Genomic DNA, 228,193 nt, shown 5'->3' on the forward strand with positions numbered 1-228,193 from the left:
CCTTCGCCTGCTTCACATATTACTTTTTTATATCCAGCGGCTTTCGTGGCCTCCCAGTGCAACGACAAGCCACAAATTTCCCCAGGCAATATACGAAATAAAACTTCAAAACTATCGTCATTTTTACAAACATCTACACACTCAGTTGCCCGCCAATTAATCTGCGACTCTTGACAGCCAATCAATACGAGAATGAAGACCACAAATGATTTCATCAAAATCATCAAACCCAGACAACCTACGACCTATTTCTCAGCAAGATATATGGAATAACTGAAATAGCCATCCACCACCATTGATGACTGTAAAACACCCATAGCCAACAGCCCCATGCAAAAGGGACCGCAGTGTATTCGAGTATTTTTCTAAACTTCATTTATTTATAATATTAACCGCCAAAGGAGTGACACCCCAACGAACATAAACGAGGTACGGAACGATTCTAGCAACACCTGCGGGAGTCGAAATAACAATAGGAGTTAACGACGTTCTGTTGATAAAAAGATTGACTGGACGTCCAACCCTTGCGAGATAAATACCTGGCCCGAACAAAGCATTCTTGAGCATGTTGAGCGATGGATTGATGGCGGAATCCGCCACAATTCCCCTCGCTCCGGCCGTAGTAGAGAAGTGAACCAGCGTTTTGGGGATGTTGACGAACGAGAAGCCAGCCGCACCCAAAGTAAGCGCAGTAACAGGCGCCACTTCCGGAGTCCATAGAGCAGCAAAGCCGCCTGGGATGTTTGCCAACGGGGCAAGGGGACTCTTCGACTGAACAGCTATATCGGCCCAAAACTGAGTGGCATCGCTAGCGACTGAAGTAGTAGCTTCGTACAAAGTTTTGAGGCGCCAAAGCAAACTGCTTGCGTCAGACAACTCAATCGGCCTTGGACAGCCCATGGGATGGCAATAGACACTGGTGTTCTTATTGGTAGGCATCATTTTCGTTCAGGCCTGCTGCATCTTCAACTGCTTCGCGCAAGAGATTGCTTTGCGCAAAGTGCTGGTGCACTGTGCGGCCCGGATGGAGCCCTTGCTGACACCTTCTTTGGCCATCGTGCCCAGGCCGGTGAGCTTGCTCAGGCGCGAACCGCAGAGGCGGCCTGCGAGGGCGAGGCGGTAGACGCGATCGCTTTCTGCGGCCAACTGGACGAAGTAGATACTTACCGGGGCCTCGGTCTGACTACCCGACCGGGTCAGGTCCACACCGGCATTGAGCACCTCGCCCACTTCGAATTGCCTCCACACGGGCGAGACTGCGCTTACGCCAGATGCCAAAGTGGCGAGCGTGAACTGTGGATGGCGGTCCATCGGGAATCCCTCTTAGCTTTCAGTTGGTATTTTTGGTGCGCTGAGGCTGTCATGAACAGCCAATCAATGCGCGCCGGAGAATATCCACTGAAGACGGTTTTTCTCGAATTTCCCGTGTCAACAGATGTAAGAGCCGTGCATCAGCGGTCGCAGGGGCTCGCCACCAAACACAATGCTTTTTTAGTCAGCACTTTGGTGCAAAGCACGTTGAGAATCAAACGGTCAGTTCACCGCCCCAAACCCCGCTTGAGCTCCTTGAGCAACAACAACACCTGGTTCGACGCATGCCGGCAGCTGCTGTTGAGCAACTGCACCGCTTTTTGCCGCTCCCCCGCCTGGAACAGCGTCACGACATCGGCCGCCTGCTGGTGAAAGTACTTGTGCCGCGCGACCAGCATCGCGAACGCCGGAAAATGCCCCAGGCGCACCTTGCCGGTGCCGTAGAGCCAGCGGCCCAGGTCGCAGCGGTCGTCCTGGCAGATGCGCTCGGGGCGCATGACCTCTTGCGAACGGCCGTTGACCATGTCCTGCAGTTGCAGGCGCCACCGCTCATGGCTGGCCACGGCGGCGTCGATGTCGATCTCGGTCATCAGCATTGATGCGTACTCGGCATCCAGCACCAGTTCGCTGCCGTTTTCCTCCAGGGCCCAGGTGGTGTCGGGGCTGGTGGGATCTTGTTCCTTGATCTTGAACAGGCGGCTGAAAAAACCCATGCTAATTACCGGTAAAAGCCTCGTGCACGGGGCCGAAAATCGTCCCGCCAGAAATGCCTTGAAACATTTTGTGTCGCTTGCGCATTTTTGGCTATCAAAAAATTGCGCCGTGCCTGTTCGGCCCGAAGGCAACCCTTCTGACGCAGCCGGCTCTGGTGACCCTGCCGGCACAAATACCTTGCGCGCAAGACAATAGGTGCATGACTTCCACTGCCCCCCGTTCCGCCCTGTCCATGCTCGACCTGGTTGCCGTCCGCGAAGGCGGCACGGTGGCCGAGGCGCTGCAGATCGCCCTGCGCACCGCACAACATGCTGAAAAGCTGGGCTTTGCCCGCTACTGGCTGGCGGAGCACCACAACATGTCGGGCATTGCCAGCTCGGCCACAGCGGTGCTGGTGGGCCACATCGCGGGCGGCACGTCGCGCATTCGCGTGGGCTCGGGCGGGGTGATGCTGCCCAACCACGCGCCGCTGGTGGTGGCCGAGGCCTTCGGCACGTTGGCCGAGCTGTACCCGGGCCGTATCGACCTGGGCCTGGGCCGCGCGCCTGGCACCGACCCCGCCACCATGCGCGCGCTGCGCCGCAGCCGGGTGGAGACGGCCGACGACTTTCCGCAGGACGTGGCCGAGCTGCAGCGCCTGCTGGCGCCCGAGGTGCCAGGCCAGCGGCTGATCGCCATGCCGGGTGCGGGCACCAATGTGCCCATCTGGCTGCTGGGCTCGAGCCTGTTCTCGGCGCAGCTGGCGGCCGAGCGCGGCCTGCCCTATGCCTTCGCATCGCACTTTGCGCCGCGGCTGTTGCACCAGGCCATCGACCTGTACCGCAACCTGTACCGCCCGTCTGCCGCCTGGCCCAAGCCGTACCTGGCCATCGGCGTGCCGCTGATCGCCGCGCCTACCGACGACGAGGCCGAGTACCTGGCCAGCAGCACCTACCAGCGCGTACTGGGCATCCTGACGGGCGACCGCCGCCGCCTGCTGCCGCCCGTCGAGAACTTCGCCGCCCGCCTGCAGCCGCAGGAGCGCGCGGCGATTGGCGACTTCCTGGCGGCAGCCGTCATCGGCGGGCCCGAGACCGTGCGCGCGGGCCTGGCGCAACTGGCCGAATCCACGCAGGCCGACGAGTTCATGCTGGTGAGCGACCTGTACGACCCGGCCCTGCGGCTGCGCTCGCTGGAGATTGCGGCGCAGGCGCATGCGGCCCTGGCACTGCCGGCCGGCGGCCCGGCCGTCACGGCATGAGGCCGTGCGTCCGGCGATGCACCGGCATCAGAGCCAGGGGTCACGCCAGGGGCCGCAGGTAGCGGCTACCATCTCGGGCTACCGACTGATGCGCCGGTGAACACGCCCTGACATGGGCTGCCGGCGTACCGACTGCTTTCACACGCCCCAAGCCCACGCCGCATGCCCGCTTTTTCCTTTGAAGCCCTGGACGCCCAGGGGCAGACCCGCAAGGGCCTCATGGAGGCCGACACCGCCAAGGCCGCGCGCGGCCTGCTGCGGGCCCAGGCGCTGGTGCCGCTGGTGGTGGAGATGGTGCAGACCGGCCAGTCCACCCATGGCGGCGCGCCCGGCCTGGGCCAGCGCCTGTTCACGCGGCCGGTGTTCGGCGCCACGGCGCTGTCGATCTGGACGCGGCAGCTCGCGGGGCTGGTGTCCTCGGGCCTGCCGCTGGAGCGTGCGCTCACGGCCCTGTCCGAAGAGGCCGAGGACGAGCGCCAGCGCCATCTCGTGGCGGCGCTGCGGGCCGAGGTCAATGCCGGCTCCAGTTTTGCGCGCGCGCTGTCGCAGCACCGGCGCGAGTTCTCCGACATCTACTGCGCCGTCATCGGCGCGGGCGAGCACAGCGGCAACCTGGGCATGGTGCTGGAGCGGCTGGCCGACGACCTCGAAGAGCGCCAGGCGCTCAAGGCCAAGTTGATGGGCGCGGCGCTCTACCCCGCCATCGTGACCATCGTGGCCATCGTGATCGTGCTGTTCCTCGTGGGCTACGTGGTGCCGCAGGTGGCCAGCGTGTTTGCAGGCACCAAGCGCGCGCTGCCCTTCCTGACGGTCGCCATGCTGGGCATCAGCGCCTTCGTGCGCAACTACGGCTGGGCCCTGCTGCTGGCCGTGGTGTTGCTGGCCCTTGGCGGGCGCTGGGCGCTGACCATCGGCTCGGTGCGCGAAAGGTTCGACGCCGCGTGGCTCAACCTGCCGCTGGTCGGCAAGCTGGCCCGCGGCTACAACGCGGCGCGGTTTGCCGGCACGCTGGCCATGCTGTCGGGGGCCGGGGTGCCCATCCTCAAGGCGCTGCAGGCGGCTGCCGAGACGCTGAGCAACCAGGCGCTGCGCGCCGACGCACTCGATGCGCTGGTGCTGGTGCGCGAAGGCGCGCCGCTGGCCTCGGCCCTGGCGCAGAAGAAGCGCTTTCCGGGCCTGCTGTCGATGTTCGCGCGGCTGGGCGAGCAGACCGGCCAGTTGCCGGTGATGCTGCAGCGCGCCGCACGCCAGCTGTCGACCGAGGTGCAGCGCCGCGCGATGGCGCTGGCCACCATCCTGGAGCCGCTGCTTATCGTGGGCATGGGCCTCATCGTCATGATGATCGTGCTGGCCGTGCTGCTGCCCATCATCCAGCTCAACCAGTTCGTGAAATGAAGCACGGGTTCATGAAGCACCCCTTGAGCCGCTTGGCGCTGCCACAGTCTGCGCTGGAGTCGCCAGCAGGACGCACCCGACGGGCCGGTAAAGCCCTGCCCACACGCGCGGCGCCGGCACGGGCAGCGGCTGCCTACCGCAACATCGGCGCGCTGCTGCGCCCTGCGATGGAGTTCCCCACATGGCCGTGACGCTGGACGACAAGCTGGTGGTCGCGATCTCGTCGCGCGCCCTCTTCGACCTGGAGGAAGAAAACCGCATTTTCGAGTCCGGCGACGAGGCCGGCTATATGCGCCGCCAGCTGGAGCTGGTGCACCAGCCGGCGCGCCCGGGCATTGCGCTTCCGCTGGTGCGCAAGCTGCTGGCCTTCAACACGGCGGATGTGCAGCGTGTGGAGGTGGTCATGCTCTCGCGCAACGACCCGGCCAGCGGCATGCGGGTGTTCGCGTCGGCCCAGGCGGCCGGCATGCACATCGAACGCGGCGTGTTCACCCGCGGGCGCAACCCGTTCGCCTACCTGCGGCCGCTGGGCTCCCACCTGTTCCTGTCGGCCAATGAAAAGGACGTGCAGCAGGCGCTGAGCATCGGCTTTCCGGCTGCGCGGGTGATGACCGATTCGACGCCCGCGGGCGACAGGTACCCCGACGAGGTGCGCATCGCTTTCGACGGCGATGCCGTGCTGTTCTCCGACGAGGCCGAGCGCATCTACCAGGAGGGCGGCCTGCCCGCCTTCCAGGCCAACGAGGTGACCAAGGCCGCCCTGCCACTGGCCGGCGGTCCCTTCAAGCCCCTGCTGGCGGCGCTGCACCGGCTGCAGCAGCAGGCCGACGCCTCCAAGACCATGCGCATCCGCACCGCCCTGGTCACCGCCCGCAGCGCCCCGGCGCACGAACGCGCCGTGCGCACCCTGATGGACTGGGGCATCACCGTGGACGAAGCGATGTTTCTCGGCGGCCTCGAAAAAGGCCCGTTCCTGCGCGAGTTCGAACCCGACTTCTTCTTCGACGACCAGCGCAGCCACGTGGCGTCTGCAGCGCGCCATGTGCCGGCAGGGCATGTGAACAGCGGCATCTCCAACCCGCCCACGCCAGCCGCCGGGTGAGCAGGCCACCGGGCGGCGAGGGTCAAGCCATACCGCCAACGTTGCGGTCCGCGACGGAATGCCACCAGGGCCTGCAGAAAAGTTCTGCAAAGCTTGTGCAACGCCGGGTGAATCCCTGCAAAGCCCCGGTTGCAATCGACCTTGCGGCGCCCAACTGTGCAACCATCGTGGCCGAGCTTTGAAGGAGCATGATTTGCGCAAGAGAATTTCCCTGCGGACCTGGGTGGTGGGCTGCTCCTGGGGCGCCCTGATGGCCACAGCCGGCACCGCCGCCCTGGCCCAGGCCCCCCAGACCGCCGCGCCCGCGCAGCCCCCAGCGGCCACCGCCCCCGCCGATGCACCCCAGGCGGGGCTGAGCAAGGGCGAGATCAAGGCCCAGCGCGAGTTCAAGATGCTGGACTTCAACGGCGACGGCAAGCTCAGCCGCAGCGAGGTCAAGCTGTTCCCCCGCCTGGCCGCCGCCTTCGACGAAGCGGACACCGATGGAGACGGATTCGTGTCGTACGAAGAAGTGCGCGCGTTCGCCGCCAAGTACCGCGCGGAGCGGGACCGGAACAAGGCCGCGCAGGCTGCCCAGGCGGCGGGGACGGCGGCATCGCCCCCTGCCCCAGCGGCATCGGACCAGAAGCCTTGATGGGAGGCACGCGGTTCTGGTGAAGGCCGCGCGGGGGACGGAAGCTCTTGGGGAGATGCAGATACCCACAGATACCCACCGGTCGGGACGGGCCACTGCCTGGCAGCTTGCGACGATCCCATCGACTCCCGCGATTTCTATCGATTTCTATCGATTCACAGCACAAAAAGGCCGCTACCGCCCATCCATCAAGCGCCAACAGCTATATTTTTTATAGCATTCACCAGCTGACGCTCAACCCTCTGCCGGCCCCCTGGCGGCCCAGCGCAGAGCCCCGCGACCGCCCCAACAAAAAGCGCAGTGCGATACCGCACTGCGCTTTTTGTTGGACCGCACCGACCGGACGCTGCCCGCCTACAGCCCGCCCGTGCGCTTGACCTTCGGGTCCGAGTAGATCAGCGGCTCGTTCTTGGCCTGCTGGGCCAGGCGCTCCTGCAGGGTCATCTTGTTGATGTCCTGGGCCACTTCCACCGCGCTGCCGCTGGCGCGCCACATGGACTGGATCAGTTCGAGCAGCTGCTTGTAGATGGGCTCCTTGGGGGGCTCCGGCGGCTCCTCGACGGTGTCTTTTTTCTTGACCTCGGTCCAGTCGCGGTTGGCGGTGTCGGGGTTGGACGGCTTGTCCGGCTCTCGCACGATGGCGCCCTCGCCCAGCCGGTCCATGGACTCGACGGGGTTGGGAGCGTTGACAGGACGCACGGGTGGCGCGCCCGAAGCCCCGGTGGAATACAAATCAGCGCCCTGAGGACGCCAACTCGGCGATCGGTCGACAGGTGGCATTTGCATGACGAGGGCCCGGTAGTTGGTAAAAACGTGCAGAGGGTCTTTCACCTTCTTCGTACTTCATTACGGCAAAAAGAAAGGGAAATTTAGGTCTTTTTCACCGATCAAACAAAAAATAGGGTTTTCCCTAGGTGTTTGATGGCGTTTGCAACCGCCCGCGGGCCTTAAGACGGCCTTGAGCCGCCATAGGTGCGGTTCTCAGGATGATTGGATCGGAAGATGCAGAAGCCGGCGCACCGTTGTGGCCGCGCCTTTTGGCAGAAAAAGACGAAATCGAAGCCGCTTTCGCGCAAGGCGACTGTCAACGGGGGGCATGCAGTGCGGCAATGCCCCGGCGCCATGCGATCCAAGGGCCCCATGAAGGCCATTGGCGCTCCGGGCAGCGTCGTACAGCGCCCTCGTCATGCCGGAGATGCAAAGACCCGAATGCGCAGATGTGCGCGGGCGTGCGCAGCGCCGCCACTGGGGTGCTCGTCTGGAGAGGCCGCAGGCGCGGCCCGACGTCAGAGGAACCGTTCGAGCAGTTTGCGCGAGTGCTTGTCCAGCGCGGTGGTGTCGGGCACGCGGAACTGCAGGCCGTCGTTGGCCGCGATCAACAGCCGGGTGCGCCCGCCCAGGCGGCGGATGTCTTCTTCGGCCTTGAGCACCAGCTTGGCCGTACCGCGGTCGGTCACCACATCCCAGGTGCTGGGGGTCGAGAAGCTCGACACGGCGACAATTTTCTCGATAGTGGGCACAAACTCCCGGGCTTCGAGTTCTTCTTCGATGAGGCGCAGGGAATCCGCCTCCAGCTGCGCGATGCGGTCCACCCAGACCAGCTCATGCCCGTCGGTGCCGACCAGGGACAGCCCCTCGCCCGGCGCGGCGATCGGAAACGCCCGCACGGGCGTGATGCTCTCGTGCACCGTCCCATCGGCAAAGGTCAGCACCAGCCGGCCATGCGCGTTGCGGCTGAGCGTGAAAGCGGCCAGCGGCAGCGCGGCGCGGGGTGCAGGGCGGGCGTTGGCAGTGTGGGCGTCGTCGTTCATCGCAGGCTCCAGCGGTTCGTTCAGGCGTTGCCGGCAGGGTGCGCCGGGTGCAGCAGGCTGCTGTCGACAATGACGACGCCAGCGGCCTGGGCGTCTTCTTCGGCGCGGCGGGCTTGCGCTTCGTACAGGCGCCAGTAGGCGCCCTGCTTTTCCATCAGCTCGTCGTGCGGCCCGACCTCGACCACCTCGCCGCGGTCCATCACCACCAGGCGGTCGGCCTTGCGCAGCGTGGACAGGCGGTGGGCGATGGCGATGGTGGTGCGGCCCTGCACCAGGTTGTCGAGCGCCTTCTGGATCTCCTTTTCCGTCTCGGTATCGACGGCCGAGGTGGCCTCGTCCAGGATCAGGATGCGCGGGTCGATCAGCAACGCACGGGCAATGGAGATGCGCTGGCGCTCGCCACCCGACAGGCCCTGGCCGCGCTCGCCCACCAGCGAGTCGTAGCCGTGCGGCAGGCGCAGGATGAACTCGTGCGCGTGCGCGGCGCGGGCGGCGGCAATGATCTCCTGGCGCGTGGCCTCGGGCTTGCCGTAGGCAATGTTCTCGGCAATGGTGCCGAAGAACAAGAAGGGCTCTTGCAGCACCAGGCCGATGTGGCGGCGGTAGTCGGCCACGGCGAAGCGGCGCACGTCCACGCCGTCGACCTGGATGGAGCCTTCGCTCACGTCATAGAAGCGGCTGATCAGGTTGACCAGCGTGCTCTTGCCCGAGCCGCTGTGGCCCACCAGGCCAATCATCTCGCCGGGGCGGATGTCCAGGTCCAGCCCCTTGATCACGGAGCGGCTGCCGTACCTGAAGCCGACGTTGCGCATGGCGATGGCGCCTTCGACCCGGTCCACCTTCACCGGCTGGGCGGGGTCGGGCACGTTGCTCACGTGGTCCAGGATGTCGAAGATGCGCTTGGCGCCCGCAGCGGCCTTCTGCGTGACCGACACGATGCGGCTCATCGAATCGAGCCGGCTGTAGAAGCGCCCGATGTAGGCGATGAAGGCGGTCAGCACACCCACCGTGATCTGGTTGCGCGACACCAGCCAGATGCCGAAGCCCCACACCACCAGCAGGCCGATTTCGGTCAGCAGCGACACCGTGGGGGTGAACAGGCTCCACGTCTTGTTGAGCTTGTCGTTGACTTCCAGGTTGTGCTGGTTGGCCGCACGAAAGCGCTCGGCCTCGCGCTTTTCCTGGGCGAAGGCCTTGACCACGCGGATGCCGGGGATGGTGTCGGCCAGCACGTTGGTCACCTCGGACCACACACGGTCGATCTTCTCGAAGCCGGTGCGCAGCCGGTCGCGCACGGTGTGGATCATCCAGGCGATGAAGGGCAGCGGCACCAGCGTGACCAGGGCCAGCCACGGGTTGATGGAGAACAGGATGGCCGCCGTCATCATGATCATCAGCACGTCGGTCACGAAGTCGAGCGCGTGCAGCGACAGGAAGACGTTGATGCGGTCCGTCTCCGAGCCGATGCGCGCCATCAGGTCGCCGGTGCGCTTGCCGCCGAAGTAGTCGAGCGACAGGCGCAGCAAATGCTCGTACGTGGTGGTGCGCAGGTCGGCGCCGATGCGCTCGGACACCAGCGCCAGGATGTACGTGCGCGCCCAGGAGAGGCCCCAGGCCGCCAGGGCCGATGCCAGCAGGCCGCTCAGGTACAGCAGCACCAGGCCCGGGTCGATCTGCTTGCCGTTCTGGAACGGGATCAGGATGTCGTCCATCAGCGGGATGGTCAGGTACGGCGGCACCAGCGTGGCCGCGGTGGACGCCAGCGTCAGCCCGAAACCGGCAGCCAGGTGCTTGCGGTAGGGCCGTGCAAAGCGCCACAGGCGCAGCAGCACCCAGGTGGACGTCTGCGGCGGCTGTGCGCGCGCGCAGGCGGGGCATTCCTCGGTGTCGGGCGGCAGGGGCGTGTGGCAGGTGGGGCACACGGGCTCGTCCACGTCGCCCTCGGCATCCAGGTCGCCGCGGGCCACCTGCTGCTCGAACCGCTGCACCACGCGCAGCACCTGGGCGTGGTGCGCCAGGGTGAAGCGCCACAGCGCCAGGCGCTCGGCGGGGCCGTGCAGCTCCAGCGAGCCCACGCCGCCATGGTCCTGCAGCCGCAGGGACAGGCCGTCGCCCAGGGGCCAGGCGCGCCAGGTGGTTGCGCCCGGCTCGCAGGCGATGAGGCGCTGCGACGTCACCACCACCCAGCCCGCGGCGAACCGCAGGTCCGCGCTCAGGTCAACCTGTAACGCCGCCAGTACGTTCTCTCTGGGTGCGAGCATGGCCCGCAGATCAGCCCCCACGGGGCTGGAAAAGACACCCGAGGCGTCCACAGAATGGTGATGTTGCATTTTTGGTTGGTATCCCCGCTCCCGGCAGCCTGCCGCAACCGGTCTCGCGAAAGCGCGAATTCTCGCCGATACTGCGCCTCAGAACCTCTTTCGAGGCGTGGCGGCATCCTCATGTAACGTCTGCAGCGATCATTTGGCTGACACTGCCAGCCAGTGCGCGGCTGACGCACAATCCCCGTCCATCACGTCTTTTTTGTCCTTCGACGCCCTTCCAAGGCCGCAAACACACCCGCTGCAATCCATGGCGAAACTCAACGACATCCAACTGCTGCGCATCAACTACCTGCGCGGACCCAATATCTGGACCTACCGGCCGGTCCTGGAAGTCTGGCTGGACTTGGGCGAACTGGAGGACTACCCCTCCCACACCATCCCCGGCTTCACCCCGCGCCTGACCGCCTGGCTGCCCGCACTCATCGAACACCACTGCGGCGTGGGCGAGCGCGGCGGCTTTCTGCAGCGCCTGGAAGAAGGCACCTGGTGCGGCCACGTGCTCGAGCACATCGTGATCGAGCTCTTGAACCTGGCGGGCATGCCCACCGGCTTCGGCCAGACGCGCTCGACCAGCCAGCGCGGCGTGTACCGCATGGTGTTCCGTGCCCGCGACGAAAGCGTGGCACGCGTGGCGCTGGCCCAGGGCCATGCACTCATCATGGCGGCCATCAACGACGAACCGTTCGACGTGAAGGCGGCCGTGGCCCGCGTGCGCACCGAGGTCGACGACCAGTACCTCGGCCCCAGCACCGCCTGCATCGTCACCGCCGCCACCGACCGCGGCATCCCGCACATCCGCCTGAACGACGGCAACCTGGTGCAGCTGGGCTACGGCGCCAGCCAGCGCCGCATCTGGACGGCCGAGACCGAATTCACCAGCGCCATCGCCGAAGGCATCGCCAGCGACAAGGACCTGACCAAGACCCTGCTCAAGTCCTGCGGCGTGCCCATCCCTGAAGGCCAGGTCGTCAACAGCCCCGAAGAAGCCTGGGAAGCCGCGCAGGACATCGGCCTGCCCGTGGTGGTCAAACCCTCCGACGGCAACCACGGCCGCGGCGTCACGCTCGATTTGCGCAAGAAGGAAGACATCGAGGCCGCCTACCACGTGGCCTACCCCGAAGGCAGCGACGTCATGGTCGAGAGCTTCATCCCCGGCGACGAACACCGCCTGCTGGTGGTAGGCGGCAAGGTGGTGGCCGCAGCGCGTGGCGAGGTGGTCAGCATCACCGGCAACGGACGCAACACCGTCAAGGAGCTGATCGACACCCAGCTCAACTCCGACCCGCGCCGCGGCTACGAAGAAGAGTACCCGCTCGAGATCATCGACCTGGCCACCGACACCAAGGTGCAGCTCGAACTCAAGCGCCAGGACCTGGGCGCCGACTCCGTGCCCGCCGCGGGCCGCGTGATCGTGGTGCAGCGCAACGGCAACGTGGCCGTGGACTGCACGGACGACGTGCACCCCGAGGTCGCCTACATCGCCCAGCTCGCCGCCAAGGTGGTGGGCCTCGACATCGCCGGCATCGACATGGTGGCGCTCGACATCTCCAAGCCCCTGCACACGCAGGGCGGCGCCATCGTCGAGGTGAACGCCGGCCCCGGCCTGCTGATGCACCTGAAGCCCGCCGTGGGCGCGCCCCGCCCCGTGGGCCAGGCCATCGCCGAGCACCTGTTCCCGTCCGAAGACGACTCCGGCCCCGTGGGCCGCATTCCGGTGGTGGGCGTGGCCGGCACGCGCAGCACATCGACCATTGCGCGGCTGGTGGCCTGGCTGCTGCACCTGGGCGGCCACCACACCGGCCTGGCCTGCCGCGAAGGCCTGTTCCTGGACCGCCGCTGTGTCGAGACCACCGACTGCGCGCACTGGGAAGCCGCCCACCGCCTGCTGATGAACCAGACCGTGCAGGCCGCCGTGATCGAAAGCGACGCCCGCACCATCCTGCGCGACGGCCTGGCATACGACCGCTGCCAGGTGGGCGTGGTGACCGACATGGACGGCGTGGAAACGCTGGCCGAGTTCGACGTGCATGAACAAGACCAGATGACCAAGGTGATGCGCACCCAGGTCGACGTGGTGCTGTCCGAAGGCGCCGCGGTGCTGAACGCCGCCATCGAGCAGGTGGCCGACCTGGCGCCCCTGTCGGACGGCTCGGTCGTGCTGTACGCGCAGGACCCGACCCTGCCCGTCATCGTCGAACACCGCGCCACCGACAACGGCCGCGCCGTCATCGTCAAGAACGGCCGCGTGGTGCTGGCCACCGGCAGTGCCGAGCACGTGCTGGGCTCGCTGGCCGACCTGACCTTCGGCCGCAACGCCGTGGTGCCCGACACCGACGCCCTGCTGGCCGCCGTGGGCGCCGCCTGGGCGCTGGACATCGCGCCCGACCTGATCGGCGCGGGCATCAAGACCTTCGAGCCCGACCTGCCCGCACCCCTTGGCCTGCCCACCTGAAATGGCACCCCCTGAGTCGCTTCGCGCCTTCCCCCTCTCTCGTATTGCTGCGCAATATGGGAGGGGAACGCCCCCAGCGCGGCGGGGCGGCCCTTGCGCGGGGGCACTCGCCTTGGTCGCGCCAGTTTCATGTGCCGCTGGCGTCACCACGTACTGTGTGAAATTGACGCTGAGCAACCTGACAGATGTAGTGAAGTCGGACTGTGGTCCCGACGGATATTGAGAAAGAGACTCCCCATGGATGTATCCCGCACACGGGCCCTGCGCGGCCCCAATCTCTGGAGCCGCCACATGGCCATCGAGGCCATCGTGACCTGCCCTGAAGCCGAGCGTGCCGTCAGCCAGATGGCCGGGTTCGAAGCCCGCCTGCGGGCGCTGTTCCCGGGCATCGGCGCACTGCACCCGGAAAGCGGCGGCCCCGACATCTCGCTGGCGCACGTGCTGCAGACCGCGGCCCTGGCGCTGCAGGCCCAGGCCGGCTGCCCCGTCACCTTTGCGCGCACCACCGCCACCACCGACGCGGGCGTGTACCAGGTGGTGGTGGAATACAGCGAAGAAGCCGTGGGCCGCAAGGCGTTTGAATACGCCGAGCACCTCATCCACGCCGCGCAAGGCACCGGCACCTTCGACGCCGATGCCGTCATCGCCGAGCTGCGCGAGCTGGACGAAGACGAGCGCCTGGGCCCCAGCACCGGCTCCATCGTGGCCGCCGCCGTGGCGCGCAACATTCCGTACCGGCGCCTCACGCGCGGCAGCCTGGTGCAGTTTGGCTGGGGCTCCAAGCAGCGCCGCATCCAGGCCGCCGAGGTCGACTCCACCAGCGCCGTGGCCGAATCCATCGGCCAGGACAAAGACCTGACCAAGCGCCTGCTGCACGCCGCCGGCGTGCCCGTGCCGCTGGGCAAGCCCGTCGACACGCTGGACGAGGCCTGGGAAGTCGCCCTCAAGGTCGGCCTGCCCGTCGTGGTCAAGCCGCAGGACGGCAACCAGGGCAAGGGCGTCACCGTCAACATCACCGACCGCGCGCAGCTCGACGAAGCCTTCCGCACCGCGGCCGAATACGGCACCGTGATGGTCGAGCGCTTTCTGCCGGGCCACGACTTCCGCCTGCTGGTGGTGGGCGACCAGTTGGTGGCCGCCGCGCGCCGCGAGCCGCCCCAGGTGCTGGGCGACGGCCAGCGCACCGTGCGCGAGCTGGTGGACATCGTCAACCAGGACCCGCGCCGTGGCGAAGGCCACGCCACCTCGCTCACCAAGATCCGCCTGGATGACATCGCCGTCGCACGCCTCACGCTGCAGGGCCTGACGCCCGACTCCGTGCCCGACAAGGGCCAGCGCGTCATCCTGCGCAACAACGCCAACCTGTCCACCGGCGGCACCGCCACCGACGTGACCGACGACGTGCACCCTGAAGTCGCCGCGCGCGCCATCGCCGCTGCGCAGATGGTCGGCCTGCACATCTGCGGCGTGGACATGGTCGCCGAGACCGTGCTGCGCCCGCTGGAAGAGCAAGGCGGCGGCTTTGTCGAAGTGAACGCCGCCCCCGGCCTGCGCATGCACCTGGCGCCCAGCTACGGCAAGCCCCGCAACGTGGGCCAGGCCATGGTCGACAAGCTGTATGCGCATGGCGACGACGGCCGCATCCCCACCGTGGCCGTCACCGGCACCAACGGCAAGACCACCACCGCGCGCCTCATCGCCCACCTGTTCAACGCGCAAGGCCTGCGCGTGGGCATGACCAACACCGACGGCGTTTACGTGAACGGCCGCCAGATCGACAGCGGCGACTGCAGCGGCCCCAAGAGCGCCCGCAACGTGCTGCTGCACCCCGAGGTGGACGCCGCCGTGTTCGAGACCGCCCGCGGCGGCATCCTGCGCGAAGGCCTGGGCTTTGACCGCTGCCAGGTGGCCGTGGTCACCAACATCGGCGCGGGCGACCACCTGGGGCTGAACTACATCACCACGGTGGAAGACCTGGCGGTCTTGAAGCGCGTGATCGTGCAGAACGTGGCCACCACCGGCTACGGCGTGCTGAACGCCGCCGACCCCATCGTGGCCGCCATGGCACCGTCGTGCCCCGGCAAGATCATCTTCTTTGCGGCCGACCGCCACCACCCCGTGATGGCCACGCACCGCGCGCAGGGCCACCGCACCGTGTACGTGGACGGCGACTCCATCGTCGCGTCCGAAGGCTCGTGGCGCGAAACCATCCACCTGCGCGACGTGCCCATCACCCGCAACGGCAAGATCGGTTTTCAGGTCGAAAACGTCATGGCGTCCGTCGCCGCCGCCTGGGGCGTGGGCATGCCCTGGCAGACCATCCGCCGCGGCCTGTCGGGCTTTGTGAACGACAGCGACAACGCCCCCGGCCGCTTCAACATCATGGACTACCGCGGCGCCACCGTGATCGCCGACTACGGCCACAACCCCGACGCCATGCGCGCCCTGGTGCAGGCCGTGGACGCCCTGCCCGCCAAGCGCCGCAGCGTGGTCATCAGCGGCGCGGGCGACCGCCGCGACGAAGACATCCGCGAGCAGACCGTCATCCTGGGTGCCGCGTTCGACGACGTCATCCTGTACCAGGACGCCGCCCAGCGCGGCCGTGCCGACGGCGAGGTGATGAACCTGCTGCGCGAAGGCCTGGCCGGCGCGCCGCGCACGAAGCACGTCGAAGAGATCCGCGGCGAATTCATCGCCATCGACGCCGCCCTGGAACGCCTGCAGCCCGGCGACCTGTGCCTGGTGCTGGTCGACCAGGTCGAAGAAGCCCTGGCCCACCTGGCCCAGCGCTGCACCGAAGCCCCCGCGCCCGGAACGGCCGCGTGACGATGATGATGATGATGACGAAGAAGGCGCGGCCCACGATGACCATGAAGATCACGACCATGCAGACGACCAAGACCCGGGCCGCTGCCGCCATCGCTGCGCTCGCAGCGTCGGCCCTGTGCATGGGCATGGCCGCACCGGCGCACGCCGCGTCCGGCGAAAAGATCGGCACCGTGGACACCGCCTTCCAGTGGGTGGGCCGCGACCACGACATCATCGTGGAAGCGTACGACGACCCCGCCGTGCAAGGCGTGACCTGCTACGTCTCGCGCGCCCGCACCGGCGGCATCAAGGGCACGCTGGGCCTGGCCGAAGACCGCGCCGAGGCCTCCATCGCCTGCCGCCAGGTCGGGCCCATCAGCTTTCCGGAGCCGTTGAAGAAGCAGGAAGAAGTCTTCAGCGAACGCATGTCCATCCTGTTCAAGCGCCTGCGCATCGTGCGCATGGTGGACGCCACACGCAACACGCTGGTGTACCTGACGTACTCAGAAAAACTGGTGGACGGCTCCCCCCAGAACAGCGTGACCGCCGTGCCCGTGGACCGCGCCACGGCCATCCCGCTGCGCAAGTGATGCCCTCGTAGTTGCGGCTGCGGCAGTGGCTGCAGCCCCGTCACTGTCAGCCAGGGTAAGCATCCCGCCCCGCCCCTGGCACCCCCACCCCAATCCGTTCACGCTGAGCCTGTCGAAGCGCCGCACAGCACGCCGCCCAACCCCGTTCACGCCATGTGAACGGACCCAGCCCGAGAGCGCACAGCACGCAAAGCACCCAACGCACAGCACGACAAGCACACCACCACACCACAACAACAAAGGGGCCCCAGGGCCCCTTTGTTTTTATGTAATTCAGCCCCTACCGCTTATCCAGCAAGCGCCAACAGCTATACTTTCAATAGCAAATCACAGCCTCACACCTGCTGCGCCGCAATCTGCCGCAGCGCCTGCTCGAACACCTCCACCGGCTGCCCACCCTGGATCAGGTGCCGCTCGTTGATGATGATGGCCGGCACGGAGTGGATGCCGCTTTGCAGGTAGAGCTGCTCCCGCTCGCGCACCTCGTCCGTGAAGCGGTCCGACGCCAGCAGCGCACGCGCCTCGGCCACATCCAGCCCCACCTCGCCCGCCACCCGCGCCAGCACCTCATGGTTGCTCGGGTCCTGCCCGTCGGTGAAATAGGCCTTGAACAGCGCCTTCTTCAGCGCGGGCTGCACGCCCTGCTCTTCAGCCCAGTGCAGCAACCGGTGCGCATCGAAGGTGTTGTAGATGCGGCTGCGCTTGTCCATGCTGAAGGTAAAGCCCAGCTCCGCCCCACGCGCCGCAATCGCCTCGCGGTTCTTCTGGCTCTGCGCGGGCGTCGCGCCGTACTTTTCTTGCAGATGCTCGCCAATGTCCTGCCCCTCCGGGCCCATCTGCGGGTTCAGCTCGAACGGCTGAAAGTGCAGGTCCAGCGCCACCTCATCCTTGAGGCGGTCCGCCGCCTGCTCCAGCGACTGCAGGCCGATGATGCACCAGGGGCAGGAGACATCGGAGACGAAATCGATTTTGAGGGTGGTGGGGTTGGGCATGGGAGGGCCTTGGGAAGGGAAGAAGGACGGGATGGTAGGCGGGGTGGGATAACCGTGGTGGGAGGGGGTTTACTGGCGGTGCAACGTCTTCACGGATGGAGTTGACCGACTTGTTCAGCTTGCACCGTCAATGGTTGGTTGGTTAATTGGCCATGCAGACCCCCGAAACCCCGGAGCATCGACTAGCCGCAGCACCGCGCCGATGTGCCAGCCTCCAGCGCCCGCTTGGCGGCCAGGGCCGAATCACTCAGGCTCAAGTCCTTGAGGATGTTGCACTGCGGCGCCGGCCCGCCCACGCATTGGTCGGTGCAGGCCGTCACGAACCTGCTCAGGCTGCGCTCCAGCGCCAACAATTCCGCCAGCTTGGTGCGCACGGTGTCCAGATGCACCTGCGCGATGTCGCGGGCGTGCACGCAATCCATGTCGTCGTTGGATGCGAGGGCCACCAGGGCTTTCGTGTCCACGACAGAAAACCCGAAATCGCGGCAATGGCGGATCAGCGTCAGCAACTCTTGCGCATCCTCGCCATACACCCGGTGCCCGCTGGGCCGCCGCATGGCTTCGGGGATCAGGCCCACCTCTTCGTAATAGCGGATGGCAGACACGCTCAACCCGCTGCGCTCCGCCAGTGCACCGATGGTCAACGGTGCGGAAAGGTTATTCATGGGAAATCCTTGCATCTCAAGCGACTTGAGGTTCTAGAGTCAGTCTATCGGTCTGAACCGATCTTTGAAAGGACTCGCCATGAAGAAACCCCTCCTCGCCACCATCGGCCTCGCAGGCGCCTGCGCCGCCTGCTGTGCGGTGCCCGTACTCATACCTGTGATCTCCGGCCTGTCCGTGGCTGGTTTAGCGGGGCTGGACTGGGAGCGTCTGTCGGTCAGCCGTGAGTACCTGGCATCCGCGCTCGGCGTTGCAGTGGCAATAGCCGTCGCACTTGGCATCTGGTTGGCCCGGCGACGGCGGGTGGGCAAGGCGTGTACTTTGGACGGCCGTATGCCCCACGACGATGGAGCCGCGGCATTGAGGGGGTGTGGGTGCCGTGGGCAGACGTGATGGGGCAGGGGCCATGTTTTGCCTGAACTTGGGTAGGGCCGTCGCGCTGGGTTTCGAGCGGTACTCGAAACTGGGCGTTGGAACGGGTTCAGACGCGAGGCGGAGGGTATCGCGTGAAGGCGTCTGGAGATGTGTCTGACGGCGGCTCTGCAGCGGTTGCTGTCTTCGGTTGCTGCTCTCAAATTCACGCTGTCGGCCAGCGACCTGTCGCTGATTTGCTCGGGCCATGTTGGGCGAATGGTCGATGAGACTGTATATTTACACAGTCATGTCCTCCCTGTACGCCACAGCCCCGAGTTGCAGTGAACGTCGCCTTGCGATGTCTACGGCCGCGGACGTTCGGTTTTGCCAACGCTTCCGACTCGCTGGCTCCGTCGCGATTGGGGATCGAACCCTCCCGTTCGCGTTCGTAAATCTGTTACAAAAGAGACGCGCGAAAAGCGGGGAGTACACAAAAGAATCTATGGACACCATCCATGACAAGGCGCCGAGGGAGACGGTCGGTCGCACCACGGTTACGCGATTCCGAATGCAGTTCCAAGCAGCCGCCTACGCGGCGCTTGAAATTCTGAGCAGCAAAGAGGTTGACCGTGTCTACTGCGATTATCACGACGACTTCGTCGTGCGCCGCACCGTCGCTGGCGTCGTCGAGTACCACTTCTTCCAGGTCAAGACCAAGGGAAAGGCAAACCAGCAGTGGGACGCTTCCGCGGTCTTCGCTCTCAAAAAGCAAGGCGCGCTCGACACTGAAGAAAAGCTTGAGGCGATTCGAAACAGCATTGCTGGCAAGCTGTTTTTGCACACGGTCGAGTTTGGCGAGCAGTGCCGCGAGGTCACTATGCTCAGCAACGTGCACTTCGCCGACGATGTCCACGAAGTCGTCGCCGACCTCTCTGCCGGATCGTCCAGCAAGAAGTACATCCGCCAATTCATAGAGAAGTTCGCAGACATCATCTCTCCTGGTAAACCAATGTCGCCGGAAGAGGTCGAAGCAGCCCGGAAAAAGCTGTCCGTTCTTGCAAATGTTCAGTACATCGGCGAGACGCTCGACACCTTCGCCATGGCTGCGCACAACGCCATTTGGAGGCACAGCGAAATCGAACTTCACCAGCACGAGGTGAAACGTATCGCCAACAGCTTGGTAACCCTCGTCGAGGAGAAGTCCTGTGCTCCGATTGGAGGCCTATCCAAGTCTGGCATCGACATGGCAGCCAGCGTTGGCTTGGAAGACCTGCTTAAGGTCTTGAGCATCTCCACACAGGTGTATCAGACTCTGTTGGATGGGGGCGAGCCAGGGGCCATCAAGACTGCATCTATCCTTCAGCGGAAACTGAAGGAGGTGGGCGCCACCGACTCGATGATTGAGGCGGCATCGCGAGCAAAGGTTTCATGGGACGTCTGGGTGCGCAGTGCACGGCATGGGGCGCCCGACTTCACTTTCAACGTCCTGCTGGAAGAAATCGACAGCAAGTGCAAAGCTTGGCTGCTTGCAGGCGGTGCTTTCGCAGACCTTGAGAACTTCATTCAAGACATCCTGAACTCAAACATTGGCAAGCAATTCCCGGTGCTGAACACCGACCTCGTGTTCGGAGCGTTCTGCGCCGCTGTCGTCAGAAGGTCGACGCGATGAGTGCAGCCGAATTCTTCAGCGAGGCAAAACGGCTCAACCTGAAGCTGAAGGTGTCCGGAGCCGGGCCGTCCCCTGCCCACACGCTCGATAACGAGGCGCTCTTTCAGCTACCCCTACTTGCCATGACCATCTTGGCAATATCGAAGGGACTATCCAAGCCCGAACTGCCGGAGATAGGTCGGCTGGTGGGCGAGTGCCTAGAGCGTACCGTCGCTGGCTTCAAAGGTTCTTCTCAGGACATCGGGTGGTCCGGCAACCTTCGCATCAGAACGATCAAGGCACTCACGTTCCTGGAGTCGACCGGGCAGGTCACCATTGACGAAGCCACGCGCCGAATCTCCGCGACCGACCTCGGTAAGAAGGTCTACAACGGCGCCATCGACGGGGAAAGCCTCTTGGCCGTCTCCATGAAAACAATAGAGCTCAGCTACCAATACATCAGGGATGAAGCTCAGGCCAGGGGAGAAGTGAAATGAGGATGAAGTCACTGCAAATCGAGCCCCTGGGCGAGGCGGGGTGGGAAAGTCCCCTGCTGGAGGTTGGCCTTCGGACCACGATGCTGTTCGCCCCGAATGGCAGCGGGAAGACGCCGATCATCCGGGCACTCGCGTCGGCGCTCGGCTTTCCAAACAAGTTTCGGAACGACATCCTTGAGAAGTGCAAGGCAGTTGTTCTGCATGCAGAGTCTGAAAGCAAGCCCCTGACAATCCGTAGGGTGATTGGGGCGACGAACACCGAGTTCTACGCGACGATTGATTTCGATGGCAAGCAGACCGAGCATCATTCGGAGGGATCCTTCTCCATCGCGTTGTTCGAACTGCTTGGCCTCAAGCCTCCCCGGCTTGTCTCGAATAAAGGCGAAGAAGCGCAGCCCTACATCTCCACGCTGCTGCCCGTCTTCTACTTGATTCAGGGTTACGGGTATTCCGCCGCATATAAATCCCCTAACCCGTTCATTGAAGACCAGTTCGCTGAGATGGTCCGCTTCGCCTTTGGACTGAATCCCAAACACTCCTACGAGGTCAAGAAGAACCTCATCGAGGAGAAGAGCGCCCTCGAGGCACAGACGCGCAAGATCGTGGGAGCGCAGCGGGTGCTGGAGTACCAAAGCCGTGGAGTCGACGCCAGCGATGCCAACCAGGCGGTGTTGCTGCGAACTGTGGAAGATTTGATCCAGCAAATCGACGCGCTTCGCGCTTCTGTTGACGCCAAGGGTACGGCCAGTTCCGCTCTCTCTGAGATGCTACGCCAGAAGGATGTCCAAATTCGGGCCAGGCAGGTGGAGCTCTTCGATTTGCAGAACCGTGTGGCTGGCATTGAGACCATCCGTGCTGAGATTGATGGCGAGGTCAAGACTCTTGGTCTGAACGAAGAGGCCCGGCGAGTTTTCACCTCGTTTCAGGAAATCTGCCGCGTGCCGAACTGCGGGCTCTTTCTGGGTAGCACCGAGTCCTATGGGAAAAACCTCCTATACCTCAAGGATCAAATCAAAGACCTCGAGCGCAACAGTCTTCGCGCCGAGATTCGAGTCGAGCAGTTGCAAGAACGCCTCGGCGAACTGGGCGTGGAGCGTCAGACGCTCGTCGACAACCTCGACTCGCCTACCACTTCGGGCGTCGATCAGCTTGTGACGGCCGTAAAGGCGCTGACCAAGCAGCTTGTCGACGCGCAGTCTGAACTAGGCCGCATCTCTGCGCTGAAGGACGAGCGCTCGAAGCTATTTGAACTGGAGAAAGAACGGGACCGCATCCAGGACCGCATCGACGGACTGTCCAACACGGGCAGAGCCGACAACGAATTCAAGAAGCTACGATTGACGCTGCGCGAACTCACCGTCAAGTGGATGCAGACGCTGGTGACGCAGAACGTGTCAACGAACGTCGACATTGATTTGAACCTTCGGTTCACGTTCGGTGGCGAAACTATAGAGACCATCGGCAGCGGCGGCACCAGCAGCACGACGATTCGTCTGGTCCTCGCCATACACGCGGCCTTATTCGAGGCGTACCTATCCGATAAGTCTCGCCCGTTCCGTTTTCTGATCCTCGACACGCCGAAGCAAGAAGAACTCCATACCGCCGACCTAGCTCAGTACCTCAAGGAGCTAGAGAAGATGTGCGAAGCGAACAATGCTCAGCTTGTTTTCTCATCCACTGAGTATGACCATCCGATCGGTCCAAAGGACAAGCGTTGGCTTCCTGCATATAGTGGCCCTGACAAGCCGATGTACCTTGGCAAGCGGGAGGACTTGATGGTCCATAACACATCGACGACGCGGTAGGGAAAAGTAGGAGTTTGACTCGGCTAAAAACGGTCGTTCCGAGTAGGTACTCGACACTGCAACGAGTCGAGGGCTCGGTATCGGATACCCAACTGGCGTTCGCGCCGGCACCCGTCGAACGTCGGGTAACGAACGGAGCTGTCGCTCGTGCCGCCTACCGCGAGTGACTCTGATCAGCCTAGACCGGTAGTTGGCAAATGCGCCCCGGCCTCCAACTCCCCTTGCGATTATGTCTTCAACACATGCTCATCACTGTTCATGGAAGCCTTAGCCGCGTAACAAGGAACAGCCGTCAAAGACACGCATTAAATCGCCCACTGGCCCAACGCTAGCCAGCTCCCATCACCCCGCAACCCGCATCAACTCAGCCTTCGACAAAATCACACACCGCTGGCGGGTCTGCTGGTACTTGCGCAATGCGGCGTCCTGGATGCGCTCGATGTTGCGGCCCACGGCCTGGGCGAGGGATGCAAAAGCGCCGTGCACGCCCAGGGTGTGCTCCAGCATGGCGCGGTCCAGGCGGACGGAGAGGTCGTGGCCTTGGGCGTCCAGGTTCACGATGATGAGGCCGGGTTGCGCTGCATCGGAGACGATCTGCATCATGGTCGGGGAGATAAAACGAAGTGAATTGGAAGGTTGTGCCGATGAGCTGTTGCCGCTCGACTCGGACACACGAAGCCCGCAACTTTAGGGACACCGGAGGCCACCGCTTGTAGGACCGCAACGGAACCCGCTCACAAGTGGCGCATGTGTGGCTGAATAGGCGCATGGAGAGCAGCGATGAACCGGTGTTTCATCGCCATTGCATGCAGCGCGGCTACCCACGCAGTTCCGTCTTCAACACCTTGCCGTAGCTGTTCTTCGGCAACCCTTCCACCCACCGATACACCTTCGGCCGCTTGAACCGCGCGATGTGTTCCCCACACAGCGCGTCCAGCACCGCATCCTCCACCGGCCCGCCCTCGCCCGCCACCAGGTAGGCCACCACCACCTCGCCCCACTCGACATCGCGCTGCCCCACCACGGCCACCTCGCGGACCTGGGGGTGCAGCAGCAGCACCTCTTCCACCTCGCGCGGGTAGATGTTGCTGCCGCCGGAGATGATCACGTCCTTCGACCGGTCCTTCAGGGTCAGGAAGCCATCGGCATCCAGCACGCCCACATCGCCCGTGTGCAGCCAGCCGCCCTGCAGCGTGCGGACCGTCGCGTCGGGGTTGTTCCAGTAGCCGGGCATGACGGTGTCGCCGCGCACCAGCACCTCGCCGGTGTCGCCGGTGGGCATGGGCTGGCCTTGGGCGTCGACCACGCGCACCTCCACCAGCGACTGCGCCACGCCGACCGAGGCCATGCGGTTGGCCCAGCGGGGGTGGGTGGTATCGGCCAGGTGCGCGCGTGACAGCGCGGTGATGGTCATGGGGCTTTCGCCCTGGCCGTAGATCTGCACGAAGCGGTCGTCGCCCATGACGGCCATGGCGGTGCGCAGGTCGTCGGCATACATGGGGCCGCCGCCGTAGACAATCGTTTTGAAGCCCGACACGTCGGCACCGGTGGCGAGCACGTGGTCCACCAGGCGGTGCACCATGGTGGGCGCGGCAAACAGGGTGAGCTGGCCCACTGTGGCGGCCAGCTGCACCAGCTCGGCGGGGTCGAAGCCGCCGGACACGGGCACCACGTGCCGCCCGCCGCGCAGCACCTGGGCGTAGTTGTACAAGCCCGCGCCGTGCGACATGGGTGCGGCGTAGACCATGGCGTCGCCGGGCAGCACGTCGTCCACGTCGGTGAAGTAGCAGGCCGTCATGGCCAGCAGGTTGCGGTGGGTCTGCATCACGCCCTTGGGCCGGCCGGTGGTGCCCGATGTGTAGAACAGCGATGCGATGTCGTCCGGGGCGCGGTCGTGCACGGGCATCGGCGCACCGTGCTGCTGCACGGCGTGCAGGTAGTCGGCAGAGCCCAGCACCAGGGTGGATGCGGGGTTGGCGCCCGCATCACGCGCGGCGGGGTGCAGGGCGTCGGACACCAGCACCACGCGCGCGCCGGAGTCGGCCAGCACGTAGGCCAGCTCTTTGGCGTGCAGCTTGTAGTTGACGGGCACGTGCACGGCGCCAGCCCACACGATGGCGTGCAGCGCCTCCAGGTACTCGGGCGCGTTGGCGGCGTAGATGGCCACGCGGTCGCCGGGCAGCACGCCGTAGCGTGTGCGCAGGCTGGCGGCCAGCGCGGCGGTGCGGGCACCCAGCGTTTGGTAGTCGAAGAGCACTTGGTCGCCCTTCAGCACGGCGGGCTGGTGGGCGTGCAGTTGCGCGCTGCGGCGCAGCAGGTGGGCGATGTTCATCGGGTGGCGCCCCGCGCGCTGGGCGTGGTGGTGCCTGCCCTGCTGGTGCTGCCCTTACTGCCCGTACTGCCCGTAACGCTGGTATTGCTTGCCCTGCTGGTCGTCGCCGCTTGCCGCATGCCTTGCCTCCTTGCATTGAGACAGCCACTGTACGCAAGCCGGGCCCGGGCGCACAGCCGATCGACTACGCAAGGGGAAACCCGAGTGGGGAGCGCAGGGCTGGCAGCCCGTGCCCCGATGCACCTGGTTACCAGATGGCTGCAAGTCCCCACAAGCAGTGGCGTTGAAAGCGCGCGCCCTAGACTGCACCTGACTCCGCACGCCGCCCGTAGCCCCTTTAGGCTGGGGCGGCGTGCCAACCCCCTTAATTTCACGGCCTTGCAGGCCCGCACCGCATGACTCCAGAACAGCAAAAATCCATCCTCACCATCGCCTTGCTGGCCGCGTTTGCGGACGGCACCAAGGACGACGCCGAGCGTGAAAAGATCCGCCGCATCGCCCAGTCCCTCGCGGGCGACAGCGGCATGGCCGACCTGCCGCGCATTTACCAGGACGTGCTGCTCAAGCGCACCACGGTGCAGGCCGCCGCCGCCGCGCTGACCGACCCCGGCCACCGCCAGCTGGCCTACGAGATGGCGGTGTGCGTGTGCGATGTGGATGGGCGCCAGACGCCTGCGGAGGCGCAGTTCCTGGCCACGCTCAAGTCTGCGCTGCAGCTGGGGGCGCAGCAGACCGCCGCCTTCGAGCATGAGGCCGATGCGCTGGTGGACGTGGCCGAAAAGGCGCCGCCCTCTGCCGTGCCGTGGGGCGTGGCGGGTGCTGCGGCCACCGGTGCTGCGGCCTATGCAGCCGCTGCTTCTTCTCCTTCTGCTTCTTCTTCGCCGTCCTCGTCGCCTGCATCCATGCCCGTGCCGGTGGCCGTGCCCGCAGGCCCGGGCGACGCCGAGCTGGACAAGTCCATCCTGAACTACGCGATGCTCAACGGCGCACTGGAGCTGCTGCCGCAGTCGTGGGCGTCGATGGCCATCATTCCGATGCAGGTGAAGATGGTCTACGGCATCGGCAAGGCGCACGGCGTGGAGCTGGACCAGGGCCACATCAAGGAGTTCATCGCCGCGGCGGGCGTGGGCATGACGTCGCAGTACCTGGAGCAGTTTGGCCGCAAGCTGCTGGGCGGCCTGCTGGGCAAGGTGGCGGGCCGTACCATCGGGGGCGTGGGCAGCGCGGCCACCGGCATGGCGTTTTCTTTTGCCACCACGTATGCGCTGGGCCAGGTGGCCAAGCGCTACTACGCGGGCGGCCGGGTGATGAGCACCGCCATGCTGCGCGACAGTTTTCAGAACCTGCTGGGCCCGGCCAAGCAGATGCAGTCGCAGTACCTGCCGCAGATCCAGCAAAAGGCGGCCACGCTGGATGCCGGCAAGATCATGGCGATGGTGCGGGGCGGCTGAGGCGGGGGCAGAGCGGCTGCGGCACGCCGCTCCTATTTTGATAGCTGCTTGCGCTGACCCAGAAAGCGGTAGCGGCCATTTTTTATCCAATCCTGCGGCAGTGCCACCCCTGCGGGCCTGCTGCCGCAGCGCTGCCAGCCCCCACCGCGGGCGCCGCCCTGGTACCGCACAGGCGCTGCGCGCCCGCAACACGCGGTGAATGCGCGCCAGTGCATGACAGAATCAGGCATGCGCGCCACCACGGACTTTGCAGACTCCCTCATCCCCGCCATGTCGCTGGACTCGCCGTCCGACAACGCCATGACGGCGCTGTACCGCGTGGCGCTGGGGCCGGTCAACACCGACTACTACCTTCCCGTCTTCGCCCGCTTTGACACCGCGGGCCGCACCACCACCACCTGGAACTGGGCAGCCAGCTTGTGCACCTTGAACTGGATGGTGTTCCGCCAGGTGTGGAGCGGCGCGCTGGCCTATGTGGCCGTGGCCGAGGGCCTGGCGCTGCTTGTGTTTGCGCTGGGCCGCCAGTTCTTGAACTGGCCGCAGGGCGTGGAGCTGGGCGTGCTGGCCGCGTTTGCCATGCTGGCGTTCACGGTGCCGGGCCTGTATGGCAACGCCATCCTGCACGCCGACGTGCGCCGGCGCATCTCGCGCGCGCTGGCCGCGTCGCGCACCGTGCCCGAGGCCTGCGCGCTGCTGGAGCAGCGGGCCAGCAGCCGCAAGCGCCTGCAGGCCATCGTGGGCGTCAATGTGGCCCTGGCCATCATCGCGGTGGCGGCGTACCTGACGCTGCCCGGGGCAGGGTTTCACAACGAGGCCGACACGTCGATGACGCCGGCCGTGACCGTGGCCCAGGCGTCATCGGCAGCGGCCGCTGCGGCATCTGCGGCGTCTGCCCAGGCGGCGGCCCAGCCACCGGCGGCCGAGCCAGCACCCGCGACACCCGCGCCCACGCCTGCCGCCGCCATGGCCACGGCCAGCGGTGCACCTGCGGCGACGGCCCCGGCCCCCGCTCCCGCATCCATGCCGGCAACCGCGCCGGTACCAGCAGCGCCCGCCGCCAAGGCCCAGCCACATGCCACCGCGCCGGCAGCCCCTGCCACGCCAGCGGCGCCCACTGCAAACAAACCCGCCAACGACAAGGCCAGCGCCCCTGCGGCTTCGCCCGCGCCAGCATCAGCGCCTGCCAGGAGCGACCAAGCCCAGGCCACTGCCGCCGCCACAGCCGCTGCAACCGCCGCCGCCAAGGCCGACGCACCCGCACCGAAACCTGCACCTGCCTCCAAACCCGCCCCAGCGCCCGCAGCCCCGGCCAGCAAGGCAGACGCTGCAACCGCCAAGGCTGCGGCCAAGGCCGCCAGCAAGCCGGCGCCAGCCCCCGAGCGCGCCACCCGCACCGCAAAGGCTGGCGGCGCCAAGCCTGCGGCTGCCGCATCCGGCGCCGCCGCCGCAGCGGCCTCCGAGGCCACCAGCGCACCGCTTGCCACCGTGGGCAGCGCGGCGGGTTACTACATCAACGTGGGCCTGTTCGCCGAAGAGGCCAACGCGCGCAAGACGCAGGCGCGGCTGCTCAACGAAGGGCTGCCCGCCTTCCGGCAGGAGCTGAACAACGCCAAGGGCCGCCGCATCCGCGTGCGGGTGGGCCCGTACGACAGCCGGGCGCAGGCGGCCGCCGCGGCCGAATCCATCCGCGCGATGGACCTGGACGCGGTGGTCTTCAAGCAGTAGGTTTGCGGCGGTAACGGTCAGCGGTAGCGGCAGGCAGCGACCCGTGTCACCCGCCCGCTGCCCGCGCTGCGGTGGAGAACAACGCTGGCGGGTGGGCGCAGATGGCGCCCAGGGGTGCGCTGTCCTACGCGGGCCGCGGCGCGTCGCCGACTTACCCGGCGGTAGCGCGGCGATACGCTGGCTGCATACCCAACGCCCTGCCTGCGCCACCATGCCACACCACGCCCACCGCCACCCCTCCCGCACCCGCCGCCTGGCCCTGGTCACTGCGGCCGCCATCGGGGGCGCCTTGCTCGTGTCGGCCTGCGCGCCGTGGCGCATCTTTACGTCGGTGGACCTGGCCAAGCAGGCCCAGCCCTACACCGCGCAACCCGCGCAGCCCAGCCAGCGGCTGCTGGTCGTGGGCGACAGCACGGCCCTGGGCACGGGGGCCAGCAGCCCCGCCGACAGCCTGGCGGGCCTGATCGGCAAGGCCCACCCGCAGTGGCGCATCGACAACCTGGCCGCCAACGGCGCCAAGTTCGGCGATGTGGCGCAGCAGCTGCAGGGCGCCGAGGCGGGCTACGACATGGTGCTGGTGCTGGCCGGCGGCAACGACGTGATCCGCCTCACCACCCAGAAGACACTGCGCGCCAACCTGGAGCAGACCGTGGCGCTGGCGCGCGAGAAGGGCCGCACCGTGGTGCTGATGCCCTGCGGCAATGTGGGCCATGCGCCGTTCTTCGTACCGCCGCTGTCGTGGGCCATGTCCAGCCGGTCCGAGCGGCTGCACGCCATGGTGCAAGAGGTGGCCGCGGCCAATCAGGTGCGCTACGTGCGCCTGCTGCGCCCGCGCGATGAAGACCCCTTCGTGCTGCGCAGCGACGAGCTGAACGCCGCCGACGGCCTGCACCCCAGCAGCGCTGGCTATGCGCAGTGGTACCAGGAGCTGGTGGCCCAGGGCGGCCTGGCTCCGGCCACGGCAGGCGCCACCGCCACCCCGGCTTCCGAATAACCCGCTGTGCCGCCGCCCGGCGCGGCGGGAGGCGGGCGGTTCAACCAGGCCCCGAGGTGTCCGTGCACGCCTCGGCACTGCCTTGCTCACTGCCTTGCGCACTGCCATCACCACCCATGTCGGCCACCCAGGCCCTGACCTGCTCCACCACCCAGGCTCCGTCATCCAGCGGCAGGTCGTGCCCCGCACCGGGGTGCAGCCGCAAAGGTACCTGCCAGGCCTGCGCGATGGCGATGGAGCACCGCACATCCACCAGCCCGTCGCGCTGGCTGGCGAGCATCAGCACGCGCTGCAGCGGCGCGGCCACCGGCGCGCGGTAGCGGGCTGCAGCGGCCAGCTGGCGCAGCGCGTTGGCCGGCGACGCCGGCCGCACCCGCCGCACGCGCGCCCACTCGGCCACGGCAGCGCCATGGTCTGCCACGCGGCGGCTGGTCAGGCGCAGCACCGTGTGCTCCATCTGCTCGGGTGACTGCGGCCGCAGCACCAGCCCCAGCAGCGCCGCGTAGTTGCGCGGCCGCAGCCGCTGGTAGAAGGCGCTGAAGGGCTGGAAGCTGGTGTTGATGAGCACGCAGCCCGCCACCTCGTGCGGCGCCACCCGGGCCCATTCGGTGGCCACCATCGCGCCCAGCGACATGGCCAGCAGGTGGTACGGCGGCGCCACGCCCCGGCGTGTCAGGTCGGCGCGGCATGCGGCCACCATGCCCGCCACCGTGGTGGGCGACGGCTGCCGGTGCAGGGCGCCATTGCCCGGCAGGTCCAGCGCGGTCACGGCATGGCCCGGCAGCGCCCGCTCGAAGTCGGCCACAAAGCTGCCCCAGTGCGCTGACTCGCGCGTGAGGCCGCGCAGGAAGATCCAGGTGGGCATCCGTCCCTTTCAACCAACAGTCTGCGGCACAGCGGCTACCGCATCAATACCAGGCCGCCAGCGCATCCGCCCGCCGCTGCGCGCGCTGCTCGGGCGCGGGGGCCCAGCGCGCGTGGCTGCACGCGGCGCGCGACAGAAAGTCCAGCAGCAGCATGTGCCGGCGCAGCACGCGCTGCTGGCGGTGGTCGATCAGCGGGTTGAAGATGCCCCAGCGCGAGAACAGCTGGCGCGGGTTCTTCTTGATCCACAGCCACGAGCCCATCTCCAGCGTCAGCGGCAAGAAGGTGTGGGTCGGCACGTTGCGGCAGGCCTGCAGGTACAGGTGGTCCCACAGGTCGCCGTGCGTCAGGTACTGCGCGCTTTGCGGCTCGATCACGTACGGGTGGTGGCTGTGGGCCTGCAGAAAGATCTCCTGCAGCGCATGCAGCTCGGCCAGGTGCGGGATGGGCTTGCGCGTGTGGGCGAACGGAAACCACAGCCGGTCCTGCACGCCAAAGCCCGAGTGGCAGTCCAGCGCCAGGCTGAAGCTGCGCGGCAGCAGCTCGGCCTCCACCACCTCGCACAAGGCCTGGGCCTCTTCTTCCATGGGCTCGCCCGCACGGCCCCGAAACCACGGCAGGCCCGCGCTGAGGCGCTGGCCGCCCACCCACAGCGGCACGCGGTCCATGGCCTCGACCGGCGCGTTGCGCATCAAGTCCACGCCGCGCGGGTTGGCGCGGGTGGACGACCACATGCCGCCCGGGTTGACGATGGGCATGAACACCAGCCGCACCTGCTCGAGCTGCCGGTGCAGCGTGGCGTCCCAGCGCAGCCGCATCACCACGCTTTGCAGGTAGGCCATCACCACCTCGGTCCCGATGCGCTCCAGGCCGTGCACGCCGCCGAAGAAGCCCACCGCCGGAACACCGGGCGCGTCGTTGCCGATGCCGATGGCGTAGATGGGTAGGCTGGGCCCCGCAGGCACCTGCACCTGGCGCACCACCCGCACGTCCAGGTGCGCAGCGCCCTGCTCGATGATCTTTTCCAGTGCCAGCAGCTCGGACAGCATGTTTTTCCGGTGAATGGCGGCCCGTGGGGCGCGCACCAGCCGGCGAGCTTAAGCGGGCGCCCGGCCCCGCGATAGCCCCATGCGGGCGGCTGTTGCTATTCACCCCGGTGACGCCAAACCGTCACATTGGCGGGCTAACGTGGCCGCAGTCAACGGGTGGAGGTACACCATGCTCTGGAAAATTCTCGGACTGCAGCGGCTGCTGGATGAGCTCTTCGATCAAGGCTGGGTGCGCTTTGACCTGCCCCGCACGGACGGATGGTTCCATGACGACGCGCCGCTCCCGTCGCAAGACTGAGGCCTACCGCCTCGCGGTGCTGTGCGGCACGCTGGGCTGCGCATTTGCGTGGGGCCTGGTGGAGCTGCTGGCGCTGCAGCGATCGCGCTACCAGCTGTGGCGCGACAGGCACCACACATCGGACGCGCGCCTGCTGCGTTAATCCCCAGCCGCCGCAGCGCGCCCTGCGCAGGCCCTCTGCGGCATCATGAACAGGCCCTGCCCGCGCATGCCGCGTGGGCCGCGCCAGCGCTTGATGCGCCCCCGCACAGCGCTGCGCGAACGCTGCTGCAAGAATCCTCAAACCTCTGCGGGTCTTCCATATGCTGGCGCGTTGCGCATACGCACCTAAAATCGCGCGTCCCCTCAAAAAATTGAACAGGGACGTCTCGAAACTCTGAAACAACAAAATCATCATGGCAACTGCGAAAAAAACCCCCGCTGCTCCCGCAAAGAAGGCCGTCGTCAAGGCCGCGGCTCCTGCAGCCAAGAAGGCGGCTCCCGCCAAGAAGGCCGCAGCCCCTGCGACCAAGGCAGCCCCTGCCAAGAAGGCTCCTGCCGCCAAGGCCGCCGCCGTGCCGGCAGCGCTCAAGCCCATCAAGGCAGCGTTCAACAAGACGACGCTGGTCGCCCACCTGGCTGAGCAGTCGGGCGTGGACCCCAAGGCCACCAAGGCCGTGCTGGCAGCGCTCGAAGCCGCCATCCTGGGCTCCGTGCACAAGAAGGGCTCCGGCGAATTCACGCTGCCTGGCGTGCTGAAGATCGGCCTGCAGCAAGTCGCTGCCAAGAAGAAGCGCTTCGGCAAGGACCCCTTCACCGGTGCTGAGCGCTGGTTCCCCGCCAAGCCCGCATCGGTCAAGATCAAGACCCGCGCGCTGAAGAAGCTCAAGGACGCAACGGCCTGATAGATCAGCCCGCGCTCCCCAGCGACAAGGACCAGATGCCCCCGGGCGTCTGGTCCTTTTTCTTTGTGCGGGCCTTGGGGTTCAGTTGGGCTTGGTTGGCTTTAGCGAGGTTCAATTGAGCTGGCAGTGACCTGCGGCGCCGTCGCAGCCCAGGCAGTCCACCTGCAGCACCAGGTCCGCCACCAGCGGCCGCAGGCCCACTTCGGCGGCACGCAGTTCCAGCTCGTTGCGCAGCTGCGCGCCGGGCAGCGTGGCCGAGCGCTCGCACCGGCGGCAGGCGATGCGCACGTCAGCCGACGGCGGCGGCGCAAAGGGCCGCAGGCGGTACACCGTGTGGCGCCGGTCGCTGCGGTCGTGCAGCAGCACGCCCAGGGTCTGCAGCTCGTGGATGATGCGGTACACCGTGCTGGTGCTCACGTGCGTGCCGCGCAGCAGCATCTGGTGAAAAGCCTCGTCCGCACCGATGCCCGCGCTGCCCGCGGTGTGGATCACCTGCAGCACGCCGATGCGCGCCGTGGTGGGGCGCAGGCCCGCGGTGCGCAGGCGCTGCAGCATGGTCACGGGCTCATTCATGCCTGCGTTCATGGCTGCGACACCGTGGCCATGGCGGCCACGCGGTGCGCGCCAGTATCGGCGTCGGGCTGCCAGCCCCCGCCCAATGCGCGGTACAGAGCCACCTGCGCCTGCCATTCGGCCTGGTGCAGCTGGGCCGCCATGTCCTGCGCGGCGTACAGGGTGCGCTGTGCATCCAGCAGCGTGAGCAGCGTCTCGGCCCCGGCACGGTAGCGCGACTGCGCCAGGGTGGCCGCCTGCTGCGCCTGCTGCACCACCTGCGCCTGCGCGGTGCGCTGGGCCTGCGTGCCCGCCACCGCCTGCAGGGCTTGCTCCACATCGCTCACGGCCGCCACGATGCTGGCGCGGTACTGCGCCAGCAGCTCGGCCTGCCGTGCCTGGGCCGCATCGCGGTCGGCGGCCAGGCGCCCGCCGTTGAAGATGGGCGCGGCCAGCGCAGCCGCCAGGCTGTAGAGCGGGTTGTCGAACACGCGGGGCAGGTTGCTGCCGCCGGTGCCCAGGCTGGCGCTCAGGCTGATGCGCGGCAGCAGCGCCGCGCGGGCTGCGGCCACGTCGGCGTGGGCGGCAAAAAGCCGCGCCTCGGCCCGCGCAATGTCGGGCCGCCGCACCAGCAGGTCGGCGGGCAACCCGGCAGCAGGTGCCAGTGCCTGCGTGGCGGGCAACGCGCTGGCCTGCACCACCGGCCACTGCGCCTGGCCCAGCAGCGCGGCCAGCGCCGTGTGCGCGCCCGACACCTGCTGGCGCCGCGCCTCCAGCACCTGCCGCTGCGTGGCCACCAGGCCCCGCTGCTGCGCCTGCTCCAGCTGCGTGGCGGCCCCGGCGCGCGCACGCGACTCGACCACGGCCAGCACGCGCTCGGCGCTGTGCAGGTTCAGCTCGGCAATCGCCAGGCGCTCGCGCCCGCCCACCAGTTGCAGCCAGGCCTGCGCCACCGCCGCCGTCAGCGTGATCTGCACCGCGCCGCGGTCGTGCACGCTGGCGGTGCGCAGGGCCTGGGCACTGGCGCGCTCGGCACCCAGGCGGCCCCAGGCGTCGAGTTCGTAGCTTGCGACCAGCGCGGCGCCGATCTGGTTGCCGGCCACCTCGGCCTGCCCGCCGGCACGGGCCTGGCGGCGGGCGTCGAGCGTGCCGGTCACGGCGGGCAGCAGGCTGGCGCCGGCGGCCCGCGCCACTGCATCGGCCTGCTGCACCCGCGCGATGGCGGCGGCCAGGTCCGGGCTCTGCGCGTGGGCCGCGCGGATGAGCGCGTCGAGCTCTGCGACGCCGAGCGCAGAGACGCCCGTCGTCACCCTCTGCGTAGGCGGCAGCGGGCTGGCCCACTGCACAGGCAAGGCGGGTGCTGCAGCGGCATCTTCAGGCAGCGGCTGCACCGCAGCACAGCCGCCCAGCAGCAGCACGCCAGCGGCAAGACAGGACACAGAGGCAATACAAGTGCGCATACCAACCATCACAATCATTCAGAGGCCAGGGCCACCACGGGGTCGAGCCCGGCGGCGCGGCGGGCGGGCATGTAGCCGAACACCAGGCCCGTGGCCACGGCGCAGGCGAAGGCACCGCCCATGGCGGTGAGCGAGAAGATCACGGGCACGCCCGACACGATGAGCACCGCGCCCACCGCCAGGCCGATGGCCAGGCCCGCCGCGCCGCCCACCAGCGTGACGAGCACGGCCTCGGTGAGGAACTGGCGCAGGATGTCGCCCTGCCGCGCGCCGGTGGCCATGCGGATGCCGATCTCGCGCGTGCGCTCGCGCACCGTCATCAGCATCACGTTCATCACGCCGATGCCGCCCACCACCAGCGACACGGCCGCGATCAGGCCCAGCATCATGGTCATGGCGTTGCGCGTCTGCGCCTCGGCCTGCAGCTTGGCCGCCGCGTTGCCGATGCGAAAGTCCTCGCGCCCGTGGCGCCACAGCAAGAGCGCGTGCATGGCCTTCTCGGCTGCCTGCACCTGCTCGACCGACGCAGCAGCGACCACGGTGTAGTCGGGCTGGGTCTGCACGCGGTACACGCGCGCGCGGCCCGACTGGTACGGGATGAACACCATGTCGTCGTAGTTCTGCGCGCCCGAATCGGCGCCGCGCTCGGCCATCACGCCGATCACTTCGAACGGCGCGTTGCCGATCAGCAGGTGGCGGCCCAGCGGGCTCGGGTGGTCCGGAAAGAACTGCGCGCTGGCCTTGTGCCCCAGCACCACCAGCGGCGCCAGGTCGCGGTCTTCGGCCGCGGTGTAGTAGCGGCCCTGGGCCACCTTCCAGTGGTGCACGCGCGGCATGTCCTCGCTGGCGGCGAACACGTAGATCTGCCGCTCGACGTTGCCGTGGCGCACGGGGATGGGGTCGCCGATCACGGGCATCACGTGGCCGATCTCGGGCAGGCGGGCGATGGCCTCCAGGTCCTCTGCGGTGATCTCGCCCTGCGGCCCGCCCTCGCGCGGGTGGCTGGCACCCAGGTACATGATGGTGGTGCCCATGGAGCCCATCTGCTCCACCACGCGCTGCTTGGCGCCCTCGCCCACGCCCATCATCACGATGACCGACGCCACGCCGATCACGATGCCCAGCAGCGTGAGCCCGGTGCGCGCGCGGTTGATGCGCATGCCGCGCCAGGCCGAGCGGGCGGCCTCGGCCAGTTCGGCCCAGAAGGCGCGGCCGGAACTCTTGCTACTATTTTTATAGCTGTTTGCGCTTGCTGGTTGAGCGGTAGAGGCATTTTTTGCTTCCAACGTGCCTGCCACGGCCGCACCGCTGTCCGCCACGATCTCGCCGTCGCGGATCTCGATCACGCGGCGCGCCTGGGCGGCCACTTCGCGGTCGTGGGTGATGAGCACGATGGTGTGGCCCGCGTCGGCCAGCTCGTGCAGCAGCGCCATCACCTCGGCGCCGCTGTGGGTGTCCAGCGCGCCGGTGGGCTCGTCGGCCAGGATGATGCGGCCGCCGTTCATCAGCGCCCGCGCGATCGACACGCGCTGCTGCTGCCCGCCCGACAGCTGCGTGGGCCGGTGGTGCAGCTTGTCGGCCAGGCCCAGGCGCGACAGCAGTGCGGCTGCGCGGCGGGTGCGCTCCTCGCGCGGAGTGCCGGCGTAGATGGCGGGCACCTCGACGTTCTCGCACGCCGACTCGGCGCGGATCAGGTGGTAGCCCTGGAAGACGAAGCCGAAGGCCTCGCGCCGCAGCCAGGCCAGCTGGTCGGCGTCGAAGCCCGCCACGTCTTCGCCCTGGAAGCGGTAGCTGCCGCTGCTGGGCTTGTCCAGGCAGCCGAGCAGGTTCATCAGCGTGGACTTGCCCGAGCCCGACGCGCCCACGATGGCGACGAACTCGCCCGCGTGGATGGACAGCGAGATGCCACGCAGCACCTCCACCTCGGGCTGCTCGCCACCGCCGTAGCGGCGGCGCACGCCGCGCAGCTCGATCAGCGGCACACCCGGGGCGTCATGCAAGACGCCGTGCAGGGTGTCGAGTTGGTTGCCGGTGCCTGCGGTCACAGCTTGAACCTTTGCGGGCCGCTGCGCGCGGGGCGCTCGCCGGTCACCAGCTGCTCGCCCTCCTGCAGGCCCGAGCGCACCTCGGCCAGGTGGCGGCTTTTTACGGCGACGACGACGGCGCGCTGCTCCACCACGCCATCGGCGCGCAGCACGCGGGCGCTGTGGGTGGCTGCGGCGGCCTTCTCGCCAGCGCCGGCACCAGCGCTGTCACCGTCACCCTCCGCATCAGCTGCCTTGCCACCCGCCGCCTTGCCGCTGGCCGGTCTGGCAGGGCTGGTCGGACTGGTCAGTGCCGACAGCGGCACGGCGATCACGCCCTGCGCCTGCGCGGTGACGAAGCTCGTCTGCGCGGTCATCTGCGGCATGAGCTCGCCGTCGGCGTTGTCCACGTCGAACAGCACGGTGTACGACACGGCCTTGCTCGCGGCGGCCTGTGCGTTGGCGCCGCCCGCGGCCTTGGCCTCGGGCGTGGGCGGCGCGGGCAGCACCTGGCGCACGGTGCTGCGCCAGCGGCGCGCGGCGGCGTCGGCCTGCCCGCCCAGCGTGGTGAAGTACACCGGCAGGCCGGCCCGCACGCGGCGGATGTCGGCCTCGGAGACTTCGGTCCACACCGTCATGGTCGACAGGTCCGCCACACGCAGGATGTTGGGCGTCTGGTAGGTGGCGTTCAGGGTCTGGCCCTCGCGCGCCTCCAGCGCCACCACGGTGCCGGCCATGGGCGCGTAGATGCGGGTGTAGCCCAACCGCGCCTCATCGGCCTTCAGGCTCGCCTGGGTCTGGTCGATCTGCGCCTTCAGGTGGTCGATGCGCGCTGCGGCCGATGCGAGCGCGGCCTCGGCCGTCTGTAAATCTTCCAGCCGCGTGGCGCCTTCGCGCTCCATCTGCTGCTGGCGGGCCTGCTGCTGCTGGGCCAGGCGGTGCTGGGCCTGCTGCTCGGCCAGCTGCGCGCGCAGGCCGGCCAGCGCGGCGCGCGCGCCGTCCACCGTGGCCTGCTGCACGCTGGGGTCTATCTCCACCAGCAGCTGGCCCTTCTTGACCTCGGTGCCGGGCTGCACGTGCAGGCGCGTTATCTGCCCCGACACCTGCGCGCCCACGTCCACATAGCGGCGCGGCTGCAGCGTGCCGATGGCACTGACCGTGGCCTCGATGTCGCTGCGCGCCACGGGCACGGTGTCGTAGACCATGGCGGGCTGCCGCGTCCACCACCAGGCGCCGGCGGCGATGGCACCCGCCAGCAGCAGCAGGGCGCCCACGCGGCGGGCCGTGCGTGCAGTGCGTGTATGGGGTGGGGTCGGGGCCATCAGCGGGGCACCTCGAAGCTGAGCGTGGCGGTGTGGCGCACGTCGTCGTATTTCTTGCCGTCCACGGTGACGGAGCCGTTGACCTTGGCGCTCACCTCCAGCACGTAGAGACCGGGGAAGGGCGTGTCCAGTTGCACCGTGCCGTCGGCCGCCGGGGCCAGCGTGCGGCGCCAGCCGGCGCTGGTGTCCACGTTCACCTGCGACGCCGCCACGGTCTGCCCCTTCCACACCAGCTTGAAGGTGTTGCCGCCCGGCGTGGTGGGCACCAGCTCCAGGTCGTTGGCGGCGCGGGTCTCGCTGCGGCCGGTGCGGGCCTGGTAGTAGGTGACCGCGCCGTGGCCGGTGATGTGCAAGGTGCTCAGGCGCAGGTCGTCCCCGCCCGGCGCGGTGATGTCGATGTGGCCGGCCTGCGGCGCCACGGGCAGGTCCTTGCCGTCGGCCAGGTAGGCGCGCGGCGCCTGGAGGGGCGGCAGCGCCGCGCTGCGGCGGGGCAGCTCGCCGGCGTAGGCGCGGGCCTGGGCCCCGTCGCGCTGCAGCCACACGTAGTCGGCATGGGCGTGGCCCGCCCAGGCGCAGGCGGCCAGCGCAAGCAAGGCACCGGCGGCGGCGGAAGGTGAGGCAAAGAGTGAAGACATGGCTGGGTCGAAAAACGAAGATGAAAAAAACGCAGGCCGCCAACGGCGCAGGCTGCAGGGCCCGCGCACTGCACCTACTGCCTATGACCAACGAGACGGAAAAAAGGGCACGCTGTTCGGGACATTTTTTTTGCCGACGCCCCCCAAGCGGCGCCGCCGGTGCCTACAGCCCCGCAGCGGACCCCACAAGGCACACGCCCGCCACCAGCACCGTGGCCGCCGACACCCGCACCGCCAGGTGCGGCGCGTAGGTCAGCAGCACACCCACCAGCAGGCCGCCCGCCGTGAGCAGGCCGCACCAGGCGGTCAGCCCCACGGTGGCGCCCCAGGCCCCGATGCAGGCGGCCAGGGACAGCGCCAGCAGCAGGCTGCCCGCCCAGCGCAGCACCCGGCGCCGCGTGCGCGGCACCTCGGCGCGGCCGGTGACCTGTTCGTGGTGGCGGTCCATGGCCAGCGCCAGGCCCGCCATGCCGCTGAACGACAGCGTGAGCGCGGCCAGCGGTGCGGCCCAGATCGCCGCCGTCATGCACCCACCTTCAGCGCCCAGAGCGCAGCGGCCAGCACGGCCGACGGCACGGCCAGGCCCATCCAGGCGCGCAGTGCGCTGCGCGCGTTGAAGGCCCAGATCACCGCCGCCGCATACACCGCAAAGCTGAGCAGGGTGGCCGTGAGCAGCGCGCTGGCGCGGCTGGTGTCCGACACGCGGGGCAACCCCACGGCCAGCACCGCGGTGAACAGCGACGCCAGCGCATAGCCGCCCAGGGCCGCCGCCAGGGCGCGGCTGGCCACCATGCAGCGGTAGCGCGCGGCAGAGCCTGCGTGTGCCGTGGCCATGGCGGCTTACTGCGCGACGAAGGTCAGCGTGGTCGTGTAGCCCAGCTTGGCGACCTTCTGGCCGGCAATGACCACATCGCCCACGGCAGGTGCCTCGTGGGTGCTGACGAGCACGTAGCGGCCCTTGCCGTTCACCGGCACGTCGATGCGGCCGGCCGCATCGGTCTTGAAGCCCTTGGTCCACTTGTCGGGCGTGATCACCGTGACGGTCTTGTTCGCCACGGGCTGGCCCTTGAACACCAGCGTGAAGGTGTTGCCACCCGCCGTGACGGGCACCAGTTCGTAGTCGAGCACCGCCTGCGTCTCGCTGCGGCCGGCGCGCGCGTTGAACACGGCGGCCTGGAAGCTGCCGTCCTTGGCCTTCCAGGGCTTCCAGACCTGGTCGTTGGACAGGCGCACGTCGCCGGCAGCGGCCACGTAGGCCTCCAGGAATTCCTCCTTGGCGGTGAGCTTGGCCGTCTGCTGGCGGTCGGTGGTGAAGACCTGGGTGGTGGCGGCCAGCTTGGCCACTTCGGCGCCTTTGTCGTGCTCGCTGTCGGCATCGCCCACGTACACGCGCACCGGGCCGGTGGCATCACGCTCCAGCCACAGCTGGTGGGCGGTGGCAGACAGGGCGATGCCGGACAGGGCGACGGCGAGCAGGGTTTTCTTGAACATGGAGACTCCTTTGAAAATCGAGAAGAAGAAAAAGAAGAAAAAGAAGAAAGAGAAATCGGGGAAGAAGCACTGCTGCACGCTAGAGGGCGGCACCGGCGACCACGGCACCACGGACGCGTGCGGGCTCCGCCGCAGCGCGCTGCCGGCGGTGCACGCGGCGTGCAGCGACCGCAAGGCACACGCCCAGCGCCAGCATGGTGAGGTCGAACCCGGCCAGCACCCAGTCGCCCGCAGGCAGGGTGACGCCCAGGTGGCGGTCGGTGGTCAGTGCGTTGAGCAGGGGCAGCAGCGCAAACGCCGCGGCGGCCAGCCACAGCGATTCGAGCCACGCGCGCAGCGGCGTGCGCAAGGCCAGGTACAGCAGCAGCACGCCCCAGGTGATGAAGAGCACGTGCGCCTCCCACTCGCGGCGGGTGGCGAAGTCCGCCGGGATCAGGCGGTTGGCCCAGAAGTACGCGGCCACGGCCACGGGCAGGCCGGCCACGGTGCCGATGTTCAGGCACTCCACCAGCCGAAAGCCGAACTCGGGCTTGCCGCCCGCCTTGGCCCGCTTGTCCTGTTGGGCGCGGCGCTTGGCCGTCCACAGCACCAGGCCGGTGGCGATCATCGCGCAGCCCAAGAGGCCGCTCGCAAAGTACAGCCAGCGCAGCACGGGCCCGGCAAAGCGGCCTTCGTGCAGGGCCAGCAGGACGTCTTGCGTCTCGCGGGCCGCGCCGTCTTCGGCCTTGGGCGGCAGGGCCTCGCCCGTGCTGGCATCAAAGCGCAGCCGGTCGCTGCCGGCAATCTGCCCGCCCGCCACGCGCACCAGCTGCACGTCGGCATCGGCGCGCCCGGGCTGCTGCACGCCCACGCGCGCCACCTGGCCCGCGCCCCACTGCACCTCTGCCTGGGCCACCAGCGGCGCCAAAGCGGTGAGCGGCTGCGCGGAAGCAGTGGCATCCACAGCGGCCGGTCGCTGCAGCAGGTCGTCGTAGAACACCTGCGCGTTGCCCGCATAGTGGCTGGCCGCCAGGCCCGCCGGCATGTACTGGAACAGGAAGAATACCAGCCCGCTGTACGTGATCATCAGAAAGAACGGCAGCGCCGTCACGCTGATGATGTTGTGCGCGTCCAGCCACGAGCGCTGCCCCTTGCCCGGCCGGAAGGTGAAGAAGTCCACGAAGATCTTCTTGTGGGTGATGACCCCGGTCACCACGGCCATGAGCATCAGCATGGTGCACACGCCCACCAGCCGGATCGCCACGTCGTACGGCACGTAGTGCAGCATGTAGTGCATGCGGTACAGCAGGTGGCCGCCGCCGGTCTTGCGCACTACGGGCTCGGCGGCTGCCTGGCCGGTTGCCGGGTCGAGCGTTCGGCGCACGAAGCGGCCGCGCGCGCCGGGCTTGCCATCGGCGGGCGGCTCGCGCCAGCTCACGCTCAGTGCGCTGCTGCCGCGCTGGCCGGGCAGCTGCACCGACCAGTCCTGCGACTGTGGCGGCGCGTTGGCCTGCAGGTAGGCCTGCGCCAGCGCCACCGCCCGGTGCGGGTCCACTGTCGCGGCAGCGGTGTCCAAGGGCAGCTCGGGGCGCATCCACCGGTCGATCTCGTGCGCGAAGTAGCCGGCCGTGCCCGTCACGAACACGAAGAACAGCACCCAGCCCACCACCAGCCCGACCCAGGTGTGCAGCCAGGCCATGCACTGGCGAAAGCCTTCTTTCATGGCAGATCACTCCGGTTGCAGAGATGCGATGGCACGCATCACTCCCTGCCGGTAAAACTGGCGCAACACAGGCCAGGGCTCCCGCGCAAGGGCCGCCCCGCCGCGCTGGGAGCGGCCCCCTTCCAGGGGGACGGCGCAAAGCGACTCAGGGGGTGCATCAGAACCGCACGTCCAGCGCCACCTGCAGGCTGCGCGGCGCACCGTAGTACGAGTTGCCGACCGAGGTGTAGTACACCTTGTCGAGGGCGTTGCGCAGGTTGGCCGTGACGGCCACCGTGTCGGTGATGGCGTAGCGCACCATGAGGTCGACCACCGCATACGCGGGCTGCGTGAACCGCACGCGCGCGGCGCCCTGGTTGTCGCGGTAGATCTGGTTCTGCCAGCGCAGGCCGCCCCCCACGGTCAGGCCTTTGCCGACGCCGGCGATGCGGTAGCTGGTGAACAGCTTGGCCGTGTTCTGCGGCACGTCGGTGAGCAGGCGGGTGCGCAGGCGGTCCTGCGTGAGGTTGCGCGAGAAGCCTGCCGCGACCTGCCAGCCCGGGCGCACCTCGCCCGTGGCCTCCACCTCGAAGCCGCGCGTGCTGGTGCCCGACACGGCCTCGTAAGCCTGGCTGCCGTCCGGGGCGAACACGTTGGGAATGGCCACGCCCAGGTTGTCCTGCCGCGCCTTGTAGATGGCGCCCGAGACGTTGAGGCGGTCGTTCAGGAACGCGCCCTTCACGCCCAGCTCGAAGCTGTCGCCCGTCTGCGGGTCCATGTAGTCGCCGTTGGCCAGGCGCAGGCTCTGCGGCGTGAAGATGGTGGTGAAGCTGGTGTAAGCCGACCAGTTGCGGTCGATGTCGTAGACCAGGCCCAGGTACGGGGTGACCTCGCCGCTTTCGTAGCGGTTGTTGGCGGTGGTGGCGCCGGTGGAAAAGCGGGTGCTGGTCTGCGCGCGGCTCCAGTCCACCACGCGCGCGCCGGCCAGCACGGCCAGCGCATCCGTGGGCTTGAAGCGCACGGTGGCGTAGGCGCTGTTCAGGCGTTCGTCCGACGTGTTGCGGCCGATGCTGGGGTTGGCCGGCGCGGCGGGCGAGGTGCCGTCCCAGGTGAAGATGTTGCCGATGGCACTGCTCCAGCCCGCGTGCGTCCAGTTGGTGTACGACGGCGCGTCGTAGCTGGTGCGCGACATCTGCGCGCCGAAGGCCACGTCGTGCTTGCGGCCCAGCAGGTCGAAGCGGCCCGTGGTCTGCACGTCCAGGCTGTCCTGGCGGGGCGTGGCGCTCCAGCGGCCCGCCCACAGCGTGACACCCGCGCCCGTCGCGCGCACCGGCGCGCCGCCGCTGGCGTAGCCGATCAGCTCGTCGTAGAAGTTGTTGGTGCGGGTGGCCGTAGCCTTGACCTTCCAGTCGTCGCTGAAGCGGTGCTCCAGCGCCGCGAACACGGAGGTGTAGTGGCGCTTGGAATAAGCCCAGGGCGGCGCGGCCGAGGCCGAGCGGCTCCATTGCGTGCGCGTGCCGTCGGAGTAGTAGGCCGGCAGGCCGCCGCGCGCATGGCCCGTGGCGTCGTGGTGCTGCACCGAAGCGCCGGCCAGCAACTGCGTCTGTGCGGTGAGGTCGGCCTCGACCACGCCGTAGAGCAGCTTCTTGCGCTCCTTCAGGCGGTCGATGTAGGAGTCGTTGTCCTGCGCGGCGGCCACCAGGCGGCCCCGCACGCTGCCCGACGCGTTGATGGGCCCGGCGATGTCCGCCTCGGTCCGCACATGGTTCCACGAGCCCGCCTCGGCCCGCACCGAGGCCTGGAAGTCGGCGGTGGGCCGCTTGCGGATCATGTTGATGGCCGCGCCCGGCGTGCCGATGCCGTTCATGAGGCCCGAGGCGCCGCGCACCACTTCCACGCGGTCGAACATCGCCATGTCGTTGGTCTGGAAGATGCTCGAGTAGTTGGAGTCCGTCTGGCGGACGCCGTCGATCATGTAGGTATTGACAGAGAAGCCGCGCGAGTAGATGGGCGAGGTGTCCGAGCCTTGGTTGCCGCTCTGGCTGAAGACCAGCCCGGGTGTCTGCGCGACCACGTCGGACAGCTGCGTCAGGCCCTGGTCTTCCATGCGCTGGCGCGTGATCACGCTGACCGACTGGGGCGTCTCGCGCAGCGACAGGGCGAGCGGCGTGGACGTGCCCGCCTGGCGCGTGGTGTAGGAGCCGCTGTGCTCGGTGAGCGCGCTGGGCTCGGCCTGGGCCTGTACCCGCACTTCGGCCAGGCTGGTCTCGCCGGCAGCACCCGCAGCACCCGCTGCTGCTGCCGCGGGCGGCCTGCGCACCACGATGCTGGTGCCTTCGATCACACCCACCAGTCCCGAGCCGGCGAGCAGCCGGTCCAGCGCCTCGCGCACGGTGAGCGACCCGTTCACGGCCTGGGCCGAGCGCCCGGCCACCAATGCGGGCTGGACCATGTGCTCCATGCGCGACTGGCGCGCCAGGTCGTTGAGCGCCTGGGCCAGCGGCTGGGCCGCGATGCTGAGCGCCACGGCGGGCTGCCCGGGGGCGGGTGCCACCTGGGCGCTGGCGCCCATGGCCACCAGGCTGAGCGCTGCGGCCAGGGCCAACGGGGCGGGCCGGAATCGGGTGCGGGGCATGTGAGAGATCTCCCTGGAAACGGATGTTGGAATGGATGTTTGAATAAGACGCCTTCTCATGTAGACGCAGGCCGAAGCCATCCCCCTAGGTCGGTGGGTAAAGTTTTTTGAAAAAAGATGCGGGGCCCTGTGCAGGGCAAGGCGGGGCGCGCGGGGCCCACAGGCGCGCAGACCCATCCGCCGGCGGCGGACGGCCAGGAACGGCCTGCAGCCTGCCGATACCGAGGTGGCTACTGGGGGTGGGGAGCGGCCACGATCTCGGTGACCGCGCCGTGCGCGCGCAGCTGCACGGGCAGCACGCTGGGCAGTGCCCGGGTGAAGTTATCCAGCCGCCGCGGGTCGAACGTGCCGGTCAGGCGCAGGGCCCCCACGCCAGGGTCGCGCACCACGAGTTGCGTGGAGCCGTACCGGGCGAACTCGGCCAGCGCCTGCGACAAGGGCGTGTCGTCGAAGCTCACCCGCCCATCGCGCCAGGGTGCGATGCCCGCAGGGGGCACGGGGGCGATGGCGGCAAGGTGGCCGTCCGCAGCGCTGCGCACCTGCTGGCCTGCGGTCAGCTCCACCACCTCGGGCCCGGCATCGGCAGCGCGCGCCACGCGCACGCGGCCCTCTTCCACCGCCACGCGCACACCGGCGTCGCCCGGCACGCCGGGCGTGTAGCGCACCGAGAACCGGGTGCCCACCACCGTGATGCGCAAGGGCCCTGCCAGCACGTCGAACGGCCGCGCGACATCGCCCTGCACCCTGAACACGGCCTGACCTTCCGGCAGCACCACCTCGCGGCGCTGGCGGCGGAAGGTGACGTCCAGGCGGGTGTTCGTGTCCAGGCGCACGGTGCTGCCATCGGGCAGGTGCACCTCGGACTGCTGGCCCAGGCCGGTGGAGAGGGCCTGCTCATACACGGGTTGCTGCTGCCAGTGGTGGTAGCCCATGACCGTGGCAGCAGCCACCAGGCAGACCGATACGGCCGTGGCGGCGCCCTGCCCCCAACTCCAGCTCCAACTCCAGGTCCATGCACGTGGGCGGGCCGGTGCGCCGGCACGGGCCTTGTCCTGCGTCAAGCCCGCGCGCAGCTGCCGGACTGCCGCTGCGGGCAATGCGTCGAGCGCGCGCCACTCCTGCTGCCAGCGCGCCAGCGCCGCCGCATGCCGCGGGTCGGCGTCGCGCCACGCATGCAGGGCCTGCAGCGTGGCGGCATCCGGTGCGCCCTGGCTGCGCACGAGCCAGTCCAAGGCTTCACCGTCGATGTGGTCGATGCAGCCGTTGGCGCCGTCCGGCATGGACATGGGGGGTTGCGCGCTCATGGCTGCTCCTCCCCCTGTGCGGTGGCGCGGCACGCGCGGCAGGCCACCATGGCGCGCTTTATGTGCTGCTCCACCATCTTGCGCGAGATGCCCATCTGCGCGGCCACCTCGGCCTGCGACAGCCCGTCGAACTTGTGCAGGATGAACGCTTCGCGGCAACGCAGCGGCAGCGATTCGATGGTGGCGATCATCGAGGCCACGCCTTGCGCGGAGGTGAAGGCGGCCTCGGGCTCGCACACGGCGGGTGCGGGCAATTCGGACACATCGGGCAGGCTGTCGTCGGCCTCCGAAGGCACCGTGCCGCGCACCACATGGCGGCGGTGCTGGTCAATGAGCAGGTTGCGCGCGGTGCGGTACAGCAGCGCGCGCGGCTGGGCCACGGCCTCGCCGCTGCGCTGCAGCGCCAGCACGCGCGCGTAGGCCTCGTGCACCAGGTCTGCCGCCGTGTCGCGGCTGCGCACCATGCGGGCAAAGTAGTTCAGCAGTTCTTGGTAATAGTGGGCAACCACGGCGCACGCAGCCTGACAAAGGGCGGCCCGAACGCAGCAGGTTCGGGACCGGGACGGCTGGGGGCGCAGTGTGGTCAGGCCCGTGGCTAATAAGAATGATTCTCATATTGTAAGGACTTGGGCCTGCCCCGGTTTGTAAAGATGGACTAGCCGGTGATGACCCGTTCGTCCACCGGGCTGGCCTGCAGGAGCGCCACATCGGCCGCCCGCAGCGCCAGCACCGCGCCCTGGTTGATGTAGCCCTTGTCGGTGATCTCGCCGCTGTCCGCATCGGGCGGCCGCGCCAGCACCAGGGCGCGCGTGGGGCACTGCGACGAGCCCGCGCCGGCGTTGCGCCGGGCCCGCATCACGCCCTGCAGGGCGGCGGTGAGCTTCGCAGGGTCGGCCGCGCCCGCTGCCGACGGGAACACCAGCATGCCCACTTCGTCGTGGTTGTGGCCGGTGAGCACGATGTCCTGCACCAGCGGCGCGAGCTGCGAGATCAGCTCCACGCGCAGCGTGCCCACCGACACCCAGCTGCCGCTGGAGAGCTTGAAGTCTTCGGCCACGCGCCCGTTGAAGACCACGCCGCGCTCGGGCCGCTCGGGGTCCACCAGGTAGCCGGCGTCGCCGATGCGGTAGAAGCCCTCGCTGTCGAACGCGGCCGCCGTCTCGGCCGGCGCGTTGCGGTAGCCCGGAAACACCGACACGCCCTTGACCCGCATCTCCAGCTTGCTGCCGTTGGGCACGAGCTTGAGCGCCAGCCCGGGCAGCGGCGCGCCGATGCAGCCGGCCTTCTCCAGCCGCCAGTGCGCGCTGGTGACGGCGGGAGATGTCTCGGTGGAGCCCCAGGACGTCGTCAGCCACAGCGGCTGCGCGGGCCGCACGCGCAGGGCCAGCGCTTCGAGCCGCTGCCAGGTGGACGGCGCGAGCGCCGCAGCCGCATAGAACGCCAGCCGCATGCGCGACAGGACCTCGGCAGCCAGTTGCTCGTCCGCTTCCAGGAAGGGCAGCAGCATATCGAAGCCGCGCGGCACGTTGAACAGCATGGTGGGCTTCACGTCGCGCAGGTTGCGCACCGTCTTCTCGATGAGCCCGGGCACGGGCCGCCCTTCGTCGATGTAGAGCGTGCCGCCGTGGCACAGCACCATGTTCAGGTTGTGATTGCCGCCGAAGGTGTGGCTCCACGGCAGCCAGTCCACGAGCACCGGTTTTTCGTGGGTCAGAAAGGGCCAGGTCTGGGCCATCATCTGCTGGTTGGCGCAGAGCATGCGGTGGGTGTTGATGACCACCTTGGGCCGGCCGGTGGAGCCTGACGTCAGCAAGTATTTGGCATGGCCGTCGCGCGCGATGGCGTCGAACGCCTGGCGCACGGCCGGGGTCTCCACCCCCTGCAGCAGCCGCGCGAAGGGCAGCGCGCCCGGCACCTCGTCGGCGTGGCGGCTGTAGACCTGCAGCGCGTCCGATGCATACCCCGCCAGGGCCGGTGCGTATGCCCGGGCATCAGACGCGTAGACCAGCGACGGCCCGAGCGCCGCGAGCATGCTGTGCAGCCGAGTGGAGTCCTTGGAGCGCGCGTAGGCGCTGGACAGCGAGCACGAGGCCAGGCCCACATGCATCGCCGCGAGCATGAGCACCGCGTGGTCCACCGCGTTGTCCGACAGGATCGCCACGGGGCGGTCGGCGGGCAGCTTCAGGTCGAGCAGCGACTGCGCCACGGCGCCCACAGCGCGGCGCAACTCGCCGTACGTCAGGCTGCGCCAGTGCTCACCTTTGTCATCGCGCTCGGCCAGGGCCAGCGCGTCGGGCGTCTCAAGCGCCCAGTGCTCCAGCCACTCGCCGATGCAGCGCGCATAGTCGCCCAGCGGCACAGGGGACTGCAGCGTGATCGAGCCGTCGTCCGCACGGGTCTGGGTGGTCAATGCCAGTGCGATCTGGGTGTCGTCGTCAAGGAATCCGGGGTGCATGGCGTGGTGTCTCTCTGGCGGTGTCTGGGTGAGGCAGGTGATGGGGAGCGCCCGGCGCATCAGGTCGGCGTGTCCAGCCCGGGGGATGCGCTCTTGGCGCGCAGCAGGCCGATGAGCAGGGCATCGCGCGCCTGCGCCAGCTCTGCCTGGGTGCGCCCGCCGAGCGCCTGGTCCACGCCCTCGACCACGCGGCGCTGCAACTCGGGCGTCATGCGCGGCGCGCCCAGGTCGTCCCACCAGCCTTCGATGGGGCCGCCCAGGTGGGCCAGCAGATGGGCCATGCCGCCGTCGCCGCCGGACAGGTGCAGGTTCATGAAAGGCCCCATCAGCGCCCACCGCAGGCCGGGGCCCTGGGCGATGGCGGTGTCGACGTCGGCCACGCTGGCCACGCCTTCATTCACCAGGTGGAACGCCTCGCGCCACAGTGCGGCCTGCAGGCGGTTGGCGATGTGGCCCTGGATCTCGCGGCGCACATGGATGGGGCGCTTGCCGATGGCGGTGTAGAAGGCCATTGCGGCAGCGACGGCCTCGGGCGATGTCTTGCCGCCCCCGCCCACCTCGACCAGCGGGATCATGTGCGGCGGGTTGAACGGGTGCCCCAGCACCACGCGCTCCGGCCGGGCGCATTGCGCTTGCATGGCCGATACCGACAGGCCCGACGAGCTGGACGCCACGATGGCGTGCGGGGGTGCCGCCGCGTCGATGCGGCGCATCAGGTCGGCCTTGAAATCCTCGCGCTCCGGACCGTTCTCCTGCACGAAGTCCGCTTGCGCCACTGCATCTTCCAGCCGCGCGTGAAACCGCAGCCGGGCCATGCTGGCGCCGGGTGCCAGCCCTTGTTGCTCCAGTGCAGGCCAGTGGCGGGCCACCGCTTCGCGCAGCCGCTGCTCGGCGCCTTCTGCGGCGTCGGTGGCCTCCACGTCCAGGCCCTGCGCCAGAAAGTAGGCCGCCCAGCTGGCGCCGATGACGCCGGTGGCCACCACGGCCACGCGCTTCACTGTCGAATCCATCGAAGATTTTCCTTGTCGTTGTTGCGCAGCGGCTCAGAGTTGCGTCAAGACCTGTTCAAGACTCTGCCGTGAACCCGATCTTCTTGACCAGCGGCCCCCAGCGCTCGAACTCCGCCTGCTGCGACGCTGCCATCTCGGCCTGCGTCGACCCCTTGGCGATCAGGCCCACGACGGCCAGGCTGTCGATCACGGCCTTTTCTTTGATGGCCTGGTTGATGGCCGCATTGGCGGCAGCCACCACGCCGGCCGGCGTGCGGGCGGGGGCGTAGAAGCCGAACCATTCCTCGGTCGTGAGCTCGGGGAAGCCCTGTTCGGCAAAGGTCGCCACTTCGGGCGAGAACGGCGAGCGTGCCTGGCCGGACGTGGCGATCAGCCGCAGCTTGCCCGCCTTGTGGTTGGGGATGAAGTCGCCGCTGGGGGTGACCATGGAGGCGATCTGCCCGCCCACCACATCGGTCACGCCGGGGATGGAGCCGCGGTAGGGCACGTGCTTCAGGTCCACGCCGTTGTTGATCCCCAGCAGCGCACCGATGAAGTGCGGCGTGGAGCCCGCGGCGGGCGAGCCGTAGTTGGCCTGGCCCGGGTTGGCCTTGGCCCAGGCCAGGTAGTCCTTCACGGTCTTGACCGAGGCCGGCACCAGCGGGCCCACAGCCAGGCCATGGTGCATGACCGCGCCGATGGACACGGGCACGAAGTCCTTCACCGGGTCGTAGCTCAGCTTGCTGTAGATGTGCGGATAGATCGACGTGCACGAGAACGGCGAGAGCGTGAGCACGCTGCCGTCCACCGGTGCGCCCTTGAGTGACTCCAGCGCGATGCGGCCGCCCGCGCCGGGCTTGTTCTCCACCACGGCGCTGTTGCGGGTGTACGCGGAGCCCGCCAGCTTTTCACCCACGCGCCGCGCGACGCTGTCGCCCGCGCTGCCGGCCGGAAAGCCATACAGGATCTTGACCTGCTCGATGGTTTGCGCCAAGGCGCTCCAGGGCGCGAGGGCCCCGAGCGCGGTGGCAGCACCCACGTGGTGCATGAATTGGCGGCGTGTCGGCTTCATCATTCCTTGTCTCCTCTTTCTTTCTGGTGGGGATGGGTGCGGCGGCGATGGATGCGATGGCGGGATGGTGCCGTTCAGTGCGGCGCGAACTCGGGGCGGGGGCCGCCCACGCGCGGCAGGCCCATCAGCGCGCGGGCCTCGGCGGGCGTGGCGGGCTCCATGCCCAGCTCGCGGATCACGCGCACGATGCGCTCGGTGAGCTGCACGTTGGTGGCCAGCTCGCCGTGGCGGTAGTACAGGTTGTCCTCCAGCCCCACGCGCGCATGGCCGCCCAGCAGCAGGGCCGCGACATTGGCTTCGAGCTGCGAGGGGCCGATGCCGCTCACGCAGAACAGGCTGTTTTGGGGCAGCGTGTCCACCATCATCTGCAGGTGGCGCGGCGAGTACGGCATGGCGTTCTGGAAGGCGCGGTGCACGTTCATCACCAGGTTGATGAAATGCGGACCGTCGTCGTCATGCCCCTCGTCGATGAGGGTGGTGGTGTCCTGCAGGATGTGGGTGGGGCTGAAGACCTCCCACTCGGGCTTGATGCCGCGCGCCTTCATGCCGGCGGCCAGCTCGCGGCCGCGGCTCAGGGGGGTGTCCATCAGGATCTCGCGGCCGTCAAAGCTCAGGTTGAGCGTGGTGGCGTCCAGGGTGCACATCTCGGCGCCTGCGTCCATGCCCTTGATGCGCTCTTCCCAGGCGATCTCCCAGCGGTTGCCGGGCAGTGGCCTGACCATGTCGCCGTGCACGCCGCCGCCGGTGGAGTTGTTGATGACGATGTCGCAGCCCTTGGCGCGGATGCGGGTGTTGATGTCGCGGTAGATGTCGGCGTTGCAGGTGGCGCCGTCATCGGGCCTGCGCGCATGGATGGCCACCACGCTGGCCCCGGCGTTCCAGCAGCGCTGCACGTCCTCGGCGATCTCGGCGGGCTGGGTGGGCAGGTGCGGGTTCTGCGATTTGTGCGCCATGCCGCCGGTGGGGGCGATGGTGACGATGACTTTGCGCTGGGTCATGGCATTGGCTGAGGGAAAATGGTACTGCACGCATTATTTTTTCGGGCGCTTGCATACTCAGTCATTGCGATGACATTTGGACTCAGGGTATACGAGGAACCGTGCGGCCCTGCCCGTTGGAGAACGCTTCCCATGCTGGTCAAAAAGGCTGCGCCCACGGCCGCCGAACTGCTGAACGACTCGGCCTGGTTTCCGGTGCTCAACGCCGCAGCCCAGCAGCGCGTGCTGGAGGACCTGCGCGAGGTCAACGTGCCGCAGGGCGGCGCGCTGTGCCGGCGCGGCGACGTGCCGCTGCACTGGTACGGCGCGATCGAAGGGCTGCTCAAGTGGACGGTGACGTCCGACGACGGGCGCTCGGTGACGCTGGGCGGCCTGTCCGCGGGCAGCTGGTTCGGCGAAGGCACGCTGCTGCGCGGCGTGCCCCGCACCGCCGACATCATCGCGCTGCGGCCCAGCCGCGTGGCGCTGCTGCCGGTGGACACCTTCGAATGGCTGCACGCCACGGAGCGCAGCTTCGACCACTTCCTGCTGCGCCAGATCAACGAGCGCATGCACTGGTTCCTGGGCAACTTCACGGCCTACCACCTGCTGGACACCGACACGCAGGTCGCCCGCGCGCTGGTGGGGCTGTTCCACCCCTTCCTGCACCCCGGCAGCGACCCGCACCTGCATGTCTCGCAGGAGGAGATCGCCAACCTCTCGGGACTGTCGCGCCAGCGCTGCAATGCGGCGCTGAAACGGCTGGCGCAGGCGCAGCTGATCGCCATCGGCTATGGCGGCATCACGGTGCTGGACCTGGCGGGACTGCAGCGGCGCGTGCCGGCCTGAACCGGGCGTCCTGGCTGCCGTGGACACTGCCGGGCAGTGGGTGCCTCAGGGCGCGGACACGGCGCAGCGGTAGCTGGCCGCGCTGCGCGCGTTCCCGCCCACGTACTGCGGATAGCGCGGGTAGCGCGGGTAGCGGCACAGCGGGCGCGATGCCAGCGTGGCGGAGGGCGCGGCCGGCGCGTTGCGCACCTGCACCAGCGCATCGGCCGGGGCGGGCACGGCAGGCGCCTGGCCGGTGGTGCCACAGGCGAACAGGGCGACCAGCGCAGCCCCGGCAAGCGGCCACCGCAGGCAATGCAGGGAAGTCGCCATCGAGCGTGTCATGGGGTCTCCTGGGAATGCCGGGGGCAATGGTGAAGCGGCTGCGGTGGGGCGCGTGCGCCGGGGGCTTACACGCTCAGCAGCCCGTGCAGGGCCTGCGGATCGGCCAGCAGCCCGGCCGATGCGCCCTGCAGCACGATCTGGCCCTTTTCCATCACCATCGCGCGGTCGGTGTGCGCCAGCACCTTGCGCCAGTCGCGGTCCACGATGAGCGTGGCGATGCCGGTCGCGCGGATCTCGGCGATCACGCGCCATATCTCCACCACGATCAGCGGGGCCAGGCCTTCGGTCGCTTCGTCCAGGATCAGCAGGCGCGGGTTGGTCATGAGCGCACGGCCGATGGACAGCATCTGCTGCTCGCCGCCGGACAGCTGCTGCCCGCCGTGGCCCAGCCGCTCCGCCAGGCGCGGGAACGTGGCCATCACGCGGTCGAAGGTCCAGGCGCGGCCGCCGTCGGGGCCGGCGCGGGCGCTCATCACCAGGTTCTCGCGCACGCTCAGGTTGGGGAAGATGCCGCGCCCTTCGGGCACGTAGCCGATGCCCAGGCGCGCCATCTTCTCGGGCACCCAGCCGGTGACGGCGCGGCCGTACATGCGCACCTCGCCGGCCGGCGGGCGCACGTAACCCATCAGCGTGCGGATCAGCGTGGTCTTGCCCATGCCGTTGCGGCCCAGCAGGCCCACGGAGGTGGCGGCGGGAATCTCGGCGTCCACGCCGCGCAGCACATGGCTGTCGCCATAGCGCGCGTGCAGGCCGGTGACGTTGAGCATGGCGGTCTCCTTGGGTTGCTGCGGGGCGGTGCGCATCTCAGTGCCCGTCGCCCAGGTAGGCGGTGCGCACCTCGGGGTTCTGGCGGATTTCGGCGGGGTCGCCGGTGGCGATCACCGCACCGTTGACCATCACGGTGATGCGGTCGGCAATGCGGAACACCGCATCCATGTCGTGCTCCACCAGCAAGATCGCGTGGCTGCGCTTGAGGCGCGACAGCAGCGCGAGCATGCGGTCGGTTTCCTCGGCGCCCATGCCGGCCAGGGGTTCGTCGAGCAGCAGCACGCGGGGCCGCGTGGCGATGCACATCGCCACCTCCAGCTGCCGCTTGGCGCCGTGGCTCAGCGTGCCTGCCGTGCGGTGCGCGTCGGCGGCCAGGCCGGCGGCTTCGAGCGCCTCGTGCGCCGTCTGGTTGCTGTGCCTGCAGGCCGCGGCGGCCTGCCAGAGCTTCCAGGGCTGGGGCGCCGCGGCCTGCGCTGCCAGGCGGCAGTTCTCGTGCACGGTGAATTCCGGGAAGATCGTGGTGCGCTGGTAGCTGCGCCCCACGCCGGCCAGCGCGCGCCGCGCCTGCGATTGCCGCGTGATGTCCCGCCCGTCGAGCGCGATGCGCCCGTCGGAGGCATCCAGCTCGCCCGACAGCATGTTGATGAGCGTGGACTTGCCCGCGCCGTTGGTGCCGATGACGGCATGCACCTCGCCCAGGCGCAGGTCCAGCGTCACCGCGTTGACCGCCACCAGACCTCCGAAGCGGCGCGTGAGGCCTTTGACCGAGAGCAGTGCGGCGGCGCTCATGGGCGGCCCTTCAGCGAAAGGCGCTGCGCCACGCCCACCAGGCCCTTGGGCAGCAGCGCGACGAAGACGATGATGGACAGCCCCAGGGTCAGCTGCCAGTGGTCGGCCAGCGGCCCCAAGACGGCGTGCGTGGACAGCAGCTCCTTGAGCAGGGTGAACACCACCGCGCCGATCACCGCGCCGCGCAGGTGTCCCATGCCGCCCAGGATCACCATCAGCAGCACGTCGCCCGACGTGTGCCAGGACAGCAGCTCCGGGTTCACCACGCCGTCGCGCGCGGCCAGCAGAAAGCCGGCCAGCCCGGCGAGCGCCCCCGCCAGCACGAAGGCTGCCAGCTTGTAGCCGTAGGTGTGAAAACCCGCCGCGCGCATGCGCTGCTCGTTCACGCGGATGCCCGCCAGCGCCGCCCCGAAGCGCGAGCGCCGCACCAGCGCCAGCAGCCCGTAGGTGAACACCAGCGCCGCCAGCACCGTGTAGAACAGCACGCCGCGCGACTCCAGGCTGAGGCTGCCGATGGACGGTCGCACATCCAGGTAGATGCCGTCGCTGCCGCCGCCCACCTTGGTGTCGTGGAACACGAAGTAGGCCATCTGCGCAAACGCCAGCGTGACCATGATGAAGTACACCCCGCGCGTGCGCAGGCTGAGCGCCCCCACGGCCAGCGCATACACGGCGGCGGCGCCCATTGACAGCAGCAGCAGGACGACAAGGTTGCCACCTTCCTGGCCCGAGGCCAGCACCGCCGTGTAGGCACCGATGCCGTAGAAGGCGGCATGGCCCAGGCTCACGAGGCCGGCCATGCCCACCAGCAGCTCCAGGCTGAGCGCGAAGATCGACAGGATCATCACCTTGACCAGCAGGTCCGACAGGTAAGGGCTGAGCGCCATGCCGCCCGCGCCGACGGCGATGGCAGCGGCCACCGGCAGCAGCGTGGCGATGAGGTGCCCGCCGGCCCTGCCAGGCGAGCCCGCCGCAGCGCCTGCGGGGCGGAGGGGGGCCGGTGAAGGAGTGGATGGATTCATGACCGTCATGCCTTGCGCCCCATCAGCCCCTCGGGCCGCCAGATCAGAACCCCGGCCATCAGCAGGTACACGCCGATGCCGCTGATTTCCGCGAAGAACACCTTGCCGAAGGTATCGACAAACCCCACCAGCAGCGACGCCACCAGCGCCCCGGTGATGGAGCCGATGCCGCCGATGACGACCACCACGAAGCAGATGATGAGCACGCTGGCGCCCATGTTGGGGTACACCGAGGACATGGGCGCGGCGATCATCCCGGCCAGCGCCGCCAGCGCCACGCCCGCCGCGAAGACGATGCGGTACAGCCGCCGGATGTCGATGCCCAGGCCGCGCACCATGTCGCGGTTGCTGGCACCGGCGCGCACCATCATGCCCAGGCGGGTGCGGTTGACCACCCAGTACAGCCCCACGGCCAGCACGATGCAGGCTGCCGACGCGAAGAGGCGGTACCACGGGTAGCTCATGAGTTCGCCCAGCGCGAAGCTGCCGTCGAGCCACGCAGGCGCCTTGACGCCGTGCACGTCGTTGCCCACCAGCAGCGAACGCAGTTCCTCGAACACGAGGATGAGCCCGTAGGTCATCAGCACCTGCTGCAGGTGGTCGCGCTGGTACAGGTAGCTGAAGAACGCCCACTCCAGCAGGTAGCCCAGCACCGCCGCCAGCGCGATGCCCGCGAGCAGCATGACGAGGAACTGGTCGCCGAACAGCGGCGACAGCGCGAACGCCATGTAGGCGCCGATCATGTAGAAGCTGCCGTGCGCGAGGTTGATCACGCCCATGATGCCGAAGATCAGCGTCAGCCCGGATGCCACCAGAAACAGCAGCAGCCCGTACTGGACCGAGTTCAGGCACTGGACCAGGAAGGTTCCGATGTCCATGGAAGGTGTGTCCTGTGTTGAAGGAGACGGTCTGCCAGCCGTTTACAGCTTGCAGCCGCGCGCGGGGTCGGCCAGCGCCTTGGCGGCCACGCCGACGACCTTGTTCTCCTTGCCGTCCACCTTGCGCAGGTAGATGTCCTGCACGGGGTTGTGGGCGCGGCTCATGGTGAAGGGGCCGCGCGGGCTGTCGATGGTGGCCTTCTGCACGGCGGCAGCGAACTCGGCCTTCTTCGCGATGTCGCCCTTCACGGCCTTCAGGCCCGTGGCCAGGATCTGGGCGGCGTCGTAGCCCTGCACTGCGTACACGTCGGGCTGCAGCTTGAAGGACTTGGCGTAGGCGGTGCGGAACGCGTTGTCGCGCGGGGTGTTCAGGCCGTCGGCGTAGTGCAGGGTGGTGAGCAGGCCCTGCGCGGCATCGCCCTGCGCCTCCAGCGTGCCGTCGGTCAGAAAGCCCGAGCCGTACAGCGGCGTGACCTTGTTCAGCCCGGCGGCTGCGTAGTCCTTGACGAACTTGACTGCGCCGCCGCCCGCGAAGAATGCGAACACCACGTCGGGCTTGGTGGCCGCGATCTCGGTGAGCAGCGCCTGGAACTCCACGTTCGGGAACGGCACGGTGAGCTGCTTGACGACCTTGCCACCTTCCTTTTCAAAGCCTTCCTTGAAGGCCTCGGTCATCTCGTCGCCGGCGGCGTACTTCCAGGTGATGGTGACGGCGGTCTTTTTCTTCTCCTGCTTCGCGGCCACGGTGCCCATGCCGTAGGACGACTGCCAGTTGGAGAACGACGAACGGAAGATGTTCTGCGCGCACAGGGCACCCGTGACCGCATCCGCACCCGCGTTGGGCACGATGAGCAGGGTGCCGCTTTGCTTGGCGGCGCGCGCCATCGCCGTGGCGACGCCCGAATGCACGGTGCCGACGATCACGTCCACGCCGTCGCGCTTGATGAGCTTGTTGACGTTGTCGGTGGCCTTGGCCGGGTCCGATTCATCATCGACCTTGAAGAACTCGATCTCGCGGCCCGCGAGCTTGCCGCCCTGCTCGGCCACGTGCAGCCGAAAGCCGTTCTCGATGGCCACGCCCAGCGCGCTGAAGGTGCCGCTGAACGGCAGCATGAGCCCGACCTTGAGCTTGTCGGTGGTCTGGGCCGTGCCTGCGGTGGCGCCGCAGGCCAGTGCCAGCGCTGCGAATGCCGTGCGTGCGTAGCGAGATGTCATGGTTGTCTCCTGGATGTTGTCGTGATGAACGCCACCGTCTCGGCGATCACGTCGCCGGGCCGGTCACGGTGGGGGGAATGCGCGCAGGCGGGCAGCTCCAGCAGCCGGGTGCCCGGCACGCGCTCGGCAATGCCGCGGATCTGCGCCAGCGTTCCGTATTCGTCGTCCAGGCCCTGCACGGCCAGCACAGGCGCGCGCACGGCGGCGATGTCGGCCACGATGCTCCAGCCGCGAAAGGCGGGGTCGAGCCAGATGCGGTTCCAGCCCCAGAAGGCTGAATCGGGGTCGTCGTGGTAGCGGGCGAGCCTCTGCGGAAGGTCGGTGGTCTCGTAGGCGGCGCGCGCCTGTTCGATGTTGGCGATGGTCACGTCCTCGACGAAGATGTGCGGCGCCAGCAGCACCAGGCCGGCCACGCTTTCCGGAAAGCGGGCGGCGTACAGCAGCGCGATGGAGGCGCCGTCGCTGTGGCCGAACAGCAAGGGCGCTTCACTCACGCCCAGCGCCTGCAGCAGCGCGGGCAGCACCTCCTCGGCCTGCCGGTGCATGAAGTCCATGCCCCAGCGCTCGTCGGCCGCGCGCGGCGTGGAGCGGCCGTAGCCGGGGCGGGAAAACACCAGGCCCCGAAAGCCGCCGTCCGCGCACAGCCGCTGCGGGAAGTCCTTCCACATCGCCAGCGAGCCCAGGCCTTCGTGCAGGAAGACCACGAGCGGAGCGTCGGTACGCTCGGGCGCGATCCACTGGTACTCGACCTGCACCTCGCGCCCGCGCCAGGCAATGTTGGCGAATTCGCTGACTTCGGCCTTGGCACTCATGCCTGCGCCTCCTGCTCGCGCAGGCGAAAGCGCTGGATCTTGCCGGTGGCGGTCTTGGGCAGCTCGGGCACGAACTCGATGAAGCGCGGGTACTTGTAGGGCGCCAGGCGGTCCTTGACGAAGTCCTTGAGCTCCTCTTGCGTCGCGCCGTGGCCGTCCTTGAGCACGACGAAGGCCTTGGTCTTGGTCAGGCCCTCGCCGTCCTGCTTGCCGATGACCGCCACCTCCAGCACGGCGGCGTGCTGCATCAGTGTGGCCTCGACCTCGAAGGGCGACACGTAGATGCCGCTGACCTTGAGCATGTCGTCGCTGCGCCCGGCGTAGGTGTAGTAGCCGTCTGCGTCGCGCACGTACTTGTCGCCGCTCTTGGTCCAGCCGCCCTGGAAGGTGTCGCGCGTCTTGTCGCGGTTGTTCCAGTACATCAGGGCGGCGCTGGGGCCGCGGATGTACAGGTCGCCCACCTCGCCGTCGGCCACAGGGCGGCCGTCCTCGCCGCGCAGCTCGACCTCGTAGCCGGGCACGGGCTTGCCCGTGGTGCCGTAGCGGATGTCGCCCGGGCGGTTGGACAGGAAGATGTGCAGCATCTCGGTGGAGCCGATGCCGTCGATGATGTCGCAGCCGAAATGCGCCTTGAAGCGCTGGGCGATCTCGGCGGGCAGCGCCTCGCCGGCCGACGAGCACATGCGCAGCGCCACCTGGGCGCGCGACGGCAGCCGGGGCGAGGCCAGCATGCCCGCAAAACCGGTGGGCGCACCGAAGAACACGGTGGGCCGGTGGTCCACCCAGCGCTGGAAGGTGGCATCGGGCGTGGGCCGCTCGGCCATCAGCACCACGGTGGCGCCCACCGACAGCGGGAACGTGAGCGCATTGCCCAGCCCGTAGGCGAAGTACAGCTTGGCGGCCGAGAAGCACACATCGTCGCGCGTGAGGCCCAGCACGGGCTTGCCGTACAGCTCGGCCGTCCACCAGAGGTTGCCGTGGGTATGCACCGTGCCCTTGGGCTTGCCAGTGGAGCCCGACGAGTACAGCCAGAAGCCCGGGTCGTCAGGTCCGGTGGCGGCCGGCGCAGGCAGCGGCTGCGCATAGGCAATGGCCTCGTCCAGCGCCACGGCCCCTTTGCCGACCGCCTGCGTGGGCTGCGACACCCACAGCGCGGCCACCTCGTGCGGGCCGAGCGCCATGGCGCTGTGCAGCACGGACAGCAACGCGCCCGACACCAGCACGGCCTGGGCGCGGCTGTGGCCCAGCATGTAGGCGTAGTCGTCCGCCGTGAGCAGCGTGTTCACCGCCACGGGCACCACGCCGGCGTACAGGCAACCCAGAAAGCACACGGGCCAGTCGCTGGTGTCGTGCATGAGCATCAGCACCCGCTCTTCGCGCCGCAGGCCGGCATCCACCAGCACAGCGGCCAGGCGCCGGGCGCGGTCCTGCAGGTCGCCGTAGCTCAGCGTGCCGCGGTCGTCGATGTAGGCCGTGCGCTGCGCGTGGTCGCGGTTCAGGTCGAACAGGTGCTGTGCAAAGTTGAAACGCTCTGGCAGGGTGGTCATGGCGATGTCTCCGTGGTTCGCTGGCGTTTTTCTGGTGCTGCGTCCTGGCTGGCGGCTGCCGTCGTCTGCGCCTGGGCGGTCACAGGCCCAGCGCGGCCAGCACACCAGGGCTGGCCTGCACGGCGCTGCGCTGGTGGTAGAAGCCCAGCGCCCGCAGGCCCGCGAGCTCCGCCCCGCCGCCCGCACGCCCCGGGCCGCCGTGCAGCGACATGGGCATCACGTTGCCGTGGCCGGTGTGGGCCTGCGCGACGTCGGGCGTCACCACGTGCACGCGGCCATGGCTGGCTGCGAGCTGCACGGCGGCATGTCCCAGCGCGGCCTCGTCGGCGCCGTACAGCGATGCCACCAGCGACCCCTGGCCGCGCTGTGCGAGCGCCAGGGCATGGTCCACATCGCGGTAAGGCACCAGCGTGGCCACCGGGCCGAACACCTCGACGTCGTGCACCACGGCCGCCGCATCGGCGTCGCGCGCACCCAGCAGCACCGGGCCGATGCAGGCCGCCACGGCGGGGTCGGCGTCCACCAGCGGCGGGTGGCGGCCGTCGTGCAGGATGTCGGCGTGGGCGCACAGCTGCGCCAGCCCCTCGCGCACGGCGTGCAATTGGGCGGTGCTGACGAGCGAGCCCATGCGCACGCCGTCGTTGCGGGGGTTGCCCACCGTCACGCCTGCGAGCTTGGCGCCGATGGCCTCGGCCGCAGCGCCGTACACGCCCGCCGGCACCAGGATGCGGCGGATGGCGGTGCATTTCTGGCCCGACTTGACGGTCATCTCGCGCACCACTTCGCGCACCAGCAGGTTGAAGGCGTCGCTGCCGGGCGCCGCATCGGGCAGCAGCAGGGCGCTGTTGAGGCTGTCGGCCTCGATGTTGGCGCGCACCGAGCGCCGGGCCACCGCGGGGTGCGCGCGGATGATGCCGGCCGTGTCGGCCGAGCCGGTGAACGAGACCACGTCGAACGGCGCGAGCTGGTCCATGAGCCCGGCGGAGCTGCCCGCAATGACCGACAGCGCGCCCGCCGGCAGCACGCCCGCATCGACCACGTCGCGCACCATGCGCTGCGTGAGCCAGGCGGTGGACGTGGCGGGCTTGACGATCACCGGCACACCGGAGAGCAGCGCGGGCGCCGCCTTTTCCCACAGGCCCCAGGCCGGGAAGTTGAAGGCGTTGATGAACAGCGCCACGCCGCGCGCGGGCACCTGCAGGTGCTGCGACAGGAACACGGGCTCCTTGCCGAGCCGGGCGGCGTCGCCATCGCGCAGCGCGCGCACATCGCCCAGCGCATCGCCCCATTTGGCGTACTGGCCCAGCGTGAAGATGCCGCCGTCGATGTCCACGGCGGAGTCGTTCTTCACCGTGCCGCTGTTGGCCGTGGCGATCTCGTAGTACGCGTCGCGGTGGGTTTGCAGTACCTTGACCACGGCGCCCAGCAGCGCGGCGCGCTGCCGGTAGGTCAACGCACGCAAGGCTGAGCCGCCCTGTTCGCGGGCGAACCGGAAGGCCTCGGGCAGGTCGAGGCCCGTGGCATCCACGCGCACCAGGTCGTCGCCCAGCACCGGGTCCTGGAGCACGGCGCCCGGGCCCTGGCCGGTTTGCCAGCGTCCGGCAGCGTAGTTGGGGAGCAGTTCGGTCATGGGGATCTTTCTTGCAGGTGGTCGGCAGCGCCCGCGGTGGCGATGTCGGTGGAGGCAGCGATGCAGCGGACAAGTCGGGCGGCGAGCCCGCCGTGCCTTCAGCGCGTGAATTGAATCTGCCCCTCGGGCAGCAGGTAGAGCACCAGCGAGCGGCCCTGGGCCACGGTGGGGCGGTGGGCGCTGCCGGGCGGGTACACGCACCAGCCGGCGGGGTGCCCGTCGAAGGTGGCGTCGCCCTCCAGCGGCATGATCAGGTCGATCTCTCCGAGCGGATGGGTGTGGTGTGGGCCGGCGATGTCCTGCATGTCCACCACGTCCACCGAGAAGCGGTGCAGCGCGTCGTCTGCCTGGAAGACCCGGCCGTAGCGGATGCCGCCGCCCTCGCGCTCGCAGAGCCAGCCTTGCGCCACGCCCGCCAGGCAACCCGCCTTGAGCTGCCGGTAGGCGTCGCTGCCCTGGCCGTGCGTCTGGTTGAGCCAGGTTTGCAGGTCACCGTCCAGACGTCGGCCTGCGATCTGCCCGGTCAATGCGGCCAGGGCTTCATGGAATGCTGCTTTATCGGACATGGCGACTCGTGGGTGGCTGGGACAATGGAGCGCAGCGTGCACAGTGCTGCATGCATTTTCTTGTGGGATTCGGCAATGTGCAGTATCTTGCCTGCACATGAACGATAGGTAATGCTTGATGCAGTGTCAAGCACTATAGTGCATGCATGGTGTTTTCCCCTAGGGTGTCCGGCCGCGCGGGCCGCCCGGGGGATGCACCGCAAAATGCCCAGGTGCAGCCGATGTGAATTTGAGGATGGACATGAACGAACCAGAAGACACCGCCACCTTGCCCCCAACCCTGGGCGAGGTCGCGCCAGGGCCTGCCGACGAAGCCCGTAACCCCCTGCTGACCGCACTGGGCGAGCGGGTGCGTAACCTGCGTGCGCAGCGCGGGCTCACGCGCAAGGCGGTGGCGGTGGCGGCCGATGTGTCGGAGCGGCACCTGGCCAACCTGGAGTACGGCACGGGCAACGCGTCCATCCTGGTGCTGCAGCAGGTGGCCGGCGCGCTGCACTGCTCGCTGGCCGAACTGGTGGGCGACTTCACCACCCGATCGCCCGAATGGCTGTTGATCCGCGAGCTGCTGGAGCACCGCAGCGAGCCCGAGCTGCGCCGCGCCCGGCTGGCCCTGCACGAGCTGCTGAACAGCGGCGCCAGCGACACGGCACGCCACCGGCGCATTGCGCTGGTGGGGCTGCGCGGCGCGGGCAAGTCCACCCTGGGCCCCCTGCTGGCGCGCGACCTGGACGTGCCGTTCATCGAGCTGAGCCGCGAGATCGAAACCCTGGCGGGCTGCAGCGTGCGCGAGATCCACGACCTGTACGGCACCACCGCGTACCGCCGCTACGAGCGCCGCGCGCTTGAGGAGATCGTGCAGATCCACAGCGAGGTGGTGATCGCCACGCCCGGCGGCATCGTCTCGGACCCCGCCACCTTCAACGAGCTGCTGGCGCACTGCACCACGGTGTGGCTGCGCGCCGCGCCCGAGGAGCACATGGGCCGCGTGCTGGCCCAGGGCGACATGCGCCCCATGGCCGCCAGCAAGGAGGCCATGGACGACCTGCGCCGCATCCTGGAAGGCCGGGCGGCGTTCTATTCCAAGGCGGACCTGACCATCGATACCTCCGGGCAGAACCTGGAGGAAAGCCTGCGGCAGCTGCGCACCGGCGTGCGCAGGCTGATGGCCAGCCGGCCCGACTGAAAACCCGGCCTCCCCCACCCGCTCCCCGCCCGCCCCCCCCGGGCGCCCCCCACGCGCCACCGACCGCCTGACCGGCGGAGCGCCCTCTGCACAGCCCATCGCGTCAGAAAAATTGGCGATCAGCACAAACATGCATTGACTCGCCTGCCAACATGCATCATGATGCACATCAGTTGATGGATTTATGCATTATTATTCCTGTTAACAGTTTTTGACGGAGACGCCCCATGACCGCCCAGACCACCGCACCCACCCGCGTTGACTACCGCACGGACCCCACGCAGTACCGCCACTGGAAGCTGGCGGTGGATGGCGCCGTCGCCCGCCTGTCGCTGGACATCGCCGAAGACGGCGGCATCCGCCCCGGCTACAAGCTCAAGCTCAACAGCTACGACCTGGGCGTGGACATCGAGCTGCACGACGCGCTCAACCGCGTGCGCTTCGAGCACCCGGGTGTGCGCACGGTGATCGTCACCAGCGCCAAGGACCGCATCTTCTGCTCGGGCGCCAACATCTTCATGCTGGGTGTCTCCAGCCACGCCTGGAAGGTGAACTTCTGCAAGTTCACCAACGAGACGCGCAACGGCATCGAGGACTCCTCCAAGCACTCGGGCCTGAAGTTCGTCGCCGCCGTCAACGGCGCCTGCGCGGGCGGCGGCTACGAGCTGGCCCTGGCCTGCGACGAGATCGTGCTGGTGGACGACCGCTCGTCGGCCGTGTCGTTGCCTGAAGTGCCGCTATTGGGCGTGCTGCCCGGCACCGGCGGCCTGACCCGCGTGACCGACAAGCGCCACGTGCGCCACGACCTGGCCGACATCTTCTGCACCAGCGTGGAAGGCGTGCGCGGCCAGCGCGCGGTGGACTGGCGCCTGGTGGACCGCATCGCCAAGCCGGCGCAGTTCGCGGCCGCTGTCGATGAGACCGCCACCCGCTTGGCCGAAAGCAGCCACCGCCCCGCCAACGCACAGGGCGTGGCCCTGACCCGCGTGGAGCGCGAAGAAGGCGCCGACAGCCTGCGCTACGCCCATGTCAGCGCCGACATCGACCGCACCCGCCGCACGGCCACGCTCACGCTGAAGGCCCCCACCGGCGCGCAACCCACGGACATCGCCGGCATCGAGGCCGCAGGCGCCGCCTGGTGGCCGCTGGCCCTGGCGCGCCAGTTGGACGACGCCATCCTGAACCTGCGCACCAACGAACTCGACATCGGCACCTGGCTGCTCAAGACCGAGGGCGACGCCCAGGCCGTGCTGGCCAGCGACGCCACGCTGATCGCCCACCAGGACCACTGGCTGGTGCGCGAGACCATCGGCGCGCTGCGCCGCACGTTCGCGCGGCTGGATGTATCGTCGCGCAGCCTGTTCGCGCTGGTGGAGTCGGGCTCGGCGTTTGCCGGATCGCTGGCCGAACTGGCGCTGGCCGCCGACCGCACCTACATGCTGGCCCTGCCCGACGATGCAGAGCGCGCACCCAAGCTCACGCTCAACGAGTTCAACTTCGGGCTGCTGCCGATGGTGAACGACCAAAGCCGCCTGCAGCGCCGCTTCTACGAAGAAGCCGCCCCGCTGGAAGCCGCGCGCGCCGCGGCCGGCACGCCGCTGGATGCGGACGCCGCGCTGGCCCTGGGCCTGGTGACCGCCGCCCCGGACGACATCGACTGGGACGACGAGATCCGCATCGCCATCGAGGAGCGCGCTGCGATGTCGCCCGACTCGCTCACCGGGCTGGAGGCCAACCTGCGCTTTGCCAGCAAGGAGAACATGAACACCCGCATCTTCGGCCGCCTGACCGCCTGGCAGAACTGGATCTTCAACCGCCCGAACGCCGTGGGCGACAAGGGTGCGCTCAAGGTCTACGGCACCGGTGAAAAAGCCGGCTTCGATCTGAACCGCGTCTGACCCCAAAGCCCCAACCAACCGATTGACCTCCCCACCCGTTCAGGCTGAGCTTGTCGAGGCCCTGCGCAAGCCTTCGACAAGCTCAGGCCGAACGGATACGAACCTCCACTTGAAGGACTGGCCATGAGCACGATCAACTACAGCGAGAAGATCCCCAACAACGTCAACCTCGGCGAAGACCGCACGCTGCAGCGCGCGCTCGAAGGCTGGCAGCCCAACTTCATCAACTGGTGGGACGACGTGGGCCCCGAGGGCTCGACCGACCACGAGGTCTACCTGCGCACCGCCGTGAGCGTGGACCCGCAGGGCTGGGCACAGTTCGGCCACGTGAAGATGCGCGACTACCGCTGGGGTATTTTCCTGAACCCGGGCGACGCCAACCGCGAGATCCACTTCGGCGACCACAAGGGCGAGAAGGCCTGGCAGGACGTGCCCGGCGAGCACCGCGCCAACCTGCGCCGCATCATCGTGACGCAGGGCGACACCGAGCCCGCGTCGGTGGAGCAGCAGCGCCACCTGGGCCTCACGGCGCCCAGCATGTACGACCTGCGCAACCTGTTCCAGATCAACGTGGAAGAAGGCCGCCACCTGTGGGCCATGGTCTACCTGCTGCACAAGCACTTCGGCCGCGACGGCCGCGAGGAGGCCGAGGCGCTGCTGCAGCGCACCTCGGGCGACCAGGACAACCCGCGCATCCTGGGCGCCTTCAATGAAAAAACGCCCGACTGGCTGGCGTTCTTCATGTTCACCTACTTCACCGACCGTGATGGCAAGTTCCAGCTCTCGGCCCTGGCGGAAAGCGCGTTCGACCCGCTGGCCCGCACCACCAAGTTCATGCTGACCGAGGAAGCCCACCACATGTTCGTGGGCGAGTCCGGCGTCTCGCGCGTGCTGGCGCGCACCGCGCAGGTGATGAACGAGCTGAAAACCGACGACCCGGCCAAGGTGCGCGCCGCCGGCGCCATCGACCTGGGCACGGTGCAGCGCTACCTGAACTTCCACTACAGCGTGACCATCGACCTGTTCGGCGCCGACCAGTCGAGCAACGCAGCCATCTTCTACAGCTCGGGCCTCAAGGGCCGCTACGAAGAAGGCAAACGAGGTGACGACCACATCCTCAAGGGCCAGACCTACAAGGTGCTGGAGGTCAAGGACGGCCAGCTGCTGGAAAAGGACGTGCCCATGCTCAACGCGCTGAACGAGGTGCTGCGCGACGACTTCATCAAGGACTCGATGGCCGGCGTGGGCCGCTGGAACAAGGTGCTGGAAAAAGCCGGCATCCCCACGCGCCTGTCGGTGCCGCACAAGGCCTTCAACCGCCAGATAGGCGCCCTGGCCGGCATCAAGATGTCGCCCGACGGCCGCGTGGTGAACGACGTGGAATGGGCAGCGCGCAAGGCCGAGTGGCTGCCCACGCCCGAGGACTTTGCGTTCGTCGCATCGCTGATGGGTCGCGTGGTGGAGCCCGGCAAGTTCGCGGGCTGGATCGCACCACCGGTGATGGGCATCAACCGCCAGCCGGTCGATTTCGAATACGTCCGCTTTAATTGAGCCCCCCTGAGCCGCTGCGCGGCTTCCCCCCCGAGGGGGGACGCCACCGGCGGCCCGGCGGAGCCGGTTCCGCGGTGGCACTGGCCCGGGGCCGCGCGCAATCCAAGGCATCGCCCAAGAATTCTGCGGCTTCGCTGGAAGAAAAATATGGATACCACCACGCTGATCGACAACGGCATGCTGAAGCAGCACCTGATCGACCCCGAGATCTGCATCCGCTGCAACACCTGCGAGGCCACCTGCCCGGTGGGCGCCATCACGCACGACGACAACAACTACGTCGTGCGGGCCGATGTGTGCAACGGCTGCATGGCCTGCATCTCGCCCTGCCCCACGGGCTCCATCGACAACTGGCGCACCATGCCGCTGGCGCGGGCCTACAGCATCGAGGAACAGCTGACGTGGGAAGAACTGCCCGCAGAACTGTCGCCCGAGGAGCTGGCGGCCGAGGGCGCACCGGCCGCGGCGGCACAGGCCACCGCGCTGCAGGCTGCGCCGCCCGCCGCCTCGGCAGAGCCCGGGGCCCAGCCGTTTCAATCGGCGCAGTACGGTGCCACCGTGCCGCCCTGGTCGGCCGCGCACCCCTACACCAACCTGTTCCCGCCCCGAAGCCCCACCACCGCGACAGTCGTGGGCAACTTCAACTGCACCGAAGCGGGTTTCGAGAGCGAGACACACCACGTGGTGCTCGACTTCGGCAGCATGCCGTTCCCGGTGCTGGAGGGGCAGTCCATCGGCATCATCCCGCCGGGCACCGATGCGCTGGGCAAGGCACACCACGCGCGCCAGTACTCGATTGCCAGCCCGCGCAACGGCGAGCGGCCCGGCTACAACAACCTGGCGCTCACGGTCAAGCGCGTGACCACCGACCACGACGGCCACGCCGTGCGCGGCGTGGCCTCCAACTACGTGTGCGACCTGCAGGTGGGCGACAAGGTGCAGGTGGTGGGGCCGTTCGGCAGCTCGTTCCTGATGCCCAACCACCCGCGCTCGCACATCGTGATGATCTGCACCGGCACCGGCAGCGCACCGATGCGGGCCATGACCGAATGGCGCCGCCGGCTGCGCAGCAGCGGCAAGTTCGAGGGCGGCAAGCTGCTGCTGTTCTTCGGGGCGCGCACCCAGCAGGAGCTGCCCTACTTCGGCCCGCTGCAAAGCCTGCCCAAGGACTTCATCGACATCAACCTCGCGTTCTCGCGCACCGCAGGGCAACCCCGGCGCTATGTGCAGGACCTGATGCGCGATCGCGCCGCCGACCTGGCCGCGCTGCTGCGCGATGGCGGCAGCCATTTCTACGTGTGCGGCCTCAAGAGCATGGAAGAAGGCGTGGTGATGGCGCTGCGCGACATCGCCACCACCAGCGGGCTGGACTGGGGCCAGGTGGGCGCGGCGCTCAAGCGCGAAGGGCGGCTGCACCTGGAGACGTACTGAGGGGTGAGGCGTTCAAACTGCCCCTACCGCTTGATGGGCGTCATTTTTAAGCTATATATTTAATAGCAAACTGCATGCCGGGCCGGCAAAACACGCTGCAGGCCCGGGCTGAGAGCCCTGCGTGCATCGGAGCCTGGCGTGTTGCATGGCTTGCGCCGGGGTGGCGCCCGGGTGGCGCCGCTGTCCCGCGCTTGCTTATCCGTCCTACACCGGACGGAGCGGTCCAAAAATACGATGCTTTCAGAACGCCCGTGCTTTGGTACCGGCGCCGCCGGCCCGCTGGCCGGCCCTCCGAAAGGAAAGGACCTTGCATGACCGACCCGACCGCCCCTGGCGGCCCCTTGCGCTCCGCGCTGCAGCACACGGCGCTGCAGCATGAAGAAGTGGTCATGCCGTTCACACTGGGACTGCGCGGCCATGCCAGCGAACACGAGCGCCAGACCCGTGAACACATCGCACGCCGCGTGGCCCACCTGAAGGGCTGTGCGTTCAGCCACGAACGTCCCCCCTCGCTGTGGACGCAGCGCACCTACCTGGTGCCGAGCGAAACCCTGGTGGAGGCCGCCGCCCTGAGCCTGCACCTGCGCGGCGAAGACGATCTGTTCGGCGGTGTGGTGCCCCACGCCTTCGTGGCGACCAAGGCCATCACCCACCCCTTGATCGCGCCCGATGCCGCCGCGCCCCCGGGCTGGAGCCATGTTCTGCCCGAAGCGGTCGAGAAGGCCGTGCTGGCGGGCTACACCGCCTTCACGCGCCACGACGCGGCCGAGGCCGGCGAACGGCTGCTGGCCCTGGGGCCCGTGCGCATCAAGCCCGTGGCGGAGACCGGCGGGCGCGGGCAGTCGGTGGTGCATGCCATCGGCGAGCTGACCATGAGCCTGGCGGCGCTGAGCGACAACGCCTTTGCCGAGCATGGCGTGGTGCTGGAGCACAACCTCTCGAACGTCGACACGCTGAGCGTCGGCCAGGTGCGCGTGGCGGGCATCCTGGCCTCGTACCATGGCCGCCAGCGCCTCACACGCGACAACCGCGGCGCCGTGGCGTACGGCGGGTCGGACCTGACCGTGGTGCGCGGCGACTTTCATGCGCTGCTGGCCACGCTGCCCCCCGGCCCGGTGCGCAAGGCCGTGGACCAGGCGCTGCTCTACGACGCCTCGGTGCGGCAGTGCTTTCCGGGCTTTTACGCATCGCGTGTCAACTACGACGTGGCACAGGGTATCCATGCCGGCGGCGAATGGAGCTCGGGCGTGCTGGAGCAGTCCTGGCGCATCGGTGGCGCCACCGGCGCGGAGATCGCCGCGCTGGAGGCCTTCCATGCCGACCCCGGCCTCCACACGGTGCGGGCCAGCTGCATCGAAGAGTTCGGCCCCCTGGCGCCACCGCCCGCATCCGCCATCGTCTACTTCCAGGGCGAGGACCCCGAGGTCGGGCCGCTGACCAAGTACACCGTGGTGCAAGCCGATGGCGACACGGCATAGAGACATTCAGATCCCTTCGGGCGACCGCACCATCGCCGGCACGCTGGTGGCGCCGGACACCGTGGTGCCCGGCGTGTTGCTGGTGCACGGCTGGGACGGCAGCCAGGAGCAGTACCTGTCGCGCGCCCACACCATTGCGGCGCTGGGCTGCATCTGCCTCACCATCGACCTGCGCGGCCATGCCCGCGACAAGGCGCACCGCGACACCGTGACGCGGGAAGACAACCTCAACGACATGCTGGCCGCGTACGACCTGCTCACCGGGCATCCGGCCGTGGACAGCCAGTCTGTGGCCGTGGTGGGCAGCAGCTACGGCGGCTACCTGGCCACCGTGCTCAGCGCCCTGCGGCCGGTGCGCTGGATGGCGCTGCGCGCGCCCGCCCTCTACAAGGATGAGGACTGGCTGGTCCCCAAGCAGCACCTCGACCGCCAGGAACTGGCCCGCTACCGCGCCATGAAGCTGCCCACCGACGCCAACCGCGCACTGGCGGCCAGTGCCGTGTTCGAAGGCGATGTGCTGCTGGTCGAGTCCGAGATGGACCACATCGTGCCCCACCCGGTGCTGGAGAACTACCGGGCCGCATTCCTGCGCACCCGCTCCATGACCTACCGGGTGATTGCTGGTGCCGACCACGCGCTGGCCAAGCCCGAATGGAGCGAGGCCTACACCGGCATGCTGGTGAACTGGATGAAGGAAATGCTCGGCGACGCCAAGGAGCGCGCCGCAGCACGCGACAAGGCTGCGACCCGCTGAAAGCACCGCGCCAACACGTGGCGCCGATGCGCAAAGCAGACGCTGTCTGACACGGTCCAGCAGCCGGCGGTGGAGTAATGGAAGGCATCACGCTCCAAGGAGATCGTCATGTCGAAGACCCACCGCACCGGCCCCGACCAGACCAAGCCCCGCGCCCGCAAGCGCATGCGCCAGTGGGAGGCGATGGCCCGCCCCCGCTCGGTCCCGCTGCGCTTCCCAGACCCCGAGCCACCGGTGTGGAAGCCGCTGGGCTGATACGCACGCACCCCGGGCGAACGCCCATGCGCACCACAACTACGGAATCGATTCACCCATGAGCACTCGACGCGCCCCCAAAGCCCCTGCCGCCACCGCGCCGGCCGCATCCACCCCGGCCAAGCCGGCGGCGAAGAAAGGGGCTGCCGCACCGTCCCGACCTCCAGCCAGGACCGGCTCCAGCCCAGCCGGGGACAGTGCCAACACCACCATACCGGCAGCCGCCAGCGCATCGGCAGCCACCACCCGCAAGCAGCAGAAGATCCAGGCCGAGCAGGATGCCAAGGATCGCAAGGCCCCCAACGGCAAGCAGGCCGCCACTTCCCCAAGTGCCAAGAAGAAGGCCGCCCCAGGCCCGGGCCGCGCAGAGCCCGCACCGCCCCTGCCGCGGCAGCACCTCACCAAGCCCGGCAGCGAAGCGCAGATGCAGTTGCAGCCCCGCTTCGAGGCGCCGCACTATGCGGGCAGCGGCAAGCTACAGGGGTTCTCCACCCTCATCACAGGGGGCGATTCGGGCATCGGCCGTGCCGTGGCAGTGCTGTTTGCGCGCGAGGGTGCGGACGTGGCGATCGCGTACCTGTCAGAACACGAGGACGCTGAACGCACCCGCGAGCTGGTGGAGGCCGAGGGCGGGCGCTGCATCCTGCTGCCCGGCGATGTGCGCGATGCCAGCTACTGCCATCAGGCGGTGGCGCAGGCGGTCAAGGCATTCGGCAAGCTCAACGTGCTGGTGAACAACGCGGCCTTTCAGGAGCACGCGGCATCGCTGGCGGACCTGACCGAGGAACGTTTCGACGAGACCTTCCGCACCAACATCTACGGCTACTTCCACATGGCCAAGGCGGCCTTGCCCCACCTGCAGCGGGGCGACGCGATCATCAACACCGGCTCGGTGACGGGCCTGCGCGGCAGCAAGGAACTGCTGGACTATTCAGCGACCAAGGGCGCGATCCATGCCTTCACCAAGGCGCTGGCGCACAACCTGGCGGACAAGGGCATCCGCGTCAACGCGGTGGCCCCGGGGCCGGTGTGGACGCCGCTCAACCCCGCGGACAAGAGCCCCGAGGACATCGCTGAATTCGGGGAGAAGACGCACCTGGGCCGCCCGGCACAGCCTGAAGAAATTTCACCGGCCTATGTGTTTCTGGCTGCGCCCGCGTGCTCGAGCTACATCACCGGCATCGTGCTGCCCATCACGGGCAATGCGGGCGATGGCGGCTGACCACGCGCCGCCCCTCGCCGGCCCCGCTGACCACACCCTGGCGCACCAGCGCACGACGGGCCGCGCGGGGCCCGGGCCTTCAGGGCTTCTTGTCGCCGCGCGCGTATGCCTCGACAGCCGCCACCGCCTCGTCGCGCGAGCCGTAGGTGGCTTCGCGCAGGGGTGTGTTGTGGCCATCGACGAGCAGGCTCTGAATGGTCACCTTGCCGGAGCCGGCGTGCGAGAGCACGGCAGAGTACGAGCTGGCGTCGGACGTGCCGAAGACGTTTTCTTCGCGGATTTCCTGTGGCATGAATACCTCCTTGTGACGGCCATTGTCCGCAGCCGGGCGCGCGGCCACTGTCAGCGAACAGCGCTTCCCGCCCACCCTTGAGAAAGGCCGCAGAGCATGCCCTCCCGCACACCAGCAGCTGCCCGTGCACGGCCATCGCAAGGCGAGGCGGAAGCGCCCCACATCACGCATGGCGACCGGGTGATCGACCCCTCCACCGGTTTCACCAAGATGGACCTGGTGCACTACTGCGCGCAGGTGGCGCCGTTGATGATGGAGCATCTGGCCGCACGCCCCGTGGCGGTGGTGCGGGCGCCGGATGGCATCGCGGGTGAACTGTTTTTCCAGAAGCACGAGGACAGCGACTCCATGGCGGGCGTGCTGCAGCTGGACCCGGCCCTGGACGAGGGCCATGCGCCGCTGATGGAGATCGCCTCGCCCCAGGGGCTGCGCAGCTATGCGCAGATGAACGTGATCGAATACCACACGTGGAACGCGCTGAAGGACCGCATCGAGCGCCCGGACCGCATGACGTTCGACCTGGACCCGGGCGACGGTGCCTCGTGGCAACAGGTGCAGGAGGGTGCGCGCCTGGTGCGGGTGCTGCTGCAGGAGCTGGGCTTGCCGGCGTACCTCAAGACCAGCGGAGGCAAGGGACTGCATGTGGTCGTGCCCCTCAAGCGCCTGCGCGACTGGGCCACGGTGCGGGCATTCTCCAAGGCCATCGTGGAGCACCTAGCGCGCACGATACCCGAGCGCTTCGTGGCCAAGAGCGGGCCACGCAACCGCGTCGGCAAGATCTTCGTGGACTACCTGCGCAACGGGCGCGGGGCCACCACCGTGTGCGCCTGGTCGGCCCGCGCCCGGCCGGGGATGGGCGTGTCCGTGCCGGTGGCATGGGACGAGCTCGACACGCTGACCAGCTCTGCCCACTGGACGGTGCAGAACATCGGCGCGCGCCTGGGCACCGGCAACACGCCGTGGGACGGCTATGGCCAGGCAGCCGCCAGCCTCGGGACGGCCATGAAGCGGCTGGGCTTCGTGGCGGACGAAGGCTAGGCGCCCTCGGCACGCAGTCCTGCGGGGTCTGCTTCTGTAGCGCAACCAGGCCAGCCACCAGCGAACCTGCCCGCCCGCCAGCGCTATGCTCGCCCCATGCACACCACGAAGACGCTGCTCATCGTCTACCACTCCATGACGGGCGGCACGCTGCAGATGGCCCAGGCTGCGTGCGCAGGCGCCTCGCAGGAGCCCGGCGTGCACGTGCGCCTGCTGCATGCGGGCCAGGCCGTCGCAGCCGACGTGCTGGCCGCGGACGCCTACCTCTTCGCCACGCCGGAGAACCTGGCCGCCATGAGCGGCCAGCTCAAGGATTTTTTCGACCGCACCTACTACGCAGCGCTCGACCAGGCCAATGGCCGCCCTTACGCCTGCCTGGTCTGCGCCGGCAGCGACGGGGCCAACGCGGCGCGCCAGATCGAGCGCATCGCCACGGGCTGGCGCCTCAAGGCCGTGGCCGAACCGCTGATCGTCTGCACCCACGCGCAGACGCCAGAGGCCATCCTGGCCTCCAAGCAGATCAGCCCGGACGACCTGGAGCGCTGCGGCGCCCTGGGCCGTGCGCTGGCGGCGGGGCTGGCGATGGGCGTGTTCTGAGCCTGCAGTTGCCCGGCCATGCCAAAAGCTGCAACGCCGGGCCGTTTGGTGCTTGAATAGCGTTTTGCGAAAGAGGATGCCCATGAAATCCGTCGTGCTCGCCGCCGCGCTGGTGTCCGCCACGGTGGCGGCCCAAAGCCCCAGCTGGCTCACCGTGGTCGGCGACCCCGGCAATGGTTTCACCGACACCGTGGAGGTGGACGCCGCCAGCGCCGTGGCTTTCGAGTCCATGCGCCTGGTCAAGCTGCGCGTCAACCGCGCCAAGCCGCGCACCGCCTTCGATGGACTGCCCTTTCACTCGTACTACTCCACCGCCATGGTCGACTGCACGCAGATGAAAGCCTGGCACCGGTCGATCACTTTTTTCAACAAGCCGCTGTGGCACGGCCAGATGCGGATGCACGAGTATGTGGAGAGCGACGGGCGCGACCTGGCCTTTGCGGACATGGCCGAGAACCCCCGGGACCGGTTGGTCAAGGCCGCGTGCGCGATGTCGCTGCAGGACAAGTGAACGCCGGGGCCGATGCGCTGCACGGCACCGCCCACCAGGGCACGCACCACCCGGCCACCTGCAGGCCCCAAGGACCGCGGGCGCTCCACCCCTTGAGGTGAAGCGCCCGCGCCAGAGCGAACGAGCTTCGCAGCCGTCAGATCCGCTGCGCGGCCAGCCTGCGGACCACCGCCGTGAGGCGGTCGATCTCATCGAAGGTGTTGTAGAACGCCAGCGACGGCCGCACCGTGGTCTCCACACCAAAGCGGCGCAGGATGGGCTGCGCGCAGTGGTGGCCGGTGCGCACGGCAATGCCCTCCTCATTCAAGGCCTTGCCGACCTCCTCGGTGGAGTAGCCCGCCAGCACGAACGACATCACGCTGGCCTTGTCCGCCGCGGTGCCGATGAGCCGCACGCCGCGGATGGTGGACAGCTGCTGCATGCCGTACACCAGCAGCTCGTGCTCGTAGCGCGCGATGTTCTCGATGCCCACCCGGTTCACGTAGTCGATGGCAGCGCCCAGGCCCACTGCGTCGGCGATGTTGCCGGTGCCCGCCTCGAACTTGTTGGGGATGGGCTGGAACACCGTCTTCTCGAAGGTCACGTCGGCGATCATGTTGCCGCCGCCCTGCCACGGGGGCATGTCTTCCAGCACCGAGCGCTTGCCCCAGACCACTCCGATGCCGGTCGGCCCGAACACCTTGTGGCCCGAGAAGACGAAGAAGTCCGCATCCAGGTCCTGCACGTCCACCCGCATGTGCGAGACCGACTGCGCGCCGTCGACCAGGGCCTTGGCCCCTGCGCGGTGCGCCAGCGCCACGATCTCCTTGACCGGCACCACGGTGCCCAGCGCGTTGGACACCTGCGTGACCGCCACGATCTTGGTGCGGTCGTTCAGGAGCTTCTGGTATTCATCGAGCAGCACCTGGCCCGAATCGTCCACCGGAATCACCCGCAGCTTCGCGCCCTTGGCGGCCGCCAGCTGCTGCCAGGGCACGATGTTGGCGTGGTGCTCCAGGTTGCTGACGATGATCTCGTCGCCCTCGCCCACATGCTGCGCGCCCCAGCTCTTGGCCACGAGGTTGATGGCCTCGGTGGTGCCGCGCACGAAGATCACCTCGTTCACATCCGGCGCGTTGATGAAGGTCTTCACGCGCTGGCGCGCGCCTTCGTACGCATCGGTGGCCCGCGCCGCCAGCTCGTGCGCGGCGCGGTGGATGTTGGAGTTCTCGTGCTCGTAGAAGTAGCTGATGCGGTCGATCACCGCGCGGGGCTTGTGCGTGGTGGCCGCGTTGTCGAACCACACCAGCTGCCGCCCGTTCACACGCTCGGCCAGCACCGGGAAGTCGCGGCGGATGGCGTGCACATCGAACGGCGGGTGGTGGCCCTGCCCCGCCAGCGGCACGCTGGCGTGCGGCGCGGGCTTGGCCGGCGTCACGTAGCCGCTGGGCAGCACCACCGCATCGGTGAAGTAGAACTGCGCAGGCGCGGCACCGGCACTGGACTGGCCCAGCGGACCTTGCGATGCCGATGGCGCGCTGCGCAGGTCCACACCTTGCAGCGATGCGAAGGGCTGGCGGGCCAGCTCGTCGCTGATGCGGGTGTCGCCCAGTGCGTTGGGAGAAGTACCGTAGGGCGCGCCCGTCGGCGCGCCGGCAGACGGTGCCGGGTGCCCGCTGGGGGACGGCTGCCCGTGGCGGTCGGCCAGGAAGTAGAACGGCGATGCTGGCTGGGCGGCACCGCCCGTGGGCGCATTCCGCGCTACCGAACCGGCGTTGGCGCCCGAGGCCTCGGGCACGCCCAGCGCAGCGCCACCCAGGCGCGGCTCGTACGCTGGCAGTGCGCTGACCACCGTGTCCGGCAGGCCGTTGCCCGCCGTGGCGTGCGGCAGCAAAGCCGGGGCCCGGTGCGCCAGCGACGCCAGGGGCGTGGGCGATGCCGGGACGATGTTGCTGCCCGGAACGACGCCCGGCGGAATCGGCGTGCCCGGCACGCTGGGGCCGAACCCCGCGGGGCTGACCAGCGGCGAGCCCGGCGGCGCGATGTTGACGGGCGCCTGCACGCCGGCCGGCACGGGCGACAGCGCCTGTGCAAAGCCGGGGACGGCGCCCGGTGGTGTGGACGGCAGCCCGGCGGCGGGGCCGGCGGGCACAGCCGGTGCCTCGCCCGGCCGGGCCGAGAAAAGCGCCGTGGCCATCTGCGCCAAAAGCGCAGGGCTGATCGGCGCTTCCAGCGCGTGGGGAACTGCGCCTTGCGGCGTGGATGGAAGATTGCTCACCGCGGATTACTTGTAGGTATCGGGGTAGTCGTGGTACTTGTTGATCTCGACGTCATCGAGCACCGCCAGGGCGTCGGTGGTCAGCACGGCCAGCGAGCAGTACAGCGAGATCAGGTAGGACGCGATGGCATGGTTGTTGATGCCCATGAAGCGCACCGACAGGCCGGGGCCCTGCTCGCCCGGCAGGCCGGGCTGGAACAGGCCGACCACCCCCTGGCGCTTGTCGCCCACGCGCAGCAGCAGGATCTTGCTCTTGCCGTCGGCCACCGGCACCTTGTCGGACGGGATCAGCGGTATGCCGCGCCAGGTGATGAACTGCGAGCCGAACAGACTCACCGTGGGCGGCGGTGTGCCGCGGCGAGTCGCTTCGCGGCCGAAGGCCGCAATGGCCAGAGGATGGGCCAGGAAGAACGCGGGCTCCTTCCAGACCTTGGTCAGCAGCTCGTCCAGGTCGTCGGGCGTGGGCGCGCCGGTGAGCGGGAAGATGCGCTGCTCTTCCGTCACCTGGGCCAGCAGGCCGTAGTCGGGGTTGTTGATGAGCTCGCTTTCCTGGTTTTCCTTGATCGTCTCGATCGTGAGGCGCAGTTGCTCCTTGATCTGGTCGTGCGGGCTGCTGTACAGGTCCGACACGCGGGTGTGCACGTCGAGCACGGTGCTCACGGCATTGAGGAAATATTCGCGCGGATTTTCTTCGTAGTCCACGAAGGTGCGCGGCAGCTGGTTCTCGGACTCCTTGGCGGTGCATGCGACCTTGATCGCCTCGGGGTTCTTGACCTTGTTGAGGCGGTAGATGCCCGCTTCCACCGGCACCCACTGCAGCAGGTGCGTCAGCCAGCGCGGGCTGATGGTCTCCAGTTGGGGGACTGTTTTGGTCGCGTTGGCGAGTTGCCTTGCTGCGTGATCGCCGAGTGCGGTGGTACCGCCCACTGTTGCCGACATGTGAGAACTCCGTGTGGTTGAAAACTGAATGGGAAAAAGATGAAACTGCGGCGCTGAGTGTCAAAGCTCTGCGGCGGGGCTTCAACAGGCTATAGCCGCCAACTGAAGGCCGCGCACCAGGTTGGCGGTGTGCACCACTTCGCCGCGCGTGACCAGCGTGGAAGGCGTCACGCCCAGGGCCACCGCAAGCTTTTCGACAGTGACCAGGGACGCGATCACGCGGCCGCGCTCGACCTCGCCCACGTAGGAACGGTTGAGGTCCGAGTGCTCGGCCAGGCGCTCCTGTGACCAGCCCTGGGCCTCGCGCGACTGGCGCACCGCGATGCCGAAACCCTTGATGAGCGTGGTGGTCATGGCAGCACCTCGGCGGCGGCCGCAGGCCGCGGGGCGCGGCCCGACTCCTGGGTGCTGGCCTGCGTCACGTTGCCGCCGGGCGCCACGTCGTGCGTGAGCCAGACATTGCCGCCGATGACCGCGCCCTTGCCCAGCGTCACACGCCCGAGGATGGTGGCGCCCGCATAGATGACGACGTCGTCCTCGACCACCGGGTGGCGCGGCAGGCCCTTTTGCAGCACGCCCTGCGCGTCGGTGGGAAAGCGCTTGGCGCCCAGCGTGACCGCCTGGTACAGCCGCACGCGCTTGCCGATGACAGCGGTCTCGCCGATGACGACACCCGTACCGTGGTCGATGAAAAAGCCCGCATCGATCTGCGCGCCGGGGTGGATGTCGATGCCGGTCTGGCTGTGCGCCAGCTCGGACACGATGCGCGCGAGCAGCGGCAGGCCCAGCTGGTACAGGCAGTGGGCCAGGCGGTGGTGGATCATGGCCAGCACGCCGGGGTAGCACAGCAGCACCTCGTCCACGCTGCGCGCGGCGGGGTCGCCCTGGTAGGCGGCCAGCACGTCGCTGTCGAGCAGGCGCCGGATTTGCGGCAGGGACTGCGCGAAGGACTGCGTCACCTTGAGCGCGTGTGCCTGCGCGCCGTCTGCGCTGCGGTCCGGGTTTGATTCGTCGTGGCGCTCTTCATGGCGCGCGCTGTACTTCAGCTCCAGGCTGATCTGCGTGAACAGCGTGTGCAGCGCGGTGTCGAGCGTGTGCGCCACGTAGAAGTCCTCGCTCTCCTGGCGCAGGTCGTAGGGCCCCAGGCGCATGGGAAAAAGCGCGCCCTTGAGCTGCTCGACCACCTGGGCCAGCGCGTCGCGCGAGGGGAATTCTCGGCCCCCCGGCTCCTGCGATCTCTTTTGCGCCTCGCGCCATTCGCGGCGCACCTCGCTCAGCGAAGCGGCGATCTGCTCGATGTGGAAATTTGCCATGGGTGCCTTGTGCGCTGCTCTGCTCAGTCCTGCACCCACGGCAGGCCATGAAAGCGCCAGCCATCGCTGCCGCCGCGCTGCTGGCGGTCGTCGATCTCGCCCTCGAAGCCTTCGAGCACATTGAACACATGGCGGAAGCCGACGGCCGCTGCCGCCTCGGCCGCGAGCACCGAGCGCTTGCCGCTGCGGCACAGCAGCAGCACCACGGCGTCCTTGCCGCCGTCCTTGGCGAGCTTGGCCTCCAGCTCCCGCACGAAGCGGGGGTTGCGGGTGAGCGCCGTGCCCGTGGCCCACGCCACATGCAGGCTACCGGGCACGTGGCCGACGAACTTTCGCTCTTCGGCGGAGCGCACATCCACCAGCAGGGCCTGGCCTTCGCGCACCAGGTCCCACGCGGCGGGTGGCTTCACGCCGCCGGCGTAAGAGAGTCCTTGCTCCACCGACGCCTGGCGCACCTGCTCCAGGGCGGCGGGCAGCACGGCGTCTGCGGTTTCGTAGGTCATGAAATGGCTCCTGGCAATGAATTCGGTGGTGATAGCCATCGAATCTACGGGCCCAGTCATCGATCACAAACGAATAAAAACTCCGTTCAAAATTACTTAAGAATCCTTAGGGATCTCTTCACGAATCGACAATGGCTATTTCACCGCGATGCCTAAACTAAAGCAGCACTTGCTTTGATTGGTCAGGCATGCGCAACGCGCCGCGCAGGCGCTTAGCTGTAGCATCCCGCACGATCATATGGCCGCTTGAGAAACAGATCCGGGCGCTCCTGGTACCACTCTTTCATCGCCTGCATGGGCGTCTTGCTGCCCAGCGCTGACTGCGGCAATTGGTGGTTGTACAGCGCCACATAGCGCTGAAAGGTCTGCTGCATGTCCTCGCAACTGTTGAAGCGGTGGGTATTGAGCACGTCTGCGATGCGGCCATTGAAGCGCACCCCCATGCCATTGGTTCTGGGCGTCCTGGGCCTTGTCAGCCGGTGCTCGATGTCCAGCTCCTGGTCATTCGGCGCACCCGGGGCAATCAGAGTGCAGGAAAGCCATAGTGAGACCGATCTGCGCTGGAATGCAGACCATCAGCTGGTTGAAGCCACCACCACGCGCCATGGCGTAAAGCAGGCGACCCGCTATGCTTACGACGCGCTGGGCAGGCGGGTGGGAAAGGCCGATGCCTTCGGCGCCACGCGGTATCTGTGGGATGGCGATCTGATGGTGCAAAGCCAGCGCGTGGACGTAGCAGTCTGTTCATCTATGAGCCAGGCAGCTTTGTCCCGCTGGCAACTGCGCAGGGAACGCAGAACGACCACCACACTTACTGGTATCAGTGCGACCAGATCGGCACGCCGCAGGAGTTGACCTACGAGCAGGGAGGCACTGCTTGGGCTGCGGATTACAAAGTTTGGGGAGAGGCGCGGGTGCGGGAAACAACGGCTCGCACCGGGACGGATGGCGCATCGGCACGAAATGGCCGCCACTGGCATGAAAGGCAGACGCCCTATTTGACCCCAGGGGCTGCTATTGAGCAACCATTTCGGTTCCAGGGGCAGCAGTTTGATGAATAAACCGGCCTTCATTACAACCGGTTCAGGTACTACGACCCCATAGTTGGACGATTTGTTAGTCAAGATCCCATTGGACTAAAAGGCGGTCAACATCTATTTGTTTATACTCCAAATCCTTTGACTCTGGCAGATCCACTCGGACTGGACTATCGATCTACGTTTTGGAATACTGTCGGAGGATTAGGACGGGAAAAATATCAAGTTCATCACATCATTCCACAAAAAATTTACGATAAGCATGCTTCGCTTATGAGCTGCGCAGGAATTGAAAAAGATGGGCCAGATAATATGATTGGATTGCCCAATAAGGCAGAGTACGCGGGAACGCGAACGGGACGTTATTTCGGAACCTCAATGCACAACACCAGTCACTCAGCTTATTCGAATAGTGTAGATAAAGCTCTTACTGCTGTATCAAAGCTTCCCACCTGTGCCGCTAAGAAAGCGGGCGCAAAAGCCATATAAGAAACACTGAGAGAGGCGTTACGTCGCGATGGTAATCCAGTAGTGAAAAGTCAGGGATCCACTGAAGCTGCTTGGGATGACATTCTTAAATAAGGCGGAGATTAAAATGTCAAATGCTCAGTTAATTTTAAATCTTGATTCAGCCGTCAAGATTTTTGAGGAAATTTTAAATGATCGAAATTTTTTGAGTGGAAATTACGTTCCACATGCGGGTGAGGAGGTTGTTTATGACAAAGACAAGGCCGCATACTTTGCAACAAGTCAAGATGCGCAAGATACCGATCCTAGTGTTGCATACTGGACTGGCATTCTAGAGTCAGAAAATGAATTATTAAACTCGACAAATATCAAAATGGAATTACTAGATGATGGCAAGGAAATTGTTAGCCAGATCGATGCGGCCACATCCAGGATTACAGAAAAAATAAAAGAAAAAGTAAAATTCCTAGAATTGCCTGATGAATTTTCAGATGTTATATCTGAAAATTTCTATGTATTCGTTAATGAGCTGACATTCTTCAAGCGATTGTGCACATTTCAGGAGAGGCTATCTCTTGTCTATAAAAATGGGGGGGTTCCGTGTGGTTGGAGAGGTGACTTCCCTAATGGCAGACTGATGATTTTTTGTAAGAATGCATCCTGCAGCCCCTAGACAGGCCTACATGTCGCTACACGGCCGTTCAATAAGAGTCGAGCAGATGGCGGCGGCCAGCAAACAGCTGGCTGTGAATGTCCAACCTGTGCTCGAAGCGAATGGGAATTCTGCCAAAACAGGCGAACTTGGTCATCTGCACCAGCTCGTCTTGGCCGAGCCCGCTATTGCCGGGCAAGAGCCTGCCCGCCAAACCTTGGCCGACATGGAGCGCGATGCGGCGGTGCATCGCGAGATTAGCTGCAGCCAGGGCTAACTCAAGAGCCAGTTCGACTACGATTTGTATAATATTTAACTATAAATTTTCTTTGGAGAAGATTATTAATTTTCCCTTTGGAAAATCACCTCTCCACCCGCAAGGAAAAAATCTTCTCTCGTAAACATCTAGGAGCTCTTTCTGAAAATCAGACAATTCCCCGAAGTATGAAGCCTCGTTAAGAAAAACATTGAAATTCTCAGAGATGACGTACGAGATATCATCGGGCAGATCAAGTTGCCGCACCTTTTTATCAATATCCCGCGCTAGAATACGGCTATATGCGGATATTTTTTCGTTAATTTTTCTCCTGCCGACTTCGCCAATTCCAACATTTTCAAAATCTAGTAATTTATTATTGCATTCAAGAATGGATGTCCAGTATTGTATTTCTGGATATGCGTCTTGAATATCTTGGTCTGTTGAGTAGCGGATTGCGTCTTCGATATCGTGCGTAACCTCTTCATGAACTCCCGCACTCATCCCAAATAAAAACTCTTCGTCGCTGATAAGAAATTTCAGTCGGTTAAACATTAAATCAACATTTTCTAGTGCGCGCTCTATTTTCATACTCGCTCTCAAGGTAAATTAATAATTAAACCCCAGCTACCTTCGGTCGAACCTTCTCTATTCATTAGAGGGCTCCCCTTTCTTCTGAGCGCTTCTCTTAAAGTTTCTTGCAATGCTTTCGCCCCAGCTTTTTTTGCAGCGCATGTTGGTAGTTTTGCTATTTTATTAAGTGCGCTATTGACGGCTTTTGAGTATTCTGAGTGACTAGTGTTGTGTGGAGAAGTGCCGAAATATCGGCCAGTACGAGTTCCTGCATGTTCTGCTTTTTTTGGCAATCCAATAAGATTATCGGGTTCGTCTTTCTTGATGCCTGCACAGTTCATTAATGCGGTATGCTTATCATATACGGCTTGAGGAATTATATGATGAACTTGATATTTATCCCTTTCGGCATGACCGACAGCATCCCAAAAAGTAGATCGATAATCTAGGCCAGAGGGGTCAGATAGTGTAATTCGATTTGGGGCGTACGCAAAAAGATTTGCACCTCCCGCAAGTCCGATGGGATCTTGACTAATAGCGTTTAGAGTCTATGCAATCATCAGGGATGCGACAGCTAGCGACATTGGCCGCGGCCAATTCAGCTTGATCTTTTTGAAGATAGAGAGCCGTGGTCGGATTCAATTCTAAATATGAATCAAATTGGCCATACTGTGTTTCGTGGCTCCTTGTTGCCTGCGTTTGTCAAAAAGCTAGTCATTGTTTGCCACCTAGCTTCTTCCACAGGGTAGAAATTTACACCTTTAATTTTCGCCGCTATGGCTGCATCGTGAAAAAGCGCTGAGCAAAAAAGAGTCGTTTGCTCCCCAATCAGATCATCAACTCCGAAAAGAGACTGACTAACATCATTCTTTAAAAATAATTTACTCAGGTTGAATCTTGTGTCCTCCTTTTCATGCAAACTGTTTTTCAAGTCGGCAACCTTCGAAAATTTCAGATACTCAATGCGAACAATATGATAATTCTCGCCGGAAACATATTTGCCAGCTGGATTTCTCACGTCTATCCTCTTCGGTGAAGAATAGTTAGCACCGGTGGAATGCATCACCGCCAAGAATCCCTCGCTAACAATATAAATATCGCCGCTTAGGCTGCGAATTCCGAAGTCTATTTTTTTATATTTGGTTATATAGCATGAATTCTCCGGGAGTTCACAATTCCAAGAATTTGAGTACCAAGGAAAAGACACTATAATTTTTTTTGCCGATTGTAGATTTTCATAGAATTTATCGAATAATCCATAATCCTCAGCCAAACTGGCGGGATATCCATCATCGTGCTTTGCGCTAAGTACATATTTTTTCATTTGATCCCTAACCAAGACGAACTGGAGTACCCCTTCCGGGTACAGATAGCAAAATTCTGTTCTGCTGCTGTAGTTGACATATCTTGCTGCGACCCTGACCAATGTCAATCTTTTTGTCTGTCAAATCCTGCTCTATTTGCCTTACTTGTCTTTCCACCAATGCAGAGTAAAGAGGGTGAGAGCCGCAGTGATAAAATTTTCGCCTCATAGATCGAGCCTTCTTATCACTACCAGGCATTAATAAGCCGTTGGACGCTGCGTCACACTGACCTCCCATCCCAATCTTTTTAAAGAAATCTTCATGCTTACCCCAAATTTCCTCCGGGATTAGATGGTGAGCCTGCTTTTCATCGCCGTTTGTTCCGCCTAGCGCCCGATTCAATGCCGTGCTACATAATCCCAGTGGATCAATCCAATTCAGTGGATTTGCAACGTATTCATATTTATTCAGGCCGCCAGCTAGTCCAATGGGGTCATTTGATATGAAGCGACCACATGCCGGGTCATAGTAACGGTATCGGTTGTGGTGAAGACCGGTTCTTCATCAAACAGCTGCCCTTGAAGGCGCAATGGCTGATCGATGAATGGGAGATTTCTTTCGCTTTTGATGTTCTCGATGAACCCACAGACCATGAATATGGAGCGCTGATGTCCCTGGCTATCGCACCGTCAGTGCCCGTCATCGGAAAATCAATGGCTTTGATTTTTGCCTCTTCCCAGACCTTGTAATCCGCAGCCCAGACGATGTTACCCTGCGCATCCGTTAATTCTTGTGATGCACCGATATGGTCGCACCGGTACCAATACGCGCACTGGCTTTCAGGATCGGTCGATGCTCCTTGCGCTGTGGCCAAAATCAAGAAAATCTGGAGTTTAAAGATGAACAACGATTCCCACGCATAAGACTCGCGGGTGAGCAATATTAAGGGAAAAGCGGCTCAGGCTCACATGAAAGTCTCGTCGCGCACTCGACCTATTTGAATTATCACGCGTTGGCTCTCAACTTCACGGACGCGGGATTGTGAGAGCTTTCACTCAGATTGGCCAAACTGTGTTGGCAGGTTCTTTCTTCCCCATATTCAACAAGAAATCAAAACCTGATTGCCACTTTGCTTTTGTCTCTTCGAAAAAATTTACACCCTTAATGCCAGCTTGAATTGCCTCATCACGAAAAGGCCCCGAACAGAATAATGTTGATTGAACCCCAGATAGCTCATCAAGTAAAAAAAAGGATTCCTTGAAGGATTTTCTAAATAAAATTTTTTTAATATTTATTCCCTCTTCATCTTCATTAAATATACTTTTTTCCGTATCTACCGCATCATAGAACTTTGATTCACTTATTCTTATAACGAAATAGGATATATCCGTTACTTCCTCTCCGGCCCTATCTTTGATATTAACTCTTTGCTCATCGCTGTAAATTCCGCGCTGATTTTTGACTATCTTCAGGAAATCTTCGTTAACCAGGTATAAATTCATGTGAAGCTTCCTGATTCCAAAATTAATTCGCTTTAACTTTGTAATGTAGTAGGCATCGACTGGCAAATGACAATTATTTGGATCTGCATACCATGGGAATGAACCGATTTTTTTCTTGGCAGCTTGTATATCTTCATAAAATTTGTCAAATAATCCGTAATCTTCTGCCAATCCAATTGGGCAACCCAATTCAACTTTCGAGCTAAGAACGTATTTAATCATAATAAATCCTAACCGACTCTGATCGGGGTTCCTCGACCAGGCATAGATAAAATAATTCTATTCTGTTGTTGAATTTGAGCTATCTTGTTTCGCGCTTGAGAATCATTTATTTTTCCGCCTTCAAAATCTTTTCTGATTTTTTCGACTTTTGCATCGGTCGCCAGTGAGTAAAGTGGATGGCTCCCGCAATGATGAAATTTACGCCTCATAGAACGAGCCTTCTGCTCACTGCAAGGCATCAATACACCATAGCAGCTTTGTCGCGTTTGTCCTTCCATGCCAATCTTTTTGAAGAAGTCCTCATGCTTACCCCAAATCTCTTCAGGAATCAAATGGTGAGCCTGCTTTCCATCTCCAGTTTTGCCACCAAGTGCCCTGTCAAGAGTAGAGCTACATGTCACATCCCGGACGATCATATGGCCGCTTGTGAAACAGATCCTGAATCGCCCCGGCTTATCTAGACACTTTTGAGCCGTTGGGAATGTCGCTGTTCGAACTCTACAGGGGATAGTCCTGCCGCCGATGAATGACGGCGCTGTGAGTTGTAGAACATTTCGATGTAGTTGAAGACGTCCGCTCTCGCATCATCACGGGTTGCATAGACCCGCCTGCGGATGCGTTCGCGCTTGAGCAGTTGGAAGAAGCTCTCGGCCACAGCGTTGTCGTGGCAGTTGCCCCGACGGCTCATGCTGGAGACTAGGTTGTGAGCGCGCAGGAAGTCTTGCCATACATGCCCAGTGAACTGACAGCCTTGATCGGAATGAACCATGACAGGTGCACGCGGCTGGCGGCGCCATAGCGCCATCAGCAGTGCATCGAGGACCAGGCTCGTGTCAATGCGGCTGCCCATGGACCAGCCCACTACCTGGCGTGAGAACAGATCGACCACAACCGCCAGGTACAGCCAGCCTTCGTGGGTTCGGATGTAGGTGATGTCAGTCACCCAAGACTGATTGGACTCATCCACCTTGAACTGACGCTTCAGATGGTTTGGTGCGGCCACGGCGGGCTTGCCGCCTCGCATTCCAGGCCGGCGGCCGTAGCCCGTCTGCGATCGCAGGCCTTCGATCTTGAGCAACCGCGCCACGCGATGCTTGCCGCAACGCTCGCCCAGGTCGCGCATGTCCAGCGTGAGCTTGCGGTAGCCGTAGACACCGCCGCTCTCCAGCCATGCCTGCTTGAGAAGGCCCAACAAGCGTTGATCTTCCTTGCCGTGAGCACTCACCGGATTGCTTGACCAAAGAGATTACTTCAACTCACGCCACGAACCCACACGGATCAAACTAAACGTCACTAGTTTCCTACTGTCCGTATCAAATACTGCCATCACACTCAAGGCCTGAGATGCTACGCCTTCCAGAGTGAAGCACAGCATGGGATGCATATCCATAATCTCTTCGAACGGCGGAGAAAAAAGGGCTATAACGTCTTGAGCCGTTGCTTGCCGGGCCTCGAACCCCGCGGGCCATCCCCCACTCCAGTTGCCGACGCCTAGGGTGATGCCGTGCAATCCCCATTTCTGCTCTTCAGGCATAGCGGTCGGGTCTATGCACTGTAGCGTTAGCGTAAGGCCATGAGCTTCAATAGCGACATGGTAGGGCTCATCATTTTTTTGCTGGCGCAAGATGCTTAATGGGACCTCAATGTGCGGCAGCGCCGCGAGCGAATCCAGTCCGCTGCATGCGCCGAGGTGATTGACAAGTAGCTGTGGAAAGGCATACAGGCTAGTATTCATGTTTGCAGAAAATATGCTCTTGATATGGAATTTAAGTACTGATTTGACTATCTAAAAAATCTGGAATGGAAATTCCTTTTGTGCAACGAAGTCATTCACCTTCCATATTGGATCTACAAACCTGTGAGTTACATAGGAATTTGTACCTGTTCGGATGTCCATTTTTTTCCGTCAAAGCGCGTCAGCCAGGTGCCGGGAGCACCCAGTAAGGCTCCCAGACCGATCAACCCACAATTAGTAACCCTTATCCTTGTTACGAACTCTGACGACACCTTGGGAATCAAACGGAAGACATTTCCATCAAGCCACGAAACACCGTTCTTGCTGTTAGCGGCATACAGCTTTCCCTGAAACTCGCCAAAATCTGAAAATCGGAACTTCGTGATATCTCCATCGAAGTCAATTTCAAGCGGCTCCCATCGACCTTCCCCATCCCAGCGCCAAGCGGAGCCATCCCATCCCCCAATATATACCTCGCGCTCACTTTTGCACCACACAGCTTGCAATTTTGTATTGCTCGGGCAAGCGACGCTGCTCCACTTCCCATCACGCATCACTGCGACTAAGCCTTCGTTTCCTACAGCAACTGCAAACTTTGCGCCCAAGCCATGTATTCGCTGCACACTATCATCTGCATCACTCGGATTCTTCAAGACAGATTTAACAAATCTCCCTTCCGAGTAGCTAACAATTTCATTTGAATACATGCCAAACTCTACTGAGGCTTGGTCTGCCACATATATAGCACGAACCAATCCATCTGCATCTGCGACTTTGGATAAGTCGAGCTTTTCAGAACGCCCATTTTGTATAATAAAAAACCCTTCTTCTTCCCCGACATACAGCTCTCCCCGCGGTCCACGCGCTAGGCACTCAAGGCTGGGTGAATAGTCGCTTGCGAGATCTCGGCCTTTCAACACTTCAATAAAAGAAGTTTTATTTTCTGAAAATATCACCTTTAGAATCAAACATTTTACACTTTCAATGGGGTCTATTTGCCTATGATTATTGGCAATGATATATATCTCATTATTCATGTCTCCACTACAAACGTCTTGGAGCTTCGTGTAGACGTTTTCCGTGTTCGAAGATTTCATATAAAATCAAAGTGGCATTGAACCACCGAATGAAACAACATTTCGAAATTTCCGACTAGCTATATTTTGCGACACATCAGAAGGGTATAGAAACTCGCTGAGCATTCCACTTTTCCCCATCGAAGCGTACAAACCAGTTGCAATAGGAGCCCCACCCACTCCCTACTCCAACAAGCCCCACATTTGTAATTTTTATTCTGCCAATGACTGCGCCTTCTACTTCCGGCACATTTTTAAATCCATCTTTGCTCAATCTATAAATCCCCGAGCCTCCAAATGCGCCATAAAGAACACCCATGTATTCCGCAAAACCGCAGATTGAAGTTTTGTCATCGCGGAATTCCACATCCAACTTCTTGAAACGTTCGTCACCATCCCAAATCCAAACATCGCCGGCTCTGCTGCCGATGTATATTTCATTGGATTTCAAGCAAAAGACAGAAAGCAAGTCATCATTCGTTGGTGGTGATATTCGCTGCCAGCCCATTCCATCGGAATAGCGAGCAATCAAACCAGCATCTCCAACAGCAACCATGAAATCAGAGCCGATGCCATGAATAGCTGTTATAAAAGATTTTCCCATTTCATCGGGCACGATAGGATAAGATTTGCAGAAATCCTCATCAACATGCACAATGGAACCCGCTCCAGTGCCAAAAACGGCACTCCTCTCACCCCTTATGTATAACGAATACTGAATTCCTGCAGGCGGAAAATTTTTAGTGATGTTTTTTATTAAATTCACACCATTGCTGCTGAGTAAAAATCCATCTTGCTCACCAACATAGACGTGACCATAGGGATCTTTATCAATGCAATTGAAGTTCGAATAATAATCAGTTATTGACTCATACGCATTGAAGATCGTCGAAAATTCCAGGCGATCGCCGTCTACAGTCACCTCCAATAGCAGGGACACCAGCCCCTCTATTGGGTCCGGCATTTGAAAAATTTTTCCTATTGCATAAATCTTATTTGGTCCTGATCCGGAGCAAATATCATGCAAGCCCGTATATATATCACTATCGGCGGCAAATTTGTATTGCATATCAATCTCAATTCATGAATTGATTCTAAACATCTTTTCGTGAGTAAGGCACGTGCAATGGTTTAGACCCAGTTAAAACTGCCGGACATTTTTTAGCCATCATTTCATCTACCTTCAGTGCAATGCACTCAGCAGCTATTGGCGTCATTGGCAGAGGATTCTTTATTTCGCTCAATTCCTTTTTCATCTGATCGCGTGCTTCAGGATAAGTTGGAGAGGTACCATTTTCTCTATATGACCTGGAAAATTTATCTTGCATCGCAGTAATTTTATCGTGGTCTTGACCAGGAACATCATTAATCAGCATTGCAATACCATCGTCCACGTCGTACGAAGGGCATCCAGATATTGAACCAGCACTGCCACCGCGAGCATTCTGTAGAAATGCATTTTGTAGAACGTGGTGGGATGCAGTCACATTCTTCATTGATTTATTCTTCAAATCTCTATGGGTGGCAACTCCATATTTCTCGAGCTCTTTCTTGCAGTCAGCATCATCTTTCCGCTTATCGATGTAGGTGTGCAGCAGCACATTTGGAATCGATACTACGGCTAAAGCAACAGCGATTAATGCGACGAAAGGATCAGGCAGTTTTGGCGGTTGCGGAGGAGGCCTGTCTGGTTCTTCCAAACTATAGGGAATACGCTTGTCATAGGGCGTGCCAGTTGGATCGAGCAGCATTCCGCCACCACGGGCTCCGGTACCGGCGATAATGGCCCCCTGCCCGGTGACTCCAGCAGCAGGCGCTGCTGCTAAAGGTAAAACCATGAGCTTGCTTTCGTCACTTCGGGTGATTGTGGGTGGTTTGATCCAGATGGCGGCATACGTTATATCCCTCCACAAAGACGTTCATAGACCACGACTTGAAATACATCCTGCCTTTGATGACATTGGTAATGACGCCTTTCTTGAAGGCCTCGGTAGCTGGCTCATTGCCGGTGCTGGTGCTGAAGTAGCTCTTATCGCGCTGCATTATTTCTTGGCCCTCAATGAACACCGTGGTCGATCCGTTTGTCGTGTCGGTGGCAAAGGCGGTGTTTGGGTAAGGCAGCGGAATACCGATCTTGGGGGGTTTTGGTGGGCTCCCACAGACATCGGGAAATGCCCCTGCAGCCTTGCCCCCTGCAGTCTTAGATGCAATGCACCGTTTGTTTGCGTAGACTTCATGACCCATTTTTATGCTCCAGTTCCAAAACGCAGAATGGCCGCTGCGCGCTGCAAGCCGTCGTTGCTCGCTTGCAGAAGAACGTGTCGGTGAGCACTGCTATTCACGGCCGAAGCTGGTAGGTAGCCTTTGCGGTATGCGTGCAAGGCCCAAGCTATCGCTGAGAGGCTCAGCGATGCTCCAATCTCGCCCAGACATTCCGCCGGCTGCCACATCGAGGGCATGGTTTGACTTGGGTTGTCTTTGAACAAGATGCCTTCTGCCAATGCCGACTCTTTAAAGCGCACATCTAGGCCGTTGCAGTCTGCCAATCGCAGGTCGATGCTTGCGGGCTGGCAACGGGCTTGTGCACAGGCCTCCCAGGTGACCTGAGCCAATTCCCTGCCTGTCACCGGAGCAGGTCTACCAGTCTCGTCAGGCGGGTCGATGTTGGCGAATGAAGTACCAACGATCAAAGGCGCAACAGCCCCCGGCAGCGGTCGCGTCAGCCAAAGCGCCACGGCCGCCTCTCCAGGGATGACTCCAAAATCATTGCTAGGTGTGAGCAACTTCCCATGTTCATCCAAGGAGGCGAGACCTTCGGCGTTAAGCAACGAATCGGCAGCGAGGACCAGCACACAGGGAAAATTTTGTTCGTACAAAAGGTTTTGTGCGATTTGCAAAGCCATCAAACCAGACACATGCCCGTGCGGCAGGTTTCCGCTGATTCCCGCCTTGAATTGCACACCCAAACGGCTTTCAAGGCGTGCGATAAGAGCGGGGTCGCTGTTGGGACGGCCTACTGTCTCTGTTTCGGGCGTGCATAACGCCAATGGCACGTTGGCGCAAAACTCCCGCGTCAGCTGAACGTTGGTTTGTGCCAATGCATTGACCATCATCTCCACCAAGCGGGCATCGCCAAACAAGGTGGGGTCAATGGGCGTGCGTGAGCCGATGATGGGCTCATGGGCGCGGTCCTTGAATGCTGTCTCTTTGTGGTTGTTAAAGCGCACGCGCATGGCTGCGCAGCTCGAATCCACGTCGCCCCCGAGCGCCGTCACCATCCCGACGCCAGCAATGGCTACATGCCGAGATTCGGGCTCACCAGAAGAAAATCGTCCTTTCTTATCCGTCATAACGCTTTGGTCTCACCTGGGCCCGATGGGCGGGAGCTGCGCAGCTGTTTGATGAAGTCTGGCAAGAGAATGGTCGTTGGTTGACCGCGCTCCAGCGGTCTTACGGGATCACCAAACACCACGGCCTTCAGCTCATGCAAGCCTTCGTTCAGCGGATACTGTGTGCGGGCAATGATGCTGAAGCGGCCCGCATCGGGTTCCAAGATCAACGTATCTGGTCGAAGCTGGAGCCTGGTGCTCTTGCCACGCCTGGGGTGGACAGCAGCGAAGTAATCAAGGGCTGGCAAGTTGAAGCGCAGCTCCGAGCCAAAGAGGCTGCTTGCGGCGGTCATGTTCAACAGAGCCACAGGTTGGCCTGATACCAGTTCAGTCAGCCATTGATCTTGCGCCGCGCTTTGAAAGTAAAGCGGGTCAAAGTCGTGGGGCAAACGCGGCCATCGTGTGGTGCGCCAGACATCGTCGTAAGTACCTGCTAAGGGTGCGCGAGGCATCCAGTTGCGAGCGACCGGCCCCATGCCTAGCGAAGCGAACTGCCTGCAAGGTTCGCGGAAGCGCGCTGTCATTGGCTCCAACTGGGGAAGACGCAGGCCATCTGCTTTTCGTGACGCTGGATTGTCACAGTAACCCGTGCCCGCTAGATTGGTTTCGCACCAGCGGTCCGGATCACTTTCCACTTTGCCTGGGTCGGCTCCCCCAAACCCTTTTGTATAGGACGCCGGCAAGGATACGATGGGCTCAATAGCGCTGGCTTTGCCAGAAACAAGACCTGATTGCCAAGTGCGGGCTCCGGTGGCCACCATGGATTTGGTTTGCTTCCCCACGGAAACTGCAAACGGGAAACGCTCTGTGGGTTTACCTTCAGGCGCATGGGCTGTCCCCACCACCAAAAACTCAGGGTGCAGTTTTTCATAGGAAATGTCGGCTTCGTACGCCACACCTCCCAAGCCGGTTTCATCTACTGGCATATCACTGTAGAACCAAGGCACCAAATCGTCCGCAATGCGTACTGTGTCGCCTGGTTTAGGTAGCGCGTAGGTAGCCTTGAGCATCAATGTGGCGCGCTCGTATCCATGGTCATCCGTGGCTTTTCGCACATCAACCATGCAGCGGTAGTGGTTCTCGATGTTCATCCGAGTCTCGTCCGCAGCTCAGTTCAAGGTAACGCAAGCACCGCGTATTGCATTCTGCCCAGATGCCCGGCTGATCAAGTCTGTACCCCGTATTTCAATCGAGCCGTCTTGATTGAGAACAATGCTTGCCTTGCCGCACCGCAACACAAGCTGCTTGGTAGCCATGAGGGTTAACACTTCCTGGTTGTCCAGCACCACGCGTATATCGGCTAAGTCATCGGGTGGCGTCAGTTGCATTTCTTGACTGGTATTTTGCAATTCAGTCGTATCGCTCCCCGCGACAACGCCTAGTACGATAGGGCGCGTGAGTCGCGCCCCAACGAATTGCAGCAGCACAGATTGCCCTGGGAGCACGGCGCCAACATGGCTCAACACGAGCGCTACTTGAGCTTCAGCTGACGGGTTTTCTGGATAGGTTACCCAGCAGGTGGACGATGTATCTGCTGGCGAGGGTTTCGCAATGCCTACTACTAGACCAATGGTGGAATGACCGCTGGCGAGAATGGCGGGCTGCAATTGGACGCTGGAAGTAACGCCGGGCGTATGCTCTGCCACAGTCGCAGTCGCAGCGGGAATAGGTCTGCGCATTTTGGTTTTTGACATCGTGAATTTTCTTCAAAATATGCTGCGTCATGACGGAATTGACGACAACACTCGACGCTGAACTTCACAATTGCTACGCACTGGAATCAGGCATGGTTGAGGTTCATGCAGCAACCGCATAGCGGCAACCTCGCGGTCAACTTGATAACCCGATCGGATGACCTCCAACAAATGCTGGCGAGTGATCGATTTGCCTAGAAAGTAAACGGTATCGAGATTGAACTCACTGCTGTGCGCTTGGAACCAGTGCTTGGCTTCTTCTGTAGCTTGGTTGAGTACAACTGGCTCAATGGTGGAAAGCACTTGACGATCTGCCTGCACGGCTTGAAGAGCGTCCAAACCAGTGATTCGGCGGAATGCATCCAGTGCACATATCGTGTAGGTCGACTGCACTGCACATTGCAGGAGCCATGGCAAAGCGTTTGCATCCCCGGAAATTCCAACCGCCATGAAGATGGCCTCCGCGCTGAAGCTTTGCCGATTGGCCTCTGAGACCCATCTCATGAATGGAGACAGAGAGTCTGGCGTTAAAGCTGCTCGCGGTGTGTGCTTTAGCAGCAAATGCATGCATAGCGTACTTATCGGATTCGGCTCTTCATGAGTAGGTGAGACGCCAAGAGCGTTTAACGCTGACTCATAGTGTCCTTGTACTTGTCCAGTTCCGTCGATGAAGCGAAGGGCGCTTGATGGGTGCCACAGGTCCACATCCGCTCCATCCGTCACTGATTGCTGCGGCATAACGCTGGTTTGACCCAACCATCGTTGTGCCGCTTGCAGCGCAGGCGTGAAGGACTGATGCGGCTTTACTACTGCGACCCAGTCACTAGCGTTCTCTGGTGCGCCGCCAACGCTGACGGCTAAAAACACAGCTACGAGATCGGCAATGAAGTCAGGTGCATCAGGGTTTTGATTGGCCACCAAGTGCTCAAAAATGGCGAAATTGTCTAACCCAGCTCCATCCATGTAGGCGCATATTTTTTGATCGATTTCCAAATAGTGTGCAAACGTGCCGCGCAACAACATCCTTGGACTGGTCTCTCTGCGCCACCATGCCATGGCCAACTCGACATGGTGACGACAAGTGATCTCTGCGATGCAAGCAGAGGCATTTTTCTCGATGGATGCCGCAGCGATAGGTTGTGACATGCTGATGCGCGCAAATGTTTTACTAGTGCTGTAGCCAGATCAATTGTTGTGAATGGTGCCGCCCTTGTTTTTGAGTGTTGCTCCTGCAGTGTTATTGATGTTGCTGCTAGCGTTGACGTTGACGTCTTTGCCGTTGATCGTCACGGTGCCATCTTTTTTCATGATCATGGTCGAAGCGCCGACGTTGAGCGTGATTGAGTCAGCATCCATCGTGATGCTGGAGCCGCCCCCACTGCCGCCTACGCTGGGAGAGGGGCTAGAGGCGGCGAAACCATTGATACCTGGCGTCGCTCCGCCACCAGCCGCACCGCCACCACCGCCTCCTACATTGAGGGTGTATTTCGTACCAACCTTGGTACTCTGATTCATCCCCACATTGGTCATCATCACCATGCCCACGTTGAGGTTGTACGCCACGCCGATGTTGGTCATACGCGCCACACCAATGTTCTGCATATTGGCAACGCCAATGTTCTGCATGCTGAACAGGCCAATCGTTTCGGTCTTGATCTTGCCCACACTGATACCCCATTTGGTACCAATCGTGTCAGTCTCGTTCACACCAACCGTCTTCGTGCGGTTGACCCCAATGGTTACTGTCTCATTGACCCCCACGTCCTCATCACGATTCACACCGATGGATATTTTTTCGTTCACGTCCACCCGTTCGGTGCGGTTGTTGTGCACCGTGATGGTTTCGTCATGGTTCACCGTCTCGGTACGGTCGTTGCCGATAACGGTAGTCTCGTCATGGTCCACGTTCTTTTGGCGGTCATGTCCCACCCAGTGAGCTTCATCGTTCTCAACCTCGATGAGCTGGTCCTTTTGAGCGTGCAGCCATAGCTGCTCCTGCCCGGCCTTGTCTTCAAAGCGCAGGGCGTTGGCATCGCCTGGACCGTTCTTCATCCCGGCGCCCGCAGCACCGCCTTTGCTTGAGCGGGTCTTTATGCCCGATTGGGTCTGGTTGGCCGGCAGCGACCACGGGGGCATGTTGTCGGCGTTGTAGACCACGCCCACGATGATGGGCCGGTCCGGGTTGGCGTCGATGTGGTCCACCAACACTTCCATGCGGATGCGCGGTATGGCGATAGCACCAAAGTTCGAACCTGCCCAACTGCTGGAAAACCGCATCCAGCAGCTGGAGTTTTCGTCCATGGCACCGATGCGGTCCCAGTGGAACTGCACTTTGACGCGGCCGTACTTGTCGCAATAGATCTCTTCCCCAGGCGGGCCGACCACCCAGGCAGTCTGCAAGCCCTGTGTGCGCGGCTTCGGCGTAATACGCGCGGGCCTGAACGCCCGCGTGGTGGGCAATGCCTCGATGGCAAACCGCTGTGTGGAGCCCACACTTACGTCGCTCACCTGTACGTTCTCTGTGAAGTGGTAGGTGACCGATATCAGCAAGTGCTGCACGTTCTGGTCTTCGCGCGGGTAGTTGCGCAGCGTCATGAAGCAGCCTGTGGCGCCCACCAGGTTTCTGGCGTTGCCCTGGCCTGCTACACGCTCGTGCGCGGCGATGTGCTCTTCGACGCGGACCTTGGCGTAGTGCTCCCCTTGGTCGTACTCCGTAAACTGCCCCGGAAACTCATAGGTCTCGAATCCGTCGTTGGCATGGCCCGGCGGCATTTTGCGCGTGTTGGTCAGATCGGCGCGGGGCTTCTTGAAGTCGAAATCGTCCGTCGCCACTTTGCCCGAGCGCAACCCCTGCGTGAAGTCCCAGTCATCCAGGTTCTCCTCTCGGGCCACCGCGGCCTTTTCAGGAGGATAGAACGGTAGTCCGCCTCCGGCCATGGGCTCGTGCGAGCTGATGGTGTCATCGCAGAACACCAACGTGTGGCTGCCGCTGGAATGTTTGAAGTGAAAGTAGATACCCAGGTCTTCCGCTAGGCGGCACACCAGGTTGCAGTCGCTTTCTGAGTATTGAACCAGGTACTCGACGGATGGATAGGCCTTGGTCAGCCGGAACTCCATGGGCTCACCGTACTTGCCCAGGACATCACGAATGATGTCGGGCACGGTCATGTTCTGAAAGATTTTGAAGTCTGTCTTGCGTGTGGCCAGCCACAGCCAGGGACGCATTTCCAGGAAGTAACTGTACTTGGAAGCGTCCTGCCCCCGCATGCCAAAGCGGCTGATTACGCCATTGAGATACCGCCTACCGCCGCCGTCCGTCTCTACCTCGACCGTTGCCGACTTACCCAGTAGCGCCTTGGGGTCCACGGTTTTGGACTCGCTGATAACCTGCACATTGAAGGTAAAGAGCCTGCTGAGTTCTTCCGTGCCATGGAGTTGGCGCAGCTGCAGCGTATCGCCCAGCGGGGTGTTGATCTTGGTGCGGCGTTGGCTCATGGAAAGCGAGAGGTCGATGGTGTGGGTATAGGTTCAACGCGCACGTCGATACCAAGGGGCCGGGCGATGCTAGCAGCGGGAGATGAAGTAACTTGTTGCGAGATTGCATGCATTGAGTCAATTTTTTGCAACTGATCGCAACAGTACCGTGTCACTTCGAGGAAGAGACATTGCAGGCCTCATTCTTTTTGTATGCTCCTGCGCCACGACAATTCCAAGTCGCGTGAGGAGCCGGCTCCTTATGTGGTACGCCCTTATCCCAATGCACCGCTGTGAAAAACTCAAAGCTGTTTCAGAGGCCTATTGATCCGCAGAATGTGCCGGGAAAGATGCCGTCGACAGGCGGGCCGCGGTTTTATGGGATTTACCGCCAGGTATCCCGCGCAGGCGGGGTGTCGTGGCGGGTATGCCTCAGCCGTAGAGGGCGCTCGTTTGCAAGGACTTTTTCCGTCAAGCGCTATGGAAGCGACGAGGCGGCCATCCACGCAGCACTGGCATACCGTAACAAGGTGGTCAGTGAGCACGCGATGGTGAGCAAGCGGGAGAACCACGTCATTTTGCGGGCCAACTGCCACTCCGGCATTCCTGGCGTTCGCTTGAGCAAAACCAGCGCGTCGGAGCGGTGGATCGCCAGCATTCGGTTGAGCGAGGGGGGTTCTACCTCCGCGTCGTTTTGCGTCAAAAAGTATGGCTTTGAACAGGCATTTGAATTGGCGGTGCAAGCGCGCAAACAGATGCTCGCGCTCGTAGTGGACCAAAAAACTTTTCGCGCGCCATGCGACCCGGTGTTGGCGCTGGCGCCGCAGTGTCTTGTGACTGACGTGGTTGTGCCTTTGACATCTGGCTCGGTCACGGCAGTATCGCGGCCGATCGACGACGTCCAGGGGGTCTTCCGTTTCGTCTATCGAAGGCGGCGCCCCGACGGCACCTGGCTGGAAAGCCCGATGTGGGGCGCTGAATACCGGTGGCCGGACAAAGTGATCACAAGGCGGACCTACTCAGTCACAAGATTTGGAGAAGATGCCTCCAGGCAGATGGCAGTGGACCAGCGTAACGTATGGGACCAAAATCCCCCCGACAAGCCCTTGAAAGGTGCGACAAGAAAAGGACGCCGCGCCAGCCGTAAACCGATTTGCAGTATGCATCGCAAACTCCAGCGATCACGATCCGATGGACGAAGTTTGGCTTACTGGCAAGTGACCTATCGCTTCCCAGGCGATGGGCATCAGCGTACCGCTACATTCAGCGTGACGCGCTACGGCGAGGACGGAGCACGCACACTTGCGGATGCGCAGTGCCAAGAGTGGCTGCGCGAGCCACCAGCCAAGCGCGTTGCACAAACAGGCACCACAGCGGCTGATAGGCTGCCCCGTGCGCCTAGGTCACGAACTGTCAAACACTGATGTGGCGTCTTGCCGTTGAGTAAAAATCCATGACCGAATTTGTACGCCCAGGCCCGTTGGGCACCAATGAGCACGACAGCACTGGCGAGTTCTCCAAAATCCGGCTGCACGAACCATCGCACAGCTTCATTGGCAAGGGGCACACTCCAACTCCTTTAGGAACGCACTCGACTGACGCGGAATCGCGACGCTCTTCGCAGCGCTACCCCGCACCGGCGCGCAGCATGCCTTCAGATTCGAGCCACGGCAACAAGTCCCAGCAGAAATCTGCCCCAGGGGTATCAGCGTCAACCAGTTCGTCTGCAGTTGGCGACAAGCCCCATTGGGGCAACGAGCAGAGCCTCAAGCGCATCGCTGATACGGATGAACACGTGAGGACTTGGCTTCGCGCTGCTCTGTCCAATGCCGGCGAGTACCAGACCCCAGGTCTCTGGCTGGCTGCGCGACGCGAAGAGGGCCTTGACCGCTATGACAACAACTTGGCCGCCGCTGAACGCTTCGCCATGGCGGCAGAGGGATTCTGGAATGTTTTCCCGGGCTCGCAGACGATGGCTATCGCGGGCAAGAAGCTGCTGCAGCAAGCGCGCATGAATGTTCCGGGAGCCGAAGCGTTGCTCGGCAAAGCAGGTTCCAGCAATCCCGATTTCACCGAAAGATGGGGCCAACTTGGTAACTCTTACCACCAACTTGGTATGACTCCACAGGCCGCTTGCGAGGCAGCCATGACGCACAAGTTCTCACGCAAATGACAAGGGACGTCGCCGAGGCAGCGCACAGCAAACCCAAGAGCGCTTCTCACTTGCGCGCTTTCTGGCTACCTGCAGGGTGTTTGTTGGCTGCCGCAGTATGGGTTGACTTGATTTTGCAGGCACCTTTGGCTGGGCTGGCAGTTTCTTTTCTTGCACTGCTTTGGACCGCGGCAGCGGTCGTGTCAGGACTTTTGAAGCGCCACAGCGTCTTTGCCACATTGCGAAGCCATCAAGTATCGGTCAGTCTGATCGGGACGTACTTTGCCAGCGTGGCCTGCGGCCTCATCGTCAGCCATCTGGTGTTCAGCCAAGCGCAAGGGCTGCGTGAGCAGATCCGACAAAGCCGCAAGTCGGGCACCGATGTCGACACTGCGGCCCTACAAAATGTCTACGATTCGTTTTGTACTTCACGGTGGAATGGACGTTGTGGCTGGATGAACTATCGAATTCTTTACAACACCGATGGCGCATCAGATCAAGGACCTGGAGCTTCCGGGGTGTTGGTTGTTTTCCAGTTCTTCACTGAGAGAGTCGCGATTTCGGTTGAAACGGGACGGATCGTGCTGCGCCGTAGCATCGATTGAGGGTGGGGTGCGAGAACGCGGGACCATATTCGCGCATGCGCTTGCGCGTGCGCTTACCTGTGTTGCTCAGGCCCAGGCTGCTTTGCTTCAACACCTTATTGTCTCGGCCTCCAGCCTCCGTAGTCACATTACGCAGGGATTCGTGCAGAAGATCCTTTGACGGTCTGCAGGCAACCGTAGTCCTCGGCAACGCTCCGCGCTGGGTGAGTAACAGTCAGGCGCCTGCCGGCGCAAACCGCCCTGCCGACAAGGTCGAGAGGTCCGCCCATTCCGGCAGCCCCAGCACCCGCAGCGCCAGCACCTCGCCAATGGCGGCCGAGTGCTTGAAGCCGTGCCCTGAGCACGGCGACGCCACATGCACGCCCTGCCATCCCGGCAGGCGGTCGATGACGAAGCCGTGGTCGGGGGAGACGGTGTAGAGGCACGCATGGGCCTGCGAGAACTTCGCCTCGGGCGCATGGAGCCGCGGCTGCACGTAGCGCTGCAGCATCTCCTCCACCTCGCCAGGGGCGACCGTGCGGTCCACCGCCTGGGGCGTGGTGGTGGCTTGGTACTGGGCGGTGGCGATCTTCAAGGCGGGAGCACCGGGCCCCACGGCCGGAAAGCCGTAGAACGCAGGGCCGTCCTCATCCCCCTGCGCCCAGATGAACACCGGAAACCGCGCGGGCGAGAACGCATCGGTATCGGCACCGATGTCGAACCAGAACATCACCTGGCGGTAGACGCTCAACTGCCCGGCCAGCGGCGCGCTGTGCAGCGCCCCGCCCGCCTGCACCAGCTGAGGCAGCCATGCGCCCGCGGCCAGCACCACCTGGTCCGCGCGGTAGGTGCCGCGCGTGGTGGTGGTGACCACCGTTGCATCGCCCAGCGGCGTAAGGGATAGCAACGTCTCGTGGGTGTGCACCTCGGCGCCGTGCGTCTGCGCCACCTGCAGCTGGGCGCCGATGGCCACCTCGGGGCGGACGAAACCTGCATCGCGCTCCCAGTAGGCGAACTCGTCGCCGCGCAGCTTGAACTGCGGGTAGCGGCGCCGCAGGTCGGCCGTGTCCAGCACCTCGTGCGCTATGCCGTGGCGCTGTGCAATGCCGATGGTCTTGCGCACGAAATCATCGGGCTTGCCCGCCCTGGGGGCCGCGACGTCGCGCGGGCCCAGCACCAGGCCGTGGGTGCGGGTGTAGATGGACTGGCCCGTGGCGGCCTCCAGCTCGGCCCAGATCTCGTGCGAGCGCCGCACCAGGGGCACGTACTGCGCGCCCTCGCCCACGGCCAGCCGGGTGATGCGGGTCTGCCCGTGCGACGAGCCCAGGCTGTGCGGCGGGGCGAACTGGTCCAGACCCAGCACGCGCGCCCCGCGCCGCGCCAGCTGGTACAGCGTGGCTGCGCCCACGGCCCCCAGGCCCACAACGATGGCGTCGTAGTGCGGAATATCTTGGGTGGGTGAACTCATGCCGTGGCCCCGGCACGCCGCGCAGGGTGCGCGGGCCGCGACAGGCCCAGGTGCTCGCGCAGGGTCGTACCTGCATAGTCCTTGCGGAACAGGCCCCGGCGCTGCAGCTCGGGCACTACCAGCTCGGCAAAGTCCTTCAGGCCATGGGGCAGCGTGGGCGCCAGCACGTTGAAGCCGTCGGCCGCCCCGGTGGTGAACCAGTGCTCCAGCTGGTCTGCAATGGATTCTGGCGTGCCCACCAGCGTCCAGTGGCCCCGCGCGCCGGCCACTTTTTCGTACAGCTGGCGAATGCTCAGTCCCTCGTCGCGCGCCATCTTGGCGAACAGTTCCTGGCGGCTCTGCCAGCCCTGGGTGACCGGCAGGTCTTGCGGAAACGTACCGTCGACCGGGTAGGCGGACAGGTCGGCATTGCCCAGAAAGGTGGACAGCAGCCCCACGCCCAGCACCGGGTCGATCAGGCCCTGCAACTGATCGAACTTGTCCTGCGCCTCCTGCTGCGTGCGCCCCACGAAGGGCGAGATGCCCGGCAGGATCTTGAGCTGGTCGGGCGTGCGTCCATACGCCGCCAAGCGGCCCTTGAGCGACTGGTAGAACGCGCGCGCAGCTTCAGGCGTCTGCTGTGCGGTGAAGACCACCTCGGCCGCGAACGCCGCCAGGTCCTGCCCGTCGCTGGACGAACCGGCCTGCACCAACACCGGGTAGCCCTGCGGCGAGCGCGGCGTCTGCAGGCCGCCATGCACCTTGAAGTGCTCGCCGTCGAACGCCACGCGGTGCAGGCGCTCGGGGTCGAAGAACTGGTTGGCCGCCTTGTCGTGGATGAAAGCCTCGTCTTCCCAGGTGTCCCACAGGCCTTTGACGATCTGCACGTACTCGTGCGCGCGGGCATAGCGGTGCGCATGGTCGAGCTGTTTGTCGAGGCCAAAGCTGCGCGCCTCGAAGTCGCTGCCCGACGTCACCAGGTTCCAGCCCGCGCGCCCGCCGCTGATCTGATCCAGCGTGGCGTACTTGCGCGCCAGGTGGTAGGGCGGCAGGTAGGTGGTGGACACGGTAGCCACCAGGCCAATGCGCTCCGTGGCCTGCGACAACGCCGACAGGGCCAGCAGCGGCTCCATCGGGTACCACAGCGCGTTCTTGGCGACCACCGCATCGGGCGGCCCGGGCAGGCCCACGTTGTCGGCAAAGAAGATGGCGTCGAACTTGGCGGCTTCGGCAATCTGCGCCCATGCACGCAGTTGCGCGATGGAGCTGGCCGCGCCGGGGTTCACGTCCGGGTGGCGCCACGCGGCCAGGTGGTGGCCCACGCCGAAGAAGAAGGCGCCCAGGTGCATGGTGGGAGAAGGTGTCGGCATGGAAGAAGGCGTTGCGCCCGTCGAGAATGAAAGAAGAAGGTTGCACGCCCCGCCCAGGGCCCGGGCAGGCCGCCACCGCGCTCAGCGTTGCTGCCCCCACTTGCGCACGGTCAGCCGCTCCAGCGTGGCAAAGCCCAGGCTCTCGACCAGCAGCCCGATGAGCACCACCATGACCAGACCAGCGAACACGCGGTCGGTGTAGAGCTCGTTGCGGTTCTGGAAGATGTACCAACCCAGCCCCCCCTTGCCCGACGATGCGCCGAACACCAGCTCGGCCGCGATCAGCGTGCGCCAGGCAAAGGCCCAGCCGATCTTCAGTCCCGACAGGATGGCCGGCAGCGCAGCGGGTATGAGGATCTGCAGCACATACGGAATGCCGCGCAGGCCGTAGTTGCGGCCGGCCATGCGCAGGGTCTCGGGCACGCCTTGAAAGCCCGCATAGGTATTGAGCGCCAGCGGCCACAGCACCGAATGGATCAGCACGAACACCAGGCTGCCCCGCCCCAGGCCAAACCACAGCAGCGCCAACGGCAACAGCGCAATGGCGGGCAAGGGGTTGAACATGGACGTGAGCGTGCCCAGCAGGTCGCGGCCCAGCCGGGTGGACACCGCTAGGGTTGTGAGCGCGAACGCCAGCACCACGCCCGCCACATAGCCCTGCACCAGCACGAACAGCGACAGGCGCACTTTCTCGATCAGCTCGCCGCTCCAGAGGCCTTCGACCAGCGCCTTCATCGTGGCGCTGAACGTGGGCAGCAGCAGGTCGTTGTTCTGCCAGCGCGCGGCGACTTCCCACACGGCGGCCAGCACCGCCAGGATGACCGCCTTGCGCAGCCACTCCTGGCCCCAGATGCGGTCTGACCATGGCAGGGCGCGCTCCACCGGCACATCGCGAAACGGCTCCAGGGTGCGCTCGTACTCGGGCCGCACAGGCGGGTGCAAAAGTGGGCTCATGGCTGCGCGTGCCCTTCTTGGGTTGTTTCTTCTTCGAACAGCAGGTGGTGAATGCGCTGCGCCGTGGCCTGGAAGGCGGCACCGCCGAGGCTGCCCAGGTGAAATTCGTGGCTGTTGATCTCGGCGCGCATGCGGCCGGGGTGTGGCGACAGCAGCGCGATGCGATTGCCGACCACCAGCGCTTCTTCGATCGAATGCGTGACGAACAGCAGCGTGAAACGCACCTCGTCCCACAGCGCGAGCAGCTCTTCCTGCATCTTGCGGCGCGTGAGCGCGTCCAGCGCGGCGAAGGGCTCGTCCATCAGCAAAATGCGGGGCTGCATCGCCAGCGCCCGGGCAATGGCCACGCGCTGCTTCATGCCGCCCGACAGCTGGTGCGGGTGCACATCGGCAAACTTTTCTAGCCCTACCTTGGCCAGGTAGTGCAGGGCCCGCTCGGCGGCTTCTTTCTTGCCCACCGTGCGCGACGCGAGCAGCGGGAACATCACGTTCTGCTTCACGGTCTTCCAGGGCGGCAGCTGGTCGAACTCCTGGAACACCACGATGCGGTCCGGCCCGGGCGCGCTCACCCGCTGCCCACCCAGCCGGATCTCGCCTTCGATGGGTGCGATGAAGCCTCCCACCGCCTTGAGCAGCGTGGACTTGCCGCAGCCCGAGGGGCCGAGCAGCACGAAACGGTCGGCCGCATGCACGTCGAAGCTGACTTGGTGCGTGGCGCGCACCACGCGTTCGGTGGTGCGGTATTCCAGGCTGACGCCATCGACCTGCAGGAGCGCACCGGTGGCCGCATGCGGTGCGGCGGCTGGCGCCGGCGCGGCGTGCGGTGCATCCACTGCGGCTTCAGCCAGAAAGCCCTGCCGCAGCGCAAGGTCAGGCGCCAGCACGGGCATGGTCAGTTCCCCGCCGCGTTGTGCGCGTCTGCAAAGAAATAGTCCTTGGCAGAGGCAGGCTTGTTCTTGATGGCGCCAACGCGGTGCATGAACTCGGCGAGCGCGTAGGTGTTCTGCGGCGTGATCTTGAACTGGACTTCGGGGTTCTTGATGATCTTGAGCAGCAGGTCGCGGTCGGTCTTGGCGTTGCTGACCTTGAGGTAGATGTCGGCCGCCTTCTCCGGGTTGGCGGTGACGAACTGCGAGGCCTCGTTCAGCGCATCGATGAAGGCCTTGTAGGTCTTGGGGTTCTCGGTGCGGAATTTGTCGGTGGCGTATAGCACGGTGGCCGACGAGGGGCCGCCCAGCACGTCATAGGACTTGAGCACGATGCGCGCCTGCGGGTTGCCCGCCAGCTCCTGCTCTTGGAACGGCGGGTTGCCGAAGTGCGCCGAAATCTCGGTGCCGCCCTTGATGATGGCTGCGGCTGCGTCGGGGTGCGGCACGGCCACGCTGATCTTGTCGAGCTTGTTGAATTCCTTGTCGCCCCAGAGCTTGGCCGATGCCAGCTGCAGCACGCGCGACTGTACCGACACGCCCACGGCCGGCAGTGCGATGCGGTCCTTGTCGGTGAAGTCCGCAATGGTCTTCACGTTCGGGTTGTTGGTGACCAGGTAGTACGGGAAGTTGCCCAGCGACGCCACGCCCTTCACGTCTTGCCGGCCCTTGGTGCGGTCCCAGATGGTGAGCAGCGGCCCCACGCCGGCGCCGGCAATCTCGATGTTGCCCGACAGCAGCGCATCGTTGACGGCGGAGCCGCCCGAGAGCTGCACCCATTCCACCTTGGCATCCACACCGGCGGCCTTGGCGTGTTTTTCGATCAGCTTTTGCTCTTGCGCCACGTTGAGCAGCAGGTAGACGATGCCGAACTGCTGGGCAATGCGGATCTGGCCCTCTGCATGGGCGGCAAGGCTGCCGAAGGCAAGGCCCAGGCCGGTGGCGATGGCAGCGGCTTTGCGTGTGAAGTTGTTCATGGTTTTGTGTTTCTCTCTGGAGGATGGAGGTCAGAACGGTGCATCGCCCTGGATCGTGGTGCGGTAGAGCTTGCGGCGCAGGTGGTCAGGCGTGCCGGCGGCCAGGTGCATCAGCGAGCGGTTGTCCCAGAAGACGAGGTCGTGCGGCTGCCAGTGGTGGCGGTAGATGAACTCGGGCTTGACGCTGTGCGCGAACAGTTCGGCCAGCAGCGCATCGCTCTCTGCCTGCGGCAGGCCGACGATGCGCGTGGTGAAGTGCTCGCTCACGAACAGCGCCTTGTGGCCGGTCTCGGGATGCGTGCGCACCACGGGCTGCACGGCGGGCGAGACTTGGTCGATCTGCGCCTGTGAGAGCTTCGGGCGCCAGGGGTTCTTGGCGCGCAGGTCTTCGTATTTGGCGAGGTAACTGTGCTCGGCCTTGAGCGGCAGGATGCGCTGCTGCAGTTCGGGGCTCAGGGCCTCCCAGGCCAGGTGCTGGTCGGCAAACAAGGTGTCGCCGCCCTCGCTGGGCAGCTCCTGCGCGTGCAGCAAGGACCCCAGGCTGGGATGCGGCTTGTACGAGATGTCGGAGTGCCAGTACACGCCAGCATCCCCTAAGCCGATCGGCTCGCCGTTGTCCTTGATGTTGGAGACGATGAGGATCTCCGGGTGCCCCTTCAACTGGAACTGGTGCAGCACGTGGATCTCCAGCGGGCCGAAACGTCGGCTGAAATCCACATGGGCTGCAGGCGACACCTGCTGGTCGCGGAACACCAGAACGTGGTGGTCCAGGTGCGCCTGGTGGATGCGCGCGAATTCGTTGTCGCTGAGGGGCCGCGAGATATCGAGGCCCACGACTTCAGCCCCCACGGGCGCATCGAAGGGCCGTATCTCGAAGTTCTGTACGGGGGCAGGAGAACGGGTGGCAGTGGCAGTCATTGGGGGCTCTCGCGCTCGGTTCGCAGGGGCTGGTGCATGGGAGCTGCCGACTGTAGGGATGCTTCGTTCTACACGGAACGAATGATTAGTTGCTTGTTTATGAAATAAACATCCAAAGGAATCATCTGCCTGCGGAGTTGCAGCGGGCAAGCACGCTCGCACGGTAGCGCAGCCCTGTCGCGTCGTGCTGGTCAATGAACTGATTTGGATATGCGCTTTCCTTCGTTGGCCGCGTGGGGGCGCCCGCCTATCGTCGCGGCTCCCGCTGGCCCTGCGCCTTGCCGATGTGCAAGGGCATCTATAGACCAGCGCCTCATCCACCAGAAATACTTCATCAATCAATCACCATGCGACTGAAATTTTCATCCCTCACTGGTTTCATTGCGGCCACGGCGCTGGCGCTTGTGGGCATCACCGCCAAGGCCGACCAACTGGACGACATCAAGAAGAAGGGTGAGATCGTCTTCGGCGTTCTGGGCACCGACGAGCCCAACAGCTTCGTGGACCCCAAGACCCGCGGCTTCATCGGCTACGAGATCGACATCGCCACCGCGGTGGCCAAGAAGCTGGGCGTCAAACCCGTGTTCAAGCAGTTGGCCGTGGCAGCGCGCATCCCCGAGCTGCAGCAGGGCCATGTGGACGTGCTGGCCGCATCCCTCACGCACAACAAGGAACGCGAGGCGCAGATCGACTTCGGCCTGACCCATTTCGTCACCGGCTCCAAGGTGCTGGTCAAGAAGAGCAGCGGCATCCAGAACGTGGCTGACCTGGCCGGCAAGAAGGTGCTGACCGTGAAGGGCGGCACGCAGGAGCCCAACCTGCTGCGCGCCGTGCCGACTGCCGAGGTCGTGACCTTCGAGAACACCCAGCAGGCCTTCCAGGCGCTGCAGCAGGGCAAGGGCATTGCCTACGTCAACGACGAGTCGTCGCTGTACAACGACGTGGCCAAGCTGGGCGCCAAGGGCGGCGACTACCTGATCCTTCCGCAGAACCTGAACGTCGAGCCGCTGGCCCTGGGCATCCGCAAGGGTGAAACCGCGCTGAAGAAGGCCATCGACGACACGCTGCGCAGCCTTGAAGCCTCGGGCGACGCCGAGAAGCTGTACGAAAAGTGGTGGGGCGCCCAGAGCAAGCTCAAGTTCGCCAAGCGCACGTTCCGCTTCGAATCGGACAAGGTGGACGGCTGAGCGCTTCACGCTGGTCCCCTGATCGCTGATCGCTGAAGGCCCCGAAGGACGGCCTGCCTTTTCACACAGAGGCAGGCCGCCGCTTTTTGTTGTATGCCCACTTTCGACTTTTCGCTGCTGCTGGCAGGCCCCTACCACGCCATGCTCTGGGCAGGCCTGCGCCTGTCGCTGACCCTGCTGGCCGTCACGCTGCCCCTGGCACTGCTGCTGGGCCTGCTGGTGGCCGTGCTGCGCCTGGCGCCGCTGGCACCCTTGCGCTGGACCGGCTTTCTGTTCGTGGAGTCGCAGCGCAACATCCCGCTGCTCGCCCACATGCTGTTCTGGTACTTCGGTGCGCCCGAACTCCTTCCAGAATCGGCCAGGGAATGGCTCTACCAGCACAACATCGAGGCCATCGCGGCCGTGGTGTCGCTGAGCCTGTATGCCGGGGCCTTCATGGCCGAGGACATCCGCAGCGGCGTCCGGTCCGTGCCCACGGTGCAGCTGGAAGCAGCACGCGCACTGGGCCTGGGGTTCGTCGCGGCCATGCGGCTCGTGGTGCTGCCGCAGGCCGTGCGCACCAGCGTGCCGCCGCTGGTGTCGCAAACCCTCAACCTGTGGAAGGACACCAGCATCGCCACCGTGATCGGCACAGCCGAGCTCATGTACCAGGCCGCCAAGGTGGAGAGCGCGACCTTCAAGAGCTTCGAAGCGTTCACGTTCGCCACGGTCAGCTACCTCGGCGTCTCGCTGGCCATCACCGCCTTGGCGGCGTGGTACCAGCACCGGTACCCGCCACGCGCGGCATGACAGGAGGCACGCCACCATGAGTTTTCTCGAGATGCTCGATGCCTACTGGCTCTTCTTCCTCATCGGCCAGTACCCCGACGGGCCGCTGGGCGGCCTGGCGCTGACGCTGCTCCTGGCGTCGTGCGCCCTGCTGCTGGCCATCCCCGCAGGCCTGCTGCTCGGCCTGGCCCGGGTCAGCCCCTGGGCCTGGCTGCGATGGCCCGTGAGCGCGCTGGTGTTCGTGGTGCGCGGCACGCCGCTGTTGATGGTGATCTTCTGGGCCTACTTCTTCCTGCCCAGCATCACCGGGCACAAGACCGGCCAGTTCACCACCATGCTGATCGCGCTGGTGGTGTTCGACGCCGCCTACCTGGCGGAGATCGTGCGCGCCGGCATCCGCGGCCTGCCCCGGGGGCAGATGGAATGCGCGCGCTCCCTGGGCCTGCCGTACCTGGCGTCCATGCGCCTGGTGGTGCTGCCCCAGGCACTGCGCAACATGCTGCCGTCTCTGGTCAACCAGTTCGTCTCCACCATCAAGGCCACGTCGCTGGGCTACATCATCGGCCTGGCCGAGGTGTCGTTCATCGCCTCGCAGATCAACACGCTCGTGTTCACGCTGCCCACGCAGGTCTACCTGGTGCTGGGGTTCACTTATTTCGTGCTGTGTTTCGGCCTGACGCGCTTCGCGGTCTGGCTGGAGCAACGGCTTGCGCAGCGCGCTGCGCGCCCAATGCCTCTCCACGCCCCCGCTGCGGGGGCCGCACCATGATCACCTTCGACAACGTCAACAAGTGGTATGGCGACTACCACGCGCTTGCAGACATCACCGAGACCGTCGCCGCCGGCGAGGTCGTGGTCGTGTGCGGGCCGTCGGGCTCGGGCAAGTCCACGCTGATCCGCACCATCAACCGGCTGGAGCCCGTCGACAAAGGCCGCATCACCGTCAACGGGCAGGACATCCACGCCCCCAAGCTGAACCTGAACGTGCTGCGCGCAGGCATCGGCTTCGTCTTTCAGCAGTTCAACCTGTTTCCGCACCTGACGGCGCTGGACAACTGCACGCTGGCACCGCTGCATCTTCGCAAGGGGTTGCCCGACCAGGCCCGCCAGCGCGCGCTGGCCCTGCTGGACCGCGTGGGCCTGGCGCACAAGGCCCACGCCCACGCCGCCGAGCTGTCGGGCGGCCAGCAGCAGCGGGTGGCCATTGCCCGCGCGCTCACCATGGAGCCCCGCATCATGCTGTTCGACGAGCCCACGAGCGCGCTCGACCCCGAGATGGTGGGCGAGGTGCTGTCGGTGATGCGCGACCTGGCGCGAGACGGCATGACCATGGTGTGCGTCACGCACGAAATGGGCTTTGCGCGCGAGGTGGCCGACCGCATCTGGTTCATGGACGCGGGGCGCGTGCTGGAGCGCGCCAGCCCCCAGGCGTTCTTCGACAGCCCGCAGCACCCGCGCGCGCGGCAGTTTCTGTCGGACATCCGGGCGCCGCTGCCTGACGCGGCCACCTGACGCCGCCGCCTGATGCCGCCGCCTGACCCTTGGCCGGATGCAGGCGTTGTGAAAAAATAGACCTCCAGCGTCGCCGACTTTGCATATGCGCAGAACAAGTGCGCCCGGCGGGCAGCGCTTGCGCTATAAATAGCGCACCTCATCCATCTTTGTGTGAAAGCATCCATGAACCGCGCAGAACTCGTTGATATCCTGGCTTCCAAGAATGATCTGTCCAAGGTTGCGGCCAACGCCGTGCTGGAGACGCTGATCGAGACCGTCCAGACGGCCGTCAAGAAGGGCGACACCGTCCAGCTGGTGGGCTTTGGCACCTTCAAGTCCGCCAAGCGGGCCGCCCGCACAGGCAAGAACCCCTCCACGGGCGCCGCCCTGAAGATCCCTGCCACTACCGTGCCCAAGTTCGTCGCTGGTGCCAAGTTCAAGGCCGCCGTCGATCCCAAGGCCGCCAAGCGCAAGGCGGCCAAGTAAGCAGGCCCCGCCGCTTCGGCACAACCGCCCCAGGCTTCGGCCTCGGGCGGTTTTTTCTTTGCGCGGCCAGGGTAGGCGGCGCGCCGCCCATATGGCGCTTTGCAGCTAAGCATGTGACAAAACGGTCGTTCTCCTGAGAGCAGCAGGGCCAGACAATCGCGCCTCCACCGCTCCTGTCCACGACCGCCATCAACATGCACGCCGCCGCAGCCCCCTTCAAATCCCTCGTCGTGCTGTGGCTCGCCGCGTGGGCAAGCTGTGCCGCGCTGGCGCAGCCAGCGCCCGCCACGCCCTTCCCCACCAAGACGGTGCGCGTCACCGTGCACAACTCGCCCGGCAGTGCGCCCGACGTGCTGGCGCGCTACCTGTCCCAGCGCCTGTCCGAGCAATGGAAGCACGCGGTGGTGGTGGACAACCGCGGCGCCGCCGGCGGCATCGTGGCGGCCGATGCGCTGGCCAAGGCACCGGCGGACGGCCACACCCTGCTGGTGGGTGGTGACGGCCCCATCACCATCCTGCCCAACCTGCAGAGCAACCTGCCCTACAACGCGCAGCGCGACCTGGTTCCGGTGGTCTCGCTCGGCCATGTGGACTTCGTGCTGGTGGCCCACCCCAAGACGGGGTTTCGCAGCCTGGGCGACTTCGTGCGCGCCGCCAAAGCCCAGCCGGGCCGCTACAGCTACGCCTCGGCCGGCAACGGCAGCGCCCTGCAGTTCAGCATGGAGATGCTCAAGCAGCAGGCCGGCTTCTTCGCCACGCACATCCCCTACCGCGGCGGCCCCATGGGCCTGCAGGACGTGATTGCCGGCCAGGTCGAAGTGATGTTCATCGCCCTGGGCCCCGCACTGCCGCACATCCGCAGCGGCAGGCTGACGCCACTGGGCACCACCGGCGACAAGCGCAACGCCCTGCTGCCGGACGTGCCCGCCATTGCGGAGACCTATGCGGGCTACGGCTCAGGCACCTGGTTTGGCCTTTTTGCGCCTGCCAACACACCGCAGCCGGTGCTGGACACCATTGCCGCGGACGTGGGGCGCATCGTGCAGACCCCCGCGGCGCGCGCTGAATTGGCCGCCCAGGGTATCGACGCCACGGGCTACCCGCAGCAGCAGTTCCAGCGCCAGGTGACCGCAGAGTACGTGCGGTACGGCCAGATCGTGAAGACCGCCGGCATCAAGATCGAATGAGTCGGGCCGCGGCGGTGGAGCCACCGCCCAAGCACCGGCACTTCATCGCCAACACCAGCCCGCCGCGCCTGCGCAGCGCGCGCAGGTGCATCCTGCGGGAGTGCGTGCCCTGCAGATGGCAAACCCGTGCCGCCGCTCAAGGCGAGACCCGATCACGCACAATGACGGCTCACCATCCGCCGGCCCGCCCTGCACATCCCGGGGTCCGCCGAGCAAGCCATCAAGGAGCATTCCACATGAAGCAGCAGAGAGTCGCCGTCGTCACGGGCGCAGGTTCCGGAGTCGGCAAGGCCGTGGCGCTCGCCCTGGCGAGCGATGGGTACAGCGTGGTCCTTGCCGGGCGGCGCAGCGCGTTGCTCGATGAGGTGGCGGCACAGGCCCAGGCTCTGTCCGGCGCGGACGAGCGGATGCTGTGCGTGCCCACCGATGTCGCCGACCCTGCGGCCGTGGAGCGGCTCTTTGCGCAAACGGTGGCCCGATTCGGCCGCGTGGATCTGCTGTTCAACAACGCCGGACGCGGCAACCCGCCGGGGTCGTTTCTCGACTGGACGCCACAGCAGTGGCGCGATGTGGTGGACGTGAACCTGAACGGCATGTTCTATTGCCTGCAGCAGGCCTTTCGCGTCATGCGCGACCAGGCCCCGCAGGGGGGCAGGGTCATCAACAACGGATCGATCTCTGCCCACACGCCCCGGCCCAACTCGGCCGCCTACACCTCCACCAAGCACGCCGTCATGGGCCTGACCAAGACAGCGTCGCTCGACGGTCGCCAGTACAACATCGCGGTGGGCCAGATCGATATCGGCAACGCCATGACGGACCTGGCGTCGCGCATGGCCAAGGGCGTTCCGCAGGCCAACGGCGACATCGCGGTGGAGCCACTGATGGATGTGGACATCGTCGCCCAGTCCGTGCTGTACATGGCCAACCTGCCGCTCGAAGCGAACGTGCTGTTCCACACGGTGATGGCCACCAAGATGCCTTTCGTCGGCCGCGGCTGACCTGCCGCGCTGCAGTGCCGCTCGCCTGGGCCCGTCAGGCGCCGGAGACCTGCAGCACCAGGGTGTGCAAGGCGTCGAGCGTGTCCTGCCGATCGCGTTCGGACGCTTCCTGGTCGCGCTGCTGGCGCTTCAGCTCCTTGATCAGGGGCAGCAGGTCCTTGTAGCTCGACTGCTGGCCTGGCGTGGTCTGGCTGCCCACCACCTGGTTGTTTTCGACCTTGAGGCTGTGCAGCGATTGCGATGCCTGGTGGGTCAGCGTGGCCCGCGTGGGCTCGTCATCGTCATAGGCCAGCCGCATCTCGGTCGTGCTGCTGTCCTCCACCGTGTTGTAGTAGTAGTTCTGCGACGCGGCGGTGGAGTCGAACTTGGGCGCGGCCGAGCTCAACAGCGACTGGTGGTATGCGGCCGAGAGCTTGGACGTTTGCGTCTGTGTGACGGCGCGGGTGCCGCGCGAGGTTCCGGCAATGTCGGTGGACTGGTTCAGCGTGTACTGAAACTGATCCCGCTCCTGCGTGCGCCGCGGGTTGGTGGCGCGCGTGGTGGCCGCGATGCTGGCATGAAAGTCTGCCAACCCCGTCATGAGGCTCTGGTCCTCGGCACTGAACGCTTGCGCATCGCTGCGCAGCGGCAGCGCGCCCGGACTGATGCCCAGGCGGCTGCTGTCACGGCCCTCGCTGGGGTAGCTCGCGTGCATGGCAGAGAAGGTGGACTTGAACAGCTCCACCAGGCCAGGGTTGGCCCGGCCACGCTCTGCGGCCTGATCGATGCGGCCCAGGTACTGCGCCACCGCCCTGTCCTTCTGGGCAGCACTGCCCCACTGCGCAGGCTGCCGGAGGTCGGTGTTCATCGCCACCACGCCTTCGCGCGTCTTGATCTCGACCTCGCGGCGGCTGGCATCGAGCCGCAGGTCGGCGCCCAGTTCCAGCACCCGCTTGCCTTCGTTGTCGAAGCCGTAGCGCTCGAACTTGAGCTCCACGCGCCCGAGCGCCTTGCTGTCGAACTGGAGCAGTTTTTCCAGGTCGAGCCGCGGCTCGTCGCCTGCCAGGCCCTGCACGGCTGCGTCGAACCCTGCCGCCAGGGCCTTGAGCGCATCGCGCTCCTGCGCGGTGAGTTCACCGTCCACTTCGATGGAGACCGACATCCCGGACCCGGTGGGGCTGTATTCCTTCTGGTCCGTGATGGACAAACGCACTTTCGCGCCCGAGGCGGTCTCGATGGACAGCTCCGCACTGGCGCTGGGCCTGCTTTGGAAGGCCCACAGCGCATCGGCGGCCTTGCGCTGGATCTGGCCGGGCGAGTAGGCCGCACCGATGTTCATGATGGTCTGGCGGTACCCTGCCCCCATGCTGGCCACCTGTTCCAGCAATGCGCTCCCCACACCCGCCAGCCGCCCCTGCTGCGTCGTTCCACTGGCGTTGCGGCTCATGATCTCGGCCAGCGCATCATCGGGCGCCTGTTCCCAGACCTGCATCTGACCGCCGCGGGTCTGCACGTTCAGGAGTGCTTCATAGGTGGCTTGCGCCGTCTCCAGGCTGCCCGGCATCTGCGTGACATGCAGGAAGCGCTGATCGCCCCCCGCCGTGCTGGCGGTGTAGGCAGCCGTTGCGCTGCCCGGCGTGTACGACGTGACGGGCACGGACCGGGCGGAGGCATCGGGCCCGCCGGCGGCACGCGACGGGGACGCCACCGACACCGACGACGCGCCCATGGAGCTGCGCACAGGCACGGGCACGGCCGCAGAGGGAGTGGCAAGGCCTACAGTGCTCATCTTCGATGCTTCTCCTCCGCTGTTATCTGAGGGTTATCGGCAGATGGCGCGACAACTGAAGCGTAGATCGCAAGGCGGCGACCGGCATCGCCTGCCATGCAGGCGCGCCTGCAGCGGTGCGCATCCGGGGTGATGACGGAAAGCAAGGGTGTGCGCCTACAAAAGCGCCTGCGCCGCATCCTGAACATGGGTGTTGCATATCCATATCAACCCCACAGGAGTTTTCCCCATGCCTACCAGCCAACGCCAGAAAGACGTGTGCGATCTGCTTGATGCCGACCACAAGGCCGTCAAGAAGATGTTCAAGGATTTCGATGCACTGACCGAATCCAAGGCGCGCAGCGCCACCCAGTCGCGCCTGGACCTCGCGCGCCAGATTTGCATGGAGCTGACGGTACATGCCCAGGTGGAAGAAGAAATCTTCTACCCCGCAGTGCGCAATGCCATCAAGGAAACCGACCTAATCGCCGAAGCGGAAGTGGAGCACCAGACCGCCAAGGACTTGATTGCCCAGATCGAAGCGGCCGAGACCGCGGACGAAGAGTTCAACGCCAAGGTGAAGGTGCTGGGCGAATACATCGACCACCATGTGAAGGAAGAGCGCAACGAGATGTTCCCGAAAGCCCGCGCGGCCAAGAAGCTGGACCTGGTGGCGATGCGCGACGAGGTCGAGGCCCGCAAGCAGGAACTGATGGACGAACACCTCGCCGCGGCTTGAAGATGAGCGTCAAGAAGAGCAGCTGCGCAGCTGCACGGCACTGAGGACCACAGCCCAGAAGCCCAACACTCCGCATATGCGGGCTGTTGGGCTTTTTGTTTTCTTCTGCGGTGAAGATGGGCCATTGCAGCCAGGCGGTACTGGCCCCATGCCTGCGCCAGACCGGAACTCACCGCGCCGGCTTTCACGCCCTTTGCGCCATCACTTGCGGGGTATGCAGATGGAACGCCTCGGAAAACTCGTAGGCAGACACCGGTCGGCTGAACAGGTAGCCCTGCCCCTCCTCACAGCCGATGCGTTGCAGATAGTCGCGCTGCGCAGCGGTCTCGATGCCTTCTGCCACCGTCTCCAGGTTGAAGCTGCGGGCCATGTCCTGGACGGCGCGCACCACGGCAGTGTCACGCGCAGACTCCGGCGTGTTCTGCACGAATGACCGGTCGATCTTCAGGCGGCTCAGCGGGTACTTCTTGAGCAGGCTCAGCGATGCGTAACCGGTGCCGAAGTCGTCGAACGCAATGCCCACCCCCATGTCGCGAAGCTGGTGCAGCACCCCCAGCACCAGGTCGTCATCGTCCAGCACGATGTTCTCGGTGATCTCTAGCTCCAGGGCCTGCGGCGGCACACCATGTCTTTGCAGCGCAGCGGCCACCTCCGCCACCATGTCGTTCACCCTGAACTGGGCGCTGAACAGGTTCACCCCCATGCGAAAGTCGCTGGCACCGCCGCGGCGCCAGCGTGCCGCTTGCGCGCACGCCTCGTCCAGCACCCAGAAGCCCACCACCGCGGCCAGCGGGCCGCTCTCGAGCGCGGGCAGAAAGGCCGCTGGCGACAACAGGCCCCGCTGCGGATGTTGCCAACGGATCAGCGCCTCCGCGCCGCGCAGCGCACCGTCGCTCAGCCTGATCTGCGGCTGGTAGAACAACACGAACTCGCCTTCGCTGACGGCGCGGTGCAGCTCGATGCTGTAGAGCCTGCGGGCCGCGGCCTCCATGCGCAGGTCCGCCACGTACGCGAACACCTGTCCGCGCCCGTGGCTCTTGGCTTTGAACAGCGCGAGGTCCGCATTGCTGAACAGCTCCAGCGCCTCGTGCGCGTCGTGGGGCGACGTGGCCAGGCCGCAGCCCGCCGTGATGAGAATCTCCTGCCCGTTCACACTGACCGGGTCGGCCAGGCTCTCGACCATGTTTCGGGCGACCGCGGTCGACTCCGCGCGGCTGGTGCACCCGGGGATGAGCACCGCAAATTCATCCCCACCGGTGCGCGCCACCGTGGCCAGGGAAGGGGCGCACTCGACCAGCCGGCGGGCGGCCTCGCGCAGGACGGCATCGCCCACCGCAGGCCCCAGCGCGTCGTTCACCTCCTTGAAGCCATCGATATCGATGATCAGCAGGCAGGCCCCCGCAGGCCCGGCCATCGCTTCTTCCATGCGCCGATACAGGCTCGCGCGGTTGGCCAGTGCTGTGAGCAGGTCGGTGGTGGCCAGCCTGCGAAGCTCGGCAGAATGCCCGTGGCTGTCCGACAGGTCGTGCAGATGCGCATGGAAGGTGAGCTTGCCCTGGTCGGTCCAACAAAAAAGCGCCAGCCCCAGAGGAAACTCCGAGCCGTCCTGGCGCACGCCGCGCAAGCCGTCGGGCACCACCAAGCCATCGGCCGTCCCGGCGGCGGCAGCCTGGGCCACGAGCTGCGCCACGGCGTCGCGGTGGCGCTCCGCCAGGAAGCTTGGCACCATCCGGCCCGGGCCGTCTGCCGCCGTGTACCCGAAGATGGCCGCGGCGGCCCTGTTCCAGGCCATGATCCGCAGGCCCTCGTCAAACCACACCACCGCCGTGGGCGAGGTGCGGGCATCTGCGCCGAAGGGCTGGCGCGCCCGCTCCGTGGAGTGCTCCAGCCTGCGCAGTTCGAGGCGGTCGCAGGCCATCTGGGCCAGGTCCGAAAGACGCGCGCGGTCATCGTCCGAGAAATCGAAATGCGGCACGCTGTCGAGCACGCACAGCGCACCGAGCGGCAACCCAGCCGGCGAGTACAGCGGCACGCCGGCGTAAAACCGGACGCCCGAAAAGCCGGTGACCAGCGGGTTGTCGTAGAAGCGCGCATCGCGGGTCGCATCCGGCACGACCAGCACCTCGTTCTTGGCGATGGCATGCGCGCAAAACGACACGTCTCGCCGCATGTCCACCCGCTGCCCCTCGAAACCCGTGCTGGCGGCAAAGAACACATGGTCGTCGCCCACGAGGTTCACGGCGGCCACCGGCATGCCGAACACCCTGGCGGCGATCTGCACCACGGAATCGAGGCTCGGCAAGGGGCGGTCGCTGTGAAGCCCGTAATCGGAAAGCGCCTGAAGACGTGCGGCTTCTGACTCCAGAACAGGGGGGCACTTCACTACGCTTCCTCCAAGTGGGGTGTTGCCATGGTCGCGCGGGTCCCCACGCGGGCATGCGACGAAGGTGGATGGGCGAAATGGTGCCAAAACCTGGCGGACTTGCAAGTTTTAAAGCGCACCAAGAGCACGCAAAGGATCCCTATCGGTCGCCAACCACCGCAAGTGCGGCCGGATTGCGTTACATCTTGCAGTCTTTGTGCAGCGACATTGCCGCGTGAATACCCGAAAACGGCGGCAGGAGCGTTCAGCCTCCAGCCGTGCCTGCGGCCTGTCGCAGGGCCAGCGTCCTGGACGGCAGCTCTCCGAACTGGCGACGGTAGTCCGCGGCGAACAGCCCCAGGTGCCAAAACCCCCAGCGCGCCGCAGCATCGTGAACGCCGCCGCACTGGCGGTGGCCCGCCCGCAGCTGGCTGCGCACGGCATTGAGCCGCAGCACGCGCAGATAGCGCGCAGGGCTCATGCCCACGATGTCCTGAAAGCAATAGTTGAGCTTGCGCAGGCTCGCGCCCACGTGGCGGCAGATGTCGGGAAGCGAAGGCGGGTCGTCCGGGCGCTGCATGATCATCTCCCGCGCCCGGTGCACGATGCGCCGGCGCAAGGCGATGGATTTCAGGTGCGAGGTATCTGCCCGCAGCGGCAGCGAGTCCAGAAACGCCAGCAGCGTCTCGTCGCGCATCCGCGCCATCCCCTGGGGCGTTCCCGCGGCGGGCTGATCTTCAGCACGCGCCACGGCAAAGGCCTGCTGGAGTTGCGCACGCAGTGACTGCGCGACGGCCGGGTCCACGGCGACCGCCAGTTGTTGATCGAGCCACGGGGCCACGGGGCGGTCAAAGATCCGCTGCGAGAGTTCCTCGACCACATCGCAGTCCACCGAGAAGGCGCCGATCTGCGACGCGCCGCTGTTGCACAGATCCAGGTCATCGCCCCTGCCCACCAGCAGCGCGCCCGCGCCGAAGCGCTGGCCGTTGCAGATGGCCTGGCCATCGGGCTCCAGCACCATCGCGAATCCATACATGTGCCGCCCGATCTCGCCCCGCTGGCGCACGGACCGGTTCATGGTCTCGCGGACCATGTACGCGCCGGGCAGCGCGATGTGCTCCACCCGTCCCTGGAAAACGCCTTGCGAGAGCTGCTCGTACTGCAGCGCCCACTGCGGCAACGAGCTCGCGTGCTCCTGCACATCCGCGGTATCGGCGCGGTGCTGCCCCAGGCGCATGCCGGCTTCGCCTGGCGGCACGGGGCCGTTTTCGTCCTGCGTATTTCTCACCAACGACCCTCCTTGCATGCCCCGCGGGGCCACCACGGTGCGGGCCTGAAATATCGGCGAGCGCCCGGCATGCAGGGCCCCGAAGAAACCCCTACCGCGGCATATCCCGTTTGGTAGGTGCCGCCGCCCTGCCCCCTGCCTAACCTTCTGGCACAGACAGACGCTTTCTTCCACCCACCCTCCCTCCACGAGACGCATTCCATGCAAATTTCATCCATCAGCCCGCGCAATTACCTGGTGACGGCCGGCATCCTGGGCCTGGCCTGCGCAGCGCAAGCCGTCGAGAACGGCGCCCCGATCACCCCCATCGGGGTGTTCGATTTCGGCGCCGGCATGCTGCCCCCACCATCGGACGTGGCGACCGTGGGGGTGCGCGCCGCGCAGTACAGCGCGACGCGCCTGAAGGACACGAACGGCAATGCTTCGCCCGTGGGCATCAAGATCCGGGCGACCAGCGTCGGTGCAGCCGTGGTGAAGATGACGGACACGCCCTTGCTCGGCGGCACCTACGGATTCTCGGCCGTCGTCCCGTACCTGGACATGCAAAACCGCCTGAATGTGCCCACGCCGGTGGGCCCGCTGGCGCTCAGCGGCGAGAACCGGGCCATTGGCGACGTGCAGGTGGCACCGGTGATCGTGAAGTGGACGCCCTCCCCCGGCGTGTTCATGAACGCCCGCGTGGAGCTGCAGCTGCCCACCGGCTCGTACGACCGCACCCGCATCATCAACGCAGGCACCAACCACTGGACGGCGTCACCCACGTTCGCGTTCACCTACATCACGCCCGGCGGGTTCGAGGTGTCGTCCAACATCCAGGTCAATGTGCACGGCAAGAACAAGGACACGCAGTACCGCTCGGGTATGGAGTACCAGCATGACTTCGCCGTGGGCCAGCACGTGGGCCCGTGGACGTTCGGTATGGGCGGCTACCTGTACAGGCAGCTCACCGACGACAAGGTCAATGGCGTGCGCTTCCAGGACGGGAACCGCTCACGCGTGGTGGCGCTCGGCCCCAGCATCAGCTTCTTCGAGCTGGGCTCCGACTGGCCCCTGGTCTGGGCGCATGTCTACAAGGAGTTCGGCGCCCGCAACCGCTCGCAGGGCACCCAGTTCGCCGTGCGTGCGGCCTGGACGTTCTGAGCTCAGCGAACCCTCCACCTGTCCGGCCCCGACAGATGCGCAGCCGCAGACGACAGCACCAGGCGCACCAGGTCGGACTGGCGATGCTGGCCGGTCTTGGCCTGTATCTGCTTGAGCTGCACCCTTGCCGTGCCCACCGACACGCCGCGCTGCACGGCATAGTCCTCCACGGAGCTGCCGGTCGCCAGGGCCGCGAGCAGGCGGGCCTCGGTCGGCGTCAGGCCGAAGAGGTTTTCCAGCGCGCCGGGCGGCAGGTCCAGCGTCTGGTCGGCGGCCGAGATGACCAGCATCAGCGCCCCGGGTTCGCCCGCGGCCTGCACGGCCACGTGCAGCGACTGCGCGCCCTGCCCCATTCGGATGTAGCCGACTTCCTGCCCGGGTGCGCTCTGCACCTTGGCAAGCTGATCCAGCAGCCGGCGCGTCTCCACCGTGCTGCGGCCCTGCAGGGATTCGCCGCGCAGCGTGAGGGCCGCCTCGGGCCCGAGCAAGGCCAGGGCCTGGCGGTTGGCCCACTGCACACGGCCCTCGTCGTCGCTCAGCACGATGCCAAAGCGCAGCGCATCCATCAACTCGCGCAGGCGGTCATCACGCTGCACCGACGCGTTGAGCTGCTCGGTGAGCAGGAACGCCTGGCCGAAATGCGGCGCCAGATCGGCCAGCCGGTGGGCGTGCTGCTCGCTGAAATCTCCCGAGTCCTGCACCGACCGGTGCAGCGCCAGGCCCAGGTACACACCACGGCCGACATCCTGCAACGTGCCGATGAAACGGCCCAGGCCCAGCATGGCCAGGCGCTGCTCGAGCTGGGGCCGCGCTTCGTCCCCGGGGTCGAACAGCACTTCATCGCCGGCCACGCGGTCCAGCCCGCGCAGCGCCCGGTGCAGATTCAGCCGCGGGTTGTCGCCATCGGCCAGCCCGTGGGGCTCCCTGGCCAGCCCGGCCAGGGTCCGCGAATCGCGGGCCGACCACAGGATGCACGCGCGCCCCTGCTCGAAGCGGAATGCCTGCACCACCGCCGAGCACGCGCCAGTGGACAGGCACAGCCTGTCCAGCGACTGGGTCCAGCGCGCCGGTTGCGCGGCACTGGCGTACAGGTCCAGCAACAGTTCGTCGGGCTTGCTCAGGTATGCAGAGGCACTGTGGCTCATAAAAAAGAAATGAATTCGATGGCCGGCGTCGCAGGTCCGCACCCAACGCAGTGCGCCAACGCCAGCCTGCAGCCACCACAGGCCCTGAGCGTACCGATTGCCCCCAGACGCGCCACGGTGGATTCCCTCGTTGTTCACCCCATCGACCTACAGACACCAGCCCATGACCACTGACACGCCCACGCTGCCGAGCCTGATTCTTTGCCACCCGCGCATTTGCACGATGGCAGCCGATCGCCCCTGGGCCGAAGCAATTTCCGTGCAGGAAGGCCGCATAGTGGCCGTCGGCACCCTGCAGGAAGCCCAGGCGGCACTGCCCGGCGCACGGGTCGTGAACCTGCCGGGCGCCATGGTCGTGCCCGGCCTGGTGGATGTGCACAACCACTTCGTCTGGGCCGGCCGGGCCGAGCTGTATGAAATGTTCGTGCCGCCGGTGTTCAGCCTCGACCAGGTGCTGGCGGCGGTGCGGGAGGCCGCGTCCCGCAAGGCCCCTGGCGAATGGATCGTGGGCGGCATCTGGGGGTCGTCGCTGATGGACCAGCTCGACCACGCTGCCCGCGAGCGGCTGGACGCAGCGGCGGGTGGCCGCCCCGTGATGCTGCGCGACGACTCCCACCACAACCGCTTCGTCAGCTCCGCCGCACTGGCCGCAGCGGGCATCGCGCGCGGTACCGCAGACCCCGCCAATGGCCGCATCGTGCGCGATCCGGCCACGGGCGAAGCCACCGGCCTGCTGCTGGAGGCCGCCTGCAGCCTGGTGGAGATTGCGCTGGCCAAGGCCATGGATGCCACGCCAGAGCTGGACATCGAAGCTGCCGCCCATGCGGTGCGGCGCCTCAATGCCTGCGGCGTCACCGGCATGCAGGAGGCACTGACCACCCGCGCCGTGCTGCGTGCCGTCAAGGGCCTGGAAGACCAGGGCCGGCTGAGCGCCTGGGTGGTGGGATCGGTGCCGGTGACCGACGCGCCGCTCGCCCCCGGCGAGGCGGGTGAGGAGCTGCTGGCGCTGCGCGATCAGTTTCGCACCCGGCATTTCATGCCCGACGCGGGCAAGATCTTCCTAGACGGCGTACCCACCTCGCGCACCGCCGCCATGCTGGAGCCGTATCTGCCCGACGCGGTGCACGGCTGCTGCTTTCGCGGCGGCACCACCCTCACCGTGCCGCAGCTGGCCAAGGTGCTGGCCGACAGTGAACGGCGCGGCATCCGCGTGAAGATCCACTGCACGGGCGACGCGTCCACGCGCGCGGCGCTCGATGCGATCGATGTGCTGCGCAGCTTCAACGGCCCGGGCCTGCGCCACCAGATCGCCCACGCCAGCTTCATCGACCCGGCCGAGATTCCGCGCTTTGCCGAGCTGGACGTGGTGGCCGACCTGTCGCCGCCGCTGTGGTTTCCGAGCGTGATCATCGACGCCATCCGCACCACGGTGCCCCAACCCCGCGTGGACCGGGTCGCGCCCATCCGCTCGCTGATCGATGCCGGCGCGCTGGTGGCTGGTGGGTCGGACTGGCCCGTGGTCCCCGACCCCAGCCCCTGGCCCGCCATCCAGGGCATGGTGACGCGCAGCGACCCCACCGGGCGCCTGCCGGGCACCTTGTGCCCCGAAGAAGCGATCACCGTGGAAGAGGCCCTCAGCGCCTACACCCTGCAGGCGGCGCAGGCCATCGGGCTGGGCCACCTCACGGGTTCGCTCGAAGTGGGCAAGTCCGCCGACCTGGTGGCGCTGGACACGCACCTGTTCGAGGCGCCGCCGCACCAGCTGGGGGCGACCCGCGCCCTGCAGACCTGGTTCGAGGGCCGCTGCGTGCACGGGGCGGCCGCATGACAGACGACCCGCGCCTGTGCGTCCTGGTGCTGACCGGCTTTCTCGGCAGCGGCAAGACCACGCTGCTGCAGCAACTCATGCAGCGCCCGGAATGGAGCGACACCGCCGTCATCATCAACGAACTGGGCGAGATGGGCCTGGACCACCTGCTGGTGCAGCACGTCGCCCCCGACGTTCAGGTGCTGCCCAACGGCTGCGTGTGCTGCACGGTGAGCGAAGACCTCGTCGACACCCTGACCGAACTGCACGCCCGCCGGCAGCGCGGCGAGCTGGCATTCGCCCGCGTGGTGATAGAGACCACCGGGCTGGCGGACCCCCTGCCGCTGCTGCACACGCTGGCCACGCACGACGCCCTGGCGCGCCGGTTTCGGGTGTCCGGGGTGGCTGTGACGGTGGACGCCTGCAACGGTGCCGCCACGCTGCAGCGCCATGAAGAGGCGCGCCGGCAGGTCGCCATGGCAGACACCCTGCTGCTGACCAAGACCGACCTGGCCGGTGCGCCAGCGCTGCAGGCACTGCAGCAATGCCTGGCCCGCACCAACGGCAGCGCACCGCAGCACCTGGTGGTGCAGGGCCAGCTGGATTCGGCGCACCTGCAGGACCTGGAACACCAGTTCCTGGCACGCCCGCGCAGCAGCCCCGGGCTGCCCGGCATCGGCCGCGGATGGCTGCTGCGCGGAGCGCCACGCCAGGAGCCCCCGCTCTCGCCCGTTCTGCACCGATTTGCGCCGCCCCATGCCACGGACATCGTCACCGAGTGCTTTGCCCTCGACGAGCCGCTGCAGGCCGATGTGTTCCAGCACTGGCTGGAACTGATGGCTGCCATGCGGGGAGACCACATGCTGCGCTTCAAAGGCCTGATCCAGGCCGCCGATGACCCGGACCGGCCGCTGGTGGTGCATGCCGCGCAGCACCTGGTGCACCCGCCCCGGCGGCTGCCTGCCTGGCCGGGCGCGGACCGACGCTCGCTCCTGGTGTTCATCACCCAGGGGATGGAGCCCGGGCTCATCGCCCGCACGCTGCAGAAATTCACCGGCGCCCTTGCCGTCGCTTCCCACGCCTGACCTCGTCATCTTCACTCTGGAGTCTCCCCATGACCAAGCCACTACCTCCCACAGCAACCGCGCTACCCCAGGCACCACGCCGCCGGTTCCTGCGGAACTCTCTGGCGCTGACGGCTGCCAGCAGCGTGGCGGGCTTTGCCTTCGCGCAGCCCAGGACCCTGCGCATCGGCTACATCACTGCCCTGTCCGGCCCGCGTGCGCCGTTCGGCGTGGCCGACCAGTGGCACCTAGCCAAGCTGCGCGAGCGCCTCAAGAACGGCATCGACATCGGCGGCCAGCAGGTGCCCGTGGAGATCCTGCTGCGCGACAACCAGTCCGATGCCAACCGGTCGGTGCAGGTGGCCAGCGAGCTCGTGCTGCGCGAAAAGGTCGACCTGATGCTGGTGCAGGACGGCGATGCGTCCACCCCTGCCGGGCAACTGTGCGACGTGCACGGCATCCCCATGGTCAGCACCATGTCGCCCTGGCAGGCCTTCCTGTTTGCCCGCAACGGCAAGGTCAGCAAGGGGTTTCCGTTCTCGTTCCACTTCTTCTGGGGCGCCGACGATGTGGTCAAGACCTTCGTGTCGCTGTGGGACAGCGCCAAGACCAACCGCACCGTGGGCACGCTGTACATCGACAACCCGCCAGGCGCGGCCTTCGCCGACCCGCTGATGGGCATGCCGCCGGTGCTGAGCAAGACCGGGTACCGCGAGTCGAACGGGGGCTTCTTCAAGGTCGCGACGGACGACTTCAGCAACCAGATCGCGGGCTTCAAGAAAGCCGATGCGAACATCGTCTCGGGCTTCATGTACGAGAGCCACTTCGCCACGTTCTGGAAGCAGGCGCAGCAGCAGGGCTTCAAGCCGCAGGCCTGCACCGTGGCGGGGGCCTTCCTGTTCCCCAGCGCGCTCAAGGCCCTGGGTGCGGCGGGCAACGGCATGTCCACCGAGGTCTGGTGGTCGCCGAGCTTTCCGTACAAGTCCTCGCTCACCGGCCAGAGCGCCGCGGACTTCGCCGCCGAGTGGGAGAAGGACACCGGCAACCAGTGGACGCAGCCGCTGGGCTACGCCCACGCCCTGTGGGAGGTGGGCCTGCACGCCCTCAAGACGGCGGGCAACCCGTTCGACCGCAAGGCCGTGCGCGACGCCATCCAGAACACCACGCTGGACACGCTGGTGGGCACGGTGGACTTCAAGGGCAGCCCCATCAAGAGCGTGGCCAGGACCGCGCTCGCCGGCGGCCAGTGGCGCCGCACGGCGGCAGGCGCCAAGCACCCGTACGAGCTGGTGGTGGTGAACAACGCGCTCGCCCCTGCCGTGCCCCTGGGCGGGCGGCTGGAACTGCTCTCGCAAATCTCCTGAAGGGACATCTCCGTGACACTGCAAGTCAGAGGCCTGTGCAAGGCCTACGGCCGGGTCGTGGTGGCCGATGCGATCGATATCGATCTCTCGGTCGGCCAATGCCTGGGGGTGATCGGCCCGAACGGCGCCGGCAAGAGCTCCCTGTTCCATCTGCTCACCGGCACCGTGGGGGCGGACGCCGGCCACATCGTGCTTGACGGCCACGCGCTGTCCGGCCTGCCTGCGCACCGGCGCGCGCGCCTGGGCGTGGCGCGGGCCTTTCAGGTGCCGCAGCCGTTCGGCAACCTCACCGTGTTCCAGAACGTGCTGGCCGCCGCCACGTTCGCGGCGGGGCTGCGCGGCGATGCGGCGGCGCACGCCGCCCATGCGGCCCTGCAGCGCTGCGGCCTGGCGTCTGCAGCGGCCAAAACCGCAGGGGCCCTGCCGCTGCTGGACCGCAAGCGGCTGGAGATGGCCAAGGCCGTGGCGGCACAGCCCAGGCTGCTGCTGCTGGACGAGGTGGCCGGCGGCCTGACCGAGCGCGAGGTGCACCAGATGGTGGACCTGGTCAACCAGCTCAAGGAAAGCTATGCCGTGATCTGGATCGAGCACATCGCCCAGGCCCTGCGGGCCGTGGCAGACCGCATCATGGTGCTGCACTTCGGCCGCAAGCTGCTGGAGGACCGCCCCGGCGCGGTCATGGACAGCGCCATCGTGCGCGAGATCTACATGGGAGTGCCCGCCAATGCCGCTGCTTGAGATCGACGCGGCCGACGTGTTCTACGGCGACTTCCAGGCGCTGTCGGGCATCACCCTATCGCTGGAGGAAGGCCAGGTGCTGGCGCTCATCGGCGCCAACGGCGCAGGCAAGACCACCTTGCTGCGCGCCATCACGGGCCTGCATGCCGCCCGCGGGGGCAGCATCCGCTTCGACAACGCCGACGTGACGCACCACAGCGCCGAAGCGCTGGCGCGCATCGGCATCGCCATGGTGCCGGAAGGCCGGATGCTGTTCCCGTCGCTGTCGGTGCACGAGAACCTGCAGATGGGCACCCTCACCCGCCGCCCGGGGCGATGGACCCTGGATGCCGTGTACGACACCTTTCCGGTGCTCAAGGACCTGCGGCAGCGCAACGCCACCCAGCTGTCGGGCGGCCAGCAGCAGATGGTGGCCATCGGCAGGGCGCTGCTGTGCAATCCGCGCCTGCTGCTGTGCGACGAGCTCTCGCTCGGGCTCGCGCCGCTGGTCGTCGAGGACATCTACCGCACCTTTGCCCGCATCCGCGGCGAGGGGCTGTCCATCGTGCTGGTCGAGCAGGACGTGGCCCGTGCGTGCGCCGTGTCCGACCAGATGGCGTGCCTTCTCAAGGGCCAGGTCACGCTGCAGGGCGCAAGCGCTGCCGTCAGCAATGCACAGGTCACAGCGGCCTATTTCGGGGAATGAACAGACATGGAATGGATATCGACATTGATCAACGGCCTGCTGCTGGGCGGGCTGTATGCGCTGTTCGGGCTGGGGCTGGCACTGGTGTTCGGCGTGATGCGGGTGGTGAACCTGGCGCACGGCGAGTTCATCGTGCTCGGCGCCTACGCGGGCTTCTTTCTGGTGGGCTGGTTCAGCCAGGTGCCGGTGTGGGCGATGCTGCTGCCCGTGGTGGTGCTGGGCTATGTGTTCGGCTGGCTGCTGCAGGCGTGCGTGCTCAACCGGGCCGTGCGCACGGGCAACGTGCTCACGCCCATGGTGCTCACCTTCGGCCTGTCGGTGCTGCTGCGCAACGGCATGGTCGAGCTGTTCGGCGCGGACTCCCGCGCCGTGGATGCGGGGGGACTGGGCAGCGCCAGCCTGGACCTCTTCGGCATTTCAGTGGGCGTGTACCCGGTGCTGATGCTGGGGCTGGCGCTGGCCCTGTTCGCCACGCTGCAGTGGGTGCTGCGGCGCACCGACTTCGGCCGCATCGTGCGCGCCACGGCGGACTTTCCTGACATGGTGCGCCTGATGGGCGTCAAGCCCGAGCAGGTGTTCTGCCAGGTGATGGGGCTGGCTGCGGCCTTTGCAATGGGCGCAGGCTACCTGCTCGCGCAGCGCACGCTGTTCACGCCGTTCTCGGGCGTGGAACGCATGCTCATCGCGTTCGAGGTCGTGATCATCGGCGGCATGGGCTCTTTCTGGGGCGCCATGGCGGGCGGCCTGGTGCTGGGAGTGGCCCAGCTGGTGGGCCAGCGCATCGACTCCAATGCCGGCTCGCTGTACGCGCACCTGCTGTTCCTGTGCACCCTCATCCTCAAGCCCACCGGCCTGCCAGGGGGTCGACCATGAAGCGGCCCGCCCTCACCGTGCTGGCCTGGCTGCTGCCCACCGCCGCGCTGGCGACCCTCGCGCCCCGCTGGCTGGATGCCGGCATGATGCGGCTGGCGAGCGAGGTGCTCCTGGCCCTGTGCATGGCGCAGATGTGGAACCTGCTGGCCGGCTATGGCGGCCTGCTGTCGCTGGGGCACCAGCTGTTCATCGGCATCGGCGCGTATGCGCTGTTCGATTTCACGCAACGCACGGGCCTGTCGCCCTACCTGCTGCTGCCAGCGACGGGTGTGCTGGGCGCGCTGGCGGCGATGGTGGTCGCCCCCGCGCTGTTTCGCCTGCGCGATGCGTACTTTTCCATCGGCATCTGGGTGGTGGCGGAGATCGTCACGCTGGTGGTCTCCAAGACGGCGTGGCTGGGCGGCAATGCGGGCCTGACGCTGGACATGTCCACGCTGGACGACGTGGAGCTGTTCGCCCGGGTGAGCTTCTGGCTGGCCTGCACGCTCGGCGCCGGCTCCATCGCCGGCCTGTACCTGCTGATGCAGTCCCGGCTGGGCCTGGCCGTGACGGCGGTGCGGGACAACGAGGTGGCAGCGCGCAGCGTGGGCATCGACGTGCAGCGCGTGCGGCTGGTCACCTTCGTGATCTCCGGCGCGGTCTGCGCGCTGGCGGGCGCGGTGTATTTCATGGGCGGCATGTTCCTGGTGCCGGGCTCCGCGTTCGACATCAACTGGGTCGTGATGATGCTGTTTGCCACCATGATCGGCGGCATCGGCACGATCGCGGGGCCGGTGGTGGGCGTGCTGGTGTGGTTTGCCCTGCGGGAGGTGCTCGCCGTGTCCCTCGGAATCTCCGGCGGCTGGTACCTCATCGCGATGGGCTGCGTGGCCATGGCCGTGAGCCTGTTCGCGCCGCGCGGGCTGTGGGGCCTGTGGCCCCCGCGGGTGGCCGCGCCATGAGAGATGCCGTCGCCGCCGCAAGCCTGGCACTGTGTGCCGGCACCTGCGCACAGGCGGCCGACAAGCCGCCCATCGTGGTGGGCGCCGTGAGCAGCCTGAGCGGCCCCGGCGCGTCGTCCGCCAGCGTGCAGGCGGCCCGCGCCTATTTCGACACGGTGAATGCCGCCGGCGGCATCCAGGGGCGCCGCATCGACTACACCGTGGTCGACGACCAGATGCGTCCGGACGTTGCCCGCCAGGGCGCGGCGGCGCTGATCGACGATGTGCGCGTGGTCGCGCTGGCCGGTGGTTCGAGCGTTCTGGAGTGCGGGGTGAACCACGCACGCTATGCCCAGGCCCGGCTGTTCAACCTGCCCGGAGCGGGTGTGGATCCCGCCTGCTTTGCGTCGTCGCACATCGCGCCCATGAATGCCGGCCCCTACGTATCCACCGCCAACGCCCTGACCTTTGTGCACCAGGTGCTGCAGCGCGCCAGGATCTGCGTGGTGTCTCCGGCCCTGCCCGGCATGACAGACGCCTTCACGCAGGCCGTGAACGACTGGTCCCGCCGCATGAAGGCAGCCACGCCGTCGCTGGATGTGTACCGACTGGAAGACGCTTTGCCGGCGGTGGTGCAGCGCGTGGCCGCGCGCCAATGCCAGGCGGTGGTCTACACCGGCCCCGAAGGCCCGTCGCTCGCATGGATGCGCGAGAGCCACCCCGCGCTCGCCGGCATCCCCGTGGTGCTGCTCACCGCCTCCTATACGTCCCACACCGCACGGCGGCTGAGCGACCTGGCCACGACCGAAGCCATCTACGCCATGGCCGAGTTCGACCCCTGGTCCAGCAGCTCCATGCAGACCACCGACTGGCGCCGGCTGCTCGTCGCCAGCCAGATCGAGCCCAGTTCGCTGTCGCAGGGCGGCTACATCGCTGCACGTGCCCTGGTGCAGGTGATGAGGGGCATGGAAGGCCCCATCACCCGGGCCTCTGTCGCCGATACGCTGGAGCGCACGACGCTGTGGAGCGGGGGCATGATGGCCCATCCGCTGCGCGTGGCGGCCGATGGAAGGCATGCGCTCAACCGCAGCGCATTGCCGATGCGGCTCATCGATGGCAAATGGCGCGTGGCCCACCACGGATGGATCACGGACTGACCGGATTCGGGGCGATGCCGGCGCTGCGGTGGGGTTCGCCCACCTCAAGGTCGTCGTCCCGGCATGGCCACTAGGCCAGCAGATCACGCACGAGGGCGTCGAAAGCACGGTTGTGCTGGTCCACGTCCTGCGCTTGCGTTCCGGGGCAGCAGAGCATCATGTTGTGGAACGGGGTGATGAGCACACCGCGGTTCATCAGGTACAGGTGCAGCAGTGCTTCCAGCTCGCCGTGGCGGTGCTGTTTGACGTCGCTCGCATTGCGCGGCTCGTCGGACGCGAACATGGTTTCCACGCGCGCGCCGACCCGAGTGGCATGCCACGGCAGGCGGTGGCGTGCGATGGTGTCGGCCACGCCCTGGTGCAAGCGGGCGCTGAGCACCAGCATCCGCTCGAACGCCCCATCGGTCAGCACCTCGCTCAGCACGGCCCGCATCACCGCCACGGTCAGGGCATTGCCCGCCAGCGTGCCGCCCATGCCGGCATGGGCGCTCTGGCGCACGGTGGGGTGCACGGGAGGCAGCACCTGCCACACCCGTTCGGCCATGGCCTGCGACAGGCCGAACGCCGCGGCCGGAATACCGCCCGCGATGGCCTTGCCCAGCACAAACATGTCGGGCGTGAGCCCCATGGTGCGCGTCGCGCCGCCCGGTCCGCTGGAGATGGTGTGGGTCTCGTCGATGATGAGCACCGTGCCCGTCTCGCGGGTGAGGCGGCGCAGTTCGGCATGAAAGCCCGGTTGCGGCGCGATCATGCCGTAGTTGGTCATGGCCGGCTCGGCCAGCACGCAGGCCACATCGCCCTGGCGCAGCGCGGCTTCCAGCGCCGCCACATCGTTGAACTCCACCACCGCCGACAGGTCCTGGTGCGGGAAGAAGTTGTGGTGCAGCCCGTTGCGCATGTGCAGCGCCCCTTCGCGCAGCTCCACATGCGCTTCCTCCACGTTGCCGTGGTAGGCGCCGGAAAAGATCAGCACGCGGGGGCGGTGGGTGATCATGCGCGCCAGGCGGATGCAGGCCCGGTTGGCGTCGGTGGCGGATGTGGTGAGGTTCCAGTAGGGCAGGCCGAAGCGGCGCTGCAGCTCTTCGCCCACCCATTCGGCATCGCCGTTGGGCAGCATCAGCGACGTGCCCACCCGGGCCTGCCGGGCCATGGCCTCGACCACCGCCGGATGGCCATGGCCGCACATGCCGCCGGTGTCGCCCAGGCAGAAGTCCACATACTCGTTGCCGTCGACGTCCGCAAAGCGCACGCCGTAGGGGCGCGGCGTGCCGTCGATGTACACCGGCCAGCCACCGATCCAGCGGCGCATCCAGTGGGAAGGGGCACCGTAGAGCCAGCTGCCCTTGCCCTGGGCGTACAGAGCCCCCGAGCGGGCATGGGTGGCCGCGTAGTCTGACTGTTCGGCGCGCATCAGTTCGGCAATGCGGGCGCAGGAAACGCCTGAAACGGTAGAGGTCATGGTCTGGAAAGAAGTGATGGGAGGGCGGCGGCTCAGGCCGCCAGCAAGGCCGGCCGGGCCACGCCCAGCAAGTCCAGCGCACGCCCGAACGACGCCGCCGGGTGCAGCACATCGAAATGCACCGCCTGCAGCCCGGCACGCAGGCCGCCCTGGATGTTGCGCAGCTGGTCGTCCACGAAGACACACGCTTCGGCAGGGATGCCCAGCGCATCGGTCACCGCTGCGTAGGCGCGCGGATCGGGCTTGAGGACCCCGGTGTAGGTGGCGTCCACGATCACTTCGAACGCCTGCAGCAGGGGCAGCCTGCGGCGAAACTCGGCGCCGTAGAACAGGTCGAGTTCATTGGAGAGGATGGCGAGCCGCTTGCCGGCCGCGTGCGCAGCCTCTATCGCAGCCACGGCTTCGGGGCGGATCACCGCCCGCACGTCGGCCCCGCGGGCCCGCTGCACCAAGGTTTCCATGCTGCGCCAGTCTTCACCCACCAGGCGCCCCACTTCGCGGGTGCGGGCCATCCAGTAATCGCGCTCGCTGATGCGGTCGGCCTGCATGTCCTGCCACAGCGGGTCGCTGGCGGGATCGAAGGGGCCGCGCCAGGTGAGCGTACCGGCGGGCAGGCCCAGCGCGGCTTCCGTGAGGGGGTGCGTCTCGAACAGCATGCGGCTGATCACGCCGCCGAAGTCGAGCACCAGGGCAGAGGCCGTCATGCCGTCACCTCCTGCGCACCCTTGGCAGCAACCCCGGGCGCGACCAGCCCGTCGCGCACCCAGCCGTCGAGCACGCCGAGGGCAGCCCGCGCGAACGCTTCGTCGTTGATGTGCGCGTCCACGCGGTGCACCGTGGCAGACGGCGGCGCGGCCATGCCGATCTCGTCCATGAAGGCCGCCAGCCCTTGCGGGTCGTGCATGGCACCGCCCGGGCGGTCCCACTCCTCGATGCCCCGCGTGGGCAGCAAAAGACAGACCGGGCCCCGGGACTGCGCCAGGCGCTCGCCCACCGTGCGGGCCACGCTGCGCCGCAGCGCGTGCCCCGCGCCCACCGACGCCAGCAGGCGGTTGTGGTCGTGCACCGGCTGCTGTGCGAACCCAGCGGGGCAGCCGGCCCAGGCCGCGAAGTCCACCATGTCCGTCGCGCCCGGGGCGACGATCTGCGGCACGCCTGCGCTGCCCGCACCGAGCAGGCGGTCACCGCCCGCACTCACGCAGCTGCCCGCCAGGTGGTTGACCACCTCCTGCAGGCTGAAGTCCATCACGCAGGCGAAATAGCCGCGCCGCGCAAGGTCCTCGAAGGCGCGGCCGCCCATGCCCGTGGTGTGGAACACCGCCAGCTCGTAGCCGCGCGCCTCCAGCGCGGGCTTGAGCAGCTTCATGTAGCTCAGCGCACTGGAGCCCAGCGATGTCATGCCCACGACCGGCCGGGCGTCGGCCTGCACGGTGCGTGCCCGGCAGGCCCCCACGACCGCGCCAGCCGCCTGGCCCAGGGCCGCCTTGCACAGGCGATTGAGGCCGTACAACCCGCCCGCCCACAGCTGCATGATGAGGTCGGGCGGTATGCGCTCGGGCGGTATCAGCGGCGAATACGCAATGGTCGAGAGGACCAGCTTGGGGCAGCCCAGCGGCAGTGCGTTGGCCACATCCAGCGCCAGGTCGGTACCCATGGTGCCGCCCAGGATGAGCACTCCGTCGAAGCGGCCTTCGATGTGCCATTGGGCCGCCAGCAGCGCCGCGCCGCGCGCCATCAGCTGCATGGACGTGTTCTCGTCGCCACTGTCCATCACCTGGCGCAGGCTCACGCCGGCAGCCGCTGCCACGTCGGTGTTGAGGACGTCGGGCTTGACACCGCCGCGGCCCAGCACGCCGACATCCATCACCAGGGCGGTGCCGCCGCAGTGCCCGACCGATTCGCGCAGGAACGCGATCTCCTCGCTCTTGGTGTCCACCGTGCCGATCAGCAGGATGACCGGCGGGCGGCCTGCGGGCGGGCGCGTCACGCCGAGGCCTCCACCGCAGCAAAGGCGGCCTCGAGCGCGCTGCACAGGTGGTCCACCTCTTCCAGCGTGATCACCAGCGGCGGCGACAGGATGAGGTTGGGGCCCGAGATGCGCACCATCAGGCCGCGCCGGTAGGCCTCCCGTGCCACGCGCGCGGGGATGTCGCTGCTGCGCGGCATGGGCGTGCGCAGTGCCTTGTCCTGGACCATCTCGATGCCCAGCATCAGCCCCACGCCACGCACGTTGCCGACGAAGCTGCAGGTGTGCTCCAGCTGGCGCAGGCGCTCCTGCATCACGGCGCCTACCCGGCCCGCGTTGCCGGGCACATCCAGCGCCTCGATCTGGTCGAGCGTGGCCAGCGCGGCCGCAGCGGCCACGGGATGGGCGCTGTAGGTGTAGCCGTGGCTCACCGCGGCCTGGCCCGTGGTGTCCTCATCGAACACCTGCGCCACCTTTGCCGAGATCGCGGTCGCGCCCAGCGGCACGTAGCCTGAGCTGATGCCCTTGGCCAGGCACCACAGGTCGGCGTTGACGCCCCACAGCCGCGTGCCGAACAGATGGCCGGTGCGGCCGAAGCCGGTGACCACCTCGTCGGCGATGAGCAATACGCCGTACTTGTCGCAGATCTTGCGCACGGCCGGCCAGTAGTTGGCAGGCGGCACGATCACACCGCCGGCGCCCTGCACCGGCTCGGCGATGAACGCGGCCACCGTGTCGGGCCCCTGGAAGACGATCTCGCGCTCCAGCAGCTCGGCGCAGACCTCGCCCAGCGCCACCGGGTCGTCGGTGTACGGGTTGCGGTACAGCCAGGGTGTGTCGATGTGAAAGCACCCCGGCAGCAGCGGCTCGTAGGCGCGGCGAAAGTTGGTGTTGCCGTTCACGCTCATGCCGCCGAAGTGCACGCCGTGGTAGCCCTGGCGCAGGCTGATGAACTTGTAGCGGTCGGCCTGGCCACGCAGCTTGTGGTACTGCCGCGCGATCTTGAGCGCGCCCTCGACCGCGTCGGAGCCCCCGTTGGAGAACAGCACGGCAGAGACCCCTTCGGGCTGCATCAACCGGACCAGCCGCTGCGACAGCTCGATGGCGCGCGGATGCGTGGTGCCGCGGAACACGTTGTAGAACGGCAGTTCATCGAGCTGGGCGACGATGGCGTCCCGCACGGGTCGGGCGCTGTGGCCCAGGTTGCTGCTCCACAGGCCGCCCACGCCGTCGAGCATCCGGTGGCCATCCACATCCCAGATCCAGCAGCCTTCGCCACGCGCAACGATGTCCGGTGGGGTTTTCTTCATGGCGGCGGGATGGGCCATGGGGTGCCACAGGTAGTGGCCGCTGTCTGCCTTGAGCTGTTCGATGGTGCGCGTCATGGTGAAGAATGTCCTGGTTCAAAAAGGCGTGCCGACGGTGATGGTCTTGACGTCCGTGTAGTGCAGGAGCCCCTCGGGCCCCATCTCCTGGCCGAGGCCGCTTTCCTTGTGGCCGCCGAAAGGCAGCTCGGGCTGCGACACCCCGAAATGGTTGATGCCGACCATGCCGGCCTCGATGCCCTCGCCCAGCCGGTGCGCGGTGTGCAGGTCGCGGGTGAAGGCGTAGGCGCCCAGCGCGTAGGGCAGTGCATTGGCTTGTTCAATGGCGCTGTCCAGGCTGTCATAAGGCTGGATCACGGCCATGGGGCCGAAGGGCTCCTGCTGCATCAGGCGGCACTGCGCGGGCGCATCGGCGAACACCGTGGGCTGGAAGAAGAAGCCGGGGCGGCTGACCCGGTGGCCACCGGCCAGCAGGCGCGCACCCTGCGCCACCGCGTCGTCCACGAACCGCTCCATGTCCTGCACCCTGCGCGCATGGGTCAACGGCCCCATCTGCGTGGCGACATCCACGCCCTGCCCCAGGCGCAACGCCCGCGCGGCAGCACTGAAGCGCTCGGCGAACGTGCCCAGGTGGCCGCGGGGCACATAAAAGCGGATGGGCGATGCGCACACCTGGCCGGCATTGCGGAACTTGGCCGCCACCGATTGCCGGAGCACGAAGTCCAGCGCGTCGCCGTCGCACATGTCGTCGCAGACGATGACCGGAGCATGCCCGCCCAGCTCGCCGGTGAAGCGCTTGACATGGGCTGCCGCCTGGGCGCCCAGCAACTTGCCCACGGCCACCGACCCGGTGACGGACACCTTGGCGATTTCAGGGCGCTCGATCAGGAACGAGGACACCTCGCCCGGATCGCCGCACACCAGGTTGATCGCATCCGCCGGCACGCCGGCATCGAGGAAACAACGCACCAGCAGCATGCAACTGCCCGGCGTTTCCTCGGCCGGCTTGATCACCACGCTGCAGCCCGCCGCCAGGGCGCTGGCGAGCTTGCGGCTGGGCAGGTTGACCGGAAAGTTCCAGGCGGTGAAGGCCGCCACCGGCCCCACGGGCACGCGGGCCACGGTGTGCGACAAGATGCCCTCCACGCGGGGCGGCACCGTCCGGCCATACAGGCGCTTGGCCTCTTCCGCCTGGAAGTCGATGATGTCCGCCGACAGCGACACCTCGCGCCGCGCCTCGGCCAGCGGCTTACCCTGCTCCAGCGTGAGCACGGTGGCCACCAGGTCCAGGCGCTCCCGCAGCAGCGCGGCCGCACGCCGCAATGCCCCGTAGCGCTCGTGCGCCCGCACCTGGCGCCAGCTGCGGTAGCCGCGCAGCGCGGACTCGGCGGCTGCCGCGAGCTCCTGCGGTCCGGCCAGCGGTAGCCGCCCCAGCTCCATGCCGCTGGCGGGGTTGACGACGGGGCGCGTGCCGCCGCCGGTGTGGGTGGTCCAGTGGCCCGCCACATGCAGGGCGAGCGCAGGGTAGGAAGTCGTCATGGCATCCAGACATCGAGAGGGCCGGGTGTTGCGGCGTGGGGTGATGGCTGGACGATAGGTGCGAAGTCACCCAGGGCGTGATCAGTTTTCTGCACAAATGCGGGATGGTTCGGCCCGCGTCCCCCGGGGCACAGCAACGCCAAAGATCCGCTTATGGCTCGGATAACGAGGCCTGTCTTGGTGGATCGGGCCGGCCCCCTGAAGATGGCCCCTTCGCCCTTCTCGTCACGGCACGGCCAACGCGCGCCGTCTGGAAAGCCTGAAAACCCGCGCCGTTGTGGACGGTGCACCGGCCTTTCGGGCGCGAGGGGGTCAATGCATCAGCTTTGGGAGCCAATCGATATGCGGGCAGGACGGCGGTGGGTAGTAGTTGGGCGCAACGCGGTCATGGCCTCGCTGCTAGGCATGGCCACCGTGGGCTGGTCGGCCACGATTGCTGCGACGGTAACGCGTTCGGGCACAGACTGGACATTGACCTGGACAGGCATCAGCTGTAACTTTGTCGACTTCTTCAATGCGACCACGCCGCCGGTCAGGTGGTCGTTGACGGTCAACGGGGTGACGGCTGCAGCACCGCTGGCCAACAGCAATTTCATCGGCGGTCCGCCGGACGCCGGTACGGTCGATCTGACCGCGCCCAATGGGGTGGTGACGCGAGGCACCATCGACGGCCTCACGTCCTTCACCTGCGGTACCGACACCCTGACCCTGCCCGGCCATCTGGCGGCGCCGGGGGCTGCCGCGATTCCCACGCTGTCGGAATGGGCCTTGATCGTGATGGGAGCCCTGATGGGCGTGGCGGTGCTTGCCCAGGTCAAGGCAAAAAGCCGCGCCAACGGCTGAGGTGCTCACGGCGGCTCCGGGGACAGCGCCAGCGCCGCGACCGGATCAACGCTGCTTGTCGTCCGTCTCACCCAGGACTTTTTGACCGGCGCGCGAGGACGGCTTGGGGTCGGGATGCTGCTCTATGGCTCCGACCCGGTGGCCAGAGGCGGTGACCTGGTCGGCAGGGCCGACCCCCGGCTGCTCGCCACCGGGACGATTGGCATAGACATCGTCGGTCTTCCCGTCGGTGTCCTTGAGGCCATATTGGTTGTAGTCGGGCGATGGGGTTTTTGCAGTCATGGGTATCTCCGCGTGCGGCCCGCGAAAATCACGGCCAGCTTGTACCCTCAGTCTTCAAGCGCACGCAGATCGGGGCTGTGGGGCGATGCGTGCCTGCGGTGTAGGACCACGGCCAGCGCTGGCACTGCAACAGCGCGGTTGACGCTCCGACATCACAGCCAGGTCGTGTCTTCGGCGGGCGTCCTACAAACCCGGCCGGATGGCGGCGTTAGTTTTCACGGGTCCTTCGCCCCTGCACACCCATGACCACCGACACCCCGCCATCCCACGCTCCCTCACCCATCCCTTTTTCGGTCGACGACCTCCACCTTCACCAGAAGATCACCGCGCTGCACTGTGCACCCGGCTCGGAGCGCGCGGCCTGCGTGGTCCGGTCCGTGAACCGTCTAAGCAACAGCTACCAATCCAGACTATGGATGTTTGCGCTCGACGGCTCCGAAAGCCATCCCATCACCCACGGCACCGGCAGCGACCACTCGCCCCGCTGGTCTCCGGACGGGCAGACGCTGGCCTTCATTTCTGACCGGGGTGGCAGCCCACAGATCCATCTGCTGCCCATGTCGGGGGGAGAGGCACGGCCGCTCGGCCACTTCGCCGGATCCGTGGCGAGCCCGTGCTGGGCGCCCGACGGCAAGTCGCTCGTGGTGACGGCGTCGGTCAGTGTGAACCCCGATCTGCGCGGCGCGCGCGCCCCGCGCGACGCGCCCGCCCGCCAAAGCCCCGCCGAAGTCGCGTGGAAATTGCCCTACAAGTCCGATGGCGTCGGCTATCTGCTGGCGCGTGAGATCCACTTGTTCAGGGTCGATGTGGCGAGTGGCGACGCCACGCCCCTGTCCGATGGTGCCTTCAACGTGCTGGCCCATGACGTGTCGCACGATGGAACGCAACTGGCCTATGTGCGCACGCGGGATGGGCGCTTGGCCCATGCCACGGACCTGTGGGTCTGCAGTGCGGATGGCGCCAGGCACACCCGCCTGACCGAAAGCCACACCCACGCCATGCAGCCGGTGTGGTCTCCGTCAGGGCGCTACATCGCCTTCACGGGTGCGGTGCTGGCGGGTGATGCGGAGGTTCGCTTGTGGCTGTTCGACACTCAGACCGGCAAGGCGCGCCAGCTCGGCGATGTGGAAGTCGCAGACCCCGCATCTGTGCATTGGCCGGAGGGGGACCACAGCATCGCCTTTGTGCGCGCCCATCGGGGCCGTCACGAGATTGCGCAGATCACGCTGGAGGGCCATCTGCATGTGCTGCTCGCCAAAGACCACCAGCTGGGTGCGTTCGGTTCCACCGGCACACACTTCGCGATGTCCATCCACCACCCGTCCTTGCCGTCCGAGCTGCATGTCTGCCGTGCACAGGACAGCGCAGCCAGCCTGCGCCAGATCAGCCGCCTCAACCCATGGTGGGACGACAGGACCCCTATCCAGGCGCAGGCGATGTCGTTCCAGGTACCCGGCGGCGACGGGGAAGTCCAGGAGATCGAAGGCTGGCTGCTCAGGGCCGAAGCTGCCGCGGGACCGTCTCCGCTGCTCAACGACATCCATGGAGGACCGGCCAGCTATGCGCTGCTGGACTTCGACACGGCCGTCTACTGGCATGTGCTGTGCTCGCAGGGGTGGTCGGTGCTGGCGCTCAATGCCGCAGGCTCCGCCAGTTTCGGACACGAATTCGCACACGCGCTGAAAGGCCACTGGGGCACGCATGACCTGCCGCAGCACCTCGCCGCCATCGAAGACCTGAAGGCGCAAGGCATCTGCGATGAGCGCCTGGCAGTCTGCGGCAAGTCCTATGGGGGCTACCTCTCTGCCTGGGCCATCGGCCACACCGAGATGTTCAAGGCCGCCGTGGTCATGGCACCGGTGGGCAATGTCGAGACCCACTACGGGACGTCCGACAGCGGCTACTACGTGGACCCGTTCTCCATGGCGACAGCCCCGCGTTTCGACCGCGAGAAGGCCCGGCACCACTCGCCGGTGCAGTACATCGGGAGCGCCACGACACCCACGCTCTTCATGCAGGGCAAAGCGGACGCGCGGTGCCCGCAGGGCCAGTCCGAGGAGCTGTTCGTGGCTTTCATGTGCGGCGGAGAAACCCCGGGTGAACTGGTGCTCTACCCCCAGGAGGGCCACGGTTTTCTCGGTGAAGGCACCCCCGCTTGCAGGGCCGATGCCGCGGCACGCATCGTGGACTGGGTGTCGCACCACACTCTGGACGACGATGCCGGCCGACTGATGGAGTCCGCTGCGCCATGACGCCCCGCCCCCCGTCCCGCATGCCCACGCCCGCGGAGGTCACCGGGGCTCCGCGCGCCTTCAGCCCAGGCCCTGGCGAGACTGGCTGTCAGAGGTATAGGCATGTTCCTACAGACCCGCGCAGGTGTGCCCGCGAGCATCGTTTCATCCATTGACTTAGCTGCGAGGCGCCTACCGCCTTCTAGAGGCCACCATGACCACATCTCTCCCCCACCAGTGGGGATCGAATCTCCAAAGGGCTCAGACCCACCAGCCGGACTGGGATGGCTATGTCGTCACCAAGGTCAAGCACGTGCGTGCGGCCGTGCTCTCCGGCATCGACACCTTCAATGCCGAGGGCTTCACCATTCCCCTGGCCAGTGGCTTCATCGAGCTGTCCGGCATGCGTGCGGGCACCTTCCGCACGTTCCTCAAGATCGGGTTCGCGGAGTCGGACGATGTGATGCTGCCGTCGTTCGAGCTGGTCGACAACGCAGCCATCGGCACGCTGATCCTCCCGTCCCATGCGTTTGCCTCCACGCTCCAGTTGGCCAACAGCCCGACTGCGCATTTCCGGATCGGCGGCGATGGCCGGCGCAACGCCATGGCCACGGATGTCGCGCTGTTGAACTTTGCGCTGACCGAGACCGGCGAGGCTCCCGAGGGCATAGAGATCGGGTTCGCCAGCGGCCGCTGAGCTGAGCACCTGGGTGCACCGCCATGAACCCGGTTGAACCCGCTGCGCTGGTGGACATCGGCCGCTGGTTGCAGTCCGTGAACTACAGGTTCGTGACGCCCACGCCCGCGACGCATGCGGTGGTGCTGGGCCGCCGCGCTGATGCGACGGCACACGATCCGAGGGACGTCTTCGGGTGGAACCTGCCTTTTGCGCCGACGCTGTTGCCACCCGAGGTGGTCGCCCACCTCCAGCGCGCGGCACTGGTGCAGGAGTGGGGAGTACACCTGCTGCGCGCCACAGTGCGGTTCTCCACGCTGGGGGACCTCATCTTTCCCCACTCTGCGTTTCCGACGCTTCACAACGAGTCCGTGTTCTTCGGCCCGGACACTTACCGCTTTGCCGCGCTGATCCGGCGCCAGCTCACTATGGCCCCGTTGCATGGCGGATCCCGCGTGCTCGACATGGGCTGTGGATCCGGTGCCGGTGGCCTGGTGGCTGCAACCCATGACCGCCCAGCGCCTGCCAACCTGGTGCTGGCGGACATCAGCCCCCTGGCACTGCGGTTCGCGCAAGCCAGCGCTGAACTGGCCGGCGTGCCCGGCACTACCTTCCGCCAGGGAGACCTGTTCAGCAGCGTCGAGGGTGAATTCGACTTCATCGTGGCCAACCCGCCCTACCTGAACGATGGCGCCCAAAGGCTGTACCGCCACGGTGGCGGCCGATGGGGTGAAGCGCTGTCCATCCGCATCCTGCGCGAGGGCTGTCCCCGGCTGGCGCCGGGGGGCCGCCTGGTTCTGTACACGGGTTCATCCATCTCGCACGGGGTGGATCATCTGGGCGAAGCCATCGCGTCGGAGCTTGCCGCGCAGGCGTGCAACTGGACCTACGAGGAACTCGACCCGGACGTCTTCGGCGAGGAGCTGCAAAACCCCGCGTACGCGGAGGTGGACCGCATCGCTGCCGTGGGCGTGGTGGTGCGCAAGCCATGAGGTTCCTCGGCATCGGGGACACCCATGACCTGGCCGCGATGTACCTCGGCCTGGCGCAACGGGGCCACGACGTGCGGGTGTTCGTGCGCGACCCGGACTATCACGATGTGTTTGCGGGCCTGCTGGATCGCACCGACGATTGGCAACAGGAGCTGGGCTGGCTTCGGGAGGCGGGCGACGACGGGATCGCACTTTTCGAGTCTGCCAGCGACGGCGCCACGCAGGACGCGTTGCGCCGAGAGGGATTCCACGCCATCGGCGGCAGCGCGTTCGGCGACCGGCTGGAGGCCGACCGGGAGTTCGGCCAGGCCGTGCTGCGATCCATCGGCCTGCACACGGCGGCCAGCCACCGGTTTGCCGACCATGCCACCGCGATCGCCTTCATCCACGAGCGGCCCGCCCGCTATGTGCTCAAGCTCAACGGCGCCGACGCCGTGCGCACGCGCAACTATGTCGGGGTGGCACCGGACGGCCTGGACGTGATCGCGCTGCTCGCGCACTACGCCCGGTCGAGCGCGACAGCCGCTTCGGCCAGCCCCCAAGGCAATGGCCAGGATCGGGATGATTTTGTGCTCATGGAATACCTGGAAGGCGTGGAGGTGGGCGTGGGTGGGTACTTCAACGGACACGCTTTCCTGAGCCCCGCGTGCATCGATTTCGAACACAAGCGGTTCTTTCCGGGCGACCTTGGGGAACTGACGGGCGAGATGGGCACCATCGTGTCCTACCAGTGGTCGCAGCGGCTGTTCGACACGGTGCTGGCCCCCTTGGCCCCCGTGCTTAGGGATGGCGGCTACTGCGGGTACATCAACGTCAACCTGATCGCCAACGAAAGCGGGCTGTGGCCACTGGAGTTCACCAGCCGTTTCGGATACCCGGGTTTTGCGATCTGCGAGGCGCTGCACGCAGACCCGTGGGAGACCATCTTTTCTGCCATGGTCCAGCGAAGCGCACTGCACTTTCGCACCCACCCGGGGTTCGCTGCGGGCGTGGTGCTGACGGTGCCGCCATTCCCCTATCGGCACGGATACGCCGAGCTGTCCAGGGGCCTGCCCATCCACCTGCGCAGCACGCTGTCCCGGGATGATCGCGCGGCGCTGCACTTTGCAGAGGTCGCTCTGCACGGCGGCCATCTGGTGACGAGCGGTACCACGGGCTATGTGGGCGTGGCCACCGGCATCGGCGACACGCCAGGTCGCGCCAATGCGCAGGCACTGCGGGTGGCACAGGGTGTGGTGGTACCCAACCTCCGATACCGCCGAGACATCGGGGAGCGCCTGGAGCTGGGCGGCGAGTGGGAGCGGCTGCAGCGCCTGGGATGGCTGGGCTGAGTGCGCTGTGCCTTGCGCCGTGCCGCCGCCGTAGGAGAGTGCCCACGCGGTGTTGGCGTATGGCCCGATGCCACCGGTTATCGGCGGGCACGATGCTGGAGACTTCTCACTCTCACGCACATTCCATGTCTGCCATCCTGAAGGAACTCTCCGATCGTCCCGACCTCCCGATGGCTGCGCCGTGGGCTCGGACTCCCAGCAACTGCTGCAACGACGAAGGACGTTCTTTCCAGCACCTGTATGGCCGGCTTGCCGATGGAATTCCGTCCGCCAATGACATCGCGCAATCGGCAGAGATGCTGGCAGGAGCGCTGGAGCGCACCGGTACGCACATGGATGACCTGCCCGCCGACCCTGCCGACCTCACCACCTGGATGACCACCAACGTGGAGCGCGTTCACACCCAATACCAGTCCTACCTGCAATCGCGCAAGGAAGGTGCCCCGCGGCGTTACTTCGGCAACCGCGCGCATGCGCTGTACTTTCTGCGGCAGGTATCCCCCACCAAACTGGTCGACGGTGCGTGGCTCTACGGCCTGTGCGCGCACGCAGCCAACCCGCGCCTGTCCAACCTGGTCACGACCTACCTCGAAGAGCTGGGCAACGGGGAGCCGGACAAGAACCATGTGACGCTCTACCGCAACCTGCTGTCACGCTACGGGCTGGACCCGGTCGATGGCCTGCCCGATGCGCTGTATGAGCAAGGGCTGATCCAGTTGGCGCTGGGATGGAACGCGCAGGACTTCCTGCCCGAAGTCATCGGCTTCAACCTGGCGTACGAGCAGTTGCCGCTGCACCTGCTCATCACATCGTACGAGCTCAACGAGCTGGGCATCGACCCGTATTACTTCACGCTGCACGTCACCGTCGACAACGCCGACACCGGGCACGCGCGCCGCGCCTGCCAGGCAGCGCTGGAGGCCGCCCCCCGCATGCCTGACGGCGGCGAATACTGGCAGCGGGTGCGGGCCGGCGCCAAGCTGGGCAACCTTGGCGTGAGCACCATGGATGTGATCCAGGGCTTCGACATCGAGGCCGAAGTGGTCCGCATCATGGCGCACAAGTCCCCGGCCGGCAACGGCGCACATTCGGACTTTTGCAAAGTGGAGGGCCGCAGCGTGAACGACTGGCTGTCGGTTCCCGAGGAGATGTCGACCTTCCTGGCAGCGCTTGAGCGCAACGGCTGGATCAAGAGGAACCGGCCGGTGGACGAGAGCCGATTCTGGAAGCTGCTGCAAGGCGAGCGCGCGGAAATGTTCGGCGTATTTTCTGGCTATGAGCTGCAGGTCATCCACGACTGGATCCGGGGCGCCGACAGCGCCGACGGCGCGGCGTTTGAAACGGCGGGTGCGGCGGCCGCGGATGGCGCGCAAGCGGCAGCAGGCCCCCGCCGCCTGATGAGCTTTCGGGTCGCTGAAAGGCTGCGTCAAGCCCGGGGCGGTGCGCAGGGGCCCAGCGACGCGTCGCTCGATGCCGACCTTGCGATCTTTCGTGAGCGGTATCCATCGCTGCAAGGTGAAGCGCAGCGCCAGCTGCTGCAGCAAGCCCTGGCGCCTGCGCTGCACTGGACACCCGCGGGCCTGGAAGCCACACGTGAATTTGTGCGGGTGCTGCATGGCGCTGCCGCGCCATCGCAGCGTGCTTCTCCCCAAACAGCTTAAGACGCGCGCCTGCGCCATTTCCCCCTGCCCATCGGCCATGCCTTTACGCCGACCGCAACCCTGAAATGCCCGTGTTGTCCGGCTTCCACAGATCCACTTCGACGATGACCACCACATCCCAAGCCTCCGCCGTGGCTAGCGCCACGCCCATTCCGGCCCCGGTACCTGCCAACATTCAAAAGACCTTGAAGAAGGTTTTCGGGCTCAAGCGCCTGCGGCCCGGGCAATGGGACGTGGTGCAGCGCGTGCTGCAAGGGGCCAGCACCCTGGCAGTGATGCCCACCGGTGCGGGCAAGTCGCTCTGCTACCAGTTGCCTGCGGTGCTGCTGCCCGGCATCACGGTGGTGGTGTCCCCCCTGGTGGCCTTGATGAAAGACCAATGCGACACGCTGCGGGGCCTGGGGGTGGCGGCGGTGCAGGTCAACAGCGCCATCTCGGCCGAGGAACTGAGCGCCGCGCGTGCAGCCATTGACGACGGCAGCGCCCGCATCGTGCTGACCACGCCCGAACAGATGGCCGACCCTTCGCTCACCGCCGCACTGGCGCGGCACACGGTGAGCCTGCTGGTGGTGGACGAGGCGCACTGCATTTCCCAATGGGGCCATGACTTCCGGCCTGCGTTTCTGGAGATTGCGCCCGCCGTCCGGGCGCTGGGCCGGCCGGCCGTGCTCGCGCTGACCGCCACCGCCAAGCCCGCGGTGATGAAGGAAATCGTGGCGCAGTTCGGCATCGCGTCCGGCAACATCATTCAGGCCGGTGCCTACCGCCCGAACCTTCAGCTCGCCGTGGAGCAGCTGTCACGGTCGGCAGATCGGCTGCCGCGCGCGCTGCAATACATCGCTGCCACCGAGGGCACCGGGGTGGTGTACGCATCAACGGTCAAGAGCGCCCAAGAGCTGTACGACAAGCTGGCGGCGGCGGGTGAAAGCGTGGGCCTGTACCACGGCAAGCTGCCCGCGGCCCGGCGCGCCGAGGCGCAGGACGCCTTCATGGACGGCAAGGTGCGTGTGATGGTGGCCACCAACGCTTTCGGCCTGGGCATCGACAAGCCCGACATCCGGTTCGTGCTGCACTACCAGATGCCCGCGAGCGTGGACACCTACTACCAGGAGGCAGGCCGCGCGGGCCGCGACGGGAACGACTCGCAATGCACGCTGCTGTACGTACGGCAGGACCGGTCGCTGCAGCAGTTCTTCATGTCCGGCCGCTACCCGACGCTGGACGACCTGCAGGCGGTGCACACGCTGCTGCACCAGGCAGCACCGGAAGGCGGTTGGACGGCCGACGCCATCGTCGACGCTGTCGCACGGCCGCGGGCCAAGACCTTGGTGGGTTTGAGCCTGCTGCGCAGCCACAAGGTCGTGCGGCGCGACCGCTCCGGGCGCTTTGGCGTGGCACGAGAGCTGAGCGGCGATGCCCTGGAAAAGCTGCTGTACGGCTACCGGCGCCGGCGCGAGCAGGACGGAGAGACGCTCGAGGCGATGGTGGCTTACGCCCAGGGCGGGCGATGCCGCTGGCACGCCGTGCTGTCCGCCCTGGGTGAGGAGCCCCCGTTCGACGGCTGCGGCCGGTGCGACAACTGCCGGCGCATGGCGGCGTTGAAACACCTCGCACCTGCCGTGGCCATGCCGGAGCGCCCCATCGAGGTCCGCCCGCCCGTCACCGCCAAACCCAGCTTCACCAGCGGCCAGGCGGTGCGTGCGCGCCGCTATGGCGCAGGCCAGGTGGTCGAAGCCAATTCGCACGCTGTGACAGTGGAGTTTGCGAACGGCACGCGCCGCACCTTTCTGCCCGAATTTGTGCGCGCCGCGCAGCCTTCGCCGCCGCTGCAGCAGCAACTGGCGGCCGCGTGACGACACACCCGTCCCGAGGGCGGCAACCGTAGCCCCCTCTCCAAAAACGCCGCGTCGAACGACCTGCCGGTAGCTGTCTGACCGGACAGCTACCTGTAGGAGCTGGCGCCCTCCAGCATTCGCCATAGGCTGACCGGCAAACCTCCCCTAACATCCGAAAATGAATTCACACCCCTGGTGGCCTGGAGCATTGCAGCCTTGATGGCTCCGGTCGACGTGTGGCGGCGGACTCCCCTGGGATTGGCCGACCGCGTATAGGTTTTGCCTCTGTCGGCACAGCCAGGCGGAAGTGGCTTGGCCGGAACACACAAAGGCCACCATGGGTGAAGCAGCGATTGCGTGTTGCAAAGTCCGCTGCACCATCGAAAGGATCCAGGTTTGTCAAACAGTTCAAGCGCCCCCTCCTCGCCCGAAGGCCTGGCACCCACTGGAATCGCGGGGCTGGACAATATCCTGAACGGCGGCCTTCCAGAGCGGCACCTTTATCTGGTGGAGGGCAGCCCCGGCACTGGCAAGACCACCCTGGCGCTGCAGTTTCTGTTATCGGGACGTGCCCAGGGTGAGCGGGGACTCTACGTCACCCTGTCGGAGACTTCGGAAGAACTCGCCCAGGTAGCCCATTCCCACGGCTGGTCACTGGACGGCATCGAGGTCTACGACCTCGTCAGCGACGAAGGGCTCAGCGAGGACGCCGAGCAGACCATTCTTCACCCCTCGGAGTTCGAGCTGGGCGAAACCACGCGCGATGTGATGCGGCTGGTGGGAGAGCTCAAGCCCCACCGGGTGGTGTTCGACAGCCTGTCGGAGCTGCGCCTGCTGGCCCAAAGTGCGCTGCGGTACCGGCGCCAGATCCTTGCACTCAAGCGCTTCTTCGCCCAACTGGGCTGCACGGTGCTGATGCTGGACGACAAGTCCGTCGGTGAAGGCGACCAGCAACTGCACAGCATCGCCCATGGCGTGATTCACCTCAATCAGAACGTGAACGCCTACGGCTCGGACAAACGCAGACTGCGCGTGGTCAAGCTGCGCGGCGTGAAGTTCAGGAGCGGCGACCATGACTTCGACCTGAACCGGGGCGGGCTGCTGGTCTTCCCACGGCTGGTGGCGGGCGAACATGGCAGCGATTTCGACACCCAGCCCATCTCCACCGGCACCCCGGGGCTCGATGAACTCCTGGGCGGCGGCTTGGCGCCGGGCAGCAATCTGCTGCTGGCCGGCCCTGCCGGGGTGGGCAAGACCACCACGGCCACCAGTTGCGCGGTGGCCGCGATGCGGCGCGGCGAAAAGGTGGCGTACTACCTGTTCGACGAAGGCCTGAACACGCTCCGGGTGCGCTCGCGCTTCCTGGGTCTGGACATCGAACCCTTCATCGCGTCGGGCCAGCTGTTGATCCGCTCGTTCGACCCGGCAGAAGTGTCTCCCGGCCAGTTTGCGCACGCCGTGCGGGACGCCGTGGAAAAGGACGGCGTCACCATGGTGGTGATCGACAGCCTGAACTCGTACATGCAGGCCATGCCCGGCGGGCAGTACCTGCAGCTGCAGATGCACGAGCTGCTGGCGTACCTGAACCTGCGGGGTGTGGTGACCCTGATCATTCTGTCCCTGCACGGCGTGGTGGGCGAGATGCGCACGGACGTGGACCTGAGCTATCTGAGCGATGCGATGGTGCAGTACCGCTTCTTTGAAGCGCGCGGCAACCTGCTCAAGGCGATCTCGGTGGTGAAAAGCCGCACCATGCGGCACGAGACCAGCATCCGCGAATTCCGCCTGGGCCCGGATGGTGTGGAAATCGGCAAGCCGCTGGCCGACTTTCACGGAATACTGGCCGGTACCGAAGCCTATGCGGGCACATATGCCCTGCTGGGCGACTCGGACACTACCGTGCCGGCCCGATAGAAAACACAAGGGAATCGCATGGAAGGTCGCGTGCTAATCCTTGCGCCGCACGGTCGCGACGCGCAGGTGATCGAGTCGGTGCTGCGCCGCGATGCGCTGCAATGCCTGATCTGCAGCGATGCGGCAACGCTGCTGTCCGAGCTGGAAGCCGGGGCGTCCACCGCTGTTCTCACGGAAGAGGTGCTGGCAGGCGGCCTGGATGAGTCGCTGCGCAACTATCTGGCGCAGCAGCCTGCATGGTCGGACTTTCCATTCGTGGTGCTGGCCACGCGCCAGCCGGTACGCCGATCCGCACGTGCGGCGCTGTCCCTGCAGGAGCTGGGCAACCTGGTGATCCTGGAGCGGCCGGTCAACCCCGACACGCTGCTCAGTGCGGCGCGCTCGGCCTTTCGGGCGCGGGCACGGCAATACGCCTCTCGGCGGCACCTGACCGATATCGAATCTGCCAAGCAGACCGTGGAGCAGCTCAATGCAGACCTGGAAAGCCGCATCGCCGCGCGCACCAGCGATCTGGCTGGGGCCAATGACCGCCTCATGCGCGAAATCGCCGACCGGGAACGCATCCAGTCCAAAGTCGTGCAAAGCCAGAAGCTGGAGGCCATCGGCCGGCTCACGGGCGGGATCGCCCACGACTTCAACAACCTGCTGCACGCCGTAAGCATGAACCTGCAGTTCATCATGCGGCTGGCCGACGAGAAACGGCTGGCCGACTACGCGCGCCGTGCCAAGGAATCCGTGGACCGGGGAGCAAGACTGACCGCGCAGCTCCTGTCCTTCTCACGCGCGCAAAGCCTCTTGCCGAAGTTGCACGAGGTCAACACGATGGTCGGCAACCTGCGGGAGCTGATCGAAGTATCGGTGGGCTCCAAGGTACAGGTGCACATGGATTTGTGCGAGGACGAGGCGTGGGCGTTGTTCGACGGTGCGCAGCTGGAAATGGCGCTGCTCAACATGGCCGTCAACTCGCGCGACGCGATGCCCGACGGTGGCCACCTGACCATCCGCACCAGGCTGGTCCCCGGCAACGACGGTGTACGGCGGGTGCAGATCAGCGTGCAGGACACGGGCTGCGGGATTCCGGAAGCACTGCAGTCCAAGGTGTTCGATCCGTTTTTCACCACCAAGGCCGACGGCGAGGGGACCGGGCTGGGACTGAGCCAGGTGTATGGCTTTGCCAGCCAGTCGGGCGGCAGCGCCGAGATCCACAGCCGCGAGGGCGAAGGCACCACGGTCACGCTGCAGTTCGCTCAGGCGACTCCGGCGGTGCAGAGCGCGCCGGACGCCGCAGCCGCGCCGGGCGGTGCCGCCAACCCCGCCAGGCGCACCGAGGTGCTGGTGGTGGAAGACGACGAAGCCGTCAGGCGGGGCATCACCGAAGGGCTGCGATTGCTGAACTACAGCGTGCGCGAGGCCAGCGATGGCGAAAGCGGCCTGCGAGAGTTGCAGCGCCGCATGCCCGACCTGCTCATGGCGGACTACCTGATGCCCGGCATGAATGGTGCCGAGTTCATCGCGGCAGCCCGCCAGCTCTACCCCGAAATTCCGGTGCTGATGGCCACGGGCTATGCGGACATGGCCGAGGTGGAACGGCTGGTGGGCGTGCAATCCGTGCTGAAGAAGCCGTTCGACCTGGAGACACTGAACTCTGCGGTGGGCAGCGAACTGGCCCGCTGGCGCCTTCGGGCCTGAAGGCCGACCCTGGCGCGGCGCGCCTGCAGCCTTGCCGTGCGGGGGCGTCGTGGCCACTGTGACAGGTCAAACGGCCGGGCCGAACCCGAATGGCGCAGGGCTGTCGGACTCTCTCGGCTTGCTTGGCACGACCTCCTCCGGCGGGGCCTGCCGGCGCTTGGCAGGCTCCCGGACGCTGTCGCTGCGCAATCTGCCGGGCCGGCGTGGACCCACGTCCAAGTCTTCGACCAGGGCTTGCAGCGCGGCCAATCCTTCGGCCATCGCGTCCTTGTAGCTGCGCGCCGCCCAGGCCGATTTCGCGATCTCGTTCCAGCGGTCACCGTCCTCGCGCTCGTTCAGCACCCAGTAAAAGGCGCTTGGCGAAGTTTCTTCCACATGGATGGAGATATGGCGCAGTGTGGTTGGCATACTGCAAGCATAGGGGCCGGGCACCCAAGGCGTGACCATGCCGAGGCCTACCGATCAGGTAAGCAAACACCTACACCCCACAACGGTGCCACGCCGCACACTGGTAACACCCGGGTTCCCCGTGCGGAGAGATCACACCATGGCCACTGGAAGTCGCACCCTCTGGAAAGGCGCCATCACCTTCGGCCTTGTCCATATCCCTGTCGGACTGCACACCGCTTCCAGCGAGCAAGGGGTGGATTTCGATTGGCTGGACAAGCGGTCCATGGACCCGGTGGGCTACAAGCGCATCAACAAGCGCACGGGCAAGGAGATCGACAAGGACAACATCGTCAAGGGCGTGGAGTACGAGGACGGCAAGTACGTGATCATCAGCCCCGAGGAAATCGAGGCGGTGTTTCCCAAGACCACGCAGACCATCGAGATCCAGCGGTTCATCGGTGCCAACGAGATGCCCTTCATCTTCCTGGAGCGCCCCTACTACGTGGCGCCCATCAACAAGAGCGACAAGGTCTACGCGCTCTTGCGCGAGACCCTGGTGGCGACCGGAAAGATCGGCTTGGCCAAGGTCGTCATCGCGACCAAGCAGCACCTGGCGGCACTGGTGCCTTCGGGGCCGGCGCTGGTGCTGAACCTTCTGCGCTGGGGTGACGAGGTCAAGACCCTGGACTCGCTGGACCTGCCCGCCTCCGGCAAGAACGGTGTGAGCGCGGCCGAGCTCAAGATGGCCAAGCAGCTGGTGGAGGAAATGTCCGGCCCCTGGGACCCTGAGGATTTCAAGGACGAGTTCCGCCTGCAGGTGATGAAGCTGGTCGACAAGAAAGCCAAGGCCGGCGAAGGCAAGACCGTGCTGGAGCCGCAAGAGGAAGCGCCAAAGTCCGGCGAAGTGATCGACCTCACCGCGCTGCTCCAGCGCAGCCTCAAAGGCGGCGGCAAATCCGGAGCGAAGCCGCCCGCCAAAACGCCTGCCCGAAAAGCCGCGGCGAAGGCAGCGCCCGCAAAAAAGGCTGCTGCGCAAAAGAAGGCTGCCTGAGCCGGACAGCAACGCCCGCTGCCGCGATTTTCGGGGATGCGATCGCAGCAGCGCGGCTGCCCGGTGAAAATTCCTGAATTGATAGCAACAACTGAGGCGGGTCGAGCACTTGAGCTGGTTTTCACTCCCATAGCCACCGGGATGTTGCTGCGCGCTCGCAGCGTGCGCTTACTAACTCCGTCTTCCAGCGCCGTCTATACGGGGCTCTACGTGCATTTTCGGCACCGCATCAACACGCACTATCGATATAGCCATTTTCTATTGACAAAGTGTTACATCCGGCCGGACCATGACATAGATCAAGTCATTGCGGGAGGAAAAATGGTAGTTCGGAATATGACGATGCGGGCCAAACTGGGGCTTTCGTTCGGGCTGATGGTGGTGCTGATCGTGTTGCTGTCTGCGGTCGCCATCAAGGACATGAGCAGCGCCAAGGTGCAGTTCCATGATTTTGTGACCGGCATCAACGCACGGGCCCACTTGGCCCAGGAGATTCGAAGCGCTGTGGACCGGCGCGCGGTGGCAGCGCGAAACCTGGTGCTGGCCACCAAGCCCGCAGAGCGCGATGCCGAAAAAGCCGCCGTCACCAAAGCCCATGAAGACGTCCAGAAGCGCCTGGGCCTGCTCCAGCAGGCCGTAGAGGGCCCGGGCATTCCGGCCAACGTCAAGGCGCTGGTTGCCGACCTCGCGAAGATCGAGCAGTCGTACGGTCCCGTGGCCCTGTCCATCGTCGATTTGGCCATGGCCGACAAAAAGGACGAGGCCATTGCGAAAATCAATGACGAATGCCGGCCGCTGCTCGCCGCCCTGATCGCCAAGACCAGCGAATACCAAAAAACGACCGATGACCGCTCCCAGCAACTGGTGGACTCCTCCGAGGCCGACTTCGAGTTCCAACGGCGGTTTCTGATCGGCCTCGCGCTGCTGGCCACCGTGATCGCGGCTGCCTGCGGGGTGGCGATCACCCGCGGCGTGCTCAGGGCCCTGGGTGCGGAGCCCGATGCGCTGAGCAGTGCCGCCAGCAAGGTGGCGGGCGGCAACCTGTCGAGCATTGCCGGGGCCAGCGCGGCGCCGGACGGAAGCGTGCTGGCATCGCTGAGCGCCATGCAGCAGAACCTGGCCAGCATCGTGAGCAAGGTGCGGGGCGCCACCGACTCCATCTCCACCGGCACCAGCGAAATCGCCATGGGCAATGCAGACCTGAGCCAGCGCACCGAAGAGCAGGCCAGCGCGCTGCAGCAGACTGCAGCCACGATGGAGGAGTTCACCTCCACGATCCGCAACAACGCCGAGAACGCCAAGATGGCCGATCAGCTGGCCATCAGCGCATCCGCCGTGGCCACACGGGGCGGCGAGGTGGTCTCCAAAGTGGTCACCACCATGCGGGACATCAATGACAGCTCGCGCAAGATCTCGGACATCATCGGTGTGATCGATGGCATCGCCTTCCAGACCAATATCCTGGCGCTCAACGCCGCTGTAGAAGCCGCGCGGGCTGGAGAGCAGGGCCGCGGCTTCGCGGTGGTGGCCACCGAGGTGCGCAACCTCGCGCAGCGCAGCGCCAGCGCCGCCAAGGAGATCAAGGCCCTGATCAACGAGAGCGTGGAAAAGGTGTCCGTGGGTACCGGTCTGGTGGACCAGGCCGGGCAGACCATGGTCGAGGTCGTGGGGGCGATCAAGCGCGTGACGGACATCGTCGGCGAGATCAGCTCGGCCAGTTCCGAGCAGAGCACGGGCATTTCCCAGATCGGCCAGGCCGTCAATCAGATGGACCATGCCACGCAGCAGAACGCAGCGCTGGTGGAGCAAAGCGCCGCTGCTGCCAAGAGCCTGGAGATGCAGGCGCAGCAACTGACCGAGGCGGTGCGCACCTTCCAACTGGAAGACTCGGCAAGCACCGCGTTCGGGCACGCGGGGTCAACGCGTGCGATCGCTGGAGTTCCCTCCCGGGCCTTGCTCGCACCGGCTTGAGCCGCGGCCTGCGGCGACTGCGACCTGGCACTTGCGAATAGCGAATTGCGAATTGCCACTTGCGACGGGCCCCACCAGCGGGGGCCGTCGCTGTGGCAGCCCTCGCTCAGACCAGCGGCGGGTCCGTCTCCCGCTCCGGATGGCGGTGGCGGGCAATGCCCTCGATGAACAGCTCGAACTCCCGAGACCCTGCACCGAACACGATCCCTGGGTCCGCGTCTCCCGATGGGAGCGTGGACGGAATCTGCGCCTTGAGCATCAGCGCCGAAGACGCCGGCATGACCAGAATGGTCTTGCCGTGGCGGAACTGGTCCTTGAGGCATTCCATGGTGTGGCCGTCCGCGGACAGCGCCTTCACCCCTGCATCGCCGTCGGGCAGGGCCAATGCATCGAACAGGAAGCCGGGCTCGTTCTCCAGCGACGCATCGGCGTTGATGGCCACCTTGTCGGCCGTTTTCACCGGCCCGATGCGCGGCGCCACGAAGCGGCCGACCGCCCCTTGCGCGAACAGCGCGGCTTGGAGATCCACCGCGCTCTGCCCCACCACGCCATCAGCCACCAGGATGGCCACCTTGCGGCCCATCAGGCTGCCGTCACCCGGACGGGCCAGCAGCGACAACGCGTCCGATCGGGCCACCTCGGGCTTGGGCGGCTTGGCGAGCGCGCGCTGCATGGGTGGGGGCAAAGGCTCCATGCCCAGCCCGGCGGCCACCTCGTGGCCCAATTCCTCGGACACATTCAGCAGCGATGCCACCATGCGCTCCCGCACTGCCGGTACCGTCACCTTGCTCAACTCGAAGCGGAAAGCGGCAGCGATGTGTGCTTTCTCCACGGGCGTCTGGCTCTCCAGGAACAGCCGGGCCTGCGTGTAGTGGTCGGCGAACTTCTCGGGCTTGGCGCGGACCTTGCCTTGTGCTTCCTTGGCCTCGATGCGTGCGGGCACCGACACGAAGCCCTGCGCCGCACCCGCCTGGAAGGGGCAGCCTCCCGCAAGGGAATTGGGCTCGTAGGAGACCTTTCCGCGGTGAATGGCCTGCCGGTGCATGCCGTCGCGCTGGTTGTTGTGCACGGGCGCGACCGGGGCGTTGATGGGCAACTCGTGGAAGTTGGGCCCGCCCAGCCGCGATATCTGCGTGTCGATGTACGAATGGATACGCCCTGCCAGCAGCGGGTCGTTGGAAAAATCGATGCCCGGCACCACGTGCGCCGCACAGAAGGCCACCTGCTCCGTCTCGGCGAAGAAGTTGTCCGGGTTGCGGTTGAGCACCATGCGGCCGATGCGGCGCACGGGCACCAGCTCTTCCGGGATGATCTTGGTGGCGTCCAGGATGTCGAAGCTGAAACTGTCTGCCTGCTCTTCGGTGAACACCTGCACGCCCAGCTCATATTCCGGATAGGCACCGGCCTCGATGCGCTCCCAGAGGTCGCGGCGATGGAAATCTGGGTCTGCGCCGGATATCTTGACCGCCTCGTCCCACACCAGCGAATGCGTGCCGGCCTTGGGGTTCCAGTGGAACTTCACGAACACCGACTCGCCCGCTGCATTGACGAACCGGAAGGTGTGCACGCCGAAGCCCTGCATCGTGGCGTAGCTGCGCGGAATGGCGCGGTCCGACATCACCCAAATCAGCATGTGGGTGGACTCCGGCATCAGCGAGACGAAGTCCCAGAAGGTGTCGTGCGCGCTTGCGGCCTGCGGCATCTGGTGATGGGGCTCGGGCTTGACGGCGTGCACCAGGTCGGGGAACTTCATCGCGTCCTGGATGAAGAACACCGGCATGTTGTTGCCCACCAGGTCCCAGTTGCCTTCGTCGGTGTAGAACTTGACGGCAAAGCCGCGCACATCGCGCGCCGTGTCCTTGGAACCGCGCTCGCCCTGCACCGTCGAAAAGCGCACGAACACCGGGGTGACCTTGCCCGCCTCCTTGAACGGTGCGGCACGGGTGAGTTCGGTCAACGGCTCGTAGCATTCAAAAAACCCGTGGGCGCCAGAGCCGCGTGCATGCACGATGCGCTCGGGAATGCGCTCGTGGTCGAAGTGGGTGATCTTCTCGCGGAGGATGAAGTCCTCCAGCAAGGCCGGGCCACGCTCGCCATATTTGAGCGAGTTCTGGTTGTCCGCAATCGGCACGCCCTGGTTGGTGGTGAGCACCTGCCCGGTAGAGTCCACCCGCACCCTGTCCAGGGGGGCGATGGTGGCGTTCACACCTTCGGGCGCCACGGTGCCTGTCTTCTCGGTGCTGTTGGCCTCCGACAAGGTGCTGCCCAGCGGCAGGCGGGACGGTGCCTCTACCGTGGTGCCCGCCGGGGGATTCACGCCGTTCTGAAAGCCGTGTTCGGCCGCCTTGCCCGGGTTGTAGGGCATGGCTGCCGCCATGTCATGGGTCTCGCCAGCCTTGGCGGAATGCGCATCGGCGGGGGGACCGAGAGCGGACGGGCCGCTGTCGGTGTTTCTGGCTGCGGCAGCTGCCGAGGTGCCTGCAGCACGGGTGTCTTTGATCATTGGGGGGCCTTGTTGCGTGGTGGAAGGCCCTGGGACGCGCAGTGTGCTGCTCCAAAGCCACATTCATCTTGTGTACGGCCCCATTGCGGGCTTGTAGGCGGCGGCGCTGGAGGGCGGTCAGGGAATGAACCGGCTCAGGTCCCCGCTTTCCCGTGCTCCAAGGAGCCCAACCCTTCCCAAGAGACGCCAGCGCCACCTACCTGCCAGTAAGAATCGGTTGTAATCCACACTGCAGGTTTGCGTGCCGAGCCCCGGCACCCCCGCCACCACCGAACCGTGATTGCAAGGACGGAACATGCCGGACAGCCCCGCCGCAGCCCCCCACGCTCCCCGCCAACGGGGCGACTCGGTCCGTTGGCTGCGCCTGCTGGTCATGCTGAGCATTGCAGTCCCCCTGTTCATCTATCTGGTGGTGGGCGCGGTGCGGTACGTGGGCGCCCGCGACGACGCCGCCGCGCGCGTGAGCCGCTCGCTGCGGGTCGCCCATGAGCATGCCTCCAAGGTGATCGCGGCGTCGGAAGCGCTGCAGGACAAGGTGCTGGTGCTGGTCAGCGGCAGAAACCCGGCTGAACTGCGCAGCAACGAAACCGCCTTGCACGAGGCGTTGCGGGCCAGAACCGTGGACCAGCCCCAGATCCAATCCATTCTGATCCTGGACGCCCAAGGCAAGACCGTCGCCAGCAGCCGCCTGCTGCCGTTCCCGGTCACGGACCTGTCCGACGGCGAGTACTTCAAGGTCCATCAACAGGGGTTCAAGGGCTCCTACCTGTCCAAGCCCCTCGTGACGCGCACGACGAAAGAACCGGTGCTCAACCTCAGCACCGGCTTTTACGACCACGAGGGCCGGTTCGCCGGGGTCATCAACGTCACCCTGCTGACGTCCTACTTCCGCGGCTACTACAGCGACCTGGTGGCCGACGACCCGGGCCTGGCGGTCAATCTGTTTCGGGAAGGCGGGGAGATCTACACCCGGTGGCCGGACATCGCTGGTGCGCCGGACCGGCTGTCGCCGCAAGGCCCGGTGCTCACGCACCTGCGCACGGGCGAGGAGTCTGCGCAGCTGCGGGGCATTTCATCGGTCAACGGGGAAGACAGCTTCCTGGCCTACCGCAGGGTCAACAACTACCCCCTCTACGTGGGCACGGGCATGAGCCTGATTGCGCTGCGCAATGACGTGCTGACCGAGCTGGGGACGCTGTTCGCCATGGGCGCGCTGCCCGTGGCGGCACTTTTCCTGACGGCCACCCTCGCGCTGCGCAACGCCCGGACCGCGCTGCAGACCATGGAGAGCCTGGAGAAGGAAATCGAAACCCGCCACCGCGCCGAGGAGGCCCTGCTGCAGGCCCAGAAGCTGGAGGCGCTGGGCCGGCTCACCGGCGGCGTGGCGCACGACTTCAACAACGCGCTGATGGTGGTGAGCAACAACCTGCACCTCATCAGGCGCGCGGCACCGGGCGTGGCGACGAAGCAAGTGGACTCCATCGCACGGGCGGTCAAGTCGGCCACCAACCTCACACGGCAACTGCTGGCCTTCTCGCGCCGCCAGCCGCTGGTGGCAGAACACGTGGTGCTGCAGGAGAAGCTGCCGTCCATCAAGGACTTGGTCAGCCCGGCGGTGGGAAGCCAGATCCAGCTGGATGTCCAGGTGGATGCCGCCACCGCACCGGTCACCCTGGACCTGGCGGAACTGGAACTGGCGCTGCTGAACCTGGCCATCAACGCGCGGGACGCCATGCCCAAGGGCGGATCGCTGTCGATCATGGCGCGCAATGCGACCGCCGCAGAAGCAGGCGCCAGCACGCCCACGGACATGGTGCTCATCGACGTGCAGGACTCGGGCACAGGCATCGCGCCGGAGCTGATCAGCAAGGTCTTCGAGCCCTTCTTCACGACCAAGGCCGTCGGCGAGGGCACCGGCCTGGGCCTGAGCCAGGTGTACGGCATGTGCCAGCGCCTGAACGGGCGGGCAGAGATCTCCAGCGAGCTGGGCGTGGGCACACGGGTGCGCCTGCTGCTGCCCGCAGCCGCGCCACAGGTGCAGCAGGCCTCGGCGTCCCACCCCACGCTCGCACCGCTGGGCAAGACCGTGCTGATGGTGGAAGACAATGAAGAGGTCGCCGCATCGCTGGTGCCCATCCTCGAATCGCTCGGGTGCCGCGTGACGCATGTGGACCGCACGGCCAAGGCCCGGCAACTGCTGGAGCGCGGCGACCAGCCGGACATCGTGCTGTCCGACGTGGTCATGCCGGGCGACATGGATGGGGTGGGCCTGGCCCAGTACATCCGCCAGACCTGGCCGCGGCAGCAGCTGCTGCTGATGACGGGGTATGCCGAGCAGCTTGACAGCATCCGCGGCCTGGGGTTCGAGGTGCTGCCCAAGCCCTGCACGCCGGAGATGCTGTACACGGCGCTGGCGAAGCTCACCCGGGCCCACTCCCAAGGCTGAATGGCCGGTTCGCCCTGCGCTATCGCGCTGGGATGTGCCTGACAACGGCCTGCCTGGACGCCTGGACGCCTGGACGCCTGGACGCCTGGACGATTGGATATCTTAAAAACACGAATGGCGCCCATCGCCAAGGCGCTGCGGGGAACACTTGCATCCATGCAATCAGCATGACCACTGCAAGGCGAGGACCCCATGACACTGCACCATTCCATTCAGCGCGCCACCCTGGCCCTGGCCTGCGCCACACTGGCCTCCGTCGCCGTGGCACACGGCACTGCACACACGGGCAAGGCCCATAGCGACGGCATCCAGAGCGCGCCTTCGGCCGCCATCAAATCACCCTACGACATCGTCCACACCAAGATCACCACTGACGGAAATGTGGCGATCTTTCACATGCATGTGTCTGGCAAAGCCGGCGCGAACAAGCCGACCAGAACGGGCAAGCTGGCTGGCACCAGCGTGTTCTCCTATGTGTGGCCCACCACGCTGGACCCCGCATCGGTGGGGTTCGAGCCCGGCAGCGGCATCCTGGCATTCGCCGTGACTTCCCACCCCGACTTCGACGACACCCCGCTCTTCGACGAGAACGGCGATGGCCGCACCGGCAACGACGGTGGCGTGTGGCATTCGCACTGGGTGGTACTGCAGCCCGACGAGGCGTGCGGCAAAGGTGCGCTCAAGGTAGTGGACATTCCAGAGGGCAGCAAGCCCCGTGTCCCCAAGACGTGGCCCGGGCTGCCCATCCTGATCGACAGCCCCGGCTGGAGCCCCACCTTCTCCGGCGGCACGCTGGAGGTGCGCGTGCCTTTTGACGACATCGGTGCCGTCAACGCAGCCAGCTTCGACGGCGTGACGGCCGCGCTGCGCGTGAATGCCAGCGTGCACAGCCCGCTGCTGTGCGTCGTCGATGTGTTCAAGACCGCGTCGGGCAACCTGTCCCTGCCCGGCAAGACGAACAAGTAGGACGGGCAGACAGCGACCGCGAGGGCACGCAGGCTGTGTGCCCACCGGTTGCAAGCCTGTGATTCATTGCCACCGACACCCGGACACCCCATGCAAATTTCAGTCTATGACACCTACGTGCAGCGCCCCGACGGGCGGCGCATGCACTTCGACATCCTGGTACCTGCCAACCTGACCGATGAAGAGCGCGTCCTGCAGTATGGCCGTACCTATCTGGCGGCCAGGGGCCTTGAAGCCACCGCGCTGAAAGCCGAGAAGTGCAACTTCTGCCATACCGAGTCCGCCCACCCAGCGGTAGAGCAGGAGATCGCGCAGCACGGCTTCGCCATCATCGAGCTGGAGCACTGCACGTGATGGCCGCACTGCCCATCGCCTGCATGGACCGCCCGGCAGCACCGCCTGCCACGGCGCCAAGGCGGCAGGCTTCAAGGGCCGAAGCATCATGAAAACCGAACGCCCCATGGTGCTGGCCTTGCGCCACGTCCACTTCGAAGACCTGGGCACCCTGGAGCCCCTGCTGCGCAGGCGCGGCTACGAGGTGCGCTATGTTGACCCTGCGTTGGACGACCTGCAAGCCATCGACAACACCACACCGGCACTCGTCGTCGCGCTGGGCGGCCCGGTGAGTGCGGTCGATGAGGACCGCTTTCCTTTTCTGACGGCGGAACTGCGCCTGCTGGAGCGGCGACTGGCCAGCGGCAAGCCCTTGCTGGGCATCTGCCTGGGTGCACAGCTCATTGCAAGGATTGCGGGTGCCCGGGTACAGCCCATGGGGCACCCTGAGATAGGCTTCAGCCCGTTGACCCTGTCGTCGGGGACTGCACCGGAGCTGTCCGTGCTGGCCCCGCTGGCAGGCATCCCTGTGCTGCACTGGCACGGCGACCATTTTGAGTTGCCCCGGCATGCGCAGCTTCTCGCCAGCACCGCCCTGTGCAAGGAGCAGGCCTTCACCCTGGGCACGGCTGTGCTGGCGCTGCAATTCCACCTGGAGGCAGACCCTCGCCGCATCGAGCAATGGCTGGTGGGCCACAGCAGCGAGCTGCGGCAGGCGGGAGTTGCGCCCCACCGCATTCGCGCCGATGCGCTGAAGGTGGGTGGGGCGCTGGAACCGGCCGCGCAGCACGTGTTCACCCGCTGGCTGGAATCGTGCAAGCTTTAAGAAGATCCAGGCGCGCCCGGCTCGGTCCAGCGTGACACCACCGCCTTGGTGAGCGCCCAGCATTGCGGGGGGCTATCAGGCCGGCGAGAGCACTTCGGCCCCCCAATTTTCAGGGTAAACCCGTCGCTCGGCGATGACCGTGTGGGTAACATTCCCCATGCCCTTGAACTCCATCACGCCAGCGAGTCAGGCCGAACAACAACGCCGAAAGCTCGGCGCGCTGCTGGTCGGGGGCAATCTCTTGCTCGGCGCAGTGCTGGCAGGTCTGGTGCTTTCCGTTCTGTCCTCTTCCCGGCAAGCGCATGAAGACCGGGCGCGTGCTGCAGCCGAGCGGTTCGTCGCCATCGCCAGTGCCAGCCTGCAGTCGGAACTGGGCGTTGTGGACACGGTGCTGAAGATCACCATGGGCGATCTGCAACGGGCTGGCTTCGACGCGGGCGCCACCGTGCAGGACATCAACGACCACCTGGCGGCCAAGCACCGGGTGCTGGCAGGGGTGGAGGGGTTTCGGGTGGCGGATGAAAACGGTCTCGTCCGGTGGGGCAACCTCATCGACAGCACCTCTCCACCCGACATCACCGACCGGGACTTCTTCTTTTTCGCCAGGGATTCCAGCTCCGACAAGGCGGTCGTCTCCGACCCCGTGATCTCGCGAGTGTCGGGCCACCCGGTCATCGTCGTGGCCCGCCCCATGGCATGGGACGGCAAGTTCCGGGGCGTGCTGTACGCCAGCATCCATACCGAGCACTTCGAACAAATCTTCAAACGGTACGAGCTGGCCGATTCCGACGGCATTTCGCTCAGAACCAACGACCTGAAGCTGGTGGCATTGCAATCCCCGCGGGGCCGCGGTGCGGCGGCGGTGGGCAGCCGGGACGTCGCGCAGGAACTGCAGGACTCGCTGCGCAGCAAGCCGTCGGCCGGCAGCTACCTGGCGACCTCGAAAGTCGACGGCATCAGCCGCACCTTCGCCTACCGCGAAGTGGACGGCTGGCCCCTGCTGGCGATTGCGGGATTGGACAACTCCAATCGGTGGAGCCAATGGCGCGGCGAGATGCTGGTAGTGTCGCTCCTGGCAGGCTTGGCGTGGGCACTGAGCTGCGCGGCGACCATCGCCGTCTACCGATTCGGCAGCCGCGCTCTCCGCGCAGTGGCTGCGTTGCAAGCACAAGGCCGGCAGACGCAGACGCTGCTGCGCGTCGCGGGAGACGGCATCCACATCCTGGACCGCGCGGGGCGCCTGGTCGAATTGAGCGACTCCTTTGCCGAAATGCACGGCTCGTCCCGGGACAAGCTGCAAGGCCAGCATGTGTCGAGCTGGGACGCGAACCAGAACGAGGCCCGAATCGATGCCTGGCTGGCCAAGATCCGGGATGGGGACAGGCAGCGTGTGGAGGTCCAGCATGTGCGCTCCGACGGCAGCATCATCGATGTGGACCTGCACTGGCGCGCCGTCGACATCGACGGACACCTGCTGATCTTCGGCTCGGCCAGGGACATTACCGACAAGAAACGCCTGCTCCAAAGCCTGGAAGAGTCCTCGGCGCGCATCCAGGACCTGTATGACCACGCACCCTGCGGATACTTTTCGCTGGACGCGGACGGGCGCTTCGTCCACCTGAACGCCACTGCCAAGGCATGGCTGGGGGGAGATTTACCGTCCGACGCGAAGTTCGTGGGGCTGCTGGACGCGGCGACCCGCCCGCAGTTTCGGGACCATTTCATCGCCCTGGCCCTGCAGCTCCACGCACCCGAGATCGAGGTCTGCATCTCGCCCGCCAACGCCCCGCAGCGCCACCTGTGCATCAATTCCACCGCCGTAAGGGATGCCGATGGCAACTTCCTGATGAGCCGCACGGTGGCGGTGGACATCACGGCCCAGCGTGAAGCGCAGCAGCGTGTGGAGTCGCTGTTGCGCGAGCAGTCGGCCATGCTCAACAGCGATGTGGTCGGCATGGTCAAGTTCCACCATGGCAAGGTCCGCTGGAAAAACCGGGCCTTCGAAAAAATGCTGGGCTACGAAGACGGTGAACTGACCGGCGCCGCCATCGACATTCTGTGTGCGGAAGACGGCGATCGCCATGCGCTGGCGCAAGAGACCCTGCTGGACCTGCGCAGGGGAGACAACTACCGGGACGACGTGCGCCTGAAGAAAAAGCACGGCGACGTGATCTGGGTGGATCTCAACGGCGTCCAGCTGTCCAACACCGAATCGTTCTGGATGGCGGTGGACATCACCGAAGCCAAACGCGCGCACGAACAGATCACCCACGTGGCCTTTCACGACGCGCTCACGCAGTTGCCCAACCGGCTGCTGCTGCTGGACCGCATGCAGCAGGCCCTGGCCGGCGCGCAGCGGTTCGGGCACGAGGTGGCTGTGTGCTTCATCGACCTGGACGGCTTCAAGGAAGTGAACGACCAGCACGGGCATGAGGCGGGGGACAAGCTGCTCGTGGCGATCGCCGCACGGATCACCGCCAGCATCCGCGCGACGGACACCGCGGCGCGGATCGGGGGCGATGAGTTTGTCCTGCTGCTCGCGCCGCTGTCGGGGAACGAATGGCACGCCATCCTCGAGCGGCTCATGCAGACGGTCGATGCGCCGATCGCGCTGGGTGAACGGTTGCAGGTCAACCTGGGGATGAGCATCGGCGTCGCCCTGTCCAAGGGCCGCACCGAGGCTGAAGTGCTGGTGGCGGAGGCCGACGGAGCGATGCTTCAGGCCAAGCGCGGTGGCAAGGGGCGCATCCATCTGGCGGGCAGCGCGCAGCAGGCAGCTTGACGGCTGGGTTCAGCGCTGCTGGTTGTAGCGCACTTCGCGGCTATATCGGCCCTTGCGGAAGGAGCCCATGCTGCGCCCGGGCCGAGCAGAGCCCTGATTGCAGGGTGACCCAGGCAGGCCCACGCCTGGAGCGCAGCCGTCGCCGCGCCGGCGCGTGGCCTTTTTTATTTTCCTGGAAGCCTGACCCCCGGTGCGTCCCGGTGTGTGCCTGACTTGCCACAAGAATGACGGCTTCCGCCTACATCGGCGGGGGGCCGGCACTGGCCATACTGCGCCATGCAAACGCCTGCCCGACACACTTCGCCGACCCGGCCCTGGTGGCCTCTGCCTGTGCTGGCGCTGCTCGCCGGCTGCTCCTTCGCAGGCGCCGGGGCGCAGCCGCTGGTACCGCCGGGCGTCGGTCCCAACCCGCCACTGCCGCCACCGCAAAAGAACCTGCTCATTCCCACGGTCAAAATCGCGCCGGCCGACCAGTGGCCGCAGGGCACGATGCCATTGGCACCTGCTGGGTTCAAGGTGACCGCGCTGGCCACCGGGCTGGACCATCCGCGCTGGGTGTACACCCTGCCCAACGGCGACGTGCTGGTGGCCGAGAGCAACAAGCCGCAGCCTGAAGAGGGCTCCAAGAATGTCCATGCCGACGGCCTGCGGGGCAAGGCCATGGGCATGGTCATGAAACGTGCCGGCGCGGGCACGCCCAGCGCGGACCGGATCACGCTGCTGCGTGATGCCGACGGCGACGGCGTGGCGGAGACCCGGGCGGTGTTCATGAAGGATCTGGTGTCGCCGTTCGGCATGGCGCTGGTGGGCAACCAGCTCTATATCGCCAACGCGAATGCCATCGTCAAGGTGCCGTATGAAACCGGGCAGACGTCGGTGACGGCAGCCCCCGCCAAGGTCACGGACCTTCCCGCAGGTGCCAACCACCACTGGACCAAGAACATCATCGCCAGCGCGGACGGCAGCAAGCTCTACGCGACGGTGGGCTCCAACAGCAACATCGGCGACAACGGCATGGAAGCCGAACAGGGCCGCGCAGCCATCTGGGAGGTGGATTTGGCCACCGGCAACAAGCGGCCGTTTGCCACCGGCCTGCGCAACCCCAACGGCCTGGGCTGGGAGCCGCAGAGCAAGGCGCTCTGGACCGTCGTGAACGAGCGGGATGAGCTCGGCAACGATCTCGTGCCCGACTACCTCACCTCCGTGAAGGACGGCGCTTTCTACGGCTGGCCCTGGAGCTACTGGGGCCAGAATGTGGACAGCCGCGTGAAGCCACCCAACCCCGACATGGTCGCCAAGGCCGTGGCACCCGACTACGGTTTGGGCTCCCACGTGGCGCCGCTGGGTCTGGCGTTCTCCGATGAGCGCATGCCCACGCAGTACGCCAGCGGCGCCTTCATCGGGCAGCATGGCTCCTGGAACCGCAAGGAGCTCACGGGGTACAACGTGGTCTTCGTGCCGTTCGCGGGCGGGCGGCCGTCCGGGCCGCCGGTGCAGTTTCTGACGGGTTTCCTCAGCAAGGACGGCAAGGCGTATGGACGCCCCGTGGGCGTGGCCCTGGACGCCAAGGGCGCGCTGCTGGTGGCCGATGACGTCGGCAACACCATCTGGCGGGTGGTCCGCTCGGAATGAGCGCCACGCCGCAGCGCACCTGACTTACTTCGCGCGTTGGGCACGGCGACAATCGCCTGTGGCACGTGCCACATCCCGCGTGCCATTTGCGACTGCCACATGCCATGACCCGCACGCACGGGCCCATGGCGGGCAAGCCGTCCTCATCCTCTTTTGTCGGGTTCACCTGTGCTCTTGACCTTGTCGCCCACCCATCGGCGCAGCCTTTGTCTCGCGATGGCGGGCTGCGCCGGCCTCGCGGCGCACGCTGCTGACGAAGCCATTGCCGCGCCACCCACCGTGGCCGAGGCCACGCCGGTGCTCGGCACCGTCGAGGTGCTGGACAGCACCGCCGCCCAGCGCCGCTTCGACAGCGCGGCCAGCCACAGCAGCGTGGCCGTCGACGGCTTTTCAGCGCCCATGCCGCTGGTGCACCTGTCGGAGCTGCTGAGCGGCCAGGCCGGGGTGGTAACGCAGGACCGCGGCAACTATGCGCAGGATCTGCAGATCGCCGTGCGGGGATTCGGCACGCGTGCCACCTTCGGCGTGCGCGGGGTGCGCATCCTGGTCGACGGCATCCCCGCGACCATGCCCGACGGCCAGGGCCAGGCCGCGACCGCCCATCTGCCGTCTGCCGCACAGGTCGATGTGCTGCGCGGCCCGCTGGCGCAGCTGTATGGCAATGCGGCCGGCGGCGTGGTGCAGGTCACCACGCGCGAGCCACGCACCACCGGCACCGCGCAGGCGGGCGTGGCGGTGGGCTCGTTCGGCCAGCGGCTGGTGGATGCCTCGCTGGACTTTGGCGACCAGCGCCTGGGCGGCCTGGTGGACCTGTCGCATTTCGAGATCGACGGCTGGCGGGCGCACAGCGCTGCGCAGCGCACGCACTTCAACGGCAAGCTGGTGGCCCGGCCGGATGCGCGAACGCGCATCACCGCGCTGGTGAATGTGTACGAGCAGCCGCTGGCACAAGACCCCCTGGGCCTCACGCGCACCCAGATGCGGGACGACCCGCGCCAGGCCGCCGCGGTCGCCACGGCCTTTGACACCCGCAAATCGGTGGCGCAACACCAGCTGGGCGTGGTGGTGGACCACCAGCTGTCTTCGGTGGACAGCGTGCAATTGCGCGCTTATGGCGGCGCGCGCGAGCTCACGCAGTACCTGTCCTTCAGCGGGGCCGCCGCCAACAGCGCGGGCGGCGTGGTGGAACTGGACCGCAGCTACCGCGGCGTGGGCGCCACCTGGACGCGGTCCGTGCGGCTTGCATCCGGCCTGCCGGTGACCTGGACGGCGGGCCTGGAGACACACCGCATGGCCGAGCTGCGCCAGGGCTTCGTGAACGAAGCCGGCGAAAGCGGCGCCTTGCGCCGCAACGAGGACGACCGTGCCACCAACACCGATGTCTACGGCCAGCTCGACGCGTGGCTCTCACCACGCTGGCGTGCCATCGCCGGGGTGCGCACCAGCCAGGTGAGGGTGCGGGTGGACGACCGTTACGTCACCCCTGCCAATCCCGACGACAGCGGGTCCCGCACCTGGCGCCACACCAGCCCGGTGCTGGGTGTGGTGTGGGCGGCCACCGACGCGCTCAACCTCTACGCCAATGCGGGCCGCGGCTTCGAGACACCTACGCTGGCAGAGATGGCCTACAGCACGGGCAACGCAGGCCCCAACTACGCCTTGTCCGCATCGCGAAGCCGGCAGTGGGAGGTCGGTGCCAAGTGGCGTGGCGAGCGCCAGCAGATCGACCTGGCCTGGTTCGATACGCGCAGCCGTGGAGAGATCGTCCCGGTGGAAACCGTCAACGGCCGCTCCGTCTTCCAGAACGTGGACAACGTGCGCCGGCGCGGCCTGGAGCTGGCCTGGCGGGCGGCCTGGGGCGCCTGGTCGCCCAGTGCCAGCTACACGTACCTGGATGCGCACTTCGGCAACGCCTACACGGGTGCAGCCGGTGCCGCCATAGCCGCCGGCAACCAGTTGCCCGGCACTGCCCGGCATGTGGCGCACTGGGCCCTCGACTATGCCCCCAGCTCCCAATGGCGCGTGGGCGGCGCCGTGAACCTGTCGGGCCGCGTGTTCGCGAACGACACCAACAGCGAATCCGCGGCGGGCTTTGCGGTGGTGGGCCTGCACGCGGGCTACCAGCTGCGCGGCACCACGCCCGGCGCAGCACGCTGGCAGCTGTGGGCCCGGCTCGACAATCTTTTCAACCGGCACTACGCAGGCACGCTGATCGTGAACGACGGCAACGGCCGCTTCTTCGAGCCTGCGGCGGGCCGGCGGCTGATGGTGGGCGTGCGGGCGCAGTTCCTCTGAGGCCAGACGGCACCGCACCGCACGGCCACGTTGCGCGCAGATTCAGCGCACAGCGCCAAGGCCAAACGTTTACGGAGCAGCCACCAGGCTCGCAAAGGCCGCGTTCAGCGCCGCTTCGGCCGACAGCAGGCGCTGCCGCGCCTCTGCAGACCACGCGCGGTCGCGTGCCAGGCTGTCCTTGCCGCTGGCGATCATCCGCTGAACTTCTTGCGGTTGCGGCCCGCCCGTGCCGGTGCGGGTCAGGACCATTTCCGCAGGCGACAGCGCGCGGCGGAACTCCTTCTCCCCCAAGGGAAGCCGCTGCTCCTTGAGATCGTATTTTCTGCCTGCTTCGCGGTAGATCCTCACAGCCTCTGCGTACGGAAAGTCCTTGGGCCGGATGTTGCGTTCCTTCGCAAACAGCACGACATCGGAGGCGAAGTGGTGCCCCACGCGAAACGGTATGCCGTGGCTGCGCTGCAAGGCCTCCGCCAGCTCCATCGACGTGGTCCATTCCGACTCCAGCTCCTCCAATGCGCGTGCCGGGTCGATGCGCAACGAGTCCAGGACATCGGTGAACTGCTGCAGCATTTCCACTCCCTGCACGAATGTCTTGGCGCCCGCGGGGCTCCATGTGTTCTTGTAGTCGATCATGCCCGGTGTCACGTTATGGGCGCGCCACAGCGACGCCTGCGCAGACGCCACCACGTCGCTGGCCTTGGCCCGGGTGTTCTGGATGATGCCGGGGTTGGCCTTTTGCGGCATGGCGCTGCTGGTGTAGGTTCTGGAGCTGGCCAGCAGCAGCCAGGGCCGGGTCTGGTGGTACTGCGTATGGACGTCCTGCATGAACGCACCGACACGGATGGCGGTGGAGCTGGCGATGGACGTGGCCTCGATGGGAATGTCATAGGTGCTGATCTGCCCGGCGTCGAGCGAGTTCGCGATCAGCCCGTCGAACCCCAGCAGTTGGGCCAGGCGCTCCCTGTTGATGTTCCAGCTGGAGTTGGACAAAACCGCCGTGCCCATGGGGCTGAGGTTGACGCGCGCGTAGGCCTCGCGGATGCGTGCCGAGTCCCGTCCGAACGAGTCGGCAAAGGCCAGCAGGTAGTGCGCATAACTGATGGGCATGGCCTGCACGCCGTTGGTGTACGCCGGCACATACGTGGCGGTGTGGGCCTGCGCGATGGTGATGAGCCGCGCCCGCACCTGGTCCAGCGCGTCCGCGAAATCCAGCATCTCCAGCCGCAACTGCGCGGCGTTCAGCGTCGAATGGATGTCCTGGCGGCTGCGGCCGGTGTGGATGAGCGTGGCCTCGGGCCCCACGGCATCGGTGATGATCTTTTCGACCTGCAGCACGTCGGTGGGGCGCTTGCCGCCGGGCGCAGAGGCCTGGGCGATGGACTGCTCGACACCACGCGCAATGCGGCCTGCCAGGGGCTTGGGGATGATGCCCTGCTCTACATTCATCACGGCCGAAGCCATGTTGATGCGGCCGAACCAGTAGAAGGTGTCCTGCGACCGCGACAGCGCACTGGTGGCCTCGCCTTTGACCACCCCCTGGATCTTGGCGACCTGCGCCTGGCATTCGGCCGTGGTCTTGCACGCGGTGTCCAGCGTATCGGCGGCCCGCGCCTGGCAAAGCGACAGGATGGCTGCGACCACCGCCAGCATGGAAAAGCGGGAGGTGCGTCCGGTGGCGCGGTGCGGCGAGCGGGTCGGGTGGGTCGGGTGGGTTGAAAGCGATGGCATGGGTGTTGTCTCCTGAATAGCCCCGGGACTTTTGCAGGTCCCTTTCGGCAATAACATTCGTGAATTGGATAGACGGGCGTACGTGCGCCCCTTCTGCAAGGCCACGGCATCGTGGCATGCCGGCCCGAACACCACCAATAGTTCTTTCGCATCTCTATTCATTTTTTGAATGCCGCCATGTCTGAGCCCTCCCCCTCGGTCCTGTTCAATCGCATCCTGGGACGCGTGCGCCTGCGGCACCTGCAACTGGCCATCGCGATCGCCGACCTGCAAAGCCTGCACCGGGCCGCATCGGCGATCGGACTGAGCCAGCCTGCGGCCACCCATGCCCTGGCAGAGCTGGAGGCCACGCTGGGTGGCGCCATTTTTGAAAGACACGCCAAAGGCATGCGGCTGACCACCCTGGGCAGCGCGGTGCTTCCGCTGTTGCGGGCGGCCCTGGTGCCCATACAGGCCGTGGCAGGCAACGCAGCACTCATGCAGCAGGGGGCGGCCTCCGCACCGATCCGCATCGGCAGCATTGCGGCGGGTATCAACGGCCTGTTGACCACCGCGATTGCGACGTACTGCGCAGTGCAGCCGGATGTGGTGATGGATGTGCAGGAAGTCACCATCGACAACCTGCTGGCCAGCCTTCAGGACGGCAAGCTGGATCTCGCGATTTGCCGCGAACCGGATCCCATGCCCCAGGGGTTCGAATTCCATGCGGTGCACAACGACCAGTTCGTCATTGCGTGCCGCCCCCAGCACCCGTTGACCCGGCAGGCCGCGCTGAGTGCCTCAGACCTGCTCGCGCAGCGCTGGCTGGCACCACCGCTCACCGGGCTCGGGCCCCAGCAGGTCGAGCAGCTGTTTGACGACCTGGGCGGTGTCCCGCAGCTGTGCAGGGTGTCCGGCCGCTCCGCGGAAATCGCCTACGCCATGCTGTGCGGCAGCGACTTGCTGGTGTACGTGCCGATGAGCCTGGTGCGGCCTTTCGTGCAGCGGCAAGACCTGGCGATCCTGGCGTGGCAACCCAGGCCCGTACCGCCGCTGGGCGTACTGGCCCGAGTGGACGCGATGGCGGACCGCACCCACCCCTGCCGCCGTTTCATCGACCACCTGCTTGCAACACCGCAGTAGCGCTGCGGGCTAACGCGGCAACGCGTAGGCACGCACCGAGTCGCCGGCCTTGGTGCCGGTGGAGCCATGCCCACCCGCCACGACGACCACGTACTGGCGGCCATCGCCACCGGTGTAGCTCATGGGGGTGGCCTGCCCGCCGGCGGGCAGGCGGTCGTGCCAGAGAATGCGGCCGTCGCTCACGGCATAGGCGCGCACATAGTTGTCGAGCGCCCCCGAATAGAAGGCGACGCCGCCTGCCGTCACCACCGGCCCGCCGATGCCGGGCACACCCATGCGGAACGGCAGTGGCACCGGTGCCAGGTCGCGCACCGTACCGTTGCGGTGCTTCCACGCAACCTGGCCGGTGCGCAAGTCCACGCCCGCCACGTAACCCCAGGGCGGCGCCTGGCAGGGCAGACCGATAGGCGAGACGAAGGGCTTCATCGACGCCGCGAACGGCGCGCCAAAGTTCTCGTTGAGCGCAGGCAGGCTGCCCCTGGGCGGCCCGCCGTTCTGCACCAGCAGGCTGGTGTCGTCCTTGCGCGGGACCAGTCGGGAAACGAATGCCAGATAGGTGGGCGTGGTGAACGCGACCTGGCGGTCCGGGTCGACCGCGATACCGCCCCAGTTGAACACGCCGAAGTTGCCCGGGTACACCAGGGTGCCTTGCTCGGACGGCGGGGTGAAGCGGCCCTCGTAGCGCAGCCGATGGAACGCAATGCGGCAGGCCAGCTGATCGAACATCGTGGCGCCCCACATGTCGCGCTCGCGCAGTGGCGGCGGGTTGAACGACAGCGCCGACCGCGGCTGCGTGGGCGCCGTGTAGTCGCCGGTGGCAGCACCCTGGGGCGCCGGCTCTTCCTGCACCGGCAGCACCGGGGCGCCGGTGCGGCGGTCCAGCACGAACAGCTCGCCCTGCTTCGTGGGCTGCACCAGCGCCGGCACGGTCTGGCCGTTGACCTGCAGATCGATCAAGGTCGGCTGGGCTGGCACGTCGTAGTCCCACAAGTCGTGGTGCACGGTCTGGAAGTGCCAGCGCACGCGGCCGCTGGCCAGGTCCAGCGCAACGACGGACGATGAATAGCGCTCCACCGCCGGAGTGCGGCGGCCGCCCCACTGGTCGGGCGGCTGGTTGCCCATGGGCACATAGACCATGCCGAGCGCTTCGTCCACGCTCGATATCGACCAGCTGTTGGGCGAGTTGGGCGTGTACGTGCGGCCCGGTGGCAGCGGCGCGGTGTCCTCGGGGTTGCCCGAATCCCAGTTCCACACCAGTGCACCGGTGTCGATGTCGAAGGCGCGGATCACCCCCGACTGCTCTTTGACCGACGCGTTGTCCAGCACGGTGCCGCCCACGATCACGTAGCGCTCGGTCACCACCACGGGCGATGTGGAGTAGTAGGCCCCCGGGCGAAGGTTGGGCATGCGCTGCCACAGGTCGATCCGGCCAGTACCTCCCCCGAAGTTGGCGCACACGGCGCCTGTCTCGGGGCTCAACGCAATGATGCGGCCATCCACCGTGGGCATGAACAGCTTCGCGGTGCAGGCCGCGTCCGTGGCCCCGCGCTGTGCGGCGACGGGTGGGCGGCGCGTGCTGACAGCGCCAGGGGCCGCTGCCGCAGGCTCGGCCAACTGCGCGGGCCTGCCCGTCGCGGGAGCGGCGGCAGGCGCGGCTGACATTGGCGTCGTGGAGCCTGCGCTCGCGCCGCGAGGCGGCTGGTAAGACAGGCCCCGGCAGGTCAGATGCTGCAGAGCGAGCTGGTTTTCGATCTGGGGGTCGTAGCGCCACAGCTGCTTGCCGGTGGTTGCATCCAGCGCGATCACCGACTGGTGTGGTGTGCACAGGAAGAGCCGGTTGCCGACCTTGAGTGGGGTGACCTCGTACGTGGTCTCTTCGGGATCGCCCGGCTTGCCCCGCACATCACCCGTGCGGTATTCCCATGCCAGCTGCAGCTGCGCCACATTGGCGGGCGTGATGTCTGCCAGCGGCGAAAAGCGCTGGCCCAGGCCCGTGCGCCCGTAGGCATGCCATTCGCCCGGCGGCACCACAGAATTGACAGCCGTGCCCGGCGCCGCGTCTGCCACGGGGTTGGCCGCGGCCGGCGCAGAAGGTGGAGTTGGGATCTGCGGCAGTTGCCCCGCCATGTCATGGGGTTCGCGGAACCACGACGCTACGGCCACGGCGGCCGACATGAGCATCACCACCGCCAGCAGTCCCCGGTGCGACGCCCCGAAACGCTGGCGCACCGGCTGCGCGCCGGCTGGCTGCGATGGGCTTCGGACCGCATGCGCGGAGGCAACGGTGGCATGCCCAGCCCACGGGCTCAGCAGCCACGCACCCAGAACGAACAACACGTCCAGCCGCGCAGCCAACGGCCACCAGTCGAGTCCGACCTCCCACAGCGCCCACGCGAGCGACCCGCCGAGCACCACGGCATACAGGCTGCGCGCCCAGGTGCTCTGGCGAAACCACAACCCTCCCGTGACCATGAGTGCAGCACCGACGGCCGCGTAGTACCCGCTGCCGCCCAGCCATACCAGCCAGATGCCGCCAGCCGCAATGGCTGCTCCCAACAAAGCGACGACGACGCCCGTCACCTTGGCCCTGCGTGTGTGAACTGCCATGCTGCCCATCCCGTCTGCTCAGTGGATATCCATTGCGTGCGCTGCGCGATGCGCGCACGCTCGCTCGCACGCTCGCTCGCTCGCTCGCTGAAGCGACATGGTGCCCGCGGTCTGTACTGCACAGGGTGGGTTCTCGCGCTGTCGGCGAGTGCGCACCCACCTACAGCAGCGGCTCCCAGGTTCCGAAGCAGTACGGGGATGGCCTTGTCGGCAGGTCGTGTGCAAAGCAAAAAGGGCTCCCGAGGGAGCCCTTTGAGACGAGACTGCAGGGCAGTGTAAGGAACACGTCCACATGGCATCGACACCCGGACGGTGCCGCCCATGGGAAGGCCCGCGCCACCTGCATTACATGAGGTTGCCGATTTCGCCGTGCGAGATCTGGCCGGTGCGCACGGCCTCTGCGGCCTGGGCGCGGACTGCAGTGCGGTCGGCCGTGGACTTGTAGGTCACCACGCGGGAGCCGGCAGGCTCGATGCTGTGCGTGCGGGCTTCCGTCACGGCTTCGGCATTGACTTCGGCGCGGGTGCGGTTGGTATCGAATTGCAGTGCGAACTGCGAAGCATCGGCTTCATCGGCATGCGCGCCAAATGCGGCGAAAGCGGACACAGCGGCGATGGAGAGGAAGCGTACGGTCTTGTTCATGATGAAATTCCTTGGGATAAAAAAGCGCTCAAAAAAAAGCCGGAACGAAGTGCCAAGCGCAGATGCGATGAACTGCTGCGTGCCGGGTTCGGTGAGTCGCCTTGCGGGTTTCGGCTCATCGATGGGTTGAACTGTACGCCGCATGTCGCGCCAGAAAAACCACCCAGTCGCCAACTGACCGTTCCAGTATTGAGAACAATCGACGACGAACTCGCGCCCGCCGTACGACTCCACCAGCGCCGTCAAGGCGTGTGCGTTCGTGCGTGAGTGCAGGAGGCCGCCCAAGCCCTTGCACAACCCTCAACCGGCCAGGGCGTCCCGAGGCCCGCACGCGTCGTGCCGAGCCTGGCGCTCCATCCAGGCGATGAGAGCGTCCTTCTCCATGGGCCTTGCGATGTAATAGCCCTGCCCCTCCTCGCACCCCATGGCCAGCAGCGGCTGCCAGACGGACGCGTCTTCGATCCCTTCCGCCAGCACCTTCAGCCCCAGCTTGCGCCCCAGTTGCGCCACCATTTCTGCAATGCGGGCGCCGCGCGGTTCGCCCAGCTGGTGCACGAAGGAGCGGTCGATCTTGATCCGGTCCAGCGGCAGGCGCTCCAGGTAGCTCAGCGACGAGTACCCGGTCCCGAAGTCGTCGATCGCAATCGAGATCCCCTGGGCACGCAGCGCGGACAGGGTGTGCTCCAGAAACTGCGTGGGAAGCACGGCCACCGACTCGGTGATCTCCAGCTCCAGGTGCCGCCCCTGCAGCCCGCTGCGCTCGAGCGCGGCACACACCAGGTCGAAGAACCCTGGGTCCTGAAGCTGCACGGTGGACACGTTGACCGCCATCCGCTGCGGCGCTGCGTTCGCATCCAGCAGCTCGCGCATGGTGGCGCAGGCCGTGGCCAGCACCCACTGGCCCAGCCCGACGATGAGCCCGGAATGTTCGGCCACCGGGATGAACTGGTCCGGCGGGACGAACCTGCCGTCGCTGGTGCGCCATCGCAGCAGTGCCTCCAGCCCCACCAGTGCATGGGTGCTGAGGTTCAGCTGGGGCTGGTACACGAGGAACAGCTGCTGGCCGTCGATGGCCTCTCGCAACTCCGAACGCAGCAGCGCCCTGGCCCGTGCCTCGGCCCCCATCTGCGCGGCGTACTGGAGGTCCTGCCCGCGGTGGTCTCGCTTGGCGCGTTTGAGCGCAATGGTGGCGTCCTTGACCAGGTCCACGCCGGCTTGCGGCTCGGCCGGCAGCAGCACGTACCCGCAGGTAAGCGAAACCTTGTGCGGAACGCCGTCGATGTTCAGCGGCTGCCGCACGCAATCGAGCAGTTGTCTGGGCTGTACCTGCCGCTGGGAGCCGAGCACCCCGAAGGTGTCCGCGCCCAGGCGCGCCAGCAGCACGCCCGGTGGAAGCGCTGCCTCCAGGCACCGGGCCACCTGCTCCAGGAGTCGATCACCGAACCGGTGGCCCATCACGTCGTTCGTGGCACTGAAGTCGTCGATGTCGATCAGCGCCAGCACGTAGTCGGTGGCACCATGCCGCGCGCAGTCATGGACCTCTTCGACAAAGTGCGCGCGGTTGGGCAGGTTCACCAGCGGGTCGTGGTAGGCGCTCTCGTGCAGTCGCCCCAGAAGGCCGCGGTTGTGCAGCAGCGTGCTCAAGTTGGCGCACAGGACATCGAGCAGCTGAGGCTCCAGGCCGCGGTGGTTCCCGGGCACGTCCATGAACACGACGAAGTCCTGCTCGTCCTTGTGCCCGATGTGCAGGGCGAGCCCCCCGGACTCTCCGAAGACGTTGTACCGCCGCTCGATGGAGGCGCACAGCAGGTCCAGCTCCGGCCCCTGCGACAGCAGGTCGAGTGGCAGGCCTGCAAGTTCGGAGAACCTGCCGGCAGCGGCCAGCACATGGTAGTCGCGCCGGCCCTCACCGCGCTGCACGCACACCAGGCCTTCCCGGGGGACCTGGAGCAAGGCGGCGAGCTGGGTGAGCACGGCCGACGCGAACTCGTGGGCGTCCTTGGTTTCCAGCAGCGATGCGCTGGAGCGCACGATCAGCTCCAGGCTGACGCGGCTGGCATCCACGGCGCACAGCTGCTTGTACGACCGAACGGCGGTCACCACCATCGCCAGCAGCCGGTCCGGGGTGAGTTCGGCCTTGGTCCGGTAGTCGTTGATGTCGTACCTGAGCAGTGTCTCCAGGTCCGGCACCTGGCCCGGCTGACCGGTGCGCAGGACGATGCGGGTGTTTCTCAGTCCCGCGCAATGGCGGATGAAGTCGACCAGATCGAGCCCTGCGCTGGGCTGCTCCGACACCACGTCAATGATGACCATGGCGAGGTCGGTCTCGGTGAGCAGCAAGGCCTTGGCTTCATCGCCCGAGAAGGCGTGCATGAACACCAGGGGCCGCTCGAACAGCGTGCGCCCCTCCAGCGCGGCCAGCGTGGCGGCGTGAACATCGGGATCGTTGTCCACCACGAGTATCCGCCAGTGGGTGCCCTGGCTGCGCCCGGCGCGCCGCGCGGCGTCGACGGCAGCCCACCCGGGTTCTGCCCTGCGCAGCTCGGCCTCAGACCACATGCTCGAGGGAGGGCAAGGTCGTGGCCGCCATGCGGACCTGGTTGCGCCCCCCACGTTTTGCGACATAGAGCGCCTCGTCGGCCAGCCCATAGGCGCCGTCGAAATCGCTGCCGGCAGGTGCCCAGCACACGCCGAAGCTGGCCGTCACGCCACTGCCGTCCGGCAAGTCGAAACCATGCGTCTCGATGGCGCGCCGCAGCTCCTGCGCCACGTGTTCGGATTCCGCGCCGCCATGCCGCGGCAGCACGACGGTGAACTCCTCGCCGCCGACACGCCCGATCTGCGCGGTGGCGGGAACGACGGCCTTCAGGCAGGCCACCACCCCCAGGATGACCCTGTCGCCCGTCGGATGGCCGAAGCTGTCGTTGATGCGCTTGAAATGGTCGATGTCGAGCACGACCAGGGCCAGGTCTTCGCGGACGAAGTGGCGGTTGACCCGTTCGATGATGGCCGCACGGTTGAGCACCCCCGTGAGCGGATCGTGGTTGGCCCGGTGCTCCAGCTCGGCCGCCAGGTCCTGCAGCCGGGTGTTCATCTGGTTCATTTCCAGCTCGGCCCTGTCGCTGCGGCGCACCAGCCTGCGCGTCTCCCGCAGCAGCCGCTCGTACGCCAGGATCAGCTCGCCCAGGGTCTGTGCGCAGGCGTCCTGCGCGGCGCTGGCGCAGGCACTGTGGGCCGCTCTCGCGGCCAGGAGCGTCTGGTTCTCCGCATCGAAAAGATCGGGCGCCGGCCCCGTCGCAGTGCTTGCCATTCAAGCAGCTCCCACTGCATGGGTCACGAACTCGATGGCCGGGAAGTCCTCGCTCAACTCCTGGCCGAACTCCAGGATGGTGTCGTCTTCCTCATCGTGGTACCAGTGCAGGACCACCCGGTTGCCGGCCTCGGCCGCGTTGCTCAGCGCCTCGATGAGGTTGAACAGCATCTTGGTGCTGGAGCTGTTGAAGTACGCGAGCGCCACGTTCACCTCCAGCGCGGCGCCGTGCTGCGTGGACAGGAACTCGCCCAGCCGCGTGATGATGTCGCCATAGAAGGCGGCCGCGTTCTCGGGGTAGGACTCGCCCCGCAGGCTCAGCGTGCGCGTGTCAAACTTGAAGTCCACCTCAGGCGAGCTGGGCGTGGGTGCGATGTAGAGGTTTTCCATCAGTAGTCTCGATTCGTTGCGAGCGCTCAGCGCCTAGATGGCCGCCTTCAGGTAGAAGACGGGCGATTGGCCATGGTCATCGTCGGCATCGAAATCAAATTCGAGAGGCTCGCGGGCATCGCGCGCGACGGTGAGGAACCCCATGCCTGCGCCCTTGCTTCCTTCGGGCGTCTCCTCGCGCAGCGTCTGCCGGTAGGCCTGCTTGATCTCCTCGAGCGTCATGCTGCGCAGCGCACTGAGCTTGACGCGCAGTTCCTCGGCCACCAGGCGTTCGATGGGGTTGGCACACAGCAGCGAGAAGCTGCCGTCCTCTTCGCGGCGAATGCACACCGAGCCGTGGCGCAGTTCGCCATTGTTCTGGCTTGCAGGGGTCAGGGAATCCGCCGAGTAGTGGATGATGTTCTGCGCCATCTCGACGAACGAGGAGAACAGCTTGCGCCGCGTGGGAGCGGCAACCCCGGCCACTTCCAGCTGCAGCTTCACCGCATCGGCCATCGCGGCCACGATGTGCTGCGAGAAGTACCCCACGTAGTAGAAGATGACCTGGTGCTGGCGCGCCAGATTGAAGAACGAGCCGTACTTGTTGGCGATCGTGAGGGATGGCATAGGTCGTGGTCTGTCTAGGTGCGAAAGCAAAAGAAGGTCAGGTCATCGCGCCGGTGGTGGTCGCCCTGCCAGACCCGCAGCGCCTCCAGCAGCGCTGCGTTGACCTCTGACGGGGTGTTGTCCTTGTGCTCCAGCAACAGCTCCCGCACGCGGCGCTTGCCCAATGCAATGCCGCGGGCCCCGCCGATCTGATCGATCAGGCCGTCGGTGCTCACGAACACCAGGCTGCCGACGGGCAGGTTCGCTTCCTGGTTCTTCCATGCGTAGTCGAACTCGCTGTCCACATAGCCGACACCCTTGCGCTGCCCCTCCAGCACGTCCACCGCGTCGGCCCCGGGACGCACCACGAACATCGCCAGCCGCGCGCCCGCAAAGATGAGGCGGCCTGCCGCGGGCTCGAACCAGAAGCACGCTGCATCCATGCCATCGTCAGAGCCCGGCGTGCCATCCTGCCCATCCACCTGGCCCAGCATCTGCTTGATACTGCGATTCACATGGCCGAGCAGGCTCGCAGGATCGCGCGGGCCGTTCTGCTCGATGGCCTGATTCAGGCTGGTGGACGCAATCAGGGTCATGAAGGCGCCGGGCACGCCGTGGCCCGTGCAGTCGGCCACCGTGGCGAACCAGCCGTCCGCGTCCGTGCTGAACTGATAGAAGTCGCCGCCCACGATGTCCCGCGGCTGCCACACCAGGCTGGCCGCCGGACAGGCGCGCGCCATGGCGTCGAGCGAGCTGCGCAGCGTGGACCGCTGGATCACGCTGGCGTACTCGATGCTGTGCATGATCTGGCGGTTGCGGGAGGCCTGCATGTCCGCCACCACCCGCATGAGCTGAAGGCCGTTGCCGATGCCCGCATAGGCCCCGTCGCGCGTGATGATGAAGCCGTCGGACAGCGCCTTTTCTCCATACTCGACGGTCTTGAAAGTCAGTGCGTCGATGTCCAGGCCCGCGTCGACGATCAGCGGCTCCTTGTCCATGAACGCGATGCAGCTCTTGCGGCCGTACAGCTCCTGCCGGAACTGCTTGCTCATCTGCGACAGGAAGATGCTCCGGTTGATGAGGCCGATCGGCTGGCTCCCCTCCACCACAGGCAGACTCACGAGGTCGCGGTGGCGGTTGAACACCTCCATCACTTTTTCATTGGTGTCGTCCGTCGTCATGCACGGCACTTCGATGCACAGGTCGGCTGCGCTAGGCTGGCGAAAACGCGGCCGGAAGTCGCTCAGGTACTCAGTGGTTGCGGGCATGGACAGCGCCAGGGAATCGGTGTGAGCAAATGTTACCGACACGATGTTTCGGTTTTGTGACGCCATCACACCGATTCCGCGCCATTGCTCCCGACTGCTGCTACGACCTCCCCAAAAGCGGTCGCGAGCGAATCTTTTCCGACCGCCAGACCAGGCCCTGACGCTGGCCCAGCTGGCGCACGGACACCAACGAAAAAACCCGTCAGCCGCTCGCCGACACTGAACCCGGTGCGCCGGAGCACCGGCCCGTCAATCCGCTGCTTTTCTCAGCACACGCAGCACGTCCGCCACGTCGTAGGGCTTGGCCAGCACCTGGACGCCGGGCATGGACACACGGTTTTCCGAATAGCCGGTGGCCAGCACCACCTTGATGTGCGGAAAACGGCTCACCACCGTGCGTGCGAGATCGATTCCGTTCAGCGTGCCGGGCATCACCACGTCAGAGAAAACGAAGTCGACCTTGGTGCCGGCCTCCAGGCACGCCAGCGCCGCATCGGCGCTCTCGGCCATGATCACGAAGAACCCGCCGCCCTCCAGCGCGGGCGCAACGCTTTCACGCACCAGGGCATCGTCTTCGACGAACAGCAGCGTGCCGCCGCTCACGCCCGCAGCCTCCGGCGCACGCACTGCACTGGCGTGCGGCCCTGCAACCGCCCCTGTCGCCCTGGGCAGGTAGATGTCCACCTGGGTACCCTGCCCTTCGCGGCTGTGGAGCACCAGCGTGCCGCCGGCCTGCCGCGCAAAGCCGAAGGCCTGGGGCAGCCCCAGGCCCGTGCCCTCTCCCACCCGCTTGGTGGTGAAGAAGGGATCGAGCGCCTTGGCCATGATCTCCGCCGTCATCCCGATGCCCGAATCCGAAAACCGCAGCCGGACATAGTCGCCCACCGGCAGGCCCTCGGCCGGGGAGGCACCGGGCTCGTTGCCCACCACCACGCGGATGGTGCCGCCGGACGGCATCGCATCCTTGGCGTTGATGGCGAGATTGAGAAAGGCCAGTTCGAACTGCGTGGGGTCGATGGTGACGGGCCACGCGTCTTGCGACATGCTGACGTCCAGCGTGATGCTGGCCGGAAGCACGTTGTCCACCAGCTGGCGAAAATCCTGGATGTGCTTGGGCAGGCTGACGGTCTCCAGCCGCGCGTCCTGCGTGCGGCCAAACGCACTGAGCTGGCCGGTCAATGCCTTGGCGCGCTGGAGCGCCTTGGTGCAAGTATCGAGCAGCCCCTGCACGCGTTCGGACTCATTGGCCCGTTTGGCCAGTTGCAGCGAGGTGGACAAGGTTTGCAGCAGGTTGTTGAACTCGTGGGCGATGCCGCCGGTCAGGCGCCCCAAGGCTTCCATCTTTTGCCCCTGAAGCAAAGCCTTTTGCGCACGCTCGGTATCGGCGACCGCTTGGGCAACGCGCAGCTCCAGTTCGCGCTGATTCAGCAGCAACCGGTCGCTGACCTGCGCGATGCGCATGCCCACCGCATCGACCTCCACGAGGCCCTGTGATGAGTAGTTCACCTGTTCACCACGGCCCAGTGCCTCCGCCGCCATTTCAAGCCGGTGCATCCGCGAAATGACGCCGGCGCCGATGCGCCGCGCCACGAGCAACGATATGACCAGCAGCAGTACCGCCGCCAGGGCGAAGATGCCAGCGCCCCGGATCGCCGAACTTTGAATCTCGCTCTCGGGGATGCTGAGCACGACGGTCCAGTCGGAGGCGTCAACGCGCTGGTAGAACGTCTTGACGGCCACGCCGTCGAGCGTGACCGAGCGGGTCACGCCTTGGGTGGTCGACGAGAACAGCTTGTGCAGCCGCTCGTCCGACGACTTGCCCACGAACTTGTCGGGATCCCGCGACCGCGCCAGCACCGTCCCCTTGCGGTCGACGATGGTGCTCAGCCAGGTGGCCGGCATGTTTTGCTCCGACAGCAGCGCCTGGATGGCCGTTGCATTCACCCCCATCACCACGAAGTACCGAACGACGCCGCCCTCCATGAAAGGGACCTGGACAACGAAGTCGTACCGCTTTCCGAGCGGCGCGAAAAACACGTCGGACACGAGGGGCGAGAGGCCTCCGTCCCCCTGCATCAGATCGTTGATGTTGGAAGCCCGCTGGGTTGGCAGGGCGGTGCCGAGCGGGACCCGCGTGTTCAGCAGTTGCCGGCCGCTCGTGTCGAACAGGATGATCGTCGTGTCGGGCGTCGGTGCGTTCTTGATGGCGAATTCGTAGAACGTTGCCATGTCGCCGCTGGCCAGCGAAGGTGCATTGGCAATGGTGCGCAACACCCGTTGCCGCGACTGCAGCTCGTTGTCCACCAGGAGCGAGAAGGTGCGCGCCGCCTCCTTCAGCCCCGTCTCCTGCGTGGCCTGCTGTTCCTGGTAGACGTACCAGATGGCCAGCATCGCAGCCACAGACGCAGGCACGAGGACGGACAGGACAAGAGCGAACAGCTGACTTTTGATGCGCATGGCCACAGATCAAGACAGGAATCTGGCGGTACAAACGGGGAGATATCGCGTCCTCGGGGCCACGAGATGGTGGCCGACTATAGCGCCCGCCCTCTGAGGCCGCACACCGGGCTTGGGATAGCCCTAGGCCAGCATCTTGATGCCCTGCTGGATCGACTGCCGCTTCTTCCAGTAGCCTTCCCACGGGTCCTGCTTCTGAAAACTCAGGTACTCCCGCGCTGTCGCTACCGTCCACTGCGCCCCGCCTTGGAGGTCAGACAGCTGATCCCACGCCACGGGCATCGACACGCCCATGCCGGGCCGCGCACGGGCAGAAAAAGCACAGGCGGTGGTCTGCCCGTGGCCGTTGCGCAGGTAGTCGATGAAGATCTTTCCCACGCGGTTCTTGCCACCCATGACGGCCACGAACCTGGAAGGGATGATCCGGGCCATGTGCTTGACGACCGACTGGGAAAAGGCCTTCACCGCGTCGTAGTCGAGCTGCGGCGTGATGGGCACCACCACGTGCAAGCCCTTGCCCCCGCTGGTCTTGAGCCAGCTCTCCAGCCCCAGTTCGGCGAGCATGACGCGGGTCAGTTCGGCCGCCTCTTGCAGCATGGGCCAGGTCACGCCCTCACCGGGGTCCAGATCCAGCACTATGCGGTCAGGCTGGTCGATGCGCGCAATCTTCGAGTTCCAGGTGTGGAACTCCACCACATTCATCTGCGCGGCCGAGACGAGCGCCTCCACCGAGTGGACGGCTAGCAGCGCCGCGTGGTCAGGCCACAGCGCGGGGTCCAGTGCCCTCACGCCCGGCATCTTGCTGTCGGGGTGTTTCTGGAAAAAGAGCTGCCCCGTGATGCCGGTCGGCGCGCGCACCAGGGAGGCAGGCCGGTTCTTGAGGTGCGGCAGCATCCTGTCGGCAATGCTCTCGTAGTAGTGCACCAGATCGATCTTGCGCAGGCCGGTGCTGGGGTCGACCACCCGCTCGGGGTGGGTGATCTTCACGGTGCCGGCCTTGCGCCGCAGAGCGGTCTTCTGCGGCACTGGGGCCTCCTGCTGCCGAGCTTGCGGAGGTTGCAGCGGCGCCTGCCGCTGTTCACGGACGATCGCGCGGGCAGGCTTGTCGGTCCGGATACCCCGGAACACGGCGTGCCGGATGCGCAGATCCGGCGTCCAATCACCAAAAGCCACCTCCACGACCATGGACGGTTTCACCCACCGCTCGCTGCCGGCCTTGCGCCGGGACCATCGCCCCGGCTTGACCTCGTCTGCGCTCACCGGCGAGGTCGCCACCTCCAGTTTGGCCAGCTTGGTGTACAGCTGCCTGCCGGTAGCGGAATCCCAGCCGGTTCCCACCGAGCCCGCGGAGTGCAGCTTTCCGCCCTCGTGGTAGCCCAGCAGCAAGCTGCCGACCTCCCGGGCCGCATGCGACCGGTCGGTGAACCCCAGCACCACGAACTCCTGCCGGTGCTGGCACTTGAGCTTCAGCCAGGTCTCGGTGCGCCCCGACACGTAGGGCGCATCCGCCCGCTTGGCGATCACGCCTTCCAGGCCCATCTGGCACGCGGCGCCGAGCAGCTGGGATGGCGGCGCATCGAAAGACGCGCTGAACCGCACGGTGTCGCTGTGGCGTTCATCGAAGAGCGCTTGCAGCACTGTTCTCCGTGCTGCCAGCGGGACGGCACGCAGGTCCCGGCCGCCCAGGAACGGCACGTCGAACACGAACAACACGATGTCGCGCGGATGGGCACTGTCGATGGCGTTCTGCAACCGGTTGAAGTCCGGAAGGCCTGCGTCGTTGAGCACGACGATCTCACCGTCGAGCCAGGCGCTCGTGAGGCCCAGCGCGGCCACCGCAACGGCCACGGGCTGCAGTTTGGCGGTCCAGTCGTTGCCGTTGCGCGTGAAGATGCGCACCTCTTCGCCGTCGATGCGCACCAGCACCCGGTAGCCATCGAACTTGGTCTCGACGACCCAGTCGCCCTCCGGCACGCTCGCCACCAGCGTGGCGAGCTGGGGCTGCAGCCTGGCGGGGAGCCGGGCCTTGCGGGCCGCCTGCACGGCGTCGGATGCGCCAGGCGCCGTGCGCTGCGGCGCGGCCCCGCTGCCCCGCGGCTCCCGCTCTTCGACGAGGCCGAGCGGCTTGTCGACCACGCTGTCGGGGAGCGCTGTGATGACGTCGTATTCGGCGCGCGGCCGCGCCCAGGCGTCGCCACGCTTCTTGAAGAGCATCCACTGGTCCTGCTTCTTTTCTCCGGGTTTGGAGATGCGCACCAGCTCCCACAGGCCCGCGAGCTTCTGGCCGTGCAACCTGAACAGGACCTTGCCCTTGCGCAGGCCTTCCCGCGCATCGTCCACCGGCTCCCAGGTGCCCCGGTCCCAGACGATGACCGTGCCCGCACCGTACTCGCCCTTGGGGATCGTGCCCTCGAAGGTGTTGTAGTCGATGGGGTGGTCCTCCACCTGGATCGCCATCGACTTGGTGGCGGGGTCGAAGGACGGGCCTTTCGGGACCGCCCAGCTGACCATCACACCATCGAGTTCCAGGCGAAAGTCGTAGTGCAGGCGGGACGCCCAGTGCTTCTGGACCACGAAGTGCAGCGGCTGCGCAGCCCCGGACCGTGGGGCAGGCCGCTTCTTGGGCATGACGCCCGAGGGCTCTGCAGTCTTGGTGAAATCACGCTTGGCGTTGTAGCGGGACAGCGGCGACTCGGCCGGCGCTGCAGGCGCGGGCCGCAGGGTCGCGGTGCGCGAGCGGGCGGGCGCCGGCAGGCTCGCCGCCTTGCGCCGGGCGCGCGCCTTGCCCAGCGAGAGTTCGGCCCACACCGGCGCATGGTCGCTGGCGCCTTCCCGCGCACGCTCTTCACGGTCCACACCGGCATCCACCACCTTCAGGGACGGCCCCGCCAGGATGTGGTCGATGCGAAGACCCGCATCGCGCTCCCAGCGCTTGCGCCGATAGTCCCAGAACGTGAACGGCACACTGGTGCGATGCACCTTGGCAATGGCATCGGTCCAGCCCTGCGCCAGCACCTGGGCAAAGGCGGCGCGCGGCCGGGGCTGCAGCAGCGCGTCGTTGCGCCAGGTATCGGGCTTGTAGATGTCCGCGTCGGTCGGCACCACGTTCCAGTCACCCATCAGTACCACCGGGTGGCCGGAGTCCCAGAGGGCCTGTGCACGCTGCTGCAGGCGGTCGAACCAGCTGAGCTTGTAGTCGAACTTGGGGCCCGGCTGGGGGTTGCCGTTGGGCAGATACAGGCAGGCGAAGAGCACCCCATGGATGGCAGCCTCTACATAGCGTGCCTGCTTGTCCGAGGAATCGCCCGGCAGTGCGGTTGCCACCGCCAGAGGTTCTTCTTGTCCACGCGAGAGGAGCGCGACGCCGTTCCACGTTCGCTGTCCCACCACGAGGGACCGGTACCCTGCGGCTTCGAGTGCCGCAGCCGGAAAGTCCGACGCCGGGCATTTGAGCTCCTGCAGCGCAACGACATCCGGACTGGTGCGGCGCAGCCAGTCCACAAGCAGGTCGATCCGCTTGTTGATGTTGTTGATGTTCCAGGTCGCGATGCGCACGGCGTGAATGGCTTTTTGATCCAGTCGATCATGCTACGGCGCGACCCGCTCAACGGTGTCAGCCAGCAGCGCGACTTGGGCGCAAAACTTCCTGCGGCGGCTGATCGAAGCACCGACCAATGTAAAGCGCCATTGGGACGGCATCGTATGTGGCCAGGCTTCCATCAAAGGAGCGGACGACAAGCACGCAAGAAAAAACTTGCAGCATTTTGTGCTTTCCCTACACTGGCCTGGACGGCATTTGGACGTGCTCGCGGCCATGCGGGGAAAACCTCTTCCCCCACAGGGCGTTGTTCCCCCTCGGGGAGTTGGCGCAAGCCCTGTTGGGTTGCGCAAAACAGGCACGCGATCCGGTCGGTATTTCAAAAGATTGACGACCACAGGAAATCCGATGAAAAGTCTCTCTCTGGCGCAACGGCTTGCGCTCATCAATGGGTCGCTGATCAGCGTGCTCGTGATCGCAGCAGTCATTGTCTGGTCCATGATGGACAAGGTGACGGAGGCAGCGGACCGCGTCAACCTCACCAACGTCCCGCAGCTGGTGACCATCGGGGAACTGGAGCTCAACGTCACCCGCACGTCCTTGCAGCTTCGCCATGCCATCCTGGCCCGCACGCCTGCGGAGCTCGCGGAGACGCTTGCGGACATCGGGGCCAAGAAAAAGCTGCTGCTCGACCATCTGGACCACCTGGGCAAGAACATGATGGACGAGGATGGGCGCCGGGCGTTCGCCCCGCTGCCCTCGCTGATGACGGAGTTCTGGGCCGTGGGCGAGGAGAACGTCAAACTCATACAGGCCGGAAAAAAGGAGGAAGCGTTCGCCTTCCTGGTGGACAAGACCATTCCGGCCCGCAACCGGCTTTTGCAGCCTTTGGCGGCAGAAAAAACCCGCCAAGGCAACCGCCTGGCCTTTCGCATTCAGGAGATCCAGTCGCTGGCATCGCTGGACCGCAATATCGTGATTGCCGTCATGGCAGGCATCGCGGCAGCGCTGCTGGGACTTTCGCTGTACTTGCGTTCCGTGGTGCGGCAACTGGGCGCGGACCCGCATGCGCTCAAGCATGTGGCCCAGTCGGTGGCCGACGGCGACCTGGCCCGCGCCATCCGGCTGCGCGACGGAGATTCGGAAAGCGCCATGGCCGCACTCGCCACGATGTCGCACCGCCTGTCCGACGCCGTGCGCACCGTCAGGCACAACGCAGACAACGTGGCAGCCGCGAGCCAGGAGATCGCCAACGGCAACCAGGATTTGTCGACCCGCACCGAACACCAGGCCAGCACGCTGCAGCAAACCAGCGCCACGATGGAGCAGCTGAGCTCGGCGGTTCGCCAGAACGCCGACAACGCGACCGAAGCGGACCGCATCGCAGGTGTCGCCGCCTCGGTGGCGAACAACGCGGGCTCGGTGGTGCAGGAAGTGGTCAAGACCATGAAGGGCATCCACGACAGCTCCCAGAAGATCTCCGAGATCATCGGCGTCATCGACGGCATCGCCTTTCAGACCAACATCCTGGCGCTCAATGCCGCCGTGGAAGCGGCCCGCGCAGGCGATCAGGGCCGCGGCTTCGCGGTCGTTGCCAGCGAGGTGCGCAACCTGGCGCAGAGAAGCGCCCAGGCCGCCAAGGAAATCAAGAACCTCATCGATACCAGTGTCAGCCGGGTGGAGCACGGCTCAGGCCTGGTCGACAGCGCCGGTGCGACGATGGGCGAGGCGGTGAGCGCCATCCACAAGGTGTCCGAGCTGGTGGCTGCGATCAACACCGCTTGCAGGCACCAGCACCACGAAGTGTCTCAGGTGGTGCAGTCGGTGGTGCACATGGATGCCGCCACCCAGCAGAACGCGGCACTGGTCGAACAGATGTCGGCGGCGGCGCTCAGCTTGAGCACGCAGTCGCAGGAACTGGTGCACGCCGTGTCCGTGTTCCGGCTCGGGCACGAACCCGCCTGAGAGGCCACTGCAGAAACAGCCCAGGCCAGGGCGGGGCGCGCCGCTATCCCCGGACCTTGCAGGCCGCAGCGATCATGCGTTTGTAGGGCTCCCCCGGCACGTCCTTGAACAGCACAGGGGCCTTGCCCTCCGCATAGTCCTCGCGGCCCACGACCTCTCCCTTCCACAGCGGAAGTCCGTAGTACGACAGCGATAGATACCAAGCCGTTTGCGACGGGCAATGCACCACCACCTTCGCATAGTAGGACCGGTACTTCTGGCCCTGGAAGGATGTGCGCGGCCTGTCGCGCGAGACGCGCAGGTCCAGCATCACACGCTGGTCCAATCCCACGGGCTCGGGCTTGACTTCCACCAGGTTCACGCCCGTCTCTTGCGGATCGCCGTACAGCGGAAACCAGAGTTCCTCCCCGGCGCCTGCGGAGGACGCAGCAGCAACGCACAGCAACATCGCGCAGATCATGGTGGGCCTTGGATGGCAGGCGCATGGCGTGGCTGGTGCAGCCAGGCCGTGCCGGAAGCCGGGGGGCGAAGGATTGAATGAAGCGCGCAGTCTACTCCCGCCTGCGCGTCGAAGCTCTGCGCAGTGCCCCATAGTTCATTGCCTGCTGCCACTCCCTTCAAGCCATGGATGAGCGCTGATGCCGTGACGGCACAGTCCTCATGCGGCGCGGGCCATGCCGGCCAGGACCTTGTCCAGAGTGATGGGGTAGTCCCGCACGCGCACTCCGGTGGCGTTGTAGATGGCGTTGGCGATGGCTGCGCTCACGCCGCAGATGCCCAGCTCGCCCACACCCTTGGCCTTCATCGGCGATGCCATGGGATCCACCTCGTCGAGGAAGATCACCTCCTGGTGGGGAATGTCGGCGTGCACCGGCACCTCATAGCCCGCCAGGTCGTGGTTGACGAAAAAGCCCAGGCGCGTGTCCACCGCCAGCTCCTCCATCAGCGCGCCGCCCACGCCCATGGTCATCGCGCCGATCACCTGGCTGCGCGCGGACTTGGGGTTCAGGATGCGGCCCGCGGCGCACACGGCCAGCATGCGGCGCACCCGGATTTCCGCGGTGTAGGCGTCCACAGCCACCTCCACGAAATGCGCGCCAAAGGTGGACTGCTGCGTCTTCTTGTCCAGCACGCCGAATTCGATGGCGTCTTCGGCCGTGATGTCGCCATCAGCGGCCGCCTGCCCCAAGGGCACGCTGCGCTCGCCGGCCTGCACCTGGCCGTCGGCGAACTGCACAGTCGCCGGATCCATGCCCAGCTTGCGGGCGATGGCTTCGCGCAGCTTCACGCAGGCCGCATACACGCCAGACGTGGAGCTGGCAGCACCCCACTGCCCGCCCGAGCCGGAGGACACGGGAAAATTGGAGTCTCCCAGCCGCACCCGCACCCGCTCGAGCGGCACGCCCATCATCTCGGCCGCAGTCTGGGCAATGATGGTGTAGCTGCCGGTGCCGATGTCGGTCATGTCGGTCTCCACGGTGATGAGGCCCTGGCCATCCAGGCGCACGCGGGCCGCCGATTTTTCAACTGGCGCGCCGCGGTAGGCCGCCGCTACGCCCAGACCCACCAGCCAGCGCCCCTCGCGGCGCTGGGCGGGTTGCGGTTTGCGCTCTTTCCAGCCAAAGCGCTCGGCGCCCGTGCGCAGGCACTGCACCAGCTCACGGCGAGAGAAGGGCTTGTCCGCTGCGGCGCTGTCTTTTGTCTGGCCCTTCTTGCCGGTGTCCGGCACGACCTGCGTGTCGTTGCGGATGCGCAGTTCCACGGGGTCGATCTGCAGCTTTTCGGCCAGCTCGTCCATGGCGACCTCCAGCGCCATGTGGCCCGTGGCCTCGCCGGGTGCGCGCATCGCATTGGCCTCGGGCAGGTCCAGCACGGCCAGGCGGGTGGCGGTCATGCGGTGGGGCCCCGCATACAGCCGCCGGGTCTGGTCCACGGCGCCATCGGCAGAGCCCTTGGGCTGGTCTCCCGACCAGCTCTCGTGCCCGATGGCGGTGATGCGGCCGTCCGCGGCAGCGCCGATGCGCACCCGCTGGATCGTTGCGGGCCGGTGGGTGGTGTTGTTGGCGATCAGCGGGCGCTGCAGCGCCACCTTGACCGGCCGCCGGGCCGCTCGGGCGCCCAGCGCGGCCAGCAGCGCATCGGCGCGCAGGAACAGCTTGCCCCCAAAACCTCCGCCGATGAAAGGCGACACCAGGCGCACCTTCTCTTTGGGGATGCCCAGGGTGGTGGCCAGTTCGCCCTGGCCCCAGGCGATCATCTGGTTGGATGTCCACACGGTGAGTTCATCGCCCTTCCACGCAGCCAGCGTGGCATGCGGCTCCATCATGGCGTGCGACTGGTCGGGCGTGGTGTAGGTGGCATCCACCTTCACCGGCGCTGCGGCATAGGCGCCGTCGAAGTCACCGATGGCCGTGTCCGGCGCGTCGCCGTTGATGCTGTCGGGCACAGTGGCCGAGTCCTTGGCCGCAGCCAGGTCGTAGGCGCCCGGGGTGCGTTCATAGTCCACACGCACCAGCTGTGCCGCGGCGCGGGCCTGCTCGAAGGTCTCGGCCACGACCAGGGCCACCGCCTGGTGGTAGTGCACGACCTGTGGCCCGGCCAGCAGCGGGACCGTGTTCATCTTGCCCTGCCCGAGCTTGCCGGCCGTCTGGGCCGTGACAATGGCAAGCACGCCCGGCGCACGGCGCGCCTGCGCCAGGTCGATGCTGCGGATGCGCCCCTTGGCGATGGCCGCGCCCACCACGTGGCCGTAGGCGGGCCGGTGCGCCACATCGTGCCGCTCATAGGCGTAGGGGGCGGTGCCGGTGGTCTTGAGCAGGCCATCGATGCGGTCCACCGGTTGGCCGATGATCTTGAGCTGGTCAATGGGATTGACGGTGGCGGGGGTGTCGAACTTCATGGCGTCAGCTCCTGGCCTGTTGCAGCACGGCAGCGAGCGTGCGCTCGGCCAGTGGCAGTTTGAATGCGTTGTCGTGCGTGGGGCGCGCGCCCGCCAGCAGGCGGTCGGCCGTGGCTTTCGCGCCCTGCGGCAGCAGCGCCTCGGCCGCCCCCACGCGCCAGGGCTTGTGCGCCACGCCGCCCAGCGCCACCCGGCCGCTGCCGTCGCGCTGCACGATGGCGGCCACCGACACCAATGCAAAAGCATAGGACGCCCGGTCGCGCACCTTGTGGTAGGTGTGCGTGCCACCCACCGGGGCGGGCAGCGTGACAGAGGTGATGAGCTCGCCGGGCTGCAGAGCGGTCTCGATGTGCGGCGTGTTGCCGGGCAGGCGGTGAAAGTCCGCAATCGGGATGACGCGCGCCTGGCCTGCGGCATCGACGGTCTCCACCGTGGCATCGAGCACGCGCAACGCCACGGCCATGTCGCTCGGGTGGGTGGCGATGCAGTCCTGGCTGGCGCCGATGACCGCATGCTGGCGGCTGACGCCGCCCAGCGCCGAGCAGCCACTGCCGGGCAGGCGCTTGTTGCAGGGCATGTGGGTGTCGTAGAAGTATGGGCAGCGCGTACGCTGCAGCAGGTTGCCGCCGGTGGTCGCCATGTTGCGCAACTGGCCCGACGCGCCCGCCACCAGCGCGCGGGTCAGCACACCGTAGTCACGCCGCACCCGGGGGTGGGCCGCCAGGTCGCTGTTGCGCACCAGCGCGCCGATGCGCAGGCCACCCTGCGCCGTGGGCTCCACCGTGCCCATGCCGGCAGCGTTCACGTCCACCAGGTGCACGGGCGTCTCTATCTGCAGCTTCATCAGGTCAAGCAGATTGGTGCCACCGGCAATGAAGCGGGCGCCGGGCCGTGCGGCCAAGGCGGCTGCGGCCTGCACGGGCGATGTTGCGCGTTCGTAGGTGAAGGGGGTCATGTGCGAGCCCTCCCCGCCACGTCGGTGATGGCATCAATGATGTTGGAGTACGCGCCGCAGCGGCACAGGTTGCCGCTCATCCGCTCGCGCAGTTCGTCGGCCGAGACCAGGGGCTGGGCCACGATGTCGGGACTGGCATGGCTGGGCATGCCCTGCCTGATTTCGTCGAGCACGCCCACAGCCGAGCAGATCTGCCCCGGCGTGCAGTAGCCGCACTGGTATCCGTCGTGCCGCACAAAGGCCGCCTGCAAGGCGTGGGGCGCCTTCGGTGTCCCCAGGCCCTCGATGGTGGTGACGCTCGTGCCCTCGTTCATGACCGCCAGGCTGAGGCAAGACACCACGCGCCGTCCGTTCACCAGCACGGTACAGGCGCCGCACTGGCCGTGGTCGCAGCCCTTCTTGGTACCGGTGAGCTGCAAGTGCTCGCGCAAGGCATCCAGCAAGGTGGTGCGCGTGTCCAGGTGGAGGGTGTGCTCCGTGCCGTTGACCTTCAAGGCCATGCGCTGGTGTGGCACCTCGGGCACGGGTGTGGGCGGTGTCTGCGCCCCCGCCTGGCCGGGCACCGCGGTCATGGCGGCTGTGGAAGCACCGGCGATCAGCAGGCCCCTCCGCGAAACAGAAAGCTGGGTATGGTGGTCCATGGGTGTGTCCATCGTGTCGTCGTGGGGATGTGCACGCCGCAGCAGGCACATCGAACAGCATCACCCGATGGACAGACTTCTTGTGTAGGTCGAGGGCGCAGTTTGGCCGGCGCCACATGCCGTCGGCAGGGGGCTGCACGGGGTGATGGACCATGGGCCATGCCCCGACACCGGCCCGCCGCGCGCCTGGCCATCCGCCGACCGCGGGGTGGCGAGGGCCTGTGGTCAGTGCTTGAGAAGTTCGTCGATCTTGTTCGCGAGCGCGGCCATTTCGAAAGGCTTGGTCAGCACCCGCATGTTCGCATCGAGATGCCCGTTGCCAACGGCCGCCGTCGCTGCGTAGCCGGTGATGAACAGCACCTTGAGCCCCGGGCGGACGACCCGGGCGGCATCGGCGACCTGCCGGCCGTTCATGCCTCCGGGAAGGCCCACGTCCGTCACGAGCAGGTCCACCCGTCGGCCCGATTGCAGCACCGCCAGCCCGGAGGGCCCGTCCTGCGCTTGCAACACCTGGTAGCCGGCCAGGCCCAGGGCCTCGGCCGCCACCACGCGAATCGCTTCCTCGTCGTCGATCAACACGATGACCTCGCCACCGCCCGTGGCGGATTCCTCATCGGCGGCCAGCGGCTGCGGCGCGGCCACTGCGCCGACATGGCGGGGAAAGTACAGCTGGATCGTCGTGCCCCGGCCCACCTCGGACTGCACCCGCAGTTGGCCGCCCGATTGCCGAACGAAGCCGTACACCATGGACAGCCCCAAGCCTGTGCCCTGCCCCAGGGGCTTGGTGGTGAAGAAGGGTTCGAACGCTCTCGCGACCACGTCGGGCGCCATGCCCGACCCCGTGTCCGACACCGCCAGAGAGATGTACTCGCCCTGCGGCAGCTCGCGCGCGCGCGCCTGGTGGCTGTCGAGCCACAGGTTGGCGGTTTCGATGGCCAACCTGCCACCCTCCGGCAGCATCGCATCGCGGGCATTGATGCACAGATTGAGGATGGAGTTCTCCAGCTGCGACGCGTCCACGTTGGCGGGCCACAGGTCGTCTGCCAGCACCACGTCGACGTGGATGGAGGGGCCTACGGCGCCACGAACGATGTCTTCGACCCCGGCCACCAGCCGGTTGACATCGATCGGCTTGGGATCGAGGGTCTGCCGCCGCGAGAAAGCCAGCAGGCGCTGCGTGAGGGTGGCGCCGCGCTTGACCGATGCATGGGCCGTGCCGATGTACTTGGCCAGACCGTCGTACTGCCCCAACTCCACGCGGCGCGACAGCATCTCGAGATTGAGCGATACGGCGTTCAGGAGGTTGTTGAAATCGTGGGCGATGCCGCCGGTGAGCTGGCCTACGGCCTCCATCTTCTGCGCCTGCCGCAGCAGCGCCTGGGCCTCGGCCAACTCGCGCTCGCGGGCCTTCTGCTCGCTCACGTCACGGCCCACCGCCACGAAATAGACGCCACCCGGCTCTGGTGACACCGTCCATTCGATGTGTTTCCATTGCCCGTCGGCAGAGCGGATGCGGTTCTCGAACCGCGTGGGATCGCCGGTCTGCCCCATGGACTCCAGCGCGGCCAGCGTCACGCCCGCATCCTCAGGGTGCATGAAGTCCACATAGGGGGTGGCCAGCAACTCCTCGGGTGCAAAGCCCAGCACCGCCGTCCACGCGGGGTTCACCGCGGTCATCATGCCTTCGTAGTTGGCCCTGGCCAGCATGTCGGAAGAGAGCGCCCAGAGCCTCGAGCGCTCTTCGGACGCTGTCTTGTCCTGCGTGACGTCCCGCGCCGAACACCGAAACTCGTTGCCTTCAGGCACCGCGATCCACGACAGCCAGCGGTAGTTTCCATCCTTGGCACGGTAGCGGTTCTCGAACCGCAGCACCGGCTCGCCGCGCTGCAGCTGCCTGAAGGCCTCCTGGGTCGCGGGCATATCCGCGGCATGGACGAACGATTCGAAGCTCCGGCCCAGGCTCTCTTCCCGGCTCCACCCCAATGTGCGCGTCCAAGCCGGATTGACATCGAGAAGGCGCCCCGCACCGTCTGCCACCATCATCACGTCGGGTGTCACCGACCATGTCCGCTCGCTTGGCCGCGGGCTGCCGTCGGAGTCGCCCTGGCGGGCTGCGTTGTACTCGGCGGGTTGTTCCATGTTCGCTGGTGGCATCAAGGGTTTCAGATCGGAAATCGTAGCCTAGCGGCGACGGCTTGCGCCTGCACCCCGCACTGCGGGTGGTTTCCGCCCATTCTCCCCGCTGCCGAGCCGTTGGGCTGTGAAGCTATCCAAGTCCTTCCCCGAGATTGCAGAAATGCAGCTGGGCATCGCGCCTGGATTCCGCCGAAACCCATCGGGGTTGCGCCAAGCTCCCCGCCACACACACCCGCCTCAGAAGGCTTCCCAATCCACATTGCCTGCGGCAGCAGCCAGCTGGGGCGCCGCGAACACAGGTCGCGCATCGGGCCTCCGGCCCGCGGCGATGGTGCGTGCATTGGCGGGCTTGCTCAATCGCACAGCCGCAGTCGGCGCGGGCGCCGCCGCGGGTACGGAGCCGAACGCGGCCTCACGCTCGTCGGAGAGCTTGAAGAAGTCGACAGCGCGCACCAGTTCCAGCGCCTGATTGTTCAAACTGCTGGCGGCAGCGGCCATCTCCTCGACCAGCGCGGCATTTTGCTGGGTCACCTGGTCCATCTGGGTCACCGCCTCGCCGACCTGGGCCACGCCCTGGCTCTGTTCGGTGCTCGCCGCGCTGATCTCACCCATGAGGTCGGTGACGCGCTTGATCGAGCCCACCACTTCGCTCATGGTTTCGCCAGCCTGGTCGGCAAGGGACGCACCTTGGCTCACGCGCTCCACACTGGCGCCAATCAAGGCCTTGATCTGCTTGGCCGCATCAGCCGAGCGGCCCGCGAGGTTCCGCACTTCGGAGGCGACCACAGCAAAGCCCCTGCCCTGCTCTCCGGCGCGGGCCGCTTCGACTGCGGCGTTGAGCGCCAGAATATTGGTCTGGAATGCAATTCCATCGATGACGCCAATGATGTCGGCAATCTTCTGGCTGCTTTCATTGATCTCGCGCATCGTGGCCACGACCTGGCCGACCACCTCGCCGCCATGCACGGCCACCGACGAGGCGCTCATTGCCAATTGGTTGGCTTGCCGTGCATTGTCCGCGTTCTGGCGGACTGTGGAGTTCAGCTCCTCCATGGATGCCGCGGTTTCCTCCAGCGCACTGGCCTGTTGCTCCGTGCGGCTGCTCAGGTCGCTGTTGCCCTGAGATATTTCTGAAGATGCAGTGGACACGCTCTGGGAGTTTTCGCGCACCAGGCCCACGGTACGAACCAGGCTTTGCTGCATGCTTTGCAGCGAACCCAGCAGTTCCCCCATCTCGTCGCGGGAGGACACCTGGATGGTGGCCGTCAGGTCTCCCGCAGCGACCCGTTGCGCCACCCCCACCGCCACGGCCAAAGGGCGTGTGATGGAGCGCACCAGCCATATGGCGGCGGCGACTGCCATTGATATGGCGACGATCGCAATGATCAGCAAAGTTTTTTGAGCGTTTGCGTAGGCTTGATGAGCACTATCGCGCGAAGCATCGGCTCCTTGACTGTTGAGTTTGACGAGCTCGTCCAGCTGAGCCTTGATCTGGGTGTGGAACTTCAGGGACTCGCCGTCCAGCACTTCACGCGCCTTGTCGTTCTCGTTCCTGCGCGAGAAGTCCAAGGCATGGTCGTTGGCCTCCCTGTATTGGCGCCAAGTTTCCGAGAAGCGTTCATACAACTTTTGCTCTGCGGGACTGCTGATCAGCTTCTCGTACTCGCTGCGGAGCTTGCCGACCGCGCTGCGGTCCGCCTCGATCCGCTGGTCGATGCTGGCCATGGTGGCAGCGTCGGTGTTCAACACGTGGTTGAGCAGATCTATGCGCAGTTCCTTGACCTTGGCATCGAGCGCATTGGCAGTCCGCACGCTGGGCAACCAGTTGTCCGCGATATCAGTGGTCGCAGCATTGACCAAGCCCATCTGTAGCAGCGCCACGACGGCCAGCCCCACGAGCAAAAGCACCAGCAAGCCGAAGGTGCCGTAGAGACGTGTGGAAATCTTCAAGTTTTTCATAAGTGATGCCCCTCTTGGGTATGACGGCCTCTGGTGGCCCATGAGCTCTCGGGCGCACCCGCAGAGCTCACAGACCTCTTACTTCTTCTTCGAATACCGCCCCGGCGCTAACCGTGGGTTCTGGCAGGCTGCGAAATCCGAATTCATTTAGATCATATTTATCATTTCTTAAGCGAAACTTACGGAGAAAGGCAGTTTTTGACATTGCGATGTCATGAAAGCCAACGGCCATGCCTTGCTCAAAACGCCGGCAAAAATCATTGATGGCGTGAAAAATTCGCACAACGCGCAATTTTTTTCGATCTTTAGCAGCCTTCGAGCAGTAATTCTGCATTTCGTCGGCGTCAGAACGGTGCACTGCACAGCCAGAGTCTTGATCCAAGTCAAAAACTGCAAAATCATATTTGACATCTCCCAGGCGATAGAATTATCATTTAAGCAACTTGAAGATGATTTCAGACAGCCGCGACTGCGGACAGACCACTCAGCGAAGGAGCCAAGATGCGAAACAACCACCCAGTCAGCCAAAGAGAGTTCACATTCCCCGCGAACGAAACCCTGGTGTCTGTGACCGACCTGAAGGGCCGCATCACCTACTGCAACCGGGCCTTCGTGCAGGTCAGCGGGTTCCAGAGAGAGGAGTTGCTGGGGCAGCCACACAATCTCGTGCGGCACCCTGACATGCCGTCGGAAGCTTTCCGCGACATGTGGGAAACGATCCAGTCCGGCGTGCCATGGACGGGTATCGTGAAGAACAGGCGCAAGGATGGCGACCACTACTGGGTTCAAGCGAATGCCACTCCGATGATGGACGGCAACCAGATCACAGGCTTTCTTTCGGTGCGCACGACCCCGACGAGGGAGCAGGTGCGGGCAGCAGAAGCCTTCTACGAGATACTGAACCGGCAGAGCAATTCAGGCCGGGCCAGCTATGGCCTGCACCGCGGCGCCATCGTGCAAAGGGGCCTGCTCGGGCGCATCAAGCGCCTGGCCCACCCCTCAGTGGCCAGCAAGGTGATGGCCGTGCAGGCGGCCGCTGCAACGGCCACCGTGACCCCTGCCCTGTTGGGTGCCGCCTGGTATGTGACTGGCGCCGTCGCAACGGCCGCGGTGCTCGGGAGCTTCGCGCTGATCCGCGCCTTTGCCGTCAGTCCACTGCGTCGTTTGGTCAGGGACGCCAATTGCCTGGCATCCGGCGACCTGTCGCACGCAGTGGAAACCGGTGCGAGCGACGTCGTGGGCCAACTGCAGCAGGCGCTCAACCAGGTCAGCGTGAACCTGCGCACCGTGGTCAGCGATGTCCGTGAAGAAGTCGGTCATCTGGACATCGCCGTCCAGGAGATAGCCTCTGGAAACAACGACCTCTCGGCGCGCACTGAAGCGCAGGCGGGCAACCTGCAACAGACTGCCGCCTCCATGGAACAGATCAACGGCACGATCCAAAATAGCGCCAGCTCCGCCAACCACGGAGCCCACATGGCGCACACGACTGCCGAAGTCGCTCGCCGCAGCGACGAAGCCGTGCAGAGCCTTGCGGCCACCATGCAGGACATTGCTGCCTCCTCCAAGCGCATCGAGGACATCATTCAATTGATCGAAGGGGTTGCTTTCCAGACCAACATCCTGGCCCTCAATGCCGCCGTCGAAGCCGCACGCGCAGGAGATCAGGGCCGCGGATTTGCAGTGGTGGCTTCGGAGGTTCGCGCCCTGGCGCAACGCACGGCCACAGCCGCGAAGGACATCAAGGATTTGATCATCGAATCCGGGACGCGCGTCACGGCGGGGGTGACCAGCGCCGCACAAGCACGCGAACGCATGCAGGCGGTTCTGGAGTCCATCGGGAAGGTGAACTCGGTCCTGGATGAAATCAGCACCGCGGCCGGAGAGCAGAAGGTCGGCGTCTCCCAGATCAACGAAGCGGTGTCCCACATGGATTCCATCACGCAGCAAAACGCGTCGATGGTGGAGGAACTCGCCGCCGCGGCGCAATCCGTGCACGGCCAGGTCCAGGGCGTGAGCAACTCCATGCGACTTTTCCGCCTGAAGTCGGGTGAAACGTCCTTGAGCCAGATCGATGCCGTCGGGCTGCGCCGATCGAATGCATCGCCCCAGCTCATCTCGGCCTAGAGGCTCACGACCACAAGACGGTTGTGGATGGGCGGTGAGCCCCCTGGCCACTCCAATTTTTTACCCGTTCTCATCTCCCGCATCCCGGGGCCCGGATGACGGACACACAGCAGACATGCAAGAGGCAGCCATGAAAACCGTATTGATCGTTGAAGACCATGTAGACATTCGAAAGCTTCTGAAGATGACGATGGAGTTCGAGGATTTCGACATCCATGAAGCAGCGAACGGCGAGGCGGGCTTGCAGATGGCACGCGACATCTTGCCGGATGTCGTGCTGCTCGATGTCATGATGCCGGGCGCTCTGTCGGGCCTCGACGTGTGCAGGTGCATCAAGTCCAATCCTGCGCTCAAACATACCAAGGTGATCATGTTGACCGCCCGCGGCCAGGCGGAAGATCGGCGCGACGGCGAAAAGGCCGGTGCTGACGAGTATCTGGTCAAACCATTCAGCACCTTGCAGGTCCTGGAAGCCGTCTACCGCGCGGAAGCAGCGGCATGACTGCCGTCCGAACGACACCGCTGGCGCCCCGGGAAGAGCCCCGCTGCTTTGCAGAAGAGGCGGCCGCGCAGATGGAGCGCTTCGTTGAAGACTTCGGTCACATGTACAGGGAGCGCAACGAGGCATTGCGGGAGGTCACACGCGCGCACCATGAAGCGCTTTTGCACCTCTCCATGGCGGCAGAGTTCCGCGACGACGACACATCCGTTCATATCATCCGGATCGGATATCTGGCCGAAGCACTGGCGCTGCATCTGGGGTCCACACCAATGTTCGCGCGCATGCTTCGCCGTGCAGCCCCCATGCACGACATCGGAAAGATTGGCACACCGGATCACGTCCTGAAAAAGGCGGGGCCGCTGACCGACGAAGAGCGCGCCGTGATGAAGCAGCATCCCGAAATGGGCGCCAAGATCCTCAGCAGCTCGCGCGTTCCCGTGTTCCGCCTGGCCGCGGAAGTCGCATTGACGCACCACGAGCGCTTCGACGGAACAGGCTACCCCAAAGGCTTGAGCGGTGAGGCCATCCCGCTCTGCGGCCGCATCACCGCGGTGGCGGACTTCTACGACGCGCTGACCATGGACCGCGTCTACCGCCCTGCGTTCAGCGCGGAGAAAGCGCTGGAGATGTTGGTGGAGTTGCGCGGCACGGCCTTCGACCCCGTCGTGGTGGATGCGTTCGTCGACAACATCGCCACGCTCGACGCCCTGCGCCTTCAGATCACTCGGGACCGCCCGACGTTTTCGGACCTCATCGACGCGGCCTGAAACCCCATTTACACACTCAGGACTCCGACCATGCCTTCACTCCCGCGCTCCTACTCTGTGGCTTTCGCGTTCTGCATGACAGCTGCTTTTCCTGCTACGGCTGGCACCGTGCTGGACAAGGTTCAAGGCCAGCGTTCCGTTCGCATCTGCATCTGGCCGGACTACTACGGAATCACTTACCGAAACCCGCGCACCCAGCAACTGGGTGGCATCGACATCGAACTGTCTGCTGCACTGGGCAACGACCTGAAAGCGAAAGTGGAGTACGTCGATTCGTCCTTTGCCACGCTGATCGACGACCTGCGCGGCGACCGCTGCGACGTGGCGATGTTCGCCATCGGCATGCTGCCGCAGCGCATGGCGGCGCTCAAATTCACCCAGCCCTACCTGAGCAGCGACATCTACGGTGTCACCACCAAAAGCAATGCCGTGGTCAAGGAGTGGGCTGACATCGACCAGCCGGGGGTTGCGGTGGCGGTGCAGACGGGAACCTTCATGGAGCCGGTCATGACAGAGCGGCTCAAGCACGCAAAGGTCGTGAAGATCTCTCCGCCAGCGACGCGTGAGCGGGAACTGGAAAGTGGCCGCGTCGATGTGTTCATGACGGACTACCCCTACAGCCGCCGCCTGCTCGACAACGCAGACTGGGCGCGCCTGGTGATCCCCCCCAAGCCTGTGTTCGTGCTTCCGTATGCCTATGCCGTCAAACCCGGCGACGATGCCTGGCTCAAGACCATGGATGACTTCGTGGTCCGGATCAAGCGCGACGGCCGCTTGGCGGCGGCGGCGGCTCGCAACGGACTCAGCAGCATTGTGATGCCATGATGCGCCTTGGTGGCTTGCAGGCCTGGCGGTCCAGCCCGGCACGTTCCTGCCCACGAAGAACCGGGCTCGCTGTCTTGTGCCTCTTTTCAGGTGTCTTCGGTGCCGCCGCGGTGTTTTTCGCCGCGGTGGGCGTGGCAATCCTTGCCCCCGAAGAGGCCGCGCACCAGGGAGAAAGCCATGCCCGCGCTGCGGTGGATCTGGCTGAGGAGCAGGTCAGTCGCACGCTGCGCATCGGCATGTTGGCGCTCGACCATCTCGGTGATAGGCTGTCTTCGCAAGCGCAGCCGCTTGGCGCCATCTCGCTGAACGAGGCATTGAGAAATGTGCTGGCAAGCGCCCCCTCTCTGTGTGGCGCCCTCTTGCTGGACGAGGAAGGACGTGTGCATGCAAGCACTCGCACTGGCGAGCAGGGTCAATTCGTGGATCTTCATGGTCTTGGTGCAATGCCATCCGGTGAGAGGGGCGTTACCGGCGCCTTCTCTGCCGGGTGGAGCACCCATGACTGCCCATCGGATGCCCGTACTGTGATTTTTCGCTCGCCGCCCCATGCACTTGTCCTTCACCATTCCTTTCTCAACAGCGCGAGGGGGCGTATGCACCTGCTGGCCCTGATCAATCCCCAGGCCTTGCTGCAAGATGGCGCATCGCACCAGGGCCGTCCTGATTTTCAGTACTCGTTGGCGACAAGCGCTGGCCTGATCGTTGCGAGCACTGGGGCCTCAATGCCCGCTCAAAGCCGCATCAGCGCACTGCCAGTGGTTGGCCATCCTGCTTCGACAGGCAAGGCTGACAGCTACATCGGTCGTGGCGTTCAAGGCAGCCAGCAAGTGGTTGCATTTCGCTCGTCGGAGATTTCGCCGCTGGTGGTGGTTGCTGAAATACCGGTGCGTCTCGCCATCGGACAGAAGCACGATGGCCTTGCGAAATGGCTGTGGGCGGGCGTAGGCTGGAGCTTCGCATCCCTGGTGCTCGCACTCGTCCTGAGCGAGCCAAAGAACCTGGCAAGTGAAGGCTAGCGATGTTCATCACCTCACGCTCTCCGCTGCGCCGCATGCCGTCGTTTTCGATACGGCAACTGAGCACGGTCGCCCTCCTGTCGGGCGTTTTGCTCACGCTGGGGGTAGGGCTGGCGACCACCTGGGTGGCGTCCACGGACCGCAACCAGTTGATCCAGGCCGATCGAGAGAAGGCCGAGCTGCTCGCGCGCATGCTGGAAGATCAAACCACGAGGACCATGGACAGCGCGTTCTTCGTACTGGCTACGCTTGCGGAGTCGCGGGTGTTTGAGGACATCATCGAAAGCCCGTCCCGTGGCGACGAAGCGCTCAAACATGCCCTGCTTGGTGTCCCCTTCATGAGAGGCCTCTTGGTCATCAACGGCGAAGGCCGGATACTGGCCAGCAACTCGTCGGACGAGCTGGGCATACAGATAGACATGCGCCGGCTGGGTCCTTTGCCCGCGGACGACAAAAACGCCATCGGACCTCTGATCGCAGGACGAGGGATCAGTAGCCTGGCCTCCGTCACAGGCAAGATCGCGGCACCCAAGGGACTGGGCTTCATACCGCTGCTGCGAAAGCTCAAGACACTGAACCAGCAGTCCGTCTATGCCGTGGGCCTCCTGAACCCGGACGCGCTCGCCAACATCCAGCAGCTTGCCGTCGAGAAAGCTGGCTACAGTTCGGCGGTTGCGACCTACAAGGGAGAGTTTCTGGCCGGAGCGGGGACGATCACCCTGCCGACCAGCGGCATGCAGTCGCTCCCCATTTTCCAAGAGCATCTCCCTGCGCGCGAACACGCCAGCTTCATTGGCAGAGGACTGGGTGGGGAGCAGCAGATCGTGGCATTCCGCGTCTCCAGGACACACCCTGTCGTGATCGTGGTGGAGGAACCGCGCGCGCTGGCGCTGAGCCGGTGGCTGGACGACTCCGTCGGTTACCTCTGGCTGGGCGGTGGTGCGTGCGCATTGATGCTGCTCCTGTCGCTGGTCGCATGGCGCGGCTTGAGGCTGAGGGAGTCCGCCCAACTGCTGGCTGAGGATGCGCAAAACAGGATCGCTCAGAGCGAGCGAGAGCTTGCCGTGCTGATGCAAAGCGTGCAGGAGGTGATCTTTCGCACCGATGAAAGTGGCCACATCACCTTCGTGAACGCCCAGTGGATAGCGCTTGGCAGCCATGGACAGACATCGCCAGTCGGCCGTCCGCTGCACGAGCTGGTGGAGCCCCGGTCACAACAGTCCGTAGCCCAGCTGTTCCAGAACGGAGCCAGTGGAAAGGCACGCCATTGCCAGGCGTCGGTCCGTCTTGATGATGGCCGTAGGAAGCTTTTTGACATGGCACTGGTCCCCTTGCTCCACGAGGGGCAAGTAGTGGGTTTTGCCGGCAGTGCGGTCGACGTTACCGAGCGGTGGATCGCTCAGCAAAAGCTGCGAAGCGAGCTGGAGTTTCGCGGACTGCTGCTGGAAATGAACCCGCTTCCGATCTCCATGACGGACATGGATGGACGCCTGCTGCTGGTCAACCGCGCCTGGGAGGAATACAAGGGACGACGGCGCAAAGACGTCATCGGGCTGCGCCTGCAGGACTTCTTGCCCTCGGAAGAAGCCGTTGTGCACGAAGCGGCCGACCAGCAACTGAAGCGAGAGCGTGGCACGGTCCGCTTCGAAACGCGCGTTCTGAATGGAAACCAGTCCTGGCGCGACACCCGGGTGACCAAGGCCATCGTGGCCGACTCCGAGGGTGTCTCCACCGGCATTCTGTGCACCTTGATGGACGTGAGCGATTTCCGTGAGGCTGAAAGGGTGACACGCGAAGCGAGGGACTCGGCCGAAGAAGCATCTCGTTCGAAATCAGAGTTTGTCGCCAACATGAGCCACGAGTTGCGCACGCCTTTGCAATCCATCATGGGATTTTCAGAACTGGGCATGTACCGCGCCAAAGCGCACCCAGCCTTCGCTGCCATGTTCGAGGACGTTCACCGCGCGGGTGAACGCATGCTGTCCCTGGTGAACGATTTGCTCGATGTGGCCAAGCTGGAAAGCACGGTGGGAACCTTCCATCTGGAAAAGGTCGATTTACGCGGGGTCATACGGCCAGTGCTTCGGGAGTTGCAGCCCTTGCTGGCGCAGCGCAGGCTCCTGCTGGATCTGAACCTGGGCGACGCGCCATTGACCGCAAAGGTCGATCCCGTGCGCTTTGAGCAGGTCATCCGCAATGTGGTGGCCAACGCCATCAAGTTCTCACCTGAAGAGTCCCAGATACAGATCCATGCCAGAGTGGACAGCCAGGGGCAGATCCGCATTGCGGTAGGCGACAGCTGCCCTGGCATACCGCCCTTCGAACTCACCACGATTTTCGAGGCGTTCAAGCAGTCCAGCACCACGAAGGATGGATCGGGCGGCACCGGCCTGGGTTTGGCCATCTGCAAAAAGATTCTTGAAGCCCTGGGCGGCCAGATCTATGCCGAAAACCGGCAACCGCATGGCGCGGTATTCCATATCACCCTCCCCGCGCGCACCAGTGACACGATGCCTGCGGAACTTAACTGAAGACTCCACCTTACCGGCCATCTGCGCATATGAACACATCGACAACCATCAGCAACGTACGCCCCACGACAACGGGAGAACATCTGGCATTCTGCCTGGGCGACCAGGAGTATGGCCTCGCCATCTCGGGAGTACGGGAAATCCGCTTCTATGAATCGCCTACACGCATCGCAGGGTCACCCACCCATATCCTGGGTGTGCTGGACCTTCGAGGTGAAAGCGTGCCGTTGATCGATTTGCGCGTGTGCCTCGGGATCACCGCCCTCTTCACTGCGAGCACTGTCACGGTGGTCGCGAATGTAGGCAACGACACTTTTGGGATGGTCGTTGACTCGGTGTCGGATGTGGTCGAGCTGACCAGGGATCAAATCCGCGAGGTGCCCGGCATGGTCGGTACGGAAGACTCGCACGGGGTCATCGGCATCGCACAGGTCACGCACGAGGGCTCGCACCGCACCCTGCTGCTCCTGGACGCTTCCCAGATGATTTCGAGGATTCGCGACTGCGCGTCCCTCGACCTCTCCGTGGCGTGCTGACAGATGCCCGCCGTCCGGCTGTCCCGCCATATGGCTCGCCCATGGACACCCAGCAAACCAAATGTTTCAAAAAAATTCATTTTGATCATTTCAATGCGAGATAAATAGCATTGTTTTTACCTAAAATGGTGTGCTCATGAAAAATGACACACCTTTCGACGGATCGACTGCTGGCGACCAACTGACTACGTTTGAGGCCGCGCGGATGTTGGGCATGGCGGTGCGCTCCGTGCAACTCATGGTGGATCGCGGCGAGCTGCAAGCCTGGAAGACACCGGGTGGGCACCGGCGCATTTCGCGGGATTCGGTCGACCAGTGGCTGCGTTCGCGCTCCGGCGGTACGCACCCAGGCCCAGGTGCACGCGCAAGCACTGCGCTCGCGCAAGAGCCGTTCACTCCTGCAGGCCGGACGGCACAGGAGACGGTTGAACGCAAGGCCCAAGCCTCCGGTGCCGTGAAGATCCTGCTGATCGAGGACTCCATCCATTTCCAGAACCTGGTATCCCTGCTGATCAAACAGCACTTCCCAGACTGGCAGCTGCACATCGCCAATGACGGCATTGCCGGGCTGGCGATGTATGGCCAGATCCAACCCGATATCTTGATCGTGGATCTTCTGCTGCCCGGCATTGATGGCGGAGCACTCATCATGACGCTGCGCTCGCATCCCCAGTTCACCCACAGCAGCCTTGTTGTCGTGACTTCGCTGGACGAATCCCAACGCGCTCCCTATGCGTTTGCGCTCGACGGCGTGGATGTCATCCACAAGCCCCGCTTGGTCACCGAGCTGCCTTTGCTTCTGGCACGCGGACTGGATGCCAGCGCCGCTGTCGCGCTCCATCCATGACACACGCCGGGGACACTCCGGTCCGGCGTGTGCTGGTGGTGGAGGATGATGCTTCGATCGCACGCTTCATCGGCATGGCCCTGGAGGACCAGCAGGTTGATCTGGTCGTCTGCGCAGACGCGGAGAGCGCTCTCACATCGCTGGACGAACGGCCTGTGCGGCTGATCATTACCGATTTGATGCTGCCAGGGGTATCTGGCTATGAGTTGGTCGAACGGCTGCAGCACCACCCCGAAAGACTCGGAGCGGCGAAGATCGTGGTCTTCAGTGCAGGCATGAATGCAGGTGTCGAGAATGGGCTCAAAGGCATGGGCGTATGGCGCATCTTGTACAAGCCCGCGTCCGTGGCGCAGCTGCAAAGCTGTGTGCAGGACGCACTGGCTGAGGAGCGAAACAAACCCGCCACGGCGGTCCCGACGTGCCGCGAGGCCCCCGCGGCCGAGGACGGCGACTTTCTGAATACCTATTTCGGTGGGAATGCCGCACTGTTTCGCGAATACAAAGCCATGTGCGCAGCCCAGTTTTCCCAAGACTTGAAAGACGGGGATACCGCTTTGCACGCGGGAGACCTGGGGGCGCTGCGTCGGCTGGCGCACAGCCTGCGCACCGTGCTGCGTACATTGGGAGCGGCAGAGGGCGCCTCCATGGCGCAACGGCTCGAAACCGTGGCCGCCACCGGCGATGCCACCGCCTCGGCCACTGCGTGGGCCCCGTTGCGACGTCTGCTTTTCAGCATGGCCGACCACTGACTGCCGGGAGCCGCCATGCCGCGCGGTGGCCACATCAGGATGATGGCCTTGAGCGCTCGCCCTGCACGGTTCTATCGCCGATGGTGCTGCGCCAGCGCGGAGAGCCGGCGTCGCTCTCCGCGACCCGACGGCCCACGGCAACTTGATCGCATCCGTGCGCCGGACAGGTGTGGGCGCAACTGATGGCTAAAACGCCGCGGAGTCCGCGTGCGCACGCAGCCAGGCGACGATATCGGCCGTCACTTCAAGGCGGTGGGTCTCGTTCAAGATTTCGTGGCGGGCACCCGGGTACAGCGTGACCGTCACATCGGCAATGCCGGCATCGCGGTAGCGCTGCCCCAGCAGCTGGATCAGCGCGCCACCGCCAGCGAGCGGATCTGCGTCGCCAGAGGCGATCAGGAGGGGCAGGTCCTTGCGGATGCCCGCCAGCAGCGCAGGATCGGCCAGCCGGGATGCGGGCGCAAACAGTGATGGAATCACATCGTCCGGAACATCCCACCCGCACCAAGGGTCAGCGACGTAGGCATCCACCTCGGAGGCGTCGCGCGACAGCCACTCGTACCCCGTGCGGTGTTCGAAGCCCGCATTGAATGCCGCCAGCCCGGAGGGCGCGTCGGCCGGCGCATTGGCCATGCCGGCGGCCAGCACGTCGAGCGCCGTGGAGCCGGACAGCACCACGCCCGACCACGTCGATGCATGCTCGAGGATGGCAGCCTGCGCCGCAAACGAACCCATCGAGTGCCCGAACAGAAAGAGCGGCAGGCCGGCATGCTGCGCGCGCAGCGCTGCGCCCAGTTGCACCACGTCGGCGATCAGCCCGCCGAACCCCGCCTTGCCGAAGTTGCCCCACTGGCCCATGGCCGTGCGCCCGTGCCCGCGGTGATCGGCGGCATGCACCAGGAATCCGGCTGCATTCAACGCCTTGGCAAACCGGTCGTAGCGCTCGCCATGCTCGGCAAGGCCGTGCGAGATCTGCACCACGCCCAACGGTGGGCCCGCCACGTCGGCCCAGGTGTATGTGACGACCTGCGTGCCGTCTGCGTCAGAGAGGAAGGAGGATGTCGACGTGCTCATCATTTCATTCTGACACGGCGGCGCAGCCGCACGAAGAGCGCGCGTTAGACCGCGCCGGCCATCACCGCCTGGCCGGTGCGGCAGCCTGGGATGTGCGGCCCGGCCCGGCCTTTTTGACGGGCACGCTGTATCGGTACTCGCCCCACCAGTCCATGGGCGCTTTCGTCGTCGGCCCCAGCCCGCGGGCTTTTTTGCATCATCTCGTACTGGACACGCCGCGGTATCTCTGCAAACACGCGTGAATGGAGGCGCCGACCAGATTACCAACCCACAACGTCATGCTGACTGCGGACACCTTTGGCCGCGACAGGCCGCTCTTGCCCACCAGGTTTGACCGCAACGGATCGCCCGAGCACGACATCGCACCGGTGATCCTGTTCCCGGTCAGCCAGGGTGCGCAGTGCATCGCCGGCTACAGCCTGCAGCCTACAGCCTAGCACCCGACGGCGGAATGGTCATCGACGCCGCGCGTTGACCGCTGCAGCGGCCACTCAACCTGTACCGTCGGAACCACCGTCGACGGGCCGGTCGCCTCCGAACAGGTCGAACACCATGCTGCGCAGCCATTGATTCACGGGCTCGCGATGCACCTTGGCGTGCCAGAACATGCTGATGGGTGCATCGGGCAAGGGGACGGGGTGCGTGCGCAGCACCAGGCCGAAGGGCCCGGCCAGCTTGAGCGCCAGGCGTTCGGGCACCGTCGCCACCAGCGCCGTACTCTGAAGGATGTGGCCCACACTCACGAAGTGCGGCACGCTCAGCCGCACGCGGCGATCGATGCCGGCCTTGTGGATCAGCTCATCGATTTTGCCGTGCCCCGTGCCTGCGGACACGATCACCAAATGCTCCGCCGCCTTGTAGTCAGCCAGCCGCAACTTGGGCCGGTCGAGCGCGTGGCCGCGGCGAAACAGGCACACATACCGCTGGCGGAACAAGCGGCGCTGAAAGAAGCCCGCCTTCAAGTGCGGCAACAGGCCGATGGCCAGATCCACCTTGCCCGCTTCCATGTCATCGCGCAGATTGGTGGCGTTGTTGCGCACCGTGTTGAGCGTCACGCCGGGCGCCTCCCGGCCCAGGCGTTCCAGCAAGGCTGGCAGGAAGACGATCTCGCCGATGTCCGTCATGCCGATGGTGATGGTGCGCTTGAGCGTGGCCGGCGTGAACTGCGTGCGCTGATTGAGCCCGCTGTGGATCATGCCCAGCGCGTAGCCCACCGGCTCGCTCAGTTGCTCTGCAAACGGTGTGGGCACCATGCCGCCGGACGTACGCAGGAACAACTCGTCGCCGAAGATTCTGCGCAGCTTGGCCAGCGAGTTGCTGACGGCCGGCTGCGTGATCCCCAGGTTGTCGGCCACCTGCGACACGCGCCGCTCGACCATGAGTTGCTGAAAAAGCACGAGCAGGTTCAGATCGATATCGGATAGCTCCATGGCGCCTCCATCATCTCCGATGATGTGAAACGGCAATGGTATTGCAGCCGGTGATTCGTGGGCACAATGGCGTGCATGACCCCGAAGGCCGACCGCCGTGGACATCCTTGTTCAGCCGCTTAACCGCGTGATCCGCGCCACACCCGGTGCGAATCTGCTGGACGCCCTGCGCGCGGCGCAGATTCCCATGTCCTATTCCTGCCTCTCCGGCCGCTGCGGCATCTGCCGCTGCCGGGTGCTCGATGGCGAGGTGCTCGATGGTGGGCGCGAGCAGCAGCGCCCGCTGGACGGCATGGACGGCGCCGTACTGGCCTGCCAGACCTATGTGACCGAAGCCTGCACGATCGAAGTGCCAGCGCCTGAAGAGGCCGTCGTGCACCGGGCGCGTGTGGCCAGGGCCTCCGTCGTCGCCATCGAACCCCTGGCGGCCGACATCCGGCGCCTGCTGCTCAAGGTCGCCAACCCGATTGCGTTTTCTCCGGGTCAGTACGCACAGATCGCTTTGACCCCACAGCACTCGCGGCCCTACTGCATGGCCAACCTGCCGGGTGATGATCTGCTGGAGTTTCACGTGCAGCTGATGCCCAAGGGCCGCGTCAGCAGCTACATCGCCGAACAGCTGACGGTGGGGGACAAGGTCAAGGTCAGCGGGCCGCTCGGCGCCGCCTATCTGCGCCAGCAGAACGCCGGACCCATGCTGTGCGTGGCAGGGGGCACGGGCCTGGCACCGGTGCTCTCGGTGGTGCGGGGCGCCGTGGCCGCCGGCATGCGCAACCCCATCCACCTGTACCTCGGGCTGCGCTCGCCGCGCGACCTCTACGGACTCGCATGGCTGGACCATTTGCGCAGCACGCACCCTGCGTTGAAAGTGCATGTGGTGATGGCCTCGGGTGCAGACCCTGCCACGCAGCGGCGCGGGCTGGTGACCCAGGCCATCGAACAGGACCACACCCACTTGCGTGGATGGAGCGCCTATCTGTGCGGCTCGCCGCCGATGGTGGAGACCACCACGCTGCTCGCACTCGGCAAGGGCATGGAGGCGGCCCACATCCATGCCGAGGCCTTCTACATGCAGGGCGACTGAGGTCAGCCCGCATCGGGCTGCGCAGCGGGCGCGGCCTGGCGGAACGCGTCCAGTTGCCCGCAGGCCGCGTCCACAGCCTGAACCCGCGGCCAACGCGCCATGTCCACCTTGAAGCGGCGTGCACTCTCCACCTGCGGCACCAGGTAGACATCGGCGAGCGTCGGGTGGTTGCCAAAGCAAAAATCTCCACGACGCCGGTCACTCGCCAGCAAGGCCTCGATGGCGTCGAAACCCGCGCCGATCCAGGTGCCGCACCAGTCGTTGATCGCCGCCTCGTCCGCGGCAAAGCGGTGGCGCAAAGCCTCCAGGATGCGCCGGTTGTTGACCGGGTGGATGTCGCAGCCCACGATGGCTGCGAGCGCGCGCACCTGCGCACGCTCTGCGGCGTCGCTGGGGAGCAGCGGCGGATCCCGATGGCGTTCTTCGAGCCATTCGATGATGGCCGGCGACTGGATCATCAAGCGGTCTTCCGTGTCCAGCACGGGCACGAACTGCTGCGGATGGATCGCTTTGAAGGCCTGCGCCAGGTGCTCCTCGCGCCGCAGATCGACCGCGACCTGGTCGTACGAGAGGCCTTTGAGGTTCAGCGCGATGCGCAGGCGGTGGGATGTTCCACTGCGGAAAAAGGTGTAGAGCTTCATGATCAGTCCAGAGCGATCTTGGCGCGCTTGACGACATCACCGAACGTGCGTGAGTCGCGTTCGATGGCCTTGGTGAGCTCGCCGGGCGGGCCCATGTAGGGCTCGAAGCCGAAGGTCGCCAGACGCTCCTTGACCTCGGCGGTCGCAAGCACCTTGCCGACGTCGGCGTTGATTTTCTCGATCGCCGCCTTCGGTGTGCCTGCAGGCGCGAACAGGCCGACCCAGGTCTTCACCTCGAACCCCGCCGGTCCGCCCGCTTCGCCGACGGTGGGAACATCGGTGAAGCCCGCCAGGCGCTTGGGCGCGGCCAGTGCCAGGAACTTCACCTTCTTGGCCTGGTACATCGGTCCGGCAGTCGCCGCCGTGCCGAACGCCCACTTGATGTCGCCAGTGGCGACGGAGGTGTAGACGTTCCCCATGTCCTTGTAGGGCACATGCATCATCTTCGTATCGGTCGCGGCTTCGAGCATCGCCGCCCCCACATGGGCCACGCTGCCGATGCCCCATGATCCATAGGTGATCTCGCCCGGTGCCGCTTTGGCCGCCCGGATCAGGTCGCCCACGTCTTTCCACGGCGAGTTGGCCGCCACCACCACGAAGAAGTTGGTGAAGTACACCGGGGCCACCGGCTCGAAGTCCTTCAGCGGGTCGTAGGGCAGTTGCTTGAACACATGCGGCTGCAGTGCCATGTGGGTGTTGTCCACCTGCAGCACGGTGTAGCCGTCAGGCGCTGCGCGTTTGGCGTCGCCAATGGCGATGAAACCGTTGGCGCCCGGCTTGTTGTCGATGACCAGTTGCTGGCCCCAGTGGCGCGACAACCTCTCGCTGAGGATGCGCATCACCGCGTCCGGGCCGCTGCCCGGGGAATACGGCGCGACGGAGCGCACGGGCTTGCCGGGGTATGTCTGCGCCGCTGCGCCGGGCAGGCCCGCGGCGGTCAGCAGGGCCCAGGCGCAAAGCGCAGTGGCCGTGCGGAAAATGGAAGTACGGATGGCTGTGATCATGGCTATGTCTCCTTGTCATTGGGGCCGGAATCGGCCTGTTGTTTCGTGGCTGGTCAGTGGGCTGGGCAAGCGCGGGATGCGGGCCGGAGGCTGCCGGCTCACCCGGTGGTCTGGGCGCGGTGCGCGTGCAGCGCCTCGAAGATCGGCGTGTCGCTGAACCGAAAGAGGTCGAGCGCACCGCAGGCGGATGCCTGGGCCGAGAACGGCTGCCACGACGGCACCACGAACAAGTCGCCACGCGCCGCTTGCCAGGTGCGATCGCCCACCGTCACGGAACCACTGCCGTCGAACACCTGGAACACCGACGAGCCCACCTCGCGATGGACGCGCGTTGCGCCGCCCGCGCGCACGCGGTGCATCTCGGTGCGCATCGTCGGCAGCACGTCGCCGCCGGTGGCCGGGTTGGTAAAGCGCACCGCCGCATGGCCCGGGCTCAGCGTGCCGGCCTGGCCCTCGGCCTCCAGGGCGAGCTGGTCGGCCAGTGCGCGGTCCGTGTCCACCCAGCGGTAGGCCAGGAGCGGCGTGGCGAGTTGCGCCCCCGCCATCGACACCGGACGCAGGCCAGGGTGGCCCCAGAGCCTTTCGGAGTACGAACGCTCGGCCGTGGTGCGCTCGGCAGGCGAGATCCGATCGCGCCCGACCTCGAAGAACTGGCTCTCCGTGTAGTACGAAAAGGGGATGTCCAGGCCATCGATCCAGGCCATGGGCTCGGTGGCGGCGTTGTGGTGGGCGTGCCAGTTCCAGCCTGCCTGCGGCAGGAAGTCACCCCGTGACATGCGCACGGCATCGCCGTTGACCACGGTCCAGACGCCCTCGCCCTCCACCACGAACCGGAAGGCGTGCTGCGTGTGCCGGTGCTCAGGGGCGTCTTCGCCCGGCATGAGGTACTGAATGGCGGCCCACAGCGTGGGTGTGGCAAATGGACGGCCGCCCAGCGCCGGGTTGGCCAGCGCGATCGCACGGCGCTCGCCACCGCGGCCCACAGGCACGATCTCGCCGGCCTGCGCGGCCAGCGCCTTCAACCGGTCCCAGCGCCACAAGTGCGGCACGGCTTTGGATTGGGGATGCCGGGGCATCAGGTCGCCGATCTCGGTCCAGAGCGGGACCAGCAGTTCCTGCTCGAATCCTCGATACAGCTGCTCCAGTGCGGGCGTGGGGTCGGGCTGGCCCCGCCCCGCAACGGCATGCAGCCGCACGGGAGAAGGTGTCAGGTCGGTGGTCATGGGGTTTGTCTCCTCAAGGTGTTCAGCCATGTCACTCCGCCGGACCGACGTCGAGCACGATGCTGCCCACGCCGGCAATCCGGCCTTCGATGTGGTCACCGGGCTGCACCGGGCCCACGCCTTCGGGCGTGCCGGTGAAGATCAGGTCGCCGGGGAGCAGGTGGTAGAACCTGGACAGGTCGGCAATCAGCTCGGGGATGTTCCAGATCAGCTTCGACAGGTCGGACTTCTGGCGCACCTTTCCATTGACCGACATCGCCAGCTCGCCCTGGCTCAGGACGACCTGGGGCATCGGAACGACCTCCGAGACCACGGAGGACTGCTCCACATCCTTGCCCAGGTCCCAGGGGCGGCCCTTCTCGCGCGCCGCGAGCTGCAGGTCGCGGCGCGTCATGTCCAGGCCGCAGGCATAGCCATAGATGAGGCGCGGCGCCTCGGACTCGCTCACACGGAAGCCGGCCGCGCCGATGGCCACCACCAGTTCCATTTCGTGGTGGTAGTCCTGGGTACCGGGCGGGTAGGCCACCGTGGCACCGGACGCGACCAGCGTGGACGGTGCCTTCGTGAAGTAGAAAGGCACCTCGACCGACTTGTCGACCGGACGGCCCATCTCGACCGCGTGCGCGTGGTAGTTGCGGCCGACAAAAAACAGCCGCTGGATCGGTAGCCGCTCGCTTCGGCCACGCACCGGCAGCGCGTAGACCGGCGGTGGAGTCCAGAGATAGGAGGTGGATGTCATCGGGGTTTCCCTTGTTTGAAAGTGAGGGTGGTGGGGTGGGGTGGGGTTCAAGCCTTGGGCCGTGAGCAACGGGCGCCGGATTTACAGCTTGGACATCGGCGTGCCCATGTCCGCCAGGCGCTCGGTATCGACCGGCCTGCGCTGCTCGATCAATCGGCGCGCGAAGCGCAGGTCACGGGCCGCGTTGGGGCCGATGGCCGCCTGCACCACATCGCCGGCCAGGTAGAACATCACGAAGCTGCCGCTGGCCTGGTCGCCGCGTTGCACCACACGGTGCGCCGGCGTCGGCACGCCGTAGATCTGAAGGTTCATCCCGTACTGGTCGGACCAGAACCAGGGCAAGGGCTGGTAGTCCACCGCGTGGCCCAGTGCCGAGCGCGCGGCAGCGATGCCCTGGTCCTGCGCGTTCTGCCACGACTCGAGCCGCAACCTGCGCCCGGCCCAGGGGTTGGGAGCCACGGCCACGTCGCCAGCGGCCAGGATGTCGGGGTCTGACGTGCGGCACCGGGCATCGACCAGCACGCCGCCTTCGCAGGCCAGGCCCGCCTCGCGCGCCAGTTCGTCGTTGGGCACGAGGCCGATGCCCAGCACGATGGTGTCGCCCACGAGCACGCTGCCATTAGCGAGCAGCACTTCCGAGCGCCCATCTGCCGCGCGCGCAAAGCCCCTCACGCCAGCGCCCAGCACAACGCGCGTTCCCTGGGCGCGATGCAGCGCGAGCAAGTAGTCGGAAATCTCGGCGGGTACGGTGCGTTCGCACAGGCGGGCCTGCGTCTCGACCACCACGACGTCAGCGCCCCGCTGGCGTGCCGTGGCCGCCACCTCCAGGCCGATCCAGCCGCCGCCCACCACCACCACGCGGCGGCCGGGCACAAGTGTGGGTGCCAGCGCCATCGCATCTTCGATGGTGCGCAGCGTGTGCAGCGGCACCTGGTCGGCCCCTGGCAGCGCGAGCGTGCGGGCCCGCCCTCCGGTGCACAGGATGAGCTTGTCGTACGGCACCGCTTCGCCATCGGACAGCAGCACCTGCCTGGCAGCGCGGTCGATGCGGCGCACCCGCACGCAGGGCCGCCATTGCGCACCCAGGGCATCGAAGGCCTCGGGCTTCATGAGCCGCGTGGTCTCGGGCTGTGCCGCACCAGACAACACCGCCTTGGACAGTGGCGGCCGCTCATGCGGCGGGTGGACCTCGTCGCCGATCAGTACGATGCGGCCTCTGAAGCCTTCGCTTCGCAGCGTCTGCGCGGCCCAGCCACCGGCCTGGCCGGTGCCGACGATCACGATGGTGTGGATCGGGCGGGCGTCCGCGCCTTCATCCGGCCATGCGGCGGCCGCAACCTCTGGTCGCTCGGCGGTCATGGGCTCTCCTTGTGGGGGTGGCTGCGCTCAGTCGAAGGCCAGCCAGACGCGGCCGCCTTCGATCTTGACGGGGTAGCTGCGCAGCGGCTCGGTCACCGGTGCGCAGGTGGGCTGGCCGGATCGCACATCGAACTTGCCCTGGTGCAGGGGGCATTCGATCTCGTGCCCGTCCAGAAAGCCGTCGCACAGCCGTGCATGGCCGTGGGTGCAGACGTTGTCGGTGGCGAAGACTTCGCCGTCCACGCCATACAGCGCGATGTCGCGTCCTGCAACGGCCAGGCCCATCACATCATCCTGCGGCACGTCGCTCCGCGCGGCCGCGTCAATCCAGTTCGTGGTCATGGCAGTTCCTCAGATGGGGTAGATCAGCGAATTGGGGATCATTTCGCTGTCGTAGATCACCAGGCGCGAAGCGAACTTCAGCCCCTCTGGCGTGCGCACCACTTCATCGAGCGTGCGGCCCACGTTGAAAACGGTCGACTCCTTGGACAGGCGCGTGCGCAGCACCGCATAGTTGGCTTCGCTGTGGATGCGGCCATCGGCACCGACCTGATGGACGAGCGGCGCACCCACCACGTGGCGCTGGTAGTAGGGGTCATGGAACAGCGTCTCGCGGATGCCATAGACGCGGTCCTTCAACATGCCCTTGCTGTCGAAAGCCAGCGTGGCGAGCGGGAAACCGCGTTCGTGGTTTTCGCGCGGCTGCAGTTTGTAGCTGCAGTCGTCGATGAAGAACTCCGGCCAGGCATCCCATTCGGCGGCATCGAGTGCACTTGCGTAGCGGGCATAGAGCTGCGTCAGCTCGTAGTAGGTCTGGAACTCCATGGTCACGCCTCCATCACCTTGCGCCAGTATTCGTACATGCCGCGGATCAGCGTCTCCGTGACCATGTGGTCCGTATCGCCCACCTCCCGGCCACCCAGTTCGGCCAGCGCGCGGTGCGCCGGCTTGGTCTCGAAGCCTTCCTGCGACCACTCGATGACTTCGCCGTCGTCCGCCGAGACGAAGCCTGCCGGCCCGAAGAGGTTGGCCTGGCGCAGGCGGCGCTGCGTCATCTCCTGGCTGTCGTCTTCGAAGCCGAAATGCGTCCAGACGAAATCGAAGGCGCCCTGGCCATCCGGCTGGATGTGGCGCGTGGACACGCTGTTGACCTGCTGCTGGAAGATGACGCTCGGAAACACGGTCATCATCACGGCCGTCGGCGTGCCCCACCAGTCTTCGTGCACGATGTCGAGAAAGCGCGGGTCGTGCAGTTGCATGCCCGCCTTGAAGCTGGACACCTGGGTCACGTCGGCCGCCTTGCCTGCCGCGCCGCGGGTGGACACCATGGCCGCATGGCGGTGCTGCGCGTCCATCAGCAGCTGGGATTTGTTGTCGGCGCGCCAGAGCCCGAAGGTCACGAACCAGGTGTGCAGCAGGCCCGGGTGGTAGGGGTCCTTGATGTTCTCCTGCATCAGCTTCCAGTTGCCCGGAATCCGCTGGCGGTTGTACCCCAGGATCGTGAGCTTGCGGCCATCGAACAGCCGGTCGAAGTAGCCCAGGATCTCGGGCCCCAGGAAGTCCTCCAGCGGCGCCACGCCATGGTCGAAAGACGCGAACACAACCCCGCCGCGCGTGGCGACCTTGAGCTTGGTCAGGCCATGGTCCGCTGGCTGGAAGTCCGCCGGCATGCCGCCATTGACCTTGCCATCCTGCTTGACGCCACGCCGAAACGGCACGCCCTGCAAGTCACCCGACAGGGTGTAGTTCCACTGGTGGTACGGGCAGGTCAGGCTGTCGCGGTTGCCATGCCGCTCGCGGCAAAAAGCCATGCCGCGGTGCGCACAGACGTTCTCCACCACGTGGATCGAAGCATCCTTGTCACGCACCAGCAACACCGATCGTTCACCGATGACGGTGCGCTTGAAATCACCCGCATTGGGAATCTCGGCTTCCAGGCCGACGTAGCACCAGTGGCCGTTGTAGAACAGCCGGTCCAGCTCCTTGCGGTAAAGCGCCTCGTCGGTATAGGCCTGGAAAGGAATGCGGCTGGTGCCGTCCGTTTCCCAGCGTATCTGCTGCGGAAAGACAGTGACGGGGCATTCATGCATGGGCGTCTCCTTGTTGTCGTGTCGGCAGGTGCCGATGCAGATGCATTCAGCGCCTGGGGACCGATCATTCGCGCCCCTGCAATATCAGTCAATGGACCCACCGTGATGTTTCACATCACCCATGTGAATATTGCGTGGACCCATGACCAGGGCATCCATCAGGCCCCGGGCCGCGACAGTGCCCACGCAGGCCCCCCCCCCCGCAACTCACATCCGCAAGTCCGCGCCGGCAAGCGTCGGGCTTTGCTTCACTGAGGCGTCTCCTGAGAGAAGATTTCCTTGGCCGCGAAAAGGCCGTTGAGCGCCGCGGGAAAGCCGGCGTAGACAGCCATCTGCATGATCACCTCGACGACCTCCTCACGGGTACAGCCGACGTTGCGGGCGCCATGGATGTGCACCTTCAACTGCGGCACGGCTGTTCCCATCGCGGTGAGCGCTGCCACCACCGCGAGCTCCCGCACCTTCAGGTCGAGGCCCGGCCTCGAATAGATGTCGCCGAATGGAAATTCAATGAGCAGGCGTGCGAAGTCGGGTGCGATGTCCTTGAGACTCTCGATGACGTTTTCGCCCGCCTGTCCATCCACTTCCTTCAGCCTCTTCCAGCCCCGGATGTAGCGTTCACTGTCCATGACGTTTCCTTTGCATGTGTTCATGCAGCGCACTCTACGGATGTGCCGCAGGTTCATCCAATACCGTTTGTGTGATACCTTTTTGGTATGAACACATCCATCGACCTGCGGCAATTCCGGTACTTTCTCGCCGTCAGCGAGGAACGTCACATCGGTCGAGCGGCTGCGCGCCTGCACATCTCCCAGCCGCCCCTGAGCAGGCAGATTCGACAATTGGAAGATCAACTGGGCGTCGAGCTGTTCGTCCGCACCAAGGTCGGTGTGACGCTGACGGAGGCGGGAACCGCATTCCTGCCGGAGGCCAAGCGGACACTCGCCCAGGCCGCCAAGGCCGTGGCCGCCGCCAAAGCCGCGCGAGGCCCTGCGCGTCAGCAGTTCGTCATCGGATACACCACGGTGTTCGACAAAAGCGCCATACCCGACGTGACCGCGCGCTTGCAGGAGCGCTTCGCGGCATGGCGCATCGTCACCCAAGGCAAGCATTCGATCAGCCTGGTGAGAGACGTCCAGAACGGCACGATGGATGCCGCATTCATCGGCCTGCACACCGAAGCCCCAGGCCTGCGGGTGGAGACATTGCGGGAAGAATCCCTCCTGGTCGCCGTGTCCGCAGGCCATGCGCTCGCTCGCAAACGCAAGATCGGCTTCGATGACCTGCGCAGCGAGTCGATCTACCGCTTCGAGCGCCGGTTGAATCCCGGCTTCTACGATCACTGCCAAGCCTTCTTCGAACGGATCGACTTCAAGCCCTGCACGATCCCGGAACCCCACGACCATCACATCCTGCTCGGGCTCATCGCCGAAGGGCAAGGCATCGCTTTCATCTCGCCCTCGCTGCAGAATGTCAAACGGCGCGGAGTGGTCTTTCGGCCGCTCAAGAGCGAAGCCCGGGATCTCTCCAGCGGAATTGCCGTCGCCTACGCTGAGAACAATCCGTCGCCCGTCCTGAAGTCGTTTCTTGAACTTGTGCGGCAGTCAGTCTGATCGCGCCCTCTGAGCGCACGCTGCCTCGCTCAATGCAGCGCGGCGGTGGCGCCGCTGCGCGACAAGACCTGCGCCCGGCCCGGGCGTTGGAGGCACCGCCTGCGCACGTGATGCGGACCCGTGGCACCGGCAGCACGGTCGCTTGCAAGCTTTTTGCGCGAGGAGGATAATTCGCTCTTATGAAAATTCTCACCAACGTGATCAAGGCATCGTTCGCCACCTAGCTGCGCCCCTCGATCGCGTGTCGGAGGGCTGTGCGCCTTCCGGTCCAACAAACCCCGGCAGGCCCACCATCCCTCCGGGGTTTTTTGTTTTCAGATCCATCGACACCCTCACCCACCTATGCGTACCTACGACAAGTTGATCGCCACGATTCCCGACCGCCGGAGCTTGAGTTCCGTGCGCCCGGGCTCCGGCGACAGCACACATCCCAGACGCTAGCGACCAGGCGAATCCATCTCGCCTGGGCTGGCGCAAAGCCAACCAGGCGGCAGCTGCTCGCAGAGCCGAGTGCAGCCGCAAGACAGATTGAAAGATTCGCCATGACCAAGAATTCACGCAACCCGCACAGCAACGCGCAACTGCGCAACCTCGGCGTCATTGCCCACGTGGACGCGGGCAAGACCACGACCACCGAACGCATCCTGTTCTACACGGGCGAGAGCCATCGCATCGGCGAAGTGCACGACGGCACGGCGCACATGGACTTCGACCCACAGGAGCAAAAGCGCGGCATCACCATCAACAGTGCGGCCGTCACGGTGCACTGGAAGGGCACGCAGCTCAACCTTATCGACACGCCCGGCCACATCGACTTCAACATCGAGGTGAACCGCTCGCTGCGCGTGCTCGACGGGGCGGTCGTCGTGTTCGACGGCGTGGCCGGCGTGGAGCCGCAGACCGAGACCAACTGGCGCCTGGCCGACAAGTACCGTGTACCCCGCATCGCCTTCATCAACAAGCTTGACCGCGTGGGTTCCGACTTCCACCGCGTCGTGGCCATGATGCAAGAGCGCCTGGGCGTGCACGTGGTGCCGCTGCAGATCCCCATCGGCGTGGAAGGCGACTTCCGCGGCGTGGTGGACTTGCTGAGCCTGCGCGCCCGCATCTGGGACAAGGACGACGCGAGTGCCCCTTACCGCGAAGCCGATGTGCCTGCCGATCTGGCCGATCAGGCAGCGCGCGCCCGCACCCGCCTGGTGGAGGCCGCGGTGGAGCAAGACGACGCGGCCCTGCAGGCCTACGTGAACGGTGAGGAGATCGCTGTGGATGTGTTGCGTGCCGCCATCCGCAAGGGTGTGCTAGCTGGCGCCTTCGTGCCCGCGCTGGCCGGTTCGGCGTTCAAGAACCGCGGCGTGGAGCCTTTGCTCGACGCCGTGGTGGACTACCTGCCCTCGCCGGACGACGTCGTGCGCGAAGGCAGTGGAAAGCCCGGTGCGGCCGCCGACACCTTCGCGGCCCTGGCGTTCAAGGTCGTCACCGACGACCATGGCGCCAAGGTGTTCGTGCGCGTGTACAGCGGCCGGCTGGGCCGGGGCGATGTGGTGCTCAACACCAGCACGGGCAAGACCGAGCGGGTGTCGCGCCTGTACGAAGTGCATGCCGACCAGCACATCGAGCGCGACGAGCTGGTGGCGGGCGACATCGCCGCCGTCGTGGGCCTGAAGGACACGCTGACGGGGCACACCCTGAGCGACCCCGCACACCCCGTGGTGCTGGAGCAGATCAGCGTGCCCGAGCCGGTGATCCATGTGGCCATCGAACCCAAGACGAGCGCGGACCAGCAAGGCCTGTCCAAGGCGTTGCAGTCCCTGCTGCGCGAAGACCCGAGCCTCAGGCTGCAGCACGACGCCGAATCCGGCCAGACGATTCTGTCCGGCATGGGCGAGCTGCAGCTCGAAGTCTCGATCGAGAAGCTGCGCGCCCGCCACGGCGTCAACGTGTCGGTCGGCCGCCCCCAGGTGGCCTACCGCGAAACCATTTCACGGAGTGTGGAGGTGAGTCATGTGCACAAGAAGCAATCGGGCGGCCCCGGCCAGTTTGCCGAGGTGAGGCTGCAGCTCGCACCCCTGCCCCGGGGCGAAGGCATCCGCTTTGAAAGCCGCATCGTCGGCGGCGCCGTGCCGCGCGAGTTCATCCCCGCGGTGGAGACCGGCATCCGCCGCGCCGCCCTCTCGGGCGTGGTGGCCGGCTTTCCGGCGGTGGACTTCGTGGCCGCGCTGGTGGATGGCAGCTTCCATGAACGCGACTCGTCCACGCTGGCCTTCGAACTGGCGGCCATGGCCGCTTTCCGCGAGGCGTTCGCCCAGGCCGGGCCGCAGGTGCTGGAGCCGGTGATGGCTGTGGAAGTCATCACGCCGGCCGAGTACCTGGGCGACAGCATCGGCGACCTGAACCGACGCCGCGGCCTCGTGCGCGGCCAGGGCCAGCGCGGCAACGCGGCCACGGTCGAGGCCCAGGTGCCGCTCAAGGAGATGTTCGGCTACATCGGCAGCCTGCGCGCCTTGTCCTCCGGGAGAGCGCAGTACTCGATGCAGCTGGACCACTACGAGGTGGTGCCTGCGGCGCAGATGGCTGCCTTGTTGCCATAGTGGGTTGGACCGCGCCAGGCCAGGCGGGATGGCCCGGGCGCGCCAGCGATAAGCAGGAAGGGGTGCGGACGCATGTCTGCGCCCCTTTTTTGGTGGCTGCGTGCACCGCTGAGTTTGATCACTCGAGCCCAGGATTCACTATCGAACCAAACACATGCAGTTGGGCCCTTACAAACGGCCGTCTCATCAATCACACGGCTGACACCGCACACACGGGGCCACCCCACGGATCGAAGTCAGGGCGTTTTCCCCCGCTACACGCTCAGCGCGAAACTTCACGCTGTGCCAACCTGAAGACCTGTGATCAGGGAAGTACCGTGAACGCGAAAGCGCACTGTCACAACGGTCGTCGAGTCCTAGGCGCCAGCTTTTGGTGCATGCATACCCGACCGCCGTCGTTTTCCGAGGCGAAGGCTTGCAGGGTAGCCCGTGTTTCGGCCTAAGGTTCCGGCAGACTCTCTGCAGCGACTTGGATGGCGCGGAATCGTCTGCGGGCTTTTCTGCTTCAGCGCGCCATGCAAATCAGCCCGCAGAGATCAGTCTTGTGAGAAGCTGATCCATGTTTCACTCCACGAGGGCCGAAGCCCTCATGCTTACCAGCCTCGAAACGCCTTCACGTCTGCAGCCACCGCCGCAGCAATGGCTGCGTGCGTTGCCAGCGTCGGGTGCAGACCCTCGTGGGTCGTGCCGCGGTTCATTGCCACGGTGCCGTCGCTCCAGTAGTTGGAGCGGATGGCGAAGCCGGGGTAATGGGCATTCACTTCGGCCACGCCAGCGTCGATGCCGGTGTTTGTCGCAGGGAAATACGCCTGCCACTCCGAAACCTTCGCAGCAATGTAGGCTGGAGTGAGGCCGGGCGTTACGAGACCAGCAGCGTAGGCGTCTTCGGGCACCGTGTAGGGTGCTTCGATCACTACGAGGCGGCGACCTTGGGCGGCCAGTTGCTTGCCAAGCATGCCGATTTGGTAGGCCACGATGTTGTGCTTGTCAGTCGTGTTAAAAACACCTTCACCCTCGCCGTCGTTACCACCGAGGTGGATGATGACGGTATCAGCCTGGATGGCTGCAGCGTGCTGCACCAGCGTCAGGCCGCCCCATGCCAACACGTCGCTGGCGGGGTCGGTGGCGTAGCTCTTGCGATAGCCGTTGACCATACCGGTGAGCGTGCTTCCGCCAAACTGCTGCGCGTCGTAGCTGGAGGCGCTGCTGGCACCGAAGATACGCCACGCCAGATCGTAGAGGCTGGGGTGTGCACCATGAGCCGGGTAGCTTGTGAACTGAGAAATTGGGCCCGTACCCAAAGGTGCGCCAGCAGCGGTAGTGGGATTGCCACCGACGTTGCCTCCGTCCCCGATGGAGTCGGTATAGACAGCGATCTTCTTGGGGATCACTTGCGCATGCAGCAAGCTGCCATGCGCCAGCAGCAGGACCGAAACTGCTGCAGTTGCGGCCAGACGCAGCAGAGCGGGCAATAAGGGACGACGTTGTGCAATGTTCATAACAGCTCCTCAGTGGTGGTGGCTCGGCGCCGCGATGGGCGGGCCTGGGCAGGAAGTGCGCGGGACGATGGTTCGCTGCACGGCGCACCCGCCCGCGGCGAAGCCGACTTTTGTCATGTCGGCATATGGCACTTGATCAGGTGCCAATCCGGGTGACGTCATGGGGGTTGCCCACCCACGTCGTCCCGGCGGCCGGGCTTGTTAAGTACAAGCGCAGTCCTACCAGCGCGCCCATCCAGACGCAGGGTAGTTCTGCTCGGCATGTCCAATCACTGCAGCCACAGTCGACAAGTTGCCGACGGCGACCAACCGGCGGGCTGTGTGCCACTGCGTGTCGGAGATGGTGGGTGCAGTTGCGTTGTCACCCAGTACGGACATCAACGCCAGTTCGTTCGGCGATCCCTGGCGCCGGCTCGCGTAGACGCGGGTAAATTCGTGCGCATAGAACGCCATGCACGTACCTTGGGCCGGCTGCTCGATCGCATCCGCGCGGTCACAAAGTGCAATCGCGTGACCACTCCGCTCGAAGTTTTCGTTCCAGAGCCATTGCTTGATATCGTGACTGAAGCTGGGGCCGGTCGACCCTTGCAGCTGCTGAAAATTCACTCCGTCGACGCTGTAGTAGGCATAGCGCAAGAAGTTGACATCCACAAAAGCCACCGGCAATTCCGACAGGGCTTTGACCAGGTCAGGAGATGCCGGGCCGTCCTTGCGAATCGACATGTCCACGACCATCGCTTCGCGCGGCACCGCAACGCCGTCGCCCAACGTCACGCCGAATGCCATGTCGTACGGAGCAACGCCTGGCTGCCCGCCATTGCAGGTACCGGAGAGGCCCGGTTCGTCATAGAGCAGTGGATCGATTCCGAGCAGGATGCCGTTGCTGGCCGGGGTTCCGAGCTGGGCGCCATTCCAATTCGGAATCGAGCCCGTCAGCACTGAGGTGCGCCCTGCGCAATCACCACCCTGCGTCGGGTTGTAGTTGTTGCCTTGGCTACTGCGGCTTGTCATCTGAAAGTCTGCGCCGGCGTTGTCGTGGGGCACCACCTTGCGGCCGGCGATCCACATGTTCGTGATCATCGGCGAGTTGGTTCCGTAGGGCGCTATGGCCTCGTTCAGTTTGATGCGGATGACACCGTTGTCCTTCTCGAACTCCTGGGCCGACGCAGCCACGGATGCGAGCAGTGCCACCGAAAGGAATATGTGCTTCATGCAAAAAATCTCCTGGTTGAGGTCAAGGTCGGTACTTCAGCAAGGCAAGCAATGCGGTAAATAAGGTGTTTCATCTGCATCAGTGGAACTTCAGCAGGGTTCACTTGCAATGTGCAAGGACAGCTCCATCGCGAGACGTCGCAGATCCCTCATCCTTATTCACGCGCGCAATCGCAATAACCGGCAAATAATGCAGCAGCCGCAACTGATGCAATATCATTTTTGATAGGTATCCTTAGAAAACACCGCCTAGCCACCCATTGCGATTGATTTGCATTAAGCAAGCTTCAATGGTTTCTGAAAAGGGCTGTTTGTGAGTGAAAGTATGCCGAAGTGTTCACTTACTGCATGATTGCGCTTATTGGTGCCATATCCTCACCACTAACACATGTGAGATTTTTGAATCGTTTAGTTGCAAAACAAATTAATGCTTACAAATTAACTTCGCCATACACCACAGCAAAGTGAATCGTTTCGTTTGTTGCAAATTTCGAATTATTGTCACATTCAAAAGCAAATAGTTTGTGTGCAAAACAGCAATCAACCTTCGCCACTGATACTAATTTGCATTTTGCTTTCCCTAAACAATACGATTCCGCCGAATACTGGTGAAAATTTGCGCGCTACAAAAGCAAATTGACTTCTCCGGTCAACTTATGCATAAGACCACATAGGTAGTTTTTAAGGTTTTCATCGCTGGTAGATATTGAAGAGATAGATTGCGACAAGACGTGAGCACATGTGAGGCCGCCCCACGCATGTGCTTGCTGAGTGATTTATCACCTTCAACGGGAGGAGAGCCCAGTGTCAAACCCAACCCTTCGGCGAATCAGCTTCGCCTTGATCGCTGCCGCCAGCGCAGCACAAGCCCAGGAGGTCATCCCCGACTTCTATAAGGAGCCCGGGATCCAGCCCAACCGCGACGCGGTCAATCAAAGCCACCACGAAAGCATCGACCCCTTCACCGGCTCGCTGCAGCGGCACTACGTGGACATCCGAATTCCGGGCAATGGCGGCTTGGACCTCAAAGTCATCCGCTCATACAACAGCAGCAACGTCGACCCGGCCAGCGCCGGCCAGCCCAGAACCACGGCTGGGTGGGGTTGGACCATTCACTTCGGCCGCATCCTCAAAGCCCGCGAAGGCTTTCCGTGCTTCAACAAGAACGTGGAAACAGTCGCCGAGAACCCAGTGCTGGAGTTGCCGGACGGAAGCCGTCAGTTGCTCACCTTCACCAACCAGAACTCCCCCATGGCGCTGACCACTCAGCGCTGGCGGGCTGACTGCAACCCGGGTGGTGACGGTCTCATCGTTACATCGCCGGACGGTGTGGAATACCAGATGACTCAGGCTCTGGGCTTTTCGTCTACCTCTTCGCCGGTGTACGAGTGGCACACCAAGAAGATCACGGACCGCAACGGCAATTCCATCACCATCAACTACGCCTCGGCCAGCAGCTCGGAGATCCGCACCGTAACGACCAGCGACGGGCGCTCACTGACCTTCAGCTACGACGGCGCGGGCAGTGCGATACCGCGTATCCGCTCCATCACGGGTGCGGGCCAGACCTACCAGTACAGCTATCAAGCATCTGGCATCAGCGGCATTTACCAGCTCACCCGGGTGGTGCGCCCCGACAACAACGACTGGACGTACGAGTACAACGGCAACAGCGGAACGTCGGCGGGCAGCTACCTGATGCGCTCCGCGAAGACGCCTCAAGGCGGGACCATCAGTTACTCGTATGACTTCGAGTACTTCGACTCGCAATCCAACCCCGCGAGCCGCTCCAACGTGGTCAGCAGAAAAACCATGAGCACGGGCGGGACCTGGACTTTCAGCTACGCGCCCGGGGGAACGGGCTCGCTGGACACCACCACGGTATCGACACCCGCTGGAAGCATCGTCTACAAGCACTTCGGCCCGGGATATGCTGGCTCTGGAAGTGTCTGGAAGGTGGGGCTTCTGGCCGAGAAGCGCATCGGCTCGGAGCAGGTGGAGCAATACGTGTGGGAGAAGCAGACCATCTCCAACGAGACGTATTTTCGGCCCGGTGCTTTTCTGACCAAGATTGACTATCTGCAGACCAACGCGCCGCTGCTGGCGCAAAAGACCATCACCCGCAATGGTGCAACCTACCGCACCACGTTCAGCAACTTCGACAACTACGGAAATCCTCGCACGGTGTCCGAGTCCGGGCCCAACGGTGGCAGTCGAACGACCAGTATCAGCTACTACACCAACACCTCCAAGTGGATCATCAAGCAGCCTGAGAACGAAAGTTCCGCCGGGCACTCAGTCAGCCGCGATTTCGACAGTTCCGGCAATCTGACCAACGAGACCAAAGACGGCGTCTCCGTCAGCCGCACTTACGACGGAGAAGGCAACGTGAGCAGCACGACCTTTCCCCGTTCGCTGACACACCGGTACTCGAACTACATGCGTGGAGTGCCGCAAAGCGAGACGCAGCCCGAAAGCATTTCGATCTCACGCCAAGTCAGCGATGCGGGCAACGTGACCTCGGAGACTGACGGCAACAGCCGCACGACCCGCTACGGGTACGACGATCTCAACCGGCTCACATCGATTGATTTTCCGATAGGGAACAGCATCAGCATCAGCTACTCGGCCACCAGCCGGCAAGTCACGCGGGGTTCGCTGACCGAGACCACCTCGTACGACAGTTTTGGCCGGGTCACAGGCGTCACCCGAGGCGGCATTTCCAGAAGCTACACAGTGGATGCGTTGGGGCGTATCACCTTCACATCAGACCCGGACAGCTCATCGGGCCAGACCTACCGCTACGACATGCTCAACCGGCTGGAGGAGGTCCGCAACGCAGACGGTTCAACGCAGTCCATCTCGTATAGCTCGGGCTCCAAGACGGTGAGAAACGAGCGCAACTATTCCACCAGCTACTCGTACCGCGCATACGGTGATCCTGACAGGACCTTCCTGATGGAAGTGTCCACACCGGACAGCAGTTCCAGCGTGCGCTTTGACCGCAACAACAAGGATCTCATCACCTCTGCGACCCAGGATGGCTGGACACGCAGTTTTGGCTACAACAGCAATGGCTACCTGACATCGGCAACTCACCCAGAGACCGGCACGACCACCTTTGGGCGTGATGCTGCAGGGAACATGACCTCCAAGAGCGTGGGCTCTGCCGGCTCGATCTCGTATTCGTACGACAGCCAGAACCGCTTGAGCACCATCAATTACCCGGGCTCAGCCCCCTCGGTCTCACATACCTACGACCGACGTCATCGACTTCTCAGAACAACCTCCTCGGAGGCGACCCGGGACTTCACCTACGACGGCAACGGCAATCTCACCAAGGAAGAACTGGATGCTGGTGCAGTGAGCTGGCGGGCAGAGTATGGGTACAACGGCAACGACCAACTGACCTCCGTCACGTACCCGCGCTCGGGCACCACGGTGAACTATTCGGTCAACACCTTGGGCAGGCCGACGGCCGTGTCGGGCTATGCGACATCGGTGTCCTACTGGCCGTCGGGACAGCTGCGCAGCATCACGTATGCGAACGGCACGCAATCGGAATACGGCCAGAACTCTCGCTTGTGGCCCAGTTCGTTCAGAACGTCGCGCTCGGGTTCATTGTTCACCAATGCGGCCTATACCTACGATGACGTGGGCAACCTGACCCGGATCAGCGACACCAGCGACGACAGCTACAGCCGCACCCTTGGCTACGACAGCATGGATCGCCTGACCACCATGTCCTTCGGAGGCGGCTCCGGCGCCATCACGTACAACGGTGTTGGCAACATCACCCGCCAGACTTTCGATGGTGAGCAGTTGAACTATCAGTACAACAGCGACAACCGCCTGAGCGCACTTACGGCGACACCCAATACGCTGTCGACGACGTTCACCTACGACTCTTTAGGCAACATCGCGAGTGGGTCGGGCCGCACCTATACCTACGACTCGGTGCCCAACCTCACGTGCGTGAACTGCTCCACGCCCGCCACCAGCATCCAGTACGCCTACGACGGCGACCAGAAGCGGACATCGGTCACCAAGGCAGGCGTGAAGACCTACGAGTTCCACGGCGTGCACGGCAACCTGCTGGCGGAATACACGCCCGGCGTGCCCGGCAAGCTGGTGGAATACATCTACCTCAACGGCAAGCGCATCGCCCAGAAGGAGTCCGCACAATGATCACGACGCTGAACACCGCTATGCGAACTTCTGTGTATCGATTCGTGGCACGCCTGGCACTGCTGCTCACCCTGACGGTCGGCACCCTCGGCACGGCTTCTGCGCAGACCGTCACGTACTTTCACAACGATATCGCTGGCACCCCGATGCTGGCCACCGACGCTGCGGGCGCCGTGGTGTGGAAGGAGAACTACCTGCCTTATGGCTATCGCCAGGTGGCGGACCCGGCCAGCGGCGGTAACAAGCTGTGGTTTACAGGTAAGGCTTACGACCCGGAGACGCAGCTGTCGTACATGGGGGCGCGGTACTACATGCCGCTATTGGGGCGGTTTACGGGCATCGACCCGGTGGAGTTTGTCCCTGAGCAACCGCACAGCTTCAACCGGTATGCGTATGCGAATAACAATCCTTATAGGTACGTGGACCCGGATGGACGGTATGCAATACCTCTGTTGGCACTTGCCACCGTGCTCGTGGTCGCGGGGAACAGCGATGCAATGAAACCGGAGAATATTGCGCTGAGGGCCAAGTCGCTGAGTCAAGCAGGTGAGCGCCTGTCGAATGCATTAAACCGAGCATCGAATTGGGTGTTCAATGAGGGCGCAGACTTGCCGAGAGGTGATTCAGATGTAGCAATTGAGGGCGTTAAGGAAGGCTTGAAGAACGAACTCGACAAAAAAGGGCGACCAGTAAAAGGGCACTATGTAAAGCCCGGCGGTAATGCGCAAGAAGATTTAAATTCACTACCAGGAACCACTGGAGAAAATGGTCAAAAACTATTACCTGACGGAAGCACTGCAGGAATCCATACTTCGCACACAACAGGACATCAAACACTGCATATTCATAGGCCAATTGGAAGCAGGGACGTCAAAATTCGCTACCCGGAGAATCCACAATGAGTCGAATTTATGAACTAGAGGTTTGGTCGCAACCAGGAGGCAATCTACCTTCGGAATACAGCAAGGAAGTGCTGCAAAGAGAGATGTGGAGTAACGGTGTGCCGGAAAATATTTTTCTCGGCCTCAGCTCCATTCCCGACAAGATCGACTGCGATAACTTGCAATCGGCAATTCAGTCCGGCGAGTTTAAAGAAAAAGAATTTTTCGAATTTTGTATAGCTCATCAGTTGAAGCCAGATCTGCAGTCCGACGAAGCCGCATCAAAATTTCTGGAGTATAAAAATGGCAGATGCCTTGCGTGGATACACCTTCCCATATCATCTGAGGCGGGCATTTTGTCAAAAATTATTAACCTTCTCCAGTCACATGGACATCTAATAATCTATCCAGATGGATTTGAGATGAAAGAAGCTCAATGAATTGGGTTTGACTCACCGCGGTAGTGCCTCGCCTATGTTCGCATCATTCGGAAGCTATTCCGGGCAATTAAAGTCGTAAACTGAAGCCTAGCATCCATGCGGCCAAGCGATCTGCTAGTCATAGCAGCGGCAAATCTAAAGTCGCAAACTCCTTCAGATATGTGGGAGCGACCACTCAAACACGGCTCGCAGCGGTTCATCGAAGCGTTTTGCTAGTGCAGTAGGCTAAGCATCTGAATCCAAGATCCCGGCTTGAATGCGCCCACCTGCTTAGGATGCCAAGGCTTTGTGCGTCGATGCCAAACCAGGTCAAATACGATTTCACGCAATGCGATCGAAGGCTGAAAGAACGCCAACTGGCGACCAGCCGGCGCCGGGCATGCTCGTCCGCCCCTATCAGGCCAGCCGCCTTGCGGCTACCGCTTCAGGACGAGCGCATCTTGCCGATAACCAGGAGGTTATGGTGAAAAGCCTCCTCGGTCTGCTGCTGGCCAGCGCCTGCTTCCAGGCGCAGCCCACCAACCTGTCTCCCTGCGACAAGGCGGTGCGTTTCACTGCGGCTTGGTTCGCCGACCCGGAAGTGGACAACGCCAAATCGGCCGCCGAACTGACGAAGATCGGCGCAGGCGCCGGCCGCAGCGGTACGCAACTCGGCCACGTCGTTGTCGAGACCAAGCTGGCCGTGATGCCGCAGACCAGTTGCCAGGGAGTCGTCGTGCGGCTGGATTACATCAAACCGGTGCTGCGCGTGGCCAGCGAGATCCCGCCGGGCAGCTGTGCCTATGCGCACGTGATGAAACACGAGCAGACGCATGTGCGCATTCACCGCGACATCGCGCGCCAGTTCCGCGAGCTGGACTATCCCTGGGCCTCGGGCGCAAGCAGCGCAGGCATCCTGGCCTACGCGAAACAGGAACTCGACCGCCTGATGCAAGCACAGGTACTGTTCGACAACCCCGAGGAATACGCCAGCAACTTCAGCGCGTGCGGTGGCGAGATCGCGCGGCTGGTGAAGCCCGCGACGTCCACCAAGTCGGGGAAGACACCAAGTTGAGGCAACCGCCTTCCGCGAGGGCTGATTGGTCGCGTCTTGGATTGAACCAGACTGATGTCGACGATCAGGCTTGCTGCCGCCGAGACCGGAATGAGCCACCGCGCCAACCTTCGACTGCGCGACTTGTTCTGCCCCCGCACCCACCATGCGTGTGGGGATAGAGCCACTCGCGCGGCTCATGGGGCGTCGGCACATGAGTCAAAAGGGCTTACTTACTTCTGCAACGGCGCTAACACCGTGGCCCACAGCAGCCGCGCTCGAACATGTCATACCTGATCTTGAATTGCCCAGAACAACGGATCACCTGCTCCCTCCCCTCACTCCACCGTCACACTCTTCGCCAAATTCCTAGGCTTGTCCACATCCGTCCCCCGCGCACAGGCCGTGTGGTACGCCAGCAGCTGCAGCGGCACCACGTGCAGCAGCGGGCTCAGGGGGCCGTAGTGTTCGGGCATGCGGATCACGTGCAGGCCTTCGCCGCTTTCGATGCGGGTGTCGCCGTCGGCCAGCACGTACAGCACGCCGGCGCGAGCGCGCACTTCCTGCATGTTGCTCTTGAGCTTTTCCAGCAGGGCGTCGTTGGGCGCCACCGTGACCACGGGCATGGCGCTGGTGACCAGCGCCAGGGGGCCGTGCTTGAGTTCGCCGGCGGGATACGCCTCGGCGTGGATGTAGCTGATCTCCTTGAGCTTCAAGGCACCTTCCAGCGCGATGGGGTAGTGCAGGCCGCGGCCCAGGAACAGGGCGTTTTCCATGCGGGCGAAGTCTTCGGCCCAGCTGATGAGTTGGGGCTCCAGCGCCAGCACGGCCTGCAGGGCCACGGGCAGGTGGCGCATGGCCTTGAGGTGCTCGGCCTCCTGCGCGTCGGTCAGGCGGCCCTTGGACTGGGCCAGCGCGAGCGTCAGCAAGAACAGGCCCGCCAGCTGCGTGGTGAAGGCCTTGGTGCTGGCCACGCCGATCTCCACACCCGCACGGGTGATGTAGGCCAGCTTGCATTCGCGCACCATGGCGCT

Annotated in this window: 200 protein-coding genes and 4 pseudogenes (1 of these 204 cut by a window edge); 91 read left to right on the top strand and 113 right to left on the bottom strand. The window is 65.5% G+C overall.

Translation table 11 applies throughout. The features are described from left to right. Positions 1-372 precede the first annotated feature (372 nt). From ACSQ3D_RS11710 to ACSQ3D_RS11720, 3 genes are all read right to left on the bottom strand, one after another. Complete coding sequence (locus tag ACSQ3D_RS11710; RefSeq protein ID WP_436126999.1) at positions 373-876, bottom strand: hypothetical protein; 504 nt, start codon at positions 874-876, stop codon at positions 373-375. A gap of 72 nt (positions 877-948) precedes the next feature. Then, positions 949-1,311: a hypothetical protein gene (locus ACSQ3D_RS11715; RefSeq protein WP_436127000.1), complete on the bottom strand. Its 363-nt coding sequence runs from the start codon at positions 1,309-1,311 to the stop codon at positions 949-951. A 227-nt stretch (positions 1,312-1,538) separates the two neighbouring features. After that, positions 1,539-2,024, bottom strand: coding sequence for a CZB domain-containing protein (locus tag ACSQ3D_RS11720; protein WP_436127001.1), 486 nt, complete (start codon positions 2,022-2,024; stop codon positions 1,539-1,541). Between the two features lie 200 nt (positions 2,025-2,224). Here ACSQ3D_RS11720 and ACSQ3D_RS11725 point away from each other — a divergent pair, with 200 nt between their 5' ends. The 5 genes from ACSQ3D_RS11725 to ACSQ3D_RS11745 all read left to right on the top strand — a co-directional run bounded on the left by ACSQ3D_RS11725 (position 2,225) and on the right by ACSQ3D_RS11745 (position 6,396). Beyond that, entirely contained in the window at positions 2,225-3,265 is a 1,041-nt protein-coding gene (locus ACSQ3D_RS11725; RefSeq protein ID WP_056417566.1) for an LLM class flavin-dependent oxidoreductase, read from the top strand. 162 nt (positions 3,266-3,427) lie between these two features. After that, the gene (gspF, locus tag ACSQ3D_RS11730; RefSeq protein WP_056417563.1) at positions 3,428-4,660 is read left to right on the top strand and encodes a type II secretion system inner membrane protein GspF; all 1,233 of its coding nucleotides are present in this window, start codon (positions 3,428-3,430) and stop codon (positions 4,658-4,660) included. Between the two features lie 11 nt (positions 4,661-4,671). Further along, a complete protein-coding gene (locus ACSQ3D_RS11735; RefSeq protein ID WP_436127002.1) occupies positions 4,672-4,851 on the top strand; it encodes a hypothetical protein in 180 nt (59 codons plus the stop codon). Continuing rightward, on the top strand, positions 4,842-5,762 hold the full coding sequence (locus tag ACSQ3D_RS11740; protein WP_056417558.1) for a 5'-nucleotidase: 921 nt from the start codon (positions 4,842-4,844) through the stop codon (positions 5,760-5,762). Before ACSQ3D_RS11735 ends, ACSQ3D_RS11740 begins: the two co-directional genes overlap by 10 nt. A gap of 250 nt (positions 5,763-6,012) precedes the next feature. After that, positions 6,013-6,396, top strand: a complete 384-nt coding sequence (locus ACSQ3D_RS11745; RefSeq protein ID WP_436127205.1) for an EF-hand domain-containing protein — start codon at positions 6,013-6,015, stop codon at positions 6,394-6,396. 354 nt (positions 6,397-6,750) lie between these two features. Here ACSQ3D_RS11745 and ACSQ3D_RS11750 read toward each other — a convergent pair whose 3' ends face one another. From ACSQ3D_RS11750 to ACSQ3D_RS11760, 3 genes are all read right to left on the bottom strand, one after another. Continuing rightward, positions 6,751-7,182: a hypothetical protein gene (locus tag ACSQ3D_RS11750; protein WP_056167321.1), complete on the bottom strand. Its 432-nt coding sequence runs from the start codon at positions 7,180-7,182 to the stop codon at positions 6,751-6,753. A 500-nt stretch (positions 7,183-7,682) separates the two neighbouring features. Further along, positions 7,683-8,207, bottom strand: coding sequence for a DUF1854 domain-containing protein (locus ACSQ3D_RS11755; RefSeq protein ID WP_436127003.1), 525 nt, complete (start codon positions 8,205-8,207; stop codon positions 7,683-7,685). Positions 8,208-8,227: 20 nt separating this feature from the next. Continuing rightward, on the bottom strand, positions 8,228-10,537 hold the full coding sequence (locus tag ACSQ3D_RS11760; protein ID WP_056167318.1) for an ABC transporter ATP-binding protein: 2,310 nt from the start codon (positions 10,535-10,537) through the stop codon (positions 8,228-8,230). 241 nt (positions 10,538-10,778) lie between these two features. Between ACSQ3D_RS11760 and ACSQ3D_RS11765 the strand changes: the two genes are divergently transcribed. The 3 genes from ACSQ3D_RS11765 to ACSQ3D_RS11775 all read left to right on the top strand — a co-directional run bounded on the left by ACSQ3D_RS11765 (position 10,779) and on the right by ACSQ3D_RS11775 (position 16,381). Next, entirely contained in the window at positions 10,779-12,983 is a 2,205-nt protein-coding gene (locus tag ACSQ3D_RS11765; RefSeq protein WP_056167315.1) for a cyanophycin synthetase, read from the top strand. A gap of 237 nt (positions 12,984-13,220) precedes the next feature. Further along, on the top strand, positions 13,221-15,809 hold the full coding sequence (gene cphA, locus ACSQ3D_RS11770) for a cyanophycin synthetase (RefSeq protein WP_436127004.1): 2,589 nt from the start codon (positions 13,221-13,223) through the stop codon (positions 15,807-15,809). Between the two features lie 59 nt (positions 15,810-15,868). Then, positions 15,869-16,381: a CreA family protein gene (locus ACSQ3D_RS11775; protein WP_436127206.1), complete on the top strand. Its 513-nt coding sequence runs from the start codon at positions 15,869-15,871 to the stop codon at positions 16,379-16,381. A 335-nt stretch (positions 16,382-16,716) separates the two neighbouring features. On the opposite strand, the gene ACSQ3D_RS11780 is transcribed toward ACSQ3D_RS11775, so the two are convergent. After that, positions 16,717-17,373 carry a DsbA family oxidoreductase gene (locus ACSQ3D_RS11780; RefSeq protein WP_436127005.1) on the bottom strand — a complete coding sequence of 219 codons (657 nt, stop codon included), beginning with the start codon at positions 17,371-17,373 and terminating at the stop codon, positions 16,717-16,719. A gap of 182 nt (positions 17,374-17,555) precedes the next feature. Then, positions 17,556-18,038 carry a MerR family transcriptional regulator gene (locus tag ACSQ3D_RS11785; protein ID WP_218339714.1) on the bottom strand — a complete coding sequence of 161 codons (483 nt, stop codon included), beginning with the start codon at positions 18,036-18,038 and terminating at the stop codon, positions 17,556-17,558. Positions 18,039-18,892: 854 nt separating this feature from the next. Here ACSQ3D_RS11785 and ACSQ3D_RS11790 point away from each other — a divergent pair. Genes ACSQ3D_RS11790 through ACSQ3D_RS11800 form a run of 3 tightly spaced genes read left to right on the top strand, consistent with a single transcriptional unit; the run spans position 18,893 to position 22,340 of the window. After that, a complete protein-coding gene (locus tag ACSQ3D_RS11790) occupies positions 18,893-20,059 on the top strand; it encodes a dsDNA nuclease domain-containing protein (RefSeq protein ID WP_436127006.1) in 1,167 nt (388 codons plus the stop codon). Then, on the top strand, positions 20,056-20,535 hold the full coding sequence (locus ACSQ3D_RS11795; protein WP_436127007.1) for a hypothetical protein: 480 nt from the start codon (positions 20,056-20,058) through the stop codon (positions 20,533-20,535). Before ACSQ3D_RS11790 ends, ACSQ3D_RS11795 begins: the two co-directional genes overlap by 4 nt. A gap of 2 nt (positions 20,536-20,537) precedes the next feature. Beyond that, positions 20,538-22,340, top strand: coding sequence for a hypothetical protein (locus tag ACSQ3D_RS11800; protein ID WP_436127008.1), 1,803 nt, complete (start codon positions 20,538-20,540; stop codon positions 22,338-22,340). 342 nt (positions 22,341-22,682) lie between these two features. Here the strand turns inward: ACSQ3D_RS11800 and ACSQ3D_RS11805 are convergent, their stop codons facing one another. Both ACSQ3D_RS11805 and ACSQ3D_RS11810 read right to left on the bottom strand, forming a co-directional pair. After that, a complete protein-coding gene (locus ACSQ3D_RS11805; RefSeq protein WP_056417505.1) occupies positions 22,683-22,943 on the bottom strand; it encodes a hypothetical protein in 261 nt (86 codons plus the stop codon). 214 nt (positions 22,944-23,157) lie between these two features. Further along, on the bottom strand, positions 23,158-24,672 hold the full coding sequence (locus tag ACSQ3D_RS11810) for an AMP-binding protein (RefSeq protein ID WP_436127009.1): 1,515 nt from the start codon (positions 24,670-24,672) through the stop codon (positions 23,158-23,160). Positions 24,673-25,067: 395 nt separating this feature from the next. Between ACSQ3D_RS11810 and ACSQ3D_RS11815 the strand changes: the two genes are divergently transcribed. The 3 genes from ACSQ3D_RS11815 (at position 25,068) to ACSQ3D_RS11825 (ending at position 28,842) form a co-directional block, all read left to right on the top strand. Beyond that, positions 25,068-26,123 (top strand): DUF533 domain-containing protein, encoded by a 1,056-nt coding sequence (locus tag ACSQ3D_RS11815; RefSeq protein ID WP_436127010.1) that lies wholly within the window; start codon positions 25,068-25,070, stop codon positions 26,121-26,123. A gap of 228 nt (positions 26,124-26,351) precedes the next feature. Next, a complete protein-coding gene (locus ACSQ3D_RS11820) occupies positions 26,352-27,848 on the top strand; it encodes an SPOR domain-containing protein (RefSeq protein ID WP_436127011.1) in 1,497 nt (498 codons plus the stop codon). 211 nt (positions 27,849-28,059) lie between these two features. After that, positions 28,060-28,842 (top strand): SGNH/GDSL hydrolase family protein, encoded by a 783-nt coding sequence (locus tag ACSQ3D_RS11825; protein WP_436127012.1) that lies wholly within the window; start codon positions 28,060-28,062, stop codon positions 28,840-28,842. A gap of 40 nt (positions 28,843-28,882) precedes the next feature. On the opposite strand, the gene ACSQ3D_RS11830 is transcribed toward ACSQ3D_RS11825, so the two are convergent. Both ACSQ3D_RS11830 and ACSQ3D_RS11835 read right to left on the bottom strand, forming a co-directional pair. Beyond that, complete coding sequence (locus tag ACSQ3D_RS11830) at positions 28,883-29,707, bottom strand: alpha/beta fold hydrolase (RefSeq protein ID WP_436127013.1); 825 nt, start codon at positions 29,705-29,707, stop codon at positions 28,883-28,885. Between the two features lie 43 nt (positions 29,708-29,750). Further along, a complete protein-coding gene (locus ACSQ3D_RS11835; RefSeq protein WP_436127014.1) occupies positions 29,751-30,755 on the bottom strand; it encodes a M14 family zinc carboxypeptidase in 1,005 nt (334 codons plus the stop codon). A 169-nt stretch (positions 30,756-30,924) separates the two neighbouring features. Here ACSQ3D_RS11835 and ACSQ3D_RS11840 point away from each other — a divergent pair, with 169 nt between their 5' ends. From ACSQ3D_RS11840 to ACSQ3D_RS11850, 3 genes are all read left to right on the top strand, one after another. Continuing rightward, on the top strand, positions 30,925-31,053 hold the full coding sequence (locus ACSQ3D_RS11840; RefSeq protein WP_255593410.1) for a hypothetical protein: 129 nt from the start codon (positions 30,925-30,927) through the stop codon (positions 31,051-31,053). Next, the gene (locus ACSQ3D_RS11845; protein ID WP_200912430.1) at positions 31,022-31,195 is read left to right on the top strand and encodes a hypothetical protein; all 174 of its coding nucleotides are present in this window, start codon (positions 31,022-31,024) and stop codon (positions 31,193-31,195) included. Before ACSQ3D_RS11840 ends, ACSQ3D_RS11845 begins: the two co-directional genes overlap by 32 nt. Positions 31,196-31,448: 253 nt before the next feature. After that, positions 31,449-31,937 carry an HU family DNA-binding protein gene (locus tag ACSQ3D_RS11850; protein ID WP_436127015.1) on the top strand — a complete coding sequence of 163 codons (489 nt, stop codon included), beginning with the start codon at positions 31,449-31,451 and terminating at the stop codon, positions 31,935-31,937. A 111-nt stretch (positions 31,938-32,048) separates the two neighbouring features. Here the strand turns inward: ACSQ3D_RS11850 and ACSQ3D_RS11855 are convergent, their stop codons facing one another. The 16 genes from ACSQ3D_RS11855 to ACSQ3D_RS11930 all read right to left on the bottom strand — a co-directional run bounded on the left by ACSQ3D_RS11855 (position 32,049) and on the right by ACSQ3D_RS11930 (position 50,555). After that, entirely contained in the window at positions 32,049-32,510 is a 462-nt protein-coding gene (locus ACSQ3D_RS11855) for a transcriptional repressor (RefSeq protein ID WP_436127016.1), read from the bottom strand. An 8-nt stretch (positions 32,511-32,518) separates the two neighbouring features. Beyond that, a complete protein-coding gene (locus tag ACSQ3D_RS11860; protein ID WP_436127017.1) occupies positions 32,519-33,928 on the bottom strand; it encodes an efflux transporter outer membrane subunit in 1,410 nt (469 codons plus the stop codon). A gap of 35 nt (positions 33,929-33,963) precedes the next feature. Beyond that, positions 33,964-35,931 (bottom strand): MacB family efflux pump subunit, encoded by a 1,968-nt coding sequence (locus tag ACSQ3D_RS11865; RefSeq protein ID WP_436127207.1) that lies wholly within the window; start codon positions 35,929-35,931, stop codon positions 33,964-33,966. Positions 35,932-35,990: 59 nt separating this feature from the next. Then, positions 35,991-37,295 (bottom strand): efflux RND transporter periplasmic adaptor subunit, encoded by a 1,305-nt coding sequence (locus tag ACSQ3D_RS11870; protein WP_436127018.1) that lies wholly within the window; start codon positions 37,293-37,295, stop codon positions 35,991-35,993. Further along, complete coding sequence (locus ACSQ3D_RS11875) at positions 37,295-37,930, bottom strand: hypothetical protein (protein ID WP_056167270.1); 636 nt, start codon at positions 37,928-37,930, stop codon at positions 37,295-37,297. Before ACSQ3D_RS11875 ends, ACSQ3D_RS11870 begins: the two co-directional genes overlap by 1 nt. 163 nt (positions 37,931-38,093) lie before the next feature. After that, entirely contained in the window at positions 38,094-38,456 is a 363-nt protein-coding gene (locus tag ACSQ3D_RS11880) for a DUF3325 domain-containing protein (protein WP_436127019.1), read from the bottom strand. Then, positions 38,453-38,764, bottom strand: coding sequence for a DUF3649 domain-containing protein (locus ACSQ3D_RS11885; RefSeq protein ID WP_436127020.1), 312 nt, complete (start codon positions 38,762-38,764; stop codon positions 38,453-38,455). Before ACSQ3D_RS11885 ends, ACSQ3D_RS11880 begins: the two co-directional genes overlap by 4 nt. A gap of 6 nt (positions 38,765-38,770) precedes the next feature. Beyond that, positions 38,771-39,421 carry a nickel uptake transporter family protein gene (locus ACSQ3D_RS11890; RefSeq protein ID WP_436127021.1) on the bottom strand — a complete coding sequence of 217 codons (651 nt, stop codon included), beginning with the start codon at positions 39,419-39,421 and terminating at the stop codon, positions 38,771-38,773. A gap of 79 nt (positions 39,422-39,500) precedes the next feature. Beyond that, positions 39,501-41,123 carry a PepSY-associated TM helix domain-containing protein gene (locus tag ACSQ3D_RS11895; RefSeq protein ID WP_436127022.1) on the bottom strand — a complete coding sequence of 541 codons (1,623 nt, stop codon included), beginning with the start codon at positions 41,121-41,123 and terminating at the stop codon, positions 39,501-39,503. 157 nt (positions 41,124-41,280) lie between these two features. Next, on the bottom strand, positions 41,281-43,737 hold the full coding sequence (locus ACSQ3D_RS11900) for a TonB-dependent siderophore receptor (RefSeq protein WP_436127023.1): 2,457 nt from the start codon (positions 43,735-43,737) through the stop codon (positions 41,281-41,283). Between the two features lie 230 nt (positions 43,738-43,967). After that, complete coding sequence (locus ACSQ3D_RS11905) at positions 43,968-45,041, bottom strand: FecR family protein (protein ID WP_436127024.1); 1,074 nt, start codon at positions 45,039-45,041, stop codon at positions 43,968-43,970. Then, positions 45,038-45,550, bottom strand: coding sequence for a sigma-70 family RNA polymerase sigma factor (locus ACSQ3D_RS11910; RefSeq protein WP_436127025.1), 513 nt, complete (start codon positions 45,548-45,550; stop codon positions 45,038-45,040). Before ACSQ3D_RS11910 ends, ACSQ3D_RS11905 begins: the two co-directional genes overlap by 4 nt. A gap of 146 nt (positions 45,551-45,696) precedes the next feature. After that, the gene (locus tag ACSQ3D_RS11915; protein WP_436127026.1) at positions 45,697-47,496 is read right to left on the bottom strand and encodes a feruloyl-CoA synthase; all 1,800 of its coding nucleotides are present in this window, start codon (positions 47,494-47,496) and stop codon (positions 45,697-45,699) included. 59 nt (positions 47,497-47,555) lie between these two features. Further along, positions 47,556-48,506 carry a 3-hydroxyacyl-CoA dehydrogenase NAD-binding domain-containing protein gene (locus tag ACSQ3D_RS11920; protein ID WP_436127027.1) on the bottom strand — a complete coding sequence of 317 codons (951 nt, stop codon included), beginning with the start codon at positions 48,504-48,506 and terminating at the stop codon, positions 47,556-47,558. A gap of 55 nt (positions 48,507-48,561) precedes the next feature. After that, entirely contained in the window at positions 48,562-49,557 is a 996-nt protein-coding gene (locus ACSQ3D_RS11925) for a Bug family tripartite tricarboxylate transporter substrate binding protein (RefSeq protein WP_436127208.1), read from the bottom strand. 74 nt (positions 49,558-49,631) lie between these two features. Beyond that, the gene (locus ACSQ3D_RS11930; protein WP_056417456.1) at positions 49,632-50,555 is read right to left on the bottom strand and encodes a 3-keto-5-aminohexanoate cleavage protein; all 924 of its coding nucleotides are present in this window, start codon (positions 50,553-50,555) and stop codon (positions 49,632-49,634) included. Positions 50,556-50,687: 132 nt separating this feature from the next. On the opposite strand from ACSQ3D_RS11930, the gene ACSQ3D_RS11935 reads away from it, so the two are divergent. Then, positions 50,688-51,383: a Crp/Fnr family transcriptional regulator gene (locus ACSQ3D_RS11935; protein ID WP_436127028.1), complete on the top strand. Its 696-nt coding sequence runs from the start codon at positions 50,688-50,690 to the stop codon at positions 51,381-51,383. A gap of 45 nt (positions 51,384-51,428) precedes the next feature. Here the strand turns inward: ACSQ3D_RS11935 and ACSQ3D_RS11940 are convergent, their stop codons facing one another. The 10 genes from ACSQ3D_RS11940 to ACSQ3D_RS11985 form a co-directional block, all read right to left on the bottom strand. Continuing rightward, complete coding sequence (locus ACSQ3D_RS11940) at positions 51,429-51,707, bottom strand: hypothetical protein (RefSeq protein ID WP_436127029.1); 279 nt, start codon at positions 51,705-51,707, stop codon at positions 51,429-51,431. Positions 51,708-51,772: 65 nt separating this feature from the next. After that, complete coding sequence (locus tag ACSQ3D_RS11945) at positions 51,773-52,474, bottom strand: ABC transporter ATP-binding protein (RefSeq protein ID WP_436127030.1); 702 nt, start codon at positions 52,472-52,474, stop codon at positions 51,773-51,775. A 37-nt stretch (positions 52,475-52,511) separates the two neighbouring features. Further along, positions 52,512-53,264 (bottom strand): ABC transporter ATP-binding protein, encoded by a 753-nt coding sequence (locus ACSQ3D_RS11950; RefSeq protein WP_436127031.1) that lies wholly within the window; start codon positions 53,262-53,264, stop codon positions 52,512-52,514. Then, positions 53,261-54,286 (bottom strand): branched-chain amino acid ABC transporter permease, encoded by a 1,026-nt coding sequence (locus tag ACSQ3D_RS11955; protein WP_436127032.1) that lies wholly within the window; start codon positions 54,284-54,286, stop codon positions 53,261-53,263. Before ACSQ3D_RS11955 ends, ACSQ3D_RS11950 begins: the two co-directional genes overlap by 4 nt. Positions 54,287-54,291: 5 nt before the next feature. Then, on the bottom strand, positions 54,292-55,164 hold the full coding sequence (locus tag ACSQ3D_RS11960) for a branched-chain amino acid ABC transporter permease (protein WP_056417445.1): 873 nt from the start codon (positions 55,162-55,164) through the stop codon (positions 54,292-54,294). Positions 55,165-55,206: 42 nt separating this feature from the next. Further along, entirely contained in the window at positions 55,207-56,379 is a 1,173-nt protein-coding gene (locus ACSQ3D_RS11965) for an ABC transporter substrate-binding protein (RefSeq protein ID WP_056417441.1), read from the bottom strand. Beyond that, on the bottom strand, positions 56,376-57,191 hold the full coding sequence (locus tag ACSQ3D_RS11970; RefSeq protein WP_436127033.1) for an alpha/beta fold hydrolase: 816 nt from the start codon (positions 57,189-57,191) through the stop codon (positions 56,376-56,378). Before ACSQ3D_RS11970 ends, ACSQ3D_RS11965 begins: the two co-directional genes overlap by 4 nt. Further along, on the bottom strand, positions 57,188-58,738 hold the full coding sequence (locus tag ACSQ3D_RS11975) for a benzoate-CoA ligase family protein (protein ID WP_436127034.1): 1,551 nt from the start codon (positions 58,736-58,738) through the stop codon (positions 57,188-57,190). Before ACSQ3D_RS11975 ends, ACSQ3D_RS11970 begins: the two co-directional genes overlap by 4 nt. A 79-nt stretch (positions 58,739-58,817) precedes the next feature. Continuing rightward, a complete protein-coding gene (locus ACSQ3D_RS11980) occupies positions 58,818-60,368 on the bottom strand; it encodes a 3,4-dehydroadipyl-CoA semialdehyde dehydrogenase (RefSeq protein ID WP_436127035.1) in 1,551 nt (516 codons plus the stop codon). Positions 60,369-60,466: 98 nt separating this feature from the next. Further along, positions 60,467-60,934, bottom strand: coding sequence for a 4-hydroxylaminobenzoate lyase (locus ACSQ3D_RS11985; protein WP_056417430.1), 468 nt, complete (start codon positions 60,932-60,934; stop codon positions 60,467-60,469). 241 nt (positions 60,935-61,175) lie between these two features. Here ACSQ3D_RS11985 and ACSQ3D_RS11990 point away from each other — a divergent pair, with 241 nt between their 5' ends. From ACSQ3D_RS11990 to ACSQ3D_RS12025, 8 genes are all read left to right on the top strand, one after another. Further along, on the top strand, positions 61,176-62,117 hold the full coding sequence (locus ACSQ3D_RS11990) for a helix-turn-helix transcriptional regulator (protein ID WP_436127036.1): 942 nt from the start codon (positions 61,176-61,178) through the stop codon (positions 62,115-62,117). A 227-nt stretch (positions 62,118-62,344) separates the two neighbouring features. After that, the gene (boxC, locus tag ACSQ3D_RS11995; protein WP_436127037.1) at positions 62,345-64,015 is read left to right on the top strand and encodes a 2,3-epoxybenzoyl-CoA dihydrolase; all 1,671 of its coding nucleotides are present in this window, start codon (positions 62,345-62,347) and stop codon (positions 64,013-64,015) included. A gap of 123 nt (positions 64,016-64,138) precedes the next feature. Then, positions 64,139-65,566, top strand: a complete 1,428-nt coding sequence (gene boxB, locus ACSQ3D_RS12000) for a benzoyl-CoA 2,3-epoxidase subunit BoxB (protein WP_056417424.1) — start codon at positions 64,139-64,141, stop codon at positions 65,564-65,566. Between the two features lie 147 nt (positions 65,567-65,713). Continuing rightward, complete coding sequence (gene boxA, locus ACSQ3D_RS12005; RefSeq protein WP_436127038.1) at positions 65,714-66,997, top strand: benzoyl-CoA 2,3-epoxidase subunit BoxA; 1,284 nt, start codon at positions 65,714-65,716, stop codon at positions 66,995-66,997. Between the two features lie 311 nt (positions 66,998-67,308). Then, a complete protein-coding gene (locus tag ACSQ3D_RS12010; protein ID WP_436127039.1) occupies positions 67,309-68,475 on the top strand; it encodes a DUF3182 family protein in 1,167 nt (388 codons plus the stop codon). Next, positions 68,459-69,229 (top strand): alpha/beta hydrolase family protein, encoded by a 771-nt coding sequence (locus ACSQ3D_RS12015; protein WP_436127040.1) that lies wholly within the window; start codon positions 68,459-68,461, stop codon positions 69,227-69,229. The genes ACSQ3D_RS12010 and ACSQ3D_RS12015 overlap by 17 nt, the downstream gene beginning before the upstream one ends. A 108-nt stretch (positions 69,230-69,337) precedes the next feature. After that, a complete protein-coding gene (locus ACSQ3D_RS12020) occupies positions 69,338-69,484 on the top strand; it encodes a hypothetical protein (RefSeq protein WP_200912429.1) in 147 nt (48 codons plus the stop codon). Positions 69,485-69,542: 58 nt separating this feature from the next. Continuing rightward, positions 69,543-70,706, top strand: a complete 1,164-nt coding sequence (locus ACSQ3D_RS12025) for an SDR family oxidoreductase (protein ID WP_436127041.1) — start codon at positions 69,543-69,545, stop codon at positions 70,704-70,706. Between the two features lie 79 nt (positions 70,707-70,785). Here ACSQ3D_RS12025 and ACSQ3D_RS12030 read toward each other — a convergent pair whose 3' ends face one another. Beyond that, positions 70,786-70,998 carry a hypothetical protein gene (locus tag ACSQ3D_RS12030; protein ID WP_156370719.1) on the bottom strand — a complete coding sequence of 71 codons (213 nt, stop codon included), beginning with the start codon at positions 70,996-70,998 and terminating at the stop codon, positions 70,786-70,788. Between the two features lie 96 nt (positions 70,999-71,094). Here ACSQ3D_RS12030 and ligD (ACSQ3D_RS12035) point away from each other — a divergent pair, with 96 nt between their 5' ends. The 3 genes from ligD (ACSQ3D_RS12035) to ACSQ3D_RS12045 all read left to right on the top strand — a co-directional run bounded on the left by ligD (ACSQ3D_RS12035) (position 71,095) and on the right by ACSQ3D_RS12045 (position 73,144). After that, entirely contained in the window at positions 71,095-72,036 is a 942-nt protein-coding gene (gene ligD / locus ACSQ3D_RS12035; protein ID WP_436127042.1) for a non-homologous end-joining DNA ligase, read from the top strand. 96 nt (positions 72,037-72,132) lie between these two features. Further along, a complete protein-coding gene (locus ACSQ3D_RS12040) occupies positions 72,133-72,633 on the top strand; it encodes a flavodoxin family protein (protein ID WP_436127043.1) in 501 nt (166 codons plus the stop codon). Between the two features lie 82 nt (positions 72,634-72,715). Next, on the top strand, positions 72,716-73,144 hold the full coding sequence (locus ACSQ3D_RS12045) for a surface-adhesin E family protein (RefSeq protein ID WP_156370717.1): 429 nt from the start codon (positions 72,716-72,718) through the stop codon (positions 73,142-73,144). 136 nt (positions 73,145-73,280) lie between these two features. On the opposite strand, the gene ACSQ3D_RS12050 is transcribed toward ACSQ3D_RS12045, so the two are convergent. From ACSQ3D_RS12050 to ACSQ3D_RS12075, 6 genes and pseudogenes are all read right to left on the bottom strand, one after another. Further along, positions 73,281-75,401, bottom strand: a complete 2,121-nt coding sequence (locus tag ACSQ3D_RS12050; protein WP_436127044.1) for a family 2A encapsulin nanocompartment cargo protein cysteine desulfurase — start codon at positions 75,399-75,401, stop codon at positions 73,281-73,283. Between the two features lie 6 nt (positions 75,402-75,407). Continuing rightward, the gene (locus ACSQ3D_RS12055; protein WP_056167209.1) at positions 75,408-76,340 is read right to left on the bottom strand and encodes a family 2A encapsulin nanocompartment shell protein; all 933 of its coding nucleotides are present in this window, start codon (positions 76,338-76,340) and stop codon (positions 75,408-75,410) included. An 81-nt stretch (positions 76,341-76,421) separates the two neighbouring features. Beyond that, complete coding sequence (locus tag ACSQ3D_RS12060) at positions 76,422-76,694, bottom strand: helix-turn-helix domain-containing protein (protein ID WP_056167206.1); 273 nt, start codon at positions 76,692-76,694, stop codon at positions 76,422-76,424. Then, the gene (epsC, locus tag ACSQ3D_RS12065) at positions 76,691-77,653 is read right to left on the bottom strand and encodes a serine O-acetyltransferase EpsC (protein ID WP_436127045.1); all 963 of its coding nucleotides are present in this window, start codon (positions 77,651-77,653) and stop codon (positions 76,691-76,693) included. The genes ACSQ3D_RS12060 and epsC overlap by 4 nt, the downstream gene beginning before the upstream one ends. 23 nt (positions 77,654-77,676) lie before the next feature. Then, positions 77,677-78,156, bottom strand: a complete 480-nt coding sequence (locus ACSQ3D_RS12070; RefSeq protein WP_436127046.1) for a rhodanese-like domain-containing protein — start codon at positions 78,154-78,156, stop codon at positions 77,677-77,679. A 212-nt stretch (positions 78,157-78,368) separates the two neighbouring features. Beyond that, positions 78,369-78,656: pseudogene (locus ACSQ3D_RS12075) on the bottom strand (integrase core domain-containing protein); the annotation flags it as partial. 192 nt (positions 78,657-78,848) lie between these two features. On the opposite strand from ACSQ3D_RS12075, the gene ACSQ3D_RS12080 reads away from it, so the two are divergent. The 4 genes and pseudogenes from ACSQ3D_RS12080 to ACSQ3D_RS12095 all read left to right on the top strand — a co-directional run bounded on the left by ACSQ3D_RS12080 (position 78,849) and on the right by ACSQ3D_RS12095 (position 80,334). Further along, complete coding sequence (locus ACSQ3D_RS12080; protein WP_436127047.1) at positions 78,849-79,217, top strand: RHS domain-containing protein; 369 nt, start codon at positions 78,849-78,851, stop codon at positions 79,215-79,217. A 12-nt stretch (positions 79,218-79,229) separates the two neighbouring features. Continuing rightward, a pseudogene (locus tag ACSQ3D_RS12085) lies at positions 79,230-79,349 on the top strand (RHS repeat-associated core domain-containing protein); the annotation flags it as partial. Next, positions 79,335-79,682 (top strand): AHH domain-containing protein, encoded by a 348-nt coding sequence (locus tag ACSQ3D_RS12090; protein WP_436127209.1) that lies wholly within the window; start codon positions 79,335-79,337, stop codon positions 79,680-79,682. The pseudogene ACSQ3D_RS12085 and the gene ACSQ3D_RS12090, both read left to right, overlap by 15 nt. A 76-nt stretch (positions 79,683-79,758) precedes the next feature. After that, a complete protein-coding gene (locus ACSQ3D_RS12095) occupies positions 79,759-80,334 on the top strand; it encodes a hypothetical protein (protein WP_436127048.1) in 576 nt (191 codons plus the stop codon). A gap of 28 nt (positions 80,335-80,362) precedes the next feature. Here ACSQ3D_RS12095 and ACSQ3D_RS12100 read toward each other — a convergent pair whose 3' ends face one another. From ACSQ3D_RS12100 to ACSQ3D_RS12120, 5 genes are all read right to left on the bottom strand, one after another. Further along, positions 80,363-80,563: a hypothetical protein gene (locus ACSQ3D_RS12100; RefSeq protein WP_396503267.1), complete on the bottom strand. Its 201-nt coding sequence runs from the start codon at positions 80,561-80,563 to the stop codon at positions 80,363-80,365. Between the two features lie 66 nt (positions 80,564-80,629). Continuing rightward, on the bottom strand, positions 80,630-81,160 hold the full coding sequence (locus ACSQ3D_RS12105; RefSeq protein ID WP_436127049.1) for a hypothetical protein: 531 nt from the start codon (positions 81,158-81,160) through the stop codon (positions 80,630-80,632). Positions 81,161-81,168: 8 nt separating this feature from the next. Next, a complete protein-coding gene (locus tag ACSQ3D_RS12110; protein WP_436127210.1) occupies positions 81,169-81,678 on the bottom strand; it encodes an AHH domain-containing protein in 510 nt (169 codons plus the stop codon). A 119-nt stretch (positions 81,679-81,797) separates the two neighbouring features. Next, positions 81,798-82,466: an Imm43 family immunity protein gene (locus tag ACSQ3D_RS12115; protein WP_436127050.1), complete on the bottom strand. Its 669-nt coding sequence runs from the start codon at positions 82,464-82,466 to the stop codon at positions 81,798-81,800. Positions 82,467-82,473: 7 nt separating this feature from the next. After that, a complete protein-coding gene (locus ACSQ3D_RS12120; RefSeq protein ID WP_436127211.1) occupies positions 82,474-82,950 on the bottom strand; it encodes an AHH domain-containing protein in 477 nt (158 codons plus the stop codon). Positions 82,951-82,961: 11 nt separating this feature from the next. Here ACSQ3D_RS12120 and ACSQ3D_RS12125 point away from each other — a divergent pair, with 11 nt between their 5' ends. Further along, complete coding sequence (locus ACSQ3D_RS12125; protein WP_436127215.1) at positions 82,962-83,195, top strand: hypothetical protein; 234 nt, start codon at positions 82,962-82,964, stop codon at positions 83,193-83,195. A gap of 26 nt (positions 83,196-83,221) precedes the next feature. Here the strand turns inward: ACSQ3D_RS12125 and ACSQ3D_RS12130 are convergent. The 14 genes and pseudogenes from ACSQ3D_RS12130 to ACSQ3D_RS12195 all read right to left on the bottom strand — a co-directional run. Continuing rightward, positions 83,222-83,386 (bottom strand): annotated as a pseudogene (locus ACSQ3D_RS12130) (hypothetical protein); the annotation flags it as partial. A gap of 115 nt (positions 83,387-83,501) precedes the next feature. Next, entirely contained in the window at positions 83,502-84,170 is a 669-nt protein-coding gene (locus ACSQ3D_RS12135; protein ID WP_436127051.1) for an Imm43 family immunity protein, read from the bottom strand. A gap of 8 nt (positions 84,171-84,178) precedes the next feature. Next, positions 84,179-84,586 (bottom strand): AHH domain-containing protein, encoded by a 408-nt coding sequence (locus tag ACSQ3D_RS12140; protein ID WP_436127052.1) that lies wholly within the window; start codon positions 84,584-84,586, stop codon positions 84,179-84,181. A 41-nt stretch (positions 84,587-84,627) separates the two neighbouring features. Beyond that, a pseudogene (locus ACSQ3D_RS12145) lies at positions 84,628-85,410 on the bottom strand (IS3 family transposase); the annotation flags it as partial. Between the two features lie 6 nt (positions 85,411-85,416). Beyond that, on the bottom strand, positions 85,417-85,905 hold the full coding sequence (locus ACSQ3D_RS12150; protein ID WP_436127053.1) for a hypothetical protein: 489 nt from the start codon (positions 85,903-85,905) through the stop codon (positions 85,417-85,419). Between the two features lie 128 nt (positions 85,906-86,033). Beyond that, positions 86,034-87,002, bottom strand: coding sequence for a hypothetical protein (locus ACSQ3D_RS12155; protein ID WP_436127054.1), 969 nt, complete (start codon positions 87,000-87,002; stop codon positions 86,034-86,036). A 76-nt stretch (positions 87,003-87,078) separates the two neighbouring features. After that, positions 87,079-88,050: a hypothetical protein gene (locus ACSQ3D_RS12160; RefSeq protein WP_436127055.1), complete on the bottom strand. Its 972-nt coding sequence runs from the start codon at positions 88,048-88,050 to the stop codon at positions 87,079-87,081. 25 nt (positions 88,051-88,075) lie between these two features. Next, positions 88,076-88,819, bottom strand: a complete 744-nt coding sequence (locus ACSQ3D_RS12165) for a hypothetical protein (protein WP_436127056.1) — start codon at positions 88,817-88,819, stop codon at positions 88,076-88,078. Positions 88,820-88,832: 13 nt separating this feature from the next. Then, entirely contained in the window at positions 88,833-89,225 is a 393-nt protein-coding gene (locus tag ACSQ3D_RS12170) for a DUF4150 domain-containing protein (protein ID WP_436127057.1), read from the bottom strand. Between the two features lie 2 nt (positions 89,226-89,227). Then, complete coding sequence (locus tag ACSQ3D_RS12175; RefSeq protein ID WP_436127058.1) at positions 89,228-90,331, bottom strand: hypothetical protein; 1,104 nt, start codon at positions 90,329-90,331, stop codon at positions 89,228-89,230. Continuing rightward, positions 90,328-91,461 (bottom strand): DUF2169 family type VI secretion system accessory protein, encoded by a 1,134-nt coding sequence (locus ACSQ3D_RS12180; protein WP_436127059.1) that lies wholly within the window; start codon positions 91,459-91,461, stop codon positions 90,328-90,330. Before ACSQ3D_RS12180 ends, ACSQ3D_RS12175 begins: the two co-directional genes overlap by 4 nt. An 18-nt stretch (positions 91,462-91,479) precedes the next feature. After that, the gene (locus ACSQ3D_RS12185; protein ID WP_436127060.1) at positions 91,480-92,064 is read right to left on the bottom strand and encodes a DUF6484 domain-containing protein; all 585 of its coding nucleotides are present in this window, start codon (positions 92,062-92,064) and stop codon (positions 91,480-91,482) included. Positions 92,065-92,091: 27 nt separating this feature from the next. After that, positions 92,092-93,210 carry a hypothetical protein gene (locus tag ACSQ3D_RS12190; protein ID WP_436127061.1) on the bottom strand — a complete coding sequence of 373 codons (1,119 nt, stop codon included), beginning with the start codon at positions 93,208-93,210 and terminating at the stop codon, positions 92,092-92,094. A gap of 39 nt (positions 93,211-93,249) precedes the next feature. Then, a complete protein-coding gene (locus ACSQ3D_RS12195; protein WP_436127062.1) occupies positions 93,250-95,559 on the bottom strand; it encodes a type VI secretion system Vgr family protein in 2,310 nt (769 codons plus the stop codon). Between the two features lie 272 nt (positions 95,560-95,831). Between ACSQ3D_RS12195 and ACSQ3D_RS12200 the strand changes: the two genes are divergently transcribed. From ACSQ3D_RS12200 to ACSQ3D_RS12210, 3 genes are read left to right on the top strand one after another with little or no spacing between them, the layout of a single operon-like run. Continuing rightward, complete coding sequence (locus ACSQ3D_RS12200) at positions 95,832-96,962, top strand: AP2/ERF family transcription factor (protein ID WP_436127063.1); 1,131 nt, start codon at positions 95,832-95,834, stop codon at positions 96,960-96,962. A gap of 29 nt (positions 96,963-96,991) precedes the next feature. Continuing rightward, positions 96,992-97,711 carry a hypothetical protein gene (locus ACSQ3D_RS12205; RefSeq protein ID WP_436127064.1) on the top strand — a complete coding sequence of 240 codons (720 nt, stop codon included), beginning with the start codon at positions 96,992-96,994 and terminating at the stop codon, positions 97,709-97,711. Continuing rightward, the gene (locus ACSQ3D_RS12210) at positions 97,708-98,295 is read left to right on the top strand and encodes a hypothetical protein (RefSeq protein ID WP_436127065.1); all 588 of its coding nucleotides are present in this window, start codon (positions 97,708-97,710) and stop codon (positions 98,293-98,295) included. Before ACSQ3D_RS12205 ends, ACSQ3D_RS12210 begins: the two co-directional genes overlap by 4 nt. A 214-nt stretch (positions 98,296-98,509) precedes the next feature. Here the strand turns inward: ACSQ3D_RS12210 and solA are convergent, their stop codons facing one another. The 6 genes from solA to ACSQ3D_RS12240 all read right to left on the bottom strand — a co-directional run bounded on the left by solA (position 98,510) and on the right by ACSQ3D_RS12240 (position 104,866). Further along, the gene (gene solA, locus ACSQ3D_RS12215; RefSeq protein WP_436127066.1) at positions 98,510-99,742 is read right to left on the bottom strand and encodes an N-methyl-L-tryptophan oxidase; all 1,233 of its coding nucleotides are present in this window, start codon (positions 99,740-99,742) and stop codon (positions 98,510-98,512) included. Continuing rightward, positions 99,739-101,091, bottom strand: coding sequence for an LLM class flavin-dependent oxidoreductase (locus ACSQ3D_RS12220; protein WP_436127067.1), 1,353 nt, complete (start codon positions 101,089-101,091; stop codon positions 99,739-99,741). Before ACSQ3D_RS12220 ends, solA begins: the two co-directional genes overlap by 4 nt. 81 nt (positions 101,092-101,172) lie before the next feature. Then, positions 101,173-102,045: an ABC transporter permease gene (locus ACSQ3D_RS12225; protein WP_436127068.1), complete on the bottom strand. Its 873-nt coding sequence runs from the start codon at positions 102,043-102,045 to the stop codon at positions 101,173-101,175. Then, positions 102,042-102,935 (bottom strand): ABC transporter ATP-binding protein, encoded by an 894-nt coding sequence (locus tag ACSQ3D_RS12230; RefSeq protein WP_436127069.1) that lies wholly within the window; start codon positions 102,933-102,935, stop codon positions 102,042-102,044. The genes ACSQ3D_RS12225 and ACSQ3D_RS12230 overlap by 4 nt, the downstream gene beginning before the upstream one ends. Positions 102,936-102,937: 2 nt before the next feature. Then, on the bottom strand, positions 102,938-103,948 hold the full coding sequence (locus ACSQ3D_RS12235) for an ABC transporter substrate-binding protein (RefSeq protein ID WP_436127070.1): 1,011 nt from the start codon (positions 103,946-103,948) through the stop codon (positions 102,938-102,940). 30 nt (positions 103,949-103,978) lie between these two features. Beyond that, positions 103,979-104,866, bottom strand: a complete 888-nt coding sequence (locus tag ACSQ3D_RS12240) for a TauD/TfdA dioxygenase family protein (RefSeq protein WP_436127071.1) — start codon at positions 104,864-104,866, stop codon at positions 103,979-103,981. A 347-nt stretch (positions 104,867-105,213) separates the two neighbouring features. Between ACSQ3D_RS12240 and ACSQ3D_RS12245 the strand changes: the two genes are divergently transcribed. The 7 genes from ACSQ3D_RS12245 to ACSQ3D_RS12275 all read left to right on the top strand — a co-directional run bounded on the left by ACSQ3D_RS12245 (position 105,214) and on the right by ACSQ3D_RS12275 (position 110,989). Continuing rightward, the gene (locus tag ACSQ3D_RS12245; RefSeq protein ID WP_436127072.1) at positions 105,214-106,053 is read left to right on the top strand and encodes an ABC transporter substrate-binding protein; all 840 of its coding nucleotides are present in this window, start codon (positions 105,214-105,216) and stop codon (positions 106,051-106,053) included. Between the two features lie 93 nt (positions 106,054-106,146). After that, positions 106,147-106,842, top strand: a complete 696-nt coding sequence (locus tag ACSQ3D_RS12250) for an amino acid ABC transporter permease (protein WP_436127073.1) — start codon at positions 106,147-106,149, stop codon at positions 106,840-106,842. A 16-nt stretch (positions 106,843-106,858) separates the two neighbouring features. Further along, the gene (locus ACSQ3D_RS12255; RefSeq protein WP_436127074.1) at positions 106,859-107,590 is read left to right on the top strand and encodes an amino acid ABC transporter permease; all 732 of its coding nucleotides are present in this window, start codon (positions 106,859-106,861) and stop codon (positions 107,588-107,590) included. Continuing rightward, on the top strand, positions 107,587-108,333 hold the full coding sequence (locus tag ACSQ3D_RS12260) for an amino acid ABC transporter ATP-binding protein (RefSeq protein ID WP_436127075.1): 747 nt from the start codon (positions 107,587-107,589) through the stop codon (positions 108,331-108,333). The genes ACSQ3D_RS12255 and ACSQ3D_RS12260 overlap by 4 nt, the downstream gene beginning before the upstream one ends. A 153-nt stretch (positions 108,334-108,486) precedes the next feature. Then, entirely contained in the window at positions 108,487-108,801 is a 315-nt protein-coding gene (locus ACSQ3D_RS12265) for an HU family DNA-binding protein (protein WP_369817143.1), read from the top strand. Positions 108,802-108,995: 194 nt separating this feature from the next. Further along, positions 108,996-109,988, top strand: a complete 993-nt coding sequence (locus ACSQ3D_RS12270) for a Bug family tripartite tricarboxylate transporter substrate binding protein (RefSeq protein ID WP_056417379.1) — start codon at positions 108,996-108,998, stop codon at positions 109,986-109,988. Positions 109,989-110,224: 236 nt separating this feature from the next. Next, the gene (locus ACSQ3D_RS12275; protein ID WP_056417377.1) at positions 110,225-110,989 is read left to right on the top strand and encodes an SDR family oxidoreductase; all 765 of its coding nucleotides are present in this window, start codon (positions 110,225-110,227) and stop codon (positions 110,987-110,989) included. Positions 110,990-111,023: 34 nt separating this feature from the next. Here the strand turns inward: ACSQ3D_RS12275 and ACSQ3D_RS12280 are convergent, their stop codons facing one another. Continuing rightward, a complete protein-coding gene (locus tag ACSQ3D_RS12280) occupies positions 111,024-112,757 on the bottom strand; it encodes a hypothetical protein (protein ID WP_436127076.1) in 1,734 nt (577 codons plus the stop codon). 229 nt (positions 112,758-112,986) lie between these two features. On the opposite strand from ACSQ3D_RS12280, the gene ACSQ3D_RS12285 reads away from it, so the two are divergent. Beyond that, positions 112,987-113,475, top strand: a complete 489-nt coding sequence (locus ACSQ3D_RS12285) for a hemerythrin domain-containing protein (RefSeq protein ID WP_436127077.1) — start codon at positions 112,987-112,989, stop codon at positions 113,473-113,475. A gap of 184 nt (positions 113,476-113,659) precedes the next feature. On the opposite strand, the gene ACSQ3D_RS12290 is transcribed toward ACSQ3D_RS12285, so the two are convergent. Continuing rightward, a complete protein-coding gene (locus ACSQ3D_RS12290; RefSeq protein ID WP_436127078.1) occupies positions 113,660-115,777 on the bottom strand; it encodes a putative bifunctional diguanylate cyclase/phosphodiesterase in 2,118 nt (705 codons plus the stop codon). Positions 115,778-116,102: 325 nt separating this feature from the next. Continuing rightward, on the bottom strand, positions 116,103-117,125 hold the full coding sequence (locus tag ACSQ3D_RS12295; protein WP_436127079.1) for a helix-turn-helix domain-containing protein: 1,023 nt from the start codon (positions 117,123-117,125) through the stop codon (positions 116,103-116,105). Positions 117,126-117,326: 201 nt separating this feature from the next. Between ACSQ3D_RS12295 and ACSQ3D_RS12300 the strand changes: the two genes are divergently transcribed. After that, on the top strand, positions 117,327-118,265 hold the full coding sequence (locus ACSQ3D_RS12300; protein WP_436127080.1) for a SphA family protein: 939 nt from the start codon (positions 117,327-117,329) through the stop codon (positions 118,263-118,265). A 2-nt stretch (positions 118,266-118,267) separates the two neighbouring features. Here ACSQ3D_RS12300 and ACSQ3D_RS12305 read toward each other — a convergent pair whose 3' ends face one another. Further along, complete coding sequence (locus ACSQ3D_RS12305) at positions 118,268-119,410, bottom strand: helix-turn-helix transcriptional regulator (RefSeq protein WP_056417359.1); 1,143 nt, start codon at positions 119,408-119,410, stop codon at positions 118,268-118,270. 163 nt (positions 119,411-119,573) lie between these two features. On the opposite strand from ACSQ3D_RS12305, the gene ACSQ3D_RS12310 reads away from it, so the two are divergent. The 8 genes from ACSQ3D_RS12310 to ACSQ3D_RS12345 are packed head-to-tail and all read left to right on the top strand — an operon-like array spanning position 119,574 to position 128,018. Continuing rightward, a complete protein-coding gene (locus ACSQ3D_RS12310) occupies positions 119,574-121,238 on the top strand; it encodes an amidohydrolase (RefSeq protein ID WP_436127081.1) in 1,665 nt (554 codons plus the stop codon). After that, a complete protein-coding gene (locus ACSQ3D_RS12315; protein ID WP_436127082.1) occupies positions 121,235-122,302 on the top strand; it encodes a CobW family GTP-binding protein in 1,068 nt (355 codons plus the stop codon). Before ACSQ3D_RS12310 ends, ACSQ3D_RS12315 begins: the two co-directional genes overlap by 4 nt. A 29-nt stretch (positions 122,303-122,331) precedes the next feature. Next, the gene (locus tag ACSQ3D_RS12320; protein ID WP_436127083.1) at positions 122,332-123,645 is read left to right on the top strand and encodes an ABC transporter substrate-binding protein; all 1,314 of its coding nucleotides are present in this window, start codon (positions 122,332-122,334) and stop codon (positions 123,643-123,645) included. Positions 123,646-123,657: 12 nt separating this feature from the next. Then, complete coding sequence (locus tag ACSQ3D_RS12325; protein ID WP_436127084.1) at positions 123,658-124,383, top strand: ABC transporter ATP-binding protein; 726 nt, start codon at positions 123,658-123,660, stop codon at positions 124,381-124,383. Further along, the gene (locus tag ACSQ3D_RS12330; protein WP_056417344.1) at positions 124,370-125,068 is read left to right on the top strand and encodes an ABC transporter ATP-binding protein; all 699 of its coding nucleotides are present in this window, start codon (positions 124,370-124,372) and stop codon (positions 125,066-125,068) included. The genes ACSQ3D_RS12325 and ACSQ3D_RS12330 overlap by 14 nt, the downstream gene beginning before the upstream one ends. Positions 125,069-125,074: 6 nt before the next feature. Further along, positions 125,075-125,941, top strand: a complete 867-nt coding sequence (locus ACSQ3D_RS12335) for a branched-chain amino acid ABC transporter permease (RefSeq protein ID WP_436127085.1) — start codon at positions 125,075-125,077, stop codon at positions 125,939-125,941. Next, on the top strand, positions 125,938-126,882 hold the full coding sequence (locus tag ACSQ3D_RS12340) for a branched-chain amino acid ABC transporter permease (RefSeq protein ID WP_436127086.1): 945 nt from the start codon (positions 125,938-125,940) through the stop codon (positions 126,880-126,882). Before ACSQ3D_RS12335 ends, ACSQ3D_RS12340 begins: the two co-directional genes overlap by 4 nt. Then, on the top strand, positions 126,879-128,018 hold the full coding sequence (locus ACSQ3D_RS12345) for an ABC transporter substrate-binding protein (RefSeq protein WP_436127087.1): 1,140 nt from the start codon (positions 126,879-126,881) through the stop codon (positions 128,016-128,018). The genes ACSQ3D_RS12340 and ACSQ3D_RS12345 overlap by 4 nt, the downstream gene beginning before the upstream one ends. Positions 128,019-128,088: 70 nt before the next feature. Here the strand turns inward: ACSQ3D_RS12345 and ACSQ3D_RS12350 are convergent, their stop codons facing one another. Genes ACSQ3D_RS12350 through ACSQ3D_RS12370 form a run of 5 tightly spaced genes read right to left on the bottom strand, consistent with a single transcriptional unit; the run spans position 128,089 to position 134,307 of the window. After that, positions 128,089-129,477, bottom strand: a complete 1,389-nt coding sequence (locus ACSQ3D_RS12350) for a transaminase (RefSeq protein WP_436127088.1) — start codon at positions 129,475-129,477, stop codon at positions 128,089-128,091. Between the two features lie 32 nt (positions 129,478-129,509). Further along, positions 129,510-130,181: an HAD-IA family hydrolase gene (locus ACSQ3D_RS12355; protein ID WP_436127089.1), complete on the bottom strand. Its 672-nt coding sequence runs from the start codon at positions 130,179-130,181 to the stop codon at positions 129,510-129,512. Continuing rightward, positions 130,178-131,464 carry a Tm-1-like ATP-binding domain-containing protein gene (locus tag ACSQ3D_RS12360; protein ID WP_436127090.1) on the bottom strand — a complete coding sequence of 429 codons (1,287 nt, stop codon included), beginning with the start codon at positions 131,462-131,464 and terminating at the stop codon, positions 130,178-130,180. The genes ACSQ3D_RS12355 and ACSQ3D_RS12360 overlap by 4 nt, the downstream gene beginning before the upstream one ends. Continuing rightward, positions 131,461-132,828: an aminotransferase class III-fold pyridoxal phosphate-dependent enzyme gene (locus ACSQ3D_RS12365; protein WP_436127091.1), complete on the bottom strand. Its 1,368-nt coding sequence runs from the start codon at positions 132,826-132,828 to the stop codon at positions 131,461-131,463. The genes ACSQ3D_RS12360 and ACSQ3D_RS12365 overlap by 4 nt, the downstream gene beginning before the upstream one ends. Positions 132,829-132,846: 18 nt before the next feature. Beyond that, the gene (locus ACSQ3D_RS12370) at positions 132,847-134,307 is read right to left on the bottom strand and encodes an NAD-dependent succinate-semialdehyde dehydrogenase (protein ID WP_436127092.1); all 1,461 of its coding nucleotides are present in this window, start codon (positions 134,305-134,307) and stop codon (positions 132,847-132,849) included. A gap of 387 nt (positions 134,308-134,694) precedes the next feature. Between ACSQ3D_RS12370 and ACSQ3D_RS12375 the strand changes: the two genes are divergently transcribed. Then, a complete protein-coding gene (locus ACSQ3D_RS12375; RefSeq protein ID WP_436127093.1) occupies positions 134,695-135,150 on the top strand; it encodes an IPTL-CTERM sorting domain-containing protein in 456 nt (151 codons plus the stop codon). Between the two features lie 45 nt (positions 135,151-135,195). Here ACSQ3D_RS12375 and ACSQ3D_RS12380 read toward each other — a convergent pair whose 3' ends face one another. After that, the gene (locus ACSQ3D_RS12380; protein ID WP_396503306.1) at positions 135,196-135,432 is read right to left on the bottom strand and encodes a hypothetical protein; all 237 of its coding nucleotides are present in this window, start codon (positions 135,430-135,432) and stop codon (positions 135,196-135,198) included. A gap of 242 nt (positions 135,433-135,674) precedes the next feature. Here ACSQ3D_RS12380 and ACSQ3D_RS12385 point away from each other — a divergent pair, with 242 nt between their 5' ends. From ACSQ3D_RS12385 to ACSQ3D_RS12420, 8 genes are all read left to right on the top strand, one after another. After that, positions 135,675-137,684 carry a S9 family peptidase gene (locus ACSQ3D_RS12385; protein WP_436127094.1) on the top strand — a complete coding sequence of 670 codons (2,010 nt, stop codon included), beginning with the start codon at positions 135,675-135,677 and terminating at the stop codon, positions 137,682-137,684. Positions 137,685-137,877: 193 nt separating this feature from the next. Further along, the gene (locus ACSQ3D_RS12390; protein WP_056417307.1) at positions 137,878-138,360 is read left to right on the top strand and encodes a hypothetical protein; all 483 of its coding nucleotides are present in this window, start codon (positions 137,878-137,880) and stop codon (positions 138,358-138,360) included. A gap of 23 nt (positions 138,361-138,383) precedes the next feature. After that, on the top strand, positions 138,384-139,331 hold the full coding sequence (locus ACSQ3D_RS12395; RefSeq protein WP_436127095.1) for a methyltransferase: 948 nt from the start codon (positions 138,384-138,386) through the stop codon (positions 139,329-139,331). After that, positions 139,328-140,662, top strand: coding sequence for a phosphoribosylamine--glycine ligase (locus ACSQ3D_RS12400; protein ID WP_436127096.1), 1,335 nt, complete (start codon positions 139,328-139,330; stop codon positions 140,660-140,662). Before ACSQ3D_RS12395 ends, ACSQ3D_RS12400 begins: the two co-directional genes overlap by 4 nt. 170 nt (positions 140,663-140,832) lie before the next feature. Beyond that, entirely contained in the window at positions 140,833-142,323 is a 1,491-nt protein-coding gene (locus ACSQ3D_RS12405) for an iron-containing redox enzyme family protein (RefSeq protein ID WP_436127212.1), read from the top strand. A 104-nt stretch (positions 142,324-142,427) separates the two neighbouring features. Then, entirely contained in the window at positions 142,428-144,176 is a 1,749-nt protein-coding gene (locus ACSQ3D_RS12410) for a RecQ family ATP-dependent DNA helicase (RefSeq protein WP_436127097.1), read from the top strand. 378 nt (positions 144,177-144,554) lie between these two features. Further along, positions 144,555-146,072, top strand: coding sequence for an ATPase domain-containing protein (locus ACSQ3D_RS12415; RefSeq protein ID WP_436127098.1), 1,518 nt, complete (start codon positions 144,555-144,557; stop codon positions 146,070-146,072). An 18-nt stretch (positions 146,073-146,090) separates the two neighbouring features. Further along, a complete protein-coding gene (locus ACSQ3D_RS12420; protein ID WP_436127099.1) occupies positions 146,091-147,761 on the top strand; it encodes a response regulator in 1,671 nt (556 codons plus the stop codon). A gap of 66 nt (positions 147,762-147,827) precedes the next feature. Here ACSQ3D_RS12420 and ACSQ3D_RS12425 read toward each other — a convergent pair whose 3' ends face one another. Continuing rightward, positions 147,828-148,169 carry a hypothetical protein gene (locus ACSQ3D_RS12425; protein ID WP_436127100.1) on the bottom strand — a complete coding sequence of 114 codons (342 nt, stop codon included), beginning with the start codon at positions 148,167-148,169 and terminating at the stop codon, positions 147,828-147,830. A gap of 139 nt (positions 148,170-148,308) precedes the next feature. Here ACSQ3D_RS12425 and ACSQ3D_RS12430 point away from each other — a divergent pair, with 139 nt between their 5' ends. Together ACSQ3D_RS12430 and ACSQ3D_RS12435 are read left to right on the top strand one after the other, a co-directional pair. After that, positions 148,309-149,202: a Ku protein gene (locus ACSQ3D_RS12430; protein ID WP_436127101.1), complete on the top strand. Its 894-nt coding sequence runs from the start codon at positions 148,309-148,311 to the stop codon at positions 149,200-149,202. A gap of 342 nt (positions 149,203-149,544) precedes the next feature. Next, on the top strand, positions 149,545-151,173 hold the full coding sequence (locus ACSQ3D_RS12435; RefSeq protein WP_436127102.1) for a methyl-accepting chemotaxis protein: 1,629 nt from the start codon (positions 149,545-149,547) through the stop codon (positions 151,171-151,173). 106 nt (positions 151,174-151,279) lie between these two features. Here the strand turns inward: ACSQ3D_RS12435 and ACSQ3D_RS12440 are convergent, their stop codons facing one another. Further along, positions 151,280-153,676: a catalase gene (locus tag ACSQ3D_RS12440; RefSeq protein WP_436127103.1), complete on the bottom strand. Its 2,397-nt coding sequence runs from the start codon at positions 153,674-153,676 to the stop codon at positions 151,280-151,282. A 295-nt stretch (positions 153,677-153,971) separates the two neighbouring features. On the opposite strand from ACSQ3D_RS12440, the gene ACSQ3D_RS12445 reads away from it, so the two are divergent. From ACSQ3D_RS12445 to ACSQ3D_RS12475, 7 genes are all read left to right on the top strand, one after another. Beyond that, positions 153,972-156,122, top strand: coding sequence for an ATP-binding protein (locus ACSQ3D_RS12445; protein ID WP_436127104.1), 2,151 nt, complete (start codon positions 153,972-153,974; stop codon positions 156,120-156,122). Between the two features lie 192 nt (positions 156,123-156,314). Further along, a complete protein-coding gene (locus tag ACSQ3D_RS12450) occupies positions 156,315-157,088 on the top strand; it encodes a hypothetical protein (RefSeq protein WP_436127105.1) in 774 nt (257 codons plus the stop codon). A 90-nt stretch (positions 157,089-157,178) separates the two neighbouring features. Continuing rightward, a complete protein-coding gene (locus ACSQ3D_RS12455) occupies positions 157,179-157,442 on the top strand; it encodes a DUF2024 family protein (RefSeq protein ID WP_436127106.1) in 264 nt (87 codons plus the stop codon). A gap of 88 nt (positions 157,443-157,530) precedes the next feature. Beyond that, a complete protein-coding gene (locus ACSQ3D_RS12460) occupies positions 157,531-158,247 on the top strand; it encodes a glutamine amidotransferase (RefSeq protein WP_436127107.1) in 717 nt (238 codons plus the stop codon). A 157-nt stretch (positions 158,248-158,404) separates the two neighbouring features. Continuing rightward, the gene (locus ACSQ3D_RS12465; protein WP_436127108.1) at positions 158,405-161,029 is read left to right on the top strand and encodes a diguanylate cyclase domain-containing protein; all 2,625 of its coding nucleotides are present in this window, start codon (positions 158,405-158,407) and stop codon (positions 161,027-161,029) included. Between the two features lie 276 nt (positions 161,030-161,305). Continuing rightward, the gene (locus ACSQ3D_RS12470; protein ID WP_436127109.1) at positions 161,306-162,661 is read left to right on the top strand and encodes a PQQ-dependent sugar dehydrogenase; all 1,356 of its coding nucleotides are present in this window, start codon (positions 161,306-161,308) and stop codon (positions 162,659-162,661) included. Between the two features lie 216 nt (positions 162,662-162,877). After that, positions 162,878-164,956, top strand: coding sequence for a TonB-dependent receptor family protein (locus ACSQ3D_RS12475; RefSeq protein ID WP_436127213.1), 2,079 nt, complete (start codon positions 162,878-162,880; stop codon positions 164,954-164,956). 69 nt (positions 164,957-165,025) lie between these two features. On the opposite strand, the gene ACSQ3D_RS12480 is transcribed toward ACSQ3D_RS12475, so the two are convergent. Then, positions 165,026-166,684, bottom strand: a complete 1,659-nt coding sequence (locus tag ACSQ3D_RS12480; RefSeq protein WP_436127110.1) for an argininosuccinate lyase — start codon at positions 166,682-166,684, stop codon at positions 165,026-165,028. Between the two features lie 177 nt (positions 166,685-166,861). Between ACSQ3D_RS12480 and ACSQ3D_RS12485 the strand changes: the two genes are divergently transcribed. Further along, complete coding sequence (locus ACSQ3D_RS12485; protein ID WP_436127111.1) at positions 166,862-167,806, top strand: LysR family transcriptional regulator; 945 nt, start codon at positions 166,862-166,864, stop codon at positions 167,804-167,806. Positions 167,807-167,815: 9 nt separating this feature from the next. On the opposite strand, the gene ACSQ3D_RS12490 is transcribed toward ACSQ3D_RS12485, so the two are convergent. The 9 genes from ACSQ3D_RS12490 to ligD (ACSQ3D_RS12530) all read right to left on the bottom strand — a co-directional run bounded on the left by ACSQ3D_RS12490 (position 167,816) and on the right by ligD (ACSQ3D_RS12530) (position 182,620). Further along, on the bottom strand, positions 167,816-170,413 hold the full coding sequence (locus ACSQ3D_RS12490) for a membrane-bound PQQ-dependent dehydrogenase, glucose/quinate/shikimate family (protein ID WP_436127112.1): 2,598 nt from the start codon (positions 170,411-170,413) through the stop codon (positions 167,816-167,818). A gap of 345 nt (positions 170,414-170,758) precedes the next feature. After that, positions 170,759-171,055, bottom strand: coding sequence for a hypothetical protein (locus tag ACSQ3D_RS12495; protein WP_056417258.1), 297 nt, complete (start codon positions 171,053-171,055; stop codon positions 170,759-170,761). 300 nt (positions 171,056-171,355) lie between these two features. Next, a complete protein-coding gene (locus ACSQ3D_RS12500) occupies positions 171,356-173,614 on the bottom strand; it encodes a putative bifunctional diguanylate cyclase/phosphodiesterase (protein ID WP_436127113.1) in 2,259 nt (752 codons plus the stop codon). Continuing rightward, positions 173,604-174,365: a GGDEF domain-containing protein gene (locus tag ACSQ3D_RS12505; RefSeq protein WP_436127114.1), complete on the bottom strand. Its 762-nt coding sequence runs from the start codon at positions 174,363-174,365 to the stop codon at positions 173,604-173,606. Before ACSQ3D_RS12505 ends, ACSQ3D_RS12500 begins: the two co-directional genes overlap by 11 nt. After that, entirely contained in the window at positions 174,366-174,755 is a 390-nt protein-coding gene (locus ACSQ3D_RS12510; protein WP_056417252.1) for a DUF1987 domain-containing protein, read from the bottom strand. It lies immediately after the preceding gene. A gap of 33 nt (positions 174,756-174,788) precedes the next feature. Continuing rightward, positions 174,789-175,361, bottom strand: a complete 573-nt coding sequence (locus ACSQ3D_RS12515; RefSeq protein WP_396503330.1) for a SiaB family protein kinase — start codon at positions 175,359-175,361, stop codon at positions 174,789-174,791. Between the two features lie 14 nt (positions 175,362-175,375). Then, on the bottom strand, positions 175,376-176,608 hold the full coding sequence (locus ACSQ3D_RS12520) for a SpoIIE family protein phosphatase (protein ID WP_436127115.1): 1,233 nt from the start codon (positions 176,606-176,608) through the stop codon (positions 175,376-175,378). A 249-nt stretch (positions 176,609-176,857) separates the two neighbouring features. Further along, positions 176,858-179,065 carry a hybrid sensor histidine kinase/response regulator gene (locus ACSQ3D_RS12525; protein ID WP_396503332.1) on the bottom strand — a complete coding sequence of 736 codons (2,208 nt, stop codon included), beginning with the start codon at positions 179,063-179,065 and terminating at the stop codon, positions 176,858-176,860. 123 nt (positions 179,066-179,188) lie between these two features. Beyond that, positions 179,189-182,620, bottom strand: coding sequence for a DNA ligase D (ligD, locus tag ACSQ3D_RS12530; protein ID WP_436127116.1), 3,432 nt, complete (start codon positions 182,618-182,620; stop codon positions 179,189-179,191). 391 nt (positions 182,621-183,011) lie between these two features. Here ligD (ACSQ3D_RS12530) and ACSQ3D_RS12535 point away from each other — a divergent pair, with 391 nt between their 5' ends. Further along, a complete protein-coding gene (locus ACSQ3D_RS12535; protein WP_056417232.1) occupies positions 183,012-184,568 on the top strand; it encodes a methyl-accepting chemotaxis protein in 1,557 nt (518 codons plus the stop codon). Positions 184,569-184,611: 43 nt separating this feature from the next. On the opposite strand, the gene ACSQ3D_RS12540 is transcribed toward ACSQ3D_RS12535, so the two are convergent. The 7 genes from ACSQ3D_RS12540 to ACSQ3D_RS12570 all read right to left on the bottom strand — a co-directional run bounded on the left by ACSQ3D_RS12540 (position 184,612) and on the right by ACSQ3D_RS12570 (position 193,540). Continuing rightward, positions 184,612-185,028: a surface-adhesin E family protein gene (locus ACSQ3D_RS12540; protein WP_436127117.1), complete on the bottom strand. Its 417-nt coding sequence runs from the start codon at positions 185,026-185,028 to the stop codon at positions 184,612-184,614. Between the two features lie 198 nt (positions 185,029-185,226). Then, positions 185,227-187,467 (bottom strand): aldehyde oxidoreductase molybdenum-binding subunit PaoC, encoded by a 2,241-nt coding sequence (gene paoC / locus ACSQ3D_RS12545; RefSeq protein WP_436127118.1) that lies wholly within the window; start codon positions 187,465-187,467, stop codon positions 185,227-185,229. Between the two features lie 4 nt (positions 187,468-187,471). Then, the gene (locus tag ACSQ3D_RS12550; protein WP_056417225.1) at positions 187,472-188,422 is read right to left on the bottom strand and encodes an FAD binding domain-containing protein; all 951 of its coding nucleotides are present in this window, start codon (positions 188,420-188,422) and stop codon (positions 187,472-187,474) included. Continuing rightward, positions 188,419-189,063, bottom strand: coding sequence for an aldehyde dehydrogenase iron-sulfur subunit PaoA (gene paoA, locus ACSQ3D_RS12555; protein WP_056418246.1), 645 nt, complete (start codon positions 189,061-189,063; stop codon positions 188,419-188,421). Before paoA ends, ACSQ3D_RS12550 begins: the two co-directional genes overlap by 4 nt. A 225-nt stretch (positions 189,064-189,288) precedes the next feature. After that, positions 189,289-191,202 carry a hybrid sensor histidine kinase/response regulator gene (locus ACSQ3D_RS12560; protein ID WP_162240446.1) on the bottom strand — a complete coding sequence of 638 codons (1,914 nt, stop codon included), beginning with the start codon at positions 191,200-191,202 and terminating at the stop codon, positions 189,289-189,291. 234 nt (positions 191,203-191,436) lie between these two features. Then, positions 191,437-193,158, bottom strand: a complete 1,722-nt coding sequence (locus ACSQ3D_RS12565) for a methyl-accepting chemotaxis protein (RefSeq protein ID WP_056417221.1) — start codon at positions 193,156-193,158, stop codon at positions 191,437-191,439. A 67-nt stretch (positions 193,159-193,225) separates the two neighbouring features. Continuing rightward, positions 193,226-193,540 (bottom strand): hypothetical protein, encoded by a 315-nt coding sequence (locus ACSQ3D_RS12570; RefSeq protein WP_156371524.1) that lies wholly within the window; start codon positions 193,538-193,540, stop codon positions 193,226-193,228. Between the two features lie 119 nt (positions 193,541-193,659). Between ACSQ3D_RS12570 and ACSQ3D_RS12575 the strand changes: the two genes are divergently transcribed. From ACSQ3D_RS12575 to ACSQ3D_RS12615, 9 genes are all read left to right on the top strand, one after another. After that, positions 193,660-195,285 (top strand): methyl-accepting chemotaxis protein, encoded by a 1,626-nt coding sequence (locus tag ACSQ3D_RS12575; protein WP_056417215.1) that lies wholly within the window; start codon positions 193,660-193,662, stop codon positions 195,283-195,285. Positions 195,286-195,415: 130 nt separating this feature from the next. Further along, on the top strand, positions 195,416-195,787 hold the full coding sequence (locus tag ACSQ3D_RS12580) for a response regulator transcription factor (RefSeq protein WP_056418243.1): 372 nt from the start codon (positions 195,416-195,418) through the stop codon (positions 195,785-195,787). Further along, entirely contained in the window at positions 195,784-196,554 is a 771-nt protein-coding gene (locus ACSQ3D_RS12585; protein ID WP_056422956.1) for an HD-GYP domain-containing protein, read from the top strand. Before ACSQ3D_RS12580 ends, ACSQ3D_RS12585 begins: the two co-directional genes overlap by 4 nt. A gap of 75 nt (positions 196,555-196,629) precedes the next feature. Next, entirely contained in the window at positions 196,630-197,379 is a 750-nt protein-coding gene (locus tag ACSQ3D_RS12590) for an ABC transporter substrate-binding protein (protein ID WP_235504050.1), read from the top strand. Further along, the gene (locus ACSQ3D_RS12595) at positions 197,376-198,395 is read left to right on the top strand and encodes a hypothetical protein (protein ID WP_436127119.1); all 1,020 of its coding nucleotides are present in this window, start codon (positions 197,376-197,378) and stop codon (positions 198,393-198,395) included. Before ACSQ3D_RS12590 ends, ACSQ3D_RS12595 begins: the two co-directional genes overlap by 4 nt. Before the next feature lie 2 nt (positions 198,396-198,397). Further along, positions 198,398-200,926: a sensor histidine kinase gene (locus ACSQ3D_RS12600; RefSeq protein ID WP_436127120.1), complete on the top strand. Its 2,529-nt coding sequence runs from the start codon at positions 198,398-198,400 to the stop codon at positions 200,924-200,926. A 29-nt stretch (positions 200,927-200,955) separates the two neighbouring features. Then, positions 200,956-201,462 (top strand): chemotaxis protein CheW, encoded by a 507-nt coding sequence (locus tag ACSQ3D_RS12605; protein ID WP_082485957.1) that lies wholly within the window; start codon positions 200,956-200,958, stop codon positions 201,460-201,462. A gap of 136 nt (positions 201,463-201,598) precedes the next feature. Continuing rightward, on the top strand, positions 201,599-202,309 hold the full coding sequence (locus tag ACSQ3D_RS12610) for a helix-turn-helix domain-containing protein (RefSeq protein WP_436127121.1): 711 nt from the start codon (positions 201,599-201,601) through the stop codon (positions 202,307-202,309). After that, the gene (locus ACSQ3D_RS12615) at positions 202,306-203,058 is read left to right on the top strand and encodes an Hpt domain-containing response regulator (protein ID WP_056417196.1); all 753 of its coding nucleotides are present in this window, start codon (positions 202,306-202,308) and stop codon (positions 203,056-203,058) included. Before ACSQ3D_RS12610 ends, ACSQ3D_RS12615 begins: the two co-directional genes overlap by 4 nt. 186 nt (positions 203,059-203,244) lie before the next feature. On the opposite strand, the gene ACSQ3D_RS12620 is transcribed toward ACSQ3D_RS12615, so the two are convergent. Then, a complete protein-coding gene (locus ACSQ3D_RS12620; RefSeq protein ID WP_396503348.1) occupies positions 203,245-204,132 on the bottom strand; it encodes an alpha/beta fold hydrolase in 888 nt (295 codons plus the stop codon). 278 nt (positions 204,133-204,410) lie between these two features. Here ACSQ3D_RS12620 and ACSQ3D_RS12625 point away from each other — a divergent pair, with 278 nt between their 5' ends. Further along, positions 204,411-204,569: a hypothetical protein gene (locus tag ACSQ3D_RS12625; protein ID WP_436127122.1), complete on the top strand. Its 159-nt coding sequence runs from the start codon at positions 204,411-204,413 to the stop codon at positions 204,567-204,569. A 54-nt stretch (positions 204,570-204,623) separates the two neighbouring features. Here the strand turns inward: ACSQ3D_RS12625 and ACSQ3D_RS12630 are convergent, their stop codons facing one another. Then, positions 204,624-205,562, bottom strand: a complete 939-nt coding sequence (locus tag ACSQ3D_RS12630) for a LysR family transcriptional regulator (RefSeq protein WP_056417194.1) — start codon at positions 205,560-205,562, stop codon at positions 204,624-204,626. Positions 205,563-205,659: 97 nt separating this feature from the next. Between ACSQ3D_RS12630 and ACSQ3D_RS12635 the strand changes: the two genes are divergently transcribed. Beyond that, on the top strand, positions 205,660-206,646 hold the full coding sequence (locus tag ACSQ3D_RS12635) for a 2Fe-2S iron-sulfur cluster-binding protein (RefSeq protein WP_436127123.1): 987 nt from the start codon (positions 205,660-205,662) through the stop codon (positions 206,644-206,646). 2 nt (positions 206,647-206,648) lie between these two features. Here ACSQ3D_RS12635 and maiA read toward each other — a convergent pair whose 3' ends face one another. The 9 genes from maiA to ACSQ3D_RS12680 all read right to left on the bottom strand — a co-directional run bounded on the left by maiA (position 206,649) and on the right by ACSQ3D_RS12680 (position 214,331). Continuing rightward, a complete protein-coding gene (maiA, locus tag ACSQ3D_RS12640; protein ID WP_436127124.1) occupies positions 206,649-207,287 on the bottom strand; it encodes a maleylacetoacetate isomerase in 639 nt (212 codons plus the stop codon). A gap of 2 nt (positions 207,288-207,289) precedes the next feature. After that, entirely contained in the window at positions 207,290-208,291 is a 1,002-nt protein-coding gene (locus ACSQ3D_RS12645) for a Bug family tripartite tricarboxylate transporter substrate binding protein (RefSeq protein ID WP_436127125.1), read from the bottom strand. Positions 208,292-208,389: 98 nt separating this feature from the next. Beyond that, positions 208,390-209,514, bottom strand: coding sequence for a cupin domain-containing protein (locus tag ACSQ3D_RS12650; RefSeq protein ID WP_436127126.1), 1,125 nt, complete (start codon positions 209,512-209,514; stop codon positions 208,390-208,392). 31 nt (positions 209,515-209,545) lie between these two features. Next, the gene (locus tag ACSQ3D_RS12655; RefSeq protein WP_396503354.1) at positions 209,546-210,253 is read right to left on the bottom strand and encodes a fumarylacetoacetate hydrolase family protein; all 708 of its coding nucleotides are present in this window, start codon (positions 210,251-210,253) and stop codon (positions 209,546-209,548) included. 81 nt (positions 210,254-210,334) lie between these two features. Next, entirely contained in the window at positions 210,335-211,612 is a 1,278-nt protein-coding gene (locus ACSQ3D_RS12660) for an NAD(P)/FAD-dependent oxidoreductase (protein WP_436127127.1), read from the bottom strand. A gap of 27 nt (positions 211,613-211,639) precedes the next feature. Continuing rightward, a complete protein-coding gene (locus tag ACSQ3D_RS12665) occupies positions 211,640-211,954 on the bottom strand; it encodes a non-heme iron oxygenase ferredoxin subunit (protein WP_436127128.1) in 315 nt (104 codons plus the stop codon). 9 nt (positions 211,955-211,963) lie between these two features. Then, complete coding sequence (locus ACSQ3D_RS12670) at positions 211,964-212,437, bottom strand: aromatic-ring-hydroxylating dioxygenase subunit beta (protein ID WP_436127129.1); 474 nt, start codon at positions 212,435-212,437, stop codon at positions 211,964-211,966. A 2-nt stretch (positions 212,438-212,439) separates the two neighbouring features. Next, complete coding sequence (locus tag ACSQ3D_RS12675; protein WP_436127130.1) at positions 212,440-213,702, bottom strand: aromatic ring-hydroxylating dioxygenase subunit alpha; 1,263 nt, start codon at positions 213,700-213,702, stop codon at positions 212,440-212,442. A 248-nt stretch (positions 213,703-213,950) separates the two neighbouring features. Further along, a complete protein-coding gene (locus ACSQ3D_RS12680; RefSeq protein WP_436127131.1) occupies positions 213,951-214,331 on the bottom strand; it encodes a carboxymuconolactone decarboxylase family protein in 381 nt (126 codons plus the stop codon). A gap of 87 nt (positions 214,332-214,418) precedes the next feature. Here ACSQ3D_RS12680 and ACSQ3D_RS12685 point away from each other — a divergent pair, with 87 nt between their 5' ends. Both ACSQ3D_RS12685 and fusA read left to right on the top strand, forming a co-directional pair. Next, a complete protein-coding gene (locus ACSQ3D_RS12685) occupies positions 214,419-215,315 on the top strand; it encodes a LysR family transcriptional regulator (RefSeq protein WP_436127132.1) in 897 nt (298 codons plus the stop codon). Between the two features lie 542 nt (positions 215,316-215,857). Next, positions 215,858-217,906 carry an elongation factor G gene (gene fusA, locus ACSQ3D_RS12690; protein WP_436127133.1) on the top strand — a complete coding sequence of 683 codons (2,049 nt, stop codon included), beginning with the start codon at positions 215,858-215,860 and terminating at the stop codon, positions 217,904-217,906. A gap of 593 nt (positions 217,907-218,499) precedes the next feature. On the opposite strand, the gene ACSQ3D_RS12695 is transcribed toward fusA, so the two are convergent. Continuing rightward, the gene (locus ACSQ3D_RS12695) at positions 218,500-219,405 is read right to left on the bottom strand and encodes a hypothetical protein (protein ID WP_436127134.1); all 906 of its coding nucleotides are present in this window, start codon (positions 219,403-219,405) and stop codon (positions 218,500-218,502) included. A 219-nt stretch (positions 219,406-219,624) separates the two neighbouring features. After that, positions 219,625-220,617, bottom strand: a complete 993-nt coding sequence (locus ACSQ3D_RS12700) for a hypothetical protein (RefSeq protein WP_436127135.1) — start codon at positions 220,615-220,617, stop codon at positions 219,625-219,627. 804 nt (positions 220,618-221,421) lie between these two features. On the opposite strand from ACSQ3D_RS12700, the gene ACSQ3D_RS12705 reads away from it, so the two are divergent. The 4 genes from ACSQ3D_RS12705 (at position 221,422) to ACSQ3D_RS12720 (ending at position 227,180) form a co-directional block, all read left to right on the top strand. Next, complete coding sequence (locus ACSQ3D_RS12705; RefSeq protein WP_436127136.1) at positions 221,422-224,805, top strand: hypothetical protein; 3,384 nt, start codon at positions 221,422-221,424, stop codon at positions 224,803-224,805. Continuing rightward, positions 224,802-225,707 (top strand): RHS repeat-associated core domain-containing protein, encoded by a 906-nt coding sequence (locus tag ACSQ3D_RS12710; protein WP_436127137.1) that lies wholly within the window; start codon positions 224,802-224,804, stop codon positions 225,705-225,707. The genes ACSQ3D_RS12705 and ACSQ3D_RS12710 overlap by 4 nt, the downstream gene beginning before the upstream one ends. Beyond that, a complete protein-coding gene (locus tag ACSQ3D_RS12715) occupies positions 225,704-226,126 on the top strand; it encodes a hypothetical protein (RefSeq protein ID WP_436127138.1) in 423 nt (140 codons plus the stop codon). Before ACSQ3D_RS12710 ends, ACSQ3D_RS12715 begins: the two co-directional genes overlap by 4 nt. 463 nt (positions 226,127-226,589) lie before the next feature. Continuing rightward, positions 226,590-227,180, top strand: a complete 591-nt coding sequence (locus ACSQ3D_RS12720; protein ID WP_436127139.1) for a hypothetical protein — start codon at positions 226,590-226,592, stop codon at positions 227,178-227,180. 317 nt (positions 227,181-227,497) lie between these two features. Here ACSQ3D_RS12720 and glmS read toward each other — a convergent pair whose 3' ends face one another. After that, positions 227,498-228,193, bottom strand: the 3' end of a protein-coding gene (gene glmS / locus ACSQ3D_RS12725; protein WP_436127140.1) for a glutamine--fructose-6-phosphate transaminase (isomerizing). It continues 1,245 nt past the right edge of the window; only the last 696 of its 1,941 coding nucleotides appear in the window; its start codon lies off the right edge, out of view; its stop codon occupies positions 227,498-227,500.

The organism is Acidovorax sp. LjRoot117 (assembly GCF_964252695.1).
Classification (GTDB): Bacteria; Pseudomonadota; Gammaproteobacteria; order Burkholderiales; family Burkholderiaceae_C; genus Acidovorax.

Bases quoted from the DNA above. Each gene is read 5' to 3' on its own strand.
- ACSQ3D_RS11715 (WP_436127000.1), bottom strand. From the start codon at position 1,311: ATGGACCGCCATCCACAGTTCACGCTCGCCACTTTGGCATCTGGCGTA.
- ACSQ3D_RS11720 (WP_436127001.1), bottom strand. From the start codon at position 2,024: ATGGGTTTTTTCAGCCGCCTGTTCAAGATCAAGGAACAAGATCCCACC.
- ACSQ3D_RS11725 (WP_056417566.1), top strand. From the start codon at position 2,225: ATGACTTCCACTGCCCCCCGTTCCGCCCTGTCCATGCTCGACCTGGTT.
- gspF (WP_056417563.1), top strand. From the start codon at position 3,428: ATGCCCGCTTTTTCCTTTGAAGCCCTGGACGCCCAGGGGCAGACCCGC.
- ACSQ3D_RS11735 (WP_436127002.1), top strand. From the start codon at position 4,672: ATGAAGCACCCCTTGAGCCGCTTGGCGCTGCCACAGTCTGCGCTGGAG.
- ACSQ3D_RS11740 (WP_056417558.1), top strand. From the start codon at position 4,842: ATGGCCGTGACGCTGGACGACAAGCTGGTGGTCGCGATCTCGTCGCGC.
- ACSQ3D_RS11745 (WP_436127205.1), top strand. From the start codon at position 6,013: ATGGCCACAGCCGGCACCGCCGCCCTGGCCCAGGCCCCCCAGACCGCC.
- ACSQ3D_RS11750 (WP_056167321.1), bottom strand. From the start codon at position 7,182: ATGCAAATGCCACCTGTCGACCGATCGCCGAGTTGGCGTCCTCAGGGC.
- ACSQ3D_RS11755 (WP_436127003.1), bottom strand. From the start codon at position 8,207: ATGAACGACGACGCCCACACTGCCAACGCCCGCCCTGCACCCCGCGCC.
- ACSQ3D_RS11760 (WP_056167318.1), bottom strand. From the start codon at position 10,537: ATGCAACATCACCATTCTGTGGACGCCTCGGGTGTCTTTTCCAGCCCC.
- ACSQ3D_RS11765 (WP_056167315.1), top strand. From the start codon at position 10,779: ATGGCGAAACTCAACGACATCCAACTGCTGCGCATCAACTACCTGCGC.
- cphA (WP_436127004.1), top strand. From the start codon at position 13,221: ATGGATGTATCCCGCACACGGGCCCTGCGCGGCCCCAATCTCTGGAGC.
- ACSQ3D_RS11775 (WP_436127206.1), top strand. From the start codon at position 15,869: ATGCAGACGACCAAGACCCGGGCCGCTGCCGCCATCGCTGCGCTCGCA.
- ACSQ3D_RS11780 (WP_436127005.1), bottom strand. From the start codon at position 17,373: ATGCCCAACCCCACCACCCTCAAAATCGATTTCGTCTCCGATGTCTCC.
- ACSQ3D_RS11785 (WP_218339714.1), bottom strand. From the start codon at position 18,038: ATGAATAACCTTTCCGCACCGTTGACCATCGGTGCACTGGCGGAGCGC.
- ACSQ3D_RS11790 (WP_436127006.1), top strand. From the start codon at position 18,893: ATGGACACCATCCATGACAAGGCGCCGAGGGAGACGGTCGGTCGCACC.
- ACSQ3D_RS11795 (WP_436127007.1), top strand. From the start codon at position 20,056: ATGAGTGCAGCCGAATTCTTCAGCGAGGCAAAACGGCTCAACCTGAAG.
- ACSQ3D_RS11800 (WP_436127008.1), top strand. From the start codon at position 20,538: ATGAAGTCACTGCAAATCGAGCCCCTGGGCGAGGCGGGGTGGGAAAGT.
- ACSQ3D_RS11805 (WP_056417505.1), bottom strand. From the start codon at position 22,943: ATGATGCAGATCGTCTCCGATGCAGCGCAACCCGGCCTCATCATCGTG.
- ACSQ3D_RS11810 (WP_436127009.1), bottom strand. From the start codon at position 24,672: ATGAACATCGCCCACCTGCTGCGCCGCAGCGCGCAACTGCACGCCCAC.
- ACSQ3D_RS11815 (WP_436127010.1), top strand. From the start codon at position 25,068: ATGACTCCAGAACAGCAAAAATCCATCCTCACCATCGCCTTGCTGGCC.
- ACSQ3D_RS11820 (WP_436127011.1), top strand. From the start codon at position 26,352: ATGCGCGCCACCACGGACTTTGCAGACTCCCTCATCCCCGCCATGTCG.
- ACSQ3D_RS11825 (WP_436127012.1), top strand. From the start codon at position 28,060: ATGCCACACCACGCCCACCGCCACCCCTCCCGCACCCGCCGCCTGGCC.
- ACSQ3D_RS11830 (WP_436127013.1), bottom strand. From the start codon at position 29,707: ATGCCCACCTGGATCTTCCTGCGCGGCCTCACGCGCGAGTCAGCGCAC.
- ACSQ3D_RS11835 (WP_436127014.1), bottom strand. From the start codon at position 30,755: ATGCTGTCCGAGCTGCTGGCACTGGAAAAGATCATCGAGCAGGGCGCT.
- ACSQ3D_RS11840 (WP_255593410.1), top strand. From the start codon at position 30,925: ATGCTCTGGAAAATTCTCGGACTGCAGCGGCTGCTGGATGAGCTCTTC.
- ACSQ3D_RS11845 (WP_200912430.1), top strand. From the start codon at position 31,022: ATGACGACGCGCCGCTCCCGTCGCAAGACTGAGGCCTACCGCCTCGCG.
- ACSQ3D_RS11850 (WP_436127015.1), top strand. From the start codon at position 31,449: ATGGCAACTGCGAAAAAAACCCCCGCTGCTCCCGCAAAGAAGGCCGTC.
- ACSQ3D_RS11855 (WP_436127016.1), bottom strand. From the start codon at position 32,510: ATGAATGAGCCCGTGACCATGCTGCAGCGCCTGCGCACCGCGGGCCTG.
- ACSQ3D_RS11870 (WP_436127018.1), bottom strand. From the start codon at position 37,295: ATGGCCCCGACCCCACCCCATACACGCACTGCACGCACGGCCCGCCGC.
- ACSQ3D_RS11875 (WP_056167270.1), bottom strand. From the start codon at position 37,930: ATGTCTTCACTCTTTGCCTCACCTTCCGCCGCCGCCGGTGCCTTGCTT.
- ACSQ3D_RS11880 (WP_436127019.1), bottom strand. From the start codon at position 38,456: ATGACGGCGGCGATCTGGGCCGCACCGCTGGCCGCGCTCACGCTGTCG.
- ACSQ3D_RS11885 (WP_436127020.1), bottom strand. From the start codon at position 38,764: ATGGCCACGGCACACGCAGGCTCTGCCGCGCGCTACCGCTGCATGGTG.
- ACSQ3D_RS11890 (WP_436127021.1), bottom strand. From the start codon at position 39,421: ATGTTCAAGAAAACCCTGCTCGCCGTCGCCCTGTCCGGCATCGCCCTG.
- ACSQ3D_RS11895 (WP_436127022.1), bottom strand. From the start codon at position 41,123: ATGAAAGAAGGCTTTCGCCAGTGCATGGCCTGGCTGCACACCTGGGTC.
- ACSQ3D_RS11900 (WP_436127023.1), bottom strand. From the start codon at position 43,737: ATGCCCCGCACCCGATTCCGGCCCGCCCCGTTGGCCCTGGCCGCAGCG.
- ACSQ3D_RS11905 (WP_436127024.1), bottom strand. From the start codon at position 45,041: ATGAGCGCGCAACCCCCCATGTCCATGCCGGACGGCGCCAACGGCTGC.
- ACSQ3D_RS11915 (WP_436127026.1), bottom strand. From the start codon at position 47,496: ATGCACCCCGGATTCCTTGACGACGACACCCAGATCGCACTGGCATTG.
- ACSQ3D_RS11920 (WP_436127027.1), bottom strand. From the start codon at position 48,506: ATGGATTCGACAGTGAAGCGCGTGGCCGTGGTGGCCACCGGCGTCATC.
- ACSQ3D_RS11925 (WP_436127208.1), bottom strand. From the start codon at position 49,557: ATGAAGCCGACACGCCGCCAATTCATGCACCACGTGGGTGCTGCCACC.
- ACSQ3D_RS11930 (WP_056417456.1), bottom strand. From the start codon at position 50,555: ATGACCCAGCGCAAAGTCATCGTCACCATCGCCCCCACCGGCGGCATG.
- ACSQ3D_RS11935 (WP_436127028.1), top strand. From the start codon at position 50,688: ATGCTGGTCAAAAAGGCTGCGCCCACGGCCGCCGAACTGCTGAACGAC.
- ACSQ3D_RS11940 (WP_436127029.1), bottom strand. From the start codon at position 51,707: ATGACACGCTCGATGGCGACTTCCCTGCATTGCCTGCGGTGGCCGCTT.
- ACSQ3D_RS11945 (WP_436127030.1), bottom strand. From the start codon at position 52,474: ATGCTCAACGTCACCGGCCTGCACGCGCGCTATGGCGACAGCCATGTG.
- ACSQ3D_RS11950 (WP_436127031.1), bottom strand. From the start codon at position 53,264: ATGAGCGCCGCCGCACTGCTCTCGGTCAAAGGCCTCACGCGCCGCTTC.
- ACSQ3D_RS11955 (WP_436127032.1), bottom strand. From the start codon at position 54,286: ATGAATCCATCCACTCCTTCACCGGCCCCCCTCCGCCCCGCAGGCGCT.
- ACSQ3D_RS11960 (WP_056417445.1), bottom strand. From the start codon at position 55,164: ATGGACATCGGAACCTTCCTGGTCCAGTGCCTGAACTCGGTCCAGTAC.
- ACSQ3D_RS11965 (WP_056417441.1), bottom strand. From the start codon at position 56,379: ATGACATCTCGCTACGCACGCACGGCATTCGCAGCGCTGGCACTGGCC.
- ACSQ3D_RS11970 (WP_436127033.1), bottom strand. From the start codon at position 57,191: ATGAGTGCCAAGGCCGAAGTCAGCGAATTCGCCAACATTGCCTGGCGC.
- ACSQ3D_RS11975 (WP_436127034.1), bottom strand. From the start codon at position 58,738: ATGACCACCCTGCCAGAGCGTTTCAACTTTGCACAGCACCTGTTCGAC.
- ACSQ3D_RS11980 (WP_436127035.1), bottom strand. From the start codon at position 60,368: ATGACCGAACTGCTCCCCAACTACGCTGCCGGACGCTGGCAAACCGGC.
- ACSQ3D_RS11985 (WP_056417430.1), bottom strand. From the start codon at position 60,934: ATGTCCGATAAAGCAGCATTCCATGAAGCCCTGGCCGCATTGACCGGG.
- ACSQ3D_RS11990 (WP_436127036.1), top strand. From the start codon at position 61,176: ATGAACGAACCAGAAGACACCGCCACCTTGCCCCCAACCCTGGGCGAG.
- boxC (WP_436127037.1), top strand. From the start codon at position 62,345: ATGACCGCCCAGACCACCGCACCCACCCGCGTTGACTACCGCACGGAC.
- boxB (WP_056417424.1), top strand. From the start codon at position 64,139: ATGAGCACGATCAACTACAGCGAGAAGATCCCCAACAACGTCAACCTC.
- boxA (WP_436127038.1), top strand. From the start codon at position 65,714: ATGGATACCACCACGCTGATCGACAACGGCATGCTGAAGCAGCACCTG.
- ACSQ3D_RS12010 (WP_436127039.1), top strand. From the start codon at position 67,309: ATGACCGACCCGACCGCCCCTGGCGGCCCCTTGCGCTCCGCGCTGCAG.
- ACSQ3D_RS12015 (WP_436127040.1), top strand. From the start codon at position 68,459: ATGGCGACACGGCATAGAGACATTCAGATCCCTTCGGGCGACCGCACC.
- ACSQ3D_RS12020 (WP_200912429.1), top strand. From the start codon at position 69,338: ATGTCGAAGACCCACCGCACCGGCCCCGACCAGACCAAGCCCCGCGCC.
- ACSQ3D_RS12025 (WP_436127041.1), top strand. From the start codon at position 69,543: ATGAGCACTCGACGCGCCCCCAAAGCCCCTGCCGCCACCGCGCCGGCC.
- ACSQ3D_RS12030 (WP_156370719.1), bottom strand. From the start codon at position 70,998: ATGCCACAGGAAATCCGCGAAGAAAACGTCTTCGGCACGTCCGACGCC.
- ligD (WP_436127042.1), top strand. From the start codon at position 71,095: ATGCCCTCCCGCACACCAGCAGCTGCCCGTGCACGGCCATCGCAAGGC.
- ACSQ3D_RS12040 (WP_436127043.1), top strand. From the start codon at position 72,133: ATGCACACCACGAAGACGCTGCTCATCGTCTACCACTCCATGACGGGC.
- ACSQ3D_RS12045 (WP_156370717.1), top strand. From the start codon at position 72,716: ATGAAATCCGTCGTGCTCGCCGCCGCGCTGGTGTCCGCCACGGTGGCG.
- ACSQ3D_RS12055 (WP_056167209.1), bottom strand. From the start codon at position 76,340: ATGTCGGCAACAGTGGGCGGTACCACCGCACTCGGCGATCACGCAGCA.
- ACSQ3D_RS12060 (WP_056167206.1), bottom strand. From the start codon at position 76,694: ATGACCACCACGCTCATCAAGGGTTTCGGCATCGCGGTGCGCCAGTCG.
- epsC (WP_436127045.1), bottom strand. From the start codon at position 77,653: ATGGCAAATTTCCACATCGAGCAGATCGCCGCTTCGCTGAGCGAGGTG.
- ACSQ3D_RS12070 (WP_436127046.1), bottom strand. From the start codon at position 78,156: ATGACCTACGAAACCGCAGACGCCGTGCTGCCCGCCGCCCTGGAGCAG.
- ACSQ3D_RS12095 (WP_436127048.1), top strand. From the start codon at position 79,759: ATGACATTCTTAAATAAGGCGGAGATTAAAATGTCAAATGCTCAGTTA.
- ACSQ3D_RS12100 (WP_396503267.1), bottom strand. From the start codon at position 80,563: ATGCACCGCCGCATCGCGCTCCATGTCGGCCAAGGTTTGGCGGGCAGG.
- ACSQ3D_RS12105 (WP_436127049.1), bottom strand. From the start codon at position 81,160: ATGAAAATAGAGCGCGCACTAGAAAATGTTGATTTAATGTTTAACCGA.
- ACSQ3D_RS12115 (WP_436127050.1), bottom strand. From the start codon at position 82,466: ATGAAAAAATATGTACTTAGCGCAAAGCACGATGATGGATATCCCGCC.
- ACSQ3D_RS12125 (WP_436127215.1), top strand. From the start codon at position 82,962: ATGCCGGGTCATAGTAACGGTATCGGTTGTGGTGAAGACCGGTTCTTC.
- ACSQ3D_RS12135 (WP_436127051.1), bottom strand. From the start codon at position 84,170: ATGATTAAATACGTTCTTAGCTCGAAAGTTGAATTGGGTTGCCCAATT.
- ACSQ3D_RS12140 (WP_436127052.1), bottom strand. From the start codon at position 84,586: ATGATCGTCCGGGATGTGACATGTAGCTCTACTCTTGACAGGGCACTT.
- ACSQ3D_RS12150 (WP_436127053.1), bottom strand. From the start codon at position 85,905: ATGAATACTAGCCTGTATGCCTTTCCACAGCTACTTGTCAATCACCTC.
- ACSQ3D_RS12155 (WP_436127054.1), bottom strand. From the start codon at position 87,002: ATGAAATCTTCGAACACGGAAAACGTCTACACGAAGCTCCAAGACGTT.
- ACSQ3D_RS12160 (WP_436127055.1), bottom strand. From the start codon at position 88,050: ATGCAATACAAATTTGCCGCCGATAGTGATATATATACGGGCTTGCAT.
- ACSQ3D_RS12165 (WP_436127056.1), bottom strand. From the start codon at position 88,819: ATGGTTTTACCTTTAGCAGCAGCGCCTGCTGCTGGAGTCACCGGGCAG.
- ACSQ3D_RS12170 (WP_436127057.1), bottom strand. From the start codon at position 89,225: ATGGGTCATGAAGTCTACGCAAACAAACGGTGCATTGCATCTAAGACT.
- ACSQ3D_RS12175 (WP_436127058.1), bottom strand. From the start codon at position 90,331: ATGACGGATAAGAAAGGACGATTTTCTTCTGGTGAGCCCGAATCTCGG.
- ACSQ3D_RS12180 (WP_436127059.1), bottom strand. From the start codon at position 91,461: ATGAACATCGAGAACCACTACCGCTGCATGGTTGATGTGCGAAAAGCC.
- ACSQ3D_RS12185 (WP_436127060.1), bottom strand. From the start codon at position 92,064: ATGTCAAAAACCAAAATGCGCAGACCTATTCCCGCTGCGACTGCGACT.
- ACSQ3D_RS12190 (WP_436127061.1), bottom strand. From the start codon at position 93,210: ATGTCACAACCTATCGCTGCGGCATCCATCGAGAAAAATGCCTCTGCT.
- ACSQ3D_RS12195 (WP_436127062.1), bottom strand. From the start codon at position 95,559: ATGAGCCAACGCCGCACCAAGATCAACACCCCGCTGGGCGATACGCTG.
- ACSQ3D_RS12205 (WP_436127064.1), top strand. From the start codon at position 96,992: ATGACCGAATTTGTACGCCCAGGCCCGTTGGGCACCAATGAGCACGAC.
- ACSQ3D_RS12210 (WP_436127065.1), top strand. From the start codon at position 97,708: ATGACAAGGGACGTCGCCGAGGCAGCGCACAGCAAACCCAAGAGCGCT.
- solA (WP_436127066.1), bottom strand. From the start codon at position 99,742: ATGAGTTCACCCACCCAAGATATTCCGCACTACGACGCCATCGTTGTG.
- ACSQ3D_RS12220 (WP_436127067.1), bottom strand. From the start codon at position 101,091: ATGCCGACACCTTCTCCCACCATGCACCTGGGCGCCTTCTTCTTCGGC.
- ACSQ3D_RS12225 (WP_436127068.1), bottom strand. From the start codon at position 102,045: ATGAGCCCACTTTTGCACCCGCCTGTGCGGCCCGAGTACGAGCGCACC.
- ACSQ3D_RS12230 (WP_436127069.1), bottom strand. From the start codon at position 102,935: ATGCCCGTGCTGGCGCCTGACCTTGCGCTGCGGCAGGGCTTTCTGGCT.
- ACSQ3D_RS12235 (WP_436127070.1), bottom strand. From the start codon at position 103,948: ATGAACAACTTCACACGCAAAGCCGCTGCCATCGCCACCGGCCTGGGC.
- ACSQ3D_RS12240 (WP_436127071.1), bottom strand. From the start codon at position 104,866: ATGACTGCCACTGCCACCCGTTCTCCTGCCCCCGTACAGAACTTCGAG.
- ACSQ3D_RS12245 (WP_436127072.1), top strand. From the start codon at position 105,214: ATGCGACTGAAATTTTCATCCCTCACTGGTTTCATTGCGGCCACGGCG.
- ACSQ3D_RS12250 (WP_436127073.1), top strand. From the start codon at position 106,147: ATGCCCACTTTCGACTTTTCGCTGCTGCTGGCAGGCCCCTACCACGCC.
- ACSQ3D_RS12255 (WP_436127074.1), top strand. From the start codon at position 106,859: ATGAGTTTTCTCGAGATGCTCGATGCCTACTGGCTCTTCTTCCTCATC.
- ACSQ3D_RS12260 (WP_436127075.1), top strand. From the start codon at position 107,587: ATGATCACCTTCGACAACGTCAACAAGTGGTATGGCGACTACCACGCG.
- ACSQ3D_RS12270 (WP_056417379.1), top strand. From the start codon at position 108,996: ATGCACGCCGCCGCAGCCCCCTTCAAATCCCTCGTCGTGCTGTGGCTC.
- ACSQ3D_RS12275 (WP_056417377.1), top strand. From the start codon at position 110,225: ATGAAGCAGCAGAGAGTCGCCGTCGTCACGGGCGCAGGTTCCGGAGTC.
- ACSQ3D_RS12280 (WP_436127076.1), bottom strand. From the start codon at position 112,757: ATGAGCACTGTAGGCCTTGCCACTCCCTCTGCGGCCGTGCCCGTGCCT.
- ACSQ3D_RS12285 (WP_436127077.1), top strand. From the start codon at position 112,987: ATGCCTACCAGCCAACGCCAGAAAGACGTGTGCGATCTGCTTGATGCC.
- ACSQ3D_RS12300 (WP_436127080.1), top strand. From the start codon at position 117,327: ATGCAAATTTCATCCATCAGCCCGCGCAATTACCTGGTGACGGCCGGC.
- ACSQ3D_RS12305 (WP_056417359.1), bottom strand. From the start codon at position 119,410: ATGAGCCACAGTGCCTCTGCATACCTGAGCAAGCCCGACGAACTGTTG.
- ACSQ3D_RS12310 (WP_436127081.1), top strand. From the start codon at position 119,574: ATGACCACTGACACGCCCACGCTGCCGAGCCTGATTCTTTGCCACCCG.
- ACSQ3D_RS12315 (WP_436127082.1), top strand. From the start codon at position 121,235: ATGACAGACGACCCGCGCCTGTGCGTCCTGGTGCTGACCGGCTTTCTC.
- ACSQ3D_RS12320 (WP_436127083.1), top strand. From the start codon at position 122,332: ATGACCAAGCCACTACCTCCCACAGCAACCGCGCTACCCCAGGCACCA.
- ACSQ3D_RS12330 (WP_056417344.1), top strand. From the start codon at position 124,370: ATGCCGCTGCTTGAGATCGACGCGGCCGACGTGTTCTACGGCGACTTC.
- ACSQ3D_RS12335 (WP_436127085.1), top strand. From the start codon at position 125,075: ATGGAATGGATATCGACATTGATCAACGGCCTGCTGCTGGGCGGGCTG.
- ACSQ3D_RS12340 (WP_436127086.1), top strand. From the start codon at position 125,938: ATGAAGCGGCCCGCCCTCACCGTGCTGGCCTGGCTGCTGCCCACCGCC.
- ACSQ3D_RS12345 (WP_436127087.1), top strand. From the start codon at position 126,879: ATGAGAGATGCCGTCGCCGCCGCAAGCCTGGCACTGTGTGCCGGCACC.
- ACSQ3D_RS12350 (WP_436127088.1), bottom strand. From the start codon at position 129,477: ATGACCTCTACCGTTTCAGGCGTTTCCTGCGCCCGCATTGCCGAACTG.
- ACSQ3D_RS12355 (WP_436127089.1), bottom strand. From the start codon at position 130,181: ATGACGGCCTCTGCCCTGGTGCTCGACTTCGGCGGCGTGATCAGCCGC.
- ACSQ3D_RS12365 (WP_436127091.1), bottom strand. From the start codon at position 132,828: ATGACGCGCACCATCGAACAGCTCAAGGCAGACAGCGGCCACTACCTG.
- ACSQ3D_RS12370 (WP_436127092.1), bottom strand. From the start codon at position 134,307: ATGACGACTTCCTACCCTGCGCTCGCCCTGCATGTGGCGGGCCACTGG.
- ACSQ3D_RS12375 (WP_436127093.1), top strand. From the start codon at position 134,695: ATGGCCTCGCTGCTAGGCATGGCCACCGTGGGCTGGTCGGCCACGATT.
- ACSQ3D_RS12380 (WP_396503306.1), bottom strand. From the start codon at position 135,432: ATGACTGCAAAAACCCCATCGCCCGACTACAACCAATATGGCCTCAAG.
- ACSQ3D_RS12385 (WP_436127094.1), top strand. From the start codon at position 135,675: ATGACCACCGACACCCCGCCATCCCACGCTCCCTCACCCATCCCTTTT.
- ACSQ3D_RS12390 (WP_056417307.1), top strand. From the start codon at position 137,878: ATGACCACATCTCTCCCCCACCAGTGGGGATCGAATCTCCAAAGGGCT.
- ACSQ3D_RS12395 (WP_436127095.1), top strand. From the start codon at position 138,384: ATGAACCCGGTTGAACCCGCTGCGCTGGTGGACATCGGCCGCTGGTTG.
- ACSQ3D_RS12400 (WP_436127096.1), top strand. From the start codon at position 139,328: ATGAGGTTCCTCGGCATCGGGGACACCCATGACCTGGCCGCGATGTAC.
- ACSQ3D_RS12405 (WP_436127212.1), top strand. From the start codon at position 140,833: ATGGCTGCGCCGTGGGCTCGGACTCCCAGCAACTGCTGCAACGACGAA.
- ACSQ3D_RS12410 (WP_436127097.1), top strand. From the start codon at position 142,428: ATGACCACCACATCCCAAGCCTCCGCCGTGGCTAGCGCCACGCCCATT.
- ACSQ3D_RS12420 (WP_436127099.1), top strand. From the start codon at position 146,091: ATGGAAGGTCGCGTGCTAATCCTTGCGCCGCACGGTCGCGACGCGCAG.
- ACSQ3D_RS12425 (WP_436127100.1), bottom strand. From the start codon at position 148,169: ATGCCAACCACACTGCGCCATATCTCCATCCATGTGGAAGAAACTTCG.
- ACSQ3D_RS12430 (WP_436127101.1), top strand. From the start codon at position 148,309: ATGGCCACTGGAAGTCGCACCCTCTGGAAAGGCGCCATCACCTTCGGC.
- ACSQ3D_RS12435 (WP_436127102.1), top strand. From the start codon at position 149,545: ATGCGGGCCAAACTGGGGCTTTCGTTCGGGCTGATGGTGGTGCTGATC.
- ACSQ3D_RS12440 (WP_436127103.1), bottom strand. From the start codon at position 153,676: ATGATCAAAGACACCCGTGCTGCAGGCACCTCGGCAGCTGCCGCAGCC.
- ACSQ3D_RS12445 (WP_436127104.1), top strand. From the start codon at position 153,972: ATGCCGGACAGCCCCGCCGCAGCCCCCCACGCTCCCCGCCAACGGGGC.
- ACSQ3D_RS12450 (WP_436127105.1), top strand. From the start codon at position 156,315: ATGACACTGCACCATTCCATTCAGCGCGCCACCCTGGCCCTGGCCTGC.
- ACSQ3D_RS12455 (WP_436127106.1), top strand. From the start codon at position 157,179: ATGCAAATTTCAGTCTATGACACCTACGTGCAGCGCCCCGACGGGCGG.
- ACSQ3D_RS12460 (WP_436127107.1), top strand. From the start codon at position 157,531: ATGAAAACCGAACGCCCCATGGTGCTGGCCTTGCGCCACGTCCACTTC.
- ACSQ3D_RS12465 (WP_436127108.1), top strand. From the start codon at position 158,405: ATGCCCTTGAACTCCATCACGCCAGCGAGTCAGGCCGAACAACAACGC.
- ACSQ3D_RS12470 (WP_436127109.1), top strand. From the start codon at position 161,306: ATGCAAACGCCTGCCCGACACACTTCGCCGACCCGGCCCTGGTGGCCT.
- ACSQ3D_RS12475 (WP_436127213.1), top strand. From the start codon at position 162,878: ATGGCGGGCTGCGCCGGCCTCGCGGCGCACGCTGCTGACGAAGCCATT.
- ACSQ3D_RS12480 (WP_436127110.1), bottom strand. From the start codon at position 166,684: ATGCCATCGCTTTCAACCCACCCGACCCACCCGACCCGCTCGCCGCAC.
- ACSQ3D_RS12485 (WP_436127111.1), top strand. From the start codon at position 166,862: ATGTCTGAGCCCTCCCCCTCGGTCCTGTTCAATCGCATCCTGGGACGC.
- ACSQ3D_RS12490 (WP_436127112.1), bottom strand. From the start codon at position 170,413: ATGGCAGTTCACACACGCAGGGCCAAGGTGACGGGCGTCGTCGTCGCT.
- ACSQ3D_RS12495 (WP_056417258.1), bottom strand. From the start codon at position 171,055: ATGAACAAGACCGTACGCTTCCTCTCCATCGCCGCTGTGTCCGCTTTC.
- ACSQ3D_RS12500 (WP_436127113.1), bottom strand. From the start codon at position 173,614: ATGTGGTCTGAGGCCGAGCTGCGCAGGGCAGAACCCGGGTGGGCTGCC.
- ACSQ3D_RS12505 (WP_436127114.1), bottom strand. From the start codon at position 174,365: ATGGCAAGCACTGCGACGGGGCCGGCGCCCGATCTTTTCGATGCGGAG.
- ACSQ3D_RS12510 (WP_056417252.1), bottom strand. From the start codon at position 174,755: ATGGAAAACCTCTACATCGCACCCACGCCCAGCTCGCCTGAGGTGGAC.
- ACSQ3D_RS12515 (WP_396503330.1), bottom strand. From the start codon at position 175,361: ATGCCATCCCTCACGATCGCCAACAAGTACGGCTCGTTCTTCAATCTG.
- ACSQ3D_RS12520 (WP_436127115.1), bottom strand. From the start codon at position 176,608: ATGCCCGCAACCACTGAGTACCTGAGCGACTTCCGGCCGCGTTTTCGC.
- ACSQ3D_RS12525 (WP_396503332.1), bottom strand. From the start codon at position 179,065: ATGCGCATCAAAAGTCAGCTGTTCGCTCTTGTCCTGTCCGTCCTCGTG.
- ACSQ3D_RS12535 (WP_056417232.1), top strand. From the start codon at position 183,012: ATGAAAAGTCTCTCTCTGGCGCAACGGCTTGCGCTCATCAATGGGTCG.
- ACSQ3D_RS12540 (WP_436127117.1), bottom strand. From the start codon at position 185,028: ATGATCTGCGCGATGTTGCTGTGCGTTGCTGCTGCGTCCTCCGCAGGC.
- paoC (WP_436127118.1), bottom strand. From the start codon at position 187,467: ATGAAGTTCGACACCCCCGCCACCGTCAATCCCATTGACCAGCTCAAG.
- ACSQ3D_RS12550 (WP_056417225.1), bottom strand. From the start codon at position 188,422: ATGACCCCCTTCACCTACGAACGCGCAACATCGCCCGTGCAGGCCGCA.
- paoA (WP_056418246.1), bottom strand. From the start codon at position 189,063: ATGGACCACCATACCCAGCTTTCTGTTTCGCGGAGGGGCCTGCTGATC.
- ACSQ3D_RS12560 (WP_162240446.1), bottom strand. From the start codon at position 191,202: ATGGAACAACCCGCCGAGTACAACGCAGCCCGCCAGGGCGACTCCGAC.
- ACSQ3D_RS12565 (WP_056417221.1), bottom strand. From the start codon at position 193,158: ATGAAAAACTTGAAGATTTCCACACGTCTCTACGGCACCTTCGGCTTG.
- ACSQ3D_RS12575 (WP_056417215.1), top strand. From the start codon at position 193,660: ATGCGAAACAACCACCCAGTCAGCCAAAGAGAGTTCACATTCCCCGCG.
- ACSQ3D_RS12580 (WP_056418243.1), top strand. From the start codon at position 195,416: ATGAAAACCGTATTGATCGTTGAAGACCATGTAGACATTCGAAAGCTT.
- ACSQ3D_RS12585 (WP_056422956.1), top strand. From the start codon at position 195,784: ATGACTGCCGTCCGAACGACACCGCTGGCGCCCCGGGAAGAGCCCCGC.
- ACSQ3D_RS12590 (WP_235504050.1), top strand. From the start codon at position 196,630: ATGACAGCTGCTTTTCCTGCTACGGCTGGCACCGTGCTGGACAAGGTT.
- ACSQ3D_RS12595 (WP_436127119.1), top strand. From the start codon at position 197,376: ATGATGCGCCTTGGTGGCTTGCAGGCCTGGCGGTCCAGCCCGGCACGT.
- ACSQ3D_RS12600 (WP_436127120.1), top strand. From the start codon at position 198,398: ATGTTCATCACCTCACGCTCTCCGCTGCGCCGCATGCCGTCGTTTTCG.
- ACSQ3D_RS12605 (WP_082485957.1), top strand. From the start codon at position 200,956: ATGAACACATCGACAACCATCAGCAACGTACGCCCCACGACAACGGGA.
- ACSQ3D_RS12610 (WP_436127121.1), top strand. From the start codon at position 201,599: ATGAAAAATGACACACCTTTCGACGGATCGACTGCTGGCGACCAACTG.
- ACSQ3D_RS12615 (WP_056417196.1), top strand. From the start codon at position 202,306: ATGACACACGCCGGGGACACTCCGGTCCGGCGTGTGCTGGTGGTGGAG.
- ACSQ3D_RS12620 (WP_396503348.1), bottom strand. From the start codon at position 204,132: ATGAGCACGTCGACATCCTCCTTCCTCTCTGACGCAGACGGCACGCAG.
- ACSQ3D_RS12625 (WP_436127122.1), top strand. From the start codon at position 204,411: ATGCTGACTGCGGACACCTTTGGCCGCGACAGGCCGCTCTTGCCCACC.
- ACSQ3D_RS12630 (WP_056417194.1), bottom strand. From the start codon at position 205,562: ATGGAGCTATCCGATATCGATCTGAACCTGCTCGTGCTTTTTCAGCAA.
- maiA (WP_436127124.1), bottom strand. From the start codon at position 207,287: ATGAAGCTCTACACCTTTTTCCGCAGTGGAACATCCCACCGCCTGCGC.
- ACSQ3D_RS12645 (WP_436127125.1), bottom strand. From the start codon at position 208,291: ATGATCACAGCCATCCGTACTTCCATTTTCCGCACGGCCACTGCGCTT.
- ACSQ3D_RS12650 (WP_436127126.1), bottom strand. From the start codon at position 209,514: ATGACCACCGACCTGACACCTTCTCCCGTGCGGCTGCATGCCGTTGCG.
- ACSQ3D_RS12655 (WP_396503354.1), bottom strand. From the start codon at position 210,253: ATGACATCCACCTCCTATCTCTGGACTCCACCGCCGGTCTACGCGCTG.
- ACSQ3D_RS12660 (WP_436127127.1), bottom strand. From the start codon at position 211,612: ATGACCGCCGAGCGACCAGAGGTTGCGGCCGCCGCATGGCCGGATGAA.
- ACSQ3D_RS12665 (WP_436127128.1), bottom strand. From the start codon at position 211,954: ATGACCACGAACTGGATTGACGCGGCCGCGCGGAGCGACGTGCCGCAG.
- ACSQ3D_RS12670 (WP_436127129.1), bottom strand. From the start codon at position 212,437: ATGGAGTTCCAGACCTACTACGAGCTGACGCAGCTCTATGCCCGCTAC.
- ACSQ3D_RS12675 (WP_436127130.1), bottom strand. From the start codon at position 213,702: ATGCATGAATGCCCCGTCACTGTCTTTCCGCAGCAGATACGCTGGGAA.
- ACSQ3D_RS12680 (WP_436127131.1), bottom strand. From the start codon at position 214,331: ATGGACAGTGAACGCTACATCCGGGGCTGGAAGAGGCTGAAGGAAGTG.
- ACSQ3D_RS12685 (WP_436127132.1), top strand. From the start codon at position 214,419: ATGAACACATCCATCGACCTGCGGCAATTCCGGTACTTTCTCGCCGTC.
- fusA (WP_436127133.1), top strand. From the start codon at position 215,858: ATGACCAAGAATTCACGCAACCCGCACAGCAACGCGCAACTGCGCAAC.
- ACSQ3D_RS12695 (WP_436127134.1), bottom strand. From the start codon at position 219,405: ATGAACATTGCACAACGTCGTCCCTTATTGCCCGCTCTGCTGCGTCTG.
- ACSQ3D_RS12700 (WP_436127135.1), bottom strand. From the start codon at position 220,617: ATGAAGCACATATTCCTTTCGGTGGCACTGCTCGCATCCGTGGCTGCG.
- ACSQ3D_RS12710 (WP_436127137.1), top strand. From the start codon at position 224,802: ATGATCACGACGCTGAACACCGCTATGCGAACTTCTGTGTATCGATTC.
- ACSQ3D_RS12715 (WP_436127138.1), top strand. From the start codon at position 225,704: ATGAGTCGAATTTATGAACTAGAGGTTTGGTCGCAACCAGGAGGCAAT.